The 214,374-nt window shown below is 69.1% G+C and carries 183 protein-coding genes, 1 tRNA gene, 1 other RNA gene and 1 pseudogene (1 of these 186 cut by a window edge); 83 read left to right on the top strand and 103 right to left on the bottom strand.

The window, feature by feature from the left end:
- Window positions 1–46: 46 nt before the first annotated feature.
- The 3 genes from SLNSH_RS05510 to SLNSH_RS05500 all read right to left on the bottom strand — a co-directional run bounded on the left by SLNSH_RS05510 (window position 47) and on the right by SLNSH_RS05500 (window position 1,896).
- On the bottom strand, window positions 47–679 hold the full coding sequence (locus SLNSH_RS05510; RefSeq protein WP_158266686.1) for a TadE/TadG family type IV pilus assembly protein: 633 nt from the start codon (window positions 677–679) through the stop codon (window positions 47–49).
- A gap of 12 nt (window positions 680–691) precedes the next feature.
- Entirely contained in the window at window positions 692–1,270 is a 579-nt protein-coding gene (locus SLNSH_RS05505; RefSeq protein ID WP_158266685.1) for a TadE/TadG family type IV pilus assembly protein, read from the bottom strand.
- Between the two features lie 149 nt (window positions 1,271–1,419).
- Complete coding sequence (locus tag SLNSH_RS05500) at window positions 1,420–1,896, bottom strand: pilus assembly protein N-terminal domain-containing protein (protein ID WP_106335656.1); 477 nt, start codon at window positions 1,894–1,896, stop codon at window positions 1,420–1,422.
- 259 nt (window positions 1,897–2,155) lie between these two features.
- Here SLNSH_RS05500 and SLNSH_RS05495 point away from each other — a divergent pair, with 259 nt between their 5' ends.
- The 9 genes from SLNSH_RS05495 (at window position 2,156) to SLNSH_RS05455 (ending at window position 10,985) form a co-directional block, all read left to right on the top strand.
- Entirely contained in the window at window positions 2,156–2,329 is a 174-nt protein-coding gene (locus SLNSH_RS05495) for a Flp family type IVb pilin (RefSeq protein ID WP_106335655.1), read from the top strand.
- Between the two features lie 145 nt (window positions 2,330–2,474).
- Complete coding sequence (locus SLNSH_RS05490; RefSeq protein WP_106335654.1) at window positions 2,475–2,990, top strand: A24 family peptidase; 516 nt, start codon at window positions 2,475–2,477, stop codon at window positions 2,988–2,990.
- Window positions 2,991–3,118: 128 nt separating this feature from the next.
- Window positions 3,119–3,910, top strand: a complete 792-nt coding sequence (cpaB, locus tag SLNSH_RS05485; protein ID WP_106335653.1) for a Flp pilus assembly protein CpaB — start codon at window positions 3,119–3,121, stop codon at window positions 3,908–3,910.
- A 23-nt stretch (window positions 3,911–3,933) separates the two neighbouring features.
- Entirely contained in the window at window positions 3,934–5,385 is a 1,452-nt protein-coding gene (locus tag SLNSH_RS05480; protein WP_106335652.1) for a type II and III secretion system protein family protein, read from the top strand.
- A gap of 10 nt (window positions 5,386–5,395) precedes the next feature.
- On the top strand, window positions 5,396–6,181 hold the full coding sequence (locus SLNSH_RS05475; protein ID WP_106335651.1) for a CpaD family pilus assembly protein: 786 nt from the start codon (window positions 5,396–5,398) through the stop codon (window positions 6,179–6,181).
- Complete coding sequence (locus SLNSH_RS05470; RefSeq protein ID WP_425352975.1) at window positions 6,181–7,455, top strand: CtpF protein; 1,275 nt, start codon at window positions 6,181–6,183, stop codon at window positions 7,453–7,455. Before SLNSH_RS05475 ends, SLNSH_RS05470 begins: the two co-directional genes overlap by 1 nt.
- A 52-nt stretch (window positions 7,456–7,507) precedes the next feature.
- Window positions 7,508–8,986: a TadA family conjugal transfer-associated ATPase gene (locus SLNSH_RS05465; RefSeq protein WP_106335650.1), complete on the top strand. Its 1,479-nt coding sequence runs from the start codon at window positions 7,508–7,510 to the stop codon at window positions 8,984–8,986.
- 19 nt (window positions 8,987–9,005) lie between these two features.
- Window positions 9,006–9,995 carry a type II secretion system F family protein gene (locus SLNSH_RS05460; RefSeq protein ID WP_106335649.1) on the top strand — a complete coding sequence of 330 codons (990 nt, stop codon included), beginning with the start codon at window positions 9,006–9,008 and terminating at the stop codon, window positions 9,993–9,995.
- Between the two features lie 12 nt (window positions 9,996–10,007).
- Window positions 10,008–10,985 carry a type II secretion system F family protein gene (locus SLNSH_RS05455; RefSeq protein ID WP_245422069.1) on the top strand — a complete coding sequence of 326 codons (978 nt, stop codon included), beginning with the start codon at window positions 10,008–10,010 and terminating at the stop codon, window positions 10,983–10,985.
- 96 nt (window positions 10,986–11,081) lie between these two features.
- Here SLNSH_RS05455 and SLNSH_RS05450 read toward each other — a convergent pair whose 3' ends face one another.
- Window positions 11,082–11,960, bottom strand: a complete 879-nt coding sequence (locus SLNSH_RS05450) for a tetratricopeptide repeat protein (RefSeq protein ID WP_106335648.1) — start codon at window positions 11,958–11,960, stop codon at window positions 11,082–11,084.
- Between the two features lie 176 nt (window positions 11,961–12,136).
- Here SLNSH_RS05450 and SLNSH_RS05445 point away from each other — a divergent pair, with 176 nt between their 5' ends.
- From SLNSH_RS05445 to SLNSH_RS05435, 3 genes are all read left to right on the top strand, one after another.
- On the top strand, window positions 12,137–13,516 hold the full coding sequence (locus SLNSH_RS05445) for a leucyl aminopeptidase family protein (protein WP_106335647.1): 1,380 nt from the start codon (window positions 12,137–12,139) through the stop codon (window positions 13,514–13,516).
- Window positions 13,517–13,590: 74 nt separating this feature from the next.
- Window positions 13,591–13,941 carry a MarR family transcriptional regulator gene (locus SLNSH_RS05440; protein WP_106335646.1) on the top strand — a complete coding sequence of 117 codons (351 nt, stop codon included), beginning with the start codon at window positions 13,591–13,593 and terminating at the stop codon, window positions 13,939–13,941.
- Complete coding sequence (locus tag SLNSH_RS05435) at window positions 13,938–14,789, top strand: C40 family peptidase (protein ID WP_106335645.1); 852 nt, start codon at window positions 13,938–13,940, stop codon at window positions 14,787–14,789. The genes SLNSH_RS05440 and SLNSH_RS05435 overlap by 4 nt, the downstream gene beginning before the upstream one ends.
- A 181-nt stretch (window positions 14,790–14,970) precedes the next feature.
- Here SLNSH_RS05435 and SLNSH_RS05430 read toward each other — a convergent pair whose 3' ends face one another.
- The 9 genes from SLNSH_RS05430 to SLNSH_RS05390 all read right to left on the bottom strand — a co-directional run bounded on the left by SLNSH_RS05430 (window position 14,971) and on the right by SLNSH_RS05390 (window position 24,097).
- The gene (locus SLNSH_RS05430) at window positions 14,971–15,915 is read right to left on the bottom strand and encodes a 2-hydroxyacid dehydrogenase (protein WP_106335644.1); all 945 of its coding nucleotides are present in this window, start codon (window positions 15,913–15,915) and stop codon (window positions 14,971–14,973) included.
- 71 nt (window positions 15,916–15,986) lie between these two features.
- Entirely contained in the window at window positions 15,987–17,315 is a 1,329-nt protein-coding gene (deoA, locus tag SLNSH_RS05425; RefSeq protein ID WP_245422067.1) for a thymidine phosphorylase, read from the bottom strand.
- Between the two features lie 7 nt (window positions 17,316–17,322).
- Entirely contained in the window at window positions 17,323–18,096 is a 774-nt protein-coding gene (deoC, locus tag SLNSH_RS05420) for a deoxyribose-phosphate aldolase (protein ID WP_106335642.1), read from the bottom strand.
- Window positions 18,089–18,898 (bottom strand): purine-nucleoside phosphorylase, encoded by an 810-nt coding sequence (locus tag SLNSH_RS05415; protein WP_106335641.1) that lies wholly within the window; start codon window positions 18,896–18,898, stop codon window positions 18,089–18,091. Before SLNSH_RS05415 ends, deoC begins: the two co-directional genes overlap by 8 nt.
- A 13-nt stretch (window positions 18,899–18,911) precedes the next feature.
- A complete protein-coding gene (locus SLNSH_RS05410; protein ID WP_106335640.1) occupies window positions 18,912–19,337 on the bottom strand; it encodes a cytidine deaminase in 426 nt (141 codons plus the stop codon).
- A complete protein-coding gene (locus SLNSH_RS05405; protein WP_106335639.1) occupies window positions 19,337–20,308 on the bottom strand; it encodes an ABC transporter permease in 972 nt (323 codons plus the stop codon). The genes SLNSH_RS05410 and SLNSH_RS05405 overlap by 1 nt, the downstream gene beginning before the upstream one ends.
- A 3-nt stretch (window positions 20,309–20,311) precedes the next feature.
- Window positions 20,312–21,415 (bottom strand): ABC transporter permease, encoded by a 1,104-nt coding sequence (locus SLNSH_RS05400; RefSeq protein ID WP_106335638.1) that lies wholly within the window; start codon window positions 21,413–21,415, stop codon window positions 20,312–20,314.
- Window positions 21,412–22,977 (bottom strand): ABC transporter ATP-binding protein, encoded by a 1,566-nt coding sequence (locus tag SLNSH_RS05395; protein ID WP_106335637.1) that lies wholly within the window; start codon window positions 22,975–22,977, stop codon window positions 21,412–21,414. Before SLNSH_RS05395 ends, SLNSH_RS05400 begins: the two co-directional genes overlap by 4 nt.
- Window positions 22,978–23,101: 124 nt before the next feature.
- On the bottom strand, window positions 23,102–24,097 hold the full coding sequence (locus SLNSH_RS05390; RefSeq protein ID WP_106335636.1) for a BMP family lipoprotein: 996 nt from the start codon (window positions 24,095–24,097) through the stop codon (window positions 23,102–23,104).
- Between the two features lie 159 nt (window positions 24,098–24,256).
- Between SLNSH_RS05390 and SLNSH_RS05385 the strand changes: the two genes are divergently transcribed.
- Together SLNSH_RS05385 and SLNSH_RS05380 are read left to right on the top strand one after the other, a co-directional pair.
- Complete coding sequence (locus SLNSH_RS05385; RefSeq protein ID WP_106335635.1) at window positions 24,257–25,123, top strand: DUF1194 domain-containing protein; 867 nt, start codon at window positions 24,257–24,259, stop codon at window positions 25,121–25,123.
- A gap of 48 nt (window positions 25,124–25,171) precedes the next feature.
- Window positions 25,172–25,564, top strand: coding sequence for a methylglyoxal synthase (locus tag SLNSH_RS05380; protein ID WP_106335634.1), 393 nt, complete (start codon window positions 25,172–25,174; stop codon window positions 25,562–25,564).
- 113 nt (window positions 25,565–25,677) lie between these two features.
- Here the strand turns inward: SLNSH_RS05380 and hrpB are convergent, their stop codons facing one another.
- The gene (gene hrpB, locus SLNSH_RS05375; protein ID WP_245422065.1) at window positions 25,678–28,095 is read right to left on the bottom strand and encodes an ATP-dependent helicase HrpB; all 2,418 of its coding nucleotides are present in this window, start codon (window positions 28,093–28,095) and stop codon (window positions 25,678–25,680) included.
- Window positions 28,096–28,590: 495 nt separating this feature from the next.
- Between hrpB and SLNSH_RS05365 the strand changes: the two genes are divergently transcribed.
- Window positions 28,591–29,364: a helix-turn-helix transcriptional regulator gene (locus SLNSH_RS05365; RefSeq protein WP_158266684.1), complete on the top strand. Its 774-nt coding sequence runs from the start codon at window positions 28,591–28,593 to the stop codon at window positions 29,362–29,364.
- Here SLNSH_RS05365 and SLNSH_RS05360 read toward each other — a convergent pair.
- From SLNSH_RS05360 to SLNSH_RS05300, 13 genes are all read right to left on the bottom strand, one after another.
- Complete coding sequence (locus SLNSH_RS05360; RefSeq protein ID WP_106335630.1) at window positions 29,309–29,920, bottom strand: HAD family hydrolase; 612 nt, start codon at window positions 29,918–29,920, stop codon at window positions 29,309–29,311. The two genes, SLNSH_RS05365 and SLNSH_RS05360, sit on opposite strands and share 56 nt — an antisense overlap.
- 2 nt (window positions 29,921–29,922) lie before the next feature.
- Window positions 29,923–30,567, bottom strand: coding sequence for a uracil phosphoribosyltransferase (upp, locus tag SLNSH_RS05355; RefSeq protein ID WP_106335629.1), 645 nt, complete (start codon window positions 30,565–30,567; stop codon window positions 29,923–29,925).
- A 61-nt stretch (window positions 30,568–30,628) separates the two neighbouring features.
- Window positions 30,629–31,873: a URC4/urg3 family protein gene (locus SLNSH_RS05350; RefSeq protein ID WP_106335628.1), complete on the bottom strand. Its 1,245-nt coding sequence runs from the start codon at window positions 31,871–31,873 to the stop codon at window positions 30,629–30,631.
- Window positions 31,873–33,135, bottom strand: a complete 1,263-nt coding sequence (locus tag SLNSH_RS05345; protein ID WP_106335627.1) for a GTP cyclohydrolase II — start codon at window positions 33,133–33,135, stop codon at window positions 31,873–31,875. Before SLNSH_RS05345 ends, SLNSH_RS05350 begins: the two co-directional genes overlap by 1 nt.
- Window positions 33,136–33,216: 81 nt before the next feature.
- Window positions 33,217–34,455, bottom strand: a complete 1,239-nt coding sequence (locus tag SLNSH_RS05340) for a phosphopentomutase (protein ID WP_106335626.1) — start codon at window positions 34,453–34,455, stop codon at window positions 33,217–33,219.
- A 2-nt stretch (window positions 34,456–34,457) separates the two neighbouring features.
- Complete coding sequence (locus SLNSH_RS05335) at window positions 34,458–36,086, bottom strand: ABC transporter ATP-binding protein (RefSeq protein ID WP_106335625.1); 1,629 nt, start codon at window positions 36,084–36,086, stop codon at window positions 34,458–34,460.
- The gene (locus SLNSH_RS05330; RefSeq protein ID WP_106335624.1) at window positions 36,083–36,532 is read right to left on the bottom strand and encodes a type II toxin-antitoxin system VapC family toxin; all 450 of its coding nucleotides are present in this window, start codon (window positions 36,530–36,532) and stop codon (window positions 36,083–36,085) included. The genes SLNSH_RS05335 and SLNSH_RS05330 overlap by 4 nt, the downstream gene beginning before the upstream one ends.
- Entirely contained in the window at window positions 36,532–36,753 is a 222-nt protein-coding gene (locus SLNSH_RS05325; RefSeq protein WP_146140193.1) for a hypothetical protein, read from the bottom strand. The genes SLNSH_RS05330 and SLNSH_RS05325 overlap by 1 nt, the downstream gene beginning before the upstream one ends.
- A 32-nt stretch (window positions 36,754–36,785) precedes the next feature.
- Window positions 36,786–37,985 (bottom strand): ABC transporter permease, encoded by a 1,200-nt coding sequence (locus SLNSH_RS05320; protein ID WP_106335622.1) that lies wholly within the window; start codon window positions 37,983–37,985, stop codon window positions 36,786–36,788.
- The gene (locus SLNSH_RS05315) at window positions 37,985–39,100 is read right to left on the bottom strand and encodes a microcin C ABC transporter permease YejB (protein WP_106335621.1); all 1,116 of its coding nucleotides are present in this window, start codon (window positions 39,098–39,100) and stop codon (window positions 37,985–37,987) included. Before SLNSH_RS05315 ends, SLNSH_RS05320 begins: the two co-directional genes overlap by 1 nt.
- Window positions 39,101–39,234: 134 nt before the next feature.
- The gene (locus SLNSH_RS05310; protein ID WP_106335679.1) at window positions 39,235–41,061 is read right to left on the bottom strand and encodes an extracellular solute-binding protein; all 1,827 of its coding nucleotides are present in this window, start codon (window positions 41,059–41,061) and stop codon (window positions 39,235–39,237) included.
- 191 nt (window positions 41,062–41,252) lie between these two features.
- Complete coding sequence (locus SLNSH_RS05305) at window positions 41,253–43,148, bottom strand: extracellular solute-binding protein (protein WP_106335620.1); 1,896 nt, start codon at window positions 43,146–43,148, stop codon at window positions 41,253–41,255.
- Window positions 43,149–43,300: 152 nt separating this feature from the next.
- Window positions 43,301–43,861, bottom strand: coding sequence for a c-type cytochrome (locus tag SLNSH_RS05300; protein WP_245422063.1), 561 nt, complete (start codon window positions 43,859–43,861; stop codon window positions 43,301–43,303).
- 278 nt (window positions 43,862–44,139) lie between these two features.
- On the opposite strand from SLNSH_RS05300, the gene SLNSH_RS05295 reads away from it, so the two are divergent.
- Both SLNSH_RS05295 and SLNSH_RS05290 read left to right on the top strand, forming a co-directional pair.
- The gene (locus SLNSH_RS05295; RefSeq protein WP_106335677.1) at window positions 44,140–44,883 is read left to right on the top strand and encodes a 3-deoxy-manno-octulosonate cytidylyltransferase; all 744 of its coding nucleotides are present in this window, start codon (window positions 44,140–44,142) and stop codon (window positions 44,881–44,883) included.
- 20 nt (window positions 44,884–44,903) lie between these two features.
- Window positions 44,904–45,761, top strand: a complete 858-nt coding sequence (locus tag SLNSH_RS05290) for a prephenate dehydratase (protein WP_106335619.1) — start codon at window positions 44,904–44,906, stop codon at window positions 45,759–45,761.
- A 239-nt stretch (window positions 45,762–46,000) separates the two neighbouring features.
- Here SLNSH_RS05290 and nudC read toward each other — a convergent pair whose 3' ends face one another.
- Window positions 46,001–46,945: an NAD(+) diphosphatase gene (gene nudC / locus SLNSH_RS05285; protein WP_106335618.1), complete on the bottom strand. Its 945-nt coding sequence runs from the start codon at window positions 46,943–46,945 to the stop codon at window positions 46,001–46,003.
- A 109-nt stretch (window positions 46,946–47,054) separates the two neighbouring features.
- Window positions 47,055–47,513: an HIT domain-containing protein gene (locus SLNSH_RS05280; protein ID WP_106335617.1), complete on the bottom strand. Its 459-nt coding sequence runs from the start codon at window positions 47,511–47,513 to the stop codon at window positions 47,055–47,057.
- Between the two features lie 164 nt (window positions 47,514–47,677).
- Between SLNSH_RS05280 and ffs the strand changes: the two genes are divergently transcribed.
- The 4 genes from ffs to recR all read left to right on the top strand — a co-directional run bounded on the left by ffs (window position 47,678) and on the right by recR (window position 50,836).
- Window positions 47,678–47,775: signal recognition particle sRNA small type (gene ffs, locus SLNSH_RS05275), an RNA gene on the top strand.
- 80 nt (window positions 47,776–47,855) lie between these two features.
- Complete coding sequence (locus tag SLNSH_RS05270) at window positions 47,856–49,709, top strand: DNA polymerase III subunit gamma/tau (RefSeq protein ID WP_106335616.1); 1,854 nt, start codon at window positions 47,856–47,858, stop codon at window positions 49,707–49,709.
- A gap of 21 nt (window positions 49,710–49,730) precedes the next feature.
- Entirely contained in the window at window positions 49,731–50,051 is a 321-nt protein-coding gene (locus SLNSH_RS05265; RefSeq protein WP_106335615.1) for a YbaB/EbfC family nucleoid-associated protein, read from the top strand.
- Window positions 50,052–50,233: 182 nt separating this feature from the next.
- Window positions 50,234–50,836, top strand: coding sequence for a recombination mediator RecR (recR, locus tag SLNSH_RS05260; protein WP_106335614.1), 603 nt, complete (start codon window positions 50,234–50,236; stop codon window positions 50,834–50,836).
- 122 nt (window positions 50,837–50,958) lie between these two features.
- On the opposite strand, the gene SLNSH_RS05255 is transcribed toward recR, so the two are convergent.
- Complete coding sequence (locus SLNSH_RS05255; protein ID WP_106335613.1) at window positions 50,959–52,146, bottom strand: DNA recombination protein RmuC; 1,188 nt, start codon at window positions 52,144–52,146, stop codon at window positions 50,959–50,961.
- Window positions 52,147–52,256: 110 nt separating this feature from the next.
- Here SLNSH_RS05255 and def point away from each other — a divergent pair, with 110 nt between their 5' ends.
- A complete protein-coding gene (gene def, locus SLNSH_RS05250; RefSeq protein ID WP_106335612.1) occupies window positions 52,257–52,775 on the top strand; it encodes a peptide deformylase in 519 nt (172 codons plus the stop codon).
- Window positions 52,776–52,805: 30 nt separating this feature from the next.
- Window positions 52,806–53,738, top strand: coding sequence for a methionyl-tRNA formyltransferase (fmt, locus tag SLNSH_RS05245; RefSeq protein WP_106335611.1), 933 nt, complete (start codon window positions 52,806–52,808; stop codon window positions 53,736–53,738).
- Here the strand turns inward: fmt and SLNSH_RS05240 are convergent.
- Window positions 53,731–53,964, bottom strand: coding sequence for a methionyl-tRNA formyltransferase (locus SLNSH_RS05240; RefSeq protein ID WP_106335610.1), 234 nt, complete (start codon window positions 53,962–53,964; stop codon window positions 53,731–53,733). The two genes, fmt and SLNSH_RS05240, sit on opposite strands and share 8 nt — an antisense overlap.
- A 34-nt stretch (window positions 53,965–53,998) precedes the next feature.
- Here SLNSH_RS05240 and truA point away from each other — a divergent pair, with 34 nt between their 5' ends.
- On the top strand, window positions 53,999–54,736 hold the full coding sequence (gene truA / locus SLNSH_RS05235; protein WP_106335609.1) for a tRNA pseudouridine(38-40) synthase TruA: 738 nt from the start codon (window positions 53,999–54,001) through the stop codon (window positions 54,734–54,736).
- Between the two features lie 58 nt (window positions 54,737–54,794).
- On the opposite strand, the gene SLNSH_RS05230 is transcribed toward truA, so the two are convergent.
- The 10 genes from SLNSH_RS05230 to rpmH form a co-directional block, all read right to left on the bottom strand.
- Window positions 54,795–55,379: a hypothetical protein gene (locus tag SLNSH_RS05230; protein ID WP_106335608.1), complete on the bottom strand. Its 585-nt coding sequence runs from the start codon at window positions 55,377–55,379 to the stop codon at window positions 54,795–54,797.
- A 273-nt stretch (window positions 55,380–55,652) separates the two neighbouring features.
- Window positions 55,653–56,819 carry a succinyl-diaminopimelate desuccinylase gene (gene dapE / locus SLNSH_RS05225; RefSeq protein WP_106335676.1) on the bottom strand — a complete coding sequence of 389 codons (1,167 nt, stop codon included), beginning with the start codon at window positions 56,817–56,819 and terminating at the stop codon, window positions 55,653–55,655.
- 223 nt (window positions 56,820–57,042) lie between these two features.
- Window positions 57,043–57,885, bottom strand: coding sequence for a 2,3,4,5-tetrahydropyridine-2,6-dicarboxylate N-succinyltransferase (dapD, locus tag SLNSH_RS05220; protein WP_106335607.1), 843 nt, complete (start codon window positions 57,883–57,885; stop codon window positions 57,043–57,045).
- A gap of 66 nt (window positions 57,886–57,951) precedes the next feature.
- Window positions 57,952–58,698, bottom strand: a complete 747-nt coding sequence (locus tag SLNSH_RS05215; protein WP_106335606.1) for a pyrimidine 5'-nucleotidase — start codon at window positions 58,696–58,698, stop codon at window positions 57,952–57,954.
- A gap of 216 nt (window positions 58,699–58,914) precedes the next feature.
- Window positions 58,915–59,805: an acetylglutamate kinase gene (gene argB / locus SLNSH_RS05210; RefSeq protein WP_106335605.1), complete on the bottom strand. Its 891-nt coding sequence runs from the start codon at window positions 59,803–59,805 to the stop codon at window positions 58,915–58,917.
- Window positions 59,806–59,875: 70 nt separating this feature from the next.
- Window positions 59,876–60,241, bottom strand: a complete 366-nt coding sequence (locus SLNSH_RS05205; protein ID WP_106335604.1) for a DUF423 domain-containing protein — start codon at window positions 60,239–60,241, stop codon at window positions 59,876–59,878.
- Window positions 60,238–60,939 (bottom strand): ribosome biogenesis GTP-binding protein YihA/YsxC, encoded by a 702-nt coding sequence (gene yihA, locus SLNSH_RS05200; protein ID WP_106335603.1) that lies wholly within the window; start codon window positions 60,937–60,939, stop codon window positions 60,238–60,240. The genes SLNSH_RS05205 and yihA overlap by 4 nt, the downstream gene beginning before the upstream one ends.
- Window positions 60,940–61,057: 118 nt before the next feature.
- Window positions 61,058–62,917 carry a membrane protein insertase YidC gene (gene yidC, locus SLNSH_RS05195; protein WP_106335602.1) on the bottom strand — a complete coding sequence of 620 codons (1,860 nt, stop codon included), beginning with the start codon at window positions 62,915–62,917 and terminating at the stop codon, window positions 61,058–61,060.
- Window positions 62,907–63,404, bottom strand: coding sequence for a ribonuclease P protein component (gene rnpA / locus SLNSH_RS05190; RefSeq protein WP_106335601.1), 498 nt, complete (start codon window positions 63,402–63,404; stop codon window positions 62,907–62,909). The genes yidC and rnpA overlap by 11 nt, the downstream gene beginning before the upstream one ends.
- Window positions 63,405–63,429: 25 nt before the next feature.
- Window positions 63,430–63,564 (bottom strand): 50S ribosomal protein L34, encoded by a 135-nt coding sequence (rpmH, locus tag SLNSH_RS05185; protein ID WP_106335600.1) that lies wholly within the window; start codon window positions 63,562–63,564, stop codon window positions 63,430–63,432.
- A 379-nt stretch (window positions 63,565–63,943) separates the two neighbouring features.
- On the opposite strand from rpmH, the gene SLNSH_RS05180 reads away from it, so the two are divergent.
- Together SLNSH_RS05180 and SLNSH_RS05175 are read left to right on the top strand one after the other, a co-directional pair.
- A complete protein-coding gene (locus SLNSH_RS05180; protein ID WP_245422061.1) occupies window positions 63,944–65,371 on the top strand; it encodes a dihydrolipoyl dehydrogenase family protein in 1,428 nt (475 codons plus the stop codon).
- A gap of 150 nt (window positions 65,372–65,521) precedes the next feature.
- Window positions 65,522–66,991 carry a sensor histidine kinase gene (locus SLNSH_RS05175; protein ID WP_106335599.1) on the top strand — a complete coding sequence of 490 codons (1,470 nt, stop codon included), beginning with the start codon at window positions 65,522–65,524 and terminating at the stop codon, window positions 66,989–66,991.
- An 81-nt stretch (window positions 66,992–67,072) separates the two neighbouring features.
- Here the strand turns inward: SLNSH_RS05175 and SLNSH_RS05170 are convergent, their stop codons facing one another.
- Window positions 67,073–70,162: an efflux RND transporter permease subunit gene (locus SLNSH_RS05170; RefSeq protein WP_106335598.1), complete on the bottom strand. Its 3,090-nt coding sequence runs from the start codon at window positions 70,160–70,162 to the stop codon at window positions 67,073–67,075.
- 10 nt (window positions 70,163–70,172) lie between these two features.
- Window positions 70,173–71,291 carry an efflux RND transporter periplasmic adaptor subunit gene (locus SLNSH_RS05165; protein WP_106335597.1) on the bottom strand — a complete coding sequence of 373 codons (1,119 nt, stop codon included), beginning with the start codon at window positions 71,289–71,291 and terminating at the stop codon, window positions 70,173–70,175.
- Between the two features lie 159 nt (window positions 71,292–71,450).
- Between SLNSH_RS05165 and SLNSH_RS05160 the strand changes: the two genes are divergently transcribed.
- On the top strand, window positions 71,451–72,041 hold the full coding sequence (locus SLNSH_RS05160) for a TetR/AcrR family transcriptional regulator (protein ID WP_106335596.1): 591 nt from the start codon (window positions 71,451–71,453) through the stop codon (window positions 72,039–72,041).
- Between the two features lie 249 nt (window positions 72,042–72,290).
- On the opposite strand, the gene SLNSH_RS05155 is transcribed toward SLNSH_RS05160, so the two are convergent.
- A complete protein-coding gene (locus SLNSH_RS05155) occupies window positions 72,291–72,650 on the bottom strand; it encodes a hypothetical protein (protein WP_196240213.1) in 360 nt (119 codons plus the stop codon).
- A gap of 254 nt (window positions 72,651–72,904) precedes the next feature.
- Here SLNSH_RS05155 and treZ (SLNSH_RS05150) point away from each other — a divergent pair, with 254 nt between their 5' ends.
- The gene (gene treZ, locus SLNSH_RS05150) at window positions 72,905–74,743 is read left to right on the top strand and encodes a malto-oligosyltrehalose trehalohydrolase (RefSeq protein WP_106335674.1); all 1,839 of its coding nucleotides are present in this window, start codon (window positions 72,905–72,907) and stop codon (window positions 74,741–74,743) included.
- On the opposite strand, the gene SLNSH_RS05145 is transcribed toward treZ (SLNSH_RS05150), so the two are convergent.
- The 3 genes from SLNSH_RS05145 to SLNSH_RS05135 form a co-directional block, all read right to left on the bottom strand.
- A complete protein-coding gene (locus SLNSH_RS05145) occupies window positions 74,733–75,008 on the bottom strand; it encodes a hypothetical protein (RefSeq protein ID WP_106335595.1) in 276 nt (91 codons plus the stop codon). The two genes, treZ (SLNSH_RS05150) and SLNSH_RS05145, sit on opposite strands and share 11 nt — an antisense overlap.
- Window positions 75,005–75,667: a nucleotide-binding protein gene (locus SLNSH_RS05140; protein ID WP_106335594.1), complete on the bottom strand. Its 663-nt coding sequence runs from the start codon at window positions 75,665–75,667 to the stop codon at window positions 75,005–75,007. The genes SLNSH_RS05145 and SLNSH_RS05140 overlap by 4 nt, the downstream gene beginning before the upstream one ends.
- A 353-nt stretch (window positions 75,668–76,020) precedes the next feature.
- Window positions 76,021–77,973: a DEAD/DEAH box helicase gene (locus tag SLNSH_RS05135; RefSeq protein WP_106335593.1), complete on the bottom strand. Its 1,953-nt coding sequence runs from the start codon at window positions 77,971–77,973 to the stop codon at window positions 76,021–76,023.
- 198 nt (window positions 77,974–78,171) lie between these two features.
- Between SLNSH_RS05135 and pgi the strand changes: the two genes are divergently transcribed.
- The 4 genes from pgi (at window position 78,172) to SLNSH_RS05110 (ending at window position 84,210) form a co-directional block, all read left to right on the top strand.
- A complete protein-coding gene (pgi, locus tag SLNSH_RS05130; RefSeq protein WP_106335592.1) occupies window positions 78,172–79,794 on the top strand; it encodes a glucose-6-phosphate isomerase in 1,623 nt (540 codons plus the stop codon).
- Between the two features lie 528 nt (window positions 79,795–80,322).
- Entirely contained in the window at window positions 80,323–81,351 is a 1,029-nt protein-coding gene (locus SLNSH_RS05125; protein WP_106335591.1) for an aldo/keto reductase, read from the top strand.
- A gap of 372 nt (window positions 81,352–81,723) precedes the next feature.
- The gene (gene ilvD, locus SLNSH_RS05120) at window positions 81,724–83,574 is read left to right on the top strand and encodes a dihydroxy-acid dehydratase (RefSeq protein WP_106335590.1); all 1,851 of its coding nucleotides are present in this window, start codon (window positions 81,724–81,726) and stop codon (window positions 83,572–83,574) included.
- Window positions 83,575–83,910: 336 nt separating this feature from the next.
- A complete protein-coding gene (locus SLNSH_RS05110) occupies window positions 83,911–84,210 on the top strand; it encodes a hypothetical protein (RefSeq protein WP_106335588.1) in 300 nt (99 codons plus the stop codon).
- A gap of 13 nt (window positions 84,211–84,223) precedes the next feature.
- Here the strand turns inward: SLNSH_RS05110 and SLNSH_RS05105 are convergent, their stop codons facing one another.
- The 3 genes from SLNSH_RS05105 to SLNSH_RS05095 form a co-directional block, all read right to left on the bottom strand.
- Complete coding sequence (locus SLNSH_RS05105) at window positions 84,224–84,487, bottom strand: hypothetical protein (RefSeq protein ID WP_106335587.1); 264 nt, start codon at window positions 84,485–84,487, stop codon at window positions 84,224–84,226.
- 91 nt (window positions 84,488–84,578) lie between these two features.
- Window positions 84,579–86,621, bottom strand: a complete 2,043-nt coding sequence (locus tag SLNSH_RS05100; protein WP_106335586.1) for an NADH:flavin oxidoreductase — start codon at window positions 86,619–86,621, stop codon at window positions 84,579–84,581.
- Window positions 86,622–87,072: 451 nt separating this feature from the next.
- Window positions 87,073–88,632: a trimethylamine methyltransferase family protein gene (locus tag SLNSH_RS05095; protein ID WP_106335585.1), complete on the bottom strand. Its 1,560-nt coding sequence runs from the start codon at window positions 88,630–88,632 to the stop codon at window positions 87,073–87,075.
- A 327-nt stretch (window positions 88,633–88,959) separates the two neighbouring features.
- Here SLNSH_RS05095 and SLNSH_RS05090 point away from each other — a divergent pair, with 327 nt between their 5' ends.
- Entirely contained in the window at window positions 88,960–89,667 is a 708-nt protein-coding gene (locus SLNSH_RS05090) for a glutathione S-transferase N-terminal domain-containing protein (RefSeq protein ID WP_106335584.1), read from the top strand.
- Window positions 89,668–89,670: 3 nt separating this feature from the next.
- Here the strand turns inward: SLNSH_RS05090 and SLNSH_RS05085 are convergent, their stop codons facing one another.
- The 4 genes from SLNSH_RS05085 to SLNSH_RS05070 form a co-directional block, all read right to left on the bottom strand.
- Window positions 89,671–90,723 carry a patatin-like phospholipase family protein gene (locus SLNSH_RS05085; protein ID WP_106335583.1) on the bottom strand — a complete coding sequence of 351 codons (1,053 nt, stop codon included), beginning with the start codon at window positions 90,721–90,723 and terminating at the stop codon, window positions 89,671–89,673.
- Window positions 90,724–90,789: 66 nt separating this feature from the next.
- Entirely contained in the window at window positions 90,790–91,998 is a 1,209-nt protein-coding gene (locus SLNSH_RS05080; protein WP_245422059.1) for a UxaA family hydrolase, read from the bottom strand.
- A complete protein-coding gene (locus SLNSH_RS05075) occupies window positions 91,995–92,321 on the bottom strand; it encodes a UxaA family hydrolase (RefSeq protein WP_106335582.1) in 327 nt (108 codons plus the stop codon). The genes SLNSH_RS05080 and SLNSH_RS05075 overlap by 4 nt, the downstream gene beginning before the upstream one ends.
- A 202-nt stretch (window positions 92,322–92,523) precedes the next feature.
- Window positions 92,524–92,889: a nuclear transport factor 2 family protein gene (locus tag SLNSH_RS05070; protein WP_106335581.1), complete on the bottom strand. Its 366-nt coding sequence runs from the start codon at window positions 92,887–92,889 to the stop codon at window positions 92,524–92,526.
- Window positions 92,890–92,997: 108 nt separating this feature from the next.
- Here SLNSH_RS05070 and SLNSH_RS05065 point away from each other — a divergent pair, with 108 nt between their 5' ends.
- Complete coding sequence (locus SLNSH_RS05065) at window positions 92,998–93,813, top strand: helix-turn-helix domain-containing protein (protein ID WP_106335580.1); 816 nt, start codon at window positions 92,998–93,000, stop codon at window positions 93,811–93,813.
- Here SLNSH_RS05065 and SLNSH_RS05060 read toward each other — a convergent pair.
- From SLNSH_RS05060 to SLNSH_RS05050, 3 genes are all read right to left on the bottom strand, one after another.
- Window positions 93,791–94,135, bottom strand: coding sequence for an ArsR/SmtB family transcription factor (locus SLNSH_RS05060; RefSeq protein WP_106335579.1), 345 nt, complete (start codon window positions 94,133–94,135; stop codon window positions 93,791–93,793). The genes SLNSH_RS05065 and SLNSH_RS05060 overlap by 23 nt on opposite strands.
- Window positions 94,125–94,580: an SRPBCC family protein gene (locus tag SLNSH_RS05055; protein WP_106335578.1), complete on the bottom strand. Its 456-nt coding sequence runs from the start codon at window positions 94,578–94,580 to the stop codon at window positions 94,125–94,127. The genes SLNSH_RS05060 and SLNSH_RS05055 overlap by 11 nt, the downstream gene beginning before the upstream one ends.
- Before the next feature lie 93 nt (window positions 94,581–94,673).
- Window positions 94,674–96,401 carry an IlvD/Edd family dehydratase gene (locus SLNSH_RS05050; RefSeq protein WP_106335577.1) on the bottom strand — a complete coding sequence of 576 codons (1,728 nt, stop codon included), beginning with the start codon at window positions 96,399–96,401 and terminating at the stop codon, window positions 94,674–94,676.
- A 530-nt stretch (window positions 96,402–96,931) separates the two neighbouring features.
- Here SLNSH_RS05050 and mgtA point away from each other — a divergent pair.
- Entirely contained in the window at window positions 96,932–99,439 is a 2,508-nt protein-coding gene (mgtA, locus tag SLNSH_RS05045) for a magnesium-translocating P-type ATPase (RefSeq protein ID WP_106335576.1), read from the top strand.
- A gap of 3 nt (window positions 99,440–99,442) precedes the next feature.
- Here the strand turns inward: mgtA and SLNSH_RS05040 are convergent, their stop codons facing one another.
- From SLNSH_RS05040 to rocF, 4 genes are all read right to left on the bottom strand, one after another.
- Window positions 99,443–99,790, bottom strand: coding sequence for a response regulator (locus tag SLNSH_RS05040; protein WP_425352974.1), 348 nt, complete (start codon window positions 99,788–99,790; stop codon window positions 99,443–99,445).
- Between the two features lie 2 nt (window positions 99,791–99,792).
- The gene (locus SLNSH_RS05035) at window positions 99,793–101,673 is read right to left on the bottom strand and encodes a PAS domain-containing protein (RefSeq protein ID WP_106335574.1); all 1,881 of its coding nucleotides are present in this window, start codon (window positions 101,671–101,673) and stop codon (window positions 99,793–99,795) included.
- Between the two features lie 152 nt (window positions 101,674–101,825).
- Window positions 101,826–103,031, bottom strand: coding sequence for an ornithine--oxo-acid transaminase (gene rocD / locus SLNSH_RS05030; RefSeq protein WP_106335573.1), 1,206 nt, complete (start codon window positions 103,029–103,031; stop codon window positions 101,826–101,828).
- On the bottom strand, window positions 103,028–104,062 hold the full coding sequence (gene rocF, locus SLNSH_RS05025; RefSeq protein WP_245422057.1) for an arginase: 1,035 nt from the start codon (window positions 104,060–104,062) through the stop codon (window positions 103,028–103,030). Before rocF ends, rocD begins: the two co-directional genes overlap by 4 nt.
- A 107-nt stretch (window positions 104,063–104,169) precedes the next feature.
- Between rocF and SLNSH_RS05020 the strand changes: the two genes are divergently transcribed.
- The 5 genes from SLNSH_RS05020 (at window position 104,170) to cyoD (ending at window position 108,748) form a co-directional block, all read left to right on the top strand.
- Window positions 104,170–104,610, top strand: coding sequence for an Lrp/AsnC family transcriptional regulator (locus tag SLNSH_RS05020; protein WP_106335572.1), 441 nt, complete (start codon window positions 104,170–104,172; stop codon window positions 104,608–104,610).
- A 214-nt stretch (window positions 104,611–104,824) separates the two neighbouring features.
- Window positions 104,825–105,676, top strand: coding sequence for a ubiquinol oxidase subunit II (gene cyoA / locus SLNSH_RS05015; protein WP_106335671.1), 852 nt, complete (start codon window positions 104,825–104,827; stop codon window positions 105,674–105,676).
- A gap of 2 nt (window positions 105,677–105,678) precedes the next feature.
- A complete protein-coding gene (cyoB, locus tag SLNSH_RS05010) occupies window positions 105,679–107,682 on the top strand; it encodes a cytochrome o ubiquinol oxidase subunit I (protein WP_106335571.1) in 2,004 nt (667 codons plus the stop codon).
- Window positions 107,679–108,347: a cytochrome (ubi)quinol oxidase subunit III gene (locus SLNSH_RS05005; protein ID WP_425352973.1), complete on the top strand. Its 669-nt coding sequence runs from the start codon at window positions 107,679–107,681 to the stop codon at window positions 108,345–108,347. Before cyoB ends, SLNSH_RS05005 begins: the two co-directional genes overlap by 4 nt.
- Window positions 108,344–108,748: a cytochrome o ubiquinol oxidase subunit IV gene (gene cyoD / locus SLNSH_RS05000; protein ID WP_106335569.1), complete on the top strand. Its 405-nt coding sequence runs from the start codon at window positions 108,344–108,346 to the stop codon at window positions 108,746–108,748. The genes SLNSH_RS05005 and cyoD overlap by 4 nt, the downstream gene beginning before the upstream one ends.
- A 7-nt stretch (window positions 108,749–108,755) precedes the next feature.
- On the opposite strand, the gene SLNSH_RS04995 is transcribed toward cyoD, so the two are convergent.
- The 3 genes from SLNSH_RS04995 to SLNSH_RS04990 form a co-directional block, all read right to left on the bottom strand.
- Window positions 108,756–109,631: a quinoprotein dehydrogenase-associated putative ABC transporter substrate-binding protein gene (locus SLNSH_RS04995; RefSeq protein ID WP_106335568.1), complete on the bottom strand. Its 876-nt coding sequence runs from the start codon at window positions 109,629–109,631 to the stop codon at window positions 108,756–108,758.
- Between the two features lie 67 nt (window positions 109,632–109,698).
- The gene (locus SLNSH_RS24835) at window positions 109,699–109,875 is read right to left on the bottom strand and encodes a hypothetical protein (RefSeq protein ID WP_158266683.1); all 177 of its coding nucleotides are present in this window, start codon (window positions 109,873–109,875) and stop codon (window positions 109,699–109,701) included.
- 1 nt (window position 109,876) lies between these two features.
- Window positions 109,877–110,062: a DUF3606 domain-containing protein gene (locus tag SLNSH_RS04990; protein WP_106335567.1), complete on the bottom strand. Its 186-nt coding sequence runs from the start codon at window positions 110,060–110,062 to the stop codon at window positions 109,877–109,879.
- Between the two features lie 218 nt (window positions 110,063–110,280).
- Here SLNSH_RS04990 and SLNSH_RS04985 point away from each other — a divergent pair, with 218 nt between their 5' ends.
- Window positions 110,281–110,808, top strand: coding sequence for a Spy/CpxP family protein refolding chaperone (locus SLNSH_RS04985; protein ID WP_106335566.1), 528 nt, complete (start codon window positions 110,281–110,283; stop codon window positions 110,806–110,808).
- 34 nt (window positions 110,809–110,842) lie between these two features.
- Complete coding sequence (locus SLNSH_RS04980; RefSeq protein WP_245422056.1) at window positions 110,843–111,631, top strand: class I SAM-dependent methyltransferase; 789 nt, start codon at window positions 110,843–110,845, stop codon at window positions 111,629–111,631.
- Between the two features lie 119 nt (window positions 111,632–111,750).
- On the opposite strand, the gene SLNSH_RS04975 is transcribed toward SLNSH_RS04980, so the two are convergent.
- From SLNSH_RS04975 to SLNSH_RS04965, 3 genes are all read right to left on the bottom strand, one after another.
- Entirely contained in the window at window positions 111,751–112,011 is a 261-nt protein-coding gene (locus SLNSH_RS04975; protein ID WP_106335565.1) for a hypothetical protein, read from the bottom strand.
- A 129-nt stretch (window positions 112,012–112,140) separates the two neighbouring features.
- Window positions 112,141–112,217, bottom strand: a tRNA-Arg gene (locus SLNSH_RS04970).
- Window positions 112,218–112,372: 155 nt separating this feature from the next.
- Window positions 112,373–113,299: a dihydrodipicolinate synthase family protein gene (locus tag SLNSH_RS04965; protein WP_106335564.1), complete on the bottom strand. Its 927-nt coding sequence runs from the start codon at window positions 113,297–113,299 to the stop codon at window positions 112,373–112,375.
- A gap of 230 nt (window positions 113,300–113,529) precedes the next feature.
- Here SLNSH_RS04965 and SLNSH_RS04960 point away from each other — a divergent pair, with 230 nt between their 5' ends.
- Together SLNSH_RS04960 and SLNSH_RS04955 are read left to right on the top strand one after the other, a co-directional pair.
- Window positions 113,530–113,925 carry a DoxX family protein gene (locus tag SLNSH_RS04960; RefSeq protein WP_106335563.1) on the top strand — a complete coding sequence of 132 codons (396 nt, stop codon included), beginning with the start codon at window positions 113,530–113,532 and terminating at the stop codon, window positions 113,923–113,925.
- Between the two features lie 121 nt (window positions 113,926–114,046).
- A complete protein-coding gene (locus SLNSH_RS04955) occupies window positions 114,047–114,886 on the top strand; it encodes a lytic murein transglycosylase (protein ID WP_106335562.1) in 840 nt (279 codons plus the stop codon).
- A 4-nt stretch (window positions 114,887–114,890) separates the two neighbouring features.
- Here SLNSH_RS04955 and SLNSH_RS04950 read toward each other — a convergent pair whose 3' ends face one another.
- The 5 genes from SLNSH_RS04950 to SLNSH_RS04930 all read right to left on the bottom strand — a co-directional run bounded on the left by SLNSH_RS04950 (window position 114,891) and on the right by SLNSH_RS04930 (window position 121,200).
- Window positions 114,891–116,051 carry an ABC transporter permease gene (locus SLNSH_RS04950; protein ID WP_425352980.1) on the bottom strand — a complete coding sequence of 387 codons (1,161 nt, stop codon included), beginning with the start codon at window positions 116,049–116,051 and terminating at the stop codon, window positions 114,891–114,893.
- Between the two features lie 17 nt (window positions 116,052–116,068).
- A complete protein-coding gene (locus SLNSH_RS04945) occupies window positions 116,069–117,037 on the bottom strand; it encodes an ABC transporter ATP-binding protein (protein WP_425352972.1) in 969 nt (322 codons plus the stop codon).
- Window positions 117,034–118,041 carry an HlyD family secretion protein gene (locus SLNSH_RS04940; RefSeq protein ID WP_106335560.1) on the bottom strand — a complete coding sequence of 336 codons (1,008 nt, stop codon included), beginning with the start codon at window positions 118,039–118,041 and terminating at the stop codon, window positions 117,034–117,036. Before SLNSH_RS04940 ends, SLNSH_RS04945 begins: the two co-directional genes overlap by 4 nt.
- Window positions 118,038–118,709: a TetR/AcrR family transcriptional regulator gene (locus SLNSH_RS04935; RefSeq protein ID WP_106335559.1), complete on the bottom strand. Its 672-nt coding sequence runs from the start codon at window positions 118,707–118,709 to the stop codon at window positions 118,038–118,040. The genes SLNSH_RS04940 and SLNSH_RS04935 overlap by 4 nt, the downstream gene beginning before the upstream one ends.
- 94 nt (window positions 118,710–118,803) lie before the next feature.
- A complete protein-coding gene (locus SLNSH_RS04930) occupies window positions 118,804–121,200 on the bottom strand; it encodes a methyl-accepting chemotaxis protein (protein ID WP_106335558.1) in 2,397 nt (798 codons plus the stop codon).
- A 377-nt stretch (window positions 121,201–121,577) separates the two neighbouring features.
- Between SLNSH_RS04930 and serA the strand changes: the two genes are divergently transcribed.
- Window positions 121,578–122,828: a phosphoglycerate dehydrogenase gene (serA, locus tag SLNSH_RS04925; RefSeq protein WP_106335557.1), complete on the top strand. Its 1,251-nt coding sequence runs from the start codon at window positions 121,578–121,580 to the stop codon at window positions 122,826–122,828.
- 410 nt (window positions 122,829–123,238) lie between these two features.
- Here the strand turns inward: serA and SLNSH_RS04920 are convergent, their stop codons facing one another.
- The 4 genes from SLNSH_RS04920 to SLNSH_RS04905 form a co-directional block, all read right to left on the bottom strand.
- Window positions 123,239–123,613, bottom strand: coding sequence for a BA14K family protein (locus SLNSH_RS04920; RefSeq protein ID WP_106335556.1), 375 nt, complete (start codon window positions 123,611–123,613; stop codon window positions 123,239–123,241).
- A 130-nt stretch (window positions 123,614–123,743) separates the two neighbouring features.
- Window positions 123,744–126,704: a methyl-accepting chemotaxis protein gene (locus SLNSH_RS04915; protein WP_106335555.1), complete on the bottom strand. Its 2,961-nt coding sequence runs from the start codon at window positions 126,702–126,704 to the stop codon at window positions 123,744–123,746.
- 316 nt (window positions 126,705–127,020) lie between these two features.
- On the bottom strand, window positions 127,021–128,139 hold the full coding sequence (locus SLNSH_RS04910) for an anhydro-N-acetylmuramic acid kinase (protein WP_106335554.1): 1,119 nt from the start codon (window positions 128,137–128,139) through the stop codon (window positions 127,021–127,023).
- 93 nt (window positions 128,140–128,232) lie between these two features.
- Window positions 128,233–129,138 (bottom strand): N-acetylmuramic acid 6-phosphate etherase, encoded by a 906-nt coding sequence (locus tag SLNSH_RS04905; protein ID WP_106335553.1) that lies wholly within the window; start codon window positions 129,136–129,138, stop codon window positions 128,233–128,235.
- Window positions 129,139–129,273: 135 nt separating this feature from the next.
- Between SLNSH_RS04905 and nagA the strand changes: the two genes are divergently transcribed.
- Window positions 129,274–130,455: an N-acetylglucosamine-6-phosphate deacetylase gene (nagA, locus tag SLNSH_RS04900; protein ID WP_106335552.1), complete on the top strand. Its 1,182-nt coding sequence runs from the start codon at window positions 129,274–129,276 to the stop codon at window positions 130,453–130,455.
- 238 nt (window positions 130,456–130,693) lie between these two features.
- Here nagA and SLNSH_RS04895 read toward each other — a convergent pair whose 3' ends face one another.
- Window positions 130,694–132,235, bottom strand: a complete 1,542-nt coding sequence (locus SLNSH_RS04895; RefSeq protein ID WP_106335551.1) for a S10 family peptidase — start codon at window positions 132,233–132,235, stop codon at window positions 130,694–130,696.
- A gap of 175 nt (window positions 132,236–132,410) precedes the next feature.
- On the opposite strand from SLNSH_RS04895, the gene SLNSH_RS04890 reads away from it, so the two are divergent.
- Window positions 132,411–133,100, top strand: coding sequence for a L,D-transpeptidase (locus SLNSH_RS04890; RefSeq protein ID WP_106335550.1), 690 nt, complete (start codon window positions 132,411–132,413; stop codon window positions 133,098–133,100).
- A 38-nt stretch (window positions 133,101–133,138) separates the two neighbouring features.
- Here the strand turns inward: SLNSH_RS04890 and SLNSH_RS04885 are convergent, their stop codons facing one another.
- Window positions 133,139–134,077 carry a hypothetical protein gene (locus tag SLNSH_RS04885; protein ID WP_106335549.1) on the bottom strand — a complete coding sequence of 313 codons (939 nt, stop codon included), beginning with the start codon at window positions 134,075–134,077 and terminating at the stop codon, window positions 133,139–133,141.
- Between the two features lie 308 nt (window positions 134,078–134,385).
- Here SLNSH_RS04885 and SLNSH_RS04880 point away from each other — a divergent pair, with 308 nt between their 5' ends.
- Complete coding sequence (locus SLNSH_RS04880; protein ID WP_106335548.1) at window positions 134,386–135,909, top strand: helicase HerA domain-containing protein; 1,524 nt, start codon at window positions 134,386–134,388, stop codon at window positions 135,907–135,909.
- A 344-nt stretch (window positions 135,910–136,253) separates the two neighbouring features.
- Window positions 136,254–136,742 (top strand): chemotaxis protein CheW, encoded by a 489-nt coding sequence (locus tag SLNSH_RS04875; RefSeq protein ID WP_106335547.1) that lies wholly within the window; start codon window positions 136,254–136,256, stop codon window positions 136,740–136,742.
- A gap of 136 nt (window positions 136,743–136,878) precedes the next feature.
- On the opposite strand, the gene SLNSH_RS04870 is transcribed toward SLNSH_RS04875, so the two are convergent.
- The 7 genes from SLNSH_RS04870 to SLNSH_RS04840 form a co-directional block, all read right to left on the bottom strand.
- Window positions 136,879–137,997: a 5-methyltetrahydropteroyltriglutamate--homocysteine S-methyltransferase gene (locus tag SLNSH_RS04870; RefSeq protein WP_106335546.1), complete on the bottom strand. Its 1,119-nt coding sequence runs from the start codon at window positions 137,995–137,997 to the stop codon at window positions 136,879–136,881.
- Window positions 137,998–138,053: 56 nt separating this feature from the next.
- On the bottom strand, window positions 138,054–138,782 hold the full coding sequence (locus tag SLNSH_RS04865) for an ABC transporter ATP-binding protein (RefSeq protein ID WP_106335545.1): 729 nt from the start codon (window positions 138,780–138,782) through the stop codon (window positions 138,054–138,056).
- The gene (locus tag SLNSH_RS04860) at window positions 138,775–139,527 is read right to left on the bottom strand and encodes an ABC transporter ATP-binding protein (RefSeq protein ID WP_106335544.1); all 753 of its coding nucleotides are present in this window, start codon (window positions 139,525–139,527) and stop codon (window positions 138,775–138,777) included. The genes SLNSH_RS04865 and SLNSH_RS04860 overlap by 8 nt, the downstream gene beginning before the upstream one ends.
- Window positions 139,524–140,534, bottom strand: a complete 1,011-nt coding sequence (locus SLNSH_RS04855; RefSeq protein WP_425352979.1) for a branched-chain amino acid ABC transporter permease — start codon at window positions 140,532–140,534, stop codon at window positions 139,524–139,526. Before SLNSH_RS04855 ends, SLNSH_RS04860 begins: the two co-directional genes overlap by 4 nt.
- An 11-nt stretch (window positions 140,535–140,545) precedes the next feature.
- Entirely contained in the window at window positions 140,546–141,406 is an 861-nt protein-coding gene (locus SLNSH_RS04850; RefSeq protein WP_106335542.1) for a branched-chain amino acid ABC transporter permease, read from the bottom strand.
- 154 nt (window positions 141,407–141,560) lie between these two features.
- The gene (locus SLNSH_RS04845) at window positions 141,561–142,742 is read right to left on the bottom strand and encodes an ABC transporter substrate-binding protein (protein WP_196240212.1); all 1,182 of its coding nucleotides are present in this window, start codon (window positions 142,740–142,742) and stop codon (window positions 141,561–141,563) included.
- A gap of 251 nt (window positions 142,743–142,993) precedes the next feature.
- Complete coding sequence (locus SLNSH_RS04840; protein WP_106335541.1) at window positions 142,994–143,974, bottom strand: Bug family tripartite tricarboxylate transporter substrate binding protein; 981 nt, start codon at window positions 143,972–143,974, stop codon at window positions 142,994–142,996.
- A gap of 141 nt (window positions 143,975–144,115) precedes the next feature.
- Here SLNSH_RS04840 and SLNSH_RS04835 point away from each other — a divergent pair, with 141 nt between their 5' ends.
- Window positions 144,116–145,318, top strand: a complete 1,203-nt coding sequence (locus SLNSH_RS04835) for a pyridoxal phosphate-dependent aminotransferase (RefSeq protein ID WP_106335540.1) — start codon at window positions 144,116–144,118, stop codon at window positions 145,316–145,318.
- 101 nt (window positions 145,319–145,419) lie between these two features.
- Here the strand turns inward: SLNSH_RS04835 and SLNSH_RS04830 are convergent, their stop codons facing one another.
- The 4 genes from SLNSH_RS04830 to SLNSH_RS04815 all read right to left on the bottom strand — a co-directional run bounded on the left by SLNSH_RS04830 (window position 145,420) and on the right by SLNSH_RS04815 (window position 148,388).
- Window positions 145,420–146,463, bottom strand: a complete 1,044-nt coding sequence (locus SLNSH_RS04830) for a lytic transglycosylase domain-containing protein (RefSeq protein ID WP_106335539.1) — start codon at window positions 146,461–146,463, stop codon at window positions 145,420–145,422.
- Between the two features lie 6 nt (window positions 146,464–146,469).
- Window positions 146,470–147,018, bottom strand: coding sequence for an NADPH-dependent FMN reductase (locus SLNSH_RS04825; RefSeq protein WP_106335538.1), 549 nt, complete (start codon window positions 147,016–147,018; stop codon window positions 146,470–146,472).
- 62 nt (window positions 147,019–147,080) lie between these two features.
- A complete protein-coding gene (locus SLNSH_RS04820; protein WP_106335537.1) occupies window positions 147,081–147,407 on the bottom strand; it encodes a hypothetical protein in 327 nt (108 codons plus the stop codon).
- 60 nt (window positions 147,408–147,467) lie between these two features.
- Entirely contained in the window at window positions 147,468–148,388 is a 921-nt protein-coding gene (locus tag SLNSH_RS04815) for an NAD(P)/FAD-dependent oxidoreductase (protein WP_210202482.1), read from the bottom strand.
- A 138-nt stretch (window positions 148,389–148,526) separates the two neighbouring features.
- On the opposite strand from SLNSH_RS04815, the gene otsA reads away from it, so the two are divergent.
- The 7 genes and pseudogenes from otsA (at window position 148,527) to SLNSH_RS04780 (ending at window position 167,107) form a co-directional block, all read left to right on the top strand.
- Window positions 148,527–150,101: an alpha,alpha-trehalose-phosphate synthase (UDP-forming) gene (gene otsA / locus SLNSH_RS04810; protein ID WP_245422054.1), complete on the top strand. Its 1,575-nt coding sequence runs from the start codon at window positions 148,527–148,529 to the stop codon at window positions 150,099–150,101.
- Between the two features lie 52 nt (window positions 150,102–150,153).
- The gene (gene glgX, locus SLNSH_RS04805; protein WP_106335535.1) at window positions 150,154–152,295 is read left to right on the top strand and encodes a glycogen debranching protein GlgX; all 2,142 of its coding nucleotides are present in this window, start codon (window positions 150,154–150,156) and stop codon (window positions 152,293–152,295) included.
- Window positions 152,292–157,145, top strand: coding sequence for a malto-oligosyltrehalose synthase (gene treY, locus SLNSH_RS04800; protein WP_245422052.1), 4,854 nt, complete (start codon window positions 152,292–152,294; stop codon window positions 157,143–157,145). The genes glgX and treY overlap by 4 nt, the downstream gene beginning before the upstream one ends.
- A gap of 68 nt (window positions 157,146–157,213) precedes the next feature.
- Window positions 157,214–159,160, top strand: a pseudogene (locus tag SLNSH_RS04795) (alpha-1,4-glucan--maltose-1-phosphate maltosyltransferase); the annotation flags it as partial.
- An 11-nt stretch (window positions 159,161–159,171) separates the two neighbouring features.
- Window positions 159,172–162,432: a maltose alpha-D-glucosyltransferase gene (treS, locus tag SLNSH_RS04790; RefSeq protein WP_106335533.1), complete on the top strand. Its 3,261-nt coding sequence runs from the start codon at window positions 159,172–159,174 to the stop codon at window positions 162,430–162,432.
- Entirely contained in the window at window positions 162,432–164,723 is a 2,292-nt protein-coding gene (gene glgB, locus SLNSH_RS04785; protein ID WP_106335532.1) for a 1,4-alpha-glucan branching protein GlgB, read from the top strand. Before treS ends, glgB begins: the two co-directional genes overlap by 1 nt.
- An 86-nt stretch (window positions 164,724–164,809) precedes the next feature.
- On the top strand, window positions 164,810–167,107 hold the full coding sequence (locus tag SLNSH_RS04780) for a methyl-accepting chemotaxis protein (RefSeq protein ID WP_106335531.1): 2,298 nt from the start codon (window positions 164,810–164,812) through the stop codon (window positions 167,105–167,107).
- A gap of 30 nt (window positions 167,108–167,137) precedes the next feature.
- Here the strand turns inward: SLNSH_RS04780 and SLNSH_RS04775 are convergent, their stop codons facing one another.
- The 3 genes from SLNSH_RS04775 to SLNSH_RS04765 form a co-directional block, all read right to left on the bottom strand.
- The gene (locus SLNSH_RS04775) at window positions 167,138–167,866 is read right to left on the bottom strand and encodes a metallophosphoesterase family protein (RefSeq protein ID WP_106335530.1); all 729 of its coding nucleotides are present in this window, start codon (window positions 167,864–167,866) and stop codon (window positions 167,138–167,140) included.
- Window positions 167,859–168,620, bottom strand: a complete 762-nt coding sequence (locus SLNSH_RS04770) for a nucleotidyltransferase family protein (RefSeq protein WP_106335665.1) — start codon at window positions 168,618–168,620, stop codon at window positions 167,859–167,861. Before SLNSH_RS04770 ends, SLNSH_RS04775 begins: the two co-directional genes overlap by 8 nt.
- 163 nt (window positions 168,621–168,783) lie before the next feature.
- On the bottom strand, window positions 168,784–170,379 hold the full coding sequence (locus SLNSH_RS04765; protein WP_106335529.1) for an alpha-amylase family glycosyl hydrolase: 1,596 nt from the start codon (window positions 170,377–170,379) through the stop codon (window positions 168,784–168,786).
- Between SLNSH_RS04765 and treZ (SLNSH_RS04760) the strand changes: the two genes are divergently transcribed.
- Entirely contained in the window at window positions 170,378–172,468 is a 2,091-nt protein-coding gene (gene treZ, locus SLNSH_RS04760) for a malto-oligosyltrehalose trehalohydrolase (protein ID WP_342587855.1), read from the top strand. The two genes, SLNSH_RS04765 and treZ (SLNSH_RS04760), sit on opposite strands and share 2 nt — an antisense overlap.
- Here treZ (SLNSH_RS04760) and cobU read toward each other — a convergent pair.
- On the bottom strand, window positions 172,459–172,995 hold the full coding sequence (gene cobU, locus SLNSH_RS04755) for a bifunctional adenosylcobinamide kinase/adenosylcobinamide-phosphate guanylyltransferase (RefSeq protein ID WP_106335527.1): 537 nt from the start codon (window positions 172,993–172,995) through the stop codon (window positions 172,459–172,461). The genes treZ (SLNSH_RS04760) and cobU overlap by 10 nt on opposite strands.
- A gap of 215 nt (window positions 172,996–173,210) precedes the next feature.
- Between cobU and wecB the strand changes: the two genes are divergently transcribed.
- Complete coding sequence (gene wecB / locus SLNSH_RS04750) at window positions 173,211–174,392, top strand: non-hydrolyzing UDP-N-acetylglucosamine 2-epimerase (protein ID WP_106335526.1); 1,182 nt, start codon at window positions 173,211–173,213, stop codon at window positions 174,390–174,392.
- Between the two features lie 55 nt (window positions 174,393–174,447).
- On the opposite strand, the gene SLNSH_RS04745 is transcribed toward wecB, so the two are convergent.
- Window positions 174,448–175,905 carry a glucosamine inositolphosphorylceramide transferase family protein gene (locus SLNSH_RS04745; protein ID WP_146140192.1) on the bottom strand — a complete coding sequence of 486 codons (1,458 nt, stop codon included), beginning with the start codon at window positions 175,903–175,905 and terminating at the stop codon, window positions 174,448–174,450.
- A gap of 292 nt (window positions 175,906–176,197) precedes the next feature.
- Here SLNSH_RS04745 and SLNSH_RS04740 point away from each other — a divergent pair, with 292 nt between their 5' ends.
- From SLNSH_RS04740 to SLNSH_RS04730, 3 genes are read left to right on the top strand one after another with little or no spacing between them, the layout of a single operon-like run.
- Window positions 176,198–176,911 carry an exopolysaccharide biosynthesis polyprenyl glycosylphosphotransferase gene (locus tag SLNSH_RS04740; RefSeq protein WP_106335524.1) on the top strand — a complete coding sequence of 238 codons (714 nt, stop codon included), beginning with the start codon at window positions 176,198–176,200 and terminating at the stop codon, window positions 176,909–176,911.
- Window positions 176,911–178,215 carry a VpsF family polysaccharide biosynthesis protein gene (locus SLNSH_RS04735; protein ID WP_106335523.1) on the top strand — a complete coding sequence of 435 codons (1,305 nt, stop codon included), beginning with the start codon at window positions 176,911–176,913 and terminating at the stop codon, window positions 178,213–178,215. The genes SLNSH_RS04740 and SLNSH_RS04735 overlap by 1 nt, the downstream gene beginning before the upstream one ends.
- A 5-nt stretch (window positions 178,216–178,220) precedes the next feature.
- Window positions 178,221–179,471 (top strand): glycoside hydrolase family 5 protein, encoded by a 1,251-nt coding sequence (locus tag SLNSH_RS04730; RefSeq protein ID WP_158266681.1) that lies wholly within the window; start codon window positions 178,221–178,223, stop codon window positions 179,469–179,471.
- Window positions 179,472–179,474: 3 nt separating this feature from the next.
- Here SLNSH_RS04730 and SLNSH_RS04725 read toward each other — a convergent pair whose 3' ends face one another.
- The gene (locus SLNSH_RS04725) at window positions 179,475–180,581 is read right to left on the bottom strand and encodes a glycosyltransferase family 4 protein (RefSeq protein ID WP_158266680.1); all 1,107 of its coding nucleotides are present in this window, start codon (window positions 180,579–180,581) and stop codon (window positions 179,475–179,477) included.
- A 210-nt stretch (window positions 180,582–180,791) separates the two neighbouring features.
- Here SLNSH_RS04725 and SLNSH_RS04720 point away from each other — a divergent pair, with 210 nt between their 5' ends.
- The 6 genes from SLNSH_RS04720 (at window position 180,792) to SLNSH_RS04695 (ending at window position 189,573) form a co-directional block, all read left to right on the top strand.
- Window positions 180,792–182,867, top strand: coding sequence for a GumC family protein (locus SLNSH_RS04720; RefSeq protein ID WP_106335520.1), 2,076 nt, complete (start codon window positions 180,792–180,794; stop codon window positions 182,865–182,867).
- 185 nt (window positions 182,868–183,052) lie between these two features.
- Window positions 183,053–184,384 carry a UDP-N-acetyl-D-mannosamine dehydrogenase gene (gene wecC, locus SLNSH_RS04715; RefSeq protein ID WP_106335519.1) on the top strand — a complete coding sequence of 444 codons (1,332 nt, stop codon included), beginning with the start codon at window positions 183,053–183,055 and terminating at the stop codon, window positions 184,382–184,384.
- 26 nt (window positions 184,385–184,410) lie between these two features.
- Window positions 184,411–186,195 carry an asparagine synthase (glutamine-hydrolyzing) gene (asnB, locus tag SLNSH_RS04710; RefSeq protein WP_106335518.1) on the top strand — a complete coding sequence of 595 codons (1,785 nt, stop codon included), beginning with the start codon at window positions 184,411–184,413 and terminating at the stop codon, window positions 186,193–186,195.
- Between the two features lie 13 nt (window positions 186,196–186,208).
- Complete coding sequence (locus tag SLNSH_RS04705; protein ID WP_106335517.1) at window positions 186,209–186,985, top strand: WecB/TagA/CpsF family glycosyltransferase; 777 nt, start codon at window positions 186,209–186,211, stop codon at window positions 186,983–186,985.
- A 3-nt stretch (window positions 186,986–186,988) separates the two neighbouring features.
- Complete coding sequence (locus SLNSH_RS04700) at window positions 186,989–188,476, top strand: lipopolysaccharide biosynthesis protein (RefSeq protein ID WP_106335516.1); 1,488 nt, start codon at window positions 186,989–186,991, stop codon at window positions 188,474–188,476.
- Window positions 188,473–189,573 carry a glycosyltransferase gene (locus tag SLNSH_RS04695; RefSeq protein ID WP_106335515.1) on the top strand — a complete coding sequence of 367 codons (1,101 nt, stop codon included), beginning with the start codon at window positions 188,473–188,475 and terminating at the stop codon, window positions 189,571–189,573. Before SLNSH_RS04700 ends, SLNSH_RS04695 begins: the two co-directional genes overlap by 4 nt.
- Here the strand turns inward: SLNSH_RS04695 and SLNSH_RS04690 are convergent.
- Window positions 189,552–190,664: an acyltransferase family protein gene (locus SLNSH_RS04690; protein WP_106335514.1), complete on the bottom strand. Its 1,113-nt coding sequence runs from the start codon at window positions 190,662–190,664 to the stop codon at window positions 189,552–189,554. The two genes, SLNSH_RS04695 and SLNSH_RS04690, sit on opposite strands and share 22 nt — an antisense overlap.
- A 160-nt stretch (window positions 190,665–190,824) precedes the next feature.
- On the opposite strand from SLNSH_RS04690, the gene otsB reads away from it, so the two are divergent.
- Window positions 190,825–191,604 carry a trehalose-phosphatase gene (otsB, locus tag SLNSH_RS04685; RefSeq protein ID WP_106335513.1) on the top strand — a complete coding sequence of 260 codons (780 nt, stop codon included), beginning with the start codon at window positions 190,825–190,827 and terminating at the stop codon, window positions 191,602–191,604.
- Between the two features lie 42 nt (window positions 191,605–191,646).
- On the opposite strand, the gene SLNSH_RS04680 is transcribed toward otsB, so the two are convergent.
- A complete protein-coding gene (locus SLNSH_RS04680) occupies window positions 191,647–192,654 on the bottom strand; it encodes an aldo/keto reductase (protein WP_106335512.1) in 1,008 nt (335 codons plus the stop codon).
- Between the two features lie 186 nt (window positions 192,655–192,840).
- On the opposite strand from SLNSH_RS04680, the gene SLNSH_RS04675 reads away from it, so the two are divergent.
- From SLNSH_RS04675 to phoB, 5 genes are all read left to right on the top strand, one after another.
- Window positions 192,841–193,077 carry a hypothetical protein gene (locus tag SLNSH_RS04675; protein WP_425352978.1) on the top strand — a complete coding sequence of 79 codons (237 nt, stop codon included), beginning with the start codon at window positions 192,841–192,843 and terminating at the stop codon, window positions 193,075–193,077.
- 187 nt (window positions 193,078–193,264) lie between these two features.
- Complete coding sequence (locus SLNSH_RS04670; RefSeq protein ID WP_106335511.1) at window positions 193,265–194,338, top strand: malate/lactate/ureidoglycolate dehydrogenase; 1,074 nt, start codon at window positions 193,265–193,267, stop codon at window positions 194,336–194,338.
- 219 nt (window positions 194,339–194,557) lie between these two features.
- The gene (locus SLNSH_RS04665; protein WP_245422049.1) at window positions 194,558–195,553 is read left to right on the top strand and encodes a lysylphosphatidylglycerol synthase domain-containing protein; all 996 of its coding nucleotides are present in this window, start codon (window positions 194,558–194,560) and stop codon (window positions 195,551–195,553) included.
- 2 nt (window positions 195,554–195,555) lie between these two features.
- Window positions 195,556–196,605 (top strand): ATP-binding protein, encoded by a 1,050-nt coding sequence (locus tag SLNSH_RS04660; protein WP_106335510.1) that lies wholly within the window; start codon window positions 195,556–195,558, stop codon window positions 196,603–196,605.
- A 99-nt stretch (window positions 196,606–196,704) separates the two neighbouring features.
- Complete coding sequence (gene phoB, locus SLNSH_RS04655; RefSeq protein WP_106335509.1) at window positions 196,705–197,409, top strand: phosphate regulon transcriptional regulator PhoB; 705 nt, start codon at window positions 196,705–196,707, stop codon at window positions 197,407–197,409.
- Between the two features lie 98 nt (window positions 197,410–197,507).
- Here phoB and SLNSH_RS04650 read toward each other — a convergent pair whose 3' ends face one another.
- A complete protein-coding gene (locus SLNSH_RS04650) occupies window positions 197,508–198,047 on the bottom strand; it encodes a GcrA family cell cycle regulator (protein WP_106335508.1) in 540 nt (179 codons plus the stop codon).
- Window positions 198,048–198,516: 469 nt separating this feature from the next.
- Here SLNSH_RS04650 and SLNSH_RS04645 point away from each other — a divergent pair, with 469 nt between their 5' ends.
- The 5 genes from SLNSH_RS04645 to SLNSH_RS04625 all read left to right on the top strand — a co-directional run bounded on the left by SLNSH_RS04645 (window position 198,517) and on the right by SLNSH_RS04625 (window position 204,389).
- A complete protein-coding gene (locus tag SLNSH_RS04645; RefSeq protein WP_106335507.1) occupies window positions 198,517–199,728 on the top strand; it encodes an aspartate aminotransferase family protein in 1,212 nt (403 codons plus the stop codon).
- Complete coding sequence (argF, locus tag SLNSH_RS04640; RefSeq protein WP_106335506.1) at window positions 199,725–200,657, top strand: ornithine carbamoyltransferase; 933 nt, start codon at window positions 199,725–199,727, stop codon at window positions 200,655–200,657. The genes SLNSH_RS04645 and argF overlap by 4 nt, the downstream gene beginning before the upstream one ends.
- On the top strand, window positions 200,654–201,613 hold the full coding sequence (locus SLNSH_RS04635) for an Hsp33 family molecular chaperone (RefSeq protein ID WP_106335505.1): 960 nt from the start codon (window positions 200,654–200,656) through the stop codon (window positions 201,611–201,613). Before argF ends, SLNSH_RS04635 begins: the two co-directional genes overlap by 4 nt.
- 160 nt (window positions 201,614–201,773) lie before the next feature.
- Window positions 201,774–202,943, top strand: coding sequence for a YncE family protein (locus SLNSH_RS04630; RefSeq protein WP_245422047.1), 1,170 nt, complete (start codon window positions 201,774–201,776; stop codon window positions 202,941–202,943).
- A gap of 75 nt (window positions 202,944–203,018) precedes the next feature.
- Window positions 203,019–204,389 (top strand): glycosyl hydrolase, encoded by a 1,371-nt coding sequence (locus tag SLNSH_RS04625; protein WP_106335504.1) that lies wholly within the window; start codon window positions 203,019–203,021, stop codon window positions 204,387–204,389.
- A gap of 72 nt (window positions 204,390–204,461) precedes the next feature.
- Here SLNSH_RS04625 and SLNSH_RS04620 read toward each other — a convergent pair whose 3' ends face one another.
- Window positions 204,462–204,989 (bottom strand): hypothetical protein, encoded by a 528-nt coding sequence (locus tag SLNSH_RS04620; protein ID WP_106335503.1) that lies wholly within the window; start codon window positions 204,987–204,989, stop codon window positions 204,462–204,464.
- 1,049 nt (window positions 204,990–206,038) lie between these two features.
- Here SLNSH_RS04620 and SLNSH_RS04610 point away from each other — a divergent pair.
- From SLNSH_RS04610 to SLNSH_RS04595, 4 genes are read left to right on the top strand one after another with little or no spacing between them, the layout of a single operon-like run.
- On the top strand, window positions 206,039–207,208 hold the full coding sequence (locus SLNSH_RS04610; protein WP_106335501.1) for a TackOD1 domain-containing metal-binding protein: 1,170 nt from the start codon (window positions 206,039–206,041) through the stop codon (window positions 207,206–207,208).
- Window positions 207,209–207,215: 7 nt separating this feature from the next.
- Window positions 207,216–208,502 carry a glycosyltransferase family 2 protein gene (locus SLNSH_RS04605; protein ID WP_158266679.1) on the top strand — a complete coding sequence of 429 codons (1,287 nt, stop codon included), beginning with the start codon at window positions 207,216–207,218 and terminating at the stop codon, window positions 208,500–208,502.
- Window positions 208,503–208,512: 10 nt separating this feature from the next.
- Window positions 208,513–209,625: an HlyD family secretion protein gene (locus SLNSH_RS04600; protein ID WP_106335499.1), complete on the top strand. Its 1,113-nt coding sequence runs from the start codon at window positions 208,513–208,515 to the stop codon at window positions 209,623–209,625.
- Between the two features lie 51 nt (window positions 209,626–209,676).
- Window positions 209,677–210,519, top strand: a complete 843-nt coding sequence (locus SLNSH_RS04595; protein ID WP_106335498.1) for a hypothetical protein — start codon at window positions 209,677–209,679, stop codon at window positions 210,517–210,519.
- 21 nt (window positions 210,520–210,540) lie between these two features.
- On the opposite strand, the gene SLNSH_RS04590 is transcribed toward SLNSH_RS04595, so the two are convergent.
- The 4 genes in view from SLNSH_RS04590 to nikC are tightly spaced (at most 52 nt apart) and all read right to left on the bottom strand, a layout consistent with a single transcriptional unit that may run on beyond the window.
- Window positions 210,541–212,373 (bottom strand): methyl-accepting chemotaxis protein, encoded by a 1,833-nt coding sequence (locus SLNSH_RS04590; protein ID WP_106335497.1) that lies wholly within the window; start codon window positions 212,371–212,373, stop codon window positions 210,541–210,543.
- Between the two features lie 52 nt (window positions 212,374–212,425).
- Window positions 212,426–213,190 carry an ABC transporter ATP-binding protein gene (locus tag SLNSH_RS04585; protein WP_106335661.1) on the bottom strand — a complete coding sequence of 255 codons (765 nt, stop codon included), beginning with the start codon at window positions 213,188–213,190 and terminating at the stop codon, window positions 212,426–212,428.
- Entirely contained in the window at window positions 213,187–214,053 is an 867-nt protein-coding gene (locus tag SLNSH_RS04580; RefSeq protein ID WP_106335496.1) for an ABC transporter ATP-binding protein, read from the bottom strand. The genes SLNSH_RS04585 and SLNSH_RS04580 overlap by 4 nt, the downstream gene beginning before the upstream one ends.
- Window positions 214,050–214,374, bottom strand: the end of a protein-coding gene (gene nikC / locus SLNSH_RS04575) for a nickel transporter permease (protein ID WP_106335495.1). 599 nt of this gene lie beyond the right edge of the window; the window shows 325 of its 924 coding nt (coding positions 600–924); the start codon falls outside the window, past its right edge — the gene reads right to left on this strand; its stop codon occupies window positions 214,050–214,052. The genes SLNSH_RS04580 and nikC overlap by 4 nt, the downstream gene beginning before the upstream one ends.

Genomic DNA, 214,374 nt, shown 5'->3' with positions numbered 1-214,374 from the left:
AGGTGGGCGCCTACAACCAGTCGATCTGACGACCGGCCGCTCCCGCTCAGCAGGGGCCGGAGGCTGCGGTCGGCTTGCCGCTGTTGGGGAAGTTGGGGTTGGCCACGTAGGTCGAGATGCGCGGGCGCATGAAGATGCGCTCCTGAAGCGTGAGCTGGCCGGTGATGATGTAGCCCACGGCGGGCGTGTAGGTGTAGCGCACTTCCGCGAGCACCAGCGACGTTCCGGGTTCGCGAAGCGAGGTCGGCACCTCGGAGGTGGCAAGGATCTGACCCTTCGGGATCGTGACGTAGTTGGTCGAGCTGTAGCTCCAGCAGGCGGTCGCCTCCCGAGAGGTGTCGGTGGAGATCGCGATGGAGGTCACCCGCATCTGCGCGTTGGCGCTGCTCAGGGGCGACAGCACCGCCGCGCCGGCGTTGAACACCTGCGTCAGGGACGTGTTGTCGGCGGTGTCGCTCTGGGTCACGAGGTCGGCGAGCGTGCGGGTCAGCAGCACGACCTTGCGGTCAGCGCTCAGCAACTGGCTGACTTCGACCGACCCGATGTAAAGCGCCAGCATCACCGGCAGGATCAGGGCGAATTCGACGGCGGCGACGCCCCGGCTGTCGGCGAAGGCGCGTCCGAAATGGCGAGCGAAGCCTGGCCTGGCGGCCAGCAGACCGGATCTCAGCATCGTCATCACCATCTCGGATCAGTTGAAGGGCTCGGTCTGGAAGGCCGCCGTCGCCATGATCAGCAGCTTGTTGCCATTCAGGTTGACGAAGCTCGGCCCGATCAGCGGCAGGATGATCGGGTAGGCGATCACCGCCCTCACGATGTTCACCGTCCGGGCGCCGCCCGGGGCGTAGGTGAAGCTGGTGGTGTCGAGGTTGCCGGCGTTCACGGGCGGCCTGGACAGATCGGCCGACGAGAAGGAGCTGGCGGTCCGCACATCGAGCTTCAGCATGGACTGGCAGTCGAACATGCCTTTGACACGGCTGCAGATCTCGGTCCTGAACCGCGTTTCGTCGAAGCCGCCGGCCTGCGCCTGGCCGGTCATGATCAGCCGCGACGCGTCGCTCACGGCTGTCTGCAGCACCTGCCCGGTGATGTGCACCATGGAGGTCTGGAAGATGGCGTAGATCAGCGCGATGAACGGGATCGACAGCATCGCGAATTCGATCGCGACAGAACCCCTGCGATTCCGGCGGAAGCGTTTGAACAGCGCGAGGGCGAGCCGCCCGGGTCGGGCGCCCCGGCGCGCTGTCCTCGCATTCGGCGAGGCGCTCATGGTCATCTCCGGCGGTGAGGCAAGTCCAAACATGGTCGGATCTTGCGTTGGGCCGGTTGATATTAGCTTGAGCGCGTGCGACGGGCGGCGCTGATCTTTCGATCAGACTTAATCAACGGTGAGCGGAACCGCGCGATTCCGCGGCGATGTCACTTCGCGAGATTGTTGCGGGCGGTGGTCTGGGCGCCGACGCTCTCGAAATGCTGCTTCTGGTCGCCCAGCGACAGGGTGGGCTGGCAACGCGGCGCGCAGGAATAGGTCTCGCGCTCCATGCCGCGCTGCACGATCACCATGTTGTCCGTGGCCGCTTCCACGCGGATCTTGGACTCGCCGATCACGGCGCCGCTCGCGTCCTGCGCGATCAGGTTGGTTTCGCCGTAAGCCTTTCCGGTCAGCACCATCGAGCCGTTCTTCTGCACGGCCACGTCGGCGATCATGGGGTTGCCGATCACGATCGTTGTCGCCTTCGGGGGCAGCTTGAGAACCTGCGCGTGGTCCGTCTGCACCACGATGCTGTCGACCGCGAGAGCCGGACCGCCGCAGAGCAGGGACAACCCGACACTGGCGAACGCCGACCGAAGAGCGGAGGACATCCCGCCCACACGCGCGTATGAAAGACGGCTCATGGCTCGAACCCTTGCTGAAACCTGGCAGCAGGGTGGTGGGATTTGGTGAATATTTAGCTAATTCCGGCGCGTTGTCGCCCGTTTCCGCTAAGTCGTCATTAACCCACAACCCCGCTGCACGCAAAAATTGCTTTTTGCATCGCCGGATTAACGCGTCTGCAACGGACCACAACCTATGGTGGTACTCGGTTCTGGCGGGTCGGGTGAACGGCACGAAGAACAGCCAGACGGATGCAACAGTGTTCGCAAGGAGCAGACCATGAAGACCGTTTTCTCGCGTTTCGTGAAGGATGAGTCGGGCGCCACCGCCATCGAGTACGGCCTGATCGCCGCCATCATCGCGGTGGGCATCATCGCCGCCCTCCAGGGCGTCCAGAGCAGCCTGAAGGGCACCTTCAACAAGATCAGCAGCAACGTCGCCAACGCCAACTGATCGGCGAGCGAGCGTTCGCGCTCTTCCAAACGGCCCCGGCCTCGCCCGGGGCCGTTTTGCATTGGGGGTGCGTAACCCCCGGTCAAGCTCTTAGGGCTATGCTGGGTCTCATTCAGTCCTGACAGTTTCCCGGAGCGTTTCGCTCATGACGATCACCGACGCCGCCCTCCTGCTGCTATTTCCGGCGCTGATGGCCTATGCGGCCTGCAGCGACCTCCTGTCCATGCGCATCTCGAACCGGGTGTCTCTCCTGATCGTGGCCGCCTTCGTCGCCATGGCCCTCGCAATGCGCCTGCCGCCGGGGGAATGGCTGATGCACGGCGCGGCCGGGGCCGCGGTTCTCCTCGTCACGTTCACCATGTTCGCGTTCGGCTGGATCGGCGGCGGCGACGCCAAGCTGGCCGCCGCCACTGCGCTTTGGCTGGGGTGGGGCGAGAGCCTCATGCAGTACGGACTCGCCTCCTCCCTGTTCGGCGGCGCCCTGACGCTGGCGCTGCTGCAGTTCCGCACGGTGCCTCTGCCGCGCTTCGCCCATTGGCCATGGCTGCTGCGATTGCACCACCGCGAGACGGGCATTCCCTACGGCATCGCCCTCGCAGCCGGAGGGCTCGCCGCCTTTCCGCAGTCACCGCTCTGGATGCTTGCCGTCACGGCGCATTGATCATTGTTGAAATTGCGGTAGATCAAGCCGCAAGTTGAAGCGGCATTACGCTTTCTTAACCATGAACCCCTGATCATCCGAACCATTGCAGGCCGAAGCTTTCGGCGGTGTGCTTTTGGATCGGGGTCATGACACCTGCACGTCTCGGCATTCTTGGCGTCGCGCTCACGGCCGGAGCGATCGCCGCCTATCTCGCCTCGGGGTCCCAGGACCCGGCGCCGGCGCCGGCCCCGGTCGCGGCGGCGCCCGCGATGAAGACGGTGGACGTCCTGGTGACGGCCAATGAGGTCCCGCTGGGCGGCACCGTCACCCAGAAGGACGTCAAGTGGCAGACCTGGCCCGCCGACGCGGCCGGCCCCGGAATGATCACGAAGCAGTCCTCCCCGGGGGGCGTCGAGGAGATCAACGGCGCCATCGCGCGTTCCTCCATGCTGGCGGGCGAGCCGGTCCGGCGGGAGAAAGTGGTGAAGGCCGAGAACGCGGGCGTGCTCTCGGCCCTGCTGCCCGCCGGCTCCAGGGCGCTCGCGATCACCATCGACAACCGCGGCGCCAACACCGCGGGCGGCTTCGTTCTTCCCAACGACCGGGTGGACGTCATCCGCACCTTCCGCGACGAGGCCGCCTCGAAAGTGCAAGGCGGGGATGTCGTGATCAGCGAGACCCTGCTGCGCAACATCCGCGTGCTGGCCATCGGGCAGAATATCCAGGAGCACAACGGCGAGAAGGTCGTGGTGGGCGAGACGGCGACGCTCGAACTCGACCCCCGGCAGGTCGAGACCGTGACGCTGGCCCAGCGCACGGGCCAGCTCTCGCTTGCGCTGCGCAGCCTCCAGGACGTGTCCAAGACGGACGACCAGATCGTCAAGTCGGAGGACGCAAGCCTCACGGTGGTCCGCTACGGGACGGCGTCGCAACGCTGATGAGCCAGGCAAGGAACACGACGATGAATCCCTTCCCTTCACGCCTGGCCCGCAGAATGCGGACCCTCGCGGCCTGCGCGGCGCTCCTGGCGGGCGCCGTGGCCGCCGAGCCCGCCCTCGCGCAGGTCAGCCCCTCGTCCATCTCCATCTCCGACTCGGAGGGCGGCCAGCCCCGGCGGGTCGACCTCGGCACCGGCAAGTCCGTGATCGTCGAGCTGCCGCGCGACGCCAAGGAGATCTTCGTCGCCAACCCGAAGGTCGCCAACGCCATCGTGCGCTCCACCCGCAAGATCTTCATCATCGGCGCCGCGGACGGCCAGACCAACGTCGTCGCCATGGACGCCGAGGGCCGGCAGATCGCCAACCTCGACGTCAATATCGGCCGCGACCTTGACGTCCTTCGCCGCCTGCTGAAGACCGCCATGCCGGGCAGCGAGATCAACGTGGTGGCCGTGCAGGACACCATCGTGCTGACCGGCTCCGTCGCCTCCGCCGGGGACGCGCTCCAGGCCGTCGACATCGCCAAGGGCTTCGTTGGCGCCAGCGCGGTCGGCGGGACCGCCGTCAGCGGCACGGTCGTGAACTCGATCACCGTGCGCGGGCGTGACCAGGTCATGCTGAAAGTCACGGTGGCCGAGATCCAGCGCTCCGTCCTGAAGCAGCTCGGCGTGCACATGAACGGGTCGTGGCAGCTGGGCAACTTCACCGGCAGCGGGCTCATCGACGCGCCGCTCTCCCTCTCGCGCCAGGCCATTTCTGACACCGTCCTCAGGGCGAGCATCAACGGCCTCACCGTCACCCTGAACGCCGCCGAGCGCGCCGGCGTGATGCGCACCCTCGCGGAGCCGACGCTCACCGCGATCTCTGGCGAGAGCGCCAAGTTCATGGCCGGCGGCACGATCCCGGTTCCGGGCAGCTACTCCTGCGACGCGAGCGGGGCCCGCTGCACCTACGGCGTCGAATACAAGCCCATCGGCGTGGCGCTGAACTTCACGCCGATCGTGCTTTCCGAGGGCCGCATCAGCCTGCACGTGTCCACCGACGTCACGGACATCGACTACGGCAACCAGATGACCATCGGCACCAACACCCAGGCGCCCGGCTTCAAGACCCGCAAGGTCGAGACCACCGTGGAGCTGCCCTCCGGCGCTTCGCTGGTCTCCGCCGGCCTCATCCAGACCCGCAGCGGCCAGGTCATCAACGGCTTCCCGGGCCTCATGAACCTGCCGGTGATCGGCGCGCTGTTCCGCTCCCGCGACTACCAGCGCGAGGACAGCGAGCTGCTGATCACGGTGACACCCTACATCGCCAAGCCGACCAATCCGCAGGAGATCGCGAGGCCGACAGACGGGTTCCTCGATCCGGCCGACCCGCAGACGATCCTGCTCGGACGCCTCAACCGCATCTACGGCGTCAACAACGGCGCGGCCGCGAAGGCTGCGTACAAGGGCCGCGCGGGCTTCGTGGTGGACTGAGGAGAGGGCGATGCCGACCATTCATTCCACCCCGACCCGTGCCGAGGCCTCCATGCCGTCCCGTTCTCTCCGCCGCGCTTCCGCGCCGCGGTCCCGCTGGGCCGCCCTGGGCCTGGCCGTGCTCGTCGCGGGCGCCGCGGCTGGCTGCAAGTCCGAGGCGACCACCGGCTCCCTGGCCGCGCAGGACTACCGGGTGCGCCACCCCATCGCGCTCACCTATGCGCCCACCACCCTGGACGTCTTCCTCAGCCGCAACATGGTCGGCGTCGACGCCCGCCAGACGGCCGACCTGAGGACCTTCGCCGCGGACTACCGCAAGAATGGCCGCGGACCGCTGACGATCCTGGCGCCTCGCGACCCGGCCGCCCCGGCCGCGTCCGACCGGGCGGCGGCCTCCGTGCGGTCGGTGCTCGCGGGGGCGGGCGTGAGCGGGCGCTACGTGCAGGTCCAGTCCTATCCGGGCAATGGCGACTCCCTGGCCAACCCCATCCGGCTGGTCTTCAGCAAGCTGCAGGCCAAGGTCGCGACCCAGTGCGGCACCTGGAACGACGACCTGGGCGAAAGCCCGCAGGCGAAGTCCTGGCGCAACCAGCAGCACTACGATTTCGGCTGCTCGTACCAGACAGCCCTGGCCAACCAGGTGGCGGACCCGATCGACCTGCAGCGCGGCCGCACCGAGGACCGCGCCGACGTCCTTCGCCGCATGAAGGTGTTCGACGACGCCCGCAAGGGGGTCGATCCGAGCACCTCGTGGAAGACGGAACAGGCCAAGGTCACCGGCAGCGGAGGCAACTGATGAACACAGGCATGGCCGCCCGCCAGCTGGACGACGCGGAGGGCTCCGCGTCCTCCGTGCACATCGCCAATGTGCCGAGGATCGCCATTCAGGCCTTTTGCGAAACGCCGGGCGTCGCAGGCGCGATCGAGAGCTCGACCGCCGACCGGCGCATGGGCAAGGCCCACGTGAAGGTCCAGATGGGCGGCGCCCAGGCGGCCGCGGAGGTCTACCGCACGGCCGCGACTCCCAACCTGATCGTCCTGGAATACGCGCAGGGCGACGGAAGCGCGCTGCTGCGCTCGCTGGACGAGCTCGCCGAGTCGTGCGACGCCGGCACCAAGGTGGTCATCGTCGGCCACGTGAACGATGTCGCGCTCTACCGGGAGCTGCTGCGTCGCGGCGTCAGCGACTACCTGATCGCGCCCATCTCGGCCATCGACTTCATCCGCGCCATTTCCGAGCTCTACACGGCGCCCGGCGCTGAGCCGCTGGGCCGCACCATCTCGGTGATCGGGGCCAAGGGCGGCGTGGGCGCTTCGACCGTGGCCCACAACCTGGCCTGGTCCATCTCGCGCGCGCTCTCGACCGCCACGGTCATCGCCGACCTCGACCTCCCGTTCGGCACCGCAGGCCTGGACTTCAACCAGGATCCCCCCCAGGGCGTGGCCGAGGCCGTGTTCTCGCCCGACCGGCTCGACGCCGGCTTCCTGGACCGGCTTCTGTCCAAGTGCGCCGACCAGTTGAGCCTGCTGGCCGCGCCGGCCACGCTCGACCGGCTCTACGACTTCGCCGAGTCGAGCTTCGACGGCGTGATCGATCTCATGCGGGCCTCCACGCCCTGCATCGTCCTCGACGTTCCGCACCAGTGGACAGCCTGGACCAGGCGCATCCTGGTCGGATCGGACGACATCGTGCTGGTGGCCTCGCCCGACCTCGCCAACCTGCGCAACGCGAAGGTCCTGATGGACGTGCTGAGCCAGTCGCGCGTGCACGACCGTCGCCCGAAGCTGATCCTGAACATGCACGGGGTGCCGAAGCGGCCGGAGATCGCCCCCGCCGAGTTCGCGAAGGCGCTGGAATGCGAGGCGGCCGCCGTGATCCCGTTCGATCCGCATCTGTTCGGCACGGCCGCCAACAACGGCCAGATGATCGCGGAGATTCAGGCTGGCGGGAAGATCGCCGAGACCTTCGTGGACCTGGCCCGCGCGGTAGTGGGCAAGAGCGAACCCAAGAAAGCCAGCAAGTCGCTCTTGGCTCCGCTGCTGAGCCGGCTCGCCCGGGCGAAGGGCTGAAGGTGCGGCGGCGTTCACCTGCCTGAAACGTCAGGCGCGATAAGGAAGCGGAATGTTCGGCAAGCGCTCGAGTCCTGGAACGGGGGGATCCGGAGGTGGTTTGCGGCCGGCGCCGGCGGCGCCAGCCCTGCGGGCCGATCCGCCCCCGTTGTCCGTGCCCCAGCTGGATATCCCGGGAGCCGCGTCCGCCCCCAAGGCGCCGCCGCCGCCTCCTCCGGCGCCGGAGCGCGCGCGCTCGGACGACTACTACCAGACCAAGAGCACGATCTTCGGGGCCCTGATCGAGGCCATCGACCTGTCGCAGCTCAGCAAGCTCGACAGCGACGCGGCCCGCGAAGAGATCCGCGACATCGTCAACGAGATCATCTCGTTGAAGAACGTGGTGATGTCGATCGCCGAGCAGGAAGAGCTGCTCGACGACATCTGCAACGACGTGCTCGGATACGGCCCGCTCGAGCCGCTGCTGGCCCGCGACGACATCGCCGACATCATGGTGAACGGTCCCGACAAGACCTACATCGAGGTCTCCGGCAAGATCCAGCTCACCAACACCCGCTTCCGCGACGGCGCGCAGCTGATGAACATCTGCCAGCGCATCGTCAGCCAGGTCGGCCGCCGCGTCGACGAGTCCTCCCCGATCTGCGACGCGCGCCTGCCCGACGGCTCGCGCGTCAACGTGATCGCGCCGCCGCTCGCCATCGACGGCGCCGCCCTCACCATCCGCAAGTTCAAGAAGGACAAGCTCACCCTCGAGCAACTCACGAAGTTCGGGTCCATCAGCCCGGAGGGCGCGGAGGTTCTCAAGATCGTCGGGCGCGTCCGCTGCAATGTGGTGGTGTCCGGCGGCACGGGCTCGGGCAAGACGACCCTGCTGAACTGCCTGACCCGCTACATCGACGACGACGAGCGCATCATCACCTGCGAGGACGCGGCTGAGCTGCAGCTCCAGCAGCCCCACGTCGTCCGGCTGGAGACGCGCCCGCCGAACCTCGAGGGCAACGGCGCGGTCACCATGCGCGACCTCGTCAAGAACTGCCTCCGCATGCGTCCCGAGCGCATCATTGTGGGTGAGGTGCGCGGATCCGAGGCCTTCGACCTTCTGCAGGCCATGAACACCGGCCACGACGGGTCGATGGGCACGCTGCACGCCAACTCGCCGCGCGAGGCCCTGTCCCGTATCGAATCCATGATCACCATGGGCGGCTTCTCGCTGCCGTCCCGCACGATCCGCGAGATGATCTGCTCGTCCGTGGACGTGATCGTGCAGGCGGCGCGCCTGCGCGACGGCTCCCGCCGCATCACGCACATCACCGAGGTGATGGGCATGGAAGGGGACACCATCATCACCCAGGACATCATGGTCTACCGCATCCTGGGCGAGGACGCGAACGGCAGGCTGATCGGCCGGCACGAGTCGACCGGCATCGGCCGGCCAAGGATGTGGGAGCGCGCGCGCTACTACAACGAGGAGAAGCGCCTGGCGGCCGCGCTGGACGCGATGGAAGTCGTCGACGACAGCAAGCTGGCCTGACCGCCCGGGACCCTCCGCCATGGACATCAACAAGCTCGCAGTCGGCGCCCTGGCCGCCCTGGCGGTCGGCGGGGTCGCCTACGCGCTGATCTACCCGTACCTGACGGGCGCGATCCGGGGCGAGCAGCGCCAGAAGGCCCTCGCGGCGCCGACCGCCAGGGGGCCGCGATCCGGCGCCGCCTCCGCGGCCCTGAGTTCGACTGCCCGGCGCGACAAGGTCGCCCAGAGCCTCAAGGATATCGAGGCGCGGCAGAACGAGGCCACCAAGCTGACCCTGGAGCGCCGCATCGCCCAGGCGGGGCTCGACTGGTCCAAGCAGAAGTTTTTCGTGGTGTCCGCCGTCATCGGGGCGGTCGTCGGGATCGTCCTGATGGTCGTGTCCGGCCAGCCGATCGCCGCCGCGGCGGGCCTCTTCATCGGCGGGTTGGGCTTGCCGCGCTGGATCCTGGGTTTCCTGCGCAAGCGCCGCATGGCCAAGTTCACGGACGAGTTGCCGAACGCGATGGACGTCATCGTGCGAGGCATTCGATCCGGCCTGCCTTTGGGTGACTGCCTTCGCATAATCGCGTCGGAGTCGGCCGAGCCGGTCCGGACCGAGTTCCGCTACGTCGTGGAGGCCCAGACCATGGGCATGCCGGTGGGCGAGGCGGTCGCCAAGCTCTACGAGCGCGTGCCCGTCGCCGAGGCCAACTTCTTCGGCATCGTGATCGCCGTCCAGCAGAAGTCGGGCGGCAATCTCTCCGAGGTCCTGAGCAACCTCTCGCGCGTCATCCGCGACCGCAAGAAGATGCGGGGCAAGATCAAGGCCATGAGCATGGAGGCCAAGGCCTCCGCCTACATCATCGGCTCCCTGCCGATCTTCGTGGGCGCCTCGGTGTACGGCACGAGCCCCGACTACATCGAGCTGCTCTGGACCACCATTCATGGCCGCATGTTCATGGGCCTGGGCGCCTTCATGATGGTCATGGGCGCCCTGGTCATGCGCAAGATGATCAACTTCGATATCTGACGGAGCTACGCCGTGCTCACAGCTCTGATCAGGAAATTCAGCGACCCCAGCTTTATCATCATGATCTGCGCCGCAGTCGCGGCCGCGGCAACGGTGATCACGCTGGCGCTTCCCCTGCTGGAGACGGACAGGCTGCAGAAGCGCATGCGCGCGGTCTCGAGCGAGCGCGAGGCCATCCGCGCGCGCGAGCGCGAGCGCCTGGGCCGCGCGGGCGAAAAGGCCACGCTGCGCCAGACGCCCAAGGCCTACATGAAGCAGGTGGTCGACCAGTTCAGCCTCGACAAATGGCTCGGCACCGAGAACGCCCGCGTGCTGCTCAGCCAGGCGGGGTTCCGCGGCCCGCAGGCGGAGATCGCCTTCCTGTTCTTCCGGCTGGTGGCGCCGGTGGTCGGACTGCTGGGCGCAGGCGTCTACGCGTTCGGCATCTGGCAGACCGAGCAGCCGCTCTTCGTGAAGCTTGGCGTGGCGCTCGCGGGCGCCTATGCGGGCATCAAGGCCCCGGAGCTCTACGTCAAGAACGCCATCACGAAGCGCCAGCAGAGCATGCGCCTCGCCTTCCCGGACGCCCTCGACCTGCTGCTGATCTGCGTCGAATCCGGCATGTCGCTGGAGCACGCCTTCCGGAAGGTGGCGACCGAGATCGGCAACCAGTCCGTGGCGCTCGCCGAGGAGTTCACCCTGGTCACGGCGGAGCTGTCCTTTCTGCCCGACCGGCGCCAGGCCTTCGAGAACCTCAGCCAGCGCACCGGGCTGGAGGTGGTGAAGAGCGTCTGCACCGCGCTGGTCCAGGCCGAGCGCTACGGCACGCCCCTCGGCCACGCCCTGCGCGTGCTCGCCCAGGAAGGCCGCGACGAGCGCATGAACGCCGCCGAGAAAAAGGCGGCCGCCCTGCCGCCGAAGCTCACCGTGCCGATGATCCTGTTCTTCCTGCCGGTGCTGCTGATCGTGATCCTCACCCCGGCGGTGATCCGCGTCTACGAGTGGAACTGACCGCCAGCGACGTGGGCCGGCCCGGCCGCACGACCCCGAAATGGAAAAGCCCGGCTCAGGCCGGGCTTTTGCGTCCAAAGGGGGCGTGGCCGTCGACTAGTCCGCCTGGGCGGTCTGGCCCGCTGCGCCGGCCTGGACAGGCGAGGCCTTCGCAGCCGTGCTGGATCCGCGAGGCGCCGCCTTGCCGTCGAGCTTGCGGATCTGGGCCCAGCTGTTCGGCTGGGCGACCATCTGGCGGATGGCCGCCACGCTCTGGGCAGCCTCGATGGGGGCGAGATCCTGCCGCGACACCGCTTCCGCTTCGCTGAACTTGCCCTGCAGGCCCAGCACGAGCGCGAGGTTCTGGCGGACGCGCATGTCCGCCCCCGGCAGCTGCGCCGCCGTCCGCAACGTGCTCTCCGCCTCGGGGAGGCGGCGCGACAGCGCGTAGGAGAGGCCGAGATTGGACATCACGCCCGGGTCGTTGGGATGGAGCCGCAGCGCCGCCTCGTAGAGACCCTGGGCCTCGGCCTGGTTGCCGAGCTGGTCCGCCACGGCGCCCTGGGCGGACAGCACGCGCCAGTCCGGCCGCTCGGGCGTGTGCGCCCGGGCCAGCACGTCGCGCGCCTGCTCGAGCTGGCCGATCTCGCTCAGCGCCTTGCCGTAGGCGGCGAGGATCTCCTTGTCCTTGGGGGACTTGATGGCGGCCGCCTGCAGCACGGCCACGGCCTGCTGGCGCTGGTCGATCATGCGCAGCGCGTGCGCATAGTTGAGGCTGATCGTCTTGTCCGCCGGCTTCGCGTCGTACTTGCGGCCCCAGTCCTCCGCGGCGGCCCGCCAGGCCGCCTCCGTCCGCGGGCCCGAGGAGACGGCCAGGGAGCCGGTGGTGTCCGGCCCGTCCTTCTTGCACCCGGCGGCCGTCAGCGCGAGCGCGCCGACGCAGGCCAGGAGCAGGGGCCGCAGGCGCAGGGGGCCGGGGCGGGCGTGAACGCGCATGAAACTCTCCAAAGAGTCGCGGCGGCGACTGGCACCATCAATGGCTTGTTAAGCCTAATGCGCGGTTAACGGGGCGCCCGCTGCAGCCCGCGCGCGGGCCTGCAAGCAGGTCCAGCTGGCGCTTGCAGGCGGGGAGGGGCGTGCTATCCAGCCTTGTGACCGCACGGAAGGCCATCATGATCGAGATCCTGCCGCACTCCTCCGCCATTGCCGCCGCCCCGATCCGCTTCGTCACTCCGGAGAGTTGGCGCGAGGTGGCGGAAAGCTACGGCTCCCAGGCGGGGGCTTTCGCGCAGGCGAGCGGCTTCGCGGGCGCTGCGGGCGCGGTCGCCCTGCTGCCTTCCGCCGAGGGCGGGATCGCCGCGGTGCTGTTCGGCGACGACGCAGGCGCCGGGCGCCGCGACCCGTTCCATGCCGGCAAGCTCGCCTCCGCGCTGCCGGCCGGGACCTACCGCTTGGAGTCCGGCGCCTCGGAGCTGGCGGCCCTGGCCCTTCGTCTCGGCTCCTACCGCTTCGATCGCTATCGCAAGCCCTCCGACAAGGCCGTCTCGGTGATCGTCCCAGAGGGCGTGGACGCCGCGGCCGTCACCCGGATCGCGGACGCCGTGGCGCTCGGCCGCGACCTCATCAACACGCCCGCCAACGACCTCGGCCCGGCGGAGCTGGAGCAGGCCGTGCGTTCGCTCGCAGCGCGCCACAGGGCCGCCGTGAGGGTCGTTTCGGGCGACGACCTCCTGGCGGAGAATTTCCCGATGGTCCACGCGGTGGGCCGCGCCTCGAGCCGCGCCCCCAGGCTCATCGACCTCACCTGGGGCGAGAGCTTCAATCCCAAGGTGACGCTCGTCGGCAAGGGCGTCTGCTTCGACACCGGCGGGCTGAACATCAAGCCGGATGCCTCCATGCTCCTGATGAAGAAGGACATGGGCGGCGCCGCCACGGCGCTCGCGGCCGCCCAGATGGTGATGGAGGCGCGGCTGCCGGTTCGGCTGCGCGTCATCATCCCGGCCGTGGAGAACAGCATCTCCGGCTCGTCCTTCCGGCCCGGAGACGTGCTGCCGAGCCGCAAGGGCCTGACGGTCGAGATCGGCAACACGGACGCGGAAGGCCGCCTGATCCTGGCCGACGCCCTGGCGCTGGCCGACGAGGACGAGCCCGAGCTGCTGCTCGACTTCGCCACCCTCACGGGCGCCGCGCGCGTCGCGCTCGGGCCGGAGCTGCCGCCGTTCTACACGGATGACGAAGGCCTCGCGGCCGAACTCGCCATGGCGGCGGAGGCGGTGAACGACCCCGTGTGGCGCCTGCCGCTCTGGAAGCCCTACCGGACGATGCTCGACTCCAAGATCGCCGACATCAACCACATCGGCGGCTCCTTCGCGGGCTCGGTCACGGCGGCGCTCTTCCTGCGCGGGTTTGTGGAGAAGACGACCGCTTACGCCCATTTCGACATCTACGGCTGGGTCCCCTCGGCGAAGCCGGGGCGCCCCGAGGGCGGCGAGCCCCAGGCCGCGCGCCTCGTCTACCGCGTGCTGCAGGACCGCTACGGAAGGCGCTCTTAACGCTGCCCGACGGCCGCGCTTGCCTTGGCGGGCGCGCTGGCGGAAAGTTCGGATCCGAAACGATCGGATCCCGCATGGCAGTCGCGCTCCGCCCTCTCCAGGCCCTGAAGCTCTGGCATGACGTCACCCTGGAGCTGGTGCGCGACGGCGAGCAGGACCTGTCCGCCCGCCAGACCGCGATCCTGCTCACGATCTACCTGGAGGCGCCGCCCCACACGGTGCGGGGCCTCGCCCGGAAGCTCGGCGTCACCAAGCCCGCCATCACCCGCGCCCTCGACACCATGGGCAAGATGGAGCTGGTGAGCCGAAAGCGCGACGAGATGGACAGGCGCAACGTGGTCGTGCAACGAACCGTAAAAGGCGCGCTGTATGTTGAGAAGCTCGGCGACGTGATCGTCGCGCGCGCCAGGGATTTGCCACGATGACCTCCTTCGACCGGCGACTGACCCCCCTCCGCCCCGATCTCGCCGCCGCTCACCTGCGCGGCCAGGTGGACGCGCCAGCGTTCGCCGAGCCCCGCCCCATGCGGGTCGTGGCGCCCGCGGCCTGGCTGCGCCGCTCACCGGCGCCGGACTCCCCCGTGGACACCGAGGCGCTGTTTGGCGAGGGCTTCGCCGCCTACGAGATCACGGACGAGGGCTGGGCCTGGGGGCAGCTCGAGACGGACGGCTATGTCGGCTGGGTCTCGGCCGAAGCGCTGGCTCCCGCGGCGGCCGCCCCGACCCACAAGGTGGCGACCCTGCGGACCTTCGTGTACCCGGGCCCGAGCATCAAGCTCACCCCGACCGCGGCGCTGTCCATCGGCTCGCGCGTGACGGTGAGCCGCGAGCAGGGCGACTTCGCCGCGCTCGCGACCGGCGGCTTCGTGTACGCTGCCCACCTGGCGCCGCGGGATTCAGCCGAGTCGGATTTCGTGACTGTCGCCGAGCGGTTCCTGGGCGCGCCCTATCTCTGGGGCGGCCGCACCAGCCTTGGCCTGGACTGCTCCGGGCTCGTGCAGGTGTCGATGGCCGCCGCCGGCCGCCCCGCGCCCCGCGACAGCGACCTCCAGGAAGCCGGCCTGGGCGCGCCCGCGCCCAACTGGGAGCAGAGCGGCCTTCGCCGCGGCGATCTCGTCTTCTGGAAGGGTCACGTCGGCATCATGCAGGACGCCGAACGCCTGCTGCACGCCAACGGGACGCACATGCTGGTCATCTCGGAACCCTTCGCAGAGGCTCGCGCCCGCATCCTGGAGAAGACCGGCGCGGACGTGACGAGCGTCCGCCGCCCGTAGGACGCCTCACCGGGAAAGGCGTCCCCAANCCGTAGGACGCCTCACCGGGAAAGGCGTCCCCAATCCGTCATCGCGAGGAGCGCAGCGACGAAGCGATCCAGCGGATGGACCGTTCTGGATTGCTCGCTCGCAGTGACGGAGGGCCGTCTCTCCACCCCGCCCGCGGGAGGAAGTGGGGACGTCAATACCCCGTCCCCCGATCCACCAGATGCTGGAAGGGCTCGCCGGCCTCGTAGCGGCGGATCTGCTCGGCGACGAGGCTCACGACGGCCTCCGGCTCCGACATCGCCGCGTTGTGCGGCGTGACCGTCACGCGCGGGTGGACCCACAGCGGCGAGTCCTGCGGCAGCGGCTCCGTCTCGAACACGTCCAACGTCGCGCTGGCGAGGGCGCCGTTGTCCAGGCAGGCCAGGATGTCCGCCTCGACCTGCAGGCCGCCGCGGCCCGCGTTGATGAGGTGCGCGCCGCCCACGCGCCCGTCGCGGGCCAGCCCCGACAGGAGCGCGCGGTTGATGAAGCCGCGCGTGTCGTCCGTGAGCGGCAGCAGGCTCACAAGGATATCGGTGCGCGCCAGGAAGGGCTTGAGTCCCTCCGGTCCCGCGTAGGTCGCGAGCCCCGGAATGTCCTTAGGGCTGCGCCCCCAGCCCGCCACGTCGAAGCCCATGAGCTGGAGCTTGCGCGCGGCGTCCTGCCCCAGCACGCCCGTGCCCAGCACGCCGACGCGCACGGAACGGGCGGCTGGCTGGCGGTCGTCGTCCTCCCAGCGCCGTTCCGCCTGCTGGCGCACGTAGCGCATCTGCTGCCGAAGGATCTTGAGGCAGTGGAGGACGACGTACTCGCTCATGCGGTTCGTCAGGTCCGGGTCCACCACGCGCAGGATCGGCACGTCGGGCAGCTTGGGATCGGACAGCAGGTGGTCGACCCCGGCGCCCAGCGAAAAGATCGCCTCCAGGTTCGGCAGCCCCGCGAAGGAGCCGGCCGGCGCCTTCCAGGCCACGGCGTAGTGCACGGCCCGGCGGTCGAACACGTCGCCCGGGACCACGATGTCGCGCCCAGGCAATGTCGCCTGGAGGCGCGCGACCCATTTGTCCGCGTCCCAGCCGCGGATGGCTGCCAAGATCGTCATGGCGAGAACCCCTGCGCCGGCCTGCCCCGCCGGCGTGCTTCATTTGACGGCATGATCGCTCCTGGCCCCGCTCAGGGTCCAGGGTTTTCCGCGGCGAACCGGGCCACGACGGCCGAAAGCGGCTCGGTTTCCGAACCTCCAACCGTGTAGGCGCCCGCCAGGGCGCGAGCGGCGGCCTCGGCCTGGTCTTCGGTCCGGGCGTGAACGAAGCCGATTACGCCATCCGACGGGAGCTCCGTCCCGATCTCGGCGAGGTCGGTGAAACCGACTGCGTGGTCGATCGCGTCCTGCGGCCGCGTCCGACCGCCTCCCAACGCCACCACGGCGACCCCCACCGCCCGCGTGTCGATCGCCGTCACCGCGCCCGCCTTCGGCGCCTGCACGGGGCGGACCACCGGCGCCGACGGCAGGTGGGCCTCGAAGCGCTCCACGAAATCGGCCGGCCCGCCCAGCGCCTCGACCATCCGGCCGAAGGTTTCCGCCGCCTGGCCGGAGTGGATCGCCGCGTCGATGCGGGCCCAGCCGTCCTCGATGGACTCGGCCAGGCCGCCGAGAAGCAGCATCTCTCCCCCGAGCGCCACGACGACCTCGTGCAGCCGCTCGTCGCGGCGCGCCCCCGTGAGGTAGCGCACGGCGTTCGCCACCTCGACGGCGTTGCCGGCAGCGCTCGCGAGCGGCTGGTCCATGGCGGTGATGAGCGCCGTGGTGGGAAGATCGGCGCCCGCCGCGACCTCGGCCAGGCTCTCGGCGAGCTCCGCCGCGTCGTCCAGGGTAGGCATGAAGGCGCCGCCGCCGGCCTTCACGTCCATGACGAGGCCTTCGAGCCCCGCCGCGAGCTTCTTGGAGAGAATGGAGGCCGTGATCAGCGGGATGGACTCCACCGTCGCGGTCACGTCCCGGATGGCGTAGAGGCGCTTGTCCGCCGGCGCGAGGTCGGCGGTCTGGCCGATGATGGCGCAGCCCACATCGGACACCACACGCCGGAAGAGCTCGCTGTCCGGCTGCGAGTGATAGGCCGGGATTGCGTCGAGCTTGTCCAGGGTGCCGCCCGTGTGCCCCAGCCCTCGCCCGGAGATCATCGGCACGAAGCCGCCGCAGGCGGCCACGGCCGGGGCCAGCATCAGGCTGACATTGTCGCCCACGCCGCCAGTCGAGTGCTTGTCCAGGGCCGGGCCGGGAAGGTCCGGCCACACCATGGTGGCTCCGGAATCCACCATGGCGCGGGTGAGCGCGACCCGCTCGTCCAGGGTCATGCCCTGGAAGAACACGGCCATCGCGAAGGCGGCCGCCTGGCCCTCCGTGATCGCGCCGCTGGTCAGCCCGCGGATCAGGAACCCGATCTCCTCGGCCGAGAGCGTCTCGCCGTCGCGCTTCCGACGGATGATTTCCTGGGGAATCACACGAACCTCAATAGCGGCCGGGAGGGGGCGAGGGCGCAGCCGCGTCCCCGGAAATAGCGGACAGCAGGGCGGCATGAAGGCCGCTCGCGCCGATGCGGAAGGTGGAGGGCTTGGCCCAGCCCGGCCCCATGATGCGCTCCGCCAGTTGCACGTAGCCGGCGGCGTCCTCCAGGGTGCGGATGCCGCCCGCGGCCTTGAAGCCGACGGCCTTCCCGGAAGCCTTGATGGCCTGCAGCATGGTTTCCGCTGCGGCCGGCGTGGCCGAGACGGCGATCTTGCCCGTGCTGGTCTTGAGGAAGTCGGCGCCGTTCTCGATGGCGAGTTGGCTGGCTTCCGCGATGCTGGCCTGGTCCGGATAGGCGCCCGTCTCCAGGATCACCTTGAGCCGCTGGTTGCCCTGCAGGACCGCCTTGGCCTCGCGCACCATGCCGCCGGCTGTGTCGGAGTCGCCGCGCAGGAACGCCTTGTAGGGGAGAACGAGGTCGATCTCGTCTGCCCCGTCCCCGAGCGCCTCGCCCATGTCGTCGAGCACGCGCTCCAGGTCCTCGCCTCCGGCAGGGAAGTTGATCACGGTCGCGACTCGCACGCCGGTGTCCTTGAGCGAGCGGGCCGCCTCGCCCACGAACTGCGGCCAGACGCACACGGCGGCCGCATGCCCCTCAGGCGCGACCGCCCTGGCGCAGAGAAGCCGGATGTCCGCCGGGCCGCAATTGGCCTCCAGATTGGTCAGGTCCAGGAGGCCCAGGATGCGCCGGGCGAGCTCGGCCTTGCTGTCAGACATCGTCCAGTCCCTTCAGGAAAGCGAGCAGCAGCCGCTTCAGCGCGATGGCGCCGGCGCCCGCCACTGTCTTGGTTTCGCCATGGGACGGAACCGAGCCGTCGATCCCCGCGCCCATGTTGGTGATCATGGAGATGGCCGCCACGTCGATGCCGAAGCGGCGGGCCAGGATCACCTCCGGCACAGTGGACATGCCGACGAGGTCCGCGCCCAGCGCCTTCAGCATGCGGATCTCGGCCGGGGTCTCGAAGCTCGGGCCGGACACCCAGCAATAGACGCCCTCGTGCAGGCGCGCCCCACACTGCAGCGCGGCGCGCTTGAAGCGGGCCCGGAGACGCGGCGAATAGGCGTCGTTCATCGGCACGAAGCGCCGGTCGTCGAGGTCCCCGACCAGCGGGTTCGCGCCGGCCAGGTTGATGTGATCGCTGATCAGGGCGAGGTGCCCGGGATGCATGACCTTGTCGATGGCGCCGGCCGCGTTCGTGAGCACCACCGTGGTCACGCCCAGCCGGCTCAGCGTCTCGATGGGAGTGCGCATCCCGCTGGGGTCGCCCGTCTCGTAGTAGTGCGCGCGACCCTGCAGCAGCGCGACGCGCCGGCCCTCGATGCGGCCCACCACGAGGCGGCCGGCGTGGCCCGACACCGTGGCTCGCGGGAAGCCCGGGATCTCGGCGTACGGAATGGACACCGCGTCTTCGGCGAGGTCGGCGATGCCGCCGAGACCTGTGCCGAGCACGATGGCGAGGTCAACCCGGCCCCCGAGCTTCGGCTCGAGCAGGGCGACGGCGTCGTCGACGACGGACATGGAACTCTCCCCCTCAGCGCCCCTGCGGCTCGGGGGCCATTGCGTGTGGGCCGAAAGCGAGAGGCAGCAGCTCCTCGGCAGTAAAGCCGCGCCGGATGCCTTTCAAGTCCGCCGCCCACACGCGCGCGTTGTGGCCGCCGAACTCGAAAATGCGCTGGCGGCACGCCCCGCAGGGAGTCACCAGATTGGCGCCCTCCGCCGCCACGGCGATCTCGACGAGGTCCGTCTCCCCGGCGGCGACCATGGCCGCCAGCGCGCCCGCCTCCGCGCAGGTCCCGACCGGATAGGAGGCGTTCTCGACGTTCACCCCGGCGTAGATCCGGCCCGATCGGGCCCGCGCCGCGGCGCCCACCTTGTAGCCCGAATAGGGCGCATAGGCGTTCTCGCGCGCGGCCACGGCGGCTTCGAACAGGTCGGGCGGTCCTTCGGCCCCGCTCATCACCGCTCCTTCACATAGGGCAGGCCAGAGGCCCGCGGGGGAATCGCACGGCCGATGAAGCCCGCAAGAAGGACGACCGTCAACGCATACGGCAGGGCCTGGATCGCCTGCACGGGAACGAGTCCGATTCCGGGCATGCTGACACCCTGGAGGCGGATCGAGATGGCGTCCAGCAGCCCGAACAGGAAGCACGCCCCCAGGGCCGGCCAGGCCCGCCATTTGGCGAAGATCAGCGCCGCGAGCGCGATGAAGCCCTTGCCGGCCGTCATCTGGGGCAGGAAACCGGCCGCCTGCGCCAGCGAGAGGTAGGCGCCCCCGAACCCGCACAGGACGCCTGCGATGAGCACGGCGGCGTAGCGCAGCGCCGGCACGGACACGCCGGCTGTGTCCACCGCGGCCGGGTTCTCGCCTACCGCCCGGATGCGCAGCCCGAAGCGCGTGCGCTTCAGCGTGGCGGCCGTGAGCAGGGTCGCCAGCACGGCGGCATAGACCAGGACCGTGTGGCCCGACAGCACATCGGCGTACAACGGTCCGAGCGCCGGGATGCCGCGCGCCGCCTCCGCGCCCGGCAGCGTGATGGGCTCGAAACGTGCCGCGCCCTCCAGGGCCGGCGTCCGCCCGCCCTGGCCGTACCAGGCGTTGCCCACCAGCGCAGTAAGCCCGGCGGCCAGCATGTTGACCGCCACGCCCGATACGATCTGGTTCCCCCGCTGGGCGATCGCCGCGAAGCCGTGGACCAGCGCGAAGCCGAGCGAGGCCAGGACGCCGGCGCCGAGGCCCGTCCAGGCGCTGCCGGTCGCATGGGCCGCGGCCGCGGCCGCAAAGGCCGCCGCAAGCAGCTTGCCCTCCAGCCCGATGTCCACCACGCCCGAGCGCTCCGACCACAACCCAGCCAGGCACGCGAACAGCAGCGGCACGGAGAGCCGCACGCCGGAGTCGAACACCGCGATCGCGGCGGAGAGCTCCTCCATGGCTCAGCCCCCCGCCTTGCGGCGCGCGGCGAAGAACCGGCCGAGCGGCGCCCGGAACAGGCCATCGAGCGCGCCCGCGAACAAGATGGCTAGGCCGGAAATGGTGACGATCATGTCGCGCGTGATGGTGGGCTTGTCGAAAGCGAGCTCCGTCCCGCCCTGGTAGAGCACCCCGAACAGCAGGGAGGCCAGGACGATGCCGACCGGGTGCGAACGCCCCATCAGGGCCACCGCGATGCCGATGAAGCCATAGCCGCCCGTGAACTCCAGGAGCAGGCGCTCCTGCACGCCCATGACCTCGTTCACGGCGAGAAGACCCGCGAGCGCCCCCGAGATCATCATGGCGACGATGGTGACACGGCTGATCGGGATGCCGGCGTAGGCCGCCGCCGCCGGGTTCGCCCCGACCGTGCGGATGGCGTAGCCCAGCCGCGTCCGCCAGATCAGCAGCCAGACGCCGTAGCAGCACGCCAAAGCGAGCAGGAAGGAGGCGTTCAGCGGCGTCGTCGGAACGGTCACCCCGAGGCGCGCCAGCACCTCGTGCGCGAAAGGGACGTGCGCCGCCGACGCGAAGGTGGGCGTCTCCGGCTGCATGGAGCCGGGCTTCCCCATGACGTTCACCAGCAGGTAGACCAGCAGCGCCGAGGCCAGCATGTTGAACATGATGGTGGTGATGACGATGTGGCTGCCGCGCCTGGCCTGGAGGTAGCCGGGGACCAGCGCCCACAAGGCCCCGAACAGGGCCGCCCCGAGGGCGCCGAGCGGCACGAGGAGCCACCCCGGCAGGAAGTCGAGGTGGAGGCACGCCAGGGCCGCGCCGAGCCCGCCGAGGGTCGCCTGTCCCTCGCCGCCGATGTTGAACAGCCCGGCGTGGAACGCCACCGCGACCGCCAGCCCGGTGAAGATGAAGTTCGTCGCATAATAGAGCGTGAAGCCGACGCCCTCGCCGGTGCCGAGCGCGCCCCGGAGCAGCAGGGCCGTGGCCTCCAGCGGGTTCTCGCCGATGGCGAGCACCACCAGTCCGGCGACCACGAAGGCGGCGGCCACGGCCAGCGCCGGGACCAGGACGTAGTCGGCCCAGCGGCGCATCTCGATGGGGGCGCTCACGCCGCGCGCTCCGCCACGCCCGCCATGAGGAGGCCGAGATCCCGCTCGTCGGTCTCGCCCGGCAGGCGCTCGCCCGTGATGCGGCCGCCGCACATCACCAGGATGCGGTCGGCGAGCGCCATGATTTCCTCCAGCTCCACGGACACGAGCAGGACGCCGACGCCCTGGTCGCGCAACGCGACGAGCCGGCGGTGGATGAACTCGATAGCGCCGATGTCCACGCCGCGCGTGGGCTGGCCCACCAGGAGGACCTTGGGTCCCCGCTCGATCTCGCGCGCCAGCACGATCTTCTGCTGGTTGCCGCCGGAGAACTTCGACGTCTTCAGCAGCGGCGCCCGGGGCCGCACGTCGTAGGCCTCCATGCGCTCCAGGGCATCGGACACGATGGCGCCGCGATCGAGCAGCGCTCCGGCGCCATAGCGCCGTTCGTCCTGGAAACCCAGCATGGCGCTTTCGCAGGCCTCGAAGGCCGGCACGAGCCCGGTCCGCATCCGGTCCTCGGGCACATGCAGCAGCCCGCGCCGCCGCAGCGCGGCCGGGTCGCGTTCGGCGGGGGACAAGGCGCGCCCCTCCAGCGCGACCGTACCGCCCGCGAGCGGCCGCATGCCGGCCAGCGCCTCGAGCAGTTCGCTCTGGCCGTTTCCCGCGATGCCCGCGATCCCGACGATCTCGCCGGCCCGGATCGTGAGCGAAACGCCATCCACCCGCGCCGTGCCCCGGGCGTCGCGCACGACGACGTTTTCCGCCGCCAGCACCACCGGCCCGGGCGCCGCCGGCGCTTTCTCCACCCGGAGGAGCACCCTCCGTCCGACCATCAGTTCGGCCAGCTGCGCCGGCGACGTCGCGGCCGTGTCCAGCGTGGCGACCATCTCGCCCCGGCGCATCACCGAGACCCGGTCGGTGATGGCCATGATCTCCCGGAGCTTGTGCGTGATCAGGATGACGGTCTTGCCCTCGTCGGCCAGGATCCGCAGCAGTCGGAACAACCCGTCCGCCTCGTCCGGTGTCAGCACGGCGGTGGGCTCGTCGAGGACCAGCACGTCCGCGCCGCGCACGAGCGCCTTCACGATCTCGACCCGCTGCTGCAGGCCGACCGGCAGGTCGCCCACGATCGCGTCCGGGTCGAGCGCGAGGCCGTAGTCGGCCGCAAGCTGCGCCAGCCGCGCCCGGACCTGCCGCGCGCCTGCGGCCAGCCTGGGACCGCCCTCGGCCCCCAGCATGACGTTGTCGATTACCGAGAGAGGCTCCACCAGCATGAAGTGCTGGTGCACCATGCCGATCCCGGCCGCGATCGCCTCGCCCGGGGAGCGGATCCTGCGAGCCACGCCGCCGACCCGGATTTCGCCCCGGTCGGCCTCGTAGAAGCCGTACAGGATGGACATCAGGGTCGACTTGCCGGCCCCGTTTTCACCGACGATCCCGTGAATGGAGCCCTTGCGCACCGTGAGGTCCACGCCCTTGTTGGCGTGCACGTCCCCGAACCGCTTGTCGATGCCGACCAGTTCGATGGCGAGGGGAGGGGTGGCCCGATCAAGAGATACAGGAGACACGTTCGACGTCATCCCCGGCGCGCCGAAGGTGCGGGAAGGGGATCCAGGGGACTAGGCCCAATGCTTCGGGCGTCGTTCCCGGTCTGAGGCGCAGAGCGCCGGGGACGACGGCCGTCTCGCAAGGGCGAGCGCCCGTTCACGGGCACTTCTGGTCGGCCATGTAGTCGTGCACCTGGATGGCCCCGCTGACGATGTCGGCGGCGGCCTTGTCGGCGGCCGACTTCATGTCGGGCGTGATCAGGGACCGGTTGTTGTCGTCCAGCGCCCAGCCGACCCCGTTCTCCTTGAGGCCGAGCACGGTCACCCCGGGCTTCCAGGTCCCGTCCTTGGCGGCCTTGAACGAGTCGACCGTCGCCACGTCCACGCGCTTCAGCATGGAGGTGAGCACCTTGCCGGGGTGCAGCATGTTCTGGTTCGAGTCGACGCCGATGCCGAGCTTGCCGGCGTCCGCCGCGGCGCGGAGCACGCCGATGCCGGTGCCGCCGGCCGCGTGGTAGATCACGTCGGCGCCGCGGTCGATCTGCGCCTTGGCGAGCTCGCCGCCCTTCACCGGGTCGGTCCACGCCGCGCCGGTGGTGCCGGTCATGTTCTGCAGCACTTCGCCCTGCGGATTGGCGTATTTCACGCCCTGCACGTAGCCGCACGCGAACTTGCGGATGAGCGGGATGTCCATCCCGCCCACGAACCCGACCTTGCCGGTCTTGGACGCCTTGGCGGCGAGCAGCCCCACCAGGAAGGAGCCCTCGTGCTCCTTGAACACGATCGACTGCACGTTGGGCGCGTCCACCACCATGTCGATGATGGTGAACTTGGCGTTGGGGAACTCCTTCGCGACCTTCTCGACCGCGCTGGCCTGGCTGAAGCCGACCGCCACGATGGGGGAGTAGCCGTCGCGCGCGAAGCGGCGGAGCGCCTGCTCGCGCTGGGCGTCGTTCTGGATTTCGAAATCGCGGTATTCGACGCCCGCGTCCTTCTTGAATTGCTCGGCGCCGGTGTAGACGCCCTCGTTGAAGGATTTGTCGAACTTCCCGCCGAGGTCGTAGACGATCGCCGGCTTGACGGCCTGGCCCTGCGCAAGCGCCGCTCCACCCAGGAAAAGGCCGGCGGCGAGCCCCAGGATCGTGCTCCGCATGGAAATCCCCTCTCTGTCGGCCGAATTCAGGCCGTTCTGCGCAAGATGGCACGCCGCCCGGAGGACGTGAAGCACGCAAAGATTACAGCGGCGAGCATTGGCGCGCCTGCGTCGCAATGGCATGCTGCCCGCGGGGGAGCTCCTGACCGGGAGAAACCGATGCTAGGTCGCCGCCCGCGCCTTTTGCGTGGCCTTTGCCTCCGCGCCGCCGCCATTCTCGCCGCATTGGCCGCTCCCACCCTGGCAGTGGCCCGGGATGGCCCCAACGAGGTCGACGTCGAGCTCATCCTGGCCGTGGATATCTCCTATTCCATGGATCCCGAGGAGCAGGCTCTGCAGCGGCAGGGCTACGTCGAGGCGCTCCGCTCTCCGGAGGTGCTGGATGCGATCAAGAAGGGCGTGAACGGCAAGGTCGCTGTGACCTACGTGGAGTGGGCCGGCACGACGAGCCAGGAGGTCGTGGCCGACTGGATGGTCATCGACGGACCGGAAAGCGCCGCCGAGTTCACGGCCCAGCTCGCCGCCAAGCCCATTCGGCGGCTCTACCGAACCTCGATTTCCGGCGCGATCGACTTCTCCGTGCCGCTCTTCGACAAGAACGCCTATCGCGGCCTGAAGCAGGTGATCGACATCTCGGGCGACGGCTCCAACAACCAGGGCCGCCCCGTCACGGCGGCCCGCGACGAGGCCTTGGCCAAGGGCGTCACCATCAACGGGCTACCCATCATGCTGAACCGGCCGAACGGCGGGTTCCCCGAAGTCGAGCACCTGGACGAGTATTACCGCGACTGCGTGATCGGCGGCGCCGGCGCCTTCATGATCCCCATCCGCGAGCGCGCGCAGTTCATCGAGGCCATCCGCACCAAGATCCTGCTGGAGGTGGCGACCGCGCCCCCGCCGGCCTGGCCCGCGCGCGTCATCCCGGCGAGCGCCACGGGGAACGACCTTCTGAAGACCCAGGCCGAAGAGCCCAAGACGAGCTGCTTCTTCGGCGAGCGCCAGTGGCAGCAGCGCTGGGGCAATTGAGCCGCGCGGGCGAGGCCCTATGATCGGGCGACCACGAAAGGCCCGACCATGTCCCGCTTCCGCCTCGCCCTCATCGCCCACGACCAGAAGAAGGCCGCCATGGTGGCCTGGGCGGAGCGCCACCGCGCCAACCTGGCCCGCTGCCAGCTGTTCGCCACGGGCACCACGGGCTCGCGCATCAAGGACCGCTGCCCGGAACTGGACATCACGCTGATGAAGAGCGGGCCGCTGGGCGGCGACCAGCAGATCGGCGCGCTGATCGCGGAGGAGCGGCTGGACGGCCTAGTCTTTTTCGTCGACCCGCTCTCGCCCCACCCCCACGACGTGGACGTAAAGGCCCTGACCCGCCTCGCGCTGGTCTACGACCTCCCCATGGCGTGCAATCCCTCCACCGCCGACCTCGTGGTCGCCGGCTTCGAAGCCCGTCGCAGAACGGCCTGAGCCGTCGTTGCGAGGAGCGCAGCGACGAAGCAATCCAGGGATTGCTTGCGCGCAGTTATCGCTTCGCTGCGCTCGCAAAGACGGCAGGGCGGTACCGCCAGCCCTCTAAGCCCTCATGTCCCCCTCGGCTTCGCCCGCGCGGTGGGCGCCGCCTCGGCCGGGTCGTCCGGCCAGGGGTGCTTGGGGTAGCGGCCCTTCATCTCGGCCTTCACCACGCTCCACGAGCCTTTCCAGAACCCCGGCAGGTCCTTGGTGATCTGGATGGGCCGGTGCGCCGGGGACAAGAGGTGCAGCACCAGGGGAAGCCGACCGCCAGCCACCGCCGGGTGCTGCTTGAGCCCGAACAGCTCCTGCACCCGGATAGCCAGAACGGGCCCTTCCTCGGCCTCGTAGTCGATGGGATGGGAATTCCCGGTTGGCGCCGCAAAGTGGGTCGGCGCCTCCGCCTCGAGCCGGCGCGCGAGGTCCCACGGGACGAGCGCCTTCAGCGCCTGGTCCAGGTCGTCCGGCGTGATCGCCGCGACGCTGGTGCGCCCCTCGATGAAGGGCGCCAGCCACTCGGGCGCGACTTGGGCCAGCGCCTCGTCCGACAGGTCGGGCCAGGACGCGTCCGCCCGGCGCAGGAAGAGAACCCGATTGCGCCACTGGGCCAGCGCCTTGGTCCAGGGCAGGCGGCTCACGCCGACCTCGCCCACGCCACGCGCCAGGGCCTGCGCGGCCTCCGGCGAGGCCGGGACGGCCAGCGTCTGCTCCGCCAGCACGAGCGCGTGCAGGCGCTTCACCCGCCGCGCCCGCAGGGCGGACGGGTTACGGTCGAAGGTGAGCTCGTCGCGGGTTGCAATATGGGAGGCGAACTCGGACTCGATGTCGGCGAGCTCGATAGGAGCAGCCAGTAGAATGCGAGCCGACGCCGCCCCGCCCGCGATCTCCGCCACGGCGAGGAACGGCTCCCGCGCCAGCGCGTCATGCGGCTCGACCTGGCCTCCGCGGCCGTTCGCCATCACGAAGGCGCCGGGAGCGCCACGCGCCTTGGCGATCCGGTCCGGATAGGCCAGCGCAAGCACGGCCCCGGCTTCCGCCGGGTCGCGCCGGCCGAATTCGGCCCCCACGGCCTCCGCCCAGCCCCGCGCCAGGCGGCGCATGTCCTCGGCCCGCCGACTGCGGTCGCGCCGGAAATTCTCCAGCCGATGCCCGAGATGGCTGGCGTCGCCTCCAAGCCCCCGCTCGGTGATCACCGCCGCGATCTCGGCCGCGAGCCCGCCTTGCCCGCGCTCCGCCGCGCTGGCCACCATGCGGGCCAGCCGCGGGGGGAGCGGCAGCGAGCGGATCACCTTGCCGGCCGCCGTAATGCGCCCGTTCGCGTCCAGCGCGTCGATCTCATGCAGCATCGCCCGCGCCTCGGTCAGCGCGGGCTTCGGCGGGGGGTCCAGGAAGGGGAGGGTGGCGGGATCGGTGACGCCCCACGCGGCGCAGTCGAGCAGCAGGCCGGAGAGATCGGCGCGCAGGATCTCGGCGGGCGCGAACGGCTCGAGCGCGCCCGCCGCCGCCTCTTCCCAAAGCCGGTAGCACACGCCGGGCTCCGTGCGCCCCGCGCGGCCCCGCCGCTGGTCCGCGGCCGCGCGCGACACCCGGACCGTCTCCAGCCGCGTGAGCCCGATCGCCGGCGCATACCGGGGCACGCGGGCGAGCCCGCTGTCGATCACCACGCGCACGCCCTCGATGGTGAGCGAGGTCTCCGCGATGGAGGTGGCCAGCACGATCTTGCGCCGGCCGGGCGCCGCAGGCTGCACGGCGAGGTCCTGCTCCCGCTGGTCCATGGCGCCGAACAGCGGCGCGATGTCCACGGCGGGGTCGCGAACGCGCTCCTCCAGCAGCCCTGCCGTGCGGCGGATCTCGCCCTGGCCCGGCAGGAAGACCAGCAGCGAGCCGGTCTCGGACCGGAGCGCGGCGAGGGCGGCGTCGGCGACCTGCTCCTCGATCCGCTTCCGGGGATCGCGCCCCAGGTAGCGGGTTTGGACCGGATAGGCCCTGCCCTCGCTGTGGATCACGGGCGCGTCCCCGAGCAGGCGCGCGACGCGCGCGCCGTCCAGCGTCGCCGACATCACCAGGATGCGCAGGTCGTCCCGCAGTCCGGCCTGGGCGTCGAGCGCCAAGGCCAGCCCGAGGTCCGCGTCCAGCGAGCGCTCGTGGAACTCGTCGAAGATCACCCCGGCGACGCCGGTGAGCTCCGGGTCGTCCAGGATCATGCGCGAGAACACGCCCTCGGTGACCACTTCGATCCGCGTGCGCGGGCCCACCCTGGAGCCCAGGCGCACGCGAAGGCCCACCGTCTCGCCGACCGCCTCTCCCAGCGTGGCCGCCATGCGCTGCGCCGCCGCACGGGCGGCGAGGCGCCGGGGCTCCAGCAGGATCATCTTGCCACGTCCATCCCGCCCTCCCGCCCAGGTGTCCTCCAGCAGGGCGAGCGGCGCGCGCGTGGTCTTGCCCGCGCCGGGCGGGGCGACGAGCACGGCCGAGCAGGATGAGGCCATCGTCTGGCGCAACGTTGGAAGAACGTCGTCGATGGGCAGAGGAGATCCGCGCAGCATTTCGCCGGTGTGGCGGAAGCCGCAGGGAGTGGCAACCCCTTGGTCTCGACTCTGCCCTTTCAGTCAGATTGAGCGGCGCAGATGAGGGCTTCATCTTCGGAACGCCCCCAGAATAGGGGCTAAACAACCAGAATGGGAGTCGTGCACATGGACCGGACCGCCGTACTGCAAAGTGAACTGGCGTATGTGATGGGCTGTCTATGCTTCTGCGCCGAAACGCTTGCCCAGTTGGGCCAGCGTGAACTCGCTGAGGATGTCGCGGAAGCCTGCGCTGCCCTGAAGCCCGCCTTGAGTCAGGGCCAGGTTGCGTCTGGTGGATCTCTCCACTAAGTGTATGCTTGTCAAAAGATAAGTTAGATCATAATAGTCGCATTTAGTGTTTAATTGTGATGCCCGTTCGGCATGGCCCGGGCGGGCATCTTTTATACGAGTACAGTCATGAGTGTATGTTATCGGGATGGTTCGCCCCCGACTTCATCTGACAAAAGCCTCGATCATCGCTTGGCCTCATTCATAAATCAGCGCAATTTGAACCACTATGCTTATTGGCTGCGCCTCGTTCCCGGGGAGATCGACTGCGGTATCGTCCTGTTCACGAGCAATCCACAGGCGTGGCTCAATGATTTCTGCTCTCAAAAGCACACCTGCGATCCGCTTTTAAGCGTGTGTCAGCAAACGATCATGCCGATCAACTGGGACGATCTGGCGAGTTCTGACCGAAAATCCAAGTCAGCCTTAAAAGTATGGGAGTTGCACGGGGTCGGGCCCCGCGGGCTTACCGTCCCGATTCGAGGGGCAGTAGGGGACTTCGCGCTGTTCAGCGTGGCCAGCGACGAAGACGCGGCCACCTGGACGAATCGGCTTTCCCAGCTCACCGCCGAGGTCGTGCTGTTCGCCTTCGAGATCCATGCCTCCGTCATGGAAGCCTGGGTTCGGAACGAGGGGGCCGCGCGCCCTTTGTCGCCACGGGAACGGCAGGTTCTGACGTTGGCCGCACAGGGCCTGCCGCACAAGGCCGTCGCGTTCGCCCTGGCGATCTCGGAGCGGGCGGTCAAGCTTTATCTCGATAGCGCGCGCGCCAAGTTGGGGGCCCACAACACTGCACATGCGGTGGCCTACGCCGTATCTCGGCGGCTGATCGCCCCGCCCGGTGCGCTCAGACCGGGAAGCCGTAGTCCCTCAGGTCGACCGCCAGTTGCTCTGGCGAGGTGAACTGCACGGCGTGCATGCCGACCGCCCGGGCGCCGTCGACGTTCTTCGGGGCGTCGTCGATGAACAGACAGTCGCTCGCCGCGAGCCCGTTGCGGTCAAGCAGGACGCGGTAGATCGCCGGGTCGGGCTTGAGAAGCTTCTCCTCCCCGGACACCACCACGTCCCTGAACCCGTTCAGGAACGGCCAGCGCTCGCGGGCGATTGCGAACTTCTCGTGGGAGAAATTCGTGATCGCCCAGGTCGGCACGTCCGCGGCGCGCAACGTCTCCAGGATCGCCACGCTGCCCTGGATGGCGTCGGCGACGGTCTCGACCCAGCGCTCGTCGAAGGCGCGGATCTCGGCTTCCAGGTCCGGATGCCGCTCGACCAGCAGGTCGCACGCGTCCGCGAAGGGGCGGCCCCGGTCCTGCTCCACGTTCCAGGCCGGCGTGCAGACCTCGGACAGGAACCACTCCATGCGGTCCGGGTCGGCGATGATCTTGCGGTACAGGTAGCGCGGGTCCCAGTCGAGCAGCACTGCGCCGATGTCGAAGACGGCGTTGGTCGGGCTCGGCATGGTTAGCGCGTGCCGTACATGCGGTCGCCGGCGTCGCCCAGCCCGGGCACGATATAGCCGTGGTCGTTGAGGTGATCGTCGATGGCCGCCGTCCAGACGCGCACCTCCGGATGCGCCGCGGTGAGCCGTGCGATTCCTTCCGGGGCGGCCAGCAGGCACACGAAGCGGATGTCCTTCGCCCCGCGCTCCTTCAGCCGGTCGATGGCGGCCACGGCAGAGTTGGCCGTCGCCAGCATGGGGTCAACCACGATCACGAGACGGTCGGCGATGTCGGACGGCGCCTTGAAATAGTACTCCACGGCCGTCAGCGTGTCGGGATCGCGGTAAAGCCCGATGTGGGCCACACGGGCGGACGGCACCAGGCTCAGCATGCCGTCAAGGAAGCCGACGCCAGCCCGCAGGATGGGCGCCAGCACCAGCTTCTTGCCCGCGATCATGGGGGCCATCGTCGTGGTCAGCGGCGTCTCGATCTCGACCAGCTCGGTCGGCAGGTCGCGCGTGACCTCGTAGGCCAGCAGCATCCCGATCTCGTTGAGGAGCTGCCGAAAGCCCTTTGTGGAGCGGGACTTGTCCCGCATCAGCGTGAGCTTGTGCTGCACCAGCGGGTGGGAGACGACGGTGACGCCCTTGTGGGTGACGTCCTGCATGGCGGCCTCGACCTCGATCGCGCGTTGACGGAATCGAGGTGACCATACCAAGGCGTCGCGGTCAAAACACCGTGCCGTCGGTGACAACAGTGAGCGGAGGCGGGCCGCCGGGCCGCTTTTCCCGCGCGATTCGGCGTCCCGCCGCCCAGGTGCCCCCTTCAAGCGCCTTGGCGAGGGGGAACTGTTCCGCGCTCAGCCCCAAATGGTCGCGGATCAGCCCCGCCACGTCGTCGAGCAGCGCCACCGTGAGGGCGCGCCATTCGACCACCAAGTTTGAGCCGGGCTCGTGCTGAAGTCCGGCCTCGGAGGGATCCCGCAGGGTGATCACGCCCAGGTCCAGGAACAGGCCGCCGTTTCGATATTCCGCGAGCCCCGTCAGGCCGTCCACGCCGGACACGCCCAGGCCGGCGGCCTGCAGCGGCTCGATCAGCGAATACGCGAGCCATTGAGAGAGCTTGTGGAACGGGACGAGGCCGCTGGTCGCGTCATCGGTCACCAGGCTCGGGTGTCGCCACGTATCGCCGAGGTCCACGCCGCCGAGCGCAAGGCGTCCGGGCCAGATCGAACCCAGGCCCTCGAGCAGGGTGGAAAGGATCGCGTTGGCCGGGAGCAGGCCGTTCTCGCGCTGCAGCAGCAGGGAATCGAACAGCCCGCCCGGCCGGGCCTCGTCCTCGCGGGCGAACAGCGCCGGATTGCCCGACACTGCGGCGCCAAGGCGCCGCAGCAGCGCGATACGACCGTCGAGCCCCGCCATGGGGTTGTCGGCCCGGATCTGGAACCCCGCGGCGACCTCCGCCGCATCGAGCGACTGGAGCCGGCTGGCGTCGACGCGCAGCGGATCGTCCGGCTTCGCCGAAAAGACCCCGGACGCGAACATGTCGAAGCTCGCGACTGCGAGCCCCTCCGAGCGCGCGAAGCGCTCGCCGCTGGCCGGCTCCAGGTAGGACCAGTCGGGGCCCGCGCCGGCGTCCAGGAGGACGCTCACGATGGCCAGGTCGAACGCCGCCCGCGCCCGGGCGGCGTCGGAGGGCCAAGCGGTGTTTCGGTCCAGCGTGCCCCAGCGATCGAAGCCGCCGGCGGCGAAATGGCGCCAGCGCGCGTGAAAAGGCACCTGCAACGTCGGGTAGTTTCGCCGGATGGTGTCGAGCACATAGTCGGCGCAGCGGCAGAGCTTGCCGGGGTCGACGCTAAAATGCGGCAGCTCGCCCGCGATTCCCAGGTCCAGCATGCGATGGGCCCGCTCGCGCACCGCGCCCGGCGTGAGCAGGCTGCGCGCCAGCGCGGCCTCTGAATGCGATGAATCCATCAATACCGCTCCAGCGGGCGGCCGATGGTGCGTCGCAGGTCGTCCTGCCCGGGCGCGCCCTGGGGCGCGAAGTAGCCCGCCGCCTTCTTGGCCTCCATCTCCACGGAGGCGTCCGGCGGGATCAACTCGTCCGGGATCGGCACGCGCTCCACGATCTCGATCCCCGCGCCCGTGATGGCGTCGTACTTCATGTTCGACATGGACATGAATCGGTCGATGCGGGTGATCCCGAGCCAGTGCAGCACGTCGGGCATGAGCTGCTGGAAGCGCGCGTCCTGCACGCCGGCCACGCATTCGGTGCGCTCGAAATAGGTGGCGGCCTGGTCGCCGCCCTCCTGGCGCTTGCGGGCGTTGTAGACGAGGAACTTGGTGACCTCGCCGAGCGCCCGCCCTTCCTTGCGGTTGTAGGCGATCACCCCGGCCCCGCCGCGCTGCGCCTCCTTCACGCACTCCTCGACCCCATGCGCCAGGTAGGGCCGGCAGGTGCAGATGTCGGAGCCGAAGACGTCCGAGCCGTTGCACTCGTCGTGCACACGGCAGGCCACCCGCCGGCGCGGGTCGGACAGCGCTGCGACCTCGCCGATCACGTACACGGTCGTGCCCCCGATGGGCGGCAGGAAGACGCTCAGGTCCGGCCGCGTCACCACCTCCGGGAACATGCCGCCCGTCTGCTCGAAGAGCGTGCGCCGCAAGGCCGTCTCGCTCACCCCGAAGCGCGCCGCGACCCCGGGCAGGTGCCAGACGGGATCGATGGCGACCTTGGTGACGGAGATGTCGCCCGACGGCTGCAGGATCTGTCCATCGGCCGCAAGCCGCCCCCCGGCAATCGCGGCGACGATCTCCGGCATGTTCAGCCGCGCCTTGGTGACCGCGACCGTGGGGCGGATGTCGACGCCCTGGCTGATCCAGTCCGCGAAGGCTTCGCCCACGCAGGCGCCCCAGGGGTCGAGCGAGACGATCTTGCCGGGGTCCGCCCATTGCGGATGCGGGCCGACCGGGGTGACCGGATGCGTGTTGCGCAGGTCCGGCCGCACGGCGGGATTGAGGGCGCCGGAGGTCACGGCGAGCGCCCGGTAGAGCGAATAGGCGCCCCCATGGGAGCCGATCACGTTGCGGTCGGCCGGGTTGGTGACCGACCCGATCACGGGGCCGCGCTCCTGAGCGGTCGCCGCGCCCCATCGGATCGGGAACCTGGCCGCGCCCGTGCCGGGCTCCGGATGGGAGGTGAGCCGGATATGGGTGCTGCGGTTGTCCGTGCTCATGGGAGCTCCTGGCGCAGGCTGGGCGGTGAGCGGGAACGCGCTTCCTGCCCGAAACGATGCTTGCGCCTGGCTATTGTCGCGTCAACGCTTCATTTCTTGGTGAATCCAGCTCCGGCCGGGGCCGTGCGCGGGCAAGCCGAGCGCTGTGGCGACCGTCGCGCCGACATCCGCGAGGGTCTCGCGCCGCCCGATCGGGCAGGGCTGCAGTCCCGGCCCGAACGCCAGGATGGGCGTATGCTCGCGCGTGTGGTCGCTGCCTCGCCAGGTGGGATCGTTGCCGTGGTCGGCGGTGAGGATGACCACGTCGCCCGGCCGCAACCGCTGCTCGAGCTCCGGCAGGCGCGCGTCGAAGGCCTCCAGCGCGGCCGCATAGCCCGGCACGTCGCGGCGGTGTCCGAACTCCGTGTCGAAATCAACGAAATTGGCGAACAGCAGGCCGCCGTGCGCCAGCCGCTCCACCTCGGGCAGCATGGCGTCGAACAGCTTCATGTTCCCGCCCGCCTTCACCTCCCGGCCGGTGGCGCGGTGGGCGAAGATATCGCCGATCTTGCCGACGCTCACCACCTCGCGGCCGGCCGCAACGGCCCGGTCCAGGATCGTGCCGTCCGGCGGGGGGATGGCGAAGTCCTTGCGGTTCGCCGTGCGCGTGAAGCCCGTCTCCGGGCCGCCCAGGAAGGGGCGGGCGATCACGCGCCCGATCCTGAGCGGGTCGCACAGCCGCCGCCCGATGCGGCAGAGCGCGTAAAGCCGCTCCAGCCCGAATGTCTCCTCGTGGGCGGCGATCTGCAGCACAGAATCCACGGACGTGTAGCAGATCGGCTTGCCTGTCCGCATGTGCTCGGCGCCGAGCTCGTCGATGATCGCGGTCCCGGAGGCGTGCTTGTCGCCCAGGATGCCAGGGAGCCCGCCCTCCCGGACCAGCGCCGCCGTGAGATCGGCGGGGAATGAGGGCTGTGTATCGGGAAAGTAACCCCAGTCGAAGTCCACCGGCGTGCCGACGATCTCCCAATGGCCGGAGGGCGTGTCCTTGCCGCGCGAGGTCTCGACGCCGTAGCCCCACTGACCCCGGATCGCGCCTTCGGCGGCCGGCGCAGGCCAGGCCCTCCCGGTCGACGCCTCGGCCGCCAGCCCGAGCCCGAGCCGGGTCATGAAGGGCAGCCGCAGCGGCCCGCTGCGCAGGCCGGCGCGATCGCCGTCGCCGCGGGCGCAGGCGGCCGCGATGTGCCCCAGCGTATCGGCCCCGACGTCGCCATAGGCCTCCGCGTCCTCCGCGCCGCCGCAGCCCACCGAGTCGAGCACGATCAGGAACACGCGCGCCATGCTCACTCCCGCACCACGCCGGCGTCGGCGGTCTCGAGGTTGAACGCCGCGGCGAACAGCGCGCGGGTGTAGTCCGTCTTCGGCCTGGCGAAGAGTTCGGCCGCAGGGCCCTGCTCCACCACCTTGCCGTTCTGCATCACGATGACCTCGTTCGCCAGCGCCCGCACCACCTTGAGATCGTGGGAGATGAACATGTAGGCGAGCGAGCGCTTGCGCTGCAGCTCACGCAGCAGGTCCACGATCTGCGCCTGCACGGACATGTCCAGCGCCGAGGTCGGCTCGTCCAGCACCACGAATTTGGGCTCCAGCGCCATGGCGCGCGCGATGGCGATGCGCTGGCGTTGGCCACCGGAGAATTCGTGCGGGTAGCGGTCCATGGCGGCCGGGTCGAGCCCCACGTCCACCAGCGCCCGCGCAATGACTTCGCGCCGTTGCTCGTACGATAGCCCCAGGTCGAGCGCGTCCAGCCCTTCGCCCACGATGTCCGCCACCGACAGGCGCGGCGACAGCGAGCCGTAAGGGTCCTGGAACACGATCTGCAGGTCCCGCCGCAGCGGGCGCATGGCCTTGGAGTTGAGCCCATCCAGCCGCTGGCCGAGGTGCACGATCGGCCCCTGCGACGAGATCAGCCTCAGCATGGCGAGCCCCAGCGTGGTCTTCCCCGACCCCGACTCGCCCACCACGCCGACCGTCTCCCCCTCGCGCACCGCAATGGAGATCCCGTCCACCGCTTTCACGTGGCTGACGACCTTCTTCAGGAAGCCTTGGCGGATCGGGAACCAGACCCGCAGGTCTTGCGCCTCCACGATCACGGGCGCGTCGGCCCGGGGCGGCTCCGGCCGGCCTTTGGGCTCGGCGGCCAGCAGCTTGCGCGTGTAGGCGTGCTGCGGATTCTGGAACACCTGCTCCACCGGGCCCTGTTCGACAATGTGGCCCTGGGTCATCACGCAGACCCGGTCGGCGATCTTGCGCACGATGCCGAGGTCATGGGTGATGAACAGCATGGCCATGCCGTTGTCGGCCTTGAGCCGGGCCAGCAGCTTCAGGATCTGCGCCTGCACGGTCACGTCGAGCGCCGTGGTGGGCTCGTCCGCGATCAGCAGGTCCGGCTCGTTGGCGAGCGCCATGGCGATCATGACGCGCTGGCGCTGCCCGCCCGACAACTCGTGCGGATAGGCGCCGAGCCGGCCCTCGGGATCGCGGATGCCGACCTGCGTCAGCAACTCCACCGTGCGCCGTCGTGCGGCCTGGCCGGACAGCCCCTTGTGCAGGTCCAGGATCTCGCCGATCTGCCGCTCGATGGTGTGCAGCGGGTTCAGCGACGTCATGGGCTCCTGGAACACCATCGTGATGGCGTTGCCGCGCACCTTGCGCAACTCGTCCTCGGAGGCCTGGAGCAGGTCGCGGCCCTTGAACAGGACCTCCCCCGAGGGGTGCGACGCCGGCGGGTAGCTGAGAAGCTTCAGCACGGACAGCGCGCTGACAGACTTGCCCGACCCGGACTCGCCGACAAGCGCCACGGTCTCGCCTGCGCCCACCTCGAAGGAGACGTGGTCCACCGCCGTCGTCTGCTTCCCGCCCTGGCGGAAGACGACGGAAAGGTCGCGGACGGAGAGAAGGGGAGACGTCATGTGAGGCTCCGCTCGATCCAATCGAGCAAATGGGGCGCATCGGAACTGACCATGCGCAGAGAGTTCGGGAGCCGAACGCGGCTATCGCGCGTCACGAAGACCCTGCAGCCTCGCTCGATTGCAGTCACCACATGGACCGAGTCAGGAATCTTCGCTCCAGTAAGCTCGCGATACTCGGCCACCGAAGACATCAGCCTCCGCGAAACAGGGAGAAGCTCCACGCGCCCGCTGAAGACGATCAAATCGAGGTAGCGCCTGTGCAACGGAGCGCCGCCGTTCCTCCGTGCCTTGACAAGAACTTCCGCAAGGGTGAGCTCGCTTGTTATCGCGGGGACGCCCCGATCCCGAAGCACCACGAACAAGCGCTGCAACGGCCCAGAAAGGACGTCGTCGCCCTCGAGAAGGTCGATGAAGACGTTCGCGTCGAGATAGGGGCCGACCAACATCAGTCGTCGTATCGACCGGCTTGGATTTCAGCGATGATCTCTTCGGCAGTCCGGTACGGGGGCTTACGTGCCGCAAAAATCTCTTCGAGGGTCATGACGCGGTCATGCCCCGGTTCTTCCTGCGTGACCTCGACCGTCACCCTGTCGTTTGGGTGGAATTGCTCCCGCAGTGGTTGGGGAAGCTGATCAGCGGGATAGTGCCGCAGGACGATCTTGTTCATCGAAATGCCTTTCGCGCAATCGTACCACACCCTCATCCGAACGTCTTCCGCGGGTCGAAGGCGTCGCGCACGGCTTCGCCGATGAAGATCAGCAGCGACAGCATGACGGCGATCACCAGAAAGCCGGTGAGGCCGAGCCACGGCGCGGAGATGTTGCTCTTGCCCTGAAGCAGCAACTCGCCGAGGGACGGCGACCCCGGCGGCAGCCCGAAGCCCAGAAAGTCGAGCGAGGTCAGCGTGGTGATCGACCCGTTCAGGATGAAGGGGAGGAACGTCATGGTCGCCACCATGGCGTTGGGCAGCACATGCTTCACCATGATCTTGGCGTCAGACAACCCCAGCGCCCGCGCGGCGCGGACATAATCGAAATTGCGCGCCCGCAGGAACTCGGCCCGCACCACGTGCACCAGCGCCACCCACGAGAACAGCAGCAGGATCCCGAGCAGGGTGAAGAACGACGGCTGGAAGAAGTTCGACAGGATCATCAGCAGGTAGAGCGATGGGATGGCCGACCAGATCTCGATGATGCGCTGGAAGTAGAGGTCCACCTTGCCGCCGAAATAGCCCTGGACGGCCCCCGCCATGATGCCGACCACCGAGGAGATCGCCGCCAGGATGAGGCCGAACAGCACCGACAGCCGGAAACCGTAGATGACGCGGGCCAGCACGTCGCGTCCGCCGTCGTCCGTGCCGAGCCAGTTCCACTCGAGGTCGCGGCAGCCGAGCGACTTCCCGGCCCCGTCCGGCCCCGCCTTCTTTTCGGCGACCGGCCGGCAAGCCTCGTCCTTGAGCATCCAGGTGGGCGCCGACGGCGCCGCCGTAGGCAGGTCGAGGTTGATGGTGTTGGACGCGAAATGGATCGGCGGCCAGATAGCCCAGCCGTTGTCGGCGATCTCCTTCTGGATCACCGGGTCGCGGTAGTCCGTCTGGGCCAGGAAGCCGCCGAACTTCTCCTCCGGGTAGTCCACGAACACGGGCGTCAGCCACTCGCCCTTGTAGTGGACCAGGATCGGCCGGTCGTTCGCCAGGAACTCGGCGAAGAGACACAGCACGAACAGCACGCTGAAGAGCCAGAACGACCAGTAGCCGCGCCGGTTGGCGCGGAAATTGGCGAGCCGCCGTTGGTTGATGGGCGACAGCCGCAGCAGCCCCTTGCGCGGCAGGGGCGGGGCGAGCGGCCCCCCCGGAGTCGTGGCCGGACCGAAGGCGCGGTCTTGCACGGGGGCGTCCATCACACCTCCCGCGTCTCGAAGTCGATCCGCGGATCGATCCAGGTGTAGGTGAGGTCGGACAGGAGATTCACCACCAGCCCGAGCAGCGAGAAGATGTAAAGGTTCGCGAACACGACCGCGTAATCGCGGTTCACGATGCTCTCGAAGGAGAGCAGCCCCAGCCCGTCGAGCGAGAACACCGTCTCGATCAGCAGCGACCCCGTGAAAAAGGCGCTGATGAAGGCCCCCGGGAAGCCCGCGATCACGATCAGCATCGCATTGCGGAACACGTGGCCATAAAGCACCTGCCGCTCGGACAGGCCCTTCATGCGCGCGGTCAGCACGTATTGCTTGCGGATCTCGTCCAGGAACGAGTTCTTGGTCAGGAGCGTCGAGGTCGCGAAGGCGCCCAGCGCCATGCTGAGGATCGGCAGCGTGATGTGCCGGACGTAGTCGAGGATCTTGTCGTACCAGGGCAGCTGCGCCCAGTTCTCGGACGTGAGCCCGCGCAGCGGGAAGAAGGGCATGAAGGACGAGCCCTCGCCGAACAGCACGATCAGCAGGATGGCGAACAGGAACCCCGGGATGGCGTAGCCGATGATCACCACCGCCGAGGTCCAGGTGTCGAAGCTCGACCCGTCCTTCACCGCCTTGCGGATGCCGAGCGGGATCGAGATGGAATAGGACAGCAGCGTCATCCACAGACCGAGCGAGATGGAGACCGGCAGCTTCTCCTTGATGAGCTGCAGCACGGGCGTGTCGCGGAAATAGCTCTTGCCGAAGTCGAACCGCAGGTAGTTCCAGAGCATCAGGCCGAAGCGCACGGGCGCCGGCTTGTCGAACCCGAACTGCGCCTCGAGCTGCTTGATGAAGGCCGGGTCAAGCCCCTGGGCGCCCCGGTATTTCGAAGTCGACTCCCCGGCCCCGCCTCCCTGGTGCTGCTGGGCTCCCGAAAAGTCCCCTCCCGCCCCGCCGGCGATGCGCGACGTGGCGGACGTGTCGTTCCCCTGCAACTGGGCCAGCACGCGCTCCACAGGCCCTCCGGGCGCGAACTGCACGATGGTGAACGAGATCAGCATGATCCCGAGCAGCGTCGGGATCATCAGCAGGAGGCGGCGCGCGACATAGGCGAACATGGGTCAGCGCCTGCTCGTCATTGCGAGGAGCGGAGCGACGAAGCAATCCAGGAGACGCCCTGCTCCTCTGGATTGCCTCGCTGCGCTCGCAATGACGGCGAGAGGACCGAGCTTTCTAGAACCGCCGTTCCGCATCAAGCCTTTCCGATTCGCTTCGCCTTGGCCTCGTCATACCACCACGTGCCGGGCGCGCCGCGACCGTACTTCGGCTTGGTGGCGGGCTTGCCGAACATGTCCCAATACGCCAGCCAGTGCGAGGCCTTGTACCACATCGGGATCCAGTAGCGCCCCGCTCGCAGCACCCGGTCCAGCGCCCGGCAGGCGGTGACGAGCTCCGCCCGGGAATCCGCCGCGAGCGCCGCCGCTACCAGCGCGTCCACGGCCGGATCTGCGATGCCGGCCACGTTGGAGGAGCCCGGCGTCCTGGCCGACTCGGAGCCGAAGATCAGCTTCAACCCCTCGCCCGGCGTGGGCGACATCGAGTAGCGCCGCGAGATCACGTCGTAGTCGAAGCCGTCCGTGCGCCGCTGGTACTGGGCCGCGTCCACGATGCGGAACCGCGGCTCGATCCCGAGCAGCTTCATGTTCTTGAACAGCGAGCCGGTGTGCGGCTGCAGCGCCCCGGAGAAGTCGAGGAACTCGATCTCGAACGGCTGCCCGCCCGGCAGCTTCAACGCGTTCCCCTCGCGCTTGCAGCCGGCCTCCTTGAGGAGTTGGTCCGCTCGCCGCAGAAGGGCCCGGTCCTGCCCGGACCCGTCCGTCACCGGTGGAACGAAGGGCTGCCCGAACACCTCGTCCGGGACCTTGCCGCGCCAGGGCTCGAGCAGCCTCATCTCTTCCGGCGAGGGCGGGCCCTCGGCCTTCATTTCCGAGTTCTCGAAATAGGAGGTGGTCCGCTTGTAAACGCCGAACATGATGTTCGTGTTGGTCCACTCGAAGTCGAACAGCAGCCCCAGTGCGTCGCGCACCCGGCGATCCTGGAACTTCTCGCGGCGCGTGTTGAAGAACCAGCCCTGGGTGCCGGACGGCGTCTCGTCCGGGATCTCCTCCCGCTTGACCCGACCCTCCTTCACGGCCGGAAAATCGTAGCCGTTCGCCCAGTCGCGGGAGGTGAACTCCTCCCGGAAGGTGATGGAGCCGGCCTTGAAGCCCTCCAGCGCCACTTGGCGGTCGCGGTAGTACTCGTAGCGGATCCGGTCGAAGTTGTTCTGCCCGATGTTCACCGGCAGGTCCTTGCCCCAGTAGTCGGCGACCCGCTCGAACTCGATGAACCGGCCCTGCTCGAAGCGGCCGATCTTGTAGGGCCCTGAGCCGAGCGGCGGCTCGAGCGTAGCCTCCTCGAACGGCTTGGCCGTGTAGTACGCTTTCGAGAAGATCGGCAGGGTCGCCACCGTGAGCGGAAGGTCCCGCGAGCGTCCCTTCGCGTAGCGGACCACCACGGTCGCGTCGTCCTGCGCCTCCGCGCTCTCCACCATGCGGATGGTCTGCGAGATGAGCGGATGCCCCTTCTGCTTCAGGAGCAGGAGCGAAAAGGCCACGTCCTGAGCCGTCAGCTTCGAGCCGTCCTGGAACCGCGCTTCCGGCCGCAGCCGGAACGTCTGGGTCAGCCCGTCCTCGGACGTGCTCACCGACCTGGCGACGAGGCCGTACAGCGCGTCCGCCTCGTCCTGCGCGCGGGCCATGAGGCTGTCGAACAGCATCTCGACCCCCGCGGCCCCGTTGCCCTTCAGCACATAGGCGTTGAGCGTGTCGAAGGTGTCGAACGCCTGGTTGCCGAAGGTGTTCGCCAGCTGCAGCGACACCGCCCCGCCCACCGGCGCCTTGGGGTTCACGTAAGCGAAGTGGGCGAAATCAGCGGGGTATTTCAGCTCGCCAAAGGTGGACAGGCCGTGGTGCTCGCCCACGACCGCCGGCGGCGCGGCGGCGAGACCCGGCCCCTCGGGAGCCGCCGTCTGCGCCATGGAGGCGGAGGAACGCCCCGTCGTTCCGAGGGCCAACGCCGCCGCCCCTCCAGCCAGCACCGCGCGCCGGGACACGCAATTCTCTTCCACCCAGCGGGGGAGGGCAGGAACGGGGTGCGTACGTCCCTTCTCCCCGGCATGGGGAGAAGGTGGCCCAAAGGGCCGGATGAGGCGCCGCGCGGTGCGCCCCTTCACTTTCCGCCCCCGGTTTTCTGCGCCAGGGCGGCGTCCCACCACCAGATGGTCGGGAACGCCGGCGCGGCGTAGCGGGGCATGGTCTGGGGCCGGCCGAACCGGTTCCAGCGCGCCGTGCGCGTCGCCGGGGACCACCACTGCGGCACGACGTAGTCGTGCGCCAGCAGAACCCGGTCGAGCGCCTTGGTGGCGGCCACCAGCTCCCCCCGGTCCTTGGCGAAGATGATCCTGTCGATGAGCGCGTCCACGCCCGGGTCCTTGACGCCGAGCGTGTTGCGCGAGCCTGGCCGGTCGGCCGCCTTGGAGCCCCAGAAATCGCGCTGCTCGTTGCCGGGGGACAGCGATTCCGGCCACAGGTCGGTGGTGATGTCGAAGTCGAAGTCCCGCATCCGGTTCTCGTACTGGGACGGGTCGACCACCCGCAGGCTGACCCCGATCCCGAGCCGCTCCAGGGACGGCTTGTAGAACAGCACGAAGCGCTCGCTGGTCGGGTCATAGGCCAGGAACTCGGCCGTCAGCTGCTCGCCCTTGGCGTTGACCCGCTTGCCGCCCTTGACCTCCCAGCCGGCCTCCTTCAGCAGCCGGTCGGCCTCGCGCAGGTTCTCGCGCACCTTCTGCGGGTCGCCGTTGACCGGATTGACGTAGGCGGCCGTGAACACGCTCGCCGGGACCTTGTCCTTCAGGCCCTGCAGGATCTCCAGCTCCTTGCCCTCGGGCAGGCCCTTGGAGGCGAGCTCCGTGCCCTCGAAATACGAGCCGATGCGGCTGTAAAGCCCGTAGAAGATGGTCTTGTTCATCTCCTCGAAGTCGAAGGCCAGGTTGAAGGCGCGGCGCACGCGCTGGTCCTGGAACTTCGGCCGGCGCAGGTTGAACGCGAAGGCCTGCATGCGCCCGCTGGCCCGCTCGGTGAACTCCTCCTTGATCACCCGCCCATCCTTGGCGGCCGGGAAATCGTAGCCCGTGGCCCAGTTCTTGGCGCTGTTCTCGATGCGGAAGTCGTACTGGTCGCCCTTCAGCGCCTCGAACAACACCGTCGAGTCGCGGTAGTACTCGAAGCGCATCTGGTCGAAATTGTTGGTTCCGACCCGGACCGGCAGGTCCTTGCCCCAGTAGTCGGGCGCGCGCTCGTAGACGGCGTTGCGGCCGGCGTCGAAGCCCTTGAGCCGGTACGGCCCCGAGCCCATCGGCGGCTCCAGGGTGGTCTCCTTGATGTTGCGCTTCTTGCCGTCGGCGCCCGTGCCCTCCCACCAGTGCTTCGGCAGCACGGTGAGCTGGCCCACGATCTGTGGCAGCTCCCGGTTGCCCGGCTGGTCGAACCGGAAGGTGATCTCGCGGTCGCCCGTCTTCTCGGCCTTCACCACATGGGCGTAGTAGAAGGCCATCTGCGGGCTGATCTCCTTGTAGGCGTCGAACGAGAAGATTACGTCCTCCGGCGTCACCGGCTTGCCGTCCTGCCAGCGCGCGTTCTCGCGCAGACGGTAGGTGACCCAGGAAAAGTCCTCCGGGTACTTCACCCCGTCGGTCAGCAGGCCGTAGGCGGTGGAGACCTCGTCGAGCGACTGCTCGGTGAGTTGCTCGTAGACGAGCCCGACGCCTGCCTCCAGCTGGCCCTTCACGCCGGCCACCACCGGGTTGAAGTTGTCGTAGGCGCCCTGCCGGGCGAGGCGAACGGTTCCACCCTTCGGGGCGTCCGGGTTGACGTAGTCGAAGTGCTTGAAGCCGGCCTGGTATTTCGGCTCGCCCATCAGGGAGGTCGCGCTGCGCCATTCGGCGTCCCCCGCCCAGGCCGGGGCGCCAGGGAGCGTGGCGAGCGGCGCGAGCGCCAGGGCGGCGATGATGGCGCGGCGCGAAACGGCCGTGGCCCGCGGATGTCCCGGATCGCCCTGACGCATGTGCCCTCCGTGGTCGCCCCCAAGCGAGGCGGTGATCTGCGCCGCGGATTATGTCGCTTTTTCGCCGGCGGGCCAGACGGCCCGCTGAGGCGGGCCCGGAATCGAAAAGGCCGGGCGCTGGGCCCGGCCTTCGAAGATCGTTCGTCCTGGGATCAGGGCGTCGGCAGCGGCGCCGGGTTGTCCGACAGCGTCCGCAGGTAGGCCAGGACGTCGGCGCGGCGGTCGGCCTCCTTCAGGCCGGCGTAGCCCATCGCGGTGCCGGGGATGTACGCCTTCGGGCCGGCGATGAAGTGGTCGAGGTTCTCGAAGGTCCACTTCTCGCCCTTGGCGCCGTGCTCCTTGATGGCGGCCGAGTAGTTGAAGCCCTCGTGCGAGGCGATCGGGCGATCCACGACGCCGTAGAGGTTCGGGCCTACCTTGTTCGGGCCGCCCTTCTCGAAGGAGTGGCAGGCCGTGCAGGGCTTGATCAGCCCTTCGCCCTTCTTGGCGTCGGCCTTGGCCAGCAGCACGGGGAGGGGCTCGCTCTGGGCCGCGGGGGCCGCAGCGGAGCCGCCCTTCTCGGGTTCCCCGGCGGGCAGCGCGTAACCGGCGACGACCTGCGCGGGCGGGGCGAAGATCGCTTCGGCCAGCAGGCCCGTGGCCATGATGAACAGCAGCGTGCCGAGCACCGCTCCCGCGATCTTGTTGAACTCGAACGAATCCATCCCGAACATTCGATCACTCCGACCCGCGTGGGGGCTTGTCTCGGCTCAGCACTCGCAGTGGTCCGAAGGGGAAGTCCCGGCGGGCGGGAAGGCAGGCGAACCACGGGCCCTCGGCCGCGACGGGGTCCGCGCGCGCAAGGCGTCACGATCACCCACAGCGCTGCCGCTGGGCGGCGGATGATTACCCGCTTTGCGCCGCCTTTGGCAACTCGTATAAGCGCGTTTCCCGTTGATACTTTTTGCCGCTCCGGGCCTTGCGCCCGCGGCGGCCGGTCTGGCCGGAGCTCATGTCCGATCCCGTCGTCCTCGTTCCCGCCCGGATGGCCTCCACCCGGCTCCCGGGCAAGCCCCTCGCCGACATCCTGGGCGAGCCCATGATCGTGCACGTGTGGCGCCGCGCGACGGAGGCGGGCCTCGGCCCGGTGGTCGTCGCCACGGACGAGCCCGCCATCGTGGCCGCGATCGAGGCCGTCGGCGGCCACGCCGTGCTGACCCGCGCCGACCACCCGTCGGGCTCCGACCGCATCTTCGAGGCCGTGCAGACCTTTGATCCAGAGGGCCGTCACGACGTGGTCGTGAACGTGCAGGGAGACCTCCCCACGATCGACCCGCGCGCCATCCAGGCCGCCATCCTGCCCCTCGCCAACCCGCTGGTCGACATCGCCACGATCGCGGCCCCGATCACGCGCGACGAGGAGCGCGACGACCCGAACGTGGTGAAGCCGGTCGGCACCCCCATCGGCCCGGGTCTCTACCGCGCGCTGTATTTCACCCGCGCCACCGCCCCCACCGGGCCGGGCCCGCTCTACCACCACATCGGCCTCTACGCGTATCGCCGCAAGGCGCTGGAGCGCTTTGTGTCCCTGCCCCCGGCTCCCCTGGAGAAGCGGGAGCGCCTCGAGCAATTGCGCGCCCTGGAAGCCGGCATGCGCATCGACGTCGCCGTGGTGGACGATGTCCCCCTCGGCGTCGACACGCCCCATGATCTCGAGCGCGCCCGCGAGATCCTGGCCGCCCGCCGCCCGCACTGAAGAAAGAAGCCGAAATGCCCATGACCAAGAAGGTGATCGCCTATCAGGGCGAGCCCGGCGCCAACTCCCACATCGCCTGCCGGGACGTGTACCCGGACTGGGAGCCCTTGCCCTGCAACACCTTCGAGGACGCCTTCGCGGCCATCCAGGACGGGACGGCCGGCCTCGGCATGATCCCGATCGAGAACTCCATCGCCGGCCGGGTGGCCGACATCCACCATTTCCTGCCGGCCTCGCACCTGCACATCGTGGGCGAGTACTTCCTGCCCATTCACTTCCAGCTTCTTGCCGTGCAAGGCGCGACGCTCGCCACGATCAAGTCGGTCTACAGCCACGTCCATGCGCTGGGCCAGTGCCGCAAGATCATCCGGGCCATCGGGGCGAAGCCGGTGATCACCGGCGACACCGCGGGATCCGCCCGCGAAGTCGCAGAATGGAACGACGTCACCCGCGCGTCGCTCGCCACCAGCCTCGCCGGCGAGATCTATGGCCTCCAGACGCTCGCCCATGACGTCGAGGACGAGAAGCACAACACCACCCGCTTCGTGGTGCTGTCCAAGACGCCCAATTGGGCTCCGGCCGGCAATGGCCCGACCGTCACCACCTTCCTGTTCCGCGTCCGCAACGTTCCGGCCGCGCTCTACAAGGCGCTGGGCGGCTTCGCCACCAACGGTGTCAACATGACCAAGCTGGAAAGCTACATGGTGGACGGCGAGTTCTCGGCCACCCAGTTCCTGGCCGACGTGGACGGCCACCCGGAGGATCGGCCCCTCAAGCTGGCCCTCGAGGAGCTGCAGTTCTTCTGCAAGGAATTCCGCATCATGGGCGTCTACCCTGCCCACCCCTACCGCATCGAGAGCCAGCAGGCGGCGGAGTAGCGCCAGCCGCGACGCCCCACTTAGGCGCGGGCGGCCGCCCCACTCCGTCATTGCGAGAAGCGCAGCGACGAAGCAATCCAGGGGGAGGACGCCATCTACCAGCCGTCGCGCCCGGGCTTGTCCCGGGCATCCAGGACCACGGCGCAACCGTGGATGGCCGGGCCATGCCCGGCCATGACGCGCACGAAACCCCAGGGTCCCTGATTTGCTTCGCCTTAGGCTCGCAAGGACGACGGGGGCTACAGCGTCTCCCCATCCAGCGCCCAGGCCTTCAGGATCCCGTTGGCGATCGCGATCGGAGGCGGGCACCCGATCCCGTCCGGGTGCGTCCCGGCCAGCATCTGTCGCACTTCGTCGCGCGTGAACCAGCGCGCGTCCTCCAGCTCCTTGAAGTCGACCGTCAGCTCGTCGGAGGTCGCCTCCGCCAGGCAGCCGATCATCAGCGACGCCGGAAAAGGCCAGGGCTGGGAGGCCAGGTAGCGAACGCGCCCGGTGGCGACGCCCGCCTCCTCGAACAGCTCGCGCCGCACCGCGTCCTCCAGCGTCTCGCCCGGTTCCAGGAAGCCGGCCAGGCACGAATAGACGCCCTTCACGAACCGGGCCTGCCGGCCCAGCACGCAGCGGTCGCCCCGCACCGCGAGCATGATCACCACCGGATCCGTGCGCGGGAAATGCTGCGCCCCGCAGGCGGGGCATTCGCGCTTCCACCCGGCGGACTGCACTGCAGTCGGCTGCCCGCAGTTGGAGCAGAAGCGGTGCCGCTGGTGCCAGTGCATCAGGCTCTTGGCCTGGGCGAGCACGCCCAGCACCGGGGGCGGCAGCACGCCTTGCACCGCGAGGGAGCGCAGGTCCATGGCCACCACGTCGTCATGCCCCTGGTCGTTCTCGGGCGCTGGCGCCTCCAGCAGGGCCGCGAACACGGGGCCGTGCTCGTCCAGGCCCAGGAAGGCCTTCTCACGCACGGTCCCCAGCTCCCCGAGATCGCTTTTGGCGAACAGAGCCGCCGCGCCGTCGGCGTGCTGGCGCAGCAGCGGCACGTCCCCCTGCAGCACGACGCAGCGCGCCTGCGGCGAGGCGCGGAGCTCGGCCATGTAGGCCTCGTCGTCGCGATACTCGGCGCGACGGTCGAGCAGGTTCACCGAATAGCCGAGGCTGGCGGAGCGTTCGGAGCGGGGGAGGGGCATGGGGTCTCTCATGAGCGGGGCTGCGGACATTGTCTCGTCACGCCCGGGCTTGCCCGGAACGGCGGGTGGCGCGCCATGGTGCGTGGCCGGGGCGGCCGACCATGCGGGCCTAGATGGCGCGGGCTCCTGCTGGAGCAATCCGCCCCAGGGCGGCGGCGATCCGGGCGACGCGCTCTGCCAGCGCGACGTCCGAATAGGCTTCCGCCGGCCCGGAGCCCCACACCGGCCGCGGCCATGCGGCGTCCGCCTGGGTGCGGCCGACCACGTGGACGTGTAACTGCGGGACCATGTTGCCGATCGCCCCGATGTTCAGCTTGTCGGGACGGAACAGCCCCTTGATCGCCCGCGACGCCTCCGCGACTTCGCGATGGAGGCGCGCCTGGTCCCCGTCGGACAGGTGGATGATCTCCCGGATCTCCGCTCGGCGCGGAACAAGGATCAGCCAGGGAAACCGGGCGTCCTTCATCAGCAGCACACGTGAAAGCAGGAGGTCCCCCACGACGGCCGTGTCGGCGGCGAGCTGGGGGTGGAGCGAAAAGCCGGATTCGGCTTGGTCGAAGGTCGTCATGTCGCCACGCTAGTCCAAACTTCGGCAGTCGACCTCTGCTTTTTCCGCATCCGCCCGCATCGCAATCGCGCCCCAGGCCGGGGCGCGAGAAGGGGACCAAGGGACTTCGCGTGGCGCCCCTCTCCGATCTTGTAATCCCGTCCGGGATCGCCGATATAGGGCGCGGGAGGTTGGTGGTGGACGTTCCACTCGCCAACCGGGTCAGGTCCGGAAGGAAGCAGCCCTAACGAGAATCGGGCGGGTTACTGTCCAGCCTCCCACCCTTCGCGGCGATTGGGCCTCGATCGAAAAGGCTCCTGCGAGGGGCCGTCGCAGCCCGGCCATGCGTTTCTTCAAGGCCCGATGAGCGACGACAGCACGATCCAAGACGGCGCAGCCCTCGGCGACGGTCCCGGCTTCCAGGGCCTCGATCTCCCGCGCGCTCCTGCCCCCGCCGAAGCGGCCTCGGCCACGCCCTACCGCGTCCTCGCCCGAAAATACCGGCCCCAGACCTTCGACGACCTGATCGGCCAGGACGCCATGGTGCGCACGTTGCGCAACGCGTTCTCCTCCGGCCGGATCCCGCAGGCCTGGATCCTCACCGGCGTCCGCGGCGTGGGCAAGACCACCACGGCCCGCATCCTGGCGCGGGGCCTCAACTTCCTGCGCGCCGACGGCTCCGGCGGACCGACCGTCGATCTCACCGAGGAGGGCGTGCACTGCCGCGCCATCATGGAGTCGCGCCACGTCGACGTGCTGGAGATGGACGCGGCCTCCCACACCGGCGTGGAGGATGTTCGCCAGATCACCGACGGCATCCGCTACGCCCCGGCTTCGGCGCGCTACAAGGTCTACATCATCGACGAGGTCCACATGCTCTCCGAGAAGGCGTTCAACGCCTTCCTGAAGACGCTGGAGGAGCCGCCGCCCCACGCCAAGTTCGTGTTCGCCACCACCGAGATCCGCAAGGTGCCGATCACGATCCTGTCTCGCTGCCAGCGCTTCGACCTGCGCCGCGTGGACGCTTCCCTGCTCACGAGCCACCTCGGCAACATCTGCGCCCGCGAGGGCGTCAGCATCGACGACGAGGCGCTGGCCCTGCTGGCGCGCGCCGCCGAGGGCTCGGTGCGTGATGCGCTCTCCCTGCTCGACCAGGCCATCGCCCATGGCGCCGGCGCCATCGACGCCGAGACCGTGCGCACCATGCTCGGCCTCGCCGACCGGGGCCGCGTCATCGACCTGTTCGAGGCCGCCATGCGCGGCGACGCCGCCGGCGCCCTGCGCGAGCTGCGCGACCAGTACGACTCCGGCGCCGACCCGGCGGTGGTGCTGAGCGACCTCGCCGAGTTCGTTCATTTCGTCACGCGCCTCAAGATCGTGCCGGACGCGGCCAATGAGTCGAGCGTCACGGAGGCCGAGCGCGTGCGCGGCCAGGCCGCGACGGTGCTGCCCATGCGGGTGCTGTCCCGGGCCTGGCAAATGCTGCTGAAGGGCATCGGCGAGGTTCAGTCGTCGCCCAAGCCCGTCGCCGCGGCCGAGATGGTGCTCGTCCGCTTGTGCTACGCCGCCGACCTGCCCACGCCCGATGAAGCGCTTCGGGTCCTTCGGGACAATCCGCCCGGCGGCGCCGGCGCCCATTCCAATGTTGGCGGCGGCGGTGGCGGTGGGGCCCGCGCCTCGGGCGACGGCGGCCCGCGCGGGTCCGCAGCCCTGAGCGTCGCCTCCCGCACCGCCGCGCCCGCGCCCTCCGCCCGGCAGGCGGCCGCGCCCGCCATGAAGCTCAACCGCTTTGAGGACCTGGTCGCGCTCGCCGCCGACAAGCGCGACATCGCCATGAAGCTCGCGCTCGAGAGCGACGTGCGCCTCGTGGCCTTCGAAGATGGAAAGCTGGAGTTCGCGCCCAGCCCGAACGCCTCGCCGCAGCTTGCGGGGGACCTCTCCAAGCGCATCTCGGAATGGACCGGCCGCCGCTGGGTGGTGGTGCTCTCTTCCGAAGCCGGCCAGCCCACCATCCGGGAGCGCCAGGCCGAGCAGGAGCGCGACCGGTTGACCAACGTGCAGGCGCACCCGCTGGTGCGTTCCGTGCTGGAGGCCTTTCCCGGCGCCAAGATCGTGGACATTCGCGACGCCCAGCCCGAGCCGGAGGCGCCCGAGGACGAGGCTGCGCCCGATCCGACCTACGATCCCGGGTTCGACGGTTTCGACGACGAGTTCTGACCCTTATCCAGGAGCCCCGCCATGAAAGACATCATGGGCATGATGAAGAAGGTCCAGGAGATGCAGTCCAAGATGGCTGCGCTCCAGGACGAGCTGGACACCCTCGAGGTCGAGGGCGCCGCCGGGGGTGGCATGGTCAAGATCACCATGACCGCCAAGGGCGCCGTGAAGGTCGTGAATCTCGACGACAGCCTGATCAAGCTCGAGGAGAAGGACATCCTCGAGGACCTCATCATCGCCGCCCTGAACGACGCCCGCGGCAAGGCCGACCGGGCCGCCCAGGACAAGATGTCGTCCCTCACGGCCGGGCTGCCCATCCCGCCCGGGATGAAGCTGTTCTGAGAGGGACAAGATGCGCCCTGCGCTCCCTCTCCCTGGGACAGGGAGAGGGCTGGGGTGAGGGTCTCCCCAAGACCTTCTCACGCCGTCGTGCCCGGGCTGTCCCGGGCATCCACGTTTTTGGTAGCCGCGAGCGGGGCCAGCATTAGACGGCCTCACCCCGATCCTGAAGTCACCGAGCCGCCATGCCTTCCATCACCGGCCCCGAGATCGAGCGCCTGATCCAGCTGCTGGCCCGCCTGCCGGGCCTCGGCCCCCGCTCGGCCCGGCGGGCGGCGCTGCACCTGATCAAGAAGCGCGAGCAGCTGCTGGCGCCCCTGGCCGACGCCATCCGGGTGGCCAACGAGAAGGTGGTCGTCTGCTCCACCTGCGGAAACGTGGATACGTCCGATCCCTGCGTCATGTGCCGCGACCCGCGCCGGGACGACAAGGTGCTGGTCGTGGTGGAGGACGTGTCCGACCTCTGGGCCCTGGAGCGCGCCCAGGTCTCAAACGGCCGCTATCACGTGCTCGGCGGCACGCTCTCCGCCCTGGACGGCGTCGGCCCCAAGGACCTCAACCTCGACAAGCTGCTGGCCCGCGTGACGGAGGGCGGCGTCGAGGAGGTCATCCTGGCCCTCAACGCCACCGTGGACGGCCAGACCACCGCCCACTACGTGACCGACATGCTGTCCCACACGGGCGTGAAGGTGACCCGCCTCGCCCACGGAGTCCCGGTCGGCGGCGAGCTCGACTACCTCGACGAAGGCACCCTGGCCGCCGCCTTCCGCCAGCGCACGACGCTGTAGCGCTACGGCTCTGCCGCACTACAATCCGGGCCCGTCATTGCGAGGAGCGCAGCGACGAAGCAATCCAGACGGCGCGCCCAAGGCGCCCTGGATTCCGCTCGCCATGACGGCGGATGGCGCGTTCACTCCGCCGCGGCGCGTCCGAACAGCGGCCCCGGGCCCGCCGCGACCCGCTCGGGCTGCGCCGGCGCCTCGAACTCCATGGCCTCGATCCGCTCGCCCCGCTTCAGCGCCTTGTCGGCCGAGGTGACGATCAGGGCCACGTCCTCGTTGGCCTGCCGGAAATGCGTGTCCAGCCGGGCGGTGCGGTCCCGCAGCCGGCGCACGTCGTCGATGAGCTTGGCGACCTCGGCCTGGATCTGGTGCGCCTGCTCGCGCATGCGCGCGTCGCGCACGATCGCCTGCATCACCTGGATCGCCATGGCGAGCAGGGACGGGGACACGATGAGCACCCGTGCCCGGTGGGCGCGCTGCACCACGTCCTCGAAATGCTCCTGCAGGTCGGCGAAAAGCGATTCCGCCGGCACGAACAGCACCGCGATGTCCTGGGTCTCGCCGGGGATGAGGTACTTGTCGGCGATGTCCTTCAAATGGCCGCCCACGTCGGCGCGGACGCGCTGCATGGCCGCGCGCCTGGCGTCCTCGCCCTGGGCCTCGCGAAAGGCCGTGAATCCTTCCAGCGGGAACTTCGCGTCCACCACCAGCGGCCGCTCGTCGCCGGGCAGGCGGATGACGCAGTCCGGCCGCTTGCCGGACGACAGCACGGCCTGGAACTCGTAGGCGCCCGGCGGCAGCCCGTCCCGGACGATCGCCTCCATGCGGCCCTGCCCAAAGGCCCCGCGCGTCTGCTTGTTGGAGAGAACGTCCTTCAGCGTCAGCACCTCGCCGGTGAGGTCGGAGAGCTTCTTCTGCGCGGCGTCGATCACGGCCAGGCGCTCGTTGAGCTTGGCCAAGTTCTCGGTCGTCTGCTTCGTGGTGGCGTTGAGACCGTCGCCCACCCGGTTCTGCAGGCTGTCCAGCCGCTCGGCGATGAGCCGCACGAGATCGACCTGCCGGTTGCCGAACACCTCGCCGATGGTCTGCATGCGGCCGGTCATCTCGGACTGGATCTGGGTCAGCGCCGCGAGCTTTTCGTCCAGTTCGCGCTGCCGCTCGACGGCCGCGGCCGCTTCCTCGGCGCGCTCGCGCCCGGCCCGCAGGGTCGCGAGACCCAGCCAAACGATGGCCAGCACGGCGAGCCCGAGCAGGCCGAGGATGGCCTCGCCCCACGACACCGCATGCCCGCCCACGACGAGAATGATGCGCTCCATGCCGGAAGCTTAGTGCGATTCGACCCGAAGGCGAGAACGAAATGCGAACGGTTTGATTTTGCCTTTCCGAATGGTTATCTCCAGCCCGTCCACCGGAAACCCCTTGGAACATGTCGACCCGTCCGATCCTGATCATCCCCGATCCCAAGCTGCGCCTCGTCTCGGCGCCTGTCGTCCGGCCGGTGAAGGAGATGACGTCGCTGATCGACGACATGTTCGACACGATGTACGAGGCGCCCGGCATCGGGCTGGCCGCCATCCAGATCGGCGTCGCCGAGCGCGTCGTCACGCTCGATGTCGCCCGCCAGGACGAGCCCAAGCAGCCGCTGGCCCTTATCAATCCCGAGATCGTGTGGTCGTCGGAGGAGAAGTCGACCTACGAGGAGGGCTGCCTCTCGATCCCCGAGTACTACGAGGACGTCGAGCGCCCGGCCAAGGTGCGCGTCCGCTTCGTCGACCGCGAAGGCGGCGAGTGCGAGATCGAGGCCGAAGGCCTGCTCGCCACCTGTCTTCAGCACGAGATCGATCACCTCGAGGGCAAGCTCTTCATCGACCACATCTCCAAGCTGAAGCGGGATCGGGTGATGAAGAAGTTCTCCAAGCAGGCCAAGCGCGACGCGCAGGGCTGAGCCGTCTTTTCTGAACCAGCGGGAGCCCCCATGCTGCGCGTCGTCTTCATGGGCACGCCCGATTTCGCCGTTCCGACCCTCTCCGAGATCGTGGGCCAGGGCCACGAGGTCGTGGCCGTCTACACCCGCGCGCCCGCCCCGGCGGGCCGCGGCATGGCGCTGAAGCCCTCCCCGGTGCACCAGGCCGCCGATCGTTTTGCGATACCGGTGTTCACGCCCGCCACCCTGCGGGGCGAGGACGCCGCCGAGCAGGTCCGCTCGTTGCAGGCCGACGTCGCCGTGGTCGTCGCCTATGGCATGATCCTGCCGGAAGCCATCCTGAACGCCCCCGAGCTCGGCTGCTTGAACCTCCATGCGTCGCTCCTGCCGCGCTGGCGCGGCGCCGCCCCGATCCAGCGCGCCGTCATGGCCGGCGACAAGGAGACCGGCGTCGCCGTGATGCGCATGGAGAAGGGCCTGGACACCGGGCCGGTCGGAATGGTCGAGCGCGTCGCCATCGGTCCCGACACCACCGCGGGCGAACTGCACGACCGGCTCGCCGTGCTCGGCGCCGACCTGATGGTGCGCGCCCTTGCGGCGCTTTCCCGCGGCGGCCTCGCGTTCACGCCGCAGGCGGAGCAGGGCGTCACCTACGCCCACAAGATCGCCAACGAGGACGCCCGGATCGACTGGGGCAGGCCGGCCCAGGCCGTCCACGACCTCGTGCGCGGCCTCTCCCCCTTTCCGGGCGCTTTCGCGACCGTTGATCTCGGCCGGGGCCCCGAGCGCCTGAAGGTGCTGCGCACGGCGCTGCTCCCGGAGGCCTCCGGCGAGCCAAGCGTGGCGATTGATGACCGCCTCACCGTCGCCTGCCGCGATGGAGCCGTCCGTCTGCTCCAGGTGCAGAAGGCTGGTTCGAAGGCCATGGCGGCCGAGGATTTCCTGCGGGGCGTGGCGGTCCCGGCCGGGACGAGGTTTAGTTGAACCGGAACGCTTCGCTTAGGATGGCGATCAGTTCAGATGCGCTTTCTCTAGTAAGCTGGATGGTTTGGCTCTTCTTGCCAGGAAGCTCTCTATCAGGCCGACCATACGTGTCGATTTGAACGAACGTCCTGTCGTCTCGCTGAAATACGGTATAAGTCGCCTCAACTTCGTCGTGAATGCCGTTCCGTTCCATCGGCTGGTGGTCGAAGTGGCGGATCAGGGCCATTACGCAATCTCCAGAATCAATGGGTTCAATATAGATGCCCCGCTACAAGCTCGTCATCGAGTATGACGGCACCCCCTTCGTGGGCTGGCAGTTCCAGGCGGTGGGAGACTCGGTCCAGCAGCGGCTGGAGGACGCCATCGCGCGTTTCAGCGGCCAGGACGTGCGCATCCAGGGGGCAGGGCGCACCGACGCCGGCGTGCACGCCACCCATCAGGTCGCCCACGTCGACCTTGAGAAGGACTGGCCCACCGACACCGTGCGGGACGCCGTGAACGCCCACCTGCGGCCGGCCCCGGTCGCCATCCTGTCGGCCTCACGCGTCCCGGACGACTTCAACGCGCGCATGTCGGCCGTCGGCCGCCATTACCTCTACCGCATCGTCAATCGCCGCCCGCCCGTTGCGCTGGACGCCAACCGCGTGTGGCAGGTGAAATGGGCGCTGGACGCAGAGGCCATGCACGAGGCCGCCCAGGCGCTGGTCGGCAAGCACGACTTCACGACCTTCCGCTCGGCGGATTGCCAGGCGCTGAGCCCGGTGAAGACGCTGTCGCGCCTGGATGTGGAACGCATTGGCGACGAGATCCGCGTCTACGCCTCCGCGCGCTCCTTCCTCCATCACCAGGTGCGCTCGATGGTGGGCTCGCTGCAACTGGTCGGCGCGGGGCGCTGGTCGAAGCGCGACCTGGAGGACGCCCTCGGCGCCCGCCAGCGCTCCCGCTGCGGCGCCATGGCGCCCTCCTGCGGCCTGTACCTGATCGGCGTCGACTATTGATCCGTCCTTGCGAGGAGCGCCGCGACGAAGCAATCCAGGGGGCGAATTGGCTGATCGGCTATGCGATCAGCGACGCCGCGGCCGTGACTGCTCCGTTGAGCCCCAGTTCCAGGATCACGATGAGGGCCGCCAACCCGCCCGAGACGCCCAGCGCCGTCTTCGCCAGAAACCACCGGCACTGCAGGATCAGCACGCCGAAGGCGAACAGGTAGAGCGCTGTCAGCCCACCGGTGGCCAGTCCGAGTACGTGCATGGCGTGCGGCACGGCCATGATGGTCGTCGCCACCACGGCCGACCAGTTGTAGGCGATGACATAGCGCGCGTAGCGCCGCCCCAGGCCGAGCAGGCGCACAAGGCCGATCATCGCGATCGGAAAAAGGAGCCAGCAGCCCGCAACCAGCACAGCTTCGCGAATAGCGAGGCCTGGACTGGCGAAGATCCCCTCCTCGAGCGGCAGCCCCGCCTGGACGCGCGCGTCCGCCACAAGGGCGACGAAGGCCGGAGCGACCAGGCCCATGGCCCCGAACGAGCGCCAGAAGGACTCGTAGGACACTTCGAAGGCCCCCAGCGCCTCCGGGTCCCGGCTTAACAACTTGAAGGACCCGGCCAACGAGCGGCCGACTTCCTCTGCGGTGAGGAACATGCCGATGCTCCCGCGCCAATGTTGCAATGCACAATGGTGACCGCGTCTTCGACTTTTGTCGAGGGACACGTGGCATGCTCAACGGAACGTGAGCGGGATTGTTCCTGGGCGGTCGGATCCGGACGACGAAGGGAAGTCCTCCATGTTCGCCGTCATCCCCGGCCGGAGCGCCGCAGGCGCGGAGGGGAAGGGGATCCAGGGGCCGCATGCGCTGAGTCCCAGAACCGCCGAGCGGCTCCGAAGCAGAGACTTCAGTGGAAGAAGGCTCGACCCTCACCCCACGGCGCGGCGGATGATCGCCCCGTAGATGCCCGTCAGGGCCTCGATGTCCGCCGTGGCGGCGTTCTCGTCCACCTTGTGCATGGTCTTGCCAACGAGGCCGAACTCGATCACCGGGCAGTAGCTCTTGATGAAGCGCGCATCCGAGGTGCCGCCCGTGGTTGAGAGGACGGGCTTGCGCCCCGTCACGCTCTCCACCGCCTCGCTGACCAGCGACACGAAAGGGCCGGGCGGAGTCAGGAACGCCGGCGCGTTCGAGGGCTCGAACACGACATAGAAGCGCACGCTGTTCCCGGCCGCTTCGGCCAGGCGACGCCGGAGTTCGTCGGCCAGCGTCTCCGCCGTCCAGAGGTCATTGAAGCGGATGTTGAACACGGCCTTCGCGGACGCCGGGATGACGTTGCTGGCCGGGTTGCCCACGTCCACCGTGGTCACCTCGAGGTTCGACGGCCCGAACTGCTCCGTGCCGCCGTCCAGCGGCTTCGCCATCAGGGCCTCGAGCAGGCGCACCATGCCCCGGATGGGGTTCTCCGCCAGGTCCTGGTAGGCGACGTGCCCCTGTACGCCCTCGACCGTGAGCCGGCCGGTCAGGGAGCCGCGCCGGCCGATCTTGATCATGTCGCCCAGCGCCTCGGGATTGGTGGGCTCGCCCAGCACGCAGCAGTCGAACCGCTCGCCCCGCGCCTGCGCCCATTCCAGCAGCTTCACCGTGCCGTTGACCGCGGGGCCTTCCTCGTCGCCCGTGATCAGGAACCCCACGGAGCCACGCGGCGGCTTGCCGCCGTTTTCTTCCAGCCATCGCAGCGTGGCCGAAACGGACGCAGCGACGCCGCTCTTCATGTCGGTCGCGCCGCGGCCATACAGCACGCCGTCCACGATATCGCCGCCGAAAGGCGGGTGCGTCCAGCGGCTCTCATCCCCGGGCGGCACCACGTCCGTGTGCCCGGCGAAGAGCAGATAGGGCGCGTCCGTCCCGATCCGGGCGTAAAGGTTCTGAACGTCCGGCGTGCCGGGCTCGGAGAAGGTGAGGAGATGGGTCTCGAACCCGGCCTGCCCGAGCACGTCGGCCAGCAACTGCAGGGCCCCGCCTTCGTTCGGGGTCACCGACGGACAGCGCACCAGCGCCTGTGTCAGGGCGACGGGATTGCGGGGGTCGAGCATGGCTGGCTCCGGCTTCTGCATGAGATGACGTTGAGGCGACGGCCTCACCGCCGTCATCCCCGGCCGAAGCGGCGAAGCCGCGCAGGGGAAGGGGATCCAGGGCGGCTTGCTTCAAAGGCCGGCCTGGCCTTCCGGCGTGCGTCAGGAGACTCGCGCCCGGTCCCCCTGGATCCCCTTCCCGGCGCTGCGCGCCGCCGGGGATGACGGCGTCGAGGATTCGGCCTCAGTCCCGCAGCAACTCGTTGATGCTGGTCTTCGACCGGGTCTGGGCGTCGACCTTCTTGACGATCACGGCGCAGTAGAGCGACGGGCCGGGTTCGCCGTTCGGCAGTGGCTTGCCGGGCAGGTTGCCCGAGACCACCACCGAGTAGGGCGGCACCTTGCCGACATGGACCTGCCCGGTCTCGCGGTCCACGATCTTGGTGGAGGCGCCGATGAACACGCCCATGGAGATCACCGAGCCCTCGCCGACCACCACGCCCTCGACCACCTCGGAGCGCGCGCCGACGAAGCAGTTGTCCTCGATGATGGTCGGGCCGGCCTGCAGCGGCTCCAGAACGCCGCCGATGCCGACGCCGCCCGAGAGGTGCACGTTCTTGCCGATCTGGGCGCAGGAGCCGACCGTGGCCCAGGTGTCCACCATCGTGCCGCTGTCCACATAGGCCCCGATGTTCACGAAGGAGGGCATCAGCACGACGCCGGGAGCGATGAACGCGCCGGCGCGGACCACGCAGTTGGGCACCGCCCGGAAGCCGGCCTTGCCGAAGGCGGCGGCGTCCCAGTTGTCGAACTTGGACGGGACCTTGTCCCACCAGGCCGCGGCGCCAGGGCCGTTCTTGATGATGGCGTTGTCGTTGAGGCGGAACGAGAGCAGCACCGCCTTCTTCAGCCACTGGTTCACCACCCAGCCGTCGGCGCCCTTCTCGGCCACGCGGGCCTGGCCGCTGTCGAGCATCGCGAGCGCCTGCTCCACGGCCTCTCGGACCTCCCCCTTGGTGGCGGGGCCGAGCTCGGCCCGGTTCTCCCAGGCGGCGTCGATGGTGGCGGCGAGATGGGCGTGCGACATGGCGGGATCCGGCTGTTGAGGCGAGGGTCGCGCGTCCTTAGCAACGCGCGCCGCCCCTGTCATCCGTCACGCGCCGTCTCGCGTCTCCGCCGCCTCGCGCAGGGGCGTGTTGGTCCGCAGGAAGTCGGCCAGCGCCTTCGTGGTGTGGTGCACGTAGGGGGCGTCCACGGCCGTCTGCTCGTGCGCCTCCCGGTGCGGGTCGAACGTCTTGGGCAGCACCAGCACGGTCGTCATGCCCAGCGCGGCCGGCACCACGAGGTTCTTGGCCAGGTCCTCGAACATGGCGGACTTCGCGGGATCCACGCCATGGAGGTCCAGGAACTTCTCGTAGGTCCGCGCCTCCGGCTTCGGCACGAAGTCGGCGGCCACGATGTCGAAGATCTCCTCGAAGTGGTCGCGGATGCCAAGCTTGGTCGCCACGTTCTCGGCGTGCTGGCGCGACCCGTTGGTGAGGATGAGCTTGCGCCCGGGCAGCTTCTCGATGGCCTCGCCCAGGTCAGGGTCGGGATCGAGCAGCGACAGGTCGATCTGGTGGGCGAAATCCAGGAAGTCGGCCGGTTCGATGGCGTGCTCGTCCATCAGGCCCTTCAGGGTCGTCCCGTAGCGCGTGTAATAGTACTTCTGCAGCGCCCGGGCCGAGAGCCCGTCCAGGCCGAACATCTCCGCCAGGAACAGCGTGATGCGCTGGTCCACCTGCGGCCACAGCTGGGCGTGCGCCGGATAAAGCGTGTTGTCGAGATCGAAGATCCAGGTTTCGACATGGTCGAAGCCCGGACGCGCCGCGGGAGGCGGCGGGGGGACGTGACGTGTCATAGGACGATCGAACCTCGCATGTCGCCGCGACCAGAATGTGGCGAAAGGGGTTCAGTGTCCCGCCGAGAGGTTAAGGCTTTCGGTGGAGGGGCGGTTCCCGCCGTCTTTGCGAGGAGCGCAGCGACGAAGCAATCCAGGGGCCTCAGGCGCAACTGTCGTCAGCCTTGACGCCCTTCCGCCCTGGATCGCTTCGCTGCGCTCGCGATGACGACCGACCTACCGCCGGATCAGCGTTCCGGCGCCATGGTCTGTCAGCAGTTCCAGCAGCACCGCGTGCGGCACCTTGCCGTCGAGGATCACGACCCCCTCCACGCCCTGCTCCAGGGCATAGATGCAGGTCTCGACCTTGGGAATCATGCCGGCCGTGATGGTCCCGTCCGCGATCAGCGCGCGGCACTGGTCGATGGTCAGCTCCTTGATCAGGTTCTTGTTCTTGTCGAGCACGCCCGGCACGTCTGTGAGCAGCAGCAGGCGCTTGGCCCTCAGCGCGCCCGCGATGGCGCCCGCGAAGGTGTCCGCGTTGACGTTGTAGGTCTGGCCGTCCGAGCCGTTGGCGACCGGCGCCAGCACCGGGATCACCTCGCGGCCGAGCAGCGCCTCCAGGACCGTCTTGTCGACGGTCTCGGGCTCGCCCACGAAGCCCAGGTCCACATGCTTCTCGATGTGGCTTTCCGGGTCCACGACCGTGCGGGTCACCTTGCGGGCGGTGACCATGTTGCCGTCCTTCCCGCACAGCCCGATGGCGCGGCCGCCCTCGTTGTTGATGAAGCCGACGATCTGCTTGTTGATGAGGCCGGCCAGCACCATCTCGACCACCTCGACGGTGGCCTTGTCGGTCACGCGCAGGCCCGCCGCGAACTCGCTCTTGATGCCGAGCCGGTTCAGCATGGCCCCGATCTGCGGCCCGCCGCCGTGCACCACCACGGGGTTCACGCCCGACTGCTCGAGCAGGATCATGTCCTTGGCGAAGTCGCGGGCCACCTGCTCGTCGCCCATGGCGTGGCCGCCGTACTTCACCACGACCGTCGCCTCGTCGTAGCGCAGCATATGCGGCAGCGCCTGGACGAGGATTTCGGCCTGGAGGTGGGGATCGTTGCTGTCGGTCATGGCGGCGCTCGTCGCTGGGCTGTTGCTGGCCAAGCCTTCTAAGGCGCCGCGCCCGGAAGGCAAATCGCTTTCAGCGCCGTCCGAAGGCGGCCGCGCCGGCCAGCAGGAGCCACCCGCCGATCATCAGGAAGCCGCCCGTGGGCGCGCCCATCGGGACCGGGCGCCAGTTGGCCAGGGCGCCTGCCGCCAGCGTGCCCGAGAAGGCGAACGCCCCGAGCGCGATCGCTGCGCCTGCGGCCAGGACAAGGCGGCGGGGGAGGGCGGTCAGCTCCGCCGCCACGGCGATGCCCACCAACGCCGGGGCATGGAACAGGAGAATTTGCGCGGCCGTGGCGAGGTTCGGCCCGCCCAGGTGCGCAGACGCTGCCGCCAGCGCCACGCCCGCCGCCCCGTAAAGCCCGGCGAGGGCCAGCAGGACCCGGGAGGCCGTCTTCAAGCCGCGAATTCCGACAGGTCGAGCGCCCCGCGCTCCGCGAGCAGCTTGGCGACGGCGGCGCGCAGCTCGCCGATGCCCTCCGCGGCGCGGCTCGAGGTCACCACGACCTCCGGATAGGCGGCTGGCCGGCGCTTCAGTGCGTCCAGCGTCTCGGCGACCCGCTTCTCGGCCTCGCCCTTCTTGAGCTCGTCCACCTTGGTCAGCACGATCTGGTAGGACACGGCCGACTTGTCGAGCAGGTCCATGATCTCGTTGTCCGCCGCCTTGAGGCCGTGCCGCGAGTCGACCAGCACGAAGACCCGCGCCAGCGTGGCCCGGCCGCGCAGGTAGTCGTGGATCAGGCCCGTCCAGGCCTGCACCTTTTGTTTCGAAACGGCCGCGTAGCCATAGCCGGGCATGTCCACCAGCGTGAAGCGGCCATTCACGTCGAAGAAGTTGAGCTCCTGCGTGCGCCCGGGCGTGTGCGACGTGCGCGCCAGCGCCTTGCGGCCGGTGAGCGCGTTGATGAGGCTCGACTTGCCGACGTTGGAACGGCCCGCGAAGGCTATCTCGAGCGTGCCCATGGGGGGCAACTTGCCGCTCGGCGCCGCAGCCCAGAAGAAGCCCGCCTCGCCGGCGAACAGCTTCCGCCCGGCCTCCGCGAGGACGGGGTCGAGAGCGGAGGGAGCAGAAGCTGAGGGGAGGGCGTCGGCCGTCATGTCGTGGTCGCCTGCCGTTGCGCCGTCATGGCGAGGAGCGGAGCGACGAAGCAATCCAGGGGCGTCACGCTCGTGCCCGGATGGCTTCGCCTTCGGCTCGCCAAGACGGCGGAGGACGTCAGGCCGGCTTGCCGGCCTTGGTGTCCGACTTCGCCGCGGGGGGCTTGGCCGGCGTCTTGCGGAACACGTTGCGCATGTTGTCCCACAGCTCCACCTTCACGCCCTGGCGCTTCATGATGGCGTACTGCTGCAGCACCGACAGCGTGTTGTTCCACGACCAGTAGATCACCAGGCCGGCCGGGAAGGACGCCAGCAGGTAGGTGAAGAACACCGGCATCCACGTGAACATGGTCTTCTGGACCGGGTCCGCCGGCTCCGGGTTCATCTTCATCTGGACGAACATGGTGACGCCCATGATGAGCGGCCAAACACCGATCATCAGCACGTGCGGCGGCTCCCACGGGATCAGCCCGAACAGGTTGAAGACGGAGGTGGGGTCCGGCGCGGAAAGGTCCTTGATCCACCCGAAGAACGGCGCGTGCCGCATCTCGATGGTGATGAACAGCACCTTGTAGAGCGAGAAGAACACCGGGATCTGGATCACCACGGGCAGGCAGCCCGCCACGGGATTGATCTTCTCCCGCTTGTAGAGCTCCATAATCTCTTGTTGCTGCTTGACCTTGTCGTCCGGGTACTGCTCGCGCAGCGCCTGCATCTGCGGCTGGACGGCCTTCATCTTCGCCATCGAGGCGTAGCTCTTGTTGGCGAGCGGGAAGAAGATGCCCTTCACGATCACGGTCACCGCCAGGATGGCGATGCCGAAGTTGCCCACCAGCTTGTAGATGGCGTCCAGCAGCTTGAACATGGGCTGGGTGATGAAGAAGAACCATCCCCAGTCGATCAGCAGCTTGAACTTCTCGATCCCGAGCGAGTCCTGGTAGCCGTTGATCGTGTTCACTTCCTTGGCGCCCACGAAGAGGCGCGTCGTCACCGAGGCGGGCGTTCCGGCCTGCACCGTCGCCGGCTGCTGGGTGATCACCGTCTGGAAGCTGTGCGGGGCGGTGGCCGGCTGCGACACGGAGTAAGTCGCCGTGTAGGGCGTCTTTTGGTCCGGGACGAGCGCCGCGGCCCAGTACTTGTCCGTGATGCCGACCCAGCCGCCGGTGGACTGCGGGAAGGTGCGCCCCTTCTCGGTGGCCGAGAGCTGGGGATCCTTCTCCATCTTGTCGTAGGTGATCTCCTGGAGGCCCTGGTCGCCGACCACGCCGACGAGGCCCTCATGCAGGATGTAGTAGCCTTGGGTGTGCGGCTTGCCGATGCGGCGTACGAAGCCATAGGGCGTCAGAGACGCCGAAGCTCCGTCCTTGGCCTCCACGCTGTCCGTGATGGTCAGCATGTAGGTGTTGTCGATGGCGATCACGCGCTTGAACAGGAGGCCCTTGCCGTTGTCCCAGGTGAGGGTGACGGGCTTGTCCTCGGTGAGCGTCTGAGAGTCCGCCGTCCAGACGGTGGAGGGCAGGGGCACGTCCGTGGATGCGCCGGCCGCTGGCAGCCAGCCGAGGCGGGCGAAATAGCCTTCCGGTCCGTTGGCCGGCGAGAACACCACGATGTTCGGGCTCTTGGGGTCGACCGTCTCGTGGTAGTCCTTCAGCGCAATGTCGTCGACGTCGCCGCCACGCAGGTTGATCGAGCCGTGCACGCGCTTGGTGTCGATGGTGACGCGCGGCGAAGCCGCGATGGCCGCCTCCCGAGAGGCCGCGATGGCCGGGTTGGCCAGGCTCTCCGACGGAGGCGTGTTGCTCTGCGGGCTCGCGGACGGAATGGGCCCGGGCTTGCCGCTCTCCGACGCCACCTTCGCGTTCTGGGCCGCGTCCTGGCGGGCCTTGTCCATGGTGGGCACGCCGAAGAAGACGTTCCAGCCGATGAGCACCGCCAGCGACAGGGCGATCGCGAGAAAGAAGTTCTTGTTATCCTGCATGGCTCTGCGGATCTCTCGGAAGCGGGGGCGGCGCGTCGGCTGCGCGCGTGTCTTGCCGGGGTTCGGCGTGGCGCCGCGCGTCGGGGCGGCGCGGGCCTTTGCCGCGCGGCCTGTCCAGGCCTGCGACGGCGTCGGCGATATCAGTGATCAGAGTCGGAAATTGAGCCGACAGGATGTCGCGGCGGGCCACCACCACGAAATCGTGTCGGTCCTTGCCGGCGAGCGCGTCGGGGCGGTCCTCGGCCAAGCGCAGAAGCGCCGCGCGCAGCCGTCGCCGCACGCGGTTGCGCTCCGTGGCGGTGCCCACTTTGCGGCTCACCGTCAGACCGAAACGGGGACCGGCGCCGTCGCCGGCCTCCGGCGCGCGCTCGATCCCCTGCAACGTCAGTCTCGGCGTATGGAACCGTCGCCCCTTGGCGGCGGCGAGATAATCCGCGCGCCTCGTCAGTCGTCCCGGAAGGCTCCGGTCCTGCGAGGTCTCGGTCATGGCGGGCGCGCTCGCGCGCTCCCGCTCAGGCCGAGAGGCGCTTGCGGCCGCGGGCGCGGCGAGCGGCGATGACCTTCGCGCCGCCCTTGGTGGCCATGCGGGCGCGGAAGCCGTGGCGGCGCTTGCGCACCAGCTTGCTGGGTTGATAGGTCCGCTTCACGGGTGTTCTCCGTTCCGGCCCATCCCTGAAGAGGGCCCGGGCCTGTCAGTCTGGCGTCGAAACGATCTGTCCGGCGGTCTTCCGCCGGATCCGTCTTCCGACATGTGTGGTGACGCTCGAAAGCTCGCGGGCTTATGGCGGATGGCTGCCTGAAAGTCAACGCGCCGCATGGCCCCGGGCGCGTCGGCGGTGGACGGCTGTCGGGGCGGCCCGGCCGAGGCCCGCCGGGCGTATCCAGGCCGCGCAGATGCGCGACCCGCAGCATGCTCGCACGGGTTGACGGCTTTCGGGAATCGAACCCTCATGCGGGGCCACGCCGCTTCGGCCTGCATGCGGGCGCATGCGTGCAGCCGAAGGCAGTTTCTCGGAAGCGATTTCCATGGCCGACGACGTTCTGAAGCCGGACCTCTGCGTCATCGGGGCCGGGGTCGCCGGCCTGTCGGTCGCGTCCACGGCCGCCGCCCTGGGCGCCTCGGTCGTTCTTGTCGAACACGCCCGCATGGGAGGAGCGCTCGTGGGCGGCGCAGTCGCCGCGCTGGCCTTGCGCGCCTCGGCCGAGGCCGCGGAAGCGTTCCGGCGGGCCACGCCGTTCGGGATCGCGGCCGCCAAGCCGCGTGTGGACTGGCCGCGCGTCCGGACACACGCCGAGCACGTTGTCGGCGCGGCCGCCGGCGATCTTTCGGAAGCGCGCTGCCGCGCCCTGGGCGTGCGCGTCCTGCGCGGCGAGCCGCGCTTCGTCAGCCCGCTCACGGCGTTGCTGGGCGATCACACGATCCAGCCGCGCCGCTTCGTCCTGGCCGTCGGCTCATCGCCGGCCGCGCCGGATCTCCCCGGCCTCGCCGACACGCCCTTTCTCACGCCGGAAGCCGTCTCCGATCTGCCGGCCCGCCCGGAGCGCCTGATCGTGCTCGGCGGCGAGCCGGTTGCGGTCGAGCTGGCCCAGGCGCTGCGGCGGCTGGGCTCCGAGGTGGCCGTGGCGGCCCCTGGCCGCATCCTCGAGCGCTTCGACCCTGAACTCGTCGCAGCCCTGGCCGCAGCCTTGCGGCGCGAAGGCGTCGACATCCGCGAAATCGCTCCGGCGCGCGGCGTCTCCGGCGGCCCGGACGGCGTGCGGGTGGAGCTTCAGACAGGCGAGGTCCTGACGGGCTCGCACCTGCTGGTCGCGGCCGGCCGCCGCGTCGTTACGGAGGGGCTGGATCTCGACAAGGCGGGCGTCGAGGCGGACGCCTCCGGCATCCTGGTCGATCGCCGCCTGCGCACGGCCAACAAGCGCGTCTTCGCGATCGGCGACTGCGCCGGCGGCCCCCATGCGGGCGACCGCTGCGCCCATGTGGCCGCCCATCATGCGGCCGTGGTGATCCGCAACGCCCTGTTCCGCTGGCCCGCCAGGGTGGAGACGAGGGCCCTCCCGCTGGCGGTGCGGACGTCCCCCGCCCTCGCCACGGTCGGCCTGAGCGAGGCCCAGGCGCTCGAAACGCGCCGAGCCGTCCGCATCCTCCGCTGGCCCTATGCCGAAAGCGATCGCGCCCGGGCCGAACGCTTGACCGAGGGCGAGATCAAAGTCATCACGGACAAGTCGGGCGTCATCCTCGGCGCGTCCATCGTCGGGGCCCGGGCGGACGAGTTGATCACGACCTGGACCCTGGCGGTGAAAAAGGGCCTCTCCGTTGCCGATCTCCGCGATCTCGTCGTGCCTTATCCGACGTTCTCCGAGATCGGCCAGCGCGCGGCGGCGTCCTTTGACGCGCCCCGCGCCCGCAGCCCATGGCTGCGCCGCGCGGTGGCCCTGCTGCGCCGTCTTGGCTGAGAACGGCCGCGCCGGGCGAGCATCCTGCGCCAGGTCAGGCGCGAAAGGTCAGGCTTTCGTCACGATCCAAAACCTAAGGTTGTGCGTACCCTGTCCGCTCGCAGGGGCAGGGGAGGCGAGTTCCATGCCAGTGGGGACTGGTCGGGCGCCATGATCCAGCGCCAGCACGAGAAGGCCGCATCGCGCAGGGCCCGGCTTCGACCCGGGCTTTCCGAGCGGCTGCTCGTGCTGACCGTGCTGTTCGTGATGCTGGCCGAGGTGCTCATCTACGTCCCGTCCGTCGCCAACTTCCGCCGCAACTGGCTGAACGACCGCATCGGCGCGGCCCAGATCGCCGCGCTGGTGCTCGACGCCGCTCCCGCCGGGGCCGTGCCCCTGCCGCTCAGCATGAGCCTGCTGCAGCAGGTCGGCGCCGTGTCGGTGGCCGTGCGCTCCGGCGGGGCGCGCCGGCTCCTGGCGGCCTCCGACATGCCGCCCGCCGTGGCGCTCGACGTGGACCTGCGCACGAGCGACTACGCCACCATGATCCGCGGCGCCTTCTCGACCCTTCTGGCGACGGAGCCGCGCTTCATCCGCGTGGTCGGCGCCGGCATGGGCGACGTGGAGTTCGTCGAGATCGTCCTGGACGAGACGCCCCTGCGCCAGGCGATGCTCGCCTTCTCCGGCCGGATCCTGGTGCTGTCCCTTGTGATCTCGGGCATCACGGCCATTCTGGTCTATGCCACACTGCTTCGCCTCATCGTGCGCCCGGTGCGCCGGCTGACCTCGAGCATCGTGGCTTTCCAGCAGGAGCCCGAGCGCGCCGGTCGCATCGTGCAGCCATCCGGGCGGTCGGACGAGATCGGGGTCGCCGAACGCGCGCTCGCCAAGATGCAGGCGAGCCTCGCGGACGAGTTGCGCCAGAAGAAGCACCTGGCGGCGCTCGGCCTGGCCGTCAGCAAGATCAATCACGACCTGCGCAACCTGCTGTCCGCCGCGCAGCTGTTCTCCGACCGCCTCAGCGCTCTGAGCGACCCGGCCGCGCAGCGCCTCGCGCCCCGGTTGATCGCGACCCTGGACCGCGCCATCGGCTTTTGCCAATCGACCCTGGCCTATGGCCGCGCCGCCGAGCGCAACCCCAGCCCCGAGCCCGTCGACCTGCGCGACCTGGCCCAGGAAACCGCCGAGCTGCTCGGCCTGGGCGACGGCGGCGGCCTCGGCTTCGACAACGCCGTGCCGCCGGGTCTGGCGGTTCACGCCGACCGCGAGCAGCTGTCGCGCATGCTGCTCAACCTCGCCCGCAACGCCGTCCAGGCGCTGCACGGCCAGCCCGACGGCCGGGTGACCATCCGGGCCGTCCGGGAGCGCGGGTTGGTGATGATCGAGGTGGCGGACAACGGCCCGGGCGTGCCCGCCAAGGCGCGGGACAAGCTGTTCCAGGCTTTCGCCGGCTCCGGGCGGCCCGGCGGGACGGGGCTCGGCCTCGCCATCGCGGCCGAGTTGGCGGGCCTGCACGAGGGCTCGGTCGAACTCGCCACCGAGGGCCCCGGAGCCGTCTTCCGCATCACGCTGCCCGACCGCGCCGCTCCTCCCTCTCCCGCCGTGCGGGAGAGGGGCCGGGGTGAGGGCCGCCGGGCGTAGGGCGACAATCCAGGCAGACCGCAAAGAAAAAGGGCCGGCTCCCGCGCGGCCGGCCCTTCTCCAATCCTCCCTCCGCGCAGCCTACTCCGCGGCCAGCGCCGGCCGGTGCGGCGTCTCGGCGGCCTTCGCGGGCGCCTCCGCCCGGCGGTCGCGGGCGATGAGGGTGTAGAACATCGGCACCACGAAGAGCGTGAAGATCGTTCCGATCGACATGCCGGACGCGATCACCAGCCCCATGGAGAAGCGGGCCGCCGCGCCCGCGCCGCTGGCGGTGAGCAGCGGCACGACGCCCAGCACCATGGCGGCCGTGGTCATCAGGATCGGCCGCAGGCGCACCTTGGCGGCCTCCTGGATGGCCTCGCGCACGGGCAAGCCGCGCTTCACCTGCAGCTCGTTCGCGAACTCCACCATCAGGATGCCGTGCTTGGTGATGAGTCCCACCAGCGTGATCAGCCCCACCTCCGTGTAGATGTTGAGCGTCGCCAAACCGGCGTTGAGGAACGCGATAGCGCCGAACATCGACAGCGGCACCGACATCATGATGATGAACGGGTCGCGGAAGCTCTCGAACTGCGCCGCCAGCACCAGGTAGATGACGATGATGGCGAGCCCGAACGCGAGCCCGATCGAGCTGCCCTCCTGCACCTCCAGGCGCGACTGGCCGGCGTAGTCCTCGTAGAAGCCCTGCGGCATCACCTGGGCGGCGATGGAGCGCAGGGTCGCGAGGCCCTCGCTGGTCGTGACGCCCGGAAGCGGCAGCGCCGAGATCGTGGCCGAGTTCAGCTGGTTGAACTGCTCGATCGCGGCGGGCGAGGGCCCCGTCTCGATCTTCACCACGGCCGAGAGCGGGACCATGGTCCCGTTCGACGCGCGCACATAGTACTGGCCCAGCCGCTCGGGGTTGAGCCGGTCCTCCTGCGCCACCTGGCTGACCACGTCGTAGGAGCGATTGTCCCGGTCGAACTTGGAGATCGTGCCGCCGCCCACAAGCGCCCCGAGCGTGGAGCCGATCTCGCTGATCGGAACGCCGAGGGTGGCCGCCCGGTCGCGGTCCACCGTGATGCGCGCGCGCGGCGTCTCGTAGCTCATCGAGTTCTGCACCACGATGAAGCGCCCGGACTGCATGGCCTTGAGGCGCACCTGCTCGGCGACCTCATAGGCCTGGGACGGGTCCCCGATGGTGCGCAGCGCGTACTGGATCGGCAGGCCGCCGCTCGTCCCCGGCAGCGCCGGCGGCGAGAAGATGAAGGCCTGCAGGCCGGCGTTCGCGTCCAGCAGGTTCTGGATGTCCTGCTTGATCAGCGCCGCCTTGCGCGGGCGCTCCTTCCAGGGCTTCAGCTTGAAGCCGATGAAGCCCGTGCCGCCGCCGTCCGTGCCGGCGATGGCGAAGGTGTCCTCGATCTCCGGGATCTTGTCCTTGGGTGGCGTCAGGAACGCCGAGGCGAAGCGCTGGGTGTAGTCGGAGGTGGCGTATTTGGGCGTGTTCACCAGGCCCAGGAACGCGCCCTGGTCCTCCTCGGGCGCGAGCTCCGAGGGCGTCTTCATGAACAGGAAGCCGGTCGTCGCCAGCATCGCGATGGCGATGATGAAGGTCACGGGCCGGTAGTCCAGCGAGCCCTTGAGCCGCCGGCCGTACCAGTTCTCAAGCTTGGTGAAGGTCCGGTCCACGAAGCCTGCGAAGCCGCCGTGCCCGCCGTGCGGCTTCAGGAGCCGCGACGACATCATGGGCGACAGCGTCACCGCCACGATGCCCGAGATCACCACAGCGCCCGCGAGCGTGAAGGCGAACTCCCGGAACAGCGTGCCCGTCAGCCCCTGGGTGAACCCGATGGGCGCGTACACGGCCGCGAGCGTGATCGTCATCGACACCACCGGGCCGAAGATCTCCTTCATGCCCACGATCGCGGCGTCGATGGGCTTCAGCCCCTCCTCGATGTGCCGGTGGATGTTCTCCACCACCACGATCGCGTCGTCCACCACGAGGCCGATGGCCAGCACCATGGCGAGCAGCGTCAGCAGGTTGATCGAGTAGTCCAGCACGAACAGGACGAAGCAGACGCCCACCATCGACAGCGGGATCGTCACGATCGGGATGATCACCGAGCGGAACGACCCCAGGAACAGCAGGATCACCAGGATGACGATCGCCGCGGCTTCCGCGATGGTCTTGAACACCTCCTCGATGGACGCCGAGATGAAGTTCGAGGCGTCGTAGACCACCTCCGCCGTCATGCCCTTGGGCAGGTTCGGCTTGATGTCCTCGATCTCCTTGGTGACCTGCTTGGCCACTGAGAGCGGGTTCGCGGCCGGCGTCGGCACGATGCCGATGAAGGTGCCCTCCCGGCCGTTGAAGCTCACTTTGGTGTCGGTGCTCTTCGGCCCGAGCTCCACCCGCGCCACGTCGCGCAGGCGCACCACCTGGTCCCCGTTTGTGCGGATCGGCAGCGCCCCGAAGGTCTCGGGCGTCTGCAGCGTCGTCTGCATCTCGATGGAGTAGGCGACGTACTCGTTCTGCGTCTTGCCGGGCGCGGCCAGGAAGTTGCTGGCCCGGATGGCGGCCACCACGTCGCTCGCGGTCGCGTTGCGCGACGCGAGCTTGATCGGGTCGATCCAGACGCGCATGGAGAAGTCGCGCCCGCCCAGGATGTCGGCGGAGCCGACGCCCTCCAGGGTGGCGAAGCGCGGCTGCACCACGCGGGTCAGGAATTCCGACACCTGCTCCGGGTTCATCTCGGAGCTGCCGAACGTGATGTACATCAGCGCGAAGGTCTGGCCCGTGCCCTTCACGACCACGGGGTCCTCGGCGTCGGTCGGCAGCTGCGCGCGCACCTGCTGCACCTTGGCGGTGACCTCGGTGAGGGCCGCGTTCGGGTCCGTGTTCAGCCGCATGCGCACCGAGACCGTGCTGAGGCCCAGCCGGCTCTGGGTGGTGACGTAGTCCACGCCTTCGGCGCTCGACACCGCCTTGGCGATGGGGGTCGAAATGAAGCCCTGGATCAGGTCCGCGCTCGCGCCCGTGTAGGTGGTCGTGATGGTGATCGTGGTCTCGTCGATCTTCGGGTACTGCCGCACCTGAAGGCTCATCAGACCCTGTGCGCCGAGCAGCAGGATCATCAGGCTCACCACCATGGCCAGCACGGGCCGGCGGATGAAGAGTTCGGTGAAACTCATGGCCGCCCCCTTACCGCCCGGAGGCCAGCTGGGTGATGTCGATCGTGTTGTCGATCCGCACCGGGGCGCCCGCCGTCAGCTTGTTCTGGCCGGAGGCCACGACCTTCTGGCCGGCCGCGACGCCGGAGACGATCTCCACCATCTTGCCTTCGCGCCGTCCGGCCTTGACGAACACCTGCTTGACGATCTGCTGGGTCTTCTCGCCGGCCTTCTGCTCCTCGATCGTGTACACGTAGTCGCCGTACAGGCTGGAGATCACCGCCGTCTGCGGCACGGACACGATGTTCGGCTCCTGCGGCAGCTCGATCCGCACGCGCAGGAACTGGCCGGGGATGATGCTCTCGTCCTTGTTGTCGTCGATCAGCGCCTGCACGGACACGAGCCGCGTCTGCGGGTCGACGCGCGGGTCGATGCCGATGATCTTGCCCACCTTGGACAGGTCGTTTTCGGTCACCCCGAACCGGACGGGCTGGCCCACCTTCACCTTGGAGATCATCTGCTCGGGAACCGTGAAGTCCACCTTCATGGACTGCAGGTTCTGGTAGGTCGCCACCACGGCGCCCGCCTGGAGATACTGGCCGGGGTTGATGCGCGGAATGCCGATCGTGCCGCTGAAGGGCGCCTTGAGGGCCTTCTGGTCGATCACCGCCTGGATGCGCTGCAGGCGCGACCGCGCGGTGGCCAGCTGGGCCGTGACCTGGTCGAAGGCCGCCTGCGTGTCGAAGCCGCGCTGGCGCAGCGCCGTCGAGCGCTCGAGGTTCGCCTCGCTGAGCTTCACGGCCGCCTGCGCGTCCACGAGGTCGGCGCGCTCGACCGAGTCGTCGAGCTGGACCACCAGGTCGCCTTCGTTGAAGTGCTGGTTGGCCTTGAAGCGGATCTCCTTGACCACGCCGCCCATCTCGACCGCGAGCTCGACGCCGTTCACGGCCCGGGCGCTGCCGATCGCCATGATGCCCGGCGTCCAGGTCGTCGCCTTGGCCTCGGCCGACGACACGGTCTGGGCGGGCCGCTGCATGTTGGCGAAGAACTGCGCGATCATCTTGTCGCGGAAGAAGTTGAACCAGACCAGTCCAGCGCACAGGCCGATGGCCAGGACGAAGACGAGGGTCACGACGAGGCGTCGCTTCATGGGGGGTCCGTTCAGTGGATCGGTTCTGCGCCGATTTGAGCTTGGAGTGCGACCTTCGCGCCTGTTCGCGGCGCTTGCATGACGGTCGAGGGCAGCTGTATAAACCGACCAGACGGTACAGTTCAAGGGGGCTAGCCCTCAATTGACGAAAGCAGCCCGATGATCCCGCCGCGCCGAACGCGCTCCAATTCGCGGGACCGTATTCTCGACGCCGCCTCGGAAATCGTCTGCGAGGTCGGGGCGGGCAAGCTGACCCTGGACGCCGTGGCCCAGCGCGCCGGCCTCAGCAAGGGTGGGCTCCTCTACAACTTCCCCAGCAAGGACGCGCTGCTCGCCGCGATGGTGGAGCGCATGATCGGCGAGGGTCGCGCCGAGAAGGAGGCTCTCCGCAGCCAAATCGCCGAGCGCCGCAACCTGGAGGCTCGTCTTGCGTGCGCCGTCTCGCTGAAGGTGCGAAGCGGGGCCGCCCAGGAGGTCGCCAGCGGCATGCTGGCGGCGCTCGCCGAAAACCCAGGCCTGCTCGACCCCGTCCGGTCCCTGATCGCGGACGAATGGCAGGCCATCAAGGCGACCTCGGAGGATCCGGACGCCGCCATGGTGGCCTGGCTCGCCGTGGAGGCGCTCGGCAGCCTCGACATGCACAGCCTAAGTCCTGTGAGCCCCCAGGACCGCGTGCGGATCGAAGCGGCAGTCAAGCGCCTGCTGGACTTCGGAATTCGCGAGGCGGGCGAGAGCGAAGAGACTCGTTGAGCAAGAGTCTCGTTGAGCAAGAGCCTGGTTGGGCCTGGGCGCCCCCAAAACGCAGCGCTCAAGCTTTCCAGCGGTCATCCCCGGCCGGAGCCGCGCAGCGGCGGAGGGGAAGGGGATCCAGAGCCATGCGCGCCTGGCCCCTGGATACCCTTCCCGCGCCTGCGGAGCGCCGGGGATGACGGCGCACACGATCCGCTACAAGCCAAGCCAGAGGCTAGCTGCAGATGACAGCGGAAGGGCGCTTCGCGCCTAGTTGGTCGCGCCTCGCCGGGTCAGGTCAATCACGGTCCTGGGCGGGACCGACACCTTGAAGCGGCGGGTCTTCTCCACCACCACGGTCCGAGGCGCCCCGGTGCGGGTCTCCACCGTGGCGGTCATGCGGTTCAGCCCAAGAGTGGGCTTGGCCTGCTTGGCTGCCTCGGCCACCAGCTTCGCCACTTGCGGGCGCACCTCGTCCGGCGGGAGCTCCATCAGGCCGGCCACGATGTCGGTCTGCTGGTCGACATCGTCCGTCAGTCCCTGGGCGGCGAACACGGCCTCCTCGAGCGTCGGCGGCTCGTGGCGTACGCGCAACGGGCGGGGGTCGCGGGGAAGGGCCTTGGGCGGCACGGGTCTCTCCATCGTCAGACCGGCGATATAAGGCTACACCTCTGCTTTGTGCACTGCAACAAGATCAGGGGTGCCCCGCGTTTTCAGCGGCGTCGCTGGTTGGCAGGGCTGATCTAGGACGCTTAACTCCTGATATTCGCAATCCGTGCCTTTCCGTATGAGAGACTTGGGGCTGCGGAACCCGGTCCGGAAGAGCGCATTAAGCCACGCTTGGCGCGGGGCGTTCCATGAGCAGCCAATACGATTCCCCAATGATGGCGAGGACGCGCGGCGCGGGGCCGCTCGCGGCCTGCTCCTTTCGCGATCTGCCGTTCGGCGCGCGCGTGACGCCTGACGGCGTCCGATTCCGGATTTGGGCTCCGAAGCAACCGAAACTGCGGCTCATTCTGGAGAACGCCGACCCGGTCCCCATGGTGGCGGAGCCGGGCGGGTGGCTGTCGGCCTTTGCGCCGGGCCTGCGGGCCGGAGCCCGGTACGGCTTCCTGACGGCGGACGGAACCCGCATCCCAGATCCGGCCTCCCGCTTCCAGCCTGAGGACGTTCATGGTCCAAGCGAGGTCGTCGATCCGGCCGCCTTCCGCTGGCGCGTCAACGACTGGACTGGCCGTCCTTGGGAGGACTGCGTCCTCTACGAGCTTCACGTCGGCGCCTTCACGCCCGAGGGCACGTTCCGTGCCGCCATCGGCAAGCTCGACCACGTCGCCCGCCTGGGCGCGACCGCGATCGAGCTGATGCCGGTGGGCGACTTCGGCGGCGTCCGCAACTGGGGCTACGACGGCGTCCTGCCCTATGCGCCGGATTCGGCCTATGGCCGCCCCGAGGACCTGAAGGCGCTGGTCGACGCCGCGCACGAGCGCGGCCTCATGGTCTTCCTCGACGTGATCTACAACCACTTCGGCCCGGACGGGAACTACCTGCCCCTCTACGCCCCCGTCTTCACCGACCGGCACAAGAGCCCTTGGGGCAAGGGCATCGACTATGACGGCCCCGACAGCCGTCCCATCCGCGACTTCGCCGTCGAGAACGCGCTCTACTGGCTCGAGGAGTACCGGTTCGACGGCCTGCGCCTCGACGCCGTCCACGCCATCATGGACGACAGCGGCGAGCACCTCCTGCACGAAATCGCCCGCCGCGTCAGGGAGGAGGTCACCGGCCGGCACATCCACCTGGTGCTGGAGAACGAGGAGAACACGCCGGACCTGCTCGTGCGCGACGAGACCCTGCGCCCTCGCTTTTTCACCGCCCAGTGGAACGACGACGTCCACCACGTGCTGCACACGGCCGTCATGGGCGAGTCCGCGGGCTACTACGCCGAATACGCCGGCGACGACGCCAAGCTGGCCCGCGCCCTCGCCGAAGGCTTCGCCTTCCAGGGCGAGATGATGAGCTACCGCGGCTCCGCCCGCGGCGCTCCCAGCGGCGCGCTGCCGCCCACCGCCTTCGTGGCCTTCCTGCAGAACCATGACCAGGTCGGCAACCGGGCCTTCGGCGACCGCATCGCCGCCTCCGCCCGGCCCGAGGCCGTGGAGGCCGCCATGGCGGTGGTTCTCCTCTCCCCCCAGATCCCCATGCTGTTCATGGGCGAGGAATGGGGAACGACGCGGCCTTTTCCTTTCTTCTGCGGCTTCGGCGAGGAGCTTGGCGAGGCGGTGCGCAAGGGCCGGCGCGAGGAGTTCGCCCGCTTCCCGGAGTTCCGCGACGAGTCGGCCCGCCGGCGCATCCCCGATCCGACGGCCGAGGCCACCTTCATCTCCGCCAAGCTCGACTGGGAGGCGCTTGAGGAGCCCGCGCACGCCCGGCGCCTGGAGTTCTACCGGCGCCTGCTCGCGCTGCGCCGCGAGCGCATCGTCCCGCGCCTGCGCGACATCAGGCGGGGAGGGCGCTCGCAGGCGCTCGGCCCCGGCGCGGTGGCCGTCGCCTGGGATCTCGCGGGAGGCGGCTCCCTGCGGCTGTTCGCCAACCTGAGCGCGGAGGGGCGCAAGGCGCCCGGCCTGCCCGCAGGCTCACCGCTCTTCGTGCAGGGCGAGGCCGCTGGGGGCCGCCTCGGCCCGTGGTCCGTCGCCTGGTGGCTGGAGGAGCCGGCTAGCCCTTAGCGGCCTTCAACTCCGCCACGGAGGGGTGCCCGTATTGCTTCAGGGCGGCGTCCACGCCCTCCATGATCACGTCGTGGATCTTCTGGTCTGTGACGTAGGCGATCTCGCGCAGCTTCAGATACACGGGCTTCGGCAGGTAGATGCTGGTGTGGATCACGTCCGGCCGCTCCTTGCGGGTCGGCGCGGCCTTCGCGGGCGGGACGGCCTTTGCGGGCGCCGTGGGCGCGAGTTTCAGCTCGCCGAGGATGGAGGGGCGCTTGCTCACGCGTTCAGTCCTTTCCGGGAAGGCTTGGCCTTCATCTTCTGGTCGACCCAGGACCACAGGGTGCGGATCTCCTCCGCAGCCTTGCCTTTGCCGGCGTATTCGGTGACGCCCAACCCGGTCGCCATGGCGTCCTGGTGGTCGGCGCGCAGGGCGAGCGGCGGATCCGCCAGCACGCCGAACTCGGAGAGCCCGCGCGCGGCTTCGGAGGCGCGCGTGCCGCGCCCCGCAGGGCACTGGTTGAGCACGAAGGCGAAGCGTTCGCGCATGCCGAGCCGCACCAGCGACTCCAGCGTCGGCAGGGTGGCCTGCAGGTCGAGCCGCGACGGCCGCGCCGGAACGAGGCACAGCGTCGCCGCCTTCATGGCGAGGTTGCCGCCCGTGTTCTCCACGCCCGCCGTGTCCAGGATGGCGAGGGTGAACCCCCGGTTCTTCAAGGCCTTCAGCACCTCGGGCAGGCGCGGCAGGTATTCCGGCCCCACCTGGTCCACCGCCACCGTATCCGTGCCGCGCGCGCCGCCCCAGCCGGCCAGCGATCCCTGCGCGTCGAGGTCGAGCGCCACCACGGTCTCTCCGGCCGCAGCGGCGGCGACCGCCAGCGAGGCCGCGATAGTTGTTTTTCCCGTTCCGCCCTTCTGGGTGACAAGCGTGATCGTCCGCACCGGACCCGGCCTCCTGATTCGCCAGGAGAAATTACGCCGCCGCGGCGCCGCGGCGCCACCGCGCCCCGCCGCTGTCCACCATCATGCGGCGCCGCTGTGGCGCCACGGACTCAGTGGATGGGGCTTCGGACCTATTTACCGGGAAGGGAAGAAGCTGGCGCAGAGCGCCTTTTCCGTCATTGCGAGCGCAGCGAAGCAATCCAGGGCCGGGGGCGCGATGCTGGAAAGAGCCGCACGCTCGGCCAAATGGATGGCTTGGTCGCTGCGATCCTCGGGAAGACGGAGGAGGTGCGCGTCCCTCACCCCAAGCCTCTCCCGGCTAGCGGGGAGAGGGCGGGCTCGCGCTCCCGGGCTCAGCCCTTGCGCTTGTCCGCCTTGTGGGCCCGCTTCGGCCCCATCGGCCGGCGCTTGTCGGCGTCCTTGCCGGGCTTGCCCGCGGCCTTGTCGAACCGCGCCGCCTTGGCGAAAGGCGGCTTCTCCGCCCCGTCCTCGCGCGGCCGCCGCGGCTTGAACGGAGGCTTCTCGCCCGCGAAGTCCGGCCGTGGCCCGCGTTCGCGCCGCCCGTCCGGGCGCTCGCCCTCGGGCCCGTCCCGGAAGCGCCGCGGCGGCCGGTTGCGCCCGCCCTCGGACCGCTCGCGGTCGCCGAATTCCGGCGCCTCGCTCCGGTCGATGCGGATGTCCTCGCCCTTGCCGCCCTTGCCCAGCGCCACCTCGGCGAAGCGATCCGCGGCCTCCTCGGCCACCTCGAAGCGCGTCTCCCGGTCGAAGATGCGGATCGCCCCGATCTCCTTCTTGGTGATGTGCCCGCGGCGGCAGATGATCGGCAGGAGCCAGCGCGGGTCGGCGTTGTTGCGCCGGCCGATGCTCAGCCGGAACCAGACCGTCGGCCCCGAGGGGCCGCGCTCCGCCTTGAGTGGGTCGTAGGACGAGCGCGGCTCGTCGGACTCCCGCGCCTCGCGGCCGCGCCGCTCCCGGGCCGGCCCCTCGCGCTGCGGGCCGCCGTCATACACCTCCTCCGGCTCGGGCAGGCGCGAGCGCATCGAGCGCACGAAAGCGGCCGCGATGTCCTCCGCCGAGTGCTGCGCAAGCAGCAGGCGCGCGGTGGCGACGTCCTCCTCCGAGCTCTCGTCGGCGAACACCGGGTCCTGCAGCAGGCGCTCCTGGTCCCGCTGGCGCACCTGCTCGGCGGAGGGCGGCCCGAGCCACTGCGCTTCTACGCCGGCCTGGTCCAGGAGCATCTCGGCCCGGCGCCGCCGGTTGAACGGCACGATCAGCACGCAAACGCCCTTGCGCCCGGCCCGGCCCGTGCGGCCGCTGCGATGGAGCAGCGCGTCGCGCCCGCGCGGCAGCTCGGCGTGGATCACGAGGTCGAGCCCCGGCAGGTCGATGCCGCGCGCCGCCACGTCCGTCGCCACGCAGACCCGGGCGCGCCCGTCGCGCAGCGCCTGCAGGGCGTGGTTGCGCTCGTTCTGGCCCATCTCGCCCGACAGGGCGACGGCCGCGAAGCCGCGCTCGGCCAGGCTGCCGTGCAGCTTCCGCACCGCTTCGCGCGTGTGGCAGAACACGATGGCGGCGTGGGCGTCGAAATAACGGAGCACGTTCACGACGGCGTGCTCGGTCTCGCTCGGGGCGACCCTAACGGCCTTGTAGTCGATGTCCGCATGCGGCTGGCTGCGGTCGACGGTGTCGATGCGGAACGCGTCGCGCTGGAACCGCTTGGCCAGGATCGCGATGTCCTTGGCGATGGTGGCGGAGAACAGCAACGTCCGCCGCTCCACCGGGGCGGCGTCCAGGATGAACTCCAGGTCCTCCCGGAACCCCAGGTCCAGCATCTCGTCCGCCTCGTCGAGCACGACCGCGCGGAACTGCGACGGGTCCAGGCGTCCGCGCTCGAGGTGGTCGCGCAGGCGCCCGGGCGTGCCCACCACGACGTGGCACCCGTCCGCCAGCGCCCGCGCCTCGCGCCGCACGTCCATGCCGCCCACGCACGAGATGATGCGCGCGCCCGCGGGCGCGTAGAGCCACGCGAGCTCCCGCTGCACCTGCAGGGCGAGCTCGCGCGTGGGCGCGATCACCAGCGCCAGCGGCTCCGCGGGCGCCCCGAAGCGCTCGGCCTCGCCCAGGAGCGTGGACACGAGCGCGAGCCCGAACGCCACCGTCTTGCCCGAGCCCGTCTGCGCAGAGACGAGCAGGTCCCTGTCCTGCGCCTCCGGCGCCAGCACGGCGGCCTGGACGGCTGTGGGCTCCTCGTACCCTCGCTCGGCGAGGGCGCGGGCGACGCTTGGGTGGGTCGTGGGGAAGGGCATACGGGTCCGATCGGGAAACGGGCAGGGGCCTTCGGCCTGCGGGCGGGCGGAAGGGGGCGTCTGGAGGAGGCGCTTGAGTGTGCTGAGAGCGCTATCCGCCATGGGCCGCCCCGTCAACCGTTCGGGCGTCTGGACAGATCCTGATCCCTATGCGACCCAAGGCGCGACGGCCGGTAAACATTGACGAATAGGTATTCCATGACGGATCGACAGGCCCTTTTCGCCGCCCTGAAGCAGGCGGCTGCCGCCAAACCCGCCATTGCCCCGCTTTTCGAGCAGGATTCTGGCCGTTTCGCCTCTTTCTCGCGCCGGGCGGCCGGCCTCACGCTGGACTTCTCCAAGACGGCCCTGACGACCCGGTCGCTCGGCCAGCTTCTCGCGCTCGCGCGCGCCTGCGACGTCGAAGGCCGCCGCGACGCCATGTTCGGCGGCGAGACGATCAACAACACCGAGAGCCGCAGCGTCCTCCACGTGGCCCTGCGCAACGCGCCCGACCGCCCCATCGCCGTGGACGGCCGGGACGTCATGCCGGAAGTGACGAAGGAGCTCGGCCGCGTCTGCGCCTTTGCGGAGAGCGTGCGCTCCGGCGCGGTGAAGGGCTCTGGCGGCGCCGGCATCACCGACGTGGTCAACATCGGCATCGGCGGCTCGGACCTCGGGCCGGTGATGGCGACCCTGGCGCTCGCGCCCTATCACGACGGCCCTCGCACCCATTTCGTGTCCAACGTGGACCCGGCCCACCTGGCGGACACCCTCAAGAGCCTGGACCCGGCCACCACCCTCTTCATCGTGGCCTCCAAGACCTTCACCACGGCCGAGACCATGGCCAACGCCCAGGCCGCCCGCGCCTGGGTGGCGAAGGCGCTGGGCGAGGCGGCCGTGAAGGACCACTTCTGCGCCGTGTCCACGGCCCTTAAGCATGTCGAGGCCTTCGGCATCGGGGCCGACCGCATGTTCGGCTTCTGGGATTGGGTCGGCGGCCGCTATTCGCTGTGGTCCAGCATCGGCCTGTCGATCGTCATGGCGGTCGGCGAGGCGAATTTCCGCGCATTCCTGGGCGGCGCCCGCGCCATGGACGAGCATTTCCGCACGGCGCCGCTCGCCGACAACCTGCCCGTGCTGATGGGGCTCGTCGGCGTGTGGCACCGCAACGGCTGCGGCTACCCCGCCCGGGCCGTGCTGCCCTACGAGCAGCGCCTCGTCCGCCTGCCGGCCTACCTGCAGCAGCTCGAGATGGAGTCCAACGGCAAGAGCGTGACCCGTGACGGCGCTCCTGTGCGGTGGCCCACAGGCCCGCTGGTCTGGGGCGAGCCCGGCACCAACGGCCAGCACGCCTTCTACCAGCTGCTGCACCAGGGCACGGACGTGATCCCGGCCGAGTTCCTGGTCGGGGCGGAGGGCCACGAGCCCGATCACGCCGACATGCACGCCATGCTGGTCGCCAACTGCCTCGCCCAGTCGGAGGCCCTGATGCGCGGCCGCACCCGCGACCAGGCCCGCGACCAGCTGCTCGCCATGGGCCGCTCGGAGGCCGACGCCGACCGCGTCGCGCCGCACCGCGTGTTCCCCGGCGACCGGCCGTCGGTGACGATCCTGTACCGCAAGCTGGATCCCGCCACGCTCGGGGCGATCATCGCGCTCTACGAGCACCGCGTCTTCGTCGAAGCCGCCATCTACGACATCAACGCCTACGACCAGTGGGGCGTGGAGCTCGGCAAGGAGCTGGCGACGGCCTTCCTGCCGCTCGTCACCGGCGAAAAGGCGGACGCGCCCGCCAGCACCAAGGGCCTCGCCGAGGCCCTGCGGGCCTTGCAGGGTTAGGCGGCGCAGGCGCGCGCCCCTCCGCCCCTGTAACGCTTCGTCGCTCCGCTCCTCGCATGGACGGGAGCATCGCACGCCACACCCTCCCCTCGAGGGGGAGGGTCGCCGCGCAGCGGCGGGGTGGGGTGGCGCCGGGCGTGGCGCTCAGGTCCTGCCAGCGCCTGCACGCGCCCTCGCCGGGCGCGGGTCACCCCTCCCCGCCGGCCTTCGGCCGTCGACCCTCCCCCTCGCAGGGGAGGGTGGCGCTTCGCGCCGACTTCGCGCGTCGCTCCGCTCCTCGCCAGGGCGGCGGCGTTTCCGCCGTCATCCCCGGCGGCTTGCGCAGCAAGCCGGGAAGGGGATCCAGGGGAACGCGCTCATGGCCCTGGATCCCTCCCCCTCCGCGGCGTCGCCGCTCCGGCCGGGGATGATGGCGAGTTTTCTTCGGCGTGCGGAAAAGCTTTGGCGTGCGTACAGTCCACGCGCTTCGCGCCGGGCGTAAATCCCGCTAAGCATGGGGCAACAAACGATCCTGGGAGGTCCGCCGCCATGCAAACCCGCTCCTTCATCACGCCGCATGGGGCCAGGCTCGACGTGAGCCTGATGGGCTTCGGCGCCGCCCCGTTGGGCGACCTCTACGAGCGCCTGGACGAGCGCGAGGCGCTGGCCACCCTGGAGGCCGCGCATGACGCGGGCGTCACCCTGTTCGACGCCTCGCCCCACTACGGCAACGGCCTCGCGGAGGTCCGCTGCGGCGCGGTTTTGCGTCGCTTCCCCCGGGACAGCGTCGTGTTCTCCACCAAGGTCGGCCGGGTGATGGACCCGTTCTCCGCCGTCGAGAAGCCGCGCGACGACGTGATCTCGCCCGGCTTCGCCGGTGGTTTCCCGCACCGGGCGCGTTTCGACTACTCCTATGACGGCACGATGCGCTCCGTTGAGCAGTCGCTCCTGCGCACAGGCTTCGACCGCATCGACATCCTGCTCATTCACGACGTCGACGTCTGGACCCACGGGAGCGACTTCGAGCGCCGCTTCGGCGAGGCCATGGGCGGCGCCTACCGGGCGCTGGACGAGCTGCGCCGGACGGGCTTCTGCAAGGCGATCGGGGTGGGGATCAACGAGGCCGACGTGTCGGCCCGCTTCCTGCGCGAGGGTGATTTCGACGTCACCCTGCTGGCCGGGCGCTATTCCCTGCTGGAGCAGCCCGCGCTGGAGGAGTTCCTGCCGCTCGCCGTGCAGAAGAAGGTCGGCGTCATGCTGGGCGGGGTATTCAACTCGGGCATCCTGGCGACCGGCGCCGCGCCGGGCGCCAAGTTCAACTACGCCCCGGCGCCCGCCGACATCCTCGAGCGCGTCCGCCGCATCGAGGCCGTCTGCGCCCGCCACGGCGTCCCCCTGCGGCAGGCCGCGCTCGCCTTCGCGGCCGCGCACCCGGCCGTCATCTCGGTGGTGATCGGCGCCGTGAAGCCGGGCGAGATCCGCGCCAACGCGGCGGACGTCAACGCCGCCATCCCGCCGGCGCTGTGGTCGGAGCTGAAGGGCGAAGGCCTCCTGGCGCAGGACGCTCCGACGCCCTAACGGATTAAGGCTCCGTCATTGCGAGGAGCGCAGCGACGAAGCAACCCAGGGCCGCGCGCCTGGACCTCCAGCCATCCCTTCCGTCATCCCCGGCGACCCGCGCAGCGGGTCGGGAAGGGGATCCAGGGGAGAGCGCGTTTGCCCTGGATCCCCTTCCCCTCCGCGGCTTCGCCGCTCCGGCCGGGGATGACGGCGGAACTTCCTCGGCAAGGCAGGCGCGGCGATCGGACAGGCCTCAGCAACATTCGTTCGCGGCGACCCCTTCCGGCGTTCGTATCTGGCATGCGCCGGCGCGGCGATCCGGCGATTTCATTTCGGGACAGGTTGAGGTAGACCTCCTGCCCGAGAAAAACTCCGCCCGAGGATCGCCCCGTGCCCGCTTATCGTTCCCGCACCACCACCCACGGTCGCAACATGGCCGGCGCCCGCGGCCTGTGGCGCGCCACCGGCATGAAGGACAGCGACTTCGGCAAGCCGATCATCGCGATCGCCAACTCCTTCACCCAGTTCGTGCCCGGCCACGTGCACCTGAAGGACCTCGGCCAACTGGTGGCGCGCGAGATCGAGAAGGCCGGCGGCGTCGCCAAGGAGTTCAACACTATCGCGGTGGACGACGGCATCGCCATGGGCCACGACGGCATGCTCTACAGCCTGCCCTCGCGCGAGATCATCGCCGACAGCGTCGAGTACATGGTCAACGCCCACTGCGCCGACGCGCTGGTGTGCATCTCCAACTGCGACAAGATCACCCCCGGCATGCTGATGGCGGCGCTGCGCCTCAACATCCCGGTGGTCTTCGTCTCGGGCGGCCCCATGGAGGCCGGCAAGTACATCGCCGAGTCCGCCGGCAACACGACGCGCAAGGTCGACCTCATCGACGCCATGATCGCGGCGGCCGACGACAAGGTGTCGGACGAGGAGGTCAAGGTCATCGAGCGCTCGGCCTGCCCGACCTGCGGCTCCTGCTCGGGCATGTTCACGGCCAACTCCATGAACTGCCTCACCGAGGCGCTCGGCCTGGCGCTGCCCGGCAACGGCTCCACCCTCGCCACCCACGCCGACCGCGAGCGCCTGTTCGTGGAGGCCGGCCACCTCGTGGTGGACCTGGCGCGCCGCTACTACGAGCAGGACGACGCCAGCGTGCTGCCGCGCAATATCGCGAACTTCAAGGCGTTCGAGAACGCCATGACGCTCGACATCGCCATGGGGGGCTCCACCAACACCGTGCTGCACCTGCTGGCGGCGGCCTTCGAGGCCAAGGTCGACTTCACCATGGCGGACATCGACCGGCTGTCCCGCCGCGTGCCCGTGCTCTGCAAGGTCGCCCCGTCGGTCGCCAACGTCCACATGGAGGACGTGCACCGCGCCGGAGGCATCATGGCGATCCTGGGCCAGCTCGAGAAGGCGGGCCTCATCGACACGAGCGTGGGCTCCGTCCATAGCCCGAGCCTCGCTGACGCCATCGCCCGCTGGGACATCTCCCGCACGGAGAGCGAGACCGTGCGCACCTTCTACCGCGCCGCGCCGGGCGGCGTGCCGTCGCAGACGGCCTTCAGCCAGAGCCGCCGCTACGACGACCTCGATCTCGACCGCCAGAACGGCGTCATCCGCGACATGGAGCACGCTTATTCCCGGGACGGCGGCCTCGCCGTGCTCACCGGCAACATCGCGCTCGACGGCTGCATCGTGAAGACGGCCGGCGTGGACGCCAGCATCCTGAAGTTCACCGGCCCCGCCCGCGTCTTCGAGAGCCAGGATTTGGCCGTGAAGGGCATCCTGGGCGGCGACGTGAAGCCCGGCGAGGTGGTGGTCATCATCTACGAAGGCCCGCGCGGCGGCCCCGGCATGCAGGAGATGCTCTACCCGACGAGCTATCTGAAGTCCCGCGGCCTCGGGAAGGCCTGCGCGCTGGTCACGGACGGCCGCTTCTCGGGCGGCAGCTCGGGCCTCTCCATCGGCCACTGCTCGCCGGAGGCGGCGGAGGGCGGCCTGATCGGCCTGGTGCAGACCGGCGACACGATCGAGATCGACATCCCGAACCGCACCATCAACCTCGCCGTGCCCCAGGCCGAACTCGACCGGCGCAGGCAGGAGATGGAGGCTCGCGGCCCGCAGGCCTGGAAGCCGGCCACGCGCGAGCGCAAGGTCTCCATGGCGCTGAAGGCCTACGCGGCCCTCACCACCAGCGCCGCCAAGGGCGCGGTGCGCGTCGTACCGGAATAACCGCTAGTCGGCGCGGCGCCTCCGCACGGGCGCGCCGGCCACCGTGGTCCACACCCACGAAGTCGACGACTGTTCCTGCCCCTGCAGGCGCAGCACGCGCGGCCCCGCGTCGACCACCCGGACCATCATCGCGGGGAGGCTGTTCGGCGGCGAATGCGCGCCGACCGTGACCCACTTGAACGACCGCGGCGCGAAGGCATGCACGCCAGATTGTTAATGGCCGATAATATAGTGCCAACGCCCCGTGTGGCGGTCGCCGGGGCGCGCCCTGGCGACAGGCCGGGAACTCGGAGCGTGGTCAAACGCTTGCTGTCGGCCTCGGAGGAGAACCGAACGATGCCCACAGCCCAACAGACTTTCACCGACGAGAACGCGGCCCGGCAGGCCATGCGCGCCCTGATCAGGCGTGGCTACAACAAGGCGGGCGTCGCCCTGCGGCGACCCGCCAACGGCGGCGCCTTCACGGTGTCGGTGGATGTGGACGCCGCGGACACCGCGGCTGCGCGCATCCTCGAGCAGGCGGCCCGGGGCAGCCCGACCGTCAGCCAGGCCCGCGAGATGGTCACCGCCAACCCAGTCGGAGCGCTTGTGGCGGCCTTCGTGGCCGGCTACGCGGCGCGCCTCCTGCTGCGGTGAGGAGCGGGGCGCCTCAGCGGCGCCGCTTCAGGCGGCGGTAATTGGCGCCCACGTGGCGCCGATAGCGTTTCAGCACCTTGTGGCCGGAGCCGCCCGCCGCCAGCGTGGCCCCGGCCTCCCAGGCCGCGGCGATCTTCTCGTTCACCATCAGGGTGGCTTCCAGCGCCGCCGCCGGGCCTCCCGCGCTGAGCTTGGCCAGCCGCAGTCCGATCACCTGTTGGGCCTCGAACGTCAGCATGGCTGCATCGTAGCCGTAGTTCATCCAGCTCAGCATCATGGCTCGCTCGTGTTTGTGGGCTTCGGAGCTTCAATCCCCGAGCGCTCGGATCGTTCGCCGGCCTGACCGCGACGACGCGGCGCAGGCTCTGCTACCAGCTGAGCCCGAACCGGACGGCGTCGTAGATCCCCGCGTGAATGTTGCGGGAGGCGACCGCGTCCCCTATGCGGTAGAGGGTAAAGCCGTCAATTGCATGGTTGATCGGAAAGGGATCCGCTCCGGCGATGAGGGCCCGGTAGTCGACCGCGCCTCCGTTCCGCGACAGGGGCTTGAGCGCGAGATACAGGTCGTCCAGCGGCAGGGTTCCGTGCTCGACCACCACCTGGTCCACCCGCCTCTCGGCGCTCCAGCCGGGCGCGAAGTCGGACCCCAGCGTCGCCACCAGCGCGTTTCCGTCCCGGCGCACGCTGCGCAGGCGCGTGTTGATCGTGACCGTGACGCCCCGTTCGTGGAAGGCCTTCATGTAGGGGACGTGGTTCATGCCGCCCATCTCGGGCGCGAAGAAGCGCTCGGGCGAGACGAGCTCCACGGCGGAGCCCGCCCGCGCCGCGACCTCGGCGGCGCTCATCCCCTGGTGACCGCCATTGTCGTCATAGACGAGCACGTTCGCGCCCGGGGCCACGGTCCCGGCCAGGATGTCCCAGGACGACGTGACGAGGTCGTCGCCTCCGGCGAGCGGGGGGGTCTGCGGCACGCCGCCGGTGGCGACGATCACCACCTCCGGGTCGAGCGCCGTCACGTCCTCGGCCTCCGCCCAGACATGGGTGCGGATCTCGACCTCGAGCCGCTCCAGTTCGGCCACGCGCCAGTCGATGATGCCGATCATGTCCCGGCGGCGCGGGTTCTTGGTCAACAGCAGCACCTGCCCGCCCGGTTGGGCGGCGGCCTCCAGCACGGTCACGCGATGGCCGCGCTCCGCCGCGACCCGCGCCGCCTCCAGCCCCGCGGGACCAGCGCCTACCACCACGACGCGCTTGCCGGGCGCCGGGGAGGGCGGGATGTCGTGCGGGATCGTCGCCTCGCGCCCGGTGGCCGCATTGTGGATGCACAGCGCCTCGCCGCCCTCGTAGATGCGGTCGAGGCAGTAGGTGGCGCCCACGCAGGGCCGGATCCGGTGCTCCTGCCCGTTGCGGACCTTGGCCACGATATGCGGGTCGGCGATGTGGGCCCGGGTCATGCCGACCATGTCGAGCTTGCCCTCCGCGATGGCGTGCCGCGCCGTGGCGACGTCCGCGATCCGGGAGGCGTGAAAGACCGGGAACTTCGTCTCAGCCCGTACCTCGCCCGCGAAATCCAGGTGCGGCGAGGACGGCATGCCGGCGATGGGGATCACGCCGGTGAGCGCCGCGTCCGTGTCGATATGGCCGCGGATGAGGTTGATGAAGTCGAATCTGCCGGAGGCCGCGACCCGCCGCGCGATCTCCACCCCCTCGTCCCGGCTGAGCCCCTGGTCCCAGTCCTCGTCCGCCACCATGCGGATGCCCACGATGAAATCCGGCCCGACCGCCTGCCGGACCGCATCGATCACCCGCCACGTGAACCGGAGCCGGTTGTCCAGGGAGCCGCCGTAGTCGTCATCGCGCTTGTTGGTGGCCGGCGACCAGAACTGGTCCATGAAGTGGCCGTAGGCCTCGAACTCGATCCCGTCGAGCCCCGCGGCCTGCATGCGTTGCGCGGCCGCGGCGTAGTCCGCCACGATCCGGTCGATGTCCCAGTCCTCCGCCTGCTTGGGGAAGGCCCGATGGGCGGGCTCCCGGACCGGGGAGGGGGCCAGCACAGGTAGCCAGTCGGCCTTGTTCCAGCCGGTGCGGCGGCCCAGATGCGTGAGCTGGATCATCACCGCGCAGTCATGCGCGTGGCAGTCGTCGGCGAGACGCTTCAGCCAGGGCGTGATCTCATCCCTGTATGCGTGCAGGTTGCCGAACGCGGCCGGGCTGTCTGGCGACACGATCGCTGACCCCGCCGTCATGGTGAGCGCCAGCCCGCCCTTGGCCTTCTCCAGGTGGTAGAGGCGGTATCGGTCCTTGGGCAGCCCGTCCTCCGAATAGGCCGGCTCGTGCGCCGTCGACATGACGCGGTTCTTCAGCGTCAGGTGCTTCAGGCGATAGGGCTGGAGCAGGGGGTCGGTGGACATGGCTTCACCTTGACGAACGAGACGGCCCTAAACTCTCAACCGTCCTTGCGAGGAGCGCAGCGACGAAGCAATCCAGGAGCCACGGACGCGGACGTCATCGTTTCGCGCCTGCGACTCCTGGATTGCTTCGCTTCGCTCGCAATGACGAGCCAAGGCTTCCCACCCTCCCCTGGAGGGGGGAGGGTCGGCCCGAAGGGCCGTGGTGGGGTGACGGCTGGCGTGGAACGACCGCGCTGAAGTTCTGCAAGCGCCCTTGCCGGGCGCGGCGCCACCCCACCCCGCCGGCCTGCGGCCGTCGACCCTCCCCCTCAAGGGGAGGGTGGGGGGCCGCGCTTCGCCGGCCTCGAGAGGAGCACAGCGAGAACGCCATCCAGGGACGGCGGAACGTCGTCCATGCAGGGATGAGCCCGACCGGACTGCGTTGCTTCGCCTTCGGCTCGCAATGACGGACCTAGTACCACGCATCCGGCGCCTCGCCTTTGCGCCGGGCCACGAAGTCCCGAAGCGCCTCGTCGACGCCCTCGTCCAGCGCCGGCGGCTCATAGTCGGCGAGGCGCTTTTTCCAGAGCCGGTTGGCGCGTTGGGCGGCGTCGACCGAACCGCCCGCTTCCCACTTCTCGAACGGGTCGTTGTCGGCGAGCTCTGAATCCCAGAACGCGGTCTGGTAGTGTCCCATGGTGTGGGCGCAGCCGAAGAAGTGGCCCCCGGGGCCGACCTCCCGGAAGGCGTCCAGCGCGAGCTGGTCGTCGTCGACCTGCACGCCGTCGCAATAGGTGTGCAGGGCGCCGCACAGGTCCGTGTCCAGCACGAACTTTTCGTAGGACATGGACAGGAGCCCATCCAGGAAACCGGCCGAATGGAGGATGAAGTTCGCCCCGCAATGGATGGCGGCGAGCATCGACATCGTGCCCTCGGTCATCGCCTGGGCGTCGGGCAACTTCGAGGTGGTGAAGTTGCCCGAGCAGCGCAGCGGCAGATTGAGCCGGCGCGCCAGCTGACCGATCACCATGGAGCCGATGGCCGGCTCCGGCGTCCCGAAGGTGGGCGAGCCCGACCGCATGGCCATGGAGGACAGGAAGTTGCCGAAGATCACCGGCGCGCCCGGCCGCTCCAGCTGCGTCAGCGCGCAGCCCGCCATGGTCTCGGCCAGCGACTGCGCGATCGCGCCCGCATTGGTGACAGGCCCCATGGCCCCGCCGAGGATGAACGGGACGACGACGCCCGCCTGGTTGGCGCGCGCGTAGGCGCGCAGCGCCTTGGTCATCGTGCCGTCCCATACCAGCGGCGAGTTCACGTTGACGTTGCCCAGAATGACGCAGTTCTGGTCGGTGAAGTCGTCCCCGAACAGGATGCGCGCCATCGCGACGGAGTCTTCGGCCCGGCCCTCCGCCGTGACCGAGCCCATGAAGGCCCGGTCGGAATAACGGATGTGGCTGTAGACCATGTCCAGGTGGCGCTTGTTCACCGGCACGTCGACCGGTTCGCAGATCGTCCCACCCGAGTGGTGCAGCCACGGCGAGGACTGGGCGAGCCTGATGAAGTTCTGGAAGTCTTCCAACGTGCCGTAGCGCCTGCCCTTGTCGAGGTCCATCACGAAGGGCGAGCCGTACGCGGGCGAGAACACCACGGCGTCGCCGCCGATCTCGACCGAGCGCGCCGGGTTGCGGGCGTGCTGGGTGAACCGCGCCGGCGCCGTCTTGAGGACCTCCCGCAGCATTCCGGGCTCGAAGCGGACCCGCACGCCGTCCAACTTGGCGCCCGCGCGCCGCCACAGGTCCAGCGCCGCAGGGTCGTCCCGGAACTCGATGCCGATCTCGGCCAGGATGCGGTCGGCCGCGGACTCGATCTTGAGCAGGTTCTCTTCGGAGAGGATGTCGTAAGGCGGGATGTTGCGGCGGATGAAGGGCCGCCCGAGGCCCTGTCCGCGCCCGCGGCCCTCCCGAGCCGCCCCGCGCCCGCCCCGCTCGCGCCGACGCCCCGCGACTGCCTGGCCTTGCCCGGACTCGTCCATGTCCGCCCCTCCGTTACGAAAGGGGACCGCCGCCGCGGATGCGCGGCTTGTCCCGGCGCGACCGCGAGTGGCGCGCCGGCGTCACTGCTGTAATCCCCTCTCCGCAAGCGGGAGAGGGGGGCGTCTACGACACCTCGGCGCCATCGCGCCATCCCGCTGCAGAGCCGCGCCGCCCTTGTCGCTGCCCCAGCCCCCCAAGCCTGCCCCAGCCTCAGCCACGCAAGCCCGCCTCTGCGCGCCTGCACAGCCGCGCCCCTTTTCCCCGGCCCGGAACCGAAGCAGGATGCCGCCCCCGATCCAGCCCCTTACAGGCAGGAGCATCCCCCGATGACCGATTTGTCCGCTTTCCCCATCGCGAAGCGCTGGCCCGCCCAGCATCCCGAGCGCCTGCAGCTCTATTCGACGCCCACGCCGAACGGCGTGAAGGTGTCGATCATGCTGGAGGAGGTGGGGATGCCCTACGAGCCGCACTTCATCAACATCGGCGCGAATGAGACCTGGGGGCCGGAGTTCCTGGCCCTGAACCCGAACGGCAAGATCCCGGCGATCATCGATCCGGACGGCCCCGGCGGGAAGCCGCTCGGCCTGTTCGAGTCCGGCGCCATCCTGGTCTACCTGGCCGAGAAGTCCGGAAAGCTCCTGCCGACCGACCCGGCGCGGCGCTACGAGACGCTTCAGTGGCTGTTCTTCCAGATGGCCGCCGTTGGGCCGATGTTTGGGCAGCTCGGCTTCTTCCACAAGTTCGCCGGCCGCGAAATCGAGGACAAGCGGCCGCTGGAGCGCTACCGGGCCGAGTCGCAGCGCCTGCTCGGCGTGCTGGAGCAGCGGCTGACCGGGCGGCAGTGGATGATGGGCGACGAGTACACGATCGCGGACGTCTCGCTGCTGGGCTGGGTGCGGAACCTCATCGGCTTCTACGGGGCCGGCGAACTGGTCGAGTACGGCAAGCTGAAGGCCGTGCCGGCCTGGCTCGAGCGCGGCCTGGCGCGGCCCGCCGTGGAGCGCGGGCTGAACATCCCGGCGCGCCCGGCCTGAGGTTCAGCCCCTGGGCGGCGGTGGCTGCCGGGGGATCGCCCGCAGGTCGAACGGCGGCGGCGCGGCCGCCGCCGGGATGGCAAGCGCCGCCAGCATGTCGCGCCGGCCGGCGTCCCAGCGTTCGGCCAGCGTGACGGGCGAGAAGTCGAAGGGCGTGAGCGGGCTCGCGTCCTTCGGGTCCGGGCGGAACGCCAGGTGGAGCACCCGCACGCTGGCCGGCCCGTGCCGGCTGAGCGCGGCGTCGGCGCTGGTCTTGCGCAGGGCCGAGCGCAGCTCCTGCTCGGCGCGCCAGCCGGCGAGCGCCCGGCGCGTCTGGTTGCCGAAGGTGAGCTCGTTGCGCCGTGCGAAGCACTGCTCCAGCGTCGCCGGCGCGTAGCCGTCGCCGGCGTAGAGGTCGACCACGAAGCAGGTAAGGTCCTGCGCGTCGAGCTCCGGGGCTTCCTTCAGCGCCTCGATGGGCGCGTTGGCGTAGTAGCCGCCGTCGGCCAGGAGGCGCCCATCGATCTCCGTCATGGGAAAGTCGGGAAAGAATCCGGCCGAGGCGAGCAGGTGGTCCGGGCCGATGCGGTCGCCGCGGGCGGTGTCAAAGGTCACGGGCTCGCCGCTGACCACGTCCGTGGCCGTGAGCGTGAAGCGGATGGTGGCGTCGTTCAGCCGCTCGTAGTCGATCAACTCGGCCAGCGAGCGGCGCAGGGGGGTGAGGTCGTAGAGGCCCGGATAGGCGTTGGTCCCTGCGAAGCCGAAGAAGTTGGGCGTGAACCGGCCCGGGCTGCCGAGCAGGCGCGCCTGCAGGGCGCTGAGCCACTTGGCCCCCGGGGGCCACGCCAGGGCAGGGGCCGGGGAGGTGGGCCAGAACCCGCTTTCCCAGAACGCCTTCAGCCGCTCCAGCCGCCGCTCGGGCGGGTTCCCGGCCACTATGGCGGCGTTGACCGCGCCCACGGAGGCGCCCAGAAACCAGTCCACGTTGCGGCCCGCCTCGGCCAGCGCCTCGTAGGCGCCGCCCTGGTAGGCGCCGAACCCGATCCCGCCTGCGAAAACGACCGCCGTGACCGCCATGGCCCGCCCTCCTGCTGCGTCGCAGCGAACGTGCGGGCGCCTTCGCGGTTCCAGCGTGGGCGGCGCCTAGGCGGCCGGCAGGCAGGCCGGACCGATGGGCTCGAAGCTCTTGTAGACGAGCGCGAACTCCTGGTGGCCCAGCTCCTCCGACTTGGTGCGCCCGCCCTGGCCGAGCCCGACGACGAGATCCCGGATCTCGCGCCCGACCTCGTCCAGCGTGGCCGCGCCCTCCAGGATGCGGCCGGCGTCCACGTCCATGTCGTCCGCCATGCGGCGGTAGGTCTCCGGGTTGGCGCAGATTTTCACCACGGGCGAGATCGCCGACCCCACCACGGAGCCGCGCCCAGTCACGAACAGCACCGCATGCGCCCCGCAGGCGATCAGCTCCGCGATCTCGGCCGTGTCGTTGATGTTGGGGAAGCCGAAGCGGACCTCGCCGTCCGGCACCACGTCGAGCAGGTAGAGCCCGCCCCGCGGTGGCCGGTCTGCGGGCTTGAGCAGGCCCGAGATGGGGGAGGAGCCCGACTTGGCGTAGGCGCCCATCGACTTCTCCTCGATCGTGGAGAGCCCGCCGTCGGCGTTGCCGGCCGCGAAGGAGCCGTAGCCCAGCGTGGCGTAGTAGCGCGCCGCCTTGGCGACGCTCGCCTCCAGCACGCGCCCCAGCTCCGGCGTCACGGCCCGACTCGCCATTATGTGCTCGCAGCCGATGAGCTCGCCGGTCTCCTCGAAGATGCAGGCCGCGCCCTCGCGGATCAGCTGATCGAAGGCGCGCCCCGCGGCCGGGTTGCCGGTGATCCCGGACGTCCCGTCCGAGCCGCCGCACACGGTGCCGACGACCAGCTCCTCGACACCCATCGGGACGGTCGGCGCCGACGCCAGGGCGCCGAGCTGCCCCTCGATCCAGGCGCGCCCCTCCGCGATGGAGGAGCGCGTGCCGCCCGCGGCCTGGATCACGATCGTCTCCACCGGCCGCCCGCTCTCCCGCACCGCGTGGGCGAGGCCGTACTTGTCGAAGCTTTCGCAGCCGAGCGACAGCAGCAGCACCGCTCCGACGTTCGGGTGCGTGCACAGCGCCTCCATCATGCGCTGGGCGTAGCCGTTCGGGTAGCAGCCCGGGAAGCCGATGAGATGGACGTCCCGGTCCCGGAAGGGCCAAGCGATCTCGCGCGCCACGTGGTGGGCGCACTCCACCAGATAGGCCACCACCAGGGTGTTGCGGATGCCCTTGCGGCCGTCCTGACGCGGAAAGCCGCGCATCGTCGCCTCGCCGCTCACGCCGCGTCTCCGTGCTTCGCCCGCGCCTCGTCCAGCGTGTAGGTGGGCGTGTAATCGCTCTGCAGGTTGTGCACATGCACATGCTCGCCCTGCGCGATCGCCGCCGTCGCCGAGCCGATCGGCGCGCCGTATTTCAGCACCTTGTCGCCCGGCCCGATGGGGCGGAACGCCAGCTTGTGGCCGAGCGGGACGTCCCCGAAAAGCGTCACCTCGCGCCCGCCCACCGCGACGCGATCGCCGGCGCGAAGCCGCTGGCGCACCACGACGACGTTGTCATCGGGGGATAGCAGGAGGAGGCGGGGATCGAGGCCGGTGGAGGGCATGGCGGAACCGTTGCATCGCGCCGGCGCCGGGCCGGCCCGGGCAGTTTAAACGGTTTGACGAGGCTCGCCACCCCTGCCGAGCGCTGGGGACGCCTCTCTCGTCCCTGCAGCGGAGGGAGAGGCGCCCGATCATTGCGGATCCTTGCGTGCCGGCCGAGGCCGGGCCTTCGCAACTTGGCATGGGTGTGATCAGAACGTTCGTTCAAGCCATGGCCGGCATGAAATCCAGGAACCCCGTGACGCTCTTCAGCCGCCCGTCCGCCACGGAGGCGTAGTCCGTGCCGCCCGCCAGGCCCTCGCCGTCCGCGGGGCCGAGCGTCCACGAGAACCGGATGTGGCCGGGATAGCCGTCGGCCTTGCCGGCGGGTTTGAACACCAGGCCCGGGAAGCGCTCCTGCACGGCGCCGATCAGGCCGGCGAGTTCGTCGTGGCCGGCGGCCTGCGCCATCGGGTCCACATAGGTCCCGTCCGCGGTCCAAAGCTCGGCCACGAGGGCGCGGCGGCGGGCGGGGTCGCGCTCGTTCCAGGCGGCGAGGTAGCGGGCGGCGAGGGCGGTTGCGTCGGTCATGGGGTGCTCCCGTGTTGGATGACGCCCCGACCGTGCCGCCTTGCTGGCCGCCCGTCGATTACCCGGGGGGTCATGGCGGCTCAGGCGCCGCCCGGCTAGGGTTGCGCCATGGACGCCCCCATCCTTGCCCCCGCCCCGCCCGCCTTCGGATCGCTGCTGCGCGAATGGCGGCAGCGCCGCCGCGTCAGCCAGCTCGACCTGGCGCTGGACGCGGAGATCTCCTCCCGCCACCTGAGCTTCCTGGAGACGGGCCGCTCGCGCCCGAGCCGGGAGATGGTGCTGCGGCTCTCCGAGCAGCTCGACCTGCCCCTGCGCGACCGCAACGCCCTGCTGCTCGCGGCGGGCTACGCCCCCGTCTACCCGGAGCGGACCTTGCAGGACCCCACGCTCGGCCCCGTGCGCGCCATGATCGACCGCGTGCTGAAGGGCCACGAGCCCTTTCCAGCCGTAGCTATCGACCGCCACTGGACGTTGATCGCCGCGAACGCGGCAGTAACCGCCTTGCTCGAAGGCTGCGACCCGGCGCTCCTGGCCCCGCCGGTGAACGTCCTGCGGCTCACGCTCCACCCGGCCGGCCTCAGCGGCCGGATCGTGAACCTGCCCGAATGGCGCGCCCACCTGCTGGAGCGCCTGCGCCGGCAGATCGCCCATAGCGCCGACCCGGCCCTGGACGCGCTTCTGTCCGAGCTGTGGACCTACCCGGTCCCCAGCACGGACGCCCGCCAGCCGCCCGGGGGCGGCGAGGCGGCCGAGATCGCAATTCCGTTCCAGATCGCCACACCCAGCGGCGTGCTGAGTTTCCTCAGCACCTCCATGGTGTTCGGCACGCCGCGGGACGTGACGGTGGCGGAACTTGCGATCGAGGCCTTCCTGCCCGCCGACGACGCCACGGCCGCCGCGCTCAATCCTCCACGAGGCGCTTGAGGGCGGCGAGCCGCTCGTCCCAGCGCTCGGACAAGGCCGCGAGGTCGCGCCCGAGATCCTCGATGGCGCCGGGCCGGATGGCGTAGAGGCTCTCGCGCCCAACCCTCTGCGCCTCGATGAGCCCGACGCCCTCCAGCACCCGCAGATGCTTGGTGATCGCCTGCCGGGTGAGGTCCGTCTGGTCGGCCAGGCTCGAGATGGAGCGCCGCGGCGTCGCCGCGAGCGCGTCCATCAGCCCCAGCCGGGTCTCGTCGCTCAGGGCGGCGAAGAGCGGGGCGAAGTCCGCCCATCTCCGCCGAGCCTCGGTGTGCTCAGCGCTCATGGTCCTTGAGGTAGGTCTCAATGTTGCGCAGCTGCGTCTCCCAGCCGCCTTCGTGCATGCGGAACGCCTCCGCCCGGCGCTCGGGCGGCAGCCGGTCGAAGCCGGACTCGACCACCGTGAGCCGGACGCCTTCCGGGATCTCCTGGAGGCGGAATTCCACCAGGGTGCGGGTCTCGGCCGCGTAGTCCCGGTTCGGATCGCAGGCGTAGGGATTCCAGCGGAACGCGAAATAGCTCTGCGGGTCCATGGTCTCGATATGGGCCTCGAAGCGCACATGCTCGTAGCCCGGATACAGGTTCATGCCGCGAGCCGCCTCGCCCGGGATGAACGGGCCGTTGATCTTCACCCGGAACCAGGTGCCGAACTGCTCGGAGTCGGTGAGGGCCCGCCAGACCCGGTCCTGCGAGGCCTTGAGGACGATGGATTTCTCGATGCGGTCAGTCATGCGCAACCTCCTGGTTGCGCATACCCTGACCCGCTTCCGGCCAACATGCAACCAAAAAGTTGCGCATCGGAGTAATTTCGCCCAGAGCGCGTTCTAGTGGCTCTCGCGCGGCACGTCATGCCCGCGGCAGCCCACCAGGAAGTCGAGATCGGCGCCGCGGTCGGCCTGCAGCACGCGCTCGACATAGAGGCTCTGGTAGCCGCCCTTCATGGCCGGCGCGGGCGCGCTCCAGGCGGCCTTTCGGCGGGCGAGTTCGTCATCGGACACGTCCACGTGCAGGCGCCGCGCCTCGACATCGAGCTCGATGGCGTCGCCGTCCCGCACCAGCGCGATGGGACCGCCCACGGCGGCCTCGGGCGCGGCGTGCAGCACGACCGTGCCGAAGGCGGTGCCGCTCATGCGCGCATCCGAGATCCGCACCATGTCGCGCACCCCGCGCTCCAGCAGCTTCTTCGGCAGGGCCATGTTGCCCACCTCAGCCATGCCCGGATAGCCCTTGGGGCCGCAGTTCTGCAGCACCATCACGCAGCTTTCGTCGATGTCGAGAGCCGGGTCGTCCACCCGGGCCTTGTAGTCCTCGATGGAATTGAACACGACGGCGCGGCCCCGGTGGCGCATGAGTTCGGGCGAGGCGGCCGACGGCTTCAGGATCGCGCCGTTCGGCGCCAGGTTGCCGCGCAGCACCGCGATGCCGCCATGGGCGAGCAGCGGGTTGCCGCGAGGACGGATCACGTCGGGATTGTAGTTCCGGGCGCCCGCGATGGCCTCGCCCAGGTTGCGGCCGGTCACCGTCAGGACATCCAGGTCGAGGACGTCCGACAGCTCCTGCATCACGGCCGGGATGCCGCCGGCGTAGCAGAAGTCCTCCATGAGATACTGCCCGGAGGGCATGAGGTTCACCAGGGTGGGCACGTCCCGGCCGAAGTGGTCCCAGCAGTCCAGGGTGAGGTTCACGCCGACCCGACCGGCGATGGCGAGCAGGTGCACCACCGCGTTGGTGGAGCCCCCGATGGCGGCGTTCATCCGGATCGCGTTGGCGAAGGCCTTCTTGGTCAGCACCTGCGAGAGCCTCAGGTCCTCGTGCACCATGGCGACGATGCGCCGCCCCGTGAGCCGGGCGAGCCGCGCCCGGTGGGCGTCGACCGCCGGGTAGGCCGCGTTGCCCGGCAGGGTGACGCCGAGCGATTCCGCCATGCTGGCCATGGTGGAGGCCGTGCCCATGGTCATGCAGTGGCCGGGCGAGCGCGACATGGCGTTCTCGGCGGCCATGAAGTCGTCCCGGCTCATCACGCCGGCGCGCACGTCCTCGGAGAACTTCCACACGTCCGTGCCGGAGCCGATGTCCATGCCGCGGAACTTGCCGTTCAGCATGGGGCCGCCGGAGATCAGGATGGTGGGCAGGTCGCAGCTCGCCGCGCCCATCAGCAGCGACGGCGTGGTCTTGTCGCAGCCCGCCATCAGCACGACGCCGTCCATGGGGTTGCCGCGGATGCTCTCCTCCACGTCCATGGATGCGAGATTGCGGAACAGCATGGCGGTGGGCCGCAGGTTCGACTCGCCGCACGAGAACACCGGGAATTCCAGCGGCAGGCCGCCAGCCTCCAGCACGCCCGCCTTGATGTGCTCCACAAGGCCGCGGAAATGCGCGTTGCAGGGCGTCAGCTCGGAGAACGTGTTGCAGATGCCGATCACCGGCCGCCCGTCGAAGGCGTCGTTCGGCAGGCCGTTGTTCTTCATCCAGGAGCGGTGGATGAAGCTGTCCTTTGAGTCTCCCCCGAACCAGGCCTGCGAGCGAAGCGTGCGGCGGGGCGGCGTGGACATGGGCGTTCTCCCGGGAGGTTCTGATTTGGCGCGCACATTGCGCGAGATCGCCCGCGCCGTCGCGCCCATGCTGGCGCAGGCCCCATGCGCCCGCCGCATGGCGATCGATCGCACCTCTCGCCGTCATGGCCGGGCTTGTCCCGGCCACCCGGGCCCCGGGGCCGCTGCGTGCATCCCCGGGACGAGCCCGGGGATGACGGCTGAAGGGCTTACGTCACAGCGTCTGACCGCGCGCTTCTTTCCCCGTCATGGCCGGGCTCGTCCCGGCCATCCACGCCCGAGGGNCATCCCCGGGACGAGCCCGGGGATGACGGCTGAAGGGCTTACGTCACAGCGTCTGACCGCGCGCTTCTTTCCCCGTCATGGCCGGGCTCGTCCCGGCCATCCACGCCCGAGGGCGCCGCGTGGATCCCCGGGACAAGCCCGGGGAATGACGGGGAGAGTGCAGGAGCCAGTCGCCCTCCGATTTGCGCTAGATCGTGGCGCGGGAGCGGGTCTGGGGGGATGCTCGCGGGACGAGAGGTCCCCCGATGCAGGATCAGCTTTCCAACACCGCGACGACCCGGCCGGACCTGCGCGCCGGATTGGGCGAGGCCGAGGCCGCGCGGCGGCTTGCGCAGGTCGGGCCCAACCTGGCGGTGATCGCGGTTCGCCGCAGCCTGCTGGCCCGCATCGCCAAGCGGCTGATGGAGCCGCTCGTCGCCATCCTGCTCATCGCCGCCGTGATCTCGGGCGCGACGGGCGATTGGCGCAGCTTCGGCGTGATCGTCGTCATCGTGCTGCTGTCCACCGCGCTGGACATCGCCCAGGAGCGCAAGGCCGAGGACGTGGTCACGGCGCTGCGTCGCTCCGTCGCCGTCAAGGCGACGGTCCGGCGCGACGGCGCGCTGCGCGAGATCCCGGTGCATGACATCGTGCCCGGAGACGTCGTGCGCCTGACCGCCGGCCAGTCGGCGCCCGCCGATGGCGTCGTGCTGGAGGAGCGCGACGCCATGGCGGACGAGGCCGCCCTGACCGGCGAGCCCTATGCGGTCGAGAAGCGCGCGGCGCCGGACCCGTCGGTCCCGGGCGACGACCCCGCCTGCCGGCTCTTCGCCGGCACGAGCCTGGTGAGCGGCGAGGCCGAGATGCTGGTCACCGAGACCGGCGCCCGAACCCGCTTCGGCTCCATCGCGGCCTCCGTGCAGGCGACGGAACCCCCGACCGCCTTCGAGCGCGGCGTCCATGCGCTCGGCATGCTCATCCTGCGGCTCACCGGCTTCCTGGTGCTCTTCGTGCTGCTGACGCAGCTGATGCGCCAGGGTCTGACGCTGGAAAGCTTCATGTTCGCGGTGGCGCTGGCGGTCGGGCTCACGCCCGAGCTGCTGCCCATGATCATGACGGTGACGCTCGCCAGCGGCGCGGCGCGCATGGCGAAGCGCAAGGTCGTGGTCAAGCGCCTTTCGGCCATCCACGACCTCGGCGGGATGGACGTCCTGTGCACGGACAAGACCGGCACGCTGACCCAGGCCCACATCACCCATGTGGGGAGCCTGGCTGCGGACGGCGGAGACGGCGCGGCCGTGACTGCGGCCCTGTGGTGGAACAGCCGCCTCGTCGGCGGCGCGCGCACCAACCTGGACGACGCGATCCTGGCCTTGCCCGCGCCGGCCGAAACGGCCGAGCGCGTGGCCGACCTGCCCTTCGACTTCGAGCGCCGCCGCTCCTCCGTGCTCCTGCGCCGGGGAGAGGGGACGGAGCTGGTCGTCAAGGGCGCTCCCGAGGCGCTCCTGTCGCTCTGCGACAGGGTGCAGGCCGGCGGCGCCGAGCGTCCCCTGGATGTGAACGAGCGGACGCGGCTGGAGGGCCTGATCGACGCGAAGGGACGGGAGGGCCTGCGCCTCCTGGGCGTGGCTCGCCGGGCGTTCCCGGCGGCCAAGGACAGCCTGGGCAAGGCCGACGAGTCCGGGCTCGTGTTCCTGGGCTTCGCCATGTTCCTGGACCCGCCCAAGGCCTCCGCCACGGAGGCGGTGACCCGGCTCGTCGAGGCGGGCGTCCGGGTGAAGATCGTCTCCGGCGACGCCGCAGCCGTCGTGCGCCACCTCGTCGAGACCCTGAAGCTGCCCGCGAAGGGCATGCTCACGGGAGCCGAGATCGCCGCGCTCGGCGACGCCGCGCTGGTGAAGCGCGTGCGCGAGGTGGACCTCTTCGTCCGTGTCGCGCCCGACCAGAAGAGCCGCATCGTGCGGGCCCTGCGCCGTGCCGGGAAGACGGTCGGCTTTATGGGCGACGGCATCAACGACGCCCCCGCGATCCACGCCGCCGACGTGGGCCTCTCGGTGGACGACGCCACGGACGTCGCCCGCGAGGCGGCCGATATTATCCTGCTGGATTCGGACCTCGGCGTGCTGGCCGACGGTGTCGCCGAGGGCCGGCGCACCTACGCCAACATCATGAAATACGTGCGCATGGGGGCGAGCTCGAACTTCGGCAATATGCTGTCCATGGCGCTGGCCTCGCTGGTGCTGCCTTTCCTGCCGCTCGCGCCCCTCCAGATCCTGCTCAACAACCTGCTCTACGACGTCTCGGAGGTGGGCATCCCCTTCGACCAGGCCGACCCCGAGAGCATGGCCCGCCCGCGCGCCTGGGACATGCGCCAGGTGCTGCGCTTCACGCTCATCATGGGGCCGCTGTCGTCCGTGTTCGATCTCGCCACCTTCGCCCTGCTGCGCCTGGCGTTCGACGCGGACGTGGAGGTGTTCAGGACAGCCTGGTTCGTGGAGTCGATCACGACCCAGATCCTGGTGATCTTCCTGATCCGCACGGCCCGGCCGTTCTGGTCCAGCCGCCCGCATCCGGCGCTGGCGGCCACCTCGCTGGGCGCGCTGGCGGCGGCGCTGCTGATCGCGCTGACGCCGGTCGGCCGATTGCTGGGCTTCGCGGCCCTGCCTGCGCCGGTCCTCGCCGCCATGGCGATGGTGAGCCTGGCCTACCTGGTCTTGGCCGAGAAGTTGAAGCGGGTCGCCATGCGCGGGCGCCACGGAGTCGTGGCGCCGTGACACTCAGGCGCCGGCGCCCTCGATGGCGCTGCGCAGGCTCGCCAGGTCGAAGGGCTTGCTGATCACCGGCGCGTCCTTGTAGCCGGGGTCGAGCCCCGCCCGGCCATATCCGGTCGCGAACACGAACGGCACGCCGCGGGCCGCCAGCACGTCGGCCACCGGAAACGACATGCGCCCGTCCAGGTTGACGTCCAGGATCGCGAAGTCGATCGCCGCCGTGCGCGCCATGTCCAGCGCCTGGGGCAGCCGCATGGCGAGTCCCGCCACGTCGTGCCCGAGGTCGACCACCATGTCCTCGAGCAGCAGCGCGATGGTCATCTCGTCTTCCACGATGAGGATGCGCAGCGCCATCGTCATTCGTCGTCGTAGACGGTGAGCGGCGCATCGACGACGCACACGAGCCCGTCCGGCTCGAACCGCATGGCGACCGTTCCGCCCATCTCGGCCGCGAGGCCGCGCTCGATGAGGCGTGCGCCGAAGCCCCGCCGCGCCGGCGGCGCCACAGGCGGCCCGCCGCTTTCGCGCCATTCGAGCGTGAACCGCGGGTGGAGCCCTTCGCCGTCCCGAACCGCCCATGTGATCGCGACCCGGCCCTCCGGGACGGACCAGGCGCCGTACTTCAGCGCATTGGTGGACAGCTCGTGCGCCGCCATGGACAGGGCCAGGGCCGTTTTGGGCGTGAGCCGGACCTCGGGCCCGTCCAGATGGACGCGTCCCGGCTCGTCGTGCACGTGCGGCCGGAGCGCCTGCTCCAGCACGCCGTGCAGCGACACGCCCACGCCCCGTTCGCCCGTGAGCAGGTCGTTCGCCTGCGCCAGCGCCATGATCCGGGCCTCGAAGCTCGCCTGCGCCTGGGCCAGCGATTCCGCGCTCCGGAAGGTCTGCGTGGCGATGGCGTGCGTCATCGCGAGGTTGTTTTTCACGCGGTGGTTGAGTTCGTTGACCACGAGCCGCAGGTGCTGCTCCGCCCGCTTGCGCTCCGTGACGTCGCTGGCCGCGCCGAACCACTCCACGATGGCGCCGCTCTCGTCCACCAGCGGGATCGCCCGCGACGACAGCCAGCCGACCGACCCGTCGACCTGGCGCACCCGATGCTCCAGCTGGAAGGCGCCCTTGCGGGCCAGGGCGTCCGCGATCGCCGAGAGGACCAGCCCCTGGTCCTCGGGGTGAACATAATCCTCCAGCCAAGCGACGGTCGGCTCTTCCGTGCCGGCGAGGATGCCCCGGCCGTCGAGCCGGCGCATTTCCTTCCAGTCCGCGCTCATGCGGTAGAGCACGTCGGAGGTGGCGTGGACGAGGGCGCGGAAGCGCTCCTCGCTGGTCCGAACCCGCTCTTCGGCCTCCGTGCGCTCCGTGACGTCGTAGCCTTCGATGAAGATGCCCGTGACCTGGCCGTTCACGTCCAGCACCGGCTGGAAGACGAAATCCACGTAGCGGGGGACCTCGGGGCCGCCCGGCGCGCGCTGCACGAGGACGCGGGCGCCGGTCCCCACATAGGCCTGGCCGGAATGGAAGACCTTGTCGAGGATGTCCACGAAGCCTTGACGCGCCATCTCGGGCAGGGCGTCCCGCATGCTCTTGCCGATCACCTCGCGAGGGCCGACAAGCTGCATGTAGGCCGGGTTGGCGAGTTCGAACACATGGTCCGGGCCCGTCAGCAGCGCCATCAGGCCCGGCGCCTGTTCGAACAGCCGCGTCAGTCGCTCGCGATCGGCCAGCACGCGCCGGTCCGCCCGCACCCGCTCGGTCGTCTCCACCACGATCGCGATGACGCCGGCGGGGCGCCCGCTCTCATCCAGCACGGGCGAGTAGTCCAGGTTCATCCACACCTGCTCGGGCCGGCCGTGCCGGAAGAGCGTGAGCTCCTGGTCCTTGTACGCCAGCGTGCCGCCCGCGAGCCCCACCCTCATGACGTTGTCGTTGAAGTCGGCGACCTCCGGCCAGCCCTCGCGCACCTTGGAGCCCAGCAACTGCGGGTGACGGCCGCCTGCGAAGCCCGAATAGGCGTCGTTGTAGATCATGACGCCGTCCTCGCCCCACAGCAGGACGATGGGCACGGGCGAGAGCAGCAGGGTCTGCGTGACCGTCTTCAGGCTCTGGGGCCAGAGCGCGAGCGGGCCCAGGCTCGTTTGCGACCAGTCGAAGGCGCGAATGAGCTCGCCCAACTCGCCGCCGCCGGCGGGAAACGCGGGCCGGGCCTCGGTCGAGCCGGATGCGCTCAGGGGGACGTCCAATGGCGGTGATCCTCTCGCGCTCCCGCTCCGGTGAGAACGCCGGCGCGAGAGCGAGACTCGAAGCTCAGAACACCCCCGCTCCTAGTTAGTTCGATCGGACCGCAAAGGCAAAGCGCGAGCCGCCAAATCCACGCCTTTTGAGGTGATGGAACCTACCGTCTGATGGATTCCCCGATCTGCTCGACAGCCCATTCCACCTGCTCGGGCGCAATCACCAACGGCGGCGAGATGCGGATCGTATGTCCATGCGTGTCCTTGGCCAGGATCCCGCGCTCCTTCAGCGCCAGGCAGTACCGCCGGGCCCCGCCCGCCTCGGGATGCAGTTCCACGGCCAGCATGAGCCCCCGACCTCGCACCTCGCGGACGAGGTTGCTGCCGAGGCTTTCCAGTCCAGCCTTCATCAGCGCGCCCTGCCGGGCGGCGTTCTCGATCATCCCTTCCTCGACCAGCACCTTGAGCGCCATGCGGGCGACCGCGCAGGCCAGCGGATTGCCCCCGAAGGTGCTGCCGTGCTGGCCGGGCTTCAGCACCCCGAGAACCTCCGTGTTCGAAAGGACGGCCGAGACCGGGTAGAAGCCGCCGGACAGCGCCTTGCCGAGAAGCGTCACGTCGGCCTCCACGCCTTCGTGCTCTTCCGCCAGCAACTTGCCGGTGCGGCCGAGACCCGTTTGGATCTCGTCCAGGATCATGGTGACGCCGTGGCGCGTGCAAAGCTCCCGCACCCTCCTCAGGTAACCTGCGGGCGGGATGATCACGCCGGCCTCGCCCTGGATCGGCTCGATGAGCACCGCCACCGTGTTGGGCGTGATCGACCGCTCGAGCGCTTCGGGGTCGCCAAACGGCACGGTGACGAACCCCGGCGCGAACGGTCCGAAGTTGCCGCGCGCCTCCGGGTCGGTGCTGAAGCCCACGATGCCGAGCGTCCGGCCGTGGAAGTTTTCGGCCGCCACGATGATCTCCGCCTGGCCGGCGGGCACGCCCTTCACCTCGTACCCCCACTTGCGGACAGCCTTGACGGCCGTCTCGACCGCCTCCGCGCCCGTGTTCATGGGCAGGACCTTGTGCGAGCCCGTCAGGGCCGCGATCTCCTCGTAGAAGTGCGCGAGCTGGTCGTTGCGGAACGCCCGGGACGTCAGGGTGAGCCTGCGCGCCTGCGCGATCATGGCTTCCAGGATGCGCGGGTGGCAGTGCCCCTGGTTCACGGCCGAATAGGCGGACAGGCAGTCGAGGTAGCGCTTCCCGTCCACGTCCCACACCCAGACGCCTTCGCCGCGGCTGAGCACCACGTCCAGGGGGGCGTAGTTGTGGGCTCCGAGCAATTGCTCGACGGCGATGAAGTCGGTCGCATGAACGCTCATCCCACAACTCCCATGAAGTTGGACCCGTTGGGCTTCAGGCTCGGACGGCGCGTGCCCACCTCCCGGCGCAGGAGGATGGAGCGGCCGAGCAGGCTGGAGGCCAGGTCGGCCATCAGCAGCGCGCTCTTGCCTCGCTCGTCCAGGAAGGGATTGAGCTCCACCAGGTCGACGGAGCCGACCAGCCCGCTGTCGTGCAGCAGCTCCATCACGAGATGCGCCTCGCGATAGGTCGCCCCGCCCGGCACGGTGGTGCCGACCCCGGGCGCGATGTGCGGGTCGAGGAAATCGACGTCGAGGCTCACATGCAGGTGCGTGCGCTCCGGGTCGAGCCCCTCCAGGAACTGCCGCATCAGCACGGAGACCCCGAACTCGTCGATGGCCCGCATGTCGGAGCAGCCCAGGCCATGCGCATGGATCGCCTCGCGCTCCTGCGCGTCGATGGAGCGGATGCCGAACAGGTGCACCCGGGACGTCGGGACGGGCGGGAAGGAGCGGCCGCCCAGCAGGGGCGCGAGGCTCGGGTCGCCGCACAGGAAGGCGACCGACATGCCGTGCATGTTGCCGGAGGGCGTTGTCTCCGGCGTGTTGAAGTCCGAATGGGCGTCAACCCAGAGCACCACGAGGTCGCGGTCCTGCTCCCTGCAACGCCGCGCCACCGCGCTGACGGAGCCCATGCTGAGGCTGTGGTCCCCGCCCATAAAGATCGGCAGGCCGTCCGACTGGAGGACCTCGTAGGCGCGATCATGGATGACGCGGGTCCAGGCCGCCACTTCGGCGACGTTGCGACAGCGCTCCGCCAAAGGCTGAAGGTCCGCCGTGAGAGCGTAATCCGGAGCGGCGATGTCGCCATGGTCAGTGACGCCGTAGCCCAGGCCGGCGAGCGCCTGGGGCAGCCCCGCCGTGCGCAGGGCCGCCGGCCCCATCAGCGTGCCGCGGGCGCCCGCGCCGTATTCCAGCGGGATCCCCAGCAGGGCGACGGAGGGCAGGTCCTGGGCGTCGGCGGGCTTCAGGGAGGAGGGGGCGCGGTGCAAGGGACGTCTCCAGTAGCGGTGCCTCCATCATGAATGCGCAGGCCATCGAACGAATAGGCAGCAATGTGCTACAAATCGGCAGGCTGCTAACATTACGAGGGCTAAGCATGGCGAATCGGCAAGTCGGCGCGACGCTCGACGAAATCGACCGCCGTCTGGTCGAGCTCTTGCGTAAGGACTCGCGCATGCCGGCCGCCACCCTCGCTCGAGCGCTTTCCGTGTCGCGCGGAACCGTGATGAACCGCATCGCCCGGCTCACGCGCGAAGGCGTCATCCTGGGCTTCACGGCTCGGCTCGCCAGCGAGACGGGCGCCGGGGTTCGGGCCCTGATCATGCTCGAGGCGCGCTCGGTGGACATCAAGCCTGTGGTCGGCGCGCTGAAGCGCCTGCCCGAGGCGACCCGCATCTTCTCCACGACGGGGCGGTGGGATCTGGCCGTGGAGTTGATCGCCCACGACCTCGCCAGCCTCGACCAGGCGATCTCGGCCATCCGCTCCATACGCGGCGTCTCGCATTCGGAGACGAGCATCCTGCTCACGGAATTGTAGCGCTCCGGCGCCGCAGCACGACGATGCTCGGACCCGCGTCGCCGCTCGGCGCGTTATTGTCCGCTGGCCGACCATCCGGCGGAACCCTCCCCAATACTTGCCTGTTCTGCCGGCGAGCCGACCTGCTTTCGGCTGGAGGAGGGTGCGCGCAGTGCCGCAAGCGGGGCGCCGAGATCGTGCCAGCATCATCCTGAAAGCCGTGCTGGCCTGCGGGATGGCCTGCGCGCTGTCCGGCTGCAACACCGGCATCCTCGACCCCAAGGGGCCCGTGGGGGCGGCCGAGCGCACGATCCTGCTCAACTCCACCGTGATCATGCTGGCGATCGTCATCCCCACGATCATCGCCACGCTCGCCTTCGCGTGGTGGTACCGCGCCTCCAACACCCGCGCCCGCTTCCGGCCGGACTTCGTTTATTCCGGCCAGGTTGAGTTGATCGTCTGGTCGATCCCGACCCTCGTGATCCTGTTCCTGGGCGGCGTGATCTGGATCGGCTCCTACGAGCTCGATCCCGGCAAGCCGCTGAGCCAGGACAAGCACCTGGAGGTCCAGGTCGTCTCCCTCGATTGGAAGTGGCTGTTCATCTACCCCGAGCAGGGCGTGGCGAGCGTGAACCAGCTCGTGATCCCGGCGGGGCAGCCGGTCCATTTCAGCATCACCTCGGCCAGCGTCATGAACGTGTTCTTCGTGCCCGAGCTCGGCAGCATGATCTACGCCATGAACCGGATGGCCACGAACCTGAACCTCCAGGCCGACCACCCTGGCGAGTTCCACGGCATGTCGGCCATGTTCAGCGGGGACGGCTTCCCGGACATGCAGTTCAAGGTGCGCGCCGTTTCGGACGGCGACTTCCAGAACTGGGTGAGGACGGCGCAAGCCGCCGGCCAGGCGCTGGATCGCACCGCCTACACGCAGCTGGCCAAGCAGAGCCGCAATGTGGCGCCGACCACCTTCCGGGGCGTCGAGCCCCACCTCTTCGACGCCATTGTCCGCCAGGACATCCCGCCCGCGCCCGGCCCCGAGACGGAACGCGGCGGGGCTGACGTTTCGCCCCGGCCGGGAGGTTGAGAATGCTCGGAAAGCTGAGCTGGGACGCCATTCCGTGGCATGAGCCGATCCCGATGGTCACATCGGGCGTCATCGTGCTGGTCGTCCTGGGCGTGCTCGCCTGGATCGTCATCGGCGGCCATCTGCCGTATCTGTGGCGCGAGTGGATCACCAGCGTCGACCACAAGCGCATCGGCGTCATGTACATCCTGCTGGCGCTGGCGATGCTGGTCCGCGGCTTCGCGGACGCCATCATGATGCGCTCCCAGCAGGCGGTGGCCTTCGGCAATGACGGCTACCTGCCGCCCGAGCACTACAACCAGATCTTCTCGGCCCACGGCACGATCATGATCTTCTTCGGCGCCATGCCGTTCGTGATCGGGCTGATGAACTTCGTCATCCCGCTGCAACTGGGCGTGCGCGACGTCGCCTTTCCGACGCTCAACTCGGTCGGCTTCTGGCTGACCGCCACCGGCGCGCTTCTGGTCAACATCTCGCTCGTGGTGGGCGAGTTCGCCCGCACCGGGTGGCTCCCTTATCCGCCCTTGAGCGAGGCGACATACCAGCCGGGCGTGGGCGTCGACTATTACCTCTGGGCCATCCAGATCTCGGGCGTGGGCACGCTCCTCACAGGCGTGAACCTCGTCACCACCATCCTGAAGATGCGGGCGCCCGGCATGAGCTACCTGCGCATGCCCATGTTCTGCTGGACCTCGCTGGCGTCAAACCTGTTGATCATCGCCGCCTTCCCGGTGCTCACCGCGACGCTCGCGATGCTCACCCTCGACCGCTACCTCGGCTTCCACTTCTTCACCAACGAAGCCGGCGGCAACATGATGATGTTCATGAACCTTATCTGGGCCTGGGGGCACCCGGAGGTCTACATCCTCGTCCTGCCGGCCTTCGGGGTGTTCTCCGAGGTCATCTCCACCTTCTCCAGCAAGCCGCTGTTCGGCTACCGCTCCATGGTGGTGGCGACGATGTTCATCTGCATCGTCTCCTTCACGGTGTGGCTGCACCACTTCTTCACCATGGGGGCGGGGCCGGCCGTCAACGCCGTCTTCGGCATCTCGACCAGCATCATCGCGGTCGGCACGGGGGTGAAGATCTACAACTGGCTCTTCACGATGTACGGCGGCCGCGTGCGCTTCACGACTCCGATGTTGTGGTCGTTGGGCTTCATGATCACCTTCGTGATCGGCGGCATGACGGGCGTGATGCTGGCCATTCCGCCCGCCGACTTCGTGCTCCACAATAGCATGTTCCTGGTGGCGCACTTCCACAACGTGATCATCGGCGGCGTGCTCTTCGCCGCCTTCGCGGGGCTCACCTACTGGTTCCCGAAGGCCTTCGGCTTCACCCTGGACGAGTGGTGGGGCAAGGCGGCGTTCTGGTTCGGCTTCATCGGCTTCTATGTCACGTTCATGCCGCTCTACATCGCCGGCCTCCTCGGCATGACTCGGCGCCTGCAGCGCTACGACTACGAGCCGTGGCACGTGTGGATGCTCATCGCCGCCTTCGGCACGGCCATCCTCTTCGCCGGCGTCGCCTGCCAGGTCATCCAGCTCGTGGTCAGCATCAGGCGCCGCGAGCAGCTGCGAGACGTGACTGGCGACCCGTGGGACGGCCGCTCCCTGGAATGGGCCACGGCGTCCCCGCCGCCGGTCTTCAACTTCGCCGTGCTGCCCAACGTCTCGGCCGACGAGCCCTACTGGGCCATCAAGCAGCACGCCCGCGAGCAGAACCGCCTGCGCCCCGAGCCCGAGTACGAGGAGATCGAGATGCCGCGCAACAGCCCCACGGGCTTCGTCTGCGCCTTCTTCGCCACCCTCATGGGCTTCGCGCTGATCTGGCACATCTGGTGGCTGGTCGCGCTCGGCTTCGTGGGCGCCTACGCGACCTTCGTGGTCTTCGCCTGGCGCGACGTGCCCGAATACATCATCCCGGCCTCCGAGGTGGCGCGCCTCGACCGTGAGAACCGCAGCGCCCGCAAGGAGGCGCTCGCCACCTACACGGGGCCGATGTGATGACCACCGCCGACATCGCCGCTCCCCGGCAGGACCCCTACCACATCGGCCACGGCCATGGTCATGGCAGCCTCGCCAGGGGCCACGGCGAGGGCGGGCCTGCGCCCAAGCGCATCATCGTGGGCTACGGCTTCTGGATCTTCCTGCTGAGCGACATCGTGATGTTCTCGGCCTTCTTCGCCGCCTTCGCGGTGCTGCAGGGCGAGACCGCGGGCGGGCCCTCCGGCAAGGACCTGTTCGACCTGCGCATCACGGCGATCGAGACGGGGTGCCTGCTCATCTCGAGCTTCATGTGCGGCATGGCGAGCCTCGCCGCGGAGGCGCGCCGGGCCCTGTGGTTTCACGCCGCCATGGCGGCCACCTTCGTATTCGGCGCCGCCTTCATCTATCTCGAGGTGAGGGAGTTCTGGGTCCTGGTCGAGCAGGGCGCCGGGCCGACGCGCAGCGCCTTCCTGTCGGCCTTCTTCACGCTCGTGGGCTGCCACGGCCTGCACGTCACGGCCGGCCTGCTGTGGCTGCTCACCATGATGGCCCAGATCTTCGCCAAGGGCTTCCGCCCGGACATCCTGCGCCGCTACCTGTGCTTCAGCCTGTTTTGGCACGCGCTGGACATCATCTGGGTCGCCCTGTTCACGGTCGTCTACCTGATGGGAGCGGGCGCATGACGCACGGACACGGGGAAGACCACTTCCGCGACCTCGACAGCGCCCCTGGCGACGAGCGGGAAGAGTTCGAGCTTGCGGCAGGCGTAAGGGGCTACCTCCTCGGCCTGTTCCTGGCGACGCTGCTCACAGCGATCTCCTTCGCGCTGCCATGGACGAACATCATCTGGAAGCCGGGGATCCCGGTCGCCCTGGTGGTGTTCGCCATCGCCCAGATGGGCGTGCACCTGGTGTTCTTCCTGCATATCACGACGTCGCCGGACAACACCAACAACATCCTGGCGCTCGCCTTCGGCGTGCTGATCGTGTTCCTGATCATTGGCGGCTCGATCTGGATCATGAACAACTTGAACCGCAACATGCTGCCGGGCGGCGAGCAGACGCAGATGCAGATGGGCCACTAGGCGCGGCTCATTCCGCCTGCTTGGCGTCGGCCCCGCCGGGCTGCGCCACGATCTCCAGGCTCGGTCGCCGGAACGGCAGCAGCGGCACGCCAGCCTGCTCCAGCAGCGCCCGGATGTCTCCGCCCCGCCGGTCGAGCACCCTCTGCAGCTCGCGCCGCAGCGGCAGGTTGTCCCGGCTCACCGCCATGGCGATCTCGAAGGTGAACTCCAGGGGCGCGAAGGCCTCCTCGCCCTCGAGGTTCTGGATTCTCAGCGGCACGGGGGACGCCTTGGCGACCGGCCCGGCCATCGGCCCCCAGGCGAAAGCCACGTCGACCTCGCCCTTGGCGACCGCCTCGATCAGCCGCTGCGGCGGCGAGTCCTGCCGGTAGTCGCCATAGATGGGATAGCCCTTCACGTTGTTGACGACGCCGAGCTGGGCGAGCGCATGGGCCGGCGGCGGGTTGGCGCCGTCGTCCCCGATCAGGTGCACGCCGATCGTCAGCGACTTGAGGCTCGGATCGTGCAGGTCGGTGATGTCGAGATGGCGGTCGGCCCGGGTCACGGCCACATAGGTCGAGCGGTAGTAGGGCCGCGTCCGCAGCGCCATGTCGTAGTGGTGCGCCGGCGCCCCGATCACCACGTCGCAAATGCCGGCCTTCAGGGTGTTGCGAATGAACCCGCGCCGCTGCGCCCACCAGACATAGTCAAGCGGCCTGCGGAGCTCCTCCGCCACGAGCCGCGCGATCGCGTTCTCGAAGCCCGAGCCGTCCTGCTTGGAGAACGGCGCGTTGTTGGGGTCCGCGCAGACCCGAAGCGGCGCGGGCGCATCCTCAGCCAGCCCGGGAGAGGTCGCTCCCAGAGAGCCGGCCAGGAAGAGGGCGAGCAGGGCGCCGGATCGCATGGGAGGCCTCCGCGGACGACCCACCGAAATGCGCTGCTCACGCGCGACGTTCCATCCTTCCGGATGCTCAGTACCCGACCAGCCGCAGGCAGATCCACGTGATCGCGAAGGCGACCACGAAGGCGATCAAGGCGCCCACGACGGACCGTCGGTCCCGGAAGCCGCCGGCCCTGCCGGGCCCAGCGAACAGGTACCACATGGCCACGATGAAGCCGATGATGACCGCAATGTCGTTGCGCGGCATCTCAGGCCTTCAGCTTGGAGGCCGCCGCGTCCAGCGTGGCGCGGTTCGAACCGTGTTCGCGGATCAACTGCTCGGCTTGCGCGACCGTGATCCCGTGCTTCTCCGCGAAGTAGCGGACCTCGTACCCCTCGTCCGCCGAAACGCGGCTGCGATCCTGATGGCCCCGCTTGCTCTTGTCGTCGCTCATGCCGGTTGCTCCGCTGGAGGTTGCTCGGGAGAATCGAATGGTGGTGGTTCCGGTTCCACGGAAAGAGGTTCCCGGGTCCGCGCCGGCCGTGAGCGAAAGGTCAATGCGCGCCTGGCAAACCGATCTTGAAAAGAAGTAATTCTCTAAACTGATCGACATCATGCGGCATCACCTGCCTTGCCGGCATAATCGCCTGGCTCAACCAAGGAGGTGCGCCAATGCTGAAACTCGCTTTTGCGGGACTGACGTCGCTCGTCATCGTCGCCTCGGGGCCGGCCCTTGCGCAGGGCGCGGCGCCAGGGCCCCTGGCCCAGCGCATCAGCCAGGGGGCCAGCGAGCTGCTCAACGCAGCTGACTGGAAGGCCTTGACGGAATCGCGCATCGACGTGATCAAGACCGCCCTCCAGCTGACGCCGGAGCAGGCCAAGCTATGGCCGGCCGTGGAGGACGCGATCCGTTCCCGCGCGCAGATGCGCTACCTGCGGCTGCAGGCCCTGGCGACGCCCCGCACCGAACGCCGGGACGTCATCGAACTGATGCGTGATCGGGCGGACGTTCTTTCGCAGCGCTCGGCGGCCCTGAAGAAGCTGGCCGACGCGTGGCAGCCGCTGTTCGCCACCCTCGACGGCGCCCAGAAGGCCCGTCTCAAGATCCTGGCCGTCTACATGATCCACGAGGCGCGCGACGCGGTGGAAAGCCGCCGCATGCAGCTCGAGGACGAATACGACGGCGAAGCCGTGGATTGATCTTCCAGAACGGAAGCAAGGGCAGGACCGGCGCGTGCCCGGCCTGCCCTTTCGATTCGCCGAAGAATCCTGGGTGTCTCTGATGGATGTGGCTGTCGACCTTCAGCAAAGCTTCTGGAATCGCTGGAACGCCGAGTCCCGTGAACGCTCCCGCGGCGACATCTCGCTGCGCCAAGCCGAAGTCGTTCGCTCCTGGCTGGACAGGATCGGCCGTCGAGACCTAACAATTCTGGAAGTGGGATGTGGAGCAGGCTGGTTCTGCGAGGAGCTTTCGCGCTACGGAGCGACCACCGGAACCGACCTTTCGGACGAGGTGCTGGCCCGTCAGGCAAGGAGGCTGCCCCATGTTCGATTCGTTCCGGGCGACTTCATGCGTCTCGACTTCGAGCCGCAGCATTACCACGTCATCGTCTGCCTGGAGGTCCTCTCCCATGTCGCGGACCAGGCCGCCTTCATGGAGAAGATCGCCAGCCTGCTGCGGCCCGGCGGCCAGCTGCTGATGGCGACGCAGAACAAGCCGGTGCTTCGAGATCACTGCGCCAACATCGCCCCGCCGGCCCCTGGCCAGCTGCGTAAATGGGTGGACGCCCAGGAACTGGCCGAGCTCGCATCCCCGCACTTCGTCGTCGAAGAGCTGTTCTCAGTGTCCCCGGTCGCCCACAAATGGCCGAGGCGTCTCCTGACCAGCTACAAGGTCAACCACCTGCTTCGCCCAGTGCTGGGCGACGCCCTGAGGGACTTCATGGAGGCGCGCGGCTGGGGGTGGACCCTCATGCTGCGCGCGCGCCGGCCGGAACTGGACGCCGCGGCCCGGCCCGGCTGAGCGCCTCGGTCCCGTAAGCGCACGGCCGCGGCGCTGCCGTAGCCCGAACGCCGTCCCTGGTCCGGTTGAAGCACGCTGCGTCAGTCAAGCCACGTGGTGCGCCCGCCAGGCCGGCGCTCCTAGTCGTTGCTGCTGACCCGATCCAGGTCCGGCCCTTCGGGAAGGGCGTCCTGCTCGGCCTTTTCCTTCTTGTAGGCTGCTTCGAGCACCGTGATCAGAGCCGGGTCCGTGACCGGCGCCTTGGCGGCGTCCTGGAACGTGCCGTCTTTCAGCCGGTAGTAGACTGCGCCGTTATGGCGAAACTTGAACGGCCTGCGGCCGCTCCACACGGCCAGCAGCACGATTCCCACGATGATGAGGAAGAAGGTTCCCAGCGCCACGCAACACCCCGCGTCATGGTTGCACGGCGCGGACCATAGCACTGGTTGATTGCGTTTGAAGATCTCACAGCACGCGCCTGATGCCTGAGAGGCTTGCGCCTGCAACAGACCGATGCTGCTTCAAGAAAATGGCGCGCCCGGAACGATTCGAACGTCCGACCCTCAGATTCGTAGTCTGATGCTCTATCCAGCTGAGCTACGGGCGCTTTGTGAGGTGGAAGCGCCGCAGCGCGTCCGTCACGGGCGCTTCATTAGCGGCTCGCGGAGGGATGCGCAACCCCCCGAAACACGATTGATGACGATCTTGCGAAAACGCCGGCCCGCGAGGGGCCGGCGTTCATGGCATCGCGGGAAGGCGTGCTCAGCGGCCCCAGCGCAGGGCGAGCGGCTGCAGGTCGTTGGCGAGCTCCAGCAGGCCTTTGCGGGTGTCCGGGTGCATCGGCTCGAGGGGGTGGCGAACGGCGTCGCTCTTGATCACGCCGCCCTCCATCATCACCGTCTTCGTGGCGCGCAGGCCGCATTGACGGTTCTCGTAGTTGATGAGCGGCAGGATGCGCGCATAGGCCGCCTTGGCCTCATCGCGGCGGCCCTCGCGATGGTGCTCCACCACGGGCTTGATGAGGTCGGGCAGGAGGGCGCTGGACATGGTGCCGGTCGCGCCGGCGTCCAGGTCCGCCATCAGCGTGATGGCTTCCTCGCCATCGAACGGGCCCACGATGGCCTCGCCGCCAGCCGCGATGAGGCCCCGCAGCTTGGCCGCCGCGAAGGGGGTTTCGATCTTGAAATAGGTGACGCCCGGGACCTCCCGCGCCAGCCTGGCCAGGAACGGGACCGACAGCGTGACGCCGCTCAGCGGCGCGTCCTGGACCATGATGGGGACCCCCGCGGCTTCGCTGATCTTCGCGAAGTGCTCGATCACGCCCTTCTCGTCCGCCCGCAGCCCCGTCCCATGGTAGGGCGGCATCATCATGATCATGCTGGCCCCGGCCTGGGCCGCCCGCTTCGCGCGCGCCGCCGCGATCCGGGTGCTGAAATGGCTGCAGGTGACGATCACTGGAACCCGACCGGCCACGTGCGACAGGCTGAGGTCGAGCAGCACGTCCCGCTCCTCGTCCGAAAGCAGGAACTGCTCGGAGTAGTTGGCCAGGATGCATATCCCATCCACGCCCTGGTCAATCATGCAGTCCAGCACCCGCTTCATTCCGTCCAAGTCGAGATCCTGGCTGGCCGTGAAGGGCGTGGGCGCCACGGGAAAGACCCCGCGATAGGGCTGGGCGGGCGAAGACATGGGCGTTCCTCCTGGTTCAATCGTTTCAACGCCGGGCTGCGTGAAGCCCGGCTTCGCCAAGGAGATGACCGCGTCGGGCGGCCCGGCGCAAGAGGTGCGCGCGCGATGCTTGCAACTGGCCTTGCGCTCGCGCCAGCGAGCCCTTGCAGGGGATCATTGAACCTGTGGCTTTGCCACGCGTTTCGCGGGGGCTTCGCAGTCGCTTGCGGAGGCCATGGAGAGCGCACGTCATGACCTTGAACACCCTCGATGCCTGGGCGCCCCGCATGCTGAGCGTGCTGCGCATCATGACCGGGCTGCTCTTCCTCGAGCATGGCATGCAGAAGCTGCTGTCTTTTCCTCCGGGCGGATCCCATCCGGCGTTCCTGTCGCTGCCCTGGTTCTCCGGGTTCCTGGAACTCGTCGGAGGGGCGCTGATCGTCCTTGGCCTGTTCACCCGGCCGGCGGCCTTCGTCGTGGCCGGCGAGATGGCGGTCGCCTACTTCATGGCGCATGCGCCGCGGAACTTCTTCCCGGTGAACAACGGCGGCGACGGCGCCATCCTGTACTGCTTCATCTTCCTCTATCTCGTCTTCGCCGGGCCCGGGCCCTGGAGCGTCGACGCCCGCCGGAGCGGCCGGTACTGAAGCCGTAAAGCCTCCATTCAGCTCGAAAAGCGCCTCGATCGGTCCCGACCTTTTGGGTGTGTTGCCGATGCAAGTTCCCCTGCGCCACACTGCGCCGGGGTATCGAAAGGATCGTCGTTTGATGAAGACCATTCCCGCCCTCCGCGCAGCGGTTCTCGCCTGCGTGGCGCTCGTCCCCTTCGCGGCCCCGGCTTCCGCGGCCACCTGCCGCGATCCCGCGGGCTTCGACAAGTTCCTGGACGACATCCGCGCTGAGGCGCGCGCCCGCGGCGTGTCCGACCGGGGCATCGAGGCCGGCCTGGCGGTGGCCGAGTACGACCAGGGAATCGTGTCCCGGGACCGGGGCCAGAAGGTGTTCCGCCAGAGCTTCGAGGAGTTCTCGGCCCGAATGGTCTCGAAGTACCGGCTCAGCAAGGGCCAGAGCCTGCTGCGACAGATGGCGCCGACATTCGCGCGAATCGAACAGCAGTTCGGCGTGCCCGGCCCCGTGCTGGTGGCGATATGGGGCCTGGAGACGGACTTCGGCGCCGTGAAGGGCAACTTCGGCAGCCTGCGCGCGCTCGCGAGCCTGGCCTACGACTGCCGCCGCAGCGAGATGTTCCAGAACGAGCTCATCGACGCGCTCAAGATCATCGATCGGGGCGACATGACCGCTGCGGAGATGCATGGGGCCTGGGCTGGCGAGTTCGGCCAGACCCAGTTCATGCCCTCGTCCTTCCTGAAGTTCGCGGTCGATTTCGACGGGGACGGGCGTCGCGACCTGATCCGCAGCTCGGCCGATGCGCTGGCCTCCACCGCCAACTTCCTGCACAGCTACGGCTGGCAACGCGGGCAGCCCTGGGGGCCCGGCACGGCCAACTTCGACGTGATCCTGCAATGGAACAAGTCGCAGGTGTATTCCCGCACCATCGCCTATTACGCCGAACGGCTCGCCGGCCGCGACACGGTGGGCAGCCAGTAACGGTCTAGTCGAGCGTCTGGCGGAAGCGCACCACCGCGACTGTCATCGCCGCCAACGTGAAGGCCGCGATCGCGAGCATGTCGGACTGGAGGTCCGACGCGGTCGCGCCTTTCAGCATGATCCCCCGCACGATGCGCAGGTAGTGGGTGAGGGGGATCACCTCGCCGATCGCCTGCGCCCAAAGGGGCATGCCCCGGAAGGGAAACATGAAGCCGGACAGCAGGATGTTCGGCAGGAAGAAGAAGAACGACATCTGCATCGCCTGCAGCTGCGTCGTCGCCACCGTCGAGAAGGTATACCCGACCGACAGGTTGGCCACGATGAACAGCATCGAGAGGCTGACCAGGAGCCCGATGTTCCCGAGCACCGGGACGTCGAACAGAAGGCGGCCGACCGTCAGAATGACCGCCATCTGCACGCCGCCGACCAGCGCATAGGGCGCGATCTTGCCCAGCATGATCTCGGTCGGGCGGATCGGCATGGAGAGCAGGCTCTCCATGGTGCCCCGCTCGATCTCTCGGGTCACGGACAGGGCCGTGTAGATCAGCATGGTGAGCGTGAGGATCACGCCCATGAGACCGGGCACGATGTTGAGCTGCGTCTCCCCGGTCGGGTTGTAGCGCCGGTGGACCCGAAGCTCGAATGGTCCGGGCTTGCCCGCCAAATTGGCGGCGGGCCCGAGCAGGTCGCGGGAGAACACGTTCGCGGCCAGCCCCTGCAGCGCCGACACGGCGCCACCGGTGGCGACCGGGTCCGTCGCGTCGGCGATGACCAGGAGGGCAGGGCGCTCGCCCCGGATGACGTCGCGGCCGAAATGGGCGGGGATCTGGACCGCGAACTGCACGCGCCCCGACAGCATCAGGGCGTCGACCTCCGCCTCGGTGGTCGCCTGCGCCTCCATCTGGAAATAGTCGCTCGCCCGCATGGCGGCCAGAAACGACCGGGCGAAGGGTGAGTCGTCCTGGATCAGCACCGCGGTAGGCAAGTGCTTGGGGTCGGTGTTGATCGCATAGCCGAACAGCAGCAGCTGGATCAGCGGAATGAGGATCATGGTCGCGAAGGTGACCCGGTCCCTCCGCAGCTGGATCAACTCCTTGATGAAGGTGGCCCACCAGCGCCCGAAGGCGGCGCGCGCGCCGCGTGTCCGGGCGTCCACCTCCTGCATCTGGCGGTCGAAGTCGGTCATCCGAAGTTGTCCCGGCTGCGGCCCATGAGGTCGATGAACACGTCCTCGAGGGTGGGCTCGTCGGGTCGCCAGGTCCGGGCCCCGTCCTGCCGGTAGGGGGCGATCGCCGCCTCCAGCTTCGCGGCGTCCCGGCCGGCGACGTGCAGCGCGGCCCCGAAGGTCGCCACCATGTCGACGCCCGGCGTCTTCTTCAGCTTCTCGCCGAGTTCGGCGAGATCGGGGCCGGTCACCGTCCAGGTGGAGAGATTCGCATGCGCGATCACCTCGGCGACCGTGCCGTGCGTCAGCAGGTCTCCATAGGCGATGTACGCGATCTCGTGGCAGCGCTCCGCCTCGTCCATGTAGTGGGTCGAGACCAGCACGGTCAGGCCCTCATGCGCGAGGCCATGGATCTCGTCCCAGAAGTCCCGCCGCGCCTTCGGGTCCACGCCGGCGGTGGGCTCGTCGAGCAGCAGGAGCTGCGGGCTGGGCAGGATGCAGGCGCCCAGCGCCAGCCGCTGCTTCCAGCCGCCGGAGAGCTCGCCCGCGAGCTGGTCGGCGCGGTTCTGAAGCCCCAGCCGGGCGATGGCGTCGCGCGCGGCCCGGCGCGGATGCGGGAGGCCGTAGACCCGCGCCACAAACTCCAGGTTCTCCCGGATGGTCAGGTCCGCATAGAGCGAGAACCGCTGCGTCATATAGCCGACGTGGCGCTTGATCTCGGCCGACTGGGTCAGGATGTCGTAGCCCAGGCAGGTCCCCCGGCCGCTGTCAGGCGTCAGGAGCCCGCACAGCATCCGGATGGTGGTGGTCTTGCCGCTGCCGTTCGGGCCGAGGAAGCCGTAGATCAGCCCGCGACGCACCTGCATGGTCAGGTCCCGGACGACCGTGCGCGAGCCGAAGCTCTTGCTCAGCCCTTCCACGTCGATCACCACGTCGGGCGCGCCCGAATCGTGCGCGGGAGCAGGGGAGGGCGCCGCCATGGTCATGAGCCCGGACCCGCCTGGGCCTGCCGGGCGCCGGCCGGCTGCACCGAGACAGGCAGTCCGATCGGCAGCTTCAGGCCTTCGCCCGACAGCGTCGCCTCGACCCGGAACACCAGCTTGCTGCGCTCCTGCTCGCTGAAGATGACGGGCGGCGTGTACTCCGCCTCGCGCGAGATGAAAGCGATAGAGGCCGTGAGGTCCTTCGGGCAGCTGTCGCAGCTCACCGCGACGCTCTGCCCCAGCGCCAGCGTCGAGAGCGCCGTCTCCGGCGCATAGAAGCGCACGCGCAGGTTGGAGGGCGGCAGCAGAGACAGCACCGGCTGGCCTGCGTTCACCACCTCCCCGGCGCGGAAATAGACGTCCTGCACCCGCGCGGCCGCCGGCGCGAAGACGCGACGCTTGGCGACCCGCGTCTCCGCCTGCTTCACCATCGCGCCGGCGGCCCGCAAGGCCGCCTCCGCCGCCGCGATATCGGCGGTTCGCGCTGGAATCTCCGCCGCGCGGATCTGGCGCTGCGCCTCCTCCAGCGCCGCCTTGTCCCGCTGGAAGGTGGAATCGGCCTGGTCGAGGCGCGCCTTGGCGGCGATGCCGCGGGCGTAGAGCTGCTGCTGCCGCTCGAACTCGCTCCGCGACAGGTCGAGCGTGGCCTTGGCGCGCTCCTCCTGGGCGCGCAGCACGGCGATCTGCTCCGGCCGTTGCAAGGCGGCCTGCAGGTTGTCGAGCTGCGCCTGGGCCTGCCGCTCGCGCGCCTGCGCTTCCGCGAGCTGGGCGTCCTGCGCCGACGATTCCAGCCGGAACAGGGGCTGCCCCTCCGTCACGGCGTGGCCTGCCTCCACGTTCAGGTTCTCGATCCGGCCGCCCTCCTCCGCGGCCATGAAGACAAGGTAGCCCTCCACATAGCCCTGCCACCCGGAAGGCCTTTCCGGCTGCCGGGTCACGAACCAGTAGGCGGCGCCGGCAAGGGCGGCGAGGGCCAGAACGGGGGCCAGGATGCGCGACCGCTTCATGGGCCCTTCCCCTTGAGGCCGCGCGTCAGCAGATCGACATGCGCCTCCAGCATGCCCTGCACATCGAGCGGTTCGATGCCGTCGAACAGGCTCGTCCACAGCAGGGCGACCACGACCGGAGCGACCGCGAGGTGCGGAAAGCGCACCAGCACGTCCGAGTCGAATTCTCCCCGCTCGATCCCGCGCCGCGCCAGGGCCCGGAGCATCTGAAGCCCCTGGCCGATGACCTCCCGGTGATAAAAGGCCGCGATCTCCGGGAAGCGCCCGGCCTCAGCGATCACGAGCCGCGCCACCTCGCGCCGGCGCGTGCCCAGGATCTCCGTCCGGACCCGGCTGAAAATCATGCGGAGCAGGGCTTCGGTAGGCAGGTCGCTGGCGAGCGCCGCTTCCCCGATCGCCGCGATCGGACTGCCGACGGATGTCCGGACCAACTCCTCGAGGATCGCCTGCTTGGAAGGGAAGTAGAGATAAATCGTGCCCTTGCCGACGCCGGCCCGGGCCGCCATGTCGTCCAGCCTGGCGAGGGCGAAGCCCTTCTCGACGAACTCATCCAGCGCGGCGGCCAGAATGGCCTCGCGCTTGTCGGTGGCCTTGCGAGACCCCGACGTCCCCTTGTTCTTGTCCTCTCGCCCGGGCATGAAGCGCACTCTGACTGACTGGTCAGTCATACGCCCGGTCGGAACGCCTGGCAAGGCGGGGAAGAAAAAAAGCCCGGTCTGGGACCGGGCTTCAAGTCGCGAGGGAAAACAGACGGAGTGAGCGCTAGAACTCGTCCCATCCTCCGGAACGCCCGCCCGCAGCGACCCGCTTCGGCGCGGGGGCGGGGGCCGATCTGGCCGCGTCCACCGTTTCGGAAGCCTTTCGAGCCGAGAAGGCCGCGGCCGCCATCTCGCGCAGCCGGGCCGGCTCGGTGCGCCGGGCGCCGCCGGAGCGGGTCTGGAAGCCCGCGATCAAAGTATTGAGCCGCTCAATCTGGCCCGACAGCGCGCCGGCGGAGGCGGCGCTCTGCTCCGCCAGAGCGGCGTTCTGCTGGGTCATCTCGTCCATGTGGGCGACGGTCTGGCTCATCTCGTCGATGCCGTTCGCCTGCTCGCGGGCGGCCTCCGAGATCTCCGTGACGGTCGAGGCCACCTTGCGGGACGCCTGGACGATCTTGCCCAGCGCCTCGCCGGCGGAGCGCACGAGCGCGACGCCCTGTGAGACTTCCTGCGTGGAGGAGCTGATCAGGCCCGTGATGTCCTTCGCCGCCTCGCCCGAGCGCTGCGCCAGGGTGCGGACCTCGGACGCCACGACCGCGAAGCCCTTGCCGGCCTCGCCCGCCCGCGCGGCCTCGACAGCGGCGTTCAGCGCGAGCAGGTTGGTCTGGAATGCGATGTCGTCGATCACCGAGGTGATGTCCGAGATCTTCTGCGAGGCCGCCTCGATGCGCGCCATGGCGTCCACCGCCTTGGCCACGATCGCGCCGCCGTCGGAAGCGACCGTCTGCGCATCCTCGGCGATGCCGGCCGCCTGGGCGGAAGCGGCGGCGCTCGCCTTCACGGATGCGGCAAGCTGCTCCGTGGTGGCCGCGGTCTCCTCCAGCGAGGAGGCCTGCTCTTCCGTGCGCCGGGAGAGGTCGTCCGCGCCCGTGTTGATCTCCGTGGCGGCCGCCTGCACGTCCACCGTGGTGGTCTGGATCGTGGCGACCGTCTCGGACAGCTTGGCGACCGTTTCGTTGACCGCTTCGCGCAGCTCCCCGAACCGTCCCTTGTAGGGCGTGTCGATGGTGCGGGTGAGGTCGCCTGCGGCCACGCTGCCCAGCACCGAGGCGAGTTCGCCGGTCGCCTGGTCGACCGCGGCGTTGATCGCGTTCACACCGTCCACGAGCTTCTGAAGGCCCTCGCCTGCGCTGGTCGCGGCGACACGCCGGCTGAAGTCGCCTTCGGCCGCCGACGCGACCACCTGGCTCACGTTCTCGACCACCTCCGCCATCATTCGGGCTGCTTCGGCCTGCCGCGCCGCTGCGGCCCGCTCCTCGGCTTCCAGGGCGGCCGTGCGCACGAGGCTCTCGCGATAGGCGAGAGCGGCCCGGGCGGCGGCCCCGACCTCGTCTTTGCGCTCCACGAACGGAACCTCGACCGTGCTGTCTCCGCCAACGAGCTTTTCCAGGACGCCGGCGATGCGCCCGATTGGCCTTGCGACACCCAGGAGAGTCGCCACCGCGCTGGCGATCAGCACGATGAGGAGCGCGCCCGCCAATCCCAGGAACAAGGCGTTGCTCATGAACAGGGCGCGGTCGAGTTCGGCGGCGACAGCCACGTCCCTGGCGTCGGCTCGCTTGCGGATCTGCGTGAAGAGATCAACCACCTGGACACGGAGCGGCGTTGTCCGCGAGGCGACGATCTTGGCTTGGCTTTCGCGCAGAGCGACGCAGTGTTCCATCACTTGGCGGAGATCGGCCACGATGGGCGGCAGCCTTCCGATCGCCTGAAGGAGGCTGGCGTCCGTCAGGAAGCTCTGAAGCCGGTCCAGGTCGCCCGCCACCCGCTCGAAAGAGGAGGCCACCACCGCCTGCAGCTTCTCGTCGTCAGTCACCTCATGCCGCCACATGGCGGTTCGGGCGGACTTCACGGAGTCGTTCACGCGCTGGATGCCGATCTCCAGATCCCTCCGGGTCACCGGATCCGCGATGAGGGCGGCGGACATGGCGGACTGCACCTGCTGGTCCCAGGCCCCCGCGGCAGCGATCTGCTTGTCGAATTGCTTCAGGCGCTCGGACTGAGCGGCGGCGATGTCGTTTACCGCTTCTGCGTAGCGCTCGTATTCGCTGCGAACCTGCTTCAGCGCGGCCAGGTTCTCCGGGATCATGGCCAGCTTGATCGCGTCGTCAATTCCGGCGAGGCCGGTCGTCCTCGCATGCGCCAAAGGCTGGATGGCCTCGCTCAATTGCTCGGAGGTGGTCGCGAACCGGGCGTTGCGGTTGACGATCTGCATCTGGGCGAACGCCATCTCGGCGTTCTGCACCGAGTCGATCAGTCGCCCCGATCGCTTGGAGATGGAGGAAACGCTGTCGACGCGGGAGGCCGACCACTGTTGCGTGCCCGTGAGGGCGATGGCCAGCACGACGCCAGCCACGGCCTGGATGCCGAGCTTCTGCCCGATGCGGAGATTGTTGAACATGTGTTGCCCCTCGCGACGACGTGGTCGCACACCCGCCCGGATCGGCCCTTGCGGGCGCGGTCCGTTGATTGCAGCTGATCCTGCAAGCTGGACGGCTAATCGAGGATTCAAGGTTAGATTGAATCAAAGATGAATCGAGGCATCGTTCTCGATAATAAAAGCCGAGGTATGCAACTTAGGTATGTGATTTGAGATAAGTAGAAACAAGTAAGTGATACCGGGATTCGTCTGCGGCCTTGAAGACGGTCAAATTTGCGCCAAGCTCCGGATTCCCGGGCTGCGAGGCCGGATGTTGCGTGACGCGGCCGCCTCGCCTAGACCGCACGGGACTCGACGGCCGCTCCGGCCCGCCGTCGCCCATTCCGAGGATCCGACTGATGAGCGAGCGTCTTTCCCTGCCGAAGGACAAGATCCGCGTTCTCCTGCTCGAGGGCGTGAACGACAGCGCCGTCGAGCACTTCGCCGCGGCGGGATATTCCAACCTGACGCGCCTGCCCAAGGCGCTCGACGGCGCCGCTCTGCGAGACGCGCTCAAGGGCGTGCATATCCTTGGCATCCGTTCGCGAACCCAGCTCACGGAAGAAGTCTTCGAGAACGCGGATCGCCTCATGGCCGTGGGCTGCTTCAGCGTCGGCACGAACCAGGTGGATCTCGATGCGGCGAGGCGGCGCGGCATTCCGGTGTTCAACGCCCCGTTTTCGAATACCCGCAGCGTGGCCGAACTCGTGATTGGCGAGATCGTGATGCTGCTGCGCCGGATTTTCCCGCGCTCGGTCAAGGCGCACGAAGGCGGCTGGGACAAGTCCGCCACCGACAGCCTGGAGGTCCGCGGCAAGACGCTCGGCATCGTCGGCTACGGCAACATCGGCAGCCAGCTCTCGACCCTCGCGGAAGCCATGGGCATGCGGGTCATCTTCTTCGACCTGACCGACAAGCTTCGCCACGGCAACACCGAGCCCGCCGAGAGCCTGCAGGCGCTGCTGGGGGCCAGCGACGTGGTCAGCCTGCACGTTCCCGAGACCCCCGCCACGGCAGGCATGATCGGAGCGGCCGAAATCGCCGCCATGAAGCCGGGCGCTTATCTCATCAACAACAGCCGGGGCACGGTGGTCGACCTCGAGGCGCTCGCGGACGCGCTCCGCAGCGGCCACCTGCGCGGCGCGGCCGTGGACGTCTTCCCGGTGGAGCCTTCCTCCAACGCCGACCGCTTCGTCACGCCTCTCCAGGGCCTGGAGAACGTCATCCTCACCCCGCATGTCGGCGGCTCGACGGAGGAGGCCCAGGAGCGCATCGGAGGCGAGGTGGCGCGCAAGCTGGTGGACTACAGCGACGTCGGGTCCACCCTCGGGGCCGTGAACTTCCCGCAGGTGCAACTGCCCTCGCGCCCGAGCGGGGTCCGCTTCATCCAGGTCCAGCGCAACATGCCGGGCATGCTGGGGCGCCTGGCCGCGGTCTTCGCCAAGCGGGGCGTCAACATCGCCTCGCAGTACTACCAGACGGACGGCGAGGTCGGTTACGTCGTGCTTGACGCGGACGGCGATTATTTCGACGCGCTGGACGTGGTGCACGAGCTGCGCGGGCTGCCTGGCAACATCAGGGCTCGCATCCTGAACCGGGCCGAAGACTGAGTTCCGGCCCTGCGTCCGAAAAGTTCCATCGCGGACGATTGACGTACGGAAAGGCGCGCTCTCGCCCTTTTTCGGCCGTGCCTGTGGGGCGGACGGGTTATGGCTTGATCTAGGTCGCAATATTCCCGCAAGAGTTGTGCAGCGGCCCGGGGGCGATTCGTTGCGGACGCAAGGGGTCGGGGCCGTTCACGGCAGCACGGGGAATGGGCTTGCGGATCGCAAACACCCTTCGGGAGCAGCCGCTGCGGGGCGGGCGGATCTCCCAGGCGCATCATCGGATGGCGATTACGCGGCTGGCGTTCTTGTGCGTAGGCCTTCTGGCGGCGATCGCCGCAATGATGGCGGCGACAATTCACTAACCGAAATCGCGCTTGGCCCGACGAGGCCAAGCGCGATTTGAACTGGGACGCTTACTGGCAGAGGTGCCGCAGTCCGTCCTCGCCGACGAACGTGCCGGAAGCCGCGTCGAAGGTCGGGTACAGCTTGGCGCACTGCTCCCACTTCCACTGCATCTTGGAATCGGTGGGCATCGTCACCGGCGACTGCCTGATCGAGCCAGTCTCAAGGTCCATCTCGTTGGACTGGAAGCGGGTCGAGGTCCCCGTTCCGCCCGCGACGCCGCCAGCCGACATGCCGCCCGCGCGGCCGCCCGGATAGGCCGTCGTGCCCGGGACGCCGCCGCCGGCGCCGGCGCCCATCTGCGGGTAGGCCTGGGCCATGGCGAGGCCGGTGGAGAGGGTGAGGGCGCCGAGGGCGAGCAGGCCCTTCTTCATCGTGTTGGTCATGCAAGTCTCCGCAAGTCAGGCTCGGGCCGGCGGCCCGAGTTCGGCTTCCCAACGTGCGAGGGCGAAGTCGGTTCGCGGCCGCCGATCACGGGGCCGCGAACGCGAGAGCGGCTTTCGCGGCCGCGCGGGCTCAGAATTCCTCCCAGCCGGCGTCGCGCCCGCCGCCGCGTGAGGCGCCAACCGCCGCCTTCCGGGGCGGGGCCGCTTCATCCGGCCCGGGGCGTGACGGAGCCACGCCCTTGGGCTTCGTGCGGTCGATCCGCTTCGCGGCCTTGCTCTCCTGCCTGGGGCGGTCGGCGAATGCGTCGTCGCCGCCCGAGAAGGCTTCCTGGGCCAGCCGGCGCAGCCGCTCGGGCTCGCTGGCCGGCCTCTCGGTCGCAACCTTGGCGGGCGCTTTTGCAGCGGGCGCCCTGGAGGCCGCCGGTCGAGTCGCTGTGCTGAGCGTCGCGACCCGGTCCGTCCTGAAAGTGGCCACGATCTCGTTGAGCCGCTCGATCTGGCCAGCCAGGGACGAGGCGGAAGCCGCGCTCTGCTCAGCCAGGGCCGCATTCTGCTGGGTCATTTCGTCCATGTGGGCGACGGCCTGGCTCATCTCGTCGATGCCGTTGGCCTGCTCGCTGGCCGCGCTGGAGATATCCCCCACCGTGTTGGCGACCTTCTGCGAGGCGCTGACGATTTTCCCGAGCGCCTCGCCGGCCGAGCGCACGAGCTTCACGCCTTGCGACACCTGCTGGCCGGACGAGCTGATCAGCCCCGTGATGTCCTTGGCGGCCTCGCTGGAGCGCTGCGCCAGGGTCCGGACTTCCGACGCCACGACCGCGAAACCCTTGCCGGCTTCGCCGGCCCGCGCGGCCTCTACGGCCGCATTCAGGGCCAGCAGGTTGGTCTGGAACGCGATGTCGTCGATCACCGAGGTGATATCGCTGATCTTCTGAGAGGCCTGTTCGATGCGCGCCATCGCCTCCACCGCCTCGGTGACGATGCGCCCGCCGGTTTCGGCGACGCCCATCGCTTCCTCGGCCAGCGTAAGCGCCTGGCGGGAGGACTGGGCCGAAGCCTTCACGGAGGCGGCGAGCTCTTCCGTGGTCGCCGCGGTCTCCTCCAGGGATGACGCCTGCTCCTCGGTGCGGCGGGACAGGTCGTCCGCGCCGGAATTGATCTCGCGGGCCGCGCTGCCCACGTCCACGGCGGTGGTCTGGATGGTCGCGACAGTTTCCGCGAGGCGCTCGACGGTCTCGTTGAGCCGGTCCTTCAACTCGCCGAACCGGCCCTGGTACTCCGCCCCGATCGTGCGGGTCAGGTCCCCATTCGCGAGCGCGCCGAGAGCGTCGGCGAGGTCCGTCGTGGCGGCGTCGACGCCGGCGCTCATCTGGTTCATGGCCTGCGACAGGTCGCGCATGAAGCCGGTCTTGCCCTCCAGCGGCACGCGCCTGGTGAAATCGCCCGCAGCGGCGGCCGAGGCCATGGCGGCGACCTCCGCCTGCACGGCGAGTTCGGCCGTGATGTCACGCCATTCGATGGTCTGCCCGATGGTCTCGCCGTCGGCGCCCAGGATGGGCGTCAGCGCGAGCCGCAGCGTGTGGCCGCCGATCTTGTACTGGACGAGCTGCGAGCCGTTCTCCTCGCCGAGGGTGGACCGCTCGATCGCCGGGTTGTCCCGGGCGAGCGACAGCGGGGCGCCCATGAGGCCGTCCACGGACCAGTCGGCCCGCCCTGCCTTGAAGCTCGGCTCGAGCCCGCGCAGGAACGCGTCCAGCGATCGGCTGAGGTAGACGATGCGCTCCTGGTCGTCGGCGATCATGATCATGGCCGGCGAGCTGTCGAGCGCCGAGCGGATGCGGGCCGAGGCGAGGCCAGCCTCGTGGATCTGCTTCAGCGACCGCGCCAATTCCCCGATCTCGTCAGCCCGGCTGGTTGCGCCGAGCTCGACCGTTTCGCCGTTCACCAGCCGGCCTACCGCGTCCTTCAGGAGGCTGATCGGCCGGTAGATCGTGCGCGAGGCGAGCCATCCGACGAGCCCCACGGCCGCCAGGATGCTCGCTCCCACCATCGCGATGAGCTTGCCCATGGCGACCAGCGGCGCCTCGACCTCGCTCATGGTCTGCTCGGCCACCACGGCCCAGGTCTGCCCCAGGATCTTCGCCGGCACCGCGATGACGACGGACTCCTGGCCGCCCGTTCCCGCAGCGTGGGTCGATGCGGCTGTCCCGCCCAGCGCGGTCTTCACCGTGGCGGGCTCGAAGCGCAGCTTGCCGGCCGTCGCTTCCTTGTGAAGCGCGAGTTGCGTGCGCGCGAGCCCGTCCGGACCGACGGCGAAGACCTGTCCCGTGTCCCCCATCTTCTTGTTGATGATCGGCGACATGGCCGCGGGCGACAACGTCGCCGCCACCACGCCCATCGTGGTCCCCGAGTCGCTCACCAGCGCCTTCGCCAGCACGGATGTCGGCTGGCCGCTAAGCGGCGCGTACGGCTCGTTGTCGACGAACGCGACCTCGCCGCCAGCCCCCTTTTGCAGTGCTTGCTTGAAGGCCTGCCCCATCGGGCTGTCCTTCAGCCGCCCCGTGGCGACATTGGTCGCAAAGTCGCGGTTCTTCATCGCGGAGTAGACGACGTTTCCGCTCGGATCCAGAATGAGGACGTCGGCGAACTCGAACTGCCGCCGATACTGGTCGATGATCGTGTGGACCTTCTCGTGGTAGAAGCCGTAGCTGGTCTCGTCCCGCTCGCCCTTGTACTTGGACGGATCGTCCTTGTTCGGGTTCTCGTCGATATAGAGCTTCTGCAGCAGGGACTCGGCTTCGGCGCCCTTCGACTTGTAGTCGTTGCCCAGGTTGCTGAGCGCCTCGAAAACCGTCGGCGTCTCTGACACGAGCCGCAGGTTGGTCTGGGCCTGCCGCATGTAGCGCTCCAGCGCGCTCGCGCGGTTCTGCACGGTGGCCTGCAGGCTCGTCTCAAGCTGCTGCACGGCCGACCGCCGCGCGATCTCGTAGGCCATCCCGCCGACAGCGACCGCGCTGACCACGGCGCCGGTGAGCACGATGGCGGGAACCTTGAAGGACAATTTCGAGAACGCACGCAATACGCTGGACATGGGGCCCCACCCTGGATCGTTCCGCCGCCCGGGGGTGGGCGGCTTTGGTGGAGACCTTCTCCGCGCTCGTGAGTCATCGTGGCTTCGACAGAGTCGAAAGGCCCGCGCGGAAGGTCTCGCGCGGCCAGACTCGACAGTATTTACTTACAAACGGTTCAAAATTGAGCTTGGCGTATTCAGAATCAACGGCTTCGGAGATGCGATTCTTTAGCTTATATACTCGGCCTGTTGGGGGCGAGAAGACTTTCATTTCGGCGGAAATCGCCTGATTCACGTGCGATTGATCGTTGATTCCAAACTCGAGCGCGGGAGCTAGCTACGGTGCGCCTTCGGTCTCGCACGGCGCGCGCCACAGCTCGCCCCCGGTCATCGGGGCCGGCGCCCCCGTCGTGGTCGGCAGGCTGATCGGCAGCCCGCGCATCGACCTCACCGCCAGGTAGCCGAAGCATTGCGCCTCGAGAAAGTCTCCGTCCCAGCCCACGGCCTCGACCGGCTGCACCGGGACGCCGAGCTTCTGGCGCAGAAGGTTCATGAATGTCCCATTCAGCCTGCCGCCTCCCGTGACCAGCCAGCGGAGCGGCCGCTTCGGCACGTGCCGCACCGCATCGGCGGCGGAGGCCGCGGTGAACTCCGCGAGCGTCGCCGCGCCTTCGGCGTCACCCAGGCTCTGGACGGCCTTGGCCCAGGCGTGGAAATCGTTGCGGTCGAGCGACTTCGGGGCGGGGCGGTCGAAATAGGGGTGCTTCATCAGGCCCGCCACCATCGTGGCGTCGGCCTGCCCTGAAGCTGCGAGCCGTCCGCCCTCGTCATAGGGCTTCCCGAGCCGCTTCCGCACGAAATCGTCCAGCAGGGCCGAGGCCGGACCGGTGTCGAAGGCGATCACGGCGTCGCCGTCGATGTAGGTGACGTTGCCGACGCCCCCGAGGTTCAGCACCATCAGGGGCTGCTCGAGCCCAGCCGCGAGGGCGCGGTGGAAGAGGGGCACGAGCGGCGCCCCTTCGCCGCCCGCCGCGATGTCCGCGTGGCGGAAGCGGTTCACGACATCGATCCCGAGGGTGGCAGCCACACGCTGCCCGTCGCCCAACTGCCGGGTGAAGCGCCGCTCAGGCCGATGGTAGACCGTCTGCCCGTGCAGCCCCACCACCCGGACGCTGTCCCGGTCGATCCCGCAATCGGCCATGAATTGCTGGATCGCGCCCGCATGCGCGTCGCTGACGGCGGCTTCGATCTCGACAAGCTCGTCCCCTTCCGCCCGCACCGGGTCGGCGATCAGGGCGAGCAACTCGGCCCGCAGCGCCTCGGAGTAGGGGTAAGTCCGCCCGGGACCCGTGGTGACCCGAGCGTCGCCGTCCGTGCTGACGATCGACACGTCGATTCCGTCCATGGAGGTGCCGCTGATGGCCCCGATGGCGGTGATCAACTCGGCGTCCGGCATGACGTTTCCTTGTTTTGGCCGACGCACTTTCGCCCAAGGCGTCGCGGCCCATGGCTATCACAGGGCAGGGGCCAGGGCCACGCGTCCTGCCCGTTAGTCGGGAGCGTCTTCGCCGGAAGCGTCCAAGGCGGCGAGCGCGCGCCTGAGGCTGCCTCCGGCCCTGTCCAGCAAGGCGTCGGCCATGTCGACGTCGAGGCCCTGCGCCACCAGCGTGGCCCGCTTCACGTCCCAGTCGACCTGGCGAAGCGCGTCCCTGGCGATGTTCTCGTCGCACCCCGCCAGGGCCGCCACCATGGCCTCCGCGCGTCGGTGGAGCTTCACGTTGCGGGCCCGCATGTGGACCATCAACCCGCGGTACACCCGCCCGAGCCGGATCATCACACCCGTGGAGAACAGGTTCAGCGCGGCCTTCTGGGCCGTGCCGGCCTTCATGCGGGTGGACCCGGCGACCACCTCGACACCGGTCTCAAGCAGGATGGGATGCCGCGCGGCTCCCAGCAGCGGCGTGCCTGGGTTGTTGGCGATCCCGACCGTGACAGCGCCCAGGGCCGTCGCCCTCCGGACGAAGGCGACCGTGTAGGGCGTAGCCCCGCTGGCGGCGAGGCCGACCACCACGTCATTGGGGCCGATCGCGGCGGCGTCCGCCTTGGCGACCGCGTCTGCGGCGTCGTCCTCCGCCCCTTCCGCGCTGCGCATGAGGGCGCCCGGCCCGCCCGCCATGGCGAAGACCAGGCGTTCGGCTGGCCAATCGAAGGTGGGCGGCAGCTCCGCCCCGTCCTGCACGGCCACGCGCCCCGACGTGCCCGCGCCGGCGTAGATCAGGCGTCCGCCTTTCCCAAGGGCCTGGGCGGCGTCCTCAACGGCGAGCGCGATCGACCGCAGGGCGGGGCGCACCGCCGCCACGGCCGCAAGCTGGCCCTCGAACATGGCCTCCACGGCGTCCGCGGTCGGCCAGTCGTCGAGATCCACATAGCGTACGCTGACATCCTCCGTGGCCATGCTGCTCGCTCTTCGGCGGTTGAGGCCGGACTGCCGGACTGTGGCCGGCCCTGGCCCGCACGCCTATGTTAGGTCAGTGTTGTAGCCGCAACGGCGGCTCCCATCAGAAAACGACGAGACACCCGAAAGGTCCCAATGGAGCCCTCCAGAGGCCCGCGCTTCGCCATCCTGGCGTCCCGCATCTTCGACGGCTTCGTCCTCGGCGGGCCCGGGGCGGTGCTGGTTGAAGACGGCAAGATCAAGGGCATCGGCCTCCCGGCTGACGTGCCTTCGGACCTGCCGCGAGCGGAGCTTCCGGAAGGAGCCACCCTGGCTCCCGGCTTCATTGACTTGCAGGTGAACGGGGGTGGCGGCGTCCTTCTGAACGACGCCCCGACTGTCGATTCCATGCGCGCCATCGCAGCCGCCCACCGGCGCTTCGGCGTCACGGGCCTGCTGCCCACCTTCATCACGGACGCGCCTGCGGGCCTGCGGGCCCTGGTCGCGGCGGCTCCCGCCGCCGTGGCGGAGATTCCGGGCGTCCTTGGCGTTCATTGCGAAGGACCGTTCATCAATACCGCGCGCAAGGGCGTGCACAGGGAGGATTTCATCCGAACGCCAGGGGAGGGGGACATCGAAGCCTTGCTCAGCCTCGGGAGGGCCGGACGGTCCATGGTCACCCTCGCGCCCGAGAGCGTTCCGGCTGGGTTCGTCGCCTCGCTGGCCAGGGCGGGAATTCGCGTATCGGCCGGCCATTCCGACGCCAGCGCGGCGCAGGTCCTTGCGGCGGCTGACGAGGGGCTCACCGGCGTCACCCACCTGTTCAACGCCATGTCTCAGATGCAGGGCCGCGCCCCTGGCGTCGTCGGGGCTGCGATGGCCGACAAGCGCTTGTTCGTCGGCGTCATCGCCGATGGCCTGCACGTGGATCCCGTCGCCCTGCGTACGGCCTACGCGGCTTGCGGGGCCGAGCGGCTGATGCTGGTCAGCGACGCCATGAGCTCGGTGGGCGCCGAGGCGGACCGCTTCGTCCTGATGGGACGCGAGGTCCGGCTCCAGGACGGGCGTCTCACGACCGCCGAGGGCACGCTCGCGGGCGCCCATCTCGCCATGGACCAGGCGGTCCGCAACGCCGTGTCGCTCATGGCCGTCCCAATCGAGCACGCCCTGGCGATGGCGGCCCGAATACCCGCAACCTTCCTCGGCCTCGGCCACGAGCTCGGCCGGATCGCGCCCGGCTACACGGCGAGCCTGGTCGCTCTCGACCAGAACCTCGACGTGATCGGGACCTGGATCGCTGGACAGCCTGATTTTCGCCCTGGAGACCCGAGCGCATAAAAAAAAGGCCGGGCGTCAGAGACACCCGGCCATTTTGGAGTCGTTCCGGATCGAAACCCGAAAACCGTCCAGAGGGGAACGGTCCAACGTGGGCTCAACGCCGGGAGGGGAAGGCGGAGACCACGACCGGAACCACCCCCTATATGCGGGCCGCGAGGTCTGCCTTCAATGCATATGCACTCATATCAGGCATGCACTGAGCGCTGACTGAGCGCAGGCGCCCACACACGCGGCGCCCTCACTGGCTGGGCTGTGCGGAGCGGAAGAGCTGCTGCGCATCGGCCCGGAAAGCCCCGCGCGCCTCGTCACGCGTATAGAACATGTGACCGCCCGGATAGACCAGCAGCCGCAGCCGGTCGGGCGATCCCATCTTCGGCAGCTGAGCCAGCAGAAGCTTGTTTTCGAAATAGGGGGTCACCAGGTCCGTCGCCCCATGGGCCACGATGGCCTTCAGGTTGGGATCGAGCGCCAGCGCATCCCGCAGGGCGCCGAGCGCTTCGGGCGCGCTGCGCCGTCCGCCCCACTGCCATTGGTTGCTGACTTCCCGGTTCAGGAGGTGATAGGGGCGGTCGATCTTCCAGCCAAGGCGCCGGTAGAGGGCTGTGGCGGCGGCGGAGAGCGGCGCCTCCATGGCGTCCAGGACGGGGTCGTCCGCGTGGCCCGCGCCTTGGCTGAACGGCTGCGGGTCGTAGCCCGAGATGGTGGCGTCATACACGCTGGCGAGCCGTCCTCGCTGGCGTTCGCGCACGAAGGTGCCGATATCGACGCGGCCGGCCAGCTTGCGCACGAGCTCGGCGTCGAGGCCCGTAAGCGAGGAGACCTTCTGCGTCATGCGGTCAACGGCTGCCTGGTCGTTGGGGCCCTTCAGCAGGTCGGCCATGAACTCGCCGGCGGCGTAGCGCTCCACCTCCTCGAGCGCGCGGGGATCAGGGGAGCCCATGTTGGCCGCCGCCATGGAGGGCAGTTCCGTCACCCATCGCATTGGCGAATGCCGCGGCTGGAAGCGCCACGCGAAGTCGAGCACCGGCGACAGCATGGCCACGCCCGAGATCCCCACCGCCTGGCCGGTCTGCAACTCGCGGGCGAGACGGGGAGCCCGATAGCCGCCGTAGCTTTCCCCCAGGACCACCTTGGGGGAGGCCTGCCGCCCGTTCTTTTCCACCCACTTCCGGATCACGGTCGCCAGCCCCTGGATGTCGGCGTCCACCGACCAGAACCGGCGGCGAAGATCGTCGCCGCGCGCCGTGGACCAGCTGTATCCCGTGCCAACCGGGTCGATGAACACGAGGTCCGTGAAGTCCAGCCAGGTGTCGGGATTCGGAGCCGCGACCGCAGGCGCGGATGGGGCCGGGCTCTCCAGGTTCACGCGCCATGGCCCCACGGCCGCCAGGTTCAGGTAAGCCGAGGCCGCGCCCGGCCCGCCGTTGAACGCGAAAGTGACCGGGCGGCGGGCCGGATCGCCACCGGCCTGCTGGAACGCGATGAAGCCTACTTCCGCCAGCAGCGGGCCGCCCTCGCCGTCATAAAGCGGGATGGACCCGAGCGTGGCCGTGAACTTGAGGGTCCGGCCGGGCAACTCGAGCGTGTGTTCCGTGGTCGAATCGGCCGGGAACTTACGGGCGTCGTCGCGAGCCTTCTCTCCACGATCCTGCTGCTGGGATTCCTCGCGCTGCGGGCGTCCCTGCTGGGCCCACGCAAGCGAAGCGTGCGAGAATGCGCCGAGTGCGAGCAGGACGCACAGCGCGCTCCCGGCGCGCCGCAGTCTGGAGAACGTCTGCATAGGGTCTCCTGGGCTGATGGCGAGCGCATCCTACGCGCTGCGTTGCGGCGAAACATCGGCAGTGTTGCGCCGGAAACCATGCTTCGCCGCAACCAGCCCACAAACGTGCGTCAAACGGAACCGTTGCCGTCAGCCGGCATTGGTCCCGGTCAAGTTTTCTGGAGGTTCTTCATCCATGCCCGTCAGCCGGCGTTTCGTCGCCCTCGGTCTTCCGGTCTTGCTGGGCGGCTGTGTTTCCGCGCGCCCCGCCCCCATGGCGTATACGGCTGCGCGCCGCGCCAGCCTTGAGCCACAGTATTACGACATGTACGCCGAGCTCGACGACGAGCCCTTCCCGGTGCCGGCCGTCGATATCGACGGCATCGATCCCCGCTACCTGCGCCAGCCCGTCGCCTACACGGGCCCTGAGCGCCCGGGCACGATCGTCATCAACCCGAACCAGAAGTTCCTCTATCTGGTGCAGGACGGCGGCCGCGCGATGCGCTACGGCGTCGGCGTCGGCCGCGAAGGGTTCGGCTGGCATGGGAATGCGACCATCAAGCGCAAGGCCGAGTGGCCGACCTGGACGCCCCCCTCCACCATGATCATGCGCCAGCCCGAGCTGGAGGAATACGCCAGCGGAATGCCCGGCGGTCCGGACAACCCGCTCGGCGCACGCGCCATGTATCTCTACCAGGGCGATCGCGACACGCTCTACCGCATCCATGGCACGATCGAGCCGCAGACCATCGGCACCCGCGTGTCCTCCGGCTGCATCCGCCTGATCAACCAGGACGTGATCGACCTTTACCGTCGGGTGTCGACAGGCACGCGTGTGGTCGTGCTGAGCGGCGGCGGGGGCGGAGAGGGCGACGAGTTCAGCTGAGCCCGGGTGGGCGCAGGCGAGCAGCCGTGGCCTGGGCCTTACGGCCCGGCCGGGCTGACGGCCCGAGCGATATCCGGCTCCAGGGCTTGAGCCAGGCCCTGGGTGATATGGGATTCGTCCCAAAACGCCCTTGGATCGCGGGTCAGCGGCGTGTCCGTCCGGAAATCGAGCACCGCCACGTGGGGGCGGACGGAGGCGAGCGACCGGATCGCCGCCTTGCATGCGGCCTCCGCTTCGCCCTCCGGTGAGTCCGGTGAAGGCCGCAAGGTCGCCAGGACAGGCGTGATCACAAGGGCGACCCGTGTGGTGGACGGGATCTCGTCCAGCATCTCCGCGAGGATCGCGAGGCCCGGAAAGGGGCCCGCGTGAGTAGCGAGGGGCACTTTCGAGTTGGGGTTCACCCTGGCGCGATTTCGCTCGCCATAGAGCTTCTGGCCCTCGTAGTCCCAATAGCCGTCGCGGCTGGCGAGCGTCAGCGGCCTCTTCGCGCCGACGATGGTGGCCAACGTGTCCTCAACCGCCTTGGTGCGGAAAACGCCGCGCGCGTAGGTCAGGAAGTCGGGAGCATAGAGCCAGAATGGGAACGGGTTGGACTGCAATCGCTGCTCCGCCCCTGGCCCGCTCTGACAATCGAATTCGTCGACGCCGATGACCATCGCCTTCGGCGCCGCCGTGCGGTGCTTCAGGAAATACCCCAGCAGCGCCTTGTGCTCGCGGACGCCGGTCGCCGGCGTCGCCAGGGAGACGAAGCGGAATCCGGTCAGCGCGTTGAGCCGCTCGGGGCTGTACAGCTGGACATGAGAGTTGCCGACGATGGCCGCGTCGAACTGCGGGTCGCGCGCGCGGCTGGCGTGCGCCGTGCGCGGCGCCTGCTCGCGCGTGCGCCCGAGCCCGAGCCCGGGTACGCGCCCCGTGTCATATGGATCGACGGCCAGGAGAAGGGCGTACGTGGTTGCGGCGGCTGCGGCGGCCGACAATGCCCAGAACCTCAGGAATCGCGGCCAGGCCGCTTCCGGACTTGCGTGCAATGAACCGAGCTCCCTCACTGCACCTCCCTCAGCGCCGGGCGCGAGGGCGGACCAACCCCAAGCTGCATAGCGTCGGATCAGCCCAGCGTACAGGCCGTCGCACCGTGAGGTCATGGATCGGGTGGGAGGGCGTGCTGCTGCGACAAAGGGGGCCGTCTCCGCCTGTGGAGCGTGGCTTAGGCGCCTCTATCCTGCCCGGCGCGCCGTGGTAGCAGAGATGTCCGCCGCGACTCGGGCGTCCGCGTGAAGAGGTGTGCATGAAAGCCGGGATCGACATGGGCCTGACGTCCGAGGGGACGCCCGCCCTTCTCGACCTCGAGGAACTGCTCGCGACCCGCCTGCTCGTGCAGGGCAACTCGGGGTCCGGCAAGTCGCACCTGTTGCGTCGCCTCCTTGAGCAGAGCGCCAGCTGGGTTCAGCAGGCCATCATCGACCCCGAGGGCGACTTCGTGACGCTCGCGGACAAGTACGGGCACCTCGTCGTCGACGCCGCCCAGAGCGAGAACGACCTGCAGCGCATCGCCGCCCGCGTGCGCCAGCACCGCGCCTCCGTGGTGCTGAATCTCGAGGGCCTCGACATCGAGGGTCAGATGCGCTGCGCCGCCGCCTTCCTGGGCGGGCTGTTCGATGCGGATCGCGACTTCTGGTACCCCATGCTGGTGGTGGTGGACGAGGCCCAGCTCTTCGCCCCCATGGCGGCCGGAGAGGTGTCGGACGAAGCCCGCAAGCTTTCGCTGGGGGCGATGACCAACCTCATGTGCCGCGGCCGCAAGCGCGGTCTCGCCGGGGTGATCGCCACCCAGCGCCTCGCGAAGCTCGCCAAGAACGTGGCTGCCGAGGCCTCCAACTTCCTGATGGGCCGCACCTTCCTGGACATCGACATGGCCCGCGCCGCCGACCTGCTCGGCATGGAGCGCCGCCAGGCGGAGATGTTCCGCGACCTCCAGCGCGGCCACTTCGTCGCGCTGGGCCCGGCCCTGTCGCGCCGCCCCCTGCCGCTTCGTATCGGCTCGGTCGAGACCTCGACCCGCAGCTCGAGCCCGAAGCTCCTGCCGCTGCCGGATGCGCCGGCCGAGGACATCCGCGAACTGATCTTCGAGGCGCCCGAACCTGAATTCGTTCGCGCGCCCCGCCCGCGGGTCGCCCCGCCGCCGACCACGGCCGACATCATGGCGCAGCTGGCGCGCGCCCGCCCGGCGGAGCCCTCTCCGGAGCCCGTCCCGGAGATGTCGCCCGAGGAGCGCGCGGCCGCCATGGACGAGATCCTGCGCGAGATCCTGGAGGATCCAGACGCAGCCTTCGCCTCCATCGCCGTGCTTTACCAGGACTTCCTGGTCCGCTGCCGCATCCGGCGCGTCACCGGCGAGCCGATGAGCCTGCCCGTCTTCCGCCGCCGGCTCGCGGTGGCCCGCGCCGGGGCCCAGCCGGGCCAGTCGGACGAGGCCTGGGAGAAGGCGGTGTCCTTCGCGGCGGAGCTGGAGGAGGACATCCAGGCCGTGTTCCTCCTTATCGCGCGCGCCGCGCTGCAGAAGGAGCCCTGCCCGTCGGACGACGCCATCGCGCGAGCCTTCGGAAGCCGCTCGCCGGCCCGGGCGCGCCGGATCATCTCCTACATGGAAAGCCGCGGCATCGTCGTGTGCCGCACGGACCTACGCGGCGCCCGCATCGTGGCGCTGCCTGACCTCGGCTGCGAGACAGCCGCGGCGGAGGCGTCCGGCAAGGCGGAGCCAGCGCCCGCGCGTCGGGCCGCCCCTGCGCCGGACCTGTTCGCGAGCGGGTAGGGCGGCCGCTTCGTCACGAGGCCAGAAAGGCGATCTTGCCGAGCCAGCCCAGCCCGGCCATGAGCGCGGTCAAAAGCAACCAACCGGAATTCATCGCGAAGTCCCTTTGTTAACCATTGGGGCACGAACGCGGTCGCGGGACCCATGTTCCCGGCGAGACCGCCCCCGCGTCTTGGCGACGCACGAATGCGACCACTTGCGATCGGTCGAGAGATGACTTCGCACTTTAGGCGCGAGTTTAAGGACCGTTCACGATTTGGGGCTAAGGCTTAGCGGAAGGCCGGGATCGCAGCCCTTGAGTCGTGCCGGCCGCAACATTCAGCGCATGCCTGAGGAGCCGCCTCGTGAGCCTCGCCTACGACACTCTGTCCGACTACGGCGCCGCCGCCTCGTCCGAGGCGATGCAGCGGATCGTCACCTTCAAGGTGGATGGCCGCAGCTTCGGCGTCGATGTCGCGTCCGTCCGTGAAATCAAGGGCTGGCAGCCCACCACGCCGCTGCCGAACGCCGCCTCGCACGTGCTTGGCGTCATCAATCTGCGCGGCGCGATCATCGCCGTCTACGACCTCCGCCGCCGGCTGGGCCTGGGCGCCAGCGCGATCTCCCGCTCCAGCGTGGTGATCGTCGTGGACCTGGGCGAGCGCCTCGCCGGCCTCCTGGTCGACGCGGTGTCCGACATCGTCGATATCCAGGTCTCTTCCCTCCGCCCCGCCCCCGAGATCGCCGGCGAGGGCGACGACATCCTCCAGGCCCTTGTGGTCAAGGGCGACGAAGTCGTGGCCCTGCTGGACCTGCCCTCGGTGGTGCGAGAGAGCGCCGGCTGGGTGAACTGATCGGCGCAGCTTGCGATGACGACAAAGGGGCCGGCGGCCCCTTTTTCGTTCCTGGCGCTTTGATCGATCTAGGCGCGAGGCTTGAGCAGACCCGCCGCCATGGTCGGGTCCAGCCGGCCGACCGCGGGAAGGTGGCTTATCCCCATACCTCGCGGCTGATCTCGACGATCATCTGCAGCTTGGCCCACTGCTCTTCCTCCGCGAGCGTATTGCCCTCCTCCGTGGATGCGAAGCCGCACTGGGGCGAGAGGCAAAGCTGCTCGAGGGGCGCGTATCTGGAAGCCTCCTCGATGCGCCGCTTGATGTCGTCCTTCTTCTCGAGGACGCCCGTCTTGGACGTGACCAGCCCCAGGACTACCGTCTTGTTCTTTGGGAGGAAGCGCAGGGGCTCGAAGCCGCCGGCCCGGTCCGTGTCCCACTCCATGAAGTAGGCGTCGACGTTCACCTCGTTGAACAGCAGATCGGCGATGGGCTCGTATCCGCCGCTCGCCACGAAGGTGGAGCGGAAATTGCCGCGGCACAGGTGCATGGAGATCACCATGTCGCTGGGCCGCCCCTTGATCGCCGTGTTGATCATCCCGGCGTAGATGTGCGGCTGCTTCTCCGGATCATCTCCGCGGTCCGCCAGCATCTTTCGCTGCTCGGGATCGCACAGGTAGGCGAAGCTCACGTCGTCGAGCTGCAGGTAGCGGCAACCCTCGCCCGCGAACGCCTGCACCGCGCCGCCATAGGCGTTCCCCAGGTCGGCGTAGAAGTCTTCCATGTCCGGGTACAGGCCCATGTTGATGAGCTTCCGGCCGGCCCGGTAGTGCAGCATGCTGGGCGAAGGGATCGTGAGCTTCGGGACCGAGCCCTTGCCGCTCTTTTCGGAGACCTCCTTGAGGTAGCGGAAATGACGCAGGAAGGGGTGGCCCGAGAAGCCGATCTTGCCCGTGACGCGCGGCGCCTCGTTCTTGGTCTGCACGCCGGCGAACTGGATGCCCTGCTCCACCTCCACCCGGGTCACGCCGTCGAGGTTCCAGAGGAAATCGTAGTGCCACCAGGAGCGGCGGAACTCGCCGTCCGTGACGGCCTTCAGCCCGATCGCCTCCTGCTTGGCCACCACGGCCGCGATCTCGCGGTCCTCGACCGCGGTCAGTTCCTCGGCCGAGATTTCCCCGGCGGCCCGTTTGGCGCGCGCCTCCTTCAGGGCGGCGGGACGCAGCAGGCTGCCGACCATGTCGGCGCGAAACGGCGGGACGGAACGGGCGGTCATGGGGCGTCTCCCTGGCGCATGGTTTTTTCGAGTTGTCCGTGGCCGCCGTCGGGCGGTCAAGCGGCTCCGCGTTGGCCGCCCCGGCCCGCGACGCCGAGATGCGTCTCCAGCGCCTCGCGGTCCTGCGCCAGCTCGGCGCTGGCGCTGGCGTGTACGATCATCCCCCGGTCGAGGATCATGGCGTCGTCCGTGACTCCCAGGATCTTCTGGGCGTTCTGCTCCACGATGATGGCCGACAGCCCCTCCGCCCGGATGATCCGGCGGAGAGCGGCCAGGAGTTCGTCGACGATGATGGGGGCGAGCCCTTCGGTGGGTTCGTCGAGCAGCATCAGCCTGGGGTTCAGAACCAGCGCCCGGCCGACCGCCAGCATCTGCTGCTCGCCGCCAGAGAGCTGGTTCCCCATGTTCTTCCGCCGCTCGCGAAGGCGCGGAAACATCTCGTAGACTCGTGCGACCGTCCATGGTCCCGGCCGGGCCACGGCGGTCATGTTTTCCTCCACCGTGAGCGACTTGAAGATGTTGCGCTCCTGCGGGACCCATCCCACGCCGGCGGCGGCGCGCTGCTCCGGCCGCAGACGCGTGATGTCGCGGCCGGCGAGCCGGATCGATCCGCCCCTGTGGGTCGTGACGCCCACGATGGTGTTGATCAGCGTCGTCTTGCCCGCCCCGTTGCGGCCCAGCAAGGCGAGCGACCGCCCGTCCTCCAGGGACAGGCTGACCCCGTTCAGCACGGCGGCTTCGCCATAGCCGGCGGAAACTCCGTTCAGCTCGAGCAACTCAGCCATGGCCACCCTCGCCGAGGTAGACCTCGCGCACGCGCGGGTCGGCAGCGACATCCTTGGCCGCTCCCTCCATGAACAGGCCCCCGTTCACCAGCACGGCGATGCGCTGCGCGAAGCTGAAGACAAGGTCCATGTCGTGTTCGATCAGCAGGACCGTCACATCGTTCGGGAGCCCACTCACAATGTCGAGGATCTCGTGCCGCTCCTCCTCGGGCACGCCCGCGGCGGGTTCGTCGAGCAGCAGCACGCGCGGTCTGCACGCAATGGCGACCGCGATCTCCAGCAAGCGCTGCTTGCCGTAGGGCAGCACCTTCGTCGGAACTCCCATTGCGTCCGTGAGCCCGAACCGCTCCAGGATGGCGGCGGCCTCGTCGATGACCTCGCTCTTGGAGCCGGCCAGGCGCCACCACTCGCGCCCGTGTCCCTGACGCTCTGATACCGCGAGCCCCACAGTCTCCAGCGGCGTCATCTCCGGAAAGAGCTGGTTGATCTGGAAGGTGCGGGCAAGCCCGCTGCGCACGCGCTGGAACGGCGACATGCCGGTGATGTCCTGGCCTTCAAGCATCACCGAGCCGCTTGTCGGACGCAGGACGCCGGTCAGGAGGTTCACCAGCGTGGTCTTGCCGGCTCCGTTAGGTCCGATCAGGGCGTAGCGCATGCCTTGCTGGAAGCTGATGGTCACATCGTTGGTGGCGACGAGGCCGCCGAACCGCTTCACCAGGTTGCGGGTCTCGAGCGCGGTGGTCATGAGCGGGCGCCGCGGCTGAACGGGACGGTGATCCGGCTGAAAAGCGCGCCGATGCGGTCACGGCCGACCAGGACCAGGATCACCAGCACCAGCCCGATCCAGAACTGCCAGTACTGGGCGGTCACGGAGGACAGGTAGTCCTGCATGGCTTTGAAGATCAGCGCGCCCAGGATGCCGCCGTAGAGATATCCGACCCCGCCCAGCACGAGGACGAGCATCACGTCCGCCGACCGGATGAAATCGAAGACGTCGAGCGACACATATTGCGTGGTCTGGGCCGAGAGCGCGCCCGCGACCCCCGCATAGGCCGCCGACATCGTGTAGATCGCCACCAGACGGACGTTCACCGAAATGCCGACCGCCCGGGCGCGCAGCGGATTCAGCTTCACCGCCCGCAGCGACAGGCCGAAGGGCGAATGCACCACCCGCCGGGCGAGGAGGAACAGGACGAGCAGGACGCAGAGGCTGTACACGTAGGCCGTGCGGCCGAAGATGTCGAAATCGAAGCGGCCGAGGACCGGAGCCATGGTCACACCCTGCAACCCGTCCGCTCCGCCCGTGAGCCAGGACTCGCGGTTGGCGAGTTCCTGCAGCATCAGCGCGATGCCCAGCGTCACCATCAGCCGCGTCAGGTCCGAGCCGCGCAGCAGCAGGAACGATGTCGCGAAGCCGAGCACGGCGGCGCAGCCGGCGGCCCCCAGGAGGCCCAGCAGCGGGTCACCGTAGCCGAACTTGGCGATCAGGCCAGCCGCATAGGCGCCGAGCCCGAAGAACGCGGCGTGCCCCAGCGAGACGATCCCGGCGTAGCCAAGGATCAGGTCGAGCGAGAGCGCGAACAGAGCCAGGATGGCGATCTCATTCAGCAGCAGGAGTTGTCGGGGCAGCAGCACGATGGCGGCGAAGGCCGCGATCCACACCGCGAACTCCCACCAGCGCCAGCGCGCCGAGGCGATCAGCAACCGGCGGGCCGCGGGCGCGGCTGGCGCCTGCGCGGTCGTGACCGCCATGGTCGCTTCCGTCATCGGGTGGCGCTCCGGGCGAAGAGCCCCTGGGGTCGCCAGATCAGCACCAGGACCATGATGGCGTAGATGATGAAGGCGCCGGCCTTGGGCACGTAGTATTTTCCGGCGACGTCCGCGATGCCGAGGATCAGGGACGCGAAGAACGCTCCGGTGACGCTGGACGCACCGCCCACGGTCACCACGATCAGGAAGTAGATCATGAACTTGACCGGGAAGGTCGGGTCCATGCCGAGCACCTCCGCCCCCAGCGCGCCGCCAAGGCCCGCCAGCCCCGAGCCGATCGCGAAGGTGACCGCGAACACGAGGTTCACGTTGATGCCGAGGCCGCGCGCCACGCGCGGGTCGTCGACGGCCGCGCGAAGCCGGCTGCCGAAGCGGGTCCGCACGAGGCCCAGTTGCAGCAGGATCGTCAGCAGCCCACAGATGATGATGATGAACAGGCGGTAGACCCCGATGCTGCCGCCCAGGAACTCCACCCGTCCCCGCAGCGCGTCCGGGATGTTGATCATCTGGGCCCCGGAACCCATCACGTAGTCCACGGCCGAGACTGTCATGAACACGATGCCGATCGTGAACAGCACCTGGTCCAGGTGACTGCGGTCATAGAGCCGATGGTAGAGCGTTCGCTCGAGCAACACGCCGATGGCGGCCGAGAACAGAAACGCGATCGGCAGGCACAGGAAGAAGCTGACGCCGAGCCGGTTCATCAGGTTGGCCGTGATGTACCCTCCCGCGAGCGCGAAGGCGCCATGGGCGAGGTTCACGAAGTTCATGAGGCCGAGCGTGACGGACAGCCCGCAGGCCAGGATGAAGAGCAGCATCCCGTAGGCGATTCCGTCGAAGAGGATGGTGACCATCGCGGGGCTGCTCTGTTGTGCGGGGCGGACGTGGCGCCGTCTTCGCGCTACGCAAGGAAGATGGCGCGCAGCGCCGGACGAGGGGACGTGCGCGGCCCCTCGTCCAGTTGAATTCCCCCGGCGGTCTCCGCCGATAGGGTGCGACGCGCGGATCTTACTTCTTCTTGGCCGCCTTCACCGGATCCTTGACCATCTCGATGGTGGCGAATTCCTGGTTGTAGAGCTCGCCATTCACCTTCTCGACCTTGCGGACATAGATGTTCTGGATGATGTCCCGGGTCTCGGGGTCGATCTGCACCGGGCCCCGCGGGCTGGTCCAGCTCAGGCCCTTCATGGCGTCGATGAGCGCCTGGCCGTCCGCATTGCCCTTGGTCTTGTCCAGGGCCTTGTAGACGAGCTGCATGCCGTCATAGGCGCCGACCGCCATGAAATTTGGCCGGAAGTTGTTGGCCTTCTTGAAGGCTTCGACGAATTCCTTGTTTTCGGGGGAATTGTGCGAGGCGGAGTAGTGGTGCGTGTTCACCACCCCGAGCGCCGCGTCGCCCATCTCGTTCAGCAGGTCGTCGTCGGTCACGTCGCCGGTGGCGATCAACTTGATGCCGGCCTGGGTCAGGCCGCGTTCGGCGAACTGCTTCATGAAGGCGGAGCCGAAGCCCGACGGCACGAATACGAAAACGGCGTCGGGGCCCGCGTCCTTGACGCGCTGGAGGAAGGGCGCGAAGTCCGGGTTGCGGAGCGGAACGCGCAACTCGGACACGACTTCCCCGCCATTGGCCGAGAAGGCCTCCTTGAACGCCTTCTCGGCGTCGATGCCGGGGCCATAGTCCGAAACCAGCGTCACCACCTTCTTGATGCCGTTCTTGGCCGCCCACTGCGCCATCGGCACGGTGGCCTGGGGCAGGGTGAAGCTGGTTCGGACGATGAACGGCGACTGCTCGGTGATGATGGCGGTGGCCGCGGACGTCACAATCTCCGGGATCTTCGCCTGGGTGGCGATGGGGGCGACGGCAAGCGCCAGCGGCGTCAAACCGAAGCCCATCAGCACGTTCACCTTGTCGTTGACGACGAGCTCCTGGGCGATGCGCTTGGTCACGTCCGGGGCGCCGGTGTCGTCCTTGACGATGAGCTGGATCTTCTTGCCCGCGACGGTATCGCCGTGCAGCTGCATCCAAAGCTTGGCGCCAGCCTCCGCCTGCTTGCCGGTTGACGCGCTCGGGCCCGTCATGGGCTGGATGAGGCCGATCTTCACGACCTCCTGCGCGAAAGCCGGCGTGGCGAAAGCGCCCATGGCGACCGCGGCGGCCATGAAGGTCCTGCGCGTCAGAGTCCTCGGCATTCCCTGCTTCCTCCCCAAGCTTGCGTGTTCGTTATGCGAACAGACATTCGTATTGCGAACAGTGTAGAGTTGCTGACGGAACCTCGTCAAGAACAGCCGAAACTCTCCGCGCAACAACCGGAATGCCCGGTTGGGGCCGGTGTTGCTGAGGATATCAGGCGCGCGCCGGCCGGAAACTCAAATGGGAGTTTCCGATCCATTCGTGAGCAGCATGCAACAACGCCCTCATTGATGCACGTAACGACCGGCGATCAGTCGACCCGCGCGCCCGAAATCCGAATGACATCGGCCCATTTGGCGATCTCGCCCGGGATCATGGCGCCGAGCTGCGCCGGCGTCTTCATGGATATGGTGAGGCCCTGCTGCGCCATGGCCTGCTGGGCGGGCGGCTTGGCGAGCCCGGCCGCAACCGCCCTGTAGATCTTGTCGACGACCGCCTCCGGCGTCTTCGCCGGCGCGAACAGGGCGAACCAGGCGTCGGCCTCGACGCGCGTCACGCCCTGGTCCGCCAGGGTTGGCGTGTTCGGCAGCTTGGCCGCGCGCGTCGCGCTCGCCACCGCCAGGGGCTTCAGTTCGCCGGCCTCGATCTGCGAAATCACGCTCGGCAGCGTGGCGAAGGCCACGTCGATGCGCCCCGCGAGCAACTCCGTCGTCATCGGCGCGGCGCCCTTGAACGGCACATGGAGCAGATCCACCCCGGCCCGCGTCTTGAACAGTTCCGCCGCCAAGTGCGAAGCCGAGCCGTTGCCGGTCGACCCATAGGTGAGGGCCCCGGGCTTCTCCTTGGCGAGCTTCACGAGATCAGCCGCAGAATTCGCCGGCAGGTCCTTGCGCGCCACCAGCACGTGCTGGATGTCGGCGACGCCCGCCACGGGCGTGAAATCCTTTGCGGCGTCGTAGTTCGTGCTCTTGAGGAGGCTCTGGTTGGTGGCGTGCGTCTGGTTCGTGCCCAGCACCAGCGTGTGACCGTCCGGCTCGGCCCGGGCCACGGCCTGGGAGCCCACGATGCCGCTGGCGCCGGCCCGGTTCTCCACGATGATGGACTGTCCCAGCTCTGGCCCGGCCTCCTGGGCGATGAGCCGGGCCACCACGTCGACCGGGCCGCCAGCCGGATAGGGGACCACCAGGGTGATCGTCCGGCTCGGGAAGCTCTGCGCCATAAGGCCGCCGAGCGGCGCCGCGCAGGCGCCCAGGACGGCCGCGGCGAGCGCGGCGCGACGTGTGAAACCCATCTCATTCCTCCCTGTGACCTCATTGATCACGGCTTTTGGCTTGCCGTGATGGCATGCTCGAACTAGGGTCCGCGCGCCTGAGACGCCCGCCGGCCGGCGGCTGCGCCAGCGCTGACAGCAAAACCTCCTCGGAGCCTGACCATGGCCTTTCTCGCCGACGCTCTTTCCCGCGTAAAGCCCTCCGCCACGATCGCCGTGACGCAGAAGGCGCGGGACCTGAAAGCGCAGGGCCGCGAGATCATCAGCCTCTCGGTCGGTGAGCCGGATTTCGACACGCCGGACAACATCAAGCAAGCCGCCATCGACGCCATTCGCCGCGGCGAGACGAAGTACACGCCCGTTTCCGGCATTCAGCCGCTGCGCGAGGCCATCGTCGCCAAGTTCAAGCGCGAGAACGGCCTCGACTACAAGGTGAACCAGACGATCGTGTGCACCGGCGGCAAGCAGGTGCTCTACAATGCCTTCGTGTGCACCCTGAACCCGGGCGATGAGGTGATCATCCCGGCCCCGTACTGGGTGAGCTACCCGGACATGGTGCTGCTGGTGGGCGGCAAGCCCGTGTTCGTCGATTGCCCGATCGAGAACGACTTCAAGCTCAAGGCCGAGGACCTGGAGCGCGCCATCACGCCGCGCACCAAGTGGGTCATCCTGAACTCGCCCTCCAACCCGTCAGGCGCGGCCTACACCCGTGACGAGCTGAAGGCGATCACGGACGTGCTCGTGAAGCACAAGCACGTCTGGGTGCTGACCGACGACATGTACGAGCATCTCGTGTTCGGCGACTTCGTCTTCACCACCCCGGCCCAGATCGAGCCGAACCTGATCGACCGCACGCTGACCATGAACGGCGTGTCGAAGGCCTACGCCATGACCGGCTGGCGCATCGGCTACGCCGCCGGCCCTCTGGAGCTGATGAAGGCGATGGACATGGTCCAGGGGCAGCAGACCTCGGGCGCCTGCTCCATCGCCCAGTGGGCGGCGGTCGAGGCCCTCAACGGCCCGCAGGACTTCATCCCGAAGAGCCGCAAGGCCTTCGAGGAGCGCCGTGACCTCGTGGTCTCCATGCTGAACCAGACGAAGTACCTGAAGTGCCCGACCCCGGAAGGCGCCTTCTACGTCTATCCGTCCTGCGCCGAGGCCATCGGCAAGACCACGCCGTCCGGCAAGGTCATCAAGACGGATGAGGACTTCGTCTCCGAGCTGCTCGAGGCCGAGGGCGTCGCGGCAGTGCACGGCTCGGCCTTCGGCCTCGGCCCGAACTTCCGCATCAGCTACGCCACCTCGAACCAGCTGCTCGAGCAGGCCTGCAGCAAGATCCAGCGCTTCTGCGCCGAGCTGCGCTGAGGCGCATCACTGTCGCAGCGAGAAGAAAGCGGCGAGGCGGCCAGAGGTGACCTGGAGCGCTTCGCTGCCCTCGCCAGGAGGAGCGCGTCCGTCCTGGCGTCTCACCCCGCCGAGGCGGCCTTGCTTCGCCGCGGGAGCAAGCCGTTCCGCATCACCATGCAGGCGCCGCCCGCGCTTCTCAGCCGCGAGCACAAGGCGTCGGCCGCCTCACGCGTGTTCTCGCCGACCCGCACCTGGTAGAACGCCCGCGTCCCGCGGCTGCGGAACATCTGCCGCAGGATCAGGGTGTCTTTGCCCTTCAGAATGGAGCCGAACTGGCGTTCGGCCCGGCTGAACATCGCGAGAGCCAGCCCTCGCGAGAAGCCGCCGCCGAGCTGCACGCCCCAGGGCCGGGCGGCGCCTTCGATCACGCGCCTCTGCAAGGCCGCCACATAGCTGTTGCGCCGCGTCCGCAGCATGGCCCGCACCGACTCGCAGGTGGCGGGACCAGATGGGGCCGCTTCGGGTGTCTGCGCGTCGCCCTTGCGCGCCGCGGCCCAGTCCTCGGCGCTGCGCCCGGTGATGGCCTCCACATAGTTGCGGGTCTCGAACGGCAACCCGCCCTGGCCGTCGAGCCAGGCCTGAACGCGGTTCGGTCCAGCGTTGTAGGCTGCGGCCGCCAGTCCCCAGTTGCCGAACTTGTCGCGCAGCTCCCGGAGGTAATCGGCTGAGCGAGGCAATGCCTGCACGGGGTCGAACGGATCCAGCAGGCCGCGCTCGGCCGCCGTTTTGGGCATGAACTGCGCGATGCCCTGCGCGCGGTCGCCATTGCGCGTCACAGGCCCTTCGACCTCGGGGCGGAAGCTGCTTTCCTGGCCGATGAGGCGCGTGAAGAAGGGCACGGGCAGACCGTGGGATCCGGCGGCGGCCTCGATCAGCAGGCAGATGGCGTCCGCGGCCGGCGCCGGCGCGTCGCCCTTGGGGGCCCTGCTCTTGTCCGCCGAGCCGTTCTCGCCTGAACCCTCGCGAGCTTCCGCCGCGGCTTCCTGCCGCTCTGTCGGCGCTGCGGCGGGGCCGGATTGACCTGGCTCCGCCCACGCAACCGCGCCCGCGCCAACCAGCACGGTCCCGGCCAGGATTACGGCAAGCCCCCTGCGCACGATCATGCAGCCTCAGCGGCGCTCCTCGATCACGGATTTCAGCGCGCCCAGCAGCTTGCGGATGAACTCGCGCGTGGGCTCGTCCGCAAGCCGGCCGCTCTCGTCGAACTTGCCAGCCGCCTGGGCGATCATGATCTCCGGGCGGTTAAGCACCCGCGCGTTGAGGGCGACGAAGACCTGGCGAAGGTGATACTGCGCCCGCGCGCCGCCCAGCTGCCCGGTACTGGCGCTCATGATCGCCAATGGCTTCCGGTCAAAGGGTTGCTCGGGCGGGCGGGAGGCCCAGTCGATGGCGTTCTTCAGGACGCCAGGAACCGAGTAATTGTATTCCGGCGTGACGATCAGGACGCCGTCCGCTCTCTTGAGAGCGTCGCGCAGGGATTGGACGGGGGCCGGAAGCCCTTGGCTCCGGACATCCTCGTTGTAGAGCGGGATATCTCCGATCCCCAACGGCTCGACGGCAAGCCCTTCGGGAGCAAGCTCCACCGCTGCGCGGAGCGCCGCGCTGTTGAACGAGCCCTTGCGCAGGCTGCCCGAAATTCCAAGCACCGTAAGCGTCATGCCGGACTCCCGCTGGACCTCGCTGAAGGATGTCGCGACCCGGCCGCGCCGGCAAGCGCGGGTCAGGCGAAGCTATAGGCCCCGATCACCACGACCAGCGCCATGAGCGCCAGAATGGCCAGGAAAACGGGCGTGACCCATCCCTCGCGCCGATGCTCCTGGTCGTGCTTGTTCCAGAGGCTCCAGCGGATCTTGGTCTCCTCGCGATGCGCCATCGCGCGCTCGGGAGCAGTGGGCGGCGCGCCGGCAGCTTCGTCGTCGGACCCCAAAGGGGCGGCGGCCGGATCGGGGAAGGCGACCTTGTCGGCCGTTTGCCCGCTGTCGATGGCGTGGCGAACCTGGGACGTGGTGGGCGCTTCGGGCCGGGGCGTATCGGTGGCGGCGGCCATGGCGGTGATCCTCGACAGAACAGAGCAAGGGCAACGGCTCGCGGCAGGCTGGGTTCCGCCTTAGCCCGCGCGGGCCAACGCTGCTCTTTCCTCGTGCAGCAATTCGGTGTTGATCGCGAAGGCCGCCATCGCGCCTTCCGCCGCGGCGACGATCGCGAACTGCACGCGCCGGGACGCGTCGCCCGCGACGTATACCCCCGGCACATTGGAGCGCTCGTAGCTCGATGTCTCGGCGGTGCCGCGCCTGGTCAACTCGCAGCCCAGCTTCTCGACGAGGCCCGATCGCTGATGCGCCTGCGCCAGGAAGAACAGCGCGGTGCGTTCGAGCGTGTCCCCGGTGCGAAAGCGGACACGCTCAAGGCGCTCGTCGCCTTCCAGCTTCTCGATGGGCTCTTCCCGCACGCGCACGCCCGCCCTGTCGAGGAGCATCCGGTCGGCCTCGCCGAATCCAGGAGGGCCGTCCGTGAGCAGGACCAGGTCCGAGGTCCATAGGCGCAGCTCCAGCGCGAAGCCCACGATGCCTTCTCCGGAGCCGTAGACGGCGAGCGGTTGCTCCCGCAACTCCCAGCCGTCGCAATACGGGCAGGTCCAGACGCCCTTGCCGAAGAGCCGCTCGGCCCCGTCCAGATCCGGGAATGTGTCCTGCAGGCCCGTGGCGAGCAGGATCTTCTTCGCACGAACGCGCATCCCGTCCTGCAGCACGGCTTCGAAGCATCCGTCCTGCCCCGCGACGTCCTCGACGGCGACGTCGCGCAACTGAACGGATTCATAAGGATCCAACTGCCTGAGGCCGACCTCGCGAAGGTCCGCCGGCCGGCAACCGTCCCGCGAAAGAAAGCCGCTGACCCGCGCCGAGGCCTGGTTTCGAGGCTCCCCGGAGTCGCAAACCAGCACCGTGCGGCGGCATCGCCCGAGCACGAGCGCGGCGTTGAGGCCTGCGGGTCCCGCGCCCACGATGAGAACGTCGTAGCTGTCTGGCATGGAGGGCGCCCTGGAGAACATCTGGCGCCGAACGGGCGCGCCGGCCTGCAGGTTCCCTCGCTGGGGAGTTCGCGAGATCCCGCCAAGCTCATGTCGCGCTGTTCTGCAACGAACCTTGTGCTCCCGCGTTACGCAAGCATGACCTCCGCAGATTCCGGCCGCCCCATGGTGCGTTTTGAACCATTGACCTCCCCCGAGCCGCTGTTTCCCAAACCGAAATCCGGAGGGGAGGGGCGCCTGGTGGTGGTGTCGAACCGCGTGCCTGTCCCGAGCGCGTCCGGTTCGCCGGCTGCTGGCGGCCTGGCCGTGGCCCTCAACGCGGCCCTCCAGCAACGGGGCGGATTCTGGTTCGGCTGGTCAGGGAAGGTCTCCGAAGAGGAGACGCCGCTGGAGGTCCACGATTTCGGCCACGTGAGCTACGCGGTCACCGACCTCTCGCAACGCGACATCGACGAGTATTACGCCGGCTTCGCCAACCGCGCGCTCTGGCCCGTGTGCCATTACCGCCTGGATCTCACCGAGATCTCGGCCAACGACACCGCTGGATATTTCCGGGTCAACGAGTTCTTTGCGCGCCGCCTCGCGACGCTGCTGAAGCCGGACGACGTGATCTGGGTCCACGACTACCATTTTATTCCGCTTGCGGCCTATCTGCGCCAGATGGGGTTTGAGAACCGCATCGGCTTCTTTCTCCACATCCCCTGGGCCCCTTATGACGTCTCCAGCGCCCTTCCGGCCTACCAGACGGTGTTGAGCGGGATGACTCGCTATGACGTCATCGGGTTCCAGACCCGGCGCGACTTGGAGAATTTCACCCGCTGCCTCGAACAGGAGAACATGGCGCGGGAAGTCGGGGGCGGCTGCTGGGAGGCGGACGGTCGCACATTCAGGGTTGGCGCTTTCCCGATCGGGATCGAGACGGACCTGTTCCGGCAGGAAGCCCGGGAGGCGAAGTCGAATTCGCTCGTTCGCCGCATGCGCGCCAGCATGGAGGACCGGCACCTCATCATCGGCGTGGACCGACTGGACTACTCCAAGGGCATCCGGCAGCGGATCGCCGCCTTCTCCTGCATGCTCGAACGCTTCCCGCAGATGCGGAACCGCGTGACCTTCCTCCAGATCACGCCCAAGTCGCGATCGGAGGTGCCCGAATATATCCGCATGCAGCATGAGGTGGCCGAGCAGGCCGGCTGGACCAACGGCAAGTTTGGCGACGTCGACTGGACTCCTGTCCGTTACATCAACAAGGCCGTCAGCCGCACTTCGCTGGCCGGGCTTTACCGCACGGCCCGCGTCGGCATGGTCACCCCGCTGCGCGACGGCATGAACCTGGTCGCGAAGGAATACGTCGCCTCCCAGCGCGGCACGGATCCGGGCGTGCTGGTCCTCTCCCGCTTCGCGGGCGCCGCCGCAGAGCTGGACTCCGCCTTGCTGGTCAACCCCTACGACACAGAAGCGACCGCGAACGCCATCGTGCGCGCGCTGGAAATGTCGCTGGAAGAGCGCAAAGAGCGCTGGCGCGCCATGATGGACAAGCTGCGCGCCAATACGGTCGACCACTGGTGCGCATCGTTTCTGTCCGTGCTCGCGCAGGAGCGGGCCTGCCTCTCGTCCGATGCGGCCGAGCGGCAGGACGACGGTGCGCTCGAGCCCGCCATCGGGCGCACTGCCGCGCATTTCGGCGGCTCCTGGACGGGATACCGGCGCAACTGATCCCGCCCTCGTTCGTTCCTGCTGCGACGAAGCGCAAGTCGGGGCATTTTGAATGATCCGGATCGAGGAGGGGCGGCCTTGGCCCCTCGGAGCCGCATGGGATGGGCGGGGGGTGAACTTCGCCCTGTTCTCCGCCCATGCCTCGGCTGTCGATCTGTGCCTGTTCGACTCCACCGGCCGGCGCGAGACCCGCCGCATCCGCATGCCGGCGCGCACCGACCAGGTCTTTCATGCCTACGTCGCGGGCCTTCGGCCGGGCCAGCTTTACGGCTACCGCGTCCACGGCCGCTATGAGCCGGCCGCCGGTCACAGGTTCAACCCCAACAAGCTCTTGCTCGACCCTTACGCGCGTCTCCTGTCCGGGCGCATTCGCTGGCACGACGCCCTGTTCGGCTACCGCATGGGCGCCCACCGCGGCGACCTCACCATGGACCGGCGCGACAGCGCTCCCATGATGCCGAAATGCGTGGTGGAGGACCCGGCCTACACCTGGGGCGACGATCGCCCGCCCCGCCGTCCGATGCGGGACAGCTTCATCTACGAGGCCCACGTCAAGGGCCTGAGCCAGCTCCATCCCGACATCCCCATGGCGATGCGGGGCACCTACGACGCCCTCGCGCATCCCGCGATCGTCGAGCACCTGCTAAAGCTCGGCGTCACCGCGGTCGAGCTTTTGCCGATCCACGCCTACTCGGACGACCGCTTCCTGGTCGAGAAGGGGCTGAAGAATTACTGGGGTTATTCGACGCTGGGCTATTTCGCGCCGGACCCGCGCTACCTGAGCGAGGACGGCGTCCACGGCCTCAAGGCTGCGATCGCCACGCTCCATGCGGCCGGCATCGAGGTCATCCTGGACGTCGTCTACAACCACACGGCCGAGGGCAACCAGTTCGGGCCCACCCTGTCGTGGCGCGGCATCGACAACGCGAGCTACTACAAGCTCGTCCCCGACAACCCGCGGTTCTACTGGGACGCGACCGGTACGGGAAACACGCTCGACCTCGGCCATCCGCGCGTGATGCAGATGGTGATGGACAGTCTGCGCCACTGGGTGCAGGCCTACCGCATCGATGGCTTCCGCTTCGATCTCGCCACCACGCTGGCGCGCGACAGCTTCGATTTCTGGGAGCGGGCTGGCTTCCTCCGGGCCGTGAACCAGGACCCTGTCCTGAGCCGCGTCAAGCTGATCGCGGAACCCTGGGACCTGGGCGACGCCGGCTACCGCCTCGGCGGGTTCCCGCCGGGCTGGTCCGAGTGGAACGACCGCTTCCGCGACGTGATCCGTTCCTACTGGCGCGGCGACGAGGGCCGCCTGCCCGAGCTGGCCCGCGTCATCATGGGCTCCCGTGAGATCTTCGAGCACGAGGGCCGGCAGCCCTGGACCTCCATCCACTTCGTCTGCTCGCACGACGGTTTCACGCTGGAGGACCTCGTCAGCTACAACGAGCGCCACAACCAGGCCAACGGCGAGAACGGCCAGGACGGCCACCCGCACAACCTGTCCTGGAACTGCGGCGTGGAGGGGCCGACGGAGGATCCGGAGGTCCTGGCCTTGAGGGCGCGGCAGAAGCGCAACCTGCTCGCCACCGTGATGATGTCGATCGGCACGCCCATGCTGCTGATGGGCGACGAGCTCTCCCGCACCCAGGGCGGGAACAACAACCCCTATTGCCAGGACAACGAGACCAGCTGGTTCGACTGGCAGGCCGGCTGGACGGCGGACCCTGACCTGCCCGCCTTCGTGCAGGCGCTCGCCGGTTTCCGTCGCCGCCATCGCGCCCTGCGGCCGGACGCCTTTCCGAGCGGCGCCATGAACCGCGAGACGGGGCTCCGCGACGTGCACTGGCTCACCCCCGAAGGTCGGGAGATGACCCGCGCCGATTGGGCCGACCCGGCGCGCAAGGCGCTGGGCGTCCAGATGGGAAACTCCCATCCGTCGGAGCGTTTGCTGCTGTTGTTTAACGCCGGCGAAGAAGACGTGCGGTTCCGCCTGACGCCGCACCTGCGCGGCGGGCGGTGGGTCAAGGTTTTCGGCACGGAGCTCCCGGACGGCGTCGTCCGTGGAGCCGCCCCCATCCTGGAGCCGGGTGGCGTTTACGAGCTGGAGGCCCGCTCCTTCGCGATTTTCCTGCATTCCCCGAGCCCGGATGCGCAGCAGGGCCCAGGGGCCGTCATCCCCGAGGAGGTCCAGTGAGCGGACAAGCCCGCGCCCCCAAGGGCCACGACGCAGATATCGCCGAACTCGCGCGCCTGGTCGGCATCGCGGAATCCTACGCGGACGCCTACGGCAATCCCGCTGATGTCCCGGAGGCGACGCGTCGTGGCTTACTCGAGGCCCTGGGTCTTCCGACAGCCTCGCCGGATCAGGCCCGGGAAAGCCTGGCGCACGCGCGCGCCTTGCGTAGGGGACCCATCCCTCCGCTAGTGGTCGCGCCCGCGGGTCGCGCTTGGCGCCTTCATGCGCGAGGCGAACTGCCCGGGGCCACCTGGACGCTCGCCCTGGAGGACGGCTCGGCCCGTGAAGGCAAGCTGGGCGATGCGCTCATGCCCGCCCTGCCAGCCGGCTATCACCGGCTGGAAGTTCGCGGAACGGGCGGACTGCACATCTCGTCCACGGTGGTCGCCGCCCCTGAGCGTTGCTGGGCGCCGGAGCCCTTGAGAAAAGGGGAGCGCTGGTGGGGCGTCACCGCCCAGCTCTATGGGCTGCGATCGGGCCGGGACGCGGGCGTTGGGGATTACACCGCGGCTGGGGAGCTGGCCGCCGGCGCGGCCAAGCGCGGGGCGTCGTTTTTGGGCCTCAGCCCCGTGCATGCCTTGTTCGCGTCAGACCGCTCCAAGATTTCCCCTTATTCCCCGTCCTCCCGGCTGTTCCTGGAGACGCTCTACATCAACCCGGAAGACGTATCGCCGCCTAAGAAGCCGGGGCGCGTCGCGGCCCCGAAAGCAGGCGCGTCTCCTCTCAAGGGGCTCGTCGACTACGAGCAGGCCTGGGCCGAACGCCGCGTCGCCCTCGACGCCCTCTGGAACGGTGGCGAAGGTTGGCTCAAGGACCGCGAGTTCGCTCGCTTCCGCCAGGACGGCGGGCATCTTCTTGAGGCCCACGCCACCTTCGAGGCGCTTTCTGAGCACTTCAAGGCCCACGGCCTGCTCTGGTCAGGCGAATGGCCCGGAGAACTGCACGATTGCCGATCCGAGGCGGTTCGAGCCTTCCGAGCCGAGAACGAAGGCCGGGTGGCCTTTCACGCCTGGCTGCAATGGCTGGCCGATCGACAGCTGGGCGACGCGGCGGCCGCCGCCCGAGACGCAGGCATGGCGCTGGGGCTCTACCGCGACTTGGCGGTGGGTCCGGACCGCTTCGGCTCGGAGGTCTGGTCCGCGCCGGACCGCTACATCCCCGCATACGCGGTGGGAGCCCCGCCGGACCTGCTGGGTCCCCAGGGCCAGAACTGGGGACTGCCGGCCTTCAATCCGGTCACCCTGGCCGAGCAGGGCCTCGCCGGCTTCCGCTCGCTCGTGGCCGCCAATGCGCGCCATGCGGGCGCCATCCGCATCGACCACGCCTTCCAGCTCGCCCGGCTGTTTCTGATTCCGCCGGGCGGGACAGCCGCGGAAGGCGCGTACCTGGAGTATCCCTTCGAGGCGCTGTTGGCGGCGCTGCGCATCGAGAGCCACAGGGCGCAGTGCCTCGTCATCGCCGAGGATCTGGGCACCGCCCCCGAGGGATTTTCCGAAGCGATCATGGCATCCGGCGTGCTCAGCTATCGGGTCTTCTTCTTCGAGGAGGACGAGACGGGGTTCAAGCCGCCGCAGGCCTATCCGCAGCCCGCGATGGCGGCGCTGTCCACTCACGATCTGCCGACCTTCGCGGGATGGTGGCGCGGCCTCGACGTCGACCTGCGCGAAACCTTCGGCATCTATGACGCCGCCCGGGCCGAGAACGACCGCCAGGAGCGGCTTCAGGAACGCAAGCGGTTTTCCGAGGCGCTGGCCCGGGAAGGCCTGCTCCCGGAAGGCGGACCGCCCGCTCGGCCGCCCCTGGGCGCGGCCTGCCGCTTTCTTGCCCGGACCCCCTCGGCCTTGGCTGCCCTGCAGGTCGAGGACGTCGCCCTGGAGATGAACCAGGCCAACATGCCTGGACTGGTTGGCGGACATCCCAACTGGCGCCGGCGTTCCACGCTCACCGTGGGCGAGCTCGTCGCGGAGGACGGCGCCTTGGCCGAACTCGGGCGCGCCATGGCTCAGGAAGGAAGAGGCCAGGGGCTCGGCGCCGCGCAGGCCATTCCCCGGGCGACCTACCGCTTCCAGTTCCACGCCGGCTTCACGTTCGACGACGCGCTCAAGGTCTTGCCCGACCTGGTCCAACTCGGCGTCAGCCACGTCTACGCCTCGCCGATCCAGAACGCGCGTCCCGGCTCGACCCACGGCTACGACATCGTCGACCACGGCCAGATCAACCCCGAGTTGGGCGGCGAGGCGGCCTTCCTGCGCTTCTCGGACGCGCTGCGGCGGAGCGGCCTGGGCCTCGTTGTCGACATCGTTCCGAACCACATGGGGATCGGAAAGGACAACCCGCTCTGGCGTTCCATGCTGGCCTGGGGCCGAATGTCCCCCGGCGCGCAGGCCTTCGACGTCGACTGGGATCGGCCCGGGGCGGACGGCAAGGTCCTGTTGCCCTTGCTTGGCCAAGGGTACGGGGCCGCGCTGGAATCGGGCGAGCTCGCGCTCGTCTGGGACGCCGCTCGGGGCGGCTTCGGCGTGGCCTACTACGACGAGTTCCTGCCGATCTCTCCGCTCACCTGGCCGGTGGTTCTGGAGGCTGGCGCAAGCTCGTTGAAGGCGGGGTCGGCCGAGCGTGCAGCTCTTCTGGGCGTCCTGGATGGCCTCCGCACTCTGAGTCGCGAGGCGCGCGAAGGGGAGCAGGTCTACGAACGCGCGGCCTTGCTGGCCGGTGGCTTCGTATCCAGGGCGGAGGGGTCGCGCCCCATGCGCAGGGCCGTCGACCAGGCCTTGGCCGCCTTCAACGGCTCGCCGGGGGAGCCTGCCTCTTACGAGGCGCTGCACCGGCTCCTGGAGGAACAGAACTGGCGCCTGGCCGAGTGGCGGCTCGCCGCCAGCGACCTCAATTACCGCCGGTTCTTCGACGTGAATGCCTTGGCGGGGCTTCGGGTCGAGATCCCGGCGGTTTTCGACCGGGCGCACGCCCTGCTTCTCCGTTTCGTGCGCGAGGGCCGCATCCAGGGCCTGCGGATCGATCACATCGATGGTTTGTCCGACCCGGAGGCTTATCTGGGGCGATTGCGCCGCGCAGTCGGGCCGGGCGTCTACATCGTGGCTGAGAAGATCCTGGAGCCGGGCGAAGAGCTTCGGCCATGGCCGCTCTCTGGAACGACAGGCTACGACGTGATGGGCCTGCTCGATGGCGTATTCCTGGACCCCGCCGCGGAGGCCTCCCTGGACTCGCTCTATGCGCAGGTCCGGGCCGACCCACGCCCACCGGGCGAGCAGCTCTACTCGGCGAAGCTGGAGCTGCTGGAGACGAGCTTCGCGAGCGAGCGCGAAGCCATCGTGTCGGACCTTGCCGCCGTCGCCCGCTGCGGACGAGACACCCGCGACCTGGTTCCTGCGCGCCTGCGGCCCGCGGTCAGCGCCATGGTGGCCGCCTTTCCGGTCTACCGGACCTACCTCTCGGATGCGGTGGCGCCGCCCGGCCAGGATGGCTGGAACCCGGAGGACGTCGCTCTTCTGGATCAGGTGCTCGAGGAAACGGGCGCCCGCCTGGGGTCGGCCGGCGGCGAAGCCTGCGCGTTCATCAGAGCCGTGCTGCTCGATGATGGGCCTGTCGCGCGTCGTTCTCCGGAGCTCGCCGCTCGCGCGCGCCGGCGTTTCCAGCAACTCACCGGGCCCGTGATGGCCAAGGGCCTCGAAGACACCCTGTTCTACCGCCATGTCCGGCTGCTCGCGCTCAACGAGGTCGGCGGAGACCCCGCCAGTTTCGGGGTGGGTCTCGAGAAGTTCCACGCCGCAATGGGCGAGCGCGCCCGAGACTGGCCGCACGCCATGACGGGCACGGCCACTCACGACACCAAGCGGGGCGAGGACGCCCGTTCCCGCCTGCTGGCCCTGGCCGAGGAGCACCAGGCGTGGGCCGACGCGTTCGCCGAGACCGAGCGCCTCACATCCGATCTGATGGGCGGCGGCGCGCCGGACGCCAACGACAGGTGGATGCTGCTCCAGTCGATCCTGGGCGCCTGGCCGGTGGAGTTGCTGGAGCAGGACGACCGCAAGCAGCTCACGAGCTTCCGGGAACGACTGGAGCGATACGCCGAGAAGGCGCTGCGGGAGTCCAAGCGTCGCTCGAGCTGGATCGACCCCGACCTTGAGTACGAAGCCAAGGCCAAGGCCTGGCTCGGCTCTGTCGTGGCGCCGAAGAGCCCTGCGCTGGCGGCCCTGCGTCCGCTCGCACAGCGGCTCGCCCGACGCGGAGCCTTGATCAGCCTGGCCCGCACCGCTCTCAAATGCTGCGTTCCGGGCGTTCCCGATTTCTACCAGGGAACGGACTTCTGGGACCTGTCGCTTGTGGATCCGGACAATCGCCGCCCGGTGGACTACCGCGCCCGCGCCAAGGCGCTCGCTCGGCCAGAGCCCCTCCGCGATTTGCTGGAAGACTGGCCCGATGGCCGGGTGAAGCAGGCCCTCATTCGCGCCCTGCTGGCCGACCGCGCCGCCGCCCCGGATCTCTATGCCTCGGGCGACTACGAAGCCATCACTGCCGAGGGGCCCCAGGCCGATCACGTTCTCGCCTTCGGGCGCGCCAATGATGGCGAACGGCTGGTTCTGGCGGTGCAGCGCCTCACCGGTCTCCTTCTCGGACCTGGCGAACTGACGCCTCGCCGGGCCGCCTGGGCGGGCACGAGCCTGGTCCTGCCCGAGGCCAAATGGCGCGACGTGATCTCCGGCGAGCCTCTCCAGACCTCGGGCAAGCCGATTCCCGTCGCGGAACTCTTCTCCCGCTTCCCCATTGCACTGCTGAGAGCTTCCCCATGACGCCGCCCCGCAGCCAGACGCGATCCTCTGCCCCCCGCGCCGTCCGTTCCCCGCGCGCCGAAGCGGGCTCGCCCCCGCGTGGCGAGGGGAGGGTGATCATCGAGGGCGTCGCGCCCGAGATCGACGCCGGCGCCGCCCCGGCCAAGCGTGTCGTCGGCGACCTGTTCACCGTCGAAGCGGACATTTTCACGGACGGACACGAGGTCGTCAGGGCTGAGGTGCTCTACCGACCGGCGGACGAGGCCCGCTGGCGGCGGGCGCCGATGGCCTTCGTCGAGAACGACCGCTGGGCCGGATCCTTCATTCTCGATCGCAACACGCGCTGGCTCTACACGATCGAGGGCTGGCGCGATCCCTACGCGTCGTGGTCCCGCGACGTCACCAAGAAGCGCGACGCCGGCCAGGACATCGGGCTGGAGTTGTCCGAGGGCGAGTCCATGCTGCGCTCGCTCGAAGCCGACGGGCCGGACGCCGAGGTGAAGGCGCGGATCCTCTTCCGCCTCGACCAACTGCCCTATCGCGATCCGTCCCGCCTCGACGTCCTGCTCGCGGACGAGACCGAGGACCTGATGCAGCGCCTGGGTGAGCGGGCCAACCTGTCCCGGTACCCGCGGACCCTGACCGTGGTCGCCGATCGAACAGCGGCGCGCTTCTCGGCCTGGTACGAACTGTTTCCACGATCCCAGTCCGACGATCCGGTCAGGCACGGGACCTTCGACGACGTGATCCGCAAGCTGCCATATGTGCGCGACCTCGGGTTCGACGTCCTGTACTTCACGCCGATCCACCCGATCGGCCGCACGAACCGCAAGGGCCGCAACAACGCCCTGAAAGCCGGCCCCAACGACCCCGGCAGCGTTTACGCCATCGGCGCGGACGAGGGCGGGCACACCGCCATCCATCCGGAGCTCGGCACGCTGGATGACTTTGACCGACTGGTCGCGGCCGCCCGCGGGCATGGGCTGGAGATCGCCCTCGACTTCGCCGTGCAGTGCTCTCCCGACCACCCCTGGATCAAGGAGCATCCCGAGTGGTTCGAGTGGCGCCCCGACGGCACCATCCGCTTCGCCGAGAACCCGCCCAAGAAGTACGAGGACATCGTCAACGTCCATTTCTACGGCGAGTCCTTTCCGGACCTCTGGTACGCCCTGCGTGACGCCTTCCTGTTCTGGGTCGAGCACGGCGTGAAGATCTTCCGCGTGGACAATCCGCACACGAAGCCGATCCCCTTCTGGGAGTGGATGATCCGCGACATCAACGAGCGACACCCGGACGTGCTCTTCCTGGCGGAGGCCTTCACTCGGCCGAAGATGATGAAGAAGCTGGCGAAAATCGGCTTCCAGCAGTCCTATACATACTTCACGTGGCGCAACGACAAGACGGAGATCCAGGACTACGCGCTCGAGCTCGCGGGCGAGATGGGTGAGTACTACCGCCCGAACTTTTTCGTGAACACGCCGGACATCAACCCCTATTACCTGCAGACCAGCGGCCGGCCTGGGTTCATCGTGCGCGCGACTCTCGCCGCCACGCTGTCGAGCGTCTGGGGCATGTACAACGGCTTCGAGGTCTGCGATGCGGCCCCAATCCCCGGCAAGGAAGAGTACCTCGACAGCGAGAAATACGAGATCAAGGCCTGGGACCTCGACCAGCCCTGGCACATCAAGGATCACATCCGCGCGCTGAACCGGATCAGGCGCGAGTACGCCGCGCTGCAGGACTTCCGTAACGTCACCTTCCTCAACGCCTGGAACGACAACGTCCTGGCCTACGCAAAGTGGGCTCCGGACCGGTCCGAGTGCGTGTTCTGCCTGGTCAATCTCGACCCGCACCATCGGCAGGATTGCGCCTACGAGATCCCCTTGTGGGAGTTCGGCCTGCCGGACCATGGCGCGCTGGACGTCGAGGACCTGCTGCTCGGCTATCGCTTCACGCTGCACGGCAAGACGCACCAGATCGCGCTGGATCCGAACGACCGCTCGGTCGCGATCTGGCGGTTGAGGAAGCAGGGCTGAGAGGGGGCGGGATGCTCGAACGCAATGATCCTCAGTGGTACAAGGACGCCATCATCTACCAGGTCCACGTGAAGTCGTTCTTCGACGCCAATGACGACGGCGTCGGCGACTTCGAGGGCCTGACGAAGCGCCTCGACTACATCAAGGACCTCGGCGTCACGGCCATCTGGCTGATGCCGTTCTACCCGTCGCCGCTCAAGGACGACGGCTACGACATCTCCGAATACCGGGACATCAATCCGTCCTACGGGACGATGCGGGATTTCCGTCGCTTCGTCCGCGCCGCGCACGATCGTGGGCTGCGGGTGATTACCGAACTCGTCATCAACCACACCTCGGACCAGCACCCTTGGTTCCAGCGCGCCCGCCGCGCGCGTCCAGGCTCCGCCGCGCGCGACTTCTACGTCTGGTCCGACACCGATCGGAAATACGTCGATACGCGCATCATCTTCCTCGACACGGAGCAGTCGAACTGGACGTGGGATCCAGTCGCCAAGGCCTATTACTGGCACCGCTTCTACAGCCACCAGCCCGACCTGAACTTCGACAATCCCCGCGTCCTGGAGGCGGTGATCGACGTCATGCGCTTCTGGCTGGACATGGGGGTGGACGGCCTGCGCCTGGATGCGATCCCCTACCTGATCGAGCGCGACGGCACGAACTGCGAGAACCTTCCAGAGACCCACGCCGTCATCAAGAAGATCCGCGCCGCCCTCGACGAGAGCTATCCCGACCGCATGCTGCTGGCCGAGGCCAACCAGTGGCCGGAGGAGACAGCGCAGTACTTCGGCGAGGGCGACGAATGCCACATGGCGTTCCACTTCCCGCTGATGCCGCGCATGTACATGGCCATCGCGCAGGAGGACCGGCACCCCGTCACCGACATCATGCGCCAGACCCCGGAGATCCCGGAGAATGCGCAGTGGGCCATCTTTCTGCGCAACCACGACGAGCTCACGCTCGAAATGGTGACCGACCAGGAGCGCGACTACCTCTGGAGCTTCTACGCCTCCGACCGCCGCGCCCGCATCAACCTGGGGATCAGGCGCCGGCTCGCGCCGCTTCTGGAGAACGACCGACGCAAGATCGAGCTGATGAACTCGTTGCTGCTGTCGATGCCCGGCACGCCGGTCCTCTACTACGGCGACGAGATCGCCATGGGCGACAACATCTATCTCGGCGACCGCGACGGCGTGCGCACGCCCATGCAATGGTCGCCGGATCGCAACGGCGGCTTCAGCCGCGCTGATCCCGCCCGCCTGTTCCTGCCCGCCATCCAGGATCCGCTGCATGGCTTCCAGGCGGTGAACGTGGAGGCGCAACTCGGCGCCCAGGCGAGCCTGCTGAACTGGACACGCCGGCTGATTGCGGTGCGCCGCGGCCGAAAGGTGTTCGGGCGCGGCACGCTGCGTTTTCTGTATCCGTCGAACCGGAAGGTGCTGGCCTATCTGCGCGAGTACGGCGACGAGAAGATCCTGTGCGTGGTGAACATCTCGCGCGCCCCGCAGGCGGTCGAGCTCGACATGGCCGAATTCCGGGGTGCGACTCCGGTCGAGATGACCGCAGGATCCGTGTTTCCGCCGATTGGCGACCTGCCGTATCTGCTCACGCTCCCGGCCTATGGCTATTACTGGTTCGAACTGCGGCCTCAGGTGGTGGCGGCCGAGACCCGCTTCGGACCCAAGCCCCAGCCTGAGCTGTTCACCCTCGTCCTGACCGGCAGGGCGGACAGCGTGCTGGAGGGCCGCGAAAGAGCGGCCTTTGAACGCACGGTCGCGCCCTCCTTCCTTCCAGGCCGGCGCTGGTTCGCCGGAAAGGGACGAAAGATCGCCCATGTCGGCGTGAAGGAGCACGCCCTTCTGGAGGCCGGGGGCCGCAGCTATCTGCTTCCGCGGCTCGTGGTCGACCTGAACGGTGGCGAAACCCAGGAATACTTCACGCCGCTCGCGGTCCAGGAGGGCAGGGAGGACGAAGGCCTGCTCGGCTACGCCGTTGCGAAGGTGCGCCGGGGGCCTCGCACGGGCCTTATGGTCGACGCCGACGCCGCGCCTGACTTCGCCCTGGCCATGGTCCAGGCCATGCAAAGGGGTGAAACGCTGCGAACCACGGCAGGCGCCGAGATCCGTTTCACCGGCGCGCCGGCGCTTGCGTCCGAGCACGGCCTGGAGAAGCTCGAAATCCGCCGACTTGGCGCCGAGCAGAGCAACTCCTCGGTCGCGTTCGACGACCGGCTGCTGTTGAAGATCTATCGCCGCATCCAGCCGGGCGTACACCCGGAAGTCGAGGTCGCGCGCTTCCTCACGGAGCAGGCCGGCTTCGAGGCCACGCCGTCTTATCTTGGTTCGGTCGAAGCCGTCGCGCCGGACGGCGCGAGGACTTCCCTGGCCATCCTCCAGCGATTTGTCCGCAACCAGGGCGACGCCTGGAGCTGGACGGTGAATGCGCTGTCGCGCGAGTTCGAGAACCTTGCTCTCGTGTCGCCGGATCTCGCCGACCCCGTCGATGAAACCTTCGCGGCCTACATGCCATACGCACGCATCCTGGGCCGCCGCACGGCCGAGATGCATCGCGCCTTCGCGATCGAAACGGCCGACCCCGACTTTGCGGCGGAGCCGCTGAGCGCCGAGGACGTCGGCATGGTCTGCGAGGATGCGCGCAGGCTCGCAGACAAGGCCTTCGACAGCATGGCCCGCGCCGTGCCCGCCAACGACCAGGCCGCGGCGGCCCTCGGCGCCCTGCGCGAACGGCGCCAGGACGTGTTCGACTTCATCGACCGGCTCGCGCGCGAGCCGGTCGCCGCGGTGAAGACACGGGTCCACGGCGACTATCACCTCGGTCAGGTGCTGATCGTGCGCGATGACGTGCTGATCGTCGACTTCGAGGGCGAACCCAGCCGCCCGGTGCACGAGCGGCGGATGAAGTCCTCGCCGTTGCGCGATGTCGCCGGCATGCTTCGCTCCTTTGCCTACGCGGTCGAGACTGCGCTGCGCCACGTGCGCAACCGCCTGCCGGACGGGGCAGGAAGGGCCGAGTCGGCGGGCCGCGACGTGCTCACGCTCGTCGAACGCGTGTTCCTCGCCGCCTATGCCGAGGTAGCGCAGGGAAGTCGCGCCTGGGTGGGCGACGACGCGACCCGCACGGCTTTGCTCCGGCTGCAACTCCTGTCGAAGGCGCTCTACGAGATTGGCTACGAGGCGGACAACCGGCCCGACTGGATCGACATTCCGGTTCGCGGCGTTCTCGACATCCTGGACGGAGAGGTGGTGCGCTGATGGCTGGCCGGAACACGACGGGCAAGGGCGAAGGCAAGGCGCCTGCGCACCGTGCAGGCGCAACCGAGAATAGGCCCGCTGCCGCTCCTGAAGGCCGGGATCTGGCTCCCGAGGCCATCGCCGCCATTGCGCATGCCCAGCACGGGGATCCGTTCTCGGTCCTGGGCCCGCACGAGGTGGCGCCGGGGGTGTGGGAGGTTCGCGCCATGCTGCCGCGCGCGTTGCGCGTATGGGTCGTAGGGCTCGACGGTCAGACCGAACTCGCGGCCATGCAGCGCCGGCACCCCGCAGGCTTCTTCACCGGCCGGTTCGAGTCGGGAGGACGCCCCGGTTACCGGCTGCGGGTCGAGACGGCGGACGACTCGTCCGTCATCTACGATCCCTATTCCTTCATGGCGATCCTCACCGACGAGGAACTCGCCCACCTCGCCGACGCGGGCAGCGACACGGTGTACCGCGCCCTCGGCGCCCATCGCCGCCGATACGGGCAGGCTGAGGGCTTCGCCGTCGCGGTCTGGGCGCCAAATGCCAGCCGGGTCAGCATCGTGGGCGATTTCAACAACTGGGACGGCCGATGCCATCCCATGCGATTGCGCCATCGCGCCGGGATCTGGGAGTTGTTCCTGCCGGAGGTTCCCGCGGGCTCCCGCTACAAGTTCGAAGTGCGCGCCCGCAACGGGGGCCTCCTCCCGCTCAAGGCGGATCCGGTCGCGTTCCAGGCCGAGCGACCTCCGGCGACCGCCTCGCTCCTGCATGGCGAACCTGAGGCGTCCTGGTCGGACGCGCACTGGATGACGACCCGCGGGGAAGGGGATCCGCGCTTCAAGCCCATATCGATCTACGAGTGCCACCTGGGGTCGTGGGCCCGCATTCCCGAGGAGGGAAACCGCTTCCTCACCTATCGTGAGATGGCCGAACGGCTGGTCCCCTATGTCCGCGACATGGGTTTTACCCATATCGAGCTGCTGCCCATCACGGAGTTCCCCTTCGACGGGTCCTGGGGCTACCAGCCGGTCTCGCTCTTCGCCCCGACCAGCCGTTTCGGAACCCCTGAAGACTTCGCGTTCTTCGTCAATGCCGCGCACGAGGCCGGACTGGGCATCCTGCTCGACTGGGTGCCGGCCCATTTCCCCAACGACCCACACGGATTGGGCGGATTCGACGGCACGCAGCTGTACGAGCACGCCGACCCGCGCCAGGGATTCCACCAGGATTGGGGCACATACATCTACAATTTCGGCCGGGCCGAGGTGCAGTCGTTCCTCGTGGCCAACGCCCGGTTCTGGCTGGAGCGCTACCACCTCGACGGCCTGCGCGTCGACGCGGTCGCCTCGATGCTCTACCTCGATTATTCCCGCAAGGCGGGAGAGTGGGTGCCCAACCGCTACGGCGGCAATGAAAACCTCGAGGCCATCGATTTTCTGCGGCGCATGAACGAGACCGCCTACTCCGTCGCGCCGGGCGTGATGACGATCGCCGAGGAGTCCACGGCTTGGCCGGGCGTCTCTCATCCCACCTACACCGGCGGCCTGGGCTTCGGCTTCAAATGGAACATGGGCTGGATGCACGACACGCTCCGCTACATGTCCAAGGAGCCCATCCACCGGCGCTACCACCACCACGACCTGACCTTCGGCCTGCTCTACGCCTTCACCGAGAATTTCGTGCTGCCCCTCAGCCACGACGAGGTGGTGCACGGCAAGGGATCGCTGCTGGGCAAGATGCCTGGCGATCGCTGGCAGCGCTTCGCCAACCTGCGCGCCTATTTCGGATTCATGTGGGGCCACCCAGGCAAGAAGCTCCTGTTCATGGGGGGCGAGTTCGCGCAGGAGCGGGAGTGGAACCACGACGCGAGCCTCGACTGGCACCTGTTGGCCGACCCTCTCCACCGCGGCGTTCAGGCGCTCGTCCGGGATCTCAACAGGGCGTACCGGCAAATTCCTGCGATGCACGAACTCGATTTCGAGGCGGCGGGCTTCGCCTGGCTCGTTGCGGACGACCGGGACAATTCGGTGCTCGCCTTTGCGCGCTTCGGACGGGACAGGGATCGTCCCGTGGTTGTGGTCTGCAACTTCACGCCGGTTCCCCGGGCTGGCTATCGCGTCGGCGTGCCGGCTGGCGGCTTCTGGCGCGAGGTGGTCAACACGGACGCAGACATGTACGGCGGCAGTGGGATGGGCAACCTGGGGGGGCTCGAAGCCGAGGAACAGGAGAGCCATGGACAGCCGCATTCGCTGGTGCTGACCTGCCCTCCGCTTGCCACCATCATCCTCCAGCGGCAGGCGTCATAAATCAAAAGTCGAAATGACTTAACGCATTTGTAAATACCATCAGCAATATTGCGTATTGGGTCTCCACAACCACCAATGGAGAAGCGATGCGCTCCCTTCGTTTGAAGACACTCAGCCTGCTTGCCTTCGGAGCTTTGGCGTTCGTCGGCGCCGCCGCAGGCGTGGCTACTTTGCTTGGCGTCCAACAGACGGAGCGCGCGGTCGAGCACATGCGGCAGATGACGACCGTCCTGCGAAACCAGACGCTCTCGGACATGCACCACGACGAACTAAAGGCCATCGTGTACGCGGCCCTGCATGACGGCGCGAAGGGCGCTTCGGCCGGCGAAACCAAAAAGGATCTCGAGAAGGCCATCGACGCGCTCGAAAAGGGCATCCGGGGCATCCCCGACACGGGCCTGTCCCCGGCGGTTTCGGCCTTGAAGCCTGAGCTGCTGAGGAATACGGAGGCCTACGGAGCCAAGGCGCGGGAGATCGTCCAGCTCGCCTTCACCAATCCCAGGGAAGCCGAGTCGCACCTAGGGAGTTTTTCGACCGCCTTCGAGGACTTAGCGGTCGGAATGGACAAGATGGGCGACCTGATCGAGGACGCCACGACGGAAGCGCAGAAATCCGCGCAGTCCTCTCAAGGTTTTCTCCAGATCGAAATCTTGGGCTCCGGCCTGCTGATTTCTCTCGCTCTCGGCGGGATATTCGCCTGGCTGCGCAGATCGGTGATAAACGGCGTCGTCGGGCTGCGCGATTCTCTCCAGCTGCCGGACGGCCAGGAGATCCTGGACGGCGTCGAGGTCAGGAACGGCGGCAACGAATTGGGCGATCTCGCCCGCGCCATCAAGAAGTTCCGAGCCGACGGAATCGAGGCCGAGCGCGTCCGGGCGGCCCTGGATACGGCTCCGCTCAACGTGCTTGCGGCCGACAACGACGGCACGATCGTCTACGCCAACGCGTCCGTGCTCAAGCTGATGCGCGATCACCTCGACGAGTTCCGCTTCATCGCTCCGGGCTTCGATCCTGATCGCGTGGTTGGCAGCAGCATCGACGTCTTCCATCGCGATTCCCGAAATGTCCGCAACGTGGTCGCGCGCCTCCAGGGCGTGCACCGGGCCCGCATCCCGGCCGCCAATCGGACCTTCGACATCGTGGTCAGTCCAGTCGTCAGCCGCAGCGGCGAGCGCATCGGAGCCATGCTCATCTGGGAAGACATGACCGCGGTTCTGGCTGCGGACCGCGAATTGTCCGACCTCGCAAATGCCGCGGCCGAGGGCGACTTCTCGAAACGCATCGCGATCGAGGACAAGCAGGGTTTCGCCAAGGACATGAGCTCGGGCCTGAACGCGCTGTCGTCCCGGGTTGAAACCGCGGTCAGCGAATTCGCGGCCGTGCTGGGCGCGGTCGCTGACGGCGACCTCACCGCCTCCGTGGACCAGCACTATCGTGGAGGCCTGGGCCAGCTGAGCGACAGCATCAACCGGACGATCGGGCGCCTCTCGGGGATGGTGGGCGACATCCAGCGCATGTCCCTGGAGGTGGCGGACGCATCCCGGGAGATCAGCTCCGGCGCGGACGACCTGTCCCGCCGGACGGAAGCCCAGGCGCACTCGCTGGAGCAGACCGCCTCCACGGTCGAGGAATTGGCCGCGAGCGTGAAGGCGAGCGCCGACGCGTCGATCCATGCGGCCAATATCGCCCAGCAGGCCCGGTCCGTGGCTCAGGAAGGCGGCGAGATCGTATCGCAGGCGGTGGACGCCATGGAGCGTATCGACCAGACGAGCCGCAAGATCTCGGAGATCACGACCGTGATCGACGACATTGCTTTCCAGACCAATCTGCTGGCGCTCAACGCCGCCGTGGAGGCCGCGCGCGCCGGAGAGGCCGGCAAGGGCTTCGCGGTGGTCGCCTCGGAGGTGCGCACCCTCGCCCAGCGCTCGAGCGAGGCGGCGAAGGACATCACCAACCTGATCGCCGCGTCGAGCGCGGAGGTCACAAGCGGCGTGAAGCTGGTGCGAGCCGCCGGCGATACGCTCGGGCGCATCGTGGACGCCTCCAACACCGTCGCGGCGAGCGTCGCCGAGATCTCGTCCGCCTCCCGTGAGCAGGCGACCGGCATCCAGGAGATCACGAAGGCGGTCGCCCAGCTGGATGAGATGACGCAGCAGAACGCCGCGCTGGCTGAGGAAAGCGCCGCGTCCTCCGGGCATCTCTCCGAGCAGATGCAGCGCCTGCGGGCGCTTGCGGAAGCCTTCCGGACCAAGGAGGGTGGCGCTGCGGCCCGCGAGACGGCCGCGCTTGCGCGTCCGACGGCTCGGCTGCCGACGCCCAAGTCCCAGCCGTCGACTGTTCCGAAGCTCGCGAAGGCGGTGGGAAGCCGCTGGGACGAGTTCTGATAAGCCAGGACGGCGCCTTAACGGCGCCGCTCAGATCTCGAAGAGCGCGTAGGGTTTCCCGGTCGGCTTCTCGATGGCGTAGGCCACGTTGAAGACCGGGATCCCCGCCGGCGTCCGCCCCTCGTACTTGCCGCGGTGCGCGTGGCCGTGCACGACGGTGGTCACCTTGAAGCGGTCGATCGTCTCGGCGAGGCGCGAGCAGCCCAGGAAGGGAAAGATCTCTTCCGGTTCTCCCTCCACGGTCTCCGCGATGGGCGCGTAGTGCAGCACCACCATGGCCCGCTTGCTGCGCACCTGCCGCAGGCCGTTTTCGAGCAGCATGGCCTCGTTCATCGCCTCCGCGACGAAATGCTTGGTCGCGCTTTCCCCGAATGAGCCGAGCATGCGCCGGCCGAACCCGCCGCCGTAACCCTTGACGCCGACGAAACCGACGCCGCCCACCTCGCAGGTTTGCCCTTCCAGGATCGTGACGCCGGCCTCGCGCAGGATGCGCTTCACCTCGTCCACGCTGCCGCACTCGTGGTCATGGTTTCCCAGGACGGCGATCACCGGGATGGAGCAGGCCTTCAGGTCCGCCGCCAGCAGTTCCGCCTCCTTCGGGCGGCCCAGGTCCGTGAGGTCGCCGGCCAGCACCAGCGCGTCGGCCGCCTTTGAGATCTCGGCGAAGAGATCGCGATAGGCCCCCGCGGAGGTTTCCTTGACATGGAGATCGCCGAGCGCCGCGACCCTGACGATGTCGCGGGCCGCGTCCTCATTCATTCCGCCATTCGCCTTCTCCTCCGACATCCGCGAAACCCCATTCCTTGACGTCGATCTCGTAGTCGATGCGCGAGAACATGCGGCCGCGGCACACCTTCATCTGTGGCGGCGGCAGCTGGCGCTGGTGGCCGAGCCGGTCCAGCAACTCGTCGATCAGCCATTTCGGGACCTTGTCCCGCTCGGTCGGATACACCCAGCGGAAGTTCAGGAGGTGAATCAGCAGCACCTCCCAGTGCACTTCCATGTGGGCGAGCAGCCGGCGCCAATCGATCTGGTCGTGCGCTCTGAGTATCGTGTGCGCCACGTCGGCCCCGTCATAGCGATGGCGCAACTGGATGAAGCACTTCGAGTAGACGAGCTCCGTCGGGCTCACGATGCGCACGGGCAGGCCCATCACCTCGATCTGCCGCGCGTCCTCGAACCACGCGTCCCCGATGGGCATGGTGCTGTTGGAGGATGCGAAGATCACATCGAAGAAATGCGGGCCCTTGTAGACCTTGCCAAGCCAGCGCTCGTCCTCGATCTCGACCGCGTAGCCGATGGACTGGAAGTGGGCCAGGATCCGCTGGTAGTCGCCGGCCTTGCAGAAGATGTCGAGGTCCTTCGTCGGCCGTGAGATCCCCGTATAGGCGCTGAGCGCGTAGGTGCCGGCGAGCAGGTAGGGCGTGCCGAGCTGCGTGAGCTCGGTCAGCGCCTCCACGTAGAAGGCCTCCGCCTCCGGGTGCTTCAGCACCGGCGTAGCCCTTGCGTCCATGGCCTGGACGCCTGCCTCGGGCGCGGGTGAAGTCTGCACTTTGGGATCCTGCGGCGTCGCCATGGCTTGTTCCGGTCACGGCGCTGGCCGGCCGCATCCAACAACACGCCCTCCCGCGCCACGGTTCCGCAGGCCACGGGCGTCGAGCCGGCGCTCGGCCGGGTTATCGCGCGGCCTCGATCAGCAGGCCCTCGTTGCCGCGCAGGGTGACCTTGCCGCCGATGCGCTCGCCCTCGCGGCCTCCGAGGCTGGACAGCAGCACGGCGCCGCCATGCAAATGTTCCGGAAGGCTCACCGAATGCTCCTCGCCCGTGAGGTTCAGCGCCACGATCGATTGCTCGTCCCCCGCTTCGCGGCGGTAGGCCAGCGCGGCATCGTCTGCGCAGATCGGGACGTAGCGTCCGACCATGAGCGACTTCCGCTCGCGCCGCAGCGCGATCAGCCGCCGCGTGAAGCTCAGGATGGAGTTCGGATCTTCCGCCATGGAGGCAACGTTGCGCGTCTCCCAGTCCTGGTTTAGCGGGAGCCACGGCTCGACGGTCGAAAAGCCTGCGAACGGCGTGCGGTCCCAAGGCATCGGCGTCCGTGATGGGTCGCGCCCGATGCCGATGCCGGGCTCGTTCTTCTCCCAGGGGTCTTGCACCCGATCGCGCGGGATGTGCACGGCGGGCAACCCGACCTCGTCGCCGTAGTACAGTGTCGGCGTCCCGCGCAGGGTCAGCAGCAACATGGCGGCGATGCGTGCCTGGGCCTGCCCGACCCTGGCCGCGATGCGCGGCTGGTCGTGGTTGCTGAGCACCCAGTTGGGCCATCCACCCTCGGGCAGCTTCTCCTCATATTCGCGCACCAGCGCCTCGATATCCCGGGCGCGCCAGGTCGCGTGGATAAGCTGGAAGTTGAAGGGGAGGTTTGCGCCCGTGAGGTCGGGACCGTAATAGGTCACCAGCCGCTCGATCGGCAGGTAGATCTCGCCGATGAGCACCCGGTCAGGATAGGCGTCCAGCACCTGGCGCATCTCGGCGATCACGCCGTAGATGTCCGGGTGGTCGGCCGAGTGGACCTGCAGCAGGCGGTTGATGTCCGGCTGCCCCGGCGCGTAGGCCGGGTTGGGCGGATTGTCCCGGAACTCCGGGTCCTTCATGAGGTGCCAGATCACGTCGACCCGGAAGCCGTCGACGCCGCGGTCGAGCCAGAAGCGCAGCGTGTCGAACATCGCCTGCCGCAATGCGGGATTCCGCCAATTCAGGTCCGGCTGCTGCTTCAGGAAGGCGTGGTAGTAGTACTGCCCCGTGGTCTCGTCGAACTCCCAGGCGCTGCCGCCGAAATTGCTGATCCAGTTGTTCGGAGGTCCGCCGTCCGGCCCGGGATCGCGCCAGATGTACCAGTCCCGCTTCGGGTTTGTCCGTGACGACCGGCTCTCCTTGAACCACGCATGCTGGTCGGACGTGTGGTTGGGTACGAAGTCGAGGATGAGCTTCAGGCCGCGCCGGTGCGCCTCGGCGATGAGCCGGTCGAACGCGCCGAGAGAGCCGAACAGCGGGTCGATGTCCGTGTAATTGGCGACGTCATAACCGCCGTCGCACATCGGCGAGGGATAGATGGGCGAGATCCAGAGCGCGTCGACGCCCAGCCAGACCAGGTGATCGAGTCTCTGGCGGATGCCCTCCAGGTCGCCCAGGCCGTCGCCGTTCGAGTCCTGAAAGGAGCGCGGATAGATCTGGTAGACGATCCCCCGCTTCCACCACGTCCGCTCCGGCATGCCCGTCCTCCTGGTGCGCGCAAGACCCCCTCCGCTGACGCGCGGCGCGGGGTCGGATGATTTGTCCTGCGTATCCGCCGAATGCCTCAGGCAGGCGACGGTTCCACCTGAAAAGGGCGGAACTGGACCTTTGCTGGCGGGTTCTCTGGCGACGCTGAAGCACGGCGCGAAGCCGGCAGGCTGGTCAGACGAGAGGCGGGCGATGGTGCAGGCGCAAACGGGGCGAGGCGCCGCGAGGCGGCGATATCCGATCGGAGCTGAACTGGTCGAAGGGGGCGTGAGCTTCAGGGTGTGGGCCCCGCGCGCCGAACGGGTCGACCTCGTCCTCGACGGTGAGGAACTGCGCCTCGAGCCTGAGCGCGACGGCTATCAAAGTCTCTTCGCGCCCGGCCTGGGCGCCGGCGCGACTTATAGGTTTCGCCTTGATGGCAAGGACGCCTACCCGGATCCTGCGTCACGCTTCCAGCCGGAAGGGCCGCACGGCCCTTCCGTGGTGATGGACTTCTCCGCGTACGAATGGCGCGACAGCGCGTGGGGCGGGGTCGAATTGGCCGGCCAGGTCATCTACGAGTTCCACGTTGGAACCTTCACGCCCGAGGGAACATGGGCGGCCGCCATGGGCAAGCTGCCCTTCCTGCGCGACATCGGGATCACCGTCCTCGAGATGATGCCGGTCAATGAATTCCCGGGCCGCTTCGGCTGGGGATACGACGGCGTCGACCTCTTTGCGCCGACCAGGCTCTACGGCGAACCGGATGACCTGCGCCGCTTCGTCGACGAGGCGCACCGGTTCGGCTTGGGCGTGATCCTGGACGTGGTCTACAACCACTTCGGTCCGGACGGCTGCTACCTGAACTGCTTCGGGCCCTACACGAGCGACAAGCACGCGAACGAATGGGGCGAGTCCGTCAATTTCGACGGGGAGGGCAGCGCCGGCGTTCGCGAATTCGTTGCCGCCAACGCGGCCTACTGGATCGACGAGTTCCATTTCGATGGCCTGCGCGTGGACGCCACCCAGGCGATCATGGACGACGGCGACGAGCACGTTCTCGCGGTCCTGGCCCAGTCCGCCCGCGAAGCCGCGCGGGGCCGCTCGGTGATCATCGTCGGAGAGAACGAACCGCAGCACGCCAGGCTGGTGCGGCCCCGCGACGCTGGAGGCTATGGGTTCGATGCGCTCTGGAACGACGACCTGCACCACTCGGCCACGGTCGCCCTGACCGGCCGGACGGAGGCCTACTTCAAGGATCACGAGGGCTCCCCGCAGGAGTTCGTGTCGGCCGCCAAGTACGGCTTTCTGTTTCAGGGCCAGGTTTATTCGTGGCAGGACCAGCGGCGCGGCAAGCCGGCCAGGGGCATGCGGTCCGAGCAGTTCGTCAATTTCCTGGAGAACCACGACCAGGTCGCCAACTGGGCGCCAGGCGATCGCCTTGCGCGCCGCGCCAGTCCGCAGAATGTGCGCGCCGCCACCGCCCTCATGCTGCTCCTGCCCGGCACTCCCATGCTGTTCCAGGGACAGGAATTCGGCTCCCGGCGACCCTTCGTGTATTTCGCCTCCCACAGCGGACAGCTTGCCGAACTCGTCCGCAACGGGCGGCGCGCCTTTCTCGACCAGTTCCAGAGCGTGGGCGAAGACGAAGCCGCGACGGCCCGCGACCCCGGATCCGAGGACGCTTTCCTCGCCTGCAAGCTCGACTGGACCGAGGCGGAACGGAACGGCGAGATCGTGGCCTTGCACCGCGACCTGCTCCGGCTGAGGCGGGAGGACCCGGTCTTCGTCGCCCAGGGGGGCCATGGCCTGGACGGGGCGGTGATCGGACCCGACGCCTTCCTGCTCCGGTTCTTCGCCGAAGAGGGAGATGACCGCCTGCTGCTGGTGAACTTCGGCCGCGACCTCGTGAAACCCTCCCTGGCCGAGCCGCTGGCGGCGCCGCCCGAGGGGCTGGTCTGGCGCCTGCTTTGGTCGAGCGAGGCGCCGGCCTATGGCGGGGCAGGAACGCCCCTTGTCGAGGGACCCGCCCAATGGCGCATCCCCGGCCAGGCCGCGGTCGTGCTGGCGCCCGGACCTGCAGAGCAGCCTCAGGGCTGAGGGCCGGCCTCCTTCACCACCATGGGAACCCCGGCCACGACGAACAGCACGCGGTCGGCCCTGGAGGCGAGCCGCTGGTGCAGGCGCCCCGCCTCGTCGCGGAAGCGCCTGGCGAGCTTGTTCTCCGGGACGATCCCGAGCCCGACCTCGTTGCTGACCAGCACCACCGGCGCCCGGTTGGCCTCAAGCGCGCGCTCGAGGTGCGCGGCGGCGGCGGGGATGTCGTGTTCGCCGAGAAGCAAGTTGGTGACCCAGAGCGTCAGGCAGTCCACCAGGATCGGGCCCGGGCTCTCGCGCCCAAGCTCTCGCAAGACCTGCGGCAGCTCGATCGGGGCTTCCACCGTGCTCCAGCCCTGGCCCCGGCGCTCCCGGTGCAGCGCGATGCGCTCCTCCATCTCCGCGTCGAACGCCTGTCCGGTGGCGACGTAGCGCCAGGGGCCGGCCTCGGCCGTGACGAGCGCCTCGGCGTGCCGGCTCTTGCCGGAGCGGGCGCCGCCAAGAATGAGGGTGAGGGCAGGGAGCGTCATGCCTCCTGCAAACCCTATCCGCCCCCGCCTGTCCAGTCCGCCTGCCCCGTTCCGTTTTGGCGCGCGCTCCGGGGTCGCTCCGGGACACGCATAGGTTGATTTCGGCACAGCCGAAGCCGCAACCTTGAGTTGTTGCGTGGCGGAGACTTGGCCTCGCGCTTGCTGCCCTCGGGTCAACGAGACGGCCCCCCTGTGGCCGCTGACGCGAGGCTGGCATGCGCATTCTGTCCGTTTTCGGCACCCGACCCGAAGCCATCAAGATGGCCCCCATCGTCATGGCCCTCCGCGCCCTGCCTGGCGTCGAGTCCCGCGTATGCGTCACCGGCCAGCACCGGCGCATGCTGGATGACACGCTCGCAATCTTCGGGGTCAAGCCGGACGACGACCTCGACATCATGACCGGCGACCAAACGCTCGCCGAGATCTCCGCCCGCGTCCTGAGCGGGCTCGACCCCATCATGCGCTCCTACCGGCCCGACTTCGTGCTCGTGCAGGGCGACACCGCGACCAGCACGGCCGCCGCCCTGGCCGCTTTCTTCAACAAGGTCCCGGTCGGGCACGTGGAAGCGGGGCTGCGCACGGGCGATCTCATGAGCCCCTGGCCCGAGGAGGCCAACCGCCGCCTGACGGCGGTGGTCTCCAACCGCCACTACGCCCCCACCGACAAGGCCCGCCGCGCGCTGTTGGCCGAGGGCTACCCTGCGTCCTCGATCCTGGTCACGGGCAACACGGTGATCGACGCGCTGCTTCATGTGGCCGACGAAGTCACCGCGCCCGGGCCGGTTCGAGACCGGCTGGGAGCTCGCTTCGATTGGCTGGACGCTGGCAAGCGCATGATCCTGGTCACCGGCCACCGGCGGGAAAGCTTCGGCGACGGCTTTATCCGGATCTGCACGGCCCTGCGCGAGCTCGCGAAGCGGGACGGCGTCCAGATCGTCTATCCGGTCCACCTGAACCCCAATGTGCGCCAGCCCGTCTTCGACTACCTCGCCAACGTCCCGGCGATCTCGCTGATCGAACCGCAGGACTATCGCAGCTTCGTCTACCTGATGACGCGCGCATCCTTGATCCTCACGGATTCCGGCGGCGTCCAGGAGGAGGCGCCGGCGCTGGGCAAGCCCGTGCTGGTGATGCGCGACACCAGCGAGCGCATGGAGGCCGTGGAGGCTGGGGTCGCCCGCCTGGTCTCCACCGATCCGGCGCGCATCGTCGGCCACGTTTCCGATCTGCTTGACGATCCGAGGCGCTACGCCGCCATGGCCGGGGGCGCCAACCCGTTCGGGGATGGCCGGGCCACGGCCCGCATCGTGGCCGATCTCCTGGAGCGGGCCGGCGTGGCTCCTCTGCACGTGCCTGCCAGGCCGAAGCCCGCAATCGCGGTCGCGGCCGAGGCCTGACAGTCGGGCGTGAGCCGGGTTCAGCGGTAGCCTGCGCTTGCTCCGCCCCGGCTCCTCACCACCGCAGCATCGGACTGCAGTGGTCCACCAGCTCGAAGCCGCTCCCGACGTTCAGCGTATGGGCCCCGGTGTCCCGGCGGCCCAACGGGCGTAGCGTGCTCAGCGTGGTCTGCGCGTAACCCTCGGGATCGAGGCGGTCGACTCTGCAGATGGACAGGCCGGAGCCGTAGCCCGTCCGGCTGTCCTGTGCTGGGCGCAAGAGGGTCTTGCCACGCCGAACCAGTTGGCCCGCCGGGCGACCGGCCTGAGCATCGATCAGCACCGGGTTGGCGGGATGCGCGCGCCATGGGCCGCGCCAGTGGTCAGCCATGAACAGGCTCAGCGCATCCCAGGTCGTCGGGCCCCCGGCCGTTTCGGCCGCGAACATCCAGAAACGTCCATCGTGCTCGGCGATCGTGACGTCGGACAGTTCGACGCCCGTGCAAAGATCCGCCTCGTGCTCCCAGACATCCGGAAACCGCACGGCGCGGTAGAGCTCGACGCTCCGGTTTTCGTAGGTCTCCGGGATCATCCAGACCTGCCCGTCACGCTCAAACACGAAGGGGTACGACAGGTGGTAGGGCCGCTCCAGCACGATGCGCAGCGGCCCCGGGACCCCGTCCCGGTCGAGCGTGAAAACGCCGATCCGCCCGCGCGGGTCGGCGTGGTGAAACACCTCGCAGAAGACGTGTGTTCGCCCGTCCCGCTCGACCACGAACGGGTCGGCCACATAGACGCCTGGGCCAGGCTGAAACCATGTGTATCCCGTCGCCGGCCATGACAAGGATTCGAACAGGTCGGGAGCGCCGTCGAGGCGCCGCCATCCGATACGCCAGTGGATGGGATGCTCCACCAGGGCCCGGAGCTTCCGGCCGACGGCTCTCGCCAGATGAGCTGTCGCGAAGGCGACCGGCGGCGCCGGGGTGGCCTTGGGGCGGGCAGCCCGGCGCGCGCTCGGGGCCGCTCCCGGTTCGGCCGCCGCTGCGAAAAGGTTGGCCAGGCGGGCCAATGTGGCGTCCAGGCTCGTGCAAAACAGCGCCGGTTGCGGCAGCGCCGCCACGCCTTCCGCCAGCACGACCCCGTCTGGGTCGCGCACGATCGCGATGTGCGGCGACCTCTCGGCCAGCAGCGCTTCATAGAGCGCGCTCCATCCGAAGCGCCCGTCGAAGCTGGCGCGCAGCACGGGCGTCTGGCCTGGCAGGTCGACCTCGTCCAGCGCGATGACCAGTTCAGCTTCTGGCTCAGCCGGAAGCGCACCGGGCTGGGACGCTTCCGACACGGGCTCGAGAGCCCGCAGCGTGCGGCCGAACAGGGACCGTTCGAACCAGATCAGGTTTCGGAGAGCAGGCGGCAGGTCGTCTTCGCCCGACACCCTGCACGACACGACCTCGTGGCCGGCGCTCCGCAACCGGCGGGCCAGATCCCCATGCCAGCTCCGCGCGACCCCGCCACGCGCGACGAGCGCGATCCTCATGGGCAAACCTGAAGATGAGCAGGGCGAAGCGGCATGCGAGGAGAGTCTACGACGAACGAAGATTACGCAACGGTAATCTATCAAGAATTTATCCAGTATCGGCCGAAACGGTTAAGACCCAAGAAGGTTTTCGCGGCCCAGGCGGCCCTGCCAGATCAGTCGAGACGCACAACAGAGCTCCGGTTTCGGTGGATCCCGCTTCTTTAGCCCCGGTCGCGACGGCGCCGCGACGCGCTGTGCTCGGACGGCCCGAGGCTTGCGACGAGCTGGCGGAAGCCCCCGGAACCGGCCCATGTTGGATCAGATTCATCAACTCCATCCCGGAACGCCGTATCGCCAGAAAACACAACCTGGAGTTTATGCGCTTCAGGATGACACGCTTGAGTCCGGGCTTGCGCGCCCTTGGAATCCAGCAGCGGCGCGGTCGCGGGCCAAGCGCCTGCTCGATGTCGTGCTCGCCGCTTGCGCCCTGGCGCTGTTGGGGCCGGTCCTCCTGGTGATCGCCGCCGCCGTCAAGCTCGATAGCCCAGGGCCGGTGTTCTTCCGCCAGAGGCGCCACGGCCTGGACTACAGGGTGTTCCGCATCTGGAAATTCCGCACCATGGTCGCGCTCGAGGATGGGGCGGACGTGCGCCAGGCGACGCGCCTCGATCCGCGGGTGACCAGGGTCGGCGCCCTCCTGCGCCGCGTGAGCCTGGACGAGCTCCCGCAACTCCTGAACGTGCTGGCGGGAGACATGTCGCTGGTGGGCCCGCGCCCGCACGCGCTCGCGCACAACCGCTACTACGCGGCGTTGCTGCCTGGGTATGAGCGGAGGCACGCCGTCCTGCCCGGCCTCACGGGCTGGGCGCAGGTGAACGGGCTGCGCGGCGAAACCGACACGCTCGACAAGATGCGCCGCCGGGTCGAGCACGACCTCGCCTATGTGGACTGCTGGTCGCTGGCCCTGGATCTCAAGATCCTGGCCATGACGGTCCTGCCTCGCGCCTATCGGAACGCCTTCTGATGCGGCGCGGAGCGTCCCTGCCCCTGGCGCCCTCGGCCGGCCTTTTCTCGCCGGAACAGCAAGCCGATCCATGGCGCCGAGACGGTCGCGAAGACATCCTCGCCCCCCTTCTCGCCTGGGGAGCCGGGACGGCGCTCCTGTCGCGTTTCCTGTTGTCGGAGAACCTGCTTAACGCCGTCGTCAACTACTCGAATGACGGCGGCTCGGTGGTCGAGAAGATCCACGTCGGCACTTATCTCGGCGTCCTGTTGCTGGGCGCCGCGCTGCTCGGCGCCCGGATCATCCTGCTGCCCGCGGAAGCCCGCGTCCTGCGCCAGCTGGGCGTTCTGCTCGCCGTGGTCGTCGGCCTGACCGCCGTGATCGTGTTGTCCGGCAACACGGTCTCGGCCGGCTTCCTGGTCGACACCTACGTCAGCGCCGCGCTGGGCGGCGCGCTGATGTTCTGCGTCGGGCCCGCGACGCGGCGCGCCATTGGCGACGCGATGCTGGCCTTCATGCTGCTGAGCTCGCTGGTGGTGCTGGCCGAAAAGGCCACGGGCATGCGGCTGCTGCCCTATCCCTACGTCGAGAACGGCTTCCGGCCCACCGGGCTGACGTCCCATCCGCTTGTGGTGGGCCTCTACAACGCGACCTCGATCGGCTTCGTGGTGGCCACGCGCTGGCCCGCCTGGGCGAAGATGGCGGCCATGGCGCTGCTGACCGTGGCGGCCTTCGCAGCCGGGGCGCGAACCGGCGCCCTGATCTGCGCCGGGGTGTCGCTGGCGACCGCGCTCACGGCTCGCTTGGCGAACCCCGATCCCACGCGCCGGCTTCAGATCCGGATCCTCATCGTGCTTGGGCTGCTCTGCGCCATCCCGGTGGCCATTCCGGTCATGGCCCAACTCGGCCTGCTCGAGCGCTTCATCTCCGACGGCTACGTCGATGACAGCGCCAACGCGCGGGTCGAGATCTACCGCATCTTCAGCCTGGTGAGTTGGCGCGACATCCTGCTGGGCGCGGACCTGCTCTGGATCCGCAAGCTCGCCTTCGAGAAGCTCGGCTTCGAGTTCATCGAGAGCCCGGTGGTGCTGTTCGTTTTCCAGTTCGGCGCGCTTGGCGCCGCGCTTCTCTTCAGTTGCATTCTTTGGACTCTGTGGCGTCTGGCATCCGGCTCCGGCTGGCGGACCCTCATGGCCGTCGCCGCCTTCCTGCTCTGCGCGCTGTCCAACAACACGCTGTCGTCCAAGAGCCCGGCCGTCCTCCTCATCGTCCTTTACCTGGTCGCCTACCGGCCCACGGCCCCAGAGCCCGGAGACACGCGATGACATGCATGAACCGCAGGGCGTTCCTGGCGCTGGCGGCGGCGTCCGCCTGCGCGGGAGCGTCCGCGCCAGTCGCCGCCGCGGCGCCTATTTTCCGGCGCGGCGCCAGCATCCACAACCTGATGAACTGGGCTTCCGTCGAATCCGCCGACAAGAGCCGTTTCGCCTGGCCGCCGTTCGCTGGCGAAGCCCACCAGACGCCCGACGCGATCCTGGCCAATCTCGGAAAGGCCGGATTCGATTTCATCCGGCTCACGATCGACCCCGGCCCCTTCCTCCAGTTCGAGGGAGCACGCAGGGACGCGCTCGACGACGTCCTGCGCGCCAATGTGATGCGTCTGATCCAGGCCGGCTTCGGCGTGATCGTGGATTTTCACCCCGTCAGCCAGGTTCCGGCCTACGCGCCCGACTTGATCACCGCGCGCCTGGACTCGCCGCTGTTCGCCGCCTATGGCCGCATGATCGGCCGGACCGCCAGGCTGCTGCGAGATCTCGGCCTGCCCCGGCTTGCGCTGGAGCTGATGAACGAGCCCCAGTACGGGTGGGACGGGGCATCGGCGGCGCGCTGGCAGGCCATGCTGGTCGAGCTGCACGCGCAGGCCCAGGCCGTGGCGCCGCAGCTGCCGATCGTCCTTTCCGGCGCCAGGGGAGGGGACAAGGACGGCCTCCTCGCCCTGGATCCCGCGCCGTTCCGCGGCAGCGACGTCTGGTGGACGTTCCACTACTACGCCCCGCACGTGTTCACGCACCAGGGCGTGCGCGCCGATCAGGGAGACGCGCGCTTCTGGCGTTACCTGTCGAACCTTCCCTACCCGGCGAACAGCGTCGACAAGGCCGCCGTCCTCGAGCAGGTCGCGCGCAATGTCGATGCCGAGCCGGGCCTCAGCGCCTCCCAGCGCGGCGCCGCGCTGCGCGGCGCCAAGGCGGCGGCCAGCGCCTATCTCGATTCGGGCTTCGGCCGGAACGCCATCTGGCGCGACTTCCGCTCGGTCGTCGATTGGACGCGCCGCAGCGGCGTCGATCCTAAGCGCATCCTGCTGGGCGAGTTCGGCGTAACGCGGACCTACGGACCCTACAGGGCGTCGGACGACGGGGCCCGAGCGCGCTGGCTGACGGACGTTCGGGTCGAGGCCGAAGCCAACGGTTTCGCCTGGGCGCTCTGGGCGGTGACCGGATATGGCGGCATGGCGCTTGTCGAGAGGGATGACGGCGTCGCCTTCGATCCCGTGCAGTTGCGGGCCCTGGGCCTGCGGGCGTAGCCCTCAGCGAGCGGCGATCTCGAGATAAAGCCCGCGCAGGTGGTCGGCGAACCGGCCGATCTCGTAATGCTGCTCGAAGGCGCGCCGCGCCTCCACCTGGGCCCGGCCCAGCCGATCCGGGCTCAACAGCAATTCCGCCAGCCGCGCCGCGATGTGCTGCGGTTCGAGCGCCACGATCGCGCCGGTCACGCCATCGTCGACGATGTCCGTGATCGCCCCGACGTCGGAGGCGACCAGGGCAGTGCCCGCGCACGCTCCCTCCAGGAGCGTGAGCGGCAGGCCCTCGACGCGCGAGGGGAGGACCACGATCGCGGCTTCGCGCATCAGCGCGTGGACCGCCGCGCTGTCCACCCAACCCGTGAAGGCCACCTTGTGCTCCAGTCCCAGGCGGGCCGCATGGGACCGGAAGACGTTGACTTCGCCATTCCCCGCCATGACGCAACGCCAGTCCGGCGTCATCGTCTCGAGCTTGGCCAGCGCATCCAGCAGCAGGTCCGCGCCCTTGCGCAGCCCGACCTCGCCGGCGAACAGGATCAGGGGAGGCTCGCCGTCCGGCGCTTTGGGCGTCACGATCCCGGGAGCAAAATCCGGGATGCCGTTCGGGATCACCGCGATGCGCTCCGGCGCGGCCCCGAGCGTGCGGGAGAAGAATGGCGCGAAGGCGCGTCCCAGCACGACGATCCTGTCGGCGTCGCGCGCCATCCAGCCCAGCAGCTTGTACCAGAAGGGCTGCGCGGCCTGGTCCTTGGGCGTGACCATCCCGTGGAAGTGGATGACGATCCGCTTTCCGAAGATCCCGGCGACAAGCGCCAGCACCGCCTTGCGATAGACGCTGCCGTGCGTGGAGTGGTTCAGGTGGACGATGTCGATGCCGCCCGTCGCCAGGACCCATGCGAAGCGAAGCATCCGCGCCGGAAAGGCCAGCATCGAGCGCCGGCCCTCCGCCGGCCCCCGCGCGGCGAAATATCGGATGTCGACGCCGTCGAGCCCGCGCTGCGCGATCACCTGGCGCAGGTAGAAATACAGGCGGTCGATGCCGCCTTGCCCTTCGGATCCCGTTGGCGTCGCCACGAGCACCCGCACGGGCCCCGCCTGCTGCGCTGGACTCATCTCGCTTGTCCCACTCCGCGCGCGACTTTGCATGCCGGCTCTTAAGGTTGAGTTGCCCGAAAACGCGAGAAACAACCTTAGGTAGGCATATGGCTTGCTGTTCTCGCTCCGGCGCCCCCGCGCCTCTCGATCCGGCGCCAGGATGGGACGCTGTCGCGTCATTCGGGCACGGATCATGGGGTGGCGGCGGCGGAAGCCGGAGCCGTTTGCATGAGCATCGTCACCCATCACCGCTGGGAAGAGGCGCCGGGAGCGCGCGACGCCGATCGCGCAAGTCCGCGTGGATGGGCCGCCGAAGCCATCACCATCGACCTGCGCGGCGGCGGGCGCATGCTGGCGCGCCGCAAGGGGTGGCTCCTTGCTCCGCTGGCGCTCTGCACCCTTGCGAGCCTGGCGGGCGCCATGCTGGTCAAGCCGCGGTTCGCCAGCACGGTCCAGCTTCTGGCGGATCCTCGCGAACTGCAGGTGGTGCGCCCCGACGCGACCCTGCGCGTGCAGGCCGCCGAACTCACCTCCAACGACGCGGAAACCGCCCTTGGCGTACTGCGCTCGGCCAGCATCCTCGGCAAGGTCGTCGCCCGCGAGGGGCTGGACCGAGATCCCGAATTCATCGGAGCCAAGCCCCCCTCCGAGCCGGCGCTCGCCGCCCTGACCGCCCTCGAAAAGCGGGTCGCGGTGAAGCGCGCCGAGAAAAGCTTCGTCGTTGACGTGTCCGTCTGGACCCTCGGCGCCGAGAAGTCGGCGCGCATCGCCAACGCCATCTCGGCCGTCTACCTGCAGGAGGAGGCCGCCGGGAAGGTGGAGGCCGCCAAGCGCGCCGGACAGGCGCTCGCCTCCCGCATCGGCGAGCTCAGCGTGCGCGTCCAGGAAGCGGAGCGCGCCGTCGCCGAATACCGCAGCCGCAACGAACTCGTCGGCGCCAACGGCAGCCTCGTCGCCGAGCAGCAGATCGCCGAGATCAGCAAGCAGCTCGTGACCGCGCGGGCGCGCACGGCGGACGCGCGCGCGCGCTTCGACCAGGTCCAGCAGCTCCGTCGCCAGCCGCTCGCCATGGGGGACCTGCCGGACGCCGCCGGGTCGCCGGTCATCACGCAGCTGCGCGCCCGCTATGCGGACGCCTCGCGGATCGATGCGGATCTGGCTACGCGGCTCGGGCCGCGGCATCCCGACGTGATCGCCGCCGCCGCGCAGGTGAAGGACGTGCGCCGACAACTCGATGGCGAACTCGCCCGGCTTGCCCGGTCGGCCGAGGCCGACTACGAGCGCGCCCGATCGGCCGAGGAAAGCCTGGGACGGACGCTCGACAGGCTCAAGGCCGTGTCAAATGACAATGGGGAGGCGATGGTGCGCCTGCGCGAGCTGGAGCGCCAGGCGGAGGCGAGCCGGGCCATCTACGCAACCTTCCTGCAGCGGGCGAAGGAGATCTCCGAGCAGCAGGGCATCGACACCTCGAACTCGCGCGTGATCTCGCCCGCCATTCCCGCCCAGGCGCCCACGGGCTTGTCCCGGAGCATGATCCTGGCCGGCGGACTGATGGGCGGCCTGGTCCTCGGACTGGCGCTCGTCCTGACGCGGGAGATCACCGACGGCACGCTCTACGGCAAGGCGCAATTCGCGACGGCCTCGGGTCTGCCCGTGCTGGGCGTGCTCGAACAGGAGCGTAGGCGCTCCCGCTCTCGCCCGGCGCTTCGCGCCCATGTGAGCGAGCATCCGGCGTCGTCCTTCGCCGCGGTCGCCTATCGCATCCTCGACCTGACGGGGCCGCGGCAGTCGCGCATGGCGGCGCGCACCGTGGTGTTCCTCTCCGTCGAGCCCACCTTCCAGCGCACCCAGATCGCCTTCAACCTGGCCGTGGCCGCGGCGCGCGACGAGGGACGTGTCCTGTTCGTGGACGCCGATCAGGCGAACGGCTTCACGCGGCTCCTGTCCGAACGCCCAGACCAGGGCCTTGCGGACGTGCTCTCGCGACGCTGCTCCCTGGATCGCGCCGTCGTCGTCGACGAGGCCACCGAGATCGGCATCCTGGCCGCCGGCGAGGGCGGGATCGGCCGTCCCTCCGCCGACCTTCTCGCGGCCGCCTTGATGGCGCCGGCCCGTGGCTTCGACCGGGTCATCATCGACGGGCCCTGTCCTGGACTGGATCCCGCGGCCCTGTCCGTGGCGGCCTCATGCGATGACGTGATCCTGGTGGTCGCCGCCGGGGCCACCCGGCGGGAAAACCTGCAGGACGCGCTCGAACTGCTGGGCCCGGTGCGGGCGAAAGTCCGGGGCCTCGTCGTAGCCTGACGCCCGGCTGCAGCAACCGAAGGCCGCGCCGGCGCGCCGGGCGCGGTCTTCGCGTCTCTGGGCGGCAGCGATGCAACCAGGGTTGTATCAGCTTGGAACGCGCAGTCCTGGCGCCCCGATTGCGACCTGAGGTTGCAAAGACCGTGTCCCGCTTCGTGGCGGGACAAACGCGCCAGGAGAGCCTCATGGTCACCTTCACCATCCCCCAGCCGACCTACGAAGCGCCGGACCGCGGCCCCGCCCAGGGTTCCGCCGGGCTGCGCGCGATCGAGACGGTCTCGGTGATCGGCCTGGGCTATGTCGGCCTGCCCACGGCGGCCCTGCTGGCGTCCCGCGGATTGAAGGTGATCGGCGTCGACCTGAAGCAGGACGCCGTTGCGCGCATCAACGAGGGACGGGCGCACATCGCCGAGACGGACCTCGACATGATCCTCGATGCGGTCGTGAAGGGCGGCAAGCTCCAGGCGCGCACGTCGCCGCTGCCGGCCGACGCCTTCCTGATCGCCGTGCCGACCCCGATCACGGCCGACAAGAAGGCCGACATGCGCGCCGTCGAGGCGGCCCTGGCGTCCATCGCCCCGGTGCTCAAGCGCGGCGACCTGATCGTGATCGAATCCACCTCGCCCGTGGGCACGACCGAGCGCGCCGCCGCGCAACTGAGATCCCTGCGTCCCGACCTCAGGTTCCCGGACGCGGCCCCCGAGCAGGCGGACGTGTTCATGGCCTATTGCCCGGAGCGCATCCTGCCGGGACAGACCCTGCGCGAGCTCGTGGACAACGCTCGCATCATCGGCGGGCTCGACCACGCCAGCGCCCTGCGCGCCCGCGAGGTCTACGCCCATTTCGCCCGGGGCAAGATGATGCTGGCCACCAGCCGCGAGGCTGAATGCGCCAAGCTGGCCGAGAACGCGTTCCGCGACGTCAACATCGCCTTCGCCAACGAACTGGCGACGCTCTGCGAAGGCATGGGCGTCGACCCGTGGGCCGTGATCCGCATGGCGAACCTGCATCCGCGGGTGAACATCCTGTCGCCCGGGCCCGGCGTCGGCGGCCACTGCATCCCGATCGACCCGTGGTTCCTCCACCATGCCATGCCCGAGCAGACCCCGCTGATCGCCGCCGCCCGCGGCGTCAACGACGGCAAGCCGCTGCGCGTGGCGAACCGGGTCCAGCGGCTGGCGTCCCGCTTCAAGGAGCCGGTGATCGCCGTGCTCGGCCTCGCCTACAAGCCGAACGTCGACGACCTGCGCGAGAGCCCGGCCGTGGAGATCGCCCGCACCCTGGCGGACCGTGGCGTCGGCCGCCTGCTGATTGCCGAGCCCAACATCGCGCGCCTGCCGCATGAGTTGGCGGGCCGCCCGGACGTGCAACTCGTGGAAGGGTCCGTGGCGGTGGCCGAGGCCGACATCGTGACGATCCTGGTGGCGCACAGCCGCTTCCGGAACCTGGACCGCGCCGCGCTGGCCTCGCGGGTCGTGGTCGACACGGTCGGCCTGCTCAAGGCCGAGCAGGCCTGAGCGGGCCGTCGCGAAAGGACGATCCCATGTGCGGCTTTGCAGGACTGGCGCAGCGCGCTCCCTCGGAGGATGTGAGCGAGCGATTTTGCGCCCTGGCGCTGAAATCCCTCGAGCGTCGCGGCCCGGATGACGCCCGCACGCTGCGGCGCGGCGCGGTGGACTTCGTCCATACCCGCTTGTCGATCATCGACGCGGAGGGCGGCCTCCAGCCCATGGAGGACGAGGCCGGCGTGATCGTCTTCAACGGAGAGATCTACAACTACGAGGACCTGCGCCAGCCGAACACCGTCTATGCCTCGCGCTCCGACACCGAGGTGCTGCTGAAGGGCCTCAATACGCAGGGCCTGGCCTTCCTTGAGCGCGTGGACGGCATGTTTGGCTTCGCCTACCTCAACAAGGCCCAGCAGAAGCTCTACGTCGCCCGGGACCGCTTCGGCATCAAGCCGGCCTACGTGCTCAAGACCGCCGACGTCTGCGCCTTCGGCTCGACCATGCCGGCGCTCATGCCGTTCTCCGGGAAGCGCGTCGATGGCCAGGCCCTGGTCGAGTACTACAGCTCGCGCGCGCCCCATGCGCCGCGCACCATCTTTGAGGACATCCGCGAGGTGCCGCCGGGCTGCATGGCGGTTCTCGACCTGCGCAGCTTCACCCTGGAGATGAAGCGCTGGGCGGAGATCCGCCCCGTGCCGGTGACCCGACGTTCCGAAGCGGACCTGCTGGCTGAGCTGGACGAGATCCTGCACGCATCAGTGAAGGCGCATCTCGTCTCAGACGTGCCCGTCGCCTCGCTCCTGTCGGGCGGGATCGACTCCGGCCTGATCACGGCGATCGCCGCCCAATACGTCCCGGACCTCGCCTGCTTTTCCGCCGGCTTTCAGGACCGGCGCTTCGATGAAAGCCCCTATTCCCAGGCGGTCGCCCGCCGCTACGGGTTGCGGCACTACGTGAAGTTCATGAACGAGGAGACCGTGTTTGGGCTCCTCGATACCTGGCCCTCCGTCATGGACGACGCCAACGCCGAGCCCGCATCGGTGCTGAAATACGTGGTGGCGCAGTTCGCCCGCGACAGCGGCTTCAAGGTGGTGCTGGCCGGCGAGGGCGCCGACGAGTTCTTCGGCGGCTACAACCAGTATTGGCGCTTCCGCCTGGCCAAGCGCCTCAGCGTCCTCGGAGCTTACGCGCCCGGGCTCGCGGGCCTCGCCGAACGCGCCGCGGGTCCCCGCAGCCGCATCGTCCACTTCCTCCGCCAGGCGTCCGGCCGCCAGGGCTTCCCCGGCGCCAGCATGCCCTTCGAGCCGCATCTCGTGGCCCAGACGTTCCGGGGCGCCTCCGGCGACGCCGGCGTGGAGACCCTGAAGGAGGCGCTCGCCCTGGACCAGCGCCGCCGCCTGCCCGACGACATGCTCACCGCCGCCGACCGCGCCACCATGCACGCGTCGATCGAGGCGCGCGTGCCCTACGTCACCCGCTCGGTCGCCGACTTCGCGGCCTCCCTGGACGACGACATGCTGCTGCGCGGCCGCAAGCAGAAGGTTCTGCTGCGCCAGCTCGCCCTGAAGTACCTGCCGGCCGAATGCGTCGAGCGCCGCAAGGTGGGCTTCGACATGCCGCTCGGCCGCTGGTTCCGCGGCCGCCTCAAGGACGTGGTCTACGACACGCTCGCCAACACCTGGCAGCGCGACTTCCTGCGCCCGGGCGCCATGGAGCGCATCGTCGACCTGCACATGAGCGGGCGCGCCGACTACGCCGACAAGATCTGGGCCTTCGTGGTCCTCGACCGCAACGTCCGCGCCCTGCGCGCCGTCGCCTGAACGGAAGCGAGCCATGCTGAGAGTGCGATTGCTGGACACCCCCGTGGACATCGCCACCATGGACGAAACGGCCGGCCGCGCGCTGTCGGCCATGCGGTCCGGCCGGCGCTGCCAGCACGTGGCCATGAACGTGGCCAAGCTGGTCAATGCCCGAACCGACCCGGAGCTGGCGCAGGACATCCGCGACAGCGACATCATCGGCATCGACGGCATGGGTGTCGTCTACGCCCTCGAGGCCCTCGGCCATCTGGTTCCAGAGCGCGTCAGCGGCATCGACCTGTTTCTCCGCCTCATGGAGGAATGCGCACGCCGCGGTTTCCGGCCCTTCTTGCTGGGCGCCAGGCCCGATGTCCTCGCCGATGCTCAGGCCGAGCTTCGCCGCCTCTTCCCGGGCCTGACCTTCGCGGGCGCGCACCACGGCTATTTCAAGCCGGACGAGGAGGAGCGCATCCGCGACCTGATCCGCGGCAGCGGCGCCCACTGCCTGTTCATCGCCATGCCGACGCCCCGCAAGGAGCGCTTCATGCGCCGCTGGCGCGATACCCTGGACGTGCCCTTCCTCATGGGCGTGGGCGGCAGCTTCGACGTGGTCGCGGGCCGCGTGACACGGGCTCCGTTCGCCATGCAGCGGCTCGGCCTCGAATGGCTGCACCGCCTCCTGCAGGAGCCCCGTCGCATGACTGGCCGCTACCTGCGCACGAACGCCGTCTTCGCCCTCCTGCTGGCGCGCGAGATCGCCGCCCAGCGCCTGCGCGCGCTGCGGCCCGCGCGCCCCACCAACGCCGCCTGACGCATGAGCAAGCCCGCCGACTACTTCTTCTACCTCGCCGCGACGCTCGCGCCGCGCATGGCGATGTTCGTGCTGCTGATCCTGCTGACGCGATGGATGCCGGTGGCCGAATACGGCCTCTTTGTCCTAGTGGTGACGGTGGGCGAGATCCTCGACACCGCCCTGACCAACTGGATTCGCATCTATTCCCTGCGCACGGAGGCCGGCCTGAACGGGCTGCGCCCTCTCAGGCTCGGGCGCCTGCTGGTCCTGTCCGGCGGGGCGACGGCCCTGGGCGTCGGCCTGTCCTGGGGCGTGGCGCTGGCGACGGAGCCCGAGAGGACTTTCGAGTTCTGGGTGGCGCTCGTCGCCTACACGGTCGGGCTCGGCCTTGTCCGCTTCGCGATCGTGCTCCTGCAGATCGCCAAGCGACACGCCGAGATCGCCGTGGTGGAAGGCGTGCGGGCGATCGCCATCCTGGTCTCGGTCGCCTTGGTGGCCGACCTCACCCACAGCTTCTTTGCGCCCTCCCTGGCTTTGTCCCTCGCCAGCGGCCTGATCGCCGGCGTTCAGCTGGCGCTGACGTTCCGCAGTCTCGCCCGGCCACGCCTCCCGCGGGTCGGCTATGTGGCGGCGCTGCGCTTCGGCTTCCCGCTGATCGTCACGGCGTTGCTGACCTGGGTGATGACCTGGTTCGACCGGTTGGTGATCAACCACTTCGCCGGCGCCGCGGCGGTCGGACTCTATGCCGCCGCCTACGCGATCGGTCGTCAACCGATCGAGCTCTTCATCGCCCCGCTGAACTCCTACACCTTTCCCATGCTGGTCCGCCGCTACGCGGCGGAAGGGGCGCCAGGAGCCGGACGCTTCCAGGCCGGCATGCTGGTCACGACCTGCGTGCTTTGTGTCGGCGCGGCGGTGGCGATTTCGGTGCTGGACGTGCAACTCGCCGGCCTGCTCCTGCCCGAGGACTACCGCGCCCACGCCGTCGCGCTGCTGCCCTCGATCACCTATGGGGCGGTGATGATCTCGGCGAAGTTCTTCGTCTTCGACAACGCCTTCTACACCGCCAAGCGCAACGACCTTTATCTCGTGTCCATGGCCGTTCCTGCCGCCGTCGGCGCGGTCACGAGCGTCGCCCTGATCTCCCGCTGGGGAATCGATGGCGCGGGCCTGAGCTTCGTGGTCACGACCACGCTGTCCACGGCCTCGAGCTTCTGGCTCTCCCGGCGGGTGCTGCCGTTCCGCCTGCCGCTGGCGCGGATGGGCGCGGTCCTCGCGTCCGCCGCCACCGCCGGCGGAGTCCTCCATGCGGCTGAAGCCTGGATGGCGCACTGGGCCTTTGCGGCGCAGCTCGCCGCGGGCGGAGCGATCTTCGGAATGGCCTACGCCGCGGCCCTGATGGCCTTCGGCTTCTCCATCCGCTCGGTGCTGCTGACGCCCTGGGCCCAGGGCGGGGAGGCCCCTGCGGAGCCGCAAACCCTCGCCGCCGGCGCGGGACGGGCTGCATGAGCGCGCCCGTCGTCCTGCACCTCATCTCGTCCCTGCGTGTCGGCGGGGCCGAGCGCATGCTGGTCTCGCTGCTCGCGGCGGCCCGGCGGCAGCCGGGCTCGCGTTACGTCGTCTGCATCATGAACGACGAGGTCGACGCCGGTCTCCTGGCCGAGCTCGAGTCCTGCGGCTGGCCCTGCTATCGCCTGGGCCGGCCGGAGGGCCACGTCCACCCGCGCTACTTCGCCCAGATGGTCTCCATCCTGAGCCGGCATCGCGTGGACGTGGTGCACGCTCACAACGAAGGCAGCCGGAAGTGGGCCATGCTGCTGCGGCTCGCCCGGCCAACCCTCAAGGTGGTGTACACCCTCCACTGCCAGGGACTGGCGGACGCTTATGGCCCGTTCGCGCGCAGGCTCTACCGGGTGGGCGTGGACGCCACCGTCGCCATCTCCGACGCCACCGCGCAGGAGGGACAGACCCTGCGCGCGAGGCGCCTGGTCCAGATCGCGAACGGCGTGGATCTCGATCGTTTCCGGGGAGCGCGGCGCGAGCCCGCCCGGAGGGGCCCCATCCGTATTCTTCAGGTCGGCCGCTTTCATCCCGAAAAAGGTCAGGACGTGCTCTTGCGCGCTCTGGCGCGGTTGCGGGGCGAGGGTGTGGAAGCCGTCGCGACCTTCGCCGGCGTGGCGCTTGGCGACGCGGACCCGTGGGTGTCTGAACTGCGCGCGCTCGCAACGTCGCTGGGCGTCGATGAAGCCGTGCGTTTCGTGTTCGGCCGAACCGACGTGGAGAACATGCTGGCCGACGCCGACGTCTTCGTGCTGCCGTCGCGAGCCGAGGGGTTCGGACTGGCGCTCGTCGAGGCCATGGCGGCGGGCGTGCCCGTGATCGCGGCAGCTGTCGGCGGCCCGGCCCGGCTCGTTCAGGACAGCGTCAACGGCCTGCTGTTTCCGGCCGAGGACCACGCCGCCTTGGCTGCGGCCCTGGGCCGTCTTGAGGCGGATCCCAACCTGAGGCGGAGGCTGGCCGCCGAAGGCGCCGCCTCCGCCGAGTGCTACGGCATCGAAGCGACCTTGCGCGACCACGCCAGGCTTTACGCCGACCTCGCCGCCTGAGGGGCCGGCTCGTCCGCGGCCTCGACCGGAGGCCGCACATGCGACCCGAAGCGCCGCCGCAGCGCGAAGAAGGGCTGCTCGACCAATTGGTGCGAGGCGAATGCGATCGCGAAGGCGAGCCCGATCCCGAGCATGTAGGCGGCCGCCACGCGCCAGCCCGGGCCGGGGACGAGCGCCAGCGCGATTTCGTAGCCGGCGAAGTGCCAGAGGTAGAGCGAGTAGCTGAGCTTACCCGTGATCGACAGGGGCGCGCTGTTCATAGCCCGCTGGAGCAGGCTGCGCGGCTGGGCAGCGACCACGGTGAGGATGATCGCGATCAGGGCGGCTTCCTGGATCGTGTACCGGATGGTCTGCCGGAAGAGCGGATCGCGAACAAGGAACGTGAAGGCCAGGACGGGAAGCGCGGCGAAGGCGCCACGCCCGTCCCATAGCCAGGCCGGGCCTCCGCCTCGCCGGCTGACCACGGCCGCGATCGCGCCGGCCAGAATGCCCTCGATCCGGCACTCGGTCGCCATGCCCGTGTAATCGACCGCGATCGCGGGGGCGAACACGCTGATGGCCACGCGCGAGGCCAGCGAGAGCGCGCAAATCCCAAGCAGGACGGGAAGAATCCTCCGTCCCGCCAGCAACAGGGCCAAGAGCAGCAGCGGGTAGGCCGCGTAGAAGTGCTCCTCCACCGACAGCGACCACAGATGGCCGCCGATCCCGTCCAGCCGGTGCGGGGCGAACACGTTCACGTAGTTGGCGAAATAGAACAGGGCGCTGGCGAGACCGAGCGGGTCCGGCCGCTCGCCGCCGGCCAGCATCACCACGGCCATCACGGCCACATAGGCGATGAGCGGCGGGTAAAGCCGCAAGGCCCGTCGGACATAGAAGGCGCCGATTGCGATCGAGCCGCTGCGGTCGAACTCGTCCAGCAGGAGCGTGGTGATCAGGTAGCCGCTTATGCAGAAGAACACGGTGACGCCGAACACCCCTGGAACGACGTTCTGCAGGCCGGCGTGTGAGATCATCACGATCAGGATGCTGATCGCTCGCAGTCCGTCGAGTCCGGGGATGGTCGCGTTGCCGCGGGGCGGGGGCGTCGTCATGCGGCGAAACCTACACGCGCCGCCTCAACATCCGGTTGTGCACTGCCTCGAATTTCGCCGAATGGCTTAACCTGCGGTTCAGACTGTGTCGGCCGCGGCCGTCGAACTCGGCAGCCTCGCCGCGCGTTAGCCACGAACTCAGCCCACATTGAAGCCGCCCATGACCGCCTTGCCCGAACCCGCCCGTCCCGCTCCGCCGCAAGGCGCCGGCCATGCGGACGGCTACGCCCTCTTCCTCGACTTCGACGGCACGCTGGTCGACCTCGCGCCGCGGCCGCAGGACGTCCGGGTGGCCCCGGGCCTTGGCGAGACCCTGGAGAGGCTCAGGGACCGCGTCGGGGGCGCTTTGGCGCTGGTGAGCGGCCGGCCTGTGGCTGTCCTCGACGGCTTCCTCGATCCCCACCGCTTCGACGCGGCCGGCCTCCATGGCGTCGAGACGCGCCGGGCCGGTCGTTTCACCGCCAGCGCAGGCGCGGACGATCCCGTGCTGCGCGCGGCCGTGGCGCAGTTTGCGGACTTCGCCAGGAGACACCCCGGGATCCTCGTCGAGGACAAGGGGCGGTCGGTGGCGCTCCACTGGCGCCTCGCGCCCGAACTGGAGGACGAGGCCATCGCCCAGGGCGCGGTCGCCCTGGAGCGCATGGGGCCGGACTGGCGCATCCAGGCCGGCAAGAGCGTGCTGGAGATCCTCCCCGCCTTCGCCAGCAAGGCGGGCGCGGTGCAGGGCTTTCTTCAGGCGCCGCCCTATGCGGGGCGGCTGCCCATCTTTGTCGGAGACGACGTCACCGACGAGCACGGCTTCGAGGCCGCGCTCGCCCTGGGCGGCCTCGCCATTCGCATCGGCGAGGGCCCGACGGTGGCGCCATGGCGCCTCCCAAGCCCGTCGGCGTTCCGCGAGCGGCTGAAGGCATGGGCGGAAGGGGAACCCTTCGGCGTTTGAGTACGAGAGCGCTGTGGCGCCACGACGCCACAGCGCCGCAGCTCAACTCCGCGTCGGCCGCCCCTCGAGCGGGTAGGCCGGATCGTTGTAGCCCGGCGTGGACGGGTGTCCCGCCGAAACGAGCCGGTCGATCAGCTCCTCGTCCTCGGGCGTGAACCGGTAGGAGAGGGCGGCCAGGTAGTCCGCCCACTGCTCCTCCGTCCGGGGCCCGCCGATCACCGACGTGACGAGACGATTGTTCAGCACCCATGCGATCGCCAGATGCGACGTCGCCGTGCCCTTTGCCTCGGCATGGCGTCGGATGTCCTGGGCGATCTGCAGCGACTCCGTCCGCCATTCGGTCTGCAACATGCGCGCGTCCTGCCGGCCCGCGCGCGTGCCCTCGGGCGGAGGCCGGTTCGGCTCGTACTTGCCGGTCAGCACGCCGCGCGCGAGCGGGCTGTAGGGGACGACGCCCAGTCCGAAGTGACCGCAGGCGGGCAGGTGCTCCACCTCGGGCATGCGGTTCATGGCGTTGTAGTAGGGCTGGCTCACCACCGGCCGGTCGATGCCGAGTTCGTCGGCGATGCGGCAGATCTCGGCCAGCCGCCAGGCGCGGTGGTTGGAGACGCCGAAATACCGGATCTTGCCCTGGCGCACGAGGTCGCCGATCGCCCGGACGGTTTCCTCCAGGGGCGTCGAGTGGTCTTCCTTGTGCAGGTAGTAGATGTCGATGACGTCCGTCCCGAGCCGCCGCAGGCTGGCCTCGGCCGCCTCCATCACGTAGCGGCGCGACAGCCCGCGCCCGTTCGGGCCGCGGCCCATGGGGTTGCCGACCTTCGTGGCCAGAACCCACCACGCGCGCTCGTCCCTGATGGCGCGGCCCACGATCTCCTCCGACCGCCCTTCGGCGTACATGTCGGCGGTGTCGATGAAGTTGATCCCGGCGTGGCGGGCGCTGGCGACGATGCGGCCGGAGGTCGCCTCGTCCGTCTGCGCCCCGAACATCATCGTGCCGAGGCACAGCGGCGAGACCTTGAGCCCGCTGCGCCCCAGGGACCGGTATTCCATGAGCGTTCTCCCATTGTTTCCCGGCGGACTGTCGCCCCGCAGGCCCGCCCTGGCAATCGGCTTCGGCGCCGGGGAGGACTCGTTTTGACGCAGGGCGGAACCGGGCCCCTGCGGCGGGATTGACCAAGCGAGACCCCCGACAGACCGCGCTCCATGGAGGCCGCCATGCCGCAACCCGCCATCGACGTGCCCACGCCCGGGCCCCCGCCCGTTCCAGGCGGAATCCCCGGCCGCGACCCTGCTCCCGGCGGCAACATCCCCTCTGAGACGCCTCCGGCGCCCGATCCGGACGAGCCTGCGCCGCCCACCGGCCCGCGCAGCCCCTATCCGGTCGATGATCCGCCGATCGGCGATCCACGCGGTCCCGGCTCCGAGCCGGACTACCTGCCCGGCCAGCCCACGGACCCCGGAACACGGTTCTGAGGTTTAAGGCTGCCGTGCTGCGCCCCGGGTCCGCCGTCCTCCTCGGACCCGGGGCCTCTGCGCGCCTTGCGCCAGACGCAGAGCCGCCCGGCGCTGGCGCGTCGCGCCTTGCCATTCGGCGGTCGGGCCGTCACCTTCTCGCGCCGAAACGGCCCGGGAAGGGCGTATACGAGGGCAGGTGACGCCGATGGCGGAAGAAATCAGGATCCAGGACGCCAACTTGCGCGCCGCGGTGCGCGGCATCTTCGCCGCCGCTGGCTCCAGCGAGCGCGAGCAGCACTTGGCGGCCAACCATCTGGTCGAGGCCAACCTGCGCGGCCATGACTCCCACGGCGTCGGCATGATCCCGGCCTACATCGCCAACTTCGCCGCTGGCGAGATGAAGCTGAACCACGCGCCCAAGGTGCTCGTCGACAAGGGCACGCTGCTGCTCTGCGACGGCGACCTCGGGCTCGGCCAGACCATGGCGCACGACAGCGTGGCCATGGCCATCGAGCGCGCGAAGCAGCACGGATCGTGCATCCTCTCGCTGCGCGCCAGCCACCACATCGGCCGCATCGGCCACTGGTCGGAGCAGTGCGCCGCCGAGGGGCTCATTTCGCTCCATTTCGTGAACGTGATCAGCGACCCGTCGGTGGCGCCGTTCGGCGGCCGCGCCGCGCGCGTCGGCACCAACCCGATCTCCATCGGCATCCCGCGGCGCGGGCAGGAGCCGGTCATCGTCGACTTCGCCACCAGCAAGCTGGCGGTCGGCAAGGTCCGCGTCGCCTACAACAAGGGCGTGGACGTGCCCCCGGGCGTTCTGCTCGACCACACCGGCGAGCCCACCACCAGCCCGGCGGCCCTCTTCGAGGAGCCTCGCGGCACGCTGCTGCCTTTCGGCGACCACAAGGGCTGGGGCCTCTCGCTCGCCTGCGAACTGCTCGCCGGCGCGCTTTCCGGCGGCGGCACCCAGCACCACCCGCGCCAGCGGCCGGCCATCATCAACAGCATGTTCTCCGTTATCGTGTCCCCGGAGGCGGTCGGCACGACCGAGACCTTCTTCCCGCAGATCGACGCGTTCATCGAGTGGGCGCGCACGCCCCTGCCCGGGCGGGACGCCGAGGTCCTGATCGCGGGCGAGCCCGAGCGTCGCACGCGCGCCGCGCGCCTGCGCGACGGCATCCCGGTGGACGTCACCACCTGGGAGCAGATCAACGGCGCGGCGGACACCGTCGGGCTGGCCCGGGCCCAGCTGCAGGCGCTTGCCGGGCTGGCCTGACGCCCCGGTTGCGCGCCCTCGGTCCGGCTCCGGCGTGAGCCGGACCGTTCCCGCATCGGCCCAGGGCCGGGCTTGCGAGCCTTGTCGCTCGCCGCCATAAGGAGCGCGCCCGCGGCGTCCGCGGGCGTGGACGGACCCGACATGAGAAGCTTGGACGAACGCCCAGCGGGCGAAGCTCCGGCCGCGCCCCGCGCAGCAGGGCCGCAGAGCGGCGCGTTCGTGACCCCGACCCCCGGCCCGCGGGGACGCTGGGCCTGGATCGGCACCGCCGCCAGCGTCCTGCTGTTCGTCATCTCGGCCGTGGTGCTGTGGCGCATCATGGCCGAGGTGAAGCTGTCGGACGTCCGCGACGCCTTCGCCCGCGCCGACCTGGAGAGCCTCGCCATTGCGGCCGGCTTCGTGACGCTGAGCTACACGCTGCTGACGGGCTACGACGCCCTGGCGCTCAGGCAGCTGAAGCTCAGGATTCCCTACCGCGTCACCGCCCTGGGCTCGTTCACCAGCTACGCCATCTCCTTCACGCTGGGCTTCCCCCTCGTGACGGCCGCCACGGTGCGCTACTGGATCTACGCGCCGCTCGGGGTCTCCGCCGGAAAGGTGGCGAGCCTGACCACGATCGCGGGCCTCACCTTCCTGCTCGGCATGGGCACAGTGGTGGGCCTGGGGCTGGTCTGGCAGGCTCCCGCCATCGCCGACATCAATAACCTCGCGGTGTTCGTGAACCGCTGGATCGGCGCCGCCGTCCTCGCGCTCATCGTCGGCTACCTGGCGTGGGTGGCCGTGAAGCGCCGGGCCGTACGGGTGCAGCGCTGGCGCCTGGAGTTGCCCAGCTTCAAGCTCTCGCTCGGGCAGATCGTGCTCGGCGCCGCGGAGGTCTGCTGCGCCAGCGCGGTGCTCTATGTTCTCATGCCTCCGGGCTACGGCGTCGAGTTCCAGACCCTGGCCGCCATCTACGCCTTCGCCTGCATCCTGGGCATGGTCAGCCACGCCCCCGGCGGGCTCGGCGTCTTCGAGAGCACCATGCTGCTCGCCTTCTGGCGCCTGCCCTATGGCGGGATGATCGGGGCGCTCCTGCTGTTCCGCATCTGCTACTATCTCGTGCCCTTCGTGGTGGCGCTGGCCCTGCTCGGGGCCATGGAGATCGTTCGCCGCGTCAAGGCCTTTCGGGCCGATGACGGGGAGGACGAGGATGAGATCGAGGTGGGCTCGGGTTGACCATGAGCGAAGTGGGGCAGGGACGGCTCGTCGCTTCCATCCTGGAAGCCATGCCCGACCCGGTCGTCGTGGTCGACCGGGAGCTCACGGTGGTGATGCGCAATGCCGCGGCCGCCAAGACCTGGCCTTCGCTGAAACCGGGGAAGCCGCTGTCGTTCACGCTGCGCGCCCCGGCCCTGATCGCAGCCGCGCAGGCGGCATCGCGCGGGCAGGGACCTGTATCGGACGAATATGAGGAGCGCGTGCCGGTGCAGCGCGTGTTCTCTTTCCAGGCTTCCGCTCTCCCGGACGGCTCGGAGGAGCACGGCGGCGCCCCCGCGGCCCTGATCGCCTTCCGCGACCTCACCGAGGCGCGGCGGCTGGAGAAGATGCGGGTCGACTTCGTCGCCAACGCCAGCCACGAGCTGCGCACCCCGCTGGCCTCGCTGCTGGGCTTCGTCGAGACGCTGGAAGGCCCGGCCAAAAACGATCCCGTCGCCCGCGAGCGGTTTCTCGCCATCATGCGGACCCAGGCCCAGCGCATGGCGCGCCTGATCGATGACCTGCTCTCGCTGTCGCGCATCGAAATGAGCGAGCACCGGCATCCCGACGCGCCCGTGGACATCGCCGCGGTCGCCAGGCAGGTGATCGATACGCTCCGCCCGATGGCGGACGACAAGGGTGTGGAGATCCGGCTCAACGCGCCGGATCCGGTGGTCGTCCCCGGGGACAGGGACGAGCTGCAGCGCGTTGCCGACAACTTGGTCGAGAACGCCATCAAGTATGGCCAGGCCGGCCGGCGCGTGGACGTCACGGTGGACGCAGTGCAGGAAGGCGGCCGGCCGCACGGGCGTCTGTCCGTGCGCGATTATGGGCCCGGCGTCGCTCCGGCCGATCTCCCCCGCCTGACCGAACGGTTCTATCGCGCCGAAACGTCCGACAAGTCGGGAACGGGGCTCGGCCTCGCGCTCGTCAAGCACATCGCGACGCGTCACCGTGGACGGCTGTCCGTCGAAAGCCGGAAAGGGGAGGGCGCGACATTCCGCGTCGCCATCCCTCAGTCGGCGCCCTAGATCATGCGCCGCCTCGACGGCGGACAGATGGACGGCTGTAATATGAATGTCATGGAGACGTCATAGACAGCAGCCGTGCAACAGCCCGGAGACGGCGTGATGACGACCGCCCCCCATATTCTCATCGTGGAGGACGAGGAGGCGCTGACGCTTCTGCTCCGGTACAATCTCGAGGCCGAGGGCTACCATGTCGAAGCCGTCGCGCGCGGCGACGAGGCGGACATCAGGATCCGTGAGCAGGCGCCCGACCTCGTCCTGCTTGACTGGATGCTGCCGGGCCTGTCCGGGATCGAGCTCTGCCGGCGCCTCCGCCAGCGCCCGGAGACCCAGCGGCTGCCGATCATCATGCTGACGGCCCGCGGCGAGGAAAGCGAAAGGGTGCGCGGCCTCGCCACCGGCGCGGACGATTACGTGGTCAAGCCCTTCTCCGTCCCGGAATTGGTGGCCCGCGTCCGCGCGCTCCTGCGCAGGGCCTCCCCGGAGCGCGTCGCCACCCTGCTCGAGTCCGGCGACATCGCGCTCGACCGGGAGACCCGCCGCGTCCGGCGCGCCGGGCGCGAGCTCAGGCTCGGCCCGACGGAGTTCCGGATGCTGGAATTTCTGATGGAGAAGCCGGGCCGCGTCTTCACCCGGTCGCAATTGCTTGATGGCGTCTGGGGCCATGACAGCGAAATTGACGAGCGCACGGTCGACGTCCACGTCGGGCGACTGCGCAAGGCGATCAACCGGCCGCGTGAAAAGGACCCGATCCGCACCGTCCGGGGCGCGGGCTATTCCTTCGACGAGACTTTCGCAAGGCGCTGAGCGACGGCGGGGCGGGAAGAACGCCCTCCCAAGCAACGGCTCTGAACGCGAATGGCCGGGCATGCCCGGCCATTGTTGCTTGAAGGCGCGAGCCTACGTCAGCTCGCCGCGAACTTCGCCGCCGACCGCCGGCGATCCAGCGACGGCTGGTAGGCGATCTGCGCGTGGAAGGGGCAATAGGGCGCGCCGGGCGGGGACTTGGCCCCGCAGAAGCGGAAATCCTCGCTCGTCGGGTCGCCATGCGGCCACCGGCACATGGTGTCCCGGAGCTCCATGATGGTCACCCGCTCCGACATCGGGATCACCACCTCGGCCACCGGCGCCGGCGCCAGCTCGACGAGGGGAGCCACGATCGGCGTCGCCTTGGGCATCACGGCGAGGTTGCCCCGCGCCACGGGCGAGGGCGCCGGCGCCGTGTGCGTCATCGGATGGCTCGGGGCCCGCGTGGCGGGCTTGCGCGGTCGCGCCTGCTGGGGCGCCGGCGACTTGGCCCGGCCGGACAGTCCCAGCCGATGCACCTTGCCGATCACGGCGTTTCGGGTGATCCCCCCGGCCAGCTCCGAGGCGATCTGACTCGCGCTCAAACCCTGGTTCCAGAGCTTCTTGAGGAGTTCGACCCGTTCATCGGTCCAGGACATCGGCCTCGTCTCCGTATCTCGTGTTGCCTCTGCGGACGCCCCGTCGGCTCTGCCGGCCGCTCTGTCGGACGCCCTTCGCCTGCCTCATCGGCCAGATTGAATCCCTCCGCGTTCGCCGCTCCGCCTGGGCGAAGCACGGGTTTTGGAACTCGTTCTGACTTCGTGGTTTGCCGCACCACATGTCGTATTCGACAGGTGGAAACCTACGATATCGCGTGACTCCGTCGCAAGAGTCCGGGGAATCATCCGGCGGCGGCGGCGGGCGTTTTCAACAAGGATCGTGGCAGGAAAGAGTCGGTTAAGGCATTGACCTGCGGAGCACGTTGCGCAAAGGCGCAGGACACTGATGCAGGCCTGTCACAGGCTACTTTTATTGACAGAAAAGCGGGAAATCCCCATAGTTCCGGCGCGCCGCCCCGGTCGGGCGGCGCTTCCTTTTTCAGGCCCCATCGAGGAAAGACGACCCGCCATGGCCGAAGAGAGCCCCAAGCCGTCGCCGCTGCTCCCCACCTTTGCGCGCGCGGACCTCTCCTTCGAGCGAGGAGAAGGCCCCTGGCTCTACACGGACCGAGGCGAGCGATACCTTGATTTCGGCGCCGGCATCGCCGTGAATTCGCTGGGCCACGCCCATCCGCACCTGGTGAAGGCGCTCGGCGAGCAGGCCGCCAAGGTCTGGCACGTCTCGAACCTGTACCGGATCCCCGAGGGCGAGAAACTCGCCCAGCGGCTCGTGGACGCGACCTTCGCGGACACGGCCTTCTTCTGCAATTCGGGCGCGGAGGCCAACGAGGCCGCCATCAAGATCGCGCGCAAGTACCACGCCGTGGGCGGCCATCCGGAGCGCTTCCGCATCATCACCGTGGAAGGCGCCTTCCATGGCCGCACCCTCGCGACCCTCGCGGCCGGCGGCCAGCAGAAGTACCTGGAAGGCTTCGGCCCCAAGGCCGAGGGCTTCGACCAGGTCCCCTACGGCGACATGGAGGCCCTCAAGGCCGCCATCACGCCCGAGACGGCGGCCATCATGGTCGAGCCGATCCAGGCCGAAGGCGGCGTGCGCGGCTTCACGCCCCAGCAACTGCGCGAAATGCGCGAGCTCTGCGACCAGAACGGCATCCTCCTCATCTTCGACGAGGTGCAGACGGGCGTGGGCCGCTCGGGCAAGCTCTTCGCCCATCAGCGCTCGGGCGTGACGCCCGACATCATGAGCGTCGCCAAGGGCATCGGCGGCGGCTTCCCGCTCGGCGTCTGCCTCGCCACCCGCGAGGCCGGCAGGGGCATGACCGCCGGCACGCACGGCACCACCTTCGGCGGCAACCCGCTCGCCATGGCGGTCGGCAACGCCGTGCTCGACGTGGTGCTCGAGCCGGGCTTCCTGGAGCGCGTGGAGCGCATCAGCCTCGTGCTGAAGCAGCGCCTCGCCGAACTCAAGGACCGCCACCCCTCGATCATCGCGGAGATCCGCGGCGAAGGGATGCTGCTCGGCGTGCGCACCAAGATCCCAAACACCGAGCTGGCCGCAGCCGCCCGCGAGGAGCATCTGTTGCTGGTCCCCGCTGGCGACAATGTGGTGCGTCTGCTTCCCCCGCTCGTCATAACCGAGGCGGATGTCTCGGAAGCCTTCGACCGGCTTGACCGGGCCTGCGCCCGGATCGAGGCCAGCAAGACGGGAGCCGCGGCATGAACGCGTCCGTCCGCCACTTCCTGGACCTGTCCACCTGCGAAAGCGCCGAGCTGCGCCGCATCATCGACGCCTCGGCGGCCATGAAGCAGGTCCGCCGCAAGGGCCAGCACGCCGCCGACCGCCCGCTCACCGGCAAGACGCTGGCGATGATCTTCGACAAACCTTCGACCCGCACGCGCGTTTCGTTCGACGTCGCGATGCGCGAACTCGGAGGGGAGACCATCATGCTCACGGGAGCGGAGATGCAGCTCGGCCGCGGCGAGACCATCGCCGACACCGCGCGCGTGCTCTCACGCTATGTCGACGCGATCGTCATCCGCATGCTGGACGCCAAGGCGGTCGCCGAGCTGGCGGAGTACGCCACCGTTCCGGTGATCAACGGCCTGACGAAGCTCTCGCACCCGTGCCAGATCATGGCCGACGTGCTGACCTTCGAAGAGAACCGCGGGCCCATCAAGGGCAAGACCGTGGCCTGGGTGGGCGACGCCAACAACGTGCTCGCCTCCTGGGTGCACGCGGCCGCGCGCTTCGACTTCCGCCTGAACATCGCCGCGCCGGAGCCGCTGGCGCCGCCGGCCGACCTGCTCGCCTGGGCCCGCCGCGAGGGCGCCCGCGTGGCCTCCATGGAGGATCCGGAGGAGGCCGTGACCGATGCGGACTGCATCGTGACGGACTGCTGGGTGTCCATGGGCGACGAAGACGCCGGCCGGCGTCACAACCTGCTCGCGCCCTACCAGGTCAACAGCAAGCTCATGAAGCTCGCCGACGACAAGGCCATCTTCATGCATTGCCTCCCGGCCCACCGCGGCGAGGAGGTGACGGACGAAGTCATGGACGGCCCTCAGTCCGTGGTGTTCGACGAAGCCGAGAACCGGCTGCACGCCCAGAAGGGCGTGCTTGCCTGGTGTCTCGGGGCCTTGGATCGATGACAGACACGCATCCTGAGCTCGACGACCTCGTTCTCCCGTTTGCGGTGGAGCCTCTGGAGGCCCGCGGGCGCGTCACGCGCCTCGGGCGTCTGGTGGATCGGATTTTGGAGCGCCACGCCTACCCGGGGCCGGTGTCCCGGCTGGTCGGCGAGATGGTGGTGCTCGCGGTCCTGCTCGGAACGTCCCTGAAATTCCAGGGCCGCTTCCAGCTGCAGACGCGCACCGATGGCGCGGTGGACATGCTCGTGGTCGATTTCGAGGCGCCCGACAAGGTTCGGGCCTACGCCCGCTACGACGGCGACCGCCTCGCCGAACTCGGTTCGGACGCCACGCCCGAGGCCCTGCTGGGCCGCGGCCATTTGGCGCTGACCATCGACCAGGGCGCCGAGATGTCCCGCTACCAGGGCATCGTCGCACTCGAGGGGCAATCCATCGAGGACGCGGCGCACCAGTACTTCCAGCAATCCGAACAGATCCCCACCCGGGTCCGCCTCGCCGTCGGCGAAACCGTGAACGGCGCCCGGCACGCCTGGCGCGCCGGCGGGATCCTGGTCCAGTTCCTGCCGTCCTCGCCTGACCGTCTCCGCCAGGCGGACTTGCACCCGGGCGACGCCCCCGAAGGGACCGCCCCTCACGCGGTGGCGGAAGATGACGCCTGGGTGGAAGCCCGCTCCCTCGTGGAGACGGTGGAGGACCATGAGCTCATCGACCCAACGCTGACCAGCGAGACGCTGCTCTACCGCCTGTTCCACGAGCGCGGCGTGCGCGTCTTCGAGCCGCAGCCGGTGGTCGAGCGCTGCCGCTGCTCGCGCGAACGCATCGTCGGGATGCTGCGCCAGTTCTCCGACGAGGAGCGCCACTCCATGGTGGGCGACGACGGCCGCATCGGCATCACCTGCGAGTTCTGCTCGACCCACTACCACGTCGAGCCGGAAGAGATCGGGGTGGACGAGTAGCGGCTTCGGCCCGCTCTCCCCCGCGCCGGGTCGCTTCCACGAAAATCCAGGCGGGTCGAAAGAAGGAGTTCGTACTCTCTTCCCGGCCGCGCGTGAACGTTTAAGCTTGCCCTTGCCCCGCTGGCCCGGAAGAGGCCGCGGCGGACAAGGGAGGTACGCGATGAGGAGGAGTCTGGGGGCCGCCGCCCTGGCCATGGCTTGCGCCCTGAATGCGGGAGCGGCCCGGGCCGCGCCCTACATGGTGGTCGGCTGTGACGAGAAGCTGGTCTGGGATGACGAGGGCAAGCCCGTGTTGTCGGCCCCCGGCAAGGACAACGTGCTGATCGTCGACCTCGCCAGCCCCGAGGATCCCAAGATCGTGGCCTCGCTGCCCCTCAAGAACTCGGTCGTTGGGCCGCCGGTGAACGTCGCGATCGACCCGACCGGATCCATCGCCCTCGTGGCCGATTCCGTGGACGTCATCAAGGACGGCGACACGCTCAAGCAGACGCCCGACAACAAGCTCTACGTCATCGACCTCAAGGCCACCCCGCCGAGGCTGGTCGACACGCTCCAGGTCGGCAAGATGCCGTCCGGGCTCGACATCAGCCCCAAGGGCGACATGGCGCTGGTGGCGAACCGCGGAGACAACGCCGTGGCGGTGCTGTCGATCAAGGGGACCGCGGTGAAGCTGGTGGACACGGTCCCGATGGGCGACGTCGTCTCCCATGTGGCCTTCACCCCGGACGGCAGGCGCGCCGTCGCGGTCAAATTCCCGGGCCACAAGGCGTCGCTGCTCGACATCAGCCCCGACGGAAAGGTCACCGCGTCCAAGCTCGATCTGCCGACCGGCCAGTGGCCCTATAACGTGGCGGTGGCGCCCGACGGCAAGCTCGCGCTGACCTCCGACAACGGCGCCGCCGGCGCGTCGGACGGCAGCGTGGACACGGTCAGCGTCATCGATCTCGCCGCCTCCCCGCCACGCATCGTGGATCGGGTCGTGGTGGGCGACGGGCCCGAGGGACTGGCCATCAGTCCGAAGGGCGACGTGGCGGTGGCCGTGATCCTCCGCGGTTCGAACGCCGCCAAAAACGCCTATTTCCGACAGCGCAACGGCGCCATCGACGTTCTCCGCATCGAGGCGGGCAAGGTTTCGAAGGTGAAGGAGATCGAGGTCGGCGGCTTGCCCGAGGCGGCGGTGTTCACCGCGGACGGGCGCTACCTGCTGGTCGGCAACTACCTCGACCAGGACTTCTCGATCTTCAGGGTGAACGGATCGGAGGTCACGGATACCGGCAAGCGCTTCAAGGTGCCCGGTCATCCCGCCTCGGCGCGCATGGGGCCGGGCTGAGGGGCAGCCCGCGGCGCGGCTTGGTCCGCGCCGCTTGCTTGTCGCCGTTCCTTCACGCCCAGGCGGAGCCGCTTCATGTTGCGTCCGATGATGGCCGGGGCCGTTTGGCTGTCCCTGCTCGCGGCCGGACTGAACATGTGCGCCAGCGCGGCGAAGGCGGAGGCGGTCAAGGCCGTCCCCACTTCACGCTTCCTGGACAGCATCGGGGTCGTCTCGACGTTCCCGGATCGGGGCCAGCCGCTGGCGCGCACGATCGAGATGATCCGCTACGCCGGCTTCCGATGGGTGCGGGCGGGCATCGAGGGCCTGACCGACGAAGGGCCGACCACGCTGCAGACTTTCCTCGATCTGCACCGCGAGACGGGCGTGCGGCTGAACTGGGGTCTGGTGAGCGGCGGGTCCGACCTCGATAAGCTGCTGAGGACCGGCAGGGTCCTCGCCCAGGCCGGCGCCCTGCTCGCGTTCGAGGGCAACAACGAACCGAACAACTTCCCGGTCACCTACCAAGGCGAAAGGGGAGGGGGGCGCCAGCCGTCCTGGCTCCCTATCGCGCGGCTCCAGCGCGATCTCTACGCCGCCGTGAAGGCCGACCCTGTTCTGGCGCCCTATCCGGTCTGGTCGGTCTCTGAGCCGGGGGCCGAACGCGACAACGTCGGCCTCCAGTTCCTGGCGATCCCGCGCGGGGCCGAAGCCCTGATGCCGGATGGCGCGCGCTACGCGGACTACGCCAACGTCCACAACTACCTCTATCACCCGCACGCGCCCCATCTCGCGGACAACAAGGCCTGGGACGCCGCGGATCCGACGGCCTCGTCCAGGGTGGACGGGCTGTTCGGAAACTACGGCCTGACCTGGCTGAGGCGCTTCAAGGGTTATCCCGAGGGCGAACTCGCCAACCTCCCGCGCGTCACCACGGAAACCGGCGCCCTGATCGGCGGCTCGGTGACCGAGGCCCTGCACGGGCTGAACCTGATGAACCTCTATCTCGCGCAGTTCAAGCGAGGCTACGCCTACACGTCAGTCTATCTGTTGCGCGACCGTACCGATGAATCCGGGAACCAGAGCTACGGCTTCTTCCGGCCGGACTACACGCCCAGGAAGGCGGCCGACTATCTGCACAATCTAACCGCCATTCTCGCCGACCGCGGCGTCCCCCCCGCGCCTGGCCAGCTCGACTACACGGTGAGGCCGCAGCCCGCCACGGTGCATGATCTCCTCCTGCAACGAAGCGACGGAGCGTTCCAGCTCATCGTCTGGGGCGAGCGCCTGGCGGGAGAGGATCGCGTCACCGTCGCGTTGGCCGAAGAGGCCGCCGCCATCGCCATCTACGACCCGACGGTCGGCGCTGATCCCATCCGGCGCCTGCAGAAGGTTGGCGCGCTGGAACTCGCGCTGAGCGATCACCCCCTGGTCCTCGAGATCCGGTCCGGCGGCCTCTCAAAATGAGGGGTCGTCCATTGCGCGACGCGGCTCGCCGTCTCACCTGACAGAAGGCGGATCCCAGACCGAACCGATTGCTCAAAGTCCCGGCGCATAGATCGGCAGCATGCGGAAACGGTCTAGAGGGACGGATGCAAGGTCCTTCGGCGGCTGGTCGACATCGATGATCAGCCCCGCGAGGTCTCCGTCGAGCAAGCGTCGAACCGCCTTGTTCTCGTCGACGCTGGCGAGATCGCCATCGAGATGCGCAAGGCGCAGCGCGGCGTCGACATGGGCTTTTGCGACCTTGCCGAGGGGCGCCATCCCGATCGCCTTGCCGCCAAGGTCGGCCAGGCGGGAAACCGAGCTTCGGGTCAGCACATAGGCCGCGAGAGGCTCCGCCGCGGGCGCCGCGGCCGGCTGCGCGCTCCCGGGTTTCTGGATCGGCGGCTGGCCGCTGTGGGGCGCACGAGCGCCGGCTTCGGGGGCGCGGCGGCTGCGATCCGCGCTCTTGCGTCCAGCCTTCGCCAGTTTGACCGTGGGCGATGCGAGGTCCGCGGCCGGAAATTGGGACTGAGGCGACGACGCGTCCGCGTCTTCGGGCGACGCCGCCAAGAACCCATCCATGGGGGGCGGCGCCTCCACCCTGCGCGTGCCTGGCGCCGGCGTCTGGAGCGCGCGCGACCTGGCGGCTGTGGGATGCGGGCTGGCCGCCTTCCGCGCATTCGGGCGGGCGGATACATCCCGACCGCCGGACGCTGGCGCCTCCGCCCCGCTCGGGGCCGGCGTGGACGCCCAGGTGACCCAGTCCTCGCACGGGTCGCTGCAGGGCGGCGTAGGCGCGGGCCGGCGGGCAGCCAGGGCCTCGGCCGCGGCCGGCGCTGCCGCCGCAATCGCGAGGCAGGCGGACAGGATGCGAAGAAGCCTATTGGCGATCATGGCGGGATGGGCATCGTCGGAGCCGCCTTGAGGGCGACATCCGACGGTGGTCGCGAACCCACCCCGCTTGCAAGGGATCATCCGGATAAGGCTGGCGCCCGGATGGTCGCCGTTCGACCAATCCAGGGGGCCAGCTTCCGGCAGTCCGACGGGGGGCGCCGAGCAGCGATCGCCCGAACCGGATCGAGCGCGTCCAGGGCGCTGCCGATCCACGATGCAAGACCTGAAAATCACGCCGGGCCGCCCGTTCGGCCTCGCTGGCGCGCGCTTCGGGCCGGTTTGACGGCCCTCCCAGACACCCGGTCTCGCCCGCCCTGGTCTGCCCAGCCGCGTCTCTGTTTGTCCTCCTGCTCCAGAAGCCCGTGGTACTCCGCCCGCGAGCATGCAGGCCGCCATGCCCGAACTGACTAATCCTAACGGCAAAGCGGCTGAACAAAAAGCCTATCTTGCTGGTGCAGGTACGATCTGGAACAAATCAGGCCTCCTGAATGGACCTCCCGGAAGGGGGCCGAAAGGATCGGAGTCATTCAGTGCTTCATTCGACCTTCGGCAATGCCAGCGTTTCACCGAAGTACTCCGAGATCACGAGTGTTGTCGGGAAAGAGCCACCTTCAGGACTTGAACTCGCATCGTGCGTCGACGCCTCGCAGGCGCCGGTCACTGTGGGGTGCTTTCCGTTTCCGCTTGATCCCGCCGGCGCCGACCCGACCGGCGTCGACGTGGCGTCGAGACCCGACGTGCTGGTCCGTACGGCGGACGTGGGGATCAATCAGCTTCGCGTCCTTCCTTCCCTTCGTGCGATCCTGCCCGTTATCGACGCGAGCTTCGCCCACGGCGCCGCCGCGTATCCTACCGACGAACTTCACCTGCCGGTGCGAAGCCGTGAGGCGCTGGCCGAGGCCCTGAGCGAGTTGCGGCCGATGATCGAGCGCCTGCGGACGCTCCCGGCCAGCATCTGGGCGTCCACCGACCCGCGGCTTCTCCTGCTGGCGCGACTGAGCGTGCGGGAGCGCCCGCTTCAGCCGAGGCGCGACCCGCGCGTGCCGGAGACCGTTCGATTTCCGGACGAGGCGATCTTCCCTGGGTTGGGGCTCATGGCGGAGCGGCTCGCCGACCAGGGCTTCCTGCGCCGCGTCTTTTTCGACCGGCTGACCGTGTGCCCGCGCTGCGCCTCCGCGCGCCTCAGCCTGCGCGAGCTTTGCTGCTCCTGCCACAGCGCGGACCTGAAGGAGCAGGCGATCATTCACCACCTGCGGTGTTCCGCGCAGGCTCCCGAACAGGACTTCCGGCAAGGCTCCCGGCTGGTGTGCCCGCACTGCCGTCGAGACCTCGAATATTTCAGCGTCGACTACGACCGTCCCGGATCGGTTCTGGTTTGTGGCGCATGCGGCCACGCCTCCTCGGACAGCGCGGTCGGCTACGTCTGCCTGGATTGCGCCGCCGAGGGCGATGCGGAGCAGACCAGCACGCGCCCGGTCTGGTCGTATGAGCTCACCGAGGCGGGACGCTGCCAAGTCCTCTCGGGCTTCCCCCTGCCGGAGGCCGACGGGCGCCCGATCCGTGAGCGCGTCGCCGCCTTCCTGGCCAAAGCCAAGACCTCGAGGGAGCCAGCCTGCATCCTCGTCGCACGCCTGCACCGGGGCGCCCGTCCTGCCAGGGACTGGGAACAGGTCTGCGGGCTCTTCGGCCACGTCTTCGCCGAGACCTTCACCATCGACACGGAAACGATAGCGAGCCCGCCGATTTTCCTCGCCTTCCTGCAGGGCGATTCCAAGGAGGACGTCGTCGCCGAACTGCCCCGGATCAGGCAGGCTCTGGAAAGCCTGCTGCGTGATCCTCCGGAGGCCGACTACGGCGTCTACGGCCTGGAGGATGTCGAGCCTCTTCTTGCCGGCGCGGCCGGGTGAGGCGCGCGTGGGCGGGTTGGCGGAGACCCTGGGGACGAGCTGGCGGCTGCTCTGGGAGTTGCCGGGGTGGTCCGTGATCGCCTTGTTCTGGCTCACCTTCGTGGCCGAGTTGCCGCGCTACTTCCTGGGCGTGCAGGCCACTGCGGCCATGCTGCTGTTTCGCGAGCGTCGCCGTCACGGCCCGATTGGGCCGCTTCCGCGCGTATCCATTCTCCTGGCTGGCCATAACGAGGAGGACGCGATCGAGAAGTGCGTGCGCTCCCTCCGGCAGCAGACCTTCAACGACTTCGAGATCATCTGCGTCGACGACGGCTCCACCGACGCCACCTTCGAGATCATGAAGCGGCTACGGCGCGAAGGACTCGTCGAGGCGGCCATCCGCCTGGACCTGCGCGGCAGCAAGCCTTCGGCGCTCAATCTGGCGGCCAGCGTGGCGCGGGGCGACGTGTTCGTCGTGGTGGACTGCGACTGCTCGTTCGAACCCAATGCGATCGAGGAGCTGCTGCGCCCACTCGCCGAGGACCCGGCCCTGGCGGGCGTGGCTGGAAACATCCTGGTGCGCAACTGGCGCAAGTCGATCGTCTCCTCCCTCCAGGGCATCGAGTACCTCGTGTCGATCTCGCTGGGAAAAGCCTACGCGGATGTCCTCGGCCAGGTCGCTTGCATCTCGGGCGCCTTCGGGGCGTTTCGCCGCCGGCCCTGGATGCGCGTCCACGGCATGGACACGGGTGGCGGAGAGGACTTCGACTTCACGGTCCGCCTCCGCATGGCCGGCTACAAGGTCGCCTTCGCGCGCCATTCCATCTGCTACACGGACGTTCCCGACACGCTCTACGCGCTGTTGCGCCAGCGCCACCGGTGGGAGCGCGACACCTTCTGGGTGCGGATGCGCAAGTACAAGCGCCTGTTCAACCCGTTTCGCCAGGGCTTTCGCTGGACGGAGACGCTGCACCAGTGGGATTTCGTGCTGTTCAACCTGCTGCCGACGGTCGTCTTCCCTTTCTACGTCACCTGGCTGGTGACGACCTATGGCGGCTTCGGGATCGTGCTCCTGGGATCCGTGTCGATCTTCCTGCTGAGCTTCGACGTCCTGTTCTTCTGCTGCGCGCTGCTCGTCTCCGGTCACTTCCGCTACTGGAGGCTGCTGGCCTTTGTGCCGTTGTTCGGCCCGTTCCAGTCTTACCTGATGCGGCTCGACCGGCTCTACGCCTTCGCCACGGAGTGGATCTTCTCCCGCTCGCTGCGGGACAACTACACGCCCCAGAAGATCCGCGACTGGGCCACCTGGAAATAGGGGAAAAGTCATGGCCATCAAATCCTTGCGCGTGCGCCCGCGGCCCGACAACCTCGCCAACCAGGCTCGCCAGTCGCAGTCGCTCGCCCGCAGGATCTATCTCGGGGCGTTGGTGGCCGGCGCCGGCTGGATCGCCTACAGCGTGGCCGGCCCGTTGCTGCTGCTGGCGGCCGACGGGCTCGTGATGCAGGACCGCGAAGTGGTCGGGGCGGAATACACCGCCCAGGTCGTGTCCGTTTCGGTGAAGCCGGGAGACCGGGTCGCGCAAGGGCAGCCGATCGCCTCCGTCGTGTCCACCCAGATGCTCGACCTCGTTTCGGATCTGGAGACGCGCCTCGCCCAGTCGCAGACCCGCCGCCTGCAGATCGAAGCGCGCCTCGGCGCCATTCAGTCCACGCTGCCCTCGGCGGAACGCCGCGCCCAGGACGCGGAGGCCGCCTGGAGCGTGGTCGACAAGGCCGGGCAGAAGGGGTTCTCCACGGTGACCCGCCGCGCCGAACTCGCGCACGAGCGCTATGAAGCGGCCCGGGAGGAGGCGAGCCTCCGGGCCGAACGATCGAGCCTCGTCGCCGAGCTCGACACACTGGCGGCCAACCGCGAGCGCCTGACGGCGGCCCTCGACAAGGCCCGCACGGCCTACCGCGACGGCATCATCGTGGCGCCCGTGGACGGCACGGTGGGCGCAAGGGTGGCGTCGCCCGGATCGGTGCTGCGCCCCGGGGAGGCCGTCGCGGACCTTCACCATGGGCGCAAGTTCGTGGTCGCCTATGTGCCGACCAATCGCCTCTACGCCATCCATCGGGGCGACGCCGTCGTGGTGAGCGACGGCGCGACGCGCCGGGAAGGCCGGGTGGAGCGCATCGAGGGACTGACGGACACGCTGCCCGGCGAGTTCCAGCCCAACTTCGCCGCGATAGAGCGCCGCCAGGTGATCCGGGTGGGGCTCGAGGACGGAACGGTGTTCCCCCTTCAGGCGAAGATCACGGTGAGCACCCCGCTCGCGCCGGCGAACCTGATCGACAAGGCCCAGAGCCTGGTCGTGAGCGCGGCGGCAGCGGCGGCCTCCGTGGCGATGGGACGCGGACATGACCCGCACGTCGTGGTCAGCCGCAACGACCCTTAGGGCTCTTCGCCGGTGACGGGCGCGCTCCTCACCCGTCGGACGATGTGCGCCATGCTGGGCGCCGCCTCTGTCGGTCAGGCGCGGGCCGCTCAGGCCATTGATGGTTGGCCGGGTATCCCCAAGGCGGCGTGGGTCTGGGGCGAGCCCCTGCTCAGGCCGCAGGATTTCGCCGGCTTATGCGCGCGGCAGACGATCGGGACCGTGTTTCTGTACACGAGTCCCGCGGGCGCCGAGGCGCTCCTGGGCGGCAGGGGGCCGGCGCCGGACGTCGTCGCCGGTCTCCGTCGCCAGGGCGTCCGCGTCTTCGGCAGCCTGGGCGAGCCCGACTGGGCCGACGGGCCGGCGCGCCTGCCCGAGCACCTCGCCCTGGTCGGCCGCTGCGTGCGCGCGGGGCTGCTGGACGCGCTGCACCTCGACGTCGAGCCGCAGGCCCGACGGGAGTGGCGCGACCCGGGCGCGCGTGGCGCCCTCGCCGAAGGGACCATGCGCTTCTTCGCCCAGGTCCGGGCCAACTGGCCGGACGCCGAGATCGACGCCGCCGTGAACCCGATCTTCGCCGCCACCCAGGGCGCAGACGGCGCCCTCCTGGACGGCCTGCTCCGCAGCGTCTCCTCCGTCTCCGTGATGGCGTATCGCAGCAGGGTGGAGCGCGCGCTCGCCTGGGCGGAGCCGTCCGCGCGCGCGTGCGCGCGAGCGCGCCGCCCCTGGCGGCTGGGCGTGCTCGTGGAGCCCAACCCCGACGAACCCGGGACAAGTTGGTCGTCGGCGCCGCGGGACGACTTCGTCGGGGGATGCGCCGCCATGCATGCGGGCGCGGCTGCGCTCGGGCCCGGCCTCTACCGGGGCCTCGCCTTCCAGGAGCTGGAAGCCCTGCGGCGCATGCTGGAAGGGTGAGCCCTCCGCCCCCGCCTCTCTTCAGGCGGCGGGCCGCACGCCGCGGACGAAGTTCTCCAACTCCCCGGCGACCGCGCTGATATGCCGGGCGTGGGACTCGGCCCCCTGCGCGACCCGGTCGGCAGCCTCCACGGCGCCATGCACGTGCGTGTCGGAGCGCTCCAGGAGCTCTGCCAGCTTCTCGACCTGCCGGGATGAATCCTCCGTGGCCGAACCGATCCGGTGCGCCGCGCCGGCGCACTGCTCCGACGAACAGGCGAGGTCCGACGCCGAGGCGCCCAGGCGCGTCGAATCCTGCGCGACCGACGTGATCGAGACGACCGTGCGCGCGACGGCGGCGTGAATGCGCGCCACGAGGGCGCCGATCTGGCTGGCGGCCTGGGCGGATTGGGTCGACAGCGCCTTCACCTCGTTGGCCACCACGGCGAAGCCGCGGCCGGCTTCGCCCGCGCGCGCCGCCTCGATGGTGGCGTTGAGGGCCAGGAGGTTCGTCTGCGCCGCCACCTCCCCGATCGCCGACACCATCCGGTCGATCTCCTGCGAGTCGCGCGACAGCTCCTCCACATCGGCCAGCGAACGCATGACGTCTTCGGCGTTGACCCGAGCGGTCTCCGCCATGGCTTGCGTGGTCGAGGCCACGGCCGCGGCGGAGGCGGCGAGCGCGACGGCGTCGGCCCGCAGTCGCCCGGCGGTCTTCACGGTCTGCAGCGCCACTCCTTTGGCCAGGCTGGTGGCGGTCGAGGCCTCATGCGCGCGCCCCAGCATGGCTTCCATTTCGGCGCGGATCTCCCCTGCCGAGGAGGCGAGCGCGGCGACCGCCGCTCCCAGCTGATCCTCCAATCGCTCCGCCGTCTCGGCCATGACGCGTCGCTTGGTCTCCTCCGCGCGCTGCTCTTCGGCGACGCGTTCGGTCACGTCCACCACGACGCCATCCCAGATCAGGCTGCCGCCTTCGAGCCGAGGAACTGCGTCCCATTGCAGCCAGACCGTCGCGCCCCGGAGAATGTAGCGCCCGCGAAAGGAGCCCGGCGCAAGCGTTGACGCCGACTCCGCCAGGGCGGCCCGGTAGCGGGGGAGGTCGTCGGGGTGCAGGGCGGTGAGCAGAACGCGCGGATCGGCCAACAGCTGGGCGGCGCTGATCCCGATCAGGCCATGGATGCCTTCCGACACATAGGTGAAACGCATGGCTCCATCATCGTCGCGAACGAACTGAAACACGCTGCCCTTGATGTTGCGCACCAGCGCCTGCAGGCGCCGGTCGGCGTCGGCGAGGTCGCGCGCCGCGCGCAACTGCCTCATGTTCCAGGCGAGCAGCCGACCCATGAGGTAGGCCAGTCCGGCGTTCGCGGCGCCGGTCACCAGCAGGAACGGGGCGAGCGCCTCGATCTGCGACCGGCTGCCGAGGCCGAGCACGCCGCCCACGGTGGCGAGCCCTGCGATGACGGCGTAGGCGGGGAGATCCTCGCGCCACCGCCCTGGTCGCCACGACGCCAGCAGCGCCGCGGCGCCCACGGCGACGGCGATGCTGGCGAGCCCGGGAACCATGCCGACGCCGCCCATGTGCCAGCGCAGGGCGGCGACCAGCGTCCCGGCGATCCAGGCCGCCCACGGGCCCCCCCAGGCCGCGGCGATGACCAGGACCGCGTTGCGACCGTCGAAGGCGAAGCCTTCGAGGAGGCGGACCGGGTCCGCCATGCTCAGCCCCGCGATGGCGGCGAACACGAGGCCGATGGCGAGCGGGCGCGTGGCGCCGAGCCGCGCCGTCCAAGGACTCAGGACGCTCGCCGCCAGGAGCGCGCAGATCAACTGTGACGCATTGTGAAAGTAGGCCAGAGCGACGTGCAGCGATGTCATGCCGCGACTGTGCGGGTCAATTCTTGAGTCGTGTTTAACACTGGGCGATGTCTTAGAAAGTCTCGGTCCTATCGCGTCGAAAACCGATCGAGGCGGTCATCAAACGCTGGGTGTAGGGTTCCGCGACCCGCGACTGGGCAAGATCATCGGCCGAGAGCTTCTCCACGGAGCGCCCTCGCTGCATGACCATCAGCTGATCGCACAGATAGGTGACGACGGCGAGGTCGTGGCTCACCATCACGAAGGTGAGCCCGTGCCGCCGGCGCATGTCCTCCAGCAGGTTCAGCACCTCCGCCTGAACGGAAGCGTCCAGCGCCGACGTCGGTTCGTCCAGCAGCAGGATCTGCGGCTCGAGGATGAGGGCCCTCGCGATGGCGACGCGCTGGCGCTGCCCGCCCGAAAGCTGGTGCGGATACCGGAAGCGGAAACCTGTCCCCAGTCCGACCTCGTCGAGGGCCTGCTGAATGCGTCGGTCCGCGTCCCCGATGCCGTGGATGGCCAGCGGCTCGGCCAGGATGCGATCCACGGTCTGCCGCGGGTGCAGGGAGCCGTAGGGGTCCTGGAACACCATCTGGACGCGCCGGCGAAACGCGCGGCTGCCCGGCTCGGGAAGGTCCGGCGCTCCGATCAGCGAAATCACGCCGGCGCTTTTCGGAGCGAGCCCGCCGACGGCGCGCAGCAAGGTCGATTTGCCGGACCCGGACTCGCCCACGATGCCGAAGCTCTGGCCGGGTTCGACCCTGATCGAGACGTCGTCGACCGCGACGAAATCGTCGAAGACGACCCGCAGGCCCTCGATGGACAGGCCAGCCTTCACAGCGCCCACTCCGGTCGTCGGTCGAGCGTGGGCAGCGGGTGGCGATCCTCGCGCAGGCGGGGCAGGCAGTTCACGAGGCCGCGGGTATACGGATGCTTTGCGTCCTTGAGGCCGCCCGCGGGCAGCTCCTCCACCACGCGTCCGGCGTACATGACGAGGATCCGGTCGCAGAACGTCGAGACGAGGCGCAGGTCATGGGAGATGAAGATCAAGCCCATCCCTCGCTCGGCCACGAGCCTGTCGAGGATGGCGAGGACCTGCAACTGCACGGTCACGTCGAGGGCCGATGTCGGCTCGTCGGCGATCAGAAGGTCCGGCTCCGCGACGAGCATCATGGCGATCATGGCGCGCTGGCCCATCCCGCCTGAGACTTCGTGGGGATAAAGATCGTAGACGCGCCCAGGATCATCGATCTGAACCTGCCGCAGCGTCTCGAGGGCGCGCTCGCGCGCCTCGCGACGCGACACCTTGGCGTGAGCGTCGAGGGTCTCGACGATCTGGTCGCCGATGGTCATCACCGGGTTCAGGGAGAACTTGGGATCCTGCAGGATCATGGCGATCCGGCCCCCGCGGAGTCGGCGCCGTTCCCGCGGCGGGCAGTTGATGAGGTCGACGCCGTCGAACGCGAGCGTCTTGGCGGTGACCCGGCCCTCGGGCGCGGTAAGGCCCATGATGGCCCGGCCCGTCTGGGATTTGCCCGAGCCGGATTCTCCCACGATGCCGAGCCGTTCTCGCCCGAGCGTAAAGGACACGCCGCGCACCGCCTGCGTGAAGCCGCCGTCGCGGTTGGGAAAGGACACGCGAAGATCGTCCACGACGAGCATGTCGGACCTGACGGCAGGGTCACGAACGGGCTCTCTCATTTCACGCCTTTCGGATCGAGCGCGTCCCGCAGCCCGTCGCCCAGCAGGTTGAAGGCGAGGCTGACCACGAAGATCGCGGCGCCGGGGGCGGCGGCGACCCACCACTGGTCGAGCACGTAGAGCCGACCGTTGGCGATCATCGCGCCCCACTCGGGCGAGGGCGGCTGGGCGCCGAGGCCCAGGAAGCCGAGCCCCGCCGCGGTGAGGATGATGCCGGCCATGTCCAGCGTGACGCGGACGATCACCGAGGAGACGCACAGCGGCATGATGTGGCGCAGGACGATGCGCCCGGGCGAGGCGCCCATGAGCTTCACGGCGGCG

Origin of the sequence: Alsobacter soli (assembly GCF_003004785.1) — a bacterium.
Taxonomy (GTDB): domain Bacteria; phylum Pseudomonadota; class Alphaproteobacteria; order Rhizobiales; family Beijerinckiaceae; genus Alsobacter; species Alsobacter soli.
This window is presented reverse-complemented; position numbering and strand designations above follow the sequence as displayed.

Excerpts from the sequence above, each read along its gene's own strand:
- SLNSH_RS05510 (WP_158266686.1), bottom strand. The coding sequence starts at position 679 with ATGACGATGCTGAGATCCGGTCTGCTGGCCGCCAGGCCAGGCTTCGCT.
- SLNSH_RS05505 (WP_158266685.1), bottom strand. The coding sequence starts at position 1,270 with ATGAGCGCCTCGCCGAATGCGAGGACAGCGCGCCGGGGCGCCCGACCC.
- SLNSH_RS05500 (WP_106335656.1), bottom strand. The coding sequence starts at position 1,896 with ATGAGCCGTCTTTCATACGCGCGTGTGGGCGGGATGTCCTCCGCTCTT.
- SLNSH_RS05495 (WP_106335655.1), top strand. The coding sequence starts at position 2,156 with ATGAAGACCGTTTTCTCGCGTTTCGTGAAGGATGAGTCGGGCGCCACC.
- SLNSH_RS05490 (WP_106335654.1), top strand. The coding sequence starts at position 2,475 with ATGACGATCACCGACGCCGCCCTCCTGCTGCTATTTCCGGCGCTGATG.
- cpaB (WP_106335653.1), top strand. The coding sequence starts at position 3,119 with ATGACACCTGCACGTCTCGGCATTCTTGGCGTCGCGCTCACGGCCGGA.
- SLNSH_RS05480 (WP_106335652.1), top strand. The coding sequence starts at position 3,934 with ATGAATCCCTTCCCTTCACGCCTGGCCCGCAGAATGCGGACCCTCGCG.
- SLNSH_RS05475 (WP_106335651.1), top strand. The coding sequence starts at position 5,396 with ATGCCGACCATTCATTCCACCCCGACCCGTGCCGAGGCCTCCATGCCG.
- SLNSH_RS05470 (WP_425352975.1), top strand. The coding sequence starts at position 6,181 with ATGAACACAGGCATGGCCGCCCGCCAGCTGGACGACGCGGAGGGCTCC.
- SLNSH_RS05465 (WP_106335650.1), top strand. The coding sequence starts at position 7,508 with ATGTTCGGCAAGCGCTCGAGTCCTGGAACGGGGGGATCCGGAGGTGGT.
- SLNSH_RS05460 (WP_106335649.1), top strand. The coding sequence starts at position 9,006 with ATGGACATCAACAAGCTCGCAGTCGGCGCCCTGGCCGCCCTGGCGGTC.
- SLNSH_RS05450 (WP_106335648.1), bottom strand. The coding sequence starts at position 11,960 with ATGCGCGTTCACGCCCGCCCCGGCCCCCTGCGCCTGCGGCCCCTGCTC.
- SLNSH_RS05445 (WP_106335647.1), top strand. The coding sequence starts at position 12,137 with ATGATCGAGATCCTGCCGCACTCCTCCGCCATTGCCGCCGCCCCGATC.
- SLNSH_RS05440 (WP_106335646.1), top strand. The coding sequence starts at position 13,591 with ATGGCAGTCGCGCTCCGCCCTCTCCAGGCCCTGAAGCTCTGGCATGAC.
- SLNSH_RS05435 (WP_106335645.1), top strand. The coding sequence starts at position 13,938 with ATGACCTCCTTCGACCGGCGACTGACCCCCCTCCGCCCCGATCTCGCC.
- SLNSH_RS05430 (WP_106335644.1), bottom strand. The coding sequence starts at position 15,915 with ATGACGATCTTGGCAGCCATCCGCGGCTGGGACGCGGACAAATGGGTC.
- deoC (WP_106335642.1), bottom strand. The coding sequence starts at position 18,096 with ATGTCTGACAGCAAGGCCGAGCTCGCCCGGCGCATCCTGGGCCTCCTG.
- SLNSH_RS05415 (WP_106335641.1), bottom strand. The coding sequence starts at position 18,898 with ATGTCCGTCGTCGACGACGCCGTCGCCCTGCTCGAGCCGAAGCTCGGG.
- SLNSH_RS05410 (WP_106335640.1), bottom strand. The coding sequence starts at position 19,337 with ATGAGCGGGGCCGAAGGACCGCCCGACCTGTTCGAAGCCGCCGTGGCC.
- SLNSH_RS05405 (WP_106335639.1), bottom strand. The coding sequence starts at position 20,308 with ATGGAGGAGCTCTCCGCCGCGATCGCGGTGTTCGACTCCGGCGTGCGG.
- SLNSH_RS05395 (WP_106335637.1), bottom strand. The coding sequence starts at position 22,977 with ATGACGTCGAACGTGTCTCCTGTATCTCTTGATCGGGCCACCCCTCCC.
- SLNSH_RS05390 (WP_106335636.1), bottom strand. The coding sequence starts at position 24,097 with ATGCGGAGCACGATCCTGGGGCTCGCCGCCGGCCTTTTCCTGGGTGGA.
- SLNSH_RS05385 (WP_106335635.1), top strand. The coding sequence starts at position 24,257 with ATGCTAGGTCGCCGCCCGCGCCTTTTGCGTGGCCTTTGCCTCCGCGCC.
- SLNSH_RS05380 (WP_106335634.1), top strand. The coding sequence starts at position 25,172 with ATGTCCCGCTTCCGCCTCGCCCTCATCGCCCACGACCAGAAGAAGGCC.
- hrpB (WP_245422065.1), bottom strand. The coding sequence starts at position 28,095 with ATGGCCTCATCCTGCTCGGCCGTGCTCGTCGCCCCGCCCGGCGCGGGC.
- SLNSH_RS05365 (WP_158266684.1), top strand. The coding sequence starts at position 28,591 with ATGAGTGTATGTTATCGGGATGGTTCGCCCCCGACTTCATCTGACAAA.
- SLNSH_RS05360 (WP_106335630.1), bottom strand. The coding sequence starts at position 29,920 with ATGCCGAGCCCGACCAACGCCGTCTTCGACATCGGCGCAGTGCTGCTC.
- upp (WP_106335629.1), bottom strand. The coding sequence starts at position 30,567 with ATGCAGGACGTCACCCACAAGGGCGTCACCGTCGTCTCCCACCCGCTG.
- SLNSH_RS05350 (WP_106335628.1), bottom strand. The coding sequence starts at position 31,873 with ATGGATTCATCGCATTCAGAGGCCGCGCTGGCGCGCAGCCTGCTCACG.
- SLNSH_RS05345 (WP_106335627.1), bottom strand. The coding sequence starts at position 33,135 with ATGAGCACGGACAACCGCAGCACCCATATCCGGCTCACCTCCCATCCG.
- SLNSH_RS05340 (WP_106335626.1), bottom strand. The coding sequence starts at position 34,455 with ATGGCGCGCGTGTTCCTGATCGTGCTCGACTCGGTGGGCTGCGGCGGC.
- SLNSH_RS05335 (WP_106335625.1), bottom strand. The coding sequence starts at position 36,086 with ATGACGTCTCCCCTTCTCTCCGTCCGCGACCTTTCCGTCGTCTTCCGC.
- SLNSH_RS05330 (WP_106335624.1), bottom strand. The coding sequence starts at position 36,532 with ATGTTGGTCGGCCCCTATCTCGACGCGAACGTCTTCATCGACCTTCTC.
- SLNSH_RS05325 (WP_146140193.1), bottom strand. The coding sequence starts at position 36,753 with ATGAACAAGATCGTCCTGCGGCACTATCCCGCTGATCAGCTTCCCCAA.
- SLNSH_RS05320 (WP_106335622.1), bottom strand. The coding sequence starts at position 37,985 with ATGGACGCCCCCGTGCAAGACCGCGCCTTCGGTCCGGCCACGACTCCG.
- SLNSH_RS05315 (WP_106335621.1), bottom strand. The coding sequence starts at position 39,100 with ATGTTCGCCTATGTCGCGCGCCGCCTCCTGCTGATGATCCCGACGCTG.
- SLNSH_RS05310 (WP_106335679.1), bottom strand. The coding sequence starts at position 41,061 with ATGGCGCAGACGGCGGCTCCCGAGGGGCCGGGTCTCGCCGCCGCGCCG.
- SLNSH_RS05305 (WP_106335620.1), bottom strand. The coding sequence starts at position 43,148 with ATGCGTCAGGGCGATCCGGGACATCCGCGGGCCACGGCCGTTTCGCGC.
- SLNSH_RS05300 (WP_245422063.1), bottom strand. The coding sequence starts at position 43,861 with ATGTTCGGGATGGATTCGTTCGAGTTCAACAAGATCGCGGGAGCGGTG.
- SLNSH_RS05295 (WP_106335677.1), top strand. The coding sequence starts at position 44,140 with ATGTCCGATCCCGTCGTCCTCGTTCCCGCCCGGATGGCCTCCACCCGG.
- SLNSH_RS05290 (WP_106335619.1), top strand. The coding sequence starts at position 44,904 with ATGACCAAGAAGGTGATCGCCTATCAGGGCGAGCCCGGCGCCAACTCC.
- nudC (WP_106335618.1), bottom strand. The coding sequence starts at position 46,945 with ATGCCCCTCCCCCGCTCCGAACGCTCCGCCAGCCTCGGCTATTCGGTG.
- SLNSH_RS05280 (WP_106335617.1), bottom strand. The coding sequence starts at position 47,513 with ATGACGACCTTCGACCAAGCCGAATCCGGCTTTTCGCTCCACCCCCAG.
- SLNSH_RS05270 (WP_106335616.1), top strand. The coding sequence starts at position 47,856 with ATGAGCGACGACAGCACGATCCAAGACGGCGCAGCCCTCGGCGACGGT.
- SLNSH_RS05265 (WP_106335615.1), top strand. The coding sequence starts at position 49,731 with ATGAAAGACATCATGGGCATGATGAAGAAGGTCCAGGAGATGCAGTCC.
- recR (WP_106335614.1), top strand. The coding sequence starts at position 50,234 with ATGCCTTCCATCACCGGCCCCGAGATCGAGCGCCTGATCCAGCTGCTG.
- SLNSH_RS05255 (WP_106335613.1), bottom strand. The coding sequence starts at position 52,146 with ATGGAGCGCATCATTCTCGTCGTGGGCGGGCATGCGGTGTCGTGGGGC.
- def (WP_106335612.1), top strand. The coding sequence starts at position 52,257 with ATGTCGACCCGTCCGATCCTGATCATCCCCGATCCCAAGCTGCGCCTC.
- fmt (WP_106335611.1), top strand. The coding sequence starts at position 52,806 with ATGCTGCGCGTCGTCTTCATGGGCACGCCCGATTTCGCCGTTCCGACC.
- SLNSH_RS05240 (WP_106335610.1), bottom strand. The coding sequence starts at position 53,964 with ATGGCCCTGATCCGCCACTTCGACCACCAGCCGATGGAACGGAACGGC.
- truA (WP_106335609.1), top strand. The coding sequence starts at position 53,999 with ATGCCCCGCTACAAGCTCGTCATCGAGTATGACGGCACCCCCTTCGTG.
- SLNSH_RS05230 (WP_106335608.1), bottom strand. The coding sequence starts at position 55,379 with ATGTTCCTCACCGCAGAGGAAGTCGGCCGCTCGTTGGCCGGGTCCTTC.
- dapE (WP_106335676.1), bottom strand. The coding sequence starts at position 56,819 with ATGCTCGACCCCCGCAATCCCGTCGCCCTGACACAGGCGCTGGTGCGC.
- dapD (WP_106335607.1), bottom strand. The coding sequence starts at position 57,885 with ATGTCGCACGCCCATCTCGCCGCCACCATCGACGCCGCCTGGGAGAAC.
- SLNSH_RS05215 (WP_106335606.1), bottom strand. The coding sequence starts at position 58,698 with ATGACACGTCACGTCCCCCCGCCGCCTCCCGCGGCGCGTCCGGGCTTC.
- argB (WP_106335605.1), bottom strand. The coding sequence starts at position 59,805 with ATGACCGACAGCAACGATCCCCACCTCCAGGCCGAAATCCTCGTCCAG.
- yihA (WP_106335603.1), bottom strand. The coding sequence starts at position 60,939 with ATGACGGCCGACGCCCTCCCCTCAGCTTCTGCTCCCTCCGCTCTCGAC.
- yidC (WP_106335602.1), bottom strand. The coding sequence starts at position 62,917 with ATGCAGGATAACAAGAACTTCTTTCTCGCGATCGCCCTGTCGCTGGCG.
- rnpA (WP_106335601.1), bottom strand. The coding sequence starts at position 63,404 with ATGACCGAGACCTCGCAGGACCGGAGCCTTCCGGGACGACTGACGAGG.
- SLNSH_RS05180 (WP_245422061.1), top strand. The coding sequence starts at position 63,944 with ATGGCCGACGACGTTCTGAAGCCGGACCTCTGCGTCATCGGGGCCGGG.
- SLNSH_RS05175 (WP_106335599.1), top strand. The coding sequence starts at position 65,522 with ATGATCCAGCGCCAGCACGAGAAGGCCGCATCGCGCAGGGCCCGGCTT.
- SLNSH_RS05170 (WP_106335598.1), bottom strand. The coding sequence starts at position 70,162 with ATGAGTTTCACCGAACTCTTCATCCGCCGGCCCGTGCTGGCCATGGTG.
- SLNSH_RS05165 (WP_106335597.1), bottom strand. The coding sequence starts at position 71,291 with ATGAAGCGACGCCTCGTCGTGACCCTCGTCTTCGTCCTGGCCATCGGC.
- SLNSH_RS05160 (WP_106335596.1), top strand. The coding sequence starts at position 71,451 with ATGATCCCGCCGCGCCGAACGCGCTCCAATTCGCGGGACCGTATTCTC.
- treZ (WP_106335674.1), top strand. The coding sequence starts at position 72,905 with ATGGCGAGGACGCGCGGCGCGGGGCCGCTCGCGGCCTGCTCCTTTCGC.
- SLNSH_RS05135 (WP_106335593.1), bottom strand. The coding sequence starts at position 77,973 with ATGCCCTTCCCCACGACCCACCCAAGCGTCGCCCGCGCCCTCGCCGAG.
- pgi (WP_106335592.1), top strand. The coding sequence starts at position 78,172 with ATGACGGATCGACAGGCCCTTTTCGCCGCCCTGAAGCAGGCGGCTGCC.
- SLNSH_RS05125 (WP_106335591.1), top strand. The coding sequence starts at position 80,323 with ATGCAAACCCGCTCCTTCATCACGCCGCATGGGGCCAGGCTCGACGTG.
- SLNSH_RS05110 (WP_106335588.1), top strand. The coding sequence starts at position 83,911 with ATGCCCACAGCCCAACAGACTTTCACCGACGAGAACGCGGCCCGGCAG.
- SLNSH_RS05105 (WP_106335587.1), bottom strand. The coding sequence starts at position 84,487 with ATGATGCTGAGCTGGATGAACTACGGCTACGATGCAGCCATGCTGACG.
- SLNSH_RS05100 (WP_106335586.1), bottom strand. The coding sequence starts at position 86,621 with ATGTCCACCGACCCCCTGCTCCAGCCCTATCGCCTGAAGCACCTGACG.
- SLNSH_RS05095 (WP_106335585.1), bottom strand. The coding sequence starts at position 88,632 with ATGGACGAGTCCGGGCAAGGCCAGGCAGTCGCGGGGCGTCGGCGCGAG.
- SLNSH_RS05090 (WP_106335584.1), top strand. The coding sequence starts at position 88,960 with ATGACCGATTTGTCCGCTTTCCCCATCGCGAAGCGCTGGCCCGCCCAG.
- SLNSH_RS05085 (WP_106335583.1), bottom strand. The coding sequence starts at position 90,723 with ATGGCGGTCACGGCGGTCGTTTTCGCAGGCGGGATCGGGTTCGGCGCC.
- SLNSH_RS05075 (WP_106335582.1), bottom strand. The coding sequence starts at position 92,321 with ATGCCCTCCACCGGCCTCGATCCCCGCCTCCTCCTGCTATCCCCCGAT.
- SLNSH_RS05070 (WP_106335581.1), bottom strand. The coding sequence starts at position 92,889 with ATGACCGACGCAACCGCCCTCGCCGCCCGCTACCTCGCCGCCTGGAAC.
- SLNSH_RS05065 (WP_106335580.1), top strand. The coding sequence starts at position 92,998 with ATGGACGCCCCCATCCTTGCCCCCGCCCCGCCCGCCTTCGGATCGCTG.
- SLNSH_RS05060 (WP_106335579.1), bottom strand. The coding sequence starts at position 94,135 with ATGAGCGCTGAGCACACCGAGGCTCGGCGGAGATGGGCGGACTTCGCC.
- SLNSH_RS05055 (WP_106335578.1), bottom strand. The coding sequence starts at position 94,580 with ATGACTGACCGCATCGAGAAATCCATCGTCCTCAAGGCCTCGCAGGAC.
- SLNSH_RS05050 (WP_106335577.1), bottom strand. The coding sequence starts at position 96,401 with ATGTCCACGCCGCCCCGCCGCACGCTTCGCTCGCAGGCCTGGTTCGGG.
- mgtA (WP_106335576.1), top strand. The coding sequence starts at position 96,932 with ATGCAGGATCAGCTTTCCAACACCGCGACGACCCGGCCGGACCTGCGC.
- SLNSH_RS05040 (WP_425352974.1), bottom strand. The coding sequence starts at position 99,790 with ATGGCGCTGCGCATCCTCATCGTGGAAGACGAGATGACCATCGCGCTG.
- rocD (WP_106335573.1), bottom strand. The coding sequence starts at position 103,031 with ATGAGCGTTCATGCGACCGACTTCATCGCCGTCGAGCAATTGCTCGGA.
- SLNSH_RS05020 (WP_106335572.1), top strand. The coding sequence starts at position 104,170 with ATGGCGAATCGGCAAGTCGGCGCGACGCTCGACGAAATCGACCGCCGT.
- cyoA (WP_106335671.1), top strand. The coding sequence starts at position 104,825 with ATGGCCTGCGCGCTGTCCGGCTGCAACACCGGCATCCTCGACCCCAAG.
- cyoB (WP_106335571.1), top strand. The coding sequence starts at position 105,679 with ATGCTCGGAAAGCTGAGCTGGGACGCCATTCCGTGGCATGAGCCGATC.
- cyoD (WP_106335569.1), top strand. The coding sequence starts at position 108,344 with ATGACGCACGGACACGGGGAAGACCACTTCCGCGACCTCGACAGCGCC.
- SLNSH_RS04995 (WP_106335568.1), bottom strand. The coding sequence starts at position 109,631 with ATGCGATCCGGCGCCCTGCTCGCCCTCTTCCTGGCCGGCTCTCTGGGA.
- SLNSH_RS24835 (WP_158266683.1), bottom strand. The coding sequence starts at position 109,875 with ATGCCGCGCAACGACATTGCGGTCATCATCGGCTTCATCGTGGCCATG.
- SLNSH_RS04990 (WP_106335567.1), bottom strand. The coding sequence starts at position 110,062 with ATGAGCGACGACAAGAGCAAGCGGGGCCATCAGGATCGCAGCCGCGTT.
- SLNSH_RS04985 (WP_106335566.1), top strand. The coding sequence starts at position 110,281 with ATGCTGAAACTCGCTTTTGCGGGACTGACGTCGCTCGTCATCGTCGCC.
- SLNSH_RS04965 (WP_106335564.1), bottom strand. The coding sequence starts at position 113,299 with ATGTCTTCGCCCGCCCAGCCCTATCGCGGGGTCTTTCCCGTGGCGCCC.
- SLNSH_RS04960 (WP_106335563.1), top strand. The coding sequence starts at position 113,530 with ATGACCTTGAACACCCTCGATGCCTGGGCGCCCCGCATGCTGAGCGTG.
- SLNSH_RS04955 (WP_106335562.1), top strand. The coding sequence starts at position 114,047 with ATGAAGACCATTCCCGCCCTCCGCGCAGCGGTTCTCGCCTGCGTGGCG.
- SLNSH_RS04950 (WP_425352980.1), bottom strand. The coding sequence starts at position 116,051 with ATGCAGGAGGTGGACGCCCGGACACGCGGCGCGCGCGCCGCCTTCGGG.
- SLNSH_RS04945 (WP_425352972.1), bottom strand. The coding sequence starts at position 117,037 with ATGACCATGGCGGCGCCCTCCCCTGCTCCCGCGCACGATTCGGGCGCG.
- SLNSH_RS04940 (WP_106335560.1), bottom strand. The coding sequence starts at position 118,041 with ATGAAGCGGTCGCGCATCCTGGCCCCCGTTCTGGCCCTCGCCGCCCTT.
- SLNSH_RS04935 (WP_106335559.1), bottom strand. The coding sequence starts at position 118,709 with ATGACTGACCAGTCAGTCAGAGTGCGCTTCATGCCCGGGCGAGAGGAC.
- SLNSH_RS04930 (WP_106335558.1), bottom strand. The coding sequence starts at position 121,200 with ATGTTCAACAATCTCCGCATCGGGCAGAAGCTCGGCATCCAGGCCGTG.
- serA (WP_106335557.1), top strand. The coding sequence starts at position 121,578 with ATGAGCGAGCGTCTTTCCCTGCCGAAGGACAAGATCCGCGTTCTCCTG.
- SLNSH_RS04920 (WP_106335556.1), bottom strand. The coding sequence starts at position 123,613 with ATGACCAACACGATGAAGAAGGGCCTGCTCGCCCTCGGCGCCCTCACC.
- SLNSH_RS04915 (WP_106335555.1), bottom strand. The coding sequence starts at position 126,704 with ATGTCCAGCGTATTGCGTGCGTTCTCGAAATTGTCCTTCAAGGTTCCC.
- SLNSH_RS04910 (WP_106335554.1), bottom strand. The coding sequence starts at position 128,139 with ATGCCGGACGCCGAGTTGATCACCGCCATCGGGGCCATCAGCGGCACC.
- SLNSH_RS04905 (WP_106335553.1), bottom strand. The coding sequence starts at position 129,138 with ATGGCCACGGAGGATGTCAGCGTACGCTATGTGGATCTCGACGACTGG.
- nagA (WP_106335552.1), top strand. The coding sequence starts at position 129,274 with ATGGAGCCCTCCAGAGGCCCGCGCTTCGCCATCCTGGCGTCCCGCATC.
- SLNSH_RS04895 (WP_106335551.1), bottom strand. The coding sequence starts at position 132,235 with ATGCAGACGTTCTCCAGACTGCGGCGCGCCGGGAGCGCGCTGTGCGTC.
- SLNSH_RS04890 (WP_106335550.1), top strand. The coding sequence starts at position 132,411 with ATGCCCGTCAGCCGGCGTTTCGTCGCCCTCGGTCTTCCGGTCTTGCTG.
- SLNSH_RS04880 (WP_106335548.1), top strand. The coding sequence starts at position 134,386 with ATGAAAGCCGGGATCGACATGGGCCTGACGTCCGAGGGGACGCCCGCC.
- SLNSH_RS04870 (WP_106335546.1), bottom strand. The coding sequence starts at position 137,997 with ATGACCGCCCGTTCCGTCCCGCCGTTTCGCGCCGACATGGTCGGCAGC.
- SLNSH_RS04865 (WP_106335545.1), bottom strand. The coding sequence starts at position 138,782 with ATGGCTGAGTTGCTCGAGCTGAACGGAGTTTCCGCCGGCTATGGCGAA.
- SLNSH_RS04860 (WP_106335544.1), bottom strand. The coding sequence starts at position 139,527 with ATGACCACCGCGCTCGAGACCCGCAACCTGGTGAAGCGGTTCGGCGGC.
- SLNSH_RS04855 (WP_425352979.1), bottom strand. The coding sequence starts at position 140,534 with ATGGCGGTCACGACCGCGCAGGCGCCAGCCGCGCCCGCGGCCCGCCGG.
- SLNSH_RS04850 (WP_106335542.1), bottom strand. The coding sequence starts at position 141,406 with ATGGTCACCATCCTCTTCGACGGAATCGCCTACGGGATGCTGCTCTTC.
- SLNSH_RS04845 (WP_196240212.1), bottom strand. The coding sequence starts at position 142,742 with ATGCCGAGGACTCTGACGCGCAGGACCTTCATGGCCGCCGCGGTCGCC.
- SLNSH_RS04840 (WP_106335541.1), bottom strand. The coding sequence starts at position 143,974 with ATGGGTTTCACACGTCGCGCCGCGCTCGCCGCGGCCGTCCTGGGCGCC.
- SLNSH_RS04835 (WP_106335540.1), top strand. The coding sequence starts at position 144,116 with ATGGCCTTTCTCGCCGACGCTCTTTCCCGCGTAAAGCCCTCCGCCACG.
- SLNSH_RS04830 (WP_106335539.1), bottom strand. The coding sequence starts at position 146,463 with ATGATCGTGCGCAGGGGGCTTGCCGTAATCCTGGCCGGGACCGTGCTG.
- SLNSH_RS04825 (WP_106335538.1), bottom strand. The coding sequence starts at position 147,018 with ATGACGCTTACGGTGCTTGGAATTTCGGGCAGCCTGCGCAAGGGCTCG.
- SLNSH_RS04820 (WP_106335537.1), bottom strand. The coding sequence starts at position 147,407 with ATGGCCGCCGCCACCGATACGCCCCGGCCCGAAGCGCCCACCACGTCC.
- SLNSH_RS04815 (WP_210202482.1), bottom strand. The coding sequence starts at position 148,388 with ATGCCAGACAGCTACGACGTTCTCATCGTGGGCGCGGGACCCGCAGGC.
- otsA (WP_245422054.1), top strand. The coding sequence starts at position 148,527 with ATGACCTCCGCAGATTCCGGCCGCCCCATGGTGCGTTTTGAACCATTG.
- glgX (WP_106335535.1), top strand. The coding sequence starts at position 150,154 with ATGATCCGGATCGAGGAGGGGCGGCCTTGGCCCCTCGGAGCCGCATGG.
- treS (WP_106335533.1), top strand. The coding sequence starts at position 159,172 with ATGCTCGAACGCAATGATCCTCAGTGGTACAAGGACGCCATCATCTAC.
- glgB (WP_106335532.1), top strand. The coding sequence starts at position 162,432 with ATGGCTGGCCGGAACACGACGGGCAAGGGCGAAGGCAAGGCGCCTGCG.
- SLNSH_RS04780 (WP_106335531.1), top strand. The coding sequence starts at position 164,810 with ATGCGCTCCCTTCGTTTGAAGACACTCAGCCTGCTTGCCTTCGGAGCT.
- SLNSH_RS04775 (WP_106335530.1), bottom strand. The coding sequence starts at position 167,866 with ATGAATGAGGACGCGGCCCGCGACATCGTCAGGGTCGCGGCGCTCGGC.
- SLNSH_RS04770 (WP_106335665.1), bottom strand. The coding sequence starts at position 168,620 with ATGGACGCAAGGGCTACGCCGGTGCTGAAGCACCCGGAGGCGGAGGCC.
- treZ (WP_342587855.1), top strand. The coding sequence starts at position 170,378 with ATGCCCGTCCTCCTGGTGCGCGCAAGACCCCCTCCGCTGACGCGCGGC.
- SLNSH_RS04765 (WP_106335529.1), bottom strand. The coding sequence starts at position 170,379 with ATGCCGGAGCGGACGTGGTGGAAGCGGGGGATCGTCTACCAGATCTAT.
- cobU (WP_106335527.1), bottom strand. The coding sequence starts at position 172,995 with ATGACGCTCCCTGCCCTCACCCTCATTCTTGGCGGCGCCCGCTCCGGC.
- wecB (WP_106335526.1), top strand. The coding sequence starts at position 173,211 with ATGCGCATTCTGTCCGTTTTCGGCACCCGACCCGAAGCCATCAAGATG.
- SLNSH_RS04745 (WP_146140192.1), bottom strand. The coding sequence starts at position 175,905 with ATGAGGATCGCGCTCGTCGCGCGTGGCGGGGTCGCGCGGAGCTGGCAT.
- SLNSH_RS04740 (WP_106335524.1), top strand. The coding sequence starts at position 176,198 with ATGTTGGATCAGATTCATCAACTCCATCCCGGAACGCCGTATCGCCAG.
- SLNSH_RS04735 (WP_106335523.1), top strand. The coding sequence starts at position 176,911 with ATGCGGCGCGGAGCGTCCCTGCCCCTGGCGCCCTCGGCCGGCCTTTTC.
- SLNSH_RS04730 (WP_158266681.1), top strand. The coding sequence starts at position 178,221 with ATGAACCGCAGGGCGTTCCTGGCGCTGGCGGCGGCGTCCGCCTGCGCG.
- SLNSH_RS04725 (WP_158266680.1), bottom strand. The coding sequence starts at position 180,581 with ATGAGTCCAGCGCAGCAGGCGGGGCCCGTGCGGGTGCTCGTGGCGACG.
- SLNSH_RS04720 (WP_106335520.1), top strand. The coding sequence starts at position 180,792 with ATGAGCATCGTCACCCATCACCGCTGGGAAGAGGCGCCGGGAGCGCGC.
- wecC (WP_106335519.1), top strand. The coding sequence starts at position 183,053 with ATGGTCACCTTCACCATCCCCCAGCCGACCTACGAAGCGCCGGACCGC.
- asnB (WP_106335518.1), top strand. The coding sequence starts at position 184,411 with ATGTGCGGCTTTGCAGGACTGGCGCAGCGCGCTCCCTCGGAGGATGTG.
- SLNSH_RS04705 (WP_106335517.1), top strand. The coding sequence starts at position 186,209 with ATGCTGAGAGTGCGATTGCTGGACACCCCCGTGGACATCGCCACCATG.
- SLNSH_RS04700 (WP_106335516.1), top strand. The coding sequence starts at position 186,989 with ATGAGCAAGCCCGCCGACTACTTCTTCTACCTCGCCGCGACGCTCGCG.
- SLNSH_RS04695 (WP_106335515.1), top strand. The coding sequence starts at position 188,473 with ATGAGCGCGCCCGTCGTCCTGCACCTCATCTCGTCCCTGCGTGTCGGC.
- SLNSH_RS04690 (WP_106335514.1), bottom strand. The coding sequence starts at position 190,664 with ATGACGACGCCCCCGCCCCGCGGCAACGCGACCATCCCCGGACTCGAC.
- otsB (WP_106335513.1), top strand. The coding sequence starts at position 190,825 with ATGACCGCCTTGCCCGAACCCGCCCGTCCCGCTCCGCCGCAAGGCGCC.
- SLNSH_RS04680 (WP_106335512.1), bottom strand. The coding sequence starts at position 192,654 with ATGGAATACCGGTCCCTGGGGCGCAGCGGGCTCAAGGTCTCGCCGCTG.
- SLNSH_RS04670 (WP_106335511.1), top strand. The coding sequence starts at position 193,265 with ATGGCGGAAGAAATCAGGATCCAGGACGCCAACTTGCGCGCCGCGGTG.
- SLNSH_RS04660 (WP_106335510.1), top strand. The coding sequence starts at position 195,556 with ATGAGCGAAGTGGGGCAGGGACGGCTCGTCGCTTCCATCCTGGAAGCC.
- phoB (WP_106335509.1), top strand. The coding sequence starts at position 196,705 with ATGACGACCGCCCCCCATATTCTCATCGTGGAGGACGAGGAGGCGCTG.
- SLNSH_RS04650 (WP_106335508.1), bottom strand. The coding sequence starts at position 198,047 with ATGTCCTGGACCGATGAACGGGTCGAACTCCTCAAGAAGCTCTGGAAC.
- SLNSH_RS04645 (WP_106335507.1), top strand. The coding sequence starts at position 198,517 with ATGGCCGAAGAGAGCCCCAAGCCGTCGCCGCTGCTCCCCACCTTTGCG.
- argF (WP_106335506.1), top strand. The coding sequence starts at position 199,725 with ATGAACGCGTCCGTCCGCCACTTCCTGGACCTGTCCACCTGCGAAAGC.
- SLNSH_RS04635 (WP_106335505.1), top strand. The coding sequence starts at position 200,654 with ATGACAGACACGCATCCTGAGCTCGACGACCTCGTTCTCCCGTTTGCG.
- SLNSH_RS04630 (WP_245422047.1), top strand. The coding sequence starts at position 201,774 with ATGAGGAGGAGTCTGGGGGCCGCCGCCCTGGCCATGGCTTGCGCCCTG.
- SLNSH_RS04625 (WP_106335504.1), top strand. The coding sequence starts at position 203,019 with ATGTTGCGTCCGATGATGGCCGGGGCCGTTTGGCTGTCCCTGCTCGCG.
- SLNSH_RS04620 (WP_106335503.1), bottom strand. The coding sequence starts at position 204,989 with ATGGATGGGTTCTTGGCGGCGTCGCCCGAAGACGCGGACGCGTCGTCG.
- SLNSH_RS04600 (WP_106335499.1), top strand. The coding sequence starts at position 208,513 with ATGGCCATCAAATCCTTGCGCGTGCGCCCGCGGCCCGACAACCTCGCC.
- SLNSH_RS04595 (WP_106335498.1), top strand. The coding sequence starts at position 209,677 with ATGCTGGGCGCCGCCTCTGTCGGTCAGGCGCGGGCCGCTCAGGCCATT.
- SLNSH_RS04590 (WP_106335497.1), bottom strand. The coding sequence starts at position 212,373 with ATGACATCGCTGCACGTCGCTCTGGCCTACTTTCACAATGCGTCACAG.
- SLNSH_RS04580 (WP_106335496.1), bottom strand. The coding sequence starts at position 214,053 with ATGAGAGAGCCCGTTCGTGACCCTGCCGTCAGGTCCGACATGCTCGTC.